The following is a 230,686-nucleotide window of genomic DNA, read 5'->3' as shown; positions in this document are numbered from 1 at the left end:
GTTGTCCCGGTTGCCGATACTCCGACTATAACCACACAACCGGCTAGTGGGAACGAAGGTTCTGATATACCTCTTGATATCACTGCGTTACTACCCGCAGGAAATACAACCGATGTGCTGTCCGTAACGATTTCTAATGTCCCTAGCGGAGCGACCTTAAGTTCAGGGGGGACTGCGTTGGTCCCTAATACGGATGGGACTTATACACTCAGTCCGAGCCAACTGGAGGAGCTTACCATTAAGGTAACTGAACAACTTGCCAGCACAACCGATCTTTCATTAACCGTCACGGCCAAATCTAGGGTAGAAAATTCAGTCGCGACTGCGACCGCAACACAAGTAGTAACCGTTGTCCCGGTTGCCGATACTCCGACTATAACCACACAACCGGCTAGTGGGAACGAAGGTTCTGATATACCTCTTGATATCACTGCGTTACTTCCCGCAGGAAATACCACCGATGTGTTGTCCGTAACGATTTCTAATGTCCCTAGCGGAGCGACCTTAAGTTCAGGGGGGACTGCGTTGGTCCCTAATACGGATGGGACTTATACACTTAGTCCGAGCCAACTGGAGGAGCTTACCATTAAGGTAACTGAACAACTTGCCAGCACAACCGATCTTTCATTAACCGTCACGGCCAAATCCAGGGTAGAAGATTCAGTCGCCACTGCGACCGCAACACAAGTAATAACCGTTGCCCCGGTTGCTGATACCCCGACCTTAACAACACAAACAGCTAGTGGGAGCGAAGGTTCTGCAATTCCTCTTAATATCACTGCATTACTACCCGCAGGAAATACCACCGATGTGCTTTCCGTAACGATTTCTGATGTCCCTACCGGCTCAACTTTAAGTTCTGGAGGAACAGTTTTGGTCGCTAATACGGATGGGACTTACACACTCAGTGCGAGCCAATTGGCAAATCTTACCATTACGGTAAATGAACAATTGGCCAGCACAACCGATCTTTCATTAACCGTCACGGCCAAATCCAGGGTAGAAGATTCAGTCGCCACTGCGACCGCAACGCAAGTAATAACCGTTGCCCCGGTTGCTGATACCCCGACCTTAACAACACAAACAGCTAGTGGGAGCGAAGGTTCCGCAATTCCTCTTAATATCACTGCATTACTACCCGCAGGAAATACCACCGATGTGCTTTCCGTAACGATTTCTGATGTCCCTACCGGCTCAACTTTAAGTTCTGGAGGAACAGTTTTGGTTGCTAATACGGATGGGACTTACACACTCAGTGCGAGCCAATTGGCAAATCTTACCATTACGGTAAATGAACAATTGGCCAGCACAACCGATCTTTCATTAACCGTCACGGCCAAATCTAGGGTAGAAGATTCAGTCGCCACTGCGACCGCAACGCAAGTAATAACCGTTGCCCCGGTTGCTGATACCCCGACCTTAACAACACAAACAGTTAGTGGGAGCGAAGGTTCTGCAATTCCTCTTGATATCACTGCGTTACTCCCCGCAGGGAATACCACAGATCTGCTGTCCGTAACTATTTCTAATGTCCCTACCGGCTCGACCCTAAGTTCTGGGGGGACTGCGTTGGTCGCTAATACGGATGGGACTTATACACTCAGTGCGAGCCAATTGGCAAATCTTACCATTACGGTAAATGGGGACTTAACTGGCACCACCGATCTTGCATTAGGTGTAACGGCTTATTCCACTGTAGAAAATTCAGTAGCCACTGCGACAGCTACTCAACTAGTTACCGTTACTCCAAATGCTTCGGGAGCTCTAAGTTCTGGAGCTGATGGCTCAACCGTGACCTCAGGTACGACAGATGGTTCAACTACCGCAGGTACGATAACGACAGGTTCAACGATAACAACGACAGATGGTTCAGCTACCGCAGGTACGATAACGACAGGTTCAACGATAACAACGACAGATGGTTCAACTACCGCAGGTACGGTAACGTCAGGTTCAACGATAACAGCGACAGATACTTCAACTGCGACAGCGGCAAATACTTCAACTGCGACAGCGGCAGATACTTCAGCTGCGACAGCGGCAAATACTTCAGCTGCGACAGCGGCAAATACTTCAGCTGCGACAGCGGCAGATACTTCAGCTGCGACAGCGGCAGATACTTCAACTGCGACAGCGGCAGATACTTCAACTGCGACAGCGATAGATATTTCAACTGCGACAGCGATAGATACTTCAACTGCGACAGCGATAGATAGTACAACTACGACCGTAACAAATAGCTCACTAGCCTCTGGGGGTGATGGAGCAAGTTCTGGACCGGTGATTCTTGAGCAAATTGTTGGAACTGGGATAGTGGATACATCCTATACCTCTTTTGATTCGAATGTGTCTGTTCCCACAATTGATTTAACTCAACAAGATAGTATTTTAGATGTAAGTGCACAAAGTGTTTTAAGTGTGACTGCTTCTGATAGTAGTTCAACTGTGACAGCAGTAGACAGTTCAACTGTGACAGCAGTAGATAGTTCAACTGCGACAGCAGTAGATAGTTCAACTGCGACAGCAGTTAGTTCCATTGCGACGGCAGATAGTTCGATTGCAACAGCAGATAGTTCAACTGCACTAGTTGCTGGCCAAACAGCTGCGACTCTATCATTACAAGGAACATATACAGATATAGGTATAGGTGGTGTAGAAGTAAATCATACCCTGGCCTAATTCAATGGCTTGCGTGAGTAGCGTAGTTTAAATCGGCATTAACAGTTAGAAGGCTAATCAGCCTTCTTTCTCTTTATGGCTGAAAAAGCAGTTCCATTGCTAAACATAAATCTAAATTTCTTTTGTTACTAAGGTTAAACCCTGTTTATAGCTTCTACAAGCAAGCGTTTCTTCGCCAAGTTTTTCATGTAACTCCCCTTGAGCTTCATAGGCTAAAGCGGTAGGCTCTATCTCATTTGATTTTTCAAGATAATATTTGGCTTTCCCCCACAATTTTCGTTTCATGCAGATTTGACCCAAGCATAAATAAAGTGCCGCTGAATGGGCATTTTTTTTCAGTAATCCTTCGGCAAAAGCAAGTTGTTTTTCATCGATTGGTAATAGGCTATAAAGCCCAATCAATTGGGGACTGAGATCTTTGCGTAGCGCACGTCGTAATAGTTCATTTGCATTAGTAAAATCCGCATTTTTTAACAAGAAACGGACGTATTCCGCAATGATATTCGGCTCATTAATTAAAGCTTTAGGTAATGAATGAAAGAAGGTCTTCACCGGCTCGAGTTGATTTTGTTTTGCAAGATCAATAAGACGCTGTAAATAAGCATTATACTGTAGTAATTCAAATTCTTGTGGATTTATAACCTGATATTTTTTTAAGTCAGGCAGGATTTGAATGAGTTGTGGCCAGTCTTTTACTTCTTGATAAAGTTGCATTATAAGTTTTAAAACATAAGGATGGCGTGGGGCTATATCATGTAAGTGCTTCAGTGTCGCCAGGGCTTGTTCCCATTGATGATTTGCTAGTTGCAATTCCGCTTGGGTTAATTCCACGGCAATTTTAGCCTCAGGCATGGAGTGTTGCGCTTCACGTAGATAATCATCGCGTAATTGATTGTCCCCCATTTTTTGGGCGGCTCGTGCGGCAGTTAAATAATTAAGTAAAGGTGTATCAGTATTCGGTAAGGCTTGAATCAAATGATTTTTGGCTTTTAACCAATATCCTTCACTGTATTCAATTAATCCTTTTCTCGTAATTGCTTGTGCTTTTTGATTAAGTCTTTTCGAATGCCATTGAGCTAAGGTGCTTGGCGTATGAGAAATTTTCTGACATAAACGTAAAAGAAGATACATGAAAAGGAACAAAATAATGATGCTAAAGACAGCTACCCATAGAGTAGTTTCTATGGTCCATTGGTTTATAGCAATTAATACATAGCCTGGGTCTTTATTGAGTTGAATGCCTAAGGCCACGGAACCTAGTAAAATCAAGAAAGCCAAGAGAATACGCATCATTATTGATTTCCTCCTTGTCCGTCAGATTGAGTCCCTGGAGTCTTTTTTGTTTCAATCAATTCATTGAGCATCGGGAGTGCAGATCCCATTGCTGGTCGTTTTTGGGTTACATTCTTTTGTTGTAACTCAGTCAGTTTTTTGATTAAAGCAGCCGTGTTTGGCATGTTTTCATTAAAATGCATTTTAAGACTATTAATCGCTTGTTTTAGAACCAGTTGATAAACAAAGGGCTCATTATTAAGAACAGCCCACTGTGCTTCTTGGAGATTCAGTCGGAGTTTCTCTTTAAGTAATGCCTCAAATAACGGAGAAACCAAGGGTTCAATTCCTTGATCATGTCGTCGAATGACCACAAGTTTTTCCAGTGCATTTAAACTGCCTTGTAATCGTACTTTCCAGCTAGACGAATCATTTGATGGAGGCGTGCTATTTTCTGATGAGGAGGTATTTCCTTTTATCGGTAAAGGGATGCTCAGATCATTAATGCTATTTTGTGCTGCATCCAACTGACTCAGCAATCCGGCAATATCAACTGTGGGGAGGGCTTGAATTTGGGCTATATCTTTAGCTATTGCTTGTCTGATATTTAAAATTTTTGGATCGTTTAGTTGCTTTAATAGCTGATCTGATTGTTCCAGTAATGCTATTGTTGCATCGCTTTCATTGCTCCAGTGGGCATTGATTTGTGCTAATTCAAGATAATAGCGGGCCTTTAGGAGAAGCCAATCCTGATTTTGATAAAACTTTTGTTGCATGGCATTTTGTATTTGTTTGCTTAAATTTTCAAATTTTGCTTGCCACTGTGTTTGTATTTCTTCGGTCTTATTTTCTCGGGTGTTAGTGTGTTCTTCAGCTTGGACTTGGCTTTGCTCCAATTGTTGTAACTGGGTGGTAAAACTATTTTGCGTTTTACTTAATTGATGTTCCAGTTGATGATTCTTAAAAACAGTGTAAGCAGCAACACCTAGCGCTACTAATGCAACAACAAATGCTAAGATAGGTATTAGGTATTGATTTTTACACACTGGAGAATTACGTGTGGATTTCGTCTTTTCATTTGGCGAAGTAAGGGGTGTTCTTTTAACTTTTTGTACTTGTTCTTCGTTGCTGCTGGCCATAAGTTAATCCTTGTTTACGTAATCAAACAATGCATTTATTATTTGATTAGGGTTACAAACCTTAATATTTTTTATATTCATTGTTGAGGCAACCTGAGCCAGGCGCTCGCTAATTAGGAGCCATTTTTTATTACGGAGCCATTCCTGGGCCTCTTTTTCAAACAGTTTAAAAAGGTTATGCAGAGACTGTTCGCTTGTTAACAGTATAATGTCCACTAAATCATCGCGCCATATCGACTCAAGCAATTTCCGGCTAATTTGAGGAATAACCCTTTGATATACTTTAAGAGTAATCAGGTTCGCTCCTCGTTGTATTAATTGCTCCTCAATAAGCGGTCTGCCTCCTTCTCCCTTAAATAGTAGCACGTTTTGTTTGGCTGGTTGTTGTAATGTGTTTAATGCCAGTAAATGTTCACTGTCAGGTATATTGGGGATTGCGTGGACTTGGATGCCAAATTTTTGCAGTGCTGCAGCACTACCTTGACCGATTGCAATGACATGAATTGAAGAGGGCCATTTAATATGTTGCCTGTTTAATTGAGTAAAACAGTAATGAACCGCATTGGCGCTAATGAAAATGGCTTGGTCAACTTTGTTTAAGTCCGGTAATAGATTGAGCCAATCATTGTTTGTTGCTCTGATCTCTAGAGCAGGTAGTGCAATTACGACCCCTCCCACTTTGTGAATGCTTTGACTCAACTGCTGTGCCTGGTCTTGTGGACGAGTATTTAAAACTCGTAAACCGTGTAATGAGCGACTCATTTTGATACAGATGCAAGAAGGTTTGCTGCTCCTTGCGCTAGCAACGATTGGGCGCAAAGTTCAGCCAAGTGTGTTGCCTGCTCCAATGAGCCCATTTGCACGCTCTTAATAATTTGCGCGCCATCAGGAGTCAGAACTTTTGCTTGTAAAGAAAGCTGGTTGTTTTCTATTGGTACACAAAAAACTGCCAAAGGGACATGACAATTACCTCCCAAGAGGGCATTGACCTTTCGCTCTGCATGCACACAAATAGATGATACGGGATCATTAAGTTCGGCAACTAGCGCATGCATTTCGTGATCGTCAGTTCTACATTCGATTGCTAAAGCGCCTTGCCCACATGCAGGAAGCATTATTTGGGCGGATAGTTGTTCCTTTACGACATCGGTAAATCCCATGCGCTCAAGACCTGCCGCAGCAAGAATAATTGCTTGATACTCTCCTGACTTGAGCTTCTCAAGTCGAGTATTGATATTTCCTCTTAAGGACTTAACATTCAAATCTGGTCTGTAGGCTAATAATTGTGATTGCCGTCTAAGACTTGAGGTCCCAACAATAGAATGCGCAGGAAGTGTCTGTAAATCGGTATGTTGGTAGCTGACAAAGACATCAAATGGATTGTCCCTTTTGCAGATGGCTGCCAAACTGAGTCCTTCAGGAAACTCTGCGGGCATATCTTTTGAAGAGTGAACAGCAAAATCAGCTCTTTTGTCCAGCAAAGCTTCTTCAAGCTCTTTGACAAATAGACCCTTGCCGCCAACAGCGAGAAGTTTGTCCTTGATGAACTTATCTCCAGAGGTACTCATTGGTAATAGTTCAATCTGTAAATTCGGCCATTTATTTAACAATAAATCCCGGACATGATTGGCTTGCCACAAAGCCAAAGGGCTTTGACGGGTTGCTATACGTAGGGTTCTTGAGTACATATGATACTGCATTTTGGAGAGCATGCAGTATCATACTATGTTCATTACACAGATGCACGTACAGAAAGAGCGATAAAAATGTAAGTCCATCCATTTACAATCATATCAATAGCAATGAACATTCCTATAACCCATAAGCCACTAATTGGCCATTGCATGATGATTAATACACCCAGAATAATGGCAATAATTCCGGCAAATAATAGCCAACCCCAACCTTTGGCGTTTTTTAAAGAAAAGGCAAGAATGATTCGTGTGATGCCAATAACAATTAGAACACCCGCTAAGAGTGCAGTAATTAACGTAGATGCTAAAAAGGGATCATACAGAACAACACCAGCACCAATTAGATATAAAACAGCAATTATGGTTTGCCAGAAGATACCACTCCAGTCCCGATGTTTAAAAATATCAATAAAATGGGAGATCGCGGAAATAATTAATAAGACAGCAAAAAAATACATGCTAACTAAGGTTAAGCCAATAACCATGCTCAAGCCAATACAACCTAGAAAAACAAGTAATAGCCCTAACCCCAAAAGCCAACCCCAATTTCGTCTTAAAGTGTCTGGAGTGTATATCTCTTTTGTATTTGCCATATCCTTTCCTTATTTTAATACATCCGTACTCAATAATACTCATTAAAATATACCCTAGTTTTCAAAGAGTTGTCGAATAGAGTTGTAATTGGTTCTGGTTTGTCTGCCTGTAACCTAGGTGAAGCGCAGTGTACCGGGATCCATTTAGGTCACCCTAAAACTAGGGCCTCCTGGACCACCCCGGGGGCGTAGGTAAAGATGTGACCAGGCGAAAGGGCTTCGCCTGGTCTACAATAAAGGAGATTATTTATAATTATCGTAAAGAGCATAAGGTTTTTGTTTATAATAAGCCCAATAACGATCTCCATATGACCAATGCCAATATTCGTGACCATAATTAACGAAGCCTACCGTTTCTAAGACTTGACTCATGATTTGGCGATTTTTTTTTGCTTCGTGGGTAATAATTTCTGAGGCAGTTAATGACAGAGATCCATCTAAGTCTTCCATCCAATCTTTAGGATGAATTCCCATATCAATGGCCGTGCCTTGTTCATTGATTAAATAAACATCAATTGCAGCGCCTGTCGAATGAGGTGGTATATTGGGTGAACCATCCAAGTTGGTCACTGGGGAGACCAGGCGGGTTGTTTCAATAAAAATCTCTTCAGATGACCAATCGGGATGTTTATTTTTAACTTTTTCATAACGTGTGTCAAAAAGCAATTTTTGTAATGCCAGACTTCGATAACTTTCATACAAGCAAAAACTTAATCCTTGGGGTAATAGGGATTGGGCTTGGTTTAATTTCTCATAAACCGTTTTTCGCATTTTTGTGTAATCAGTATTATTCGGTATTTCTGGAGACGGGCCATAGCTGATTTCAGGATAATTGATTAAATCAATCATCGGATCGTGATTATCAATCACCGGAATGGCAACTATTTTAGGATCGGCAATGAGCAAAATAGGAGCGTGTATGGGGAAGTCTGACATTTCAAATCCTTATAGCTTATTTTTTGCCATAGAAGCGAATGCTTCTGCTGCATTTTTTCTGCTTTCTTCAATAGTTTGATCTTTGATATGGGTGGCAATCATCCAAGAGTACCCAAAAGGATCTTTAATTAGTCCAGCACGATCACCCCAAAACATGTCCTCTACCGGCATAAGTATTTGACCCCCAGCCGCAACCGCTTGTTGAAAGAACGAGTCTACATCAGAAACATATACAAAAAGTGTGATTGGTGATTTTCCATGAGTTTCAGCACTTTTGGAACAATGTTCTCCTTCCATTTCATCACCCATCATAATAATGGAGTTACCAATTTGAATCTGTGCATGCATTATGCCTTTCCCATCTAAGGAAGGAAAAATCTGCAGCGCTTTAGCATGAAATGCTTGTTTATAAAATTCAATTGCTTTTGCACAATTTTTAAAAGTAAAAGATGGTGTTACCGTATGAAAACCTTCAGGAATTGCTTGGACCATGGTTTTAGCTCCTCAATTTTTTGACGATTCATTATAGTTTGAAGATTGTTTCCTGGATACAAAATGATTTTCCTTTTATTTGGTTTTGATCCTGCTGGAAAAAAAACTCACTTCTAGGTATCATCCTAAATTATTATCATGAGGTGTATGGGCATGAGGTTGCAGTTTTTAATATTATTTTTTTGTTGTTCATTTGTGTTGTATGCAAGTGATGAATCGCAGCAACGAGAAATTCAATTAAGAATTCAACCTGTAGGAAAGGTAACCGTCCAAGGTCAGACTCAGACAGATAATAAAGCAGTTAGTAATGTAGAGACCAAAGAATCCGGACATGAAACATACCATCAATATTGTATTGTTTGTCATCGAGACGGTCTTGCGGGAGCGCCAAAATTTAGAAACGAACAGGATTGGAAACCGCGATTAGTCAAGAGAGAATTAAATGATTTACTTGCTTCTTCAATAAAAGGTTTAAATGCTATGCCTGCAAAAGGAACGTGTATTAAATGCAATGATGAGGATCTTAAGGCTGCTATATCCTATATGTTGCCAAAATCATGAGAAAACTTACTTATAAAAAAATTCAAACCTTCAATGCAATGCTAACCGTGTTTGTATTATTTGCTTCGTTCTACTTTCAATATGTTGTTGGCCTTATTCCTTGTCCCTTATGCATCATGCAGCGCGTTTGTGTCTTTTTGTTGTTGGCAGTTATGGGCTTAAGCTTTCAAACTTTAAAAAAAGCGCACATTATCAGCTTGTTGCAAATCATTATTTCGTGTGCCGGCTTATTTTTTGCGATACGTCAATTATGGTTACAGTCTTTACCTGCTGGAGAAGCACCTGCGTGTATGCCCGGCCTGGATGTTTTAATTCGTTATTTCCCTTGGCAAACGGTGGTAAAAACTTTATTTTGGGGGAGCGGTGATTGTGCTGAGGTGAGTTGGCGGATGTTAGGAATCTCAATGCCTGGGTGGAGTGCTCTATACTTTTTATTCATGGCACTCATGGGATGTTTCTTGTTCTGGCATACTCGACGAAGTGCGCTTCAGGAAGAGTTGAGCTGAGGTAAAGTGAAGCAGAAACTAGGTTAAGTCGTTTCATTCATTCACTAAAATCAAGGAATCATCTTTATTCTTTTCAGCTTCATGAGAACCTAAATTGTTTTTGAAGTATTGAACTGCAGATTTTGGCTAACAGTAGCAGGGTCGCATTCTTGTCCTATTGGGGATAAATATGATTTGGGCTGAGTTGTTTCCGGATGTGCGAAGCGAAGCATCTGATTTTTAAAATGAACAATACGAGCGGCTGATTCTGGTGATTGAGATAAAGTGATTTTTTGCAATAATTCCAGCAATACATGCCGTGGCTGGTGACAGATGATCAACATATCACAACCTGCGTTAAGAGCTTCCTCCGTCCGGGTCATTAAATTGCCAATATCGGCGCCAGTCATGCTTAAGCAATCGCTTAAAATCAAACCTGTGAATTCCAATTCATGACGTAATATTTCCTGCAACCAAATGCTTGAAAAGCCAGCGGGTTTATTTGCATCAACTGCCTTATAAGTTACGTGCGCGGGCATGATAGCGCTAAGTAACCCTTTGTTGATCAGCTCGATAAACGGTTTTAAATCTTTGTTTTTCAACTCATCCATCGAGGTAAGAGATACGGGCATTGTACTATGTGAGTCGCCACTCACCGAACCGTGTCCTGGAAAATGTTTGGCAACTGCGGGCATGCCAGCGGCATTCATTCCTTCAATAAAAGCCCCTGCTAAAGCAACAATTACATCAGGATTATGGTGAAAAGCTCGATCTAGGCGTGCAATAATAAGACTTTTATCATGTAGGTCAAGGATCGGAGCAAGGCTTAAATCTACACCGCAAGTTTGTAGATCTTTGGCCATAATTTCGCCGTATTGTCGTGCAAGTTTGATGCCGACTTCCGGATTAAGATCATATGCATCCCCATAAACACGAGGAGCAGGCAAAGCACGAAATCCCTGACGCAAAAAGCGTTGCACAAAACCCCCTTCATGATCGGTAGTTATAAAAATATGGGGATTGATTTCGCGGATTTCATCAATTAAAAGTTCCAGCTGTTGTGGACTTGAAAAGTTACGAGTGAACAAAATCACGGAACCGATTAAAGGATGTTTTATGATTTCCCGTTCAATATCTGAAAGTTCAGTACTTTCTATATCGATCATGAATAAATTAGAATTTGAACTGGGCATACATATATATCCTTTTTAGAATTTTGGATGAATAGGATCATGCTTCCATAGATTTTGCGCATGATATCATAAATTAGAGTTCTTTCGAAACTTACTGGAGTGGCAAATTGTTTCGTTGATTAGGGGTGGATCCTCATCAATTCCAGGTATAATCTGGTTTTTTACGCTACTTCTTATCGGTCTATTGTTTACTGCAGGGTATGTAAAAGAAAACTATTGATTAATTATTAACAAGCCTAATGCTGGTAATCTGAGTTTGACTTAGCTATTATCGGCATTTTTGAATTATTTCTATCCGATGAAAACCTTTTCTTGCGATGTGTTGCATAAACACTCCTCTACTCAAGCGCGAGTGACGCGTGTAACTACGGCTCATGGTGAATTTATAACCCCAGTTTTTATGCCGGTTGGTACGCGTGCTGGTGTAAATAATATGACTCCCACTGAATTGCATGATGCACACAGTCAAATCATTTTAGGGGGAAATACCTATCATATGTTGTGTGCTCCAGGTATGGATGTCATCGAAAAAGCAGGGGGAATGCATCCTTTTATGGGATGGCATGGACCGATGTTAACGGATAGTGGGGGCTTTCAGGTTTTTAGTTTATCCAAGAATAAAGAAATTTGTACGATTGATGAGGAAGGTGCACATTTTCGATTACCGGGGAGTCAGCGGTTAATTCATATGACGCCGGAAATGTCCTTAGAAACCCAAAAAATTATTGGTGCGGATATTATTATGGCCTTTGATCAGTGCACGCCAGATAGTTGCACTAAAGATGAGGTCAGTCATATTATGACGCGTACACATCGTTGGTTGAAACAATCCATGAATTATCATCAACAATATCCAACTTCCCGATATGGTTATGAGCAAGCACTTTTTGGCATTATTCAAGGAGGGACTTTTAAAGATTTACGTCGTGAAAGTGCAGATTTTATCTCTTCTATGAATACCGAAGGAATTGCAATTGGCGGTGAAACAATTGGTTTTGATATGCAAACCACTGTGGAAGTTATTCGTTGGGTACGCGATTATTTACCAGAAAATAAACCACGATATACCATGGGGGTGGGAATGTCCCCTCAGGACCTTTTGGATGTGGTCGCAGAAGGAATTGATATGTTCGATTGTGTCGCGCCGACACGTAATGCTCGGCATGGGTCTTTATATTGCGGTGAGTTGATTCGAGAAGGCAATTGGTTTCGCTTTGCCAGTGAGTATGAGAATGAACGAATTCAAATAAAAAAATCCTGTTTTGCTGATGACATGTCGCCAATTATGGCGCAATGTACGTGTTACACTTGCCGTAATTACTCTCGTTCTTATTTACATCAGTTAACAAAACAAAAAGCAAATTTATTTACAGCATTGGCAAGCATTCATAATGTTCATGTAATGCATGATGTTTGTGATAAAATGCGAGAGTTAATAATTAATGAAAGTGCCAATTAAAAGGCACTTGCATTTATGTCATATTCATATAACGAATAATATCTTGTAAAAAGCATTGTCTTTTTACATATATTAAGATCATCAATTAATTTAAAAAATGACAGGAGATATTAATGGTTGTAATTAGCACATCTAAAGGTGATATTCATCTACAGTTAGATACAGAAAATACTCCAGCTACAGCAGAAAATTTTCTTAATTATGTGCGCAGTGGTTTTTACGATAATACAATTTTCCATCGTGTTATTGCCGGTTTTATGATTCAAGGTGGTGGGCTTGATTCAGAGATGAAACAAAAATCAACTCGCGAGCCTATTAAAAATGAAGCTAAGAATGCGAAGCTAAACAAACGCGGTTCTATTGCAATGGCAAGAACTATGGACCCTCATTCTGCAACAGCGCAATTTTTTATTAATGTTGCTGATAATGCATTTTTGAACTACAGCGGCGATCATATGCAGGGTTATGGATATTGTGTATTTGGTGAGGTTGTTGAAGGTATGGATGTTGTTGACGCGATTGCTAAAGTTAAGACTGGGCAACGTATGGGACACGCTGATGTGCCTGATGAAGAAGTAAGTATTATCGCAGTTAAAGAAGTCTAAGAGGGCTTGGTAACCTGGGTGAAGCGAAGCAAACCCGGGTTTCACCCAGGATATTTCCCGTGCGTCGCTTCATCAGGCTACATTTCTAAAATTCTGTTTACTCTATGATTTTCTTTTCCGCTTTTTAATACTTTCCGAATAATCAAATATTGGTATTTCAATATGGAAAAAAATGGCTAATAGTCGTGTAGTAAAAATACTAATGAGTGTAATAATCACGTTGAGATTTTCTGAAATATTAAAATAGTTGAGGGTAGTAAACAGTACTGCTCCCGCCAAAGCAATAACTGCATAAAGTTCTTTTCTTAATACTAAAGGGATGTCATTGCAGAGAATATCCCGTAACATACCCCCACAAATGCCCGTGACCATACCACTAATAATGGCAATGCTTGGTGATAAACCATGATTGAGTGCTTTTTGCGTGCCAATAATTACAAAAGTAGATAATCCCAATGCGTCGAGAATTAAAAATATTTTCATGATGCGAATTAATGAATGGGCAATGAATATAGTCAGGAATGCACATATTGATGTGTACAGTAAATATTCAGGATGAATAACCCAAGTTAGAGGATAAGTATTAAAGAGAGCATCTCGAACAGTACCACCACCTAATGCAGCGATACTCGCAATCAACATAACACCAAAAAAATCCATTTTTTTACGACCGGCCGCTAACGCGCCGGTGATTGCTTCAACACAAATACCAATGATGAAAAGACCGTGGAGTAACATATAAACTCAGTGTGTTTTTAAAATGCAATGATACCACTATTCGGTCAAACGACGAAATATATGGAACGGAGTTCTTGTTCCATTAGGTGGATCAGCAGGCAAATTTGATTTGAGATTATCTTACTAGCGAAGAATCCCTCATCTCCGGTTGTTTGTTTGCCAACTTGTTATAATAACATACAATTTAGAGGGTGTAAATTTCGACGACTACGGTAATGATAGGATAAAGATAACAAGTTTGTTATTGAGAGAAATTTAATGGTTTGTAGGAGAATAAATATCAAACATATTACAAGGAAATTATCATGAGGGATCAAAATTCTAGTAACCTTGTTGTAGTCGCAGTAATTGCGATGGTGATTATAGTATTTATTGGTTTGTATTTTATTTTCGCAAAAATAGAAACTTCGCCTACTGGAACTGGAGAAAGTATAAACGTTAATGCCCCAACAGGTCAGGCACAAAAAATTGAAGTACCCAAGATTGAAAAGCCGGTAATAGAAGCCCCTGCTCCTAAAGAAAGTGGTGGTGGAAATCAAAATCAATGAGTTAGGGTTATTTTAAGATGAAATCATCTTGAGCTTGGGCGCCGACCTGAATGAGCACATAGGTTTAAATTAACGCTCTCTTAATGTGCGTTGAATTATAGGATGGTCATTATTTCTTTGTTGGCCATCTTATAAGAGTCATTTTATTATGCTCCATATGAATGACTAAAGTGTTTCAGCGAGGCTAAAGCCAAGTCAATAATTTTTTTTGACTGTTCTTCATCTGCATTAATTAGACTGACATCATGGATCAATTCAATTAAAAAATTGGGTATTTCTTGTTCTGGAAGCATATCGTTATAAAGGCTGGACGCTTTAGAGAAAATATAATGAAGTAAATTTTTATTAATAGATATTTTTTCTTGGGCAATTCCTTGGTCATTTTGGGAGTCGCCAAATAACAACCATCCTGGTGAAATATGAAGTTTCGTTGCGATTCCTACTAATTTAACGGGATCAGGAATGGCTTCGCCGCGAAGATACTTTCGGCATATTTGTAAGGAATAGCCTGTAATTTCTGCTAGCTTATGAATGCAAACACCCGAAGTAGACCGTTGTGAATTAAATCCTGCTGCGATCATGGCATCACGCAGGCGTTCAGCGAACTGTTTTGCTAGGTTAACTTTTTCCATAGTGGTATAGATCCCCCAATTTAAAAGTAAATAAATTATAATCAATAGAAACAAAACATGCAAAAAATATATGAATTCGAAACTTAAGGTTTCCATTGGAAACTTATAGTTGACATAAAAGACAAACGAAGTATAATTCCAGCGAAACCTATGGAAAGGTTCTTTTTAGTCCAATAAAGAAATAGTGATATACGATGGAAAAAATATCATAGTACAGTCCAATAGAGAAAAGGTGGATAACTCATAGCGGTTCACCTCGCATATCTTGGCTTGAATGGTTCCCCTCCATTTGAGCCTTTCTATCAAGTTCTTAACTGATTTTAATAGAAAATCTCTATGAAATTATAAGGTAACTAGACTTTAATTTAAGACAGGGAATATCCATAACCTATTTGATTTATATGTCATTTTAATAAATTGACTAATAAGTTAATAGAATTAGCAAGCGTTATTTGTTCTTGCTCATCCAAAGATCGGAGGTTTTCATTAAGTCTGTTATGGAGCAGATAGGGGGAGGCATGAACAAAATCTTTTCCCTTATCAGTAATATCAATATAAATAATACGGCGGTCTTTATTGTCTCGAGTACGATGAATCAATTCTTTTTCTTCCAGCCTATCGATTACTCCCACCAAAGTGCTCATTGATAGATAGACTTTTTTAGAAAGAGTAGAGATGGTCATAATCCCATTTTCATAAATTTCATACAAACAGATGATTTGCGGTACGGTTAAACCATAACATTTGTTTAATCGTCTGGAATGAAAATCCATTTCTTGCATTATTTTGCGTAAGGCTAGAATAATGCTTTTAGAACGCTGTTCAGATTGGATTTCAAAATCAATATTTGGATTTATTTGATTGGGCTCAATAGTGTTCATCGATTGTCTTATAAAAATTCAAGGTTGAAATTGAACGTATTAACCATTACTATTTAAAATGATTTGTGTGCGAATTATTTCAACAGATATGAATATTTAAGGGTATATTTATTGTACATCACTATTTAAATCAACTGTATAGAGCTCCTCAAAAATATTAAAGAGGGACTTTCAACATACTATTCCAGCTATCAATAATAAAAAGAAGGATTAATTATGCAAAGTCAACTCAACGAATCCTTGTCTACGCAAACCCAAGATACTGTATTCGGTTCAAAAGAAGAAATTCAATTTAACAGTGGCGGAATACTGACTTTGGGAGTAGAAGTTGAACTGCAACTTATTGATTCTGAAACCTATAATCTATGTTCTCGAGCAGAAGAAGTCTTGAAGGCTATGTCTCACCTTGAGAAGGTTAAGCCAGAATTTTATTTAAGTACAATCGAAGTAAATACTGCTAAATGCAATCTTGTGCAAGAAGTTGAAGAGGACCTGTCTGCTTCACTATTTGAACTTCAACATGTTGCGAAAAAACTTGGAATCTTGCTTGCAACCACTGGATCTCATCCTTTTTCTAAATATGCCGATTGGCATATCTCGCCTACAACTCGTTATCAGGAGTTGATTGATCGCAATCAATGGCTTACTCGTCGTATGAGCGTATATGGACTGCATGTGCATTTAGGTATGTCCAGTGGAGAAGAATGCATCCGATTTAACAATTTTTTCATGTATTTTTTACCGCACTTATTAGCGCTGTCTTCAAGCTCCCCTTTTTGGCAAGGAATTGATACGGGACTCTCTTCTTGTCGTCCAACCACCTATGAAGCTCTTCCTACAGCCGGGCAACCTTATCATGTACGCTCATGGCAGGATTTCGAATATCTATATAAGACACTTAAGGCCTGTGGATCTATAAAATCACTTAAAGATTTATGGTGGGATCTAAGACCCAGTCCAAATTTTGGGACGCTTGAAATCCGTGTTTGTGATGGTACGGCTACATTAGCAGAAACATTAGCTCTAGTAGCATTCATTCATACTCTCGCCCATTGGTTTGCTGATAATGGAGGTTGGCTGGAAGCAGTCGCTTATCCTCCTTATTGGCTTTCTCGAGAAAATAAATGGCGGGCCATTCGCCATGGCTTAGACGCTGAGTTAGTAATGAATACTGATGGTAAAATAAAACTAATGCGCGATGATTTGCAAGAGTGGCTTGAGAAATTAAAACCATACATTGAGCAGCTGAATTATCGAAACTATTTTGCAACGCTTGAAGAGATTATGGCCTCAGGAACAAGCTCTGAGCGACAACGAAAAGTATTTGCTTATAATAATTGCTTTCAAGAGGTGGTGAAACACAATATAAATGAGTTTTTATTGCAAGCGCCATTATATAGACGTGAACTGGCCATTTCATAAAATTGGGACCTAGTAAAAGCAATTGCGCCTTTTTAACACGATCAAGATGGATTCATCCGTTTTTTCTAGGTAAATGATTGCTTTGTAATATCACCTTATTATATACTTCACCCCAATGTGTATGCAGGTCGTTTTATAGGCACGTAGCTCAGTGGTAGAGCACCACCTTGACATGGTGGTGGTCGGTGGTTCGATCCCACTCGTGCCTACCATGCAACTAAATCGTATTCCAGGAGCGCCCGCTTTCATTTGGGATGATGCTTAAGATTGACTCCTCTTAAATTAAGGTTTAAGCCCTGCCATGCAGGGTTTTTTTTTGAAAAGAAGTGCTTACGGATAAAATTATGCCAAACATTAAATTGCCTGATGGAAGTATAAAACATTTTGAAGCGCCTTTAACTGTTTATGAGGTCGCTCATAGCATAAGTCCTGGCTTAGCTAAAGCTGCCATAGCAGGCCGTATCAATGATCGCTTAGTCGATACTTCTTTCCTTATTGAGAATGATTGTGCATTAGTCATCCTTACAGAAAAACAAGATGAAAGCCTTGAAGTAATTCGTCATTCTACGGCACACTTATTAGCACAAGCGGTTAAAAGTCTTTTCCCAACTGCACAGGTCACTATCGGTCCTGTTATTGAAGATGGCTTTTATTATGATTTCGCCTTTCAAAGACCTTTTACTCCAGAAGATTTAGAGTCCATCGAAGCGAAAATGATGGAATTAGCCAAAGCGAATTATCCTGTGACGCGTAGAGAATTACCCCGTGATGAGGCAATTAAATATTTCAAGAGTATTGGCGAAGAGTACAAAGCTAAAATTATTGCAGATATTCCTAAAGATGAAGTGTTGTCTTTGTATAAGCAAGGTGATTTTGAAGACCTTTGTCGTGGTCCTCATGTGCCCTCCACAGGATTTTTGAAGGCATTTAAGCTGACTAAATTAGCGGGAGCTTACTGGCGCGGTGACTCCAATAACGAAATGTTGCAACGTATTTATGGTACAGCTTGGGCTGATAAGAAATCGTTGACCGATTATTTATTTCGTCTGGAAGAAGCTGAAAAACGCGATCATCGGAAATTAGGGAAAAGCTTAGAGTTATTCCACTTCCAGGATATCGCACCTGGGATGGTATTTTGGCATCCCAAAGGTTGGACAATTTATCAAGAGCTCGAACGCTATATGCGTCATCGATTGGTTGATTTTGGTTACCAAGAAATTAAAACACCCCAATTAGTTGATAAGGTTCTTTGGGAAAAATCAGGTCACTGGGCTAATTTTAGAGACGAGATGTTTGTCACTGAAACTGAAAATCGTCACTATGCAGTTAAGCCAATGAATTGTCCATGCCATGTGCAAGTATTCAATCAAGGGTTAAAAAGTTATAGAGATTTACCCTTAAGATTATCGGAGTTTGGTAATTGTCATCGTTGTGAACCTTCAGGTGCATTACATGGTTTGATGCGTGTTCGTAATATGGTTCAAGATGATGCTCATATCTTCTGTACAGAAGATCAAATTCAATCCGAAGTAGCGATGATGCTCGAGCTGGTTCAGTCTGTGTATGCTGATTTTGGCTTTGATCAGATTAAATATCGATTGGCATTACGTCCTGAAAAGCGAGTTGGTAGTGATGATGTTTGGGATAAAGCAGAAGCGGCTTTAAAGCAAGCAATGAAAGATCGCAATATAGAATGGGTTGATGCTCCAGGTGAAGGGGCGTTTTATGGGCCTAAAATTGAGTGTTCTTTAGCTGATTGTTTAGGTAGAATTTGGCAGTGTGGAACCATACAAGTTGATTTTTCGATGCCTGGTCGTTTGGATGCCTCATATGTGGCTGAAGATGGTAGCAAACAAATTCCTGTTATGTTACATCGTGCAATTTTAGGTTCGTTTGAGCGTTTCATGGGAATTTTGATAGAACATTACGCAGGAAAATTTCCTTTGTGGTTGTCCCCGGTGCAAGCGATAGTACTAACAATTAGCGAAAAACAGAATGAGTATGCCCAAAAGGTTACCCAAATTTTACAAAAAAGAGGTATTCGTGCCAACTATGACTTGAGAAATGAGAAGATTGGCTTTAAAATTCGCGAACATACTTTGCAAAAAGTACCTTATCTTTTAGTGATAGGGGATAAAGAAGTTGAATCAAACCAAGTCGCAGTGCGCTCTCGTGAGGGAACAGACTTAGGTGTGATGACAATAGATACAATTTGTGATACCTTGGCGCAAGAAATTGCTCGAAAAGGATCAATTGCTATTAACAAGCAGGGGGGATTAAACCATTAGTGCACCAACTAAGCGTGAAAATGATCGCGCACGAATTAATGAACAGATCAATGTACCTGAGGTACGCTTAATTGATGTCGATGGTAATCAGGCAGGAATTGTCTCAACACGTGAAGCCCTGCGAGCAGCGGAAGAAGGTGGATTGGACCTGGTGGAAATATCTCCCACAGCCAAGCCTCCTGTATGCCGTATCATGGATTACGGTAAGTTTCTCTTTGAACTGAGCAAAAAACAAGCTGAAGCGAAGAAAAAGCAAAAGCAAATTCAGGTCAAAGAATTGAAATTCCGTCCTACGACGGAAGATGGGGATTATCAGGTCAAGCTACGCAACCTGATCCGTTTCCTAAATCATGGTGATAAAGTCAAAATTACGCTGCGTTTTCGTGGTCGTGAAATGGCTCATCAAGAACTCGGTATGAAGATTCTTGAGCGTTTACAGCAAGATACAGCTGAATTTGCTGTTGTCGAACAGCAAGCAAAACGCGAAGGAAGACAATTACTGATGGTGTTATCACCCAAAAAAACTAAGTAGCTGAACAAATGCGGAGTATATTGTTATGCCGAAGTTAAAGTCACATCGCGGAGCGTCTAAACGCTTCCGTAAGACAGCAAGTGGCGCGATTAAACGTCGTGGTGCTTATAGAAACCATATCCTCACCAAGAAGTCTACTAAGGCGAAGCGTCATTTGCGCGTAGAGTCTGGTACTTTGAAGCCATGCGATGCTCGTTTAGCAGAACGCATGTTGCACGGTAGTTAAGGGGGGAATGAAGAATGCCAAGAGTTAAACGTGGTGTGACAGCGAAAGCACGTCACAAGAAAGTTTTAGACCAAGCCAAAGGTTATTACGGAGCCCGTAGCCGGACCTACCGCATGGCTAAACAAGCAGTAATTAAAGCGGGTCAATATGCTTATCGCGATCGACGTCAGAAAAAACGTCAATTCCGTGCATTGTGGATTACTCGTATTAATGCACAAGCTCGTGAGTGCGGATTATCATACAGCCGTTTAATTGATGGATTGAAAAAAGCATCAATTGATCTGGATAGAAAAGTATTGGCTGATCTAGCTGTTCATGACAAAATAGCTTTTGCTGCAATTGCTGAACAAGCTAAGGCTGCATTAGCAAAATAATCTATTTAAAGTACTTAATGACGCGCATTGCTCTGGGTGAAGCGTAGCGGAACCCAGAATACATTCAATTAAGTGCTAAAAAGATGAAATTTATTTTAAGGAGGCTGCGGCCTCCTTTTTACTTGTGGGTATAATTATGCAGGATATCATCACCATACAAGAGCAAGCTTCTGAAGCAATTAAGAATGCACAAGATGTATCTGGATTAGAGTCAATTCGTGTTGATTTTCTAGGTAAGAAAGGCAAGCTGACTGAAATTTTAAAAGGACTGGCTCATTTATCCGCCGAAGAGAAACCTAAAGTAGGTCAATTAGTAAATCAGGCAAAACGTGAAATCAGTACTTTGATTGAAACCAAAATGCTTGAACTCAAAGAAAAGCAACTATTAGAAAAACTTTCAGCTGAGCGTATTGATGTGACTCTTCCTGGACGTAAGAAAGAGAGTGGTTCCTTACACCCTGTAACTCAAGTGAAACATCGAATTAATGAGTTTTTTAGCCGTATGGGTTTTGATATTGTTGATGGTCCGGAAATAGAAACTGAATTTTATAATTTCGAAGCACTAAATATTCCTGGACATCATCCAGCACGTGCAATGCACGATACTTTTTATTTTGGTGATGGCCGTTTATTGAGAACGCATACTTCCCCAGTTCAAATTCGTGCTATGGAACAACGCAAACCTCCTTTTCGTTTAATTGCGCCTGGCCGTGTCTATCGATGTGATTCTGATTTGACTCATACCCCCATGTTCCATCAGGTTGAGGGTTTGTTGATTGACAAGCAGGCTACTTTAGCAAGTTTAAAAGGCTTACTCCAAGATTTGTTTGCTGATTTCTTCGGTCGAAAATTAGCTTTGCGGTTTAGACCTTCCTATTTCCCATTCACAGAGCCATCGGCAGAAGTTGATATTGAATGTACCCAATGCAGTGGTAAAGGATGTCGCTCTTGCAAGTTTACTGGATGGCTTGAAGTTTTAGGCTGTGGCATGGTGCATCCCAATGTGCTTAAGGCTGTGAATATTTCTCCTGACGAATATCAAGGTTGGGCATTTGGCATGGGAATGGATAGATTGGCAATGTTATATTATGGAATAGATGACTTACGGATGATGTTTGAAAATGATCTTACTTTTTTAAGTCAATTTTAAGAAGTTTTGCACTGTTGATCTGTTGTTTTCAGTATTGTGGTCCGGGAGCGGAGTAAGCTCTGCGGACCTAATAAAAAGTTTAATCCGGTGGTAAGGACTATAAATGAAATTAAGTAAATTATGGTTGCGTGAATGGGTAAATTACTCATTAACTGAGCAAGAATTAGCAAGTCAACTGACTATGGCGGGCCTGGAAATAGATGCAGTGAGTCCGGTAGCAGGTGAGTTTACTCAGGTAATCGTTGCTGAAGTTCTTAGTACCAAACCTCATCCCAATGCAGATAAATTAACTGTATGTGAAGTCAATGCAAATATGGATAAACCGTTACAAATTGTCTGCGGCGCTTCCAACGTACGAGCCGGGTTAAAAGTAGCGTTGGCTATGATTGGCGCACGTTTGCCAGGAGGCTTTAATATTAAAGAATCCAAATTACGAGGTGAATTATCTCAAGGAATGCTCTGTTCTGTCAGCGAGTTAGGAATGGCTGAACAATCTGAAGGCATCATGGAGTTAGAAAGCGATGCACCAGTAGGGATGGATTTACGCGAATATTTGACTCTTGATGATCATATTTTTGATATTGATTTAACCCCCAACCGAGCTGATTGTTTTAGCGTTTTAGGTATCGCTCGTGAAGTAGCGGTTTTAAACAAATTACCCTTATTAGAAAAAACAATTTCTGAGGTGACACCCAGTATCGATGACGCTCTTCCAATACAGTTAAAAAGTCCAGATGCTTGTCCGCGATACTGTGGCCGTGTAATTCGTAACATAAATCCTAAGGCCACTACACCATTATGGATGAGTGAGCGTTTACGTCGCAGTGGTATTCGTACATTGCACCCAATTGTAGATGTTATGAATTATGTAATGATTGAATTAGGTCAGCCCATGCATGCTTTTGATTTAGCAACAATCAACGGTGAAATTAATGTGCGTTTTAGTAATAATCAAGAACAGTTAGTGTTGCTTGATGGTCAAGAATTAACATTAAATGAAAAAGTATTGGTTATAGCTGATCAAGATAAACCTTTGGCGATGGCTGGGATCATGGGTGGAGAAGTAAGTTCAGTACAAGCGCATACCCAAGACGTATTTTTAGAAAGTGCCTATTTTAATCCGATTGTTATTGCAGGCGTAGCAAGAAAATTTGGTTTATTCAGTGATTCATCTCAACGTTATGAACGAGGAGTCGATCCATGCTTGCAAATGAAAGCTCTTGAACGAGCTACTGCATTAATTTTAGAAGTCGCAGGTGGAGAGGTAGGACCAGTTATTGAAGCTCACGATAAAAAATATCTACCAGAAACGGTCTGTTTTTCTTTTGATACAGATAAAGTGAAAAAATTAACTGGACTTAGTATTTCATTACAAGAAATGAAAAGTTTATTAGAAGGACTCGGTGTGGTAGTGGGTAAAGACCATAATAATTTTCTTGAGGTCACTATTCCTTCTCACCGTTTTGATATCAAATATGATGTCGATTTAGTCGAAGAAATCATCCGCCTTTATGGTTATGATAATTTACATGCACAGCCTACCACTACATTAGTACAGGCTGGGAAAGCATGCGGTAATGAAGAAATAGCAGCGAAGCTATCTCATTGGTTCAGTAATAGAGGGTATCATGAAACGATAAGTTACAGTTTTGTTGATCCTGAATTACAACGTGAACTCTATCCAAACAAAGAATTTATGCAGTTGCTTAATCCAATTTCCTCTGAACTATCGCAAATGCGTGCGGGGATGTGGCCAGGATTGATTGCATCAATGATTTATAATGTTCATCGTCAGCAAAATGCAGTTAAGTTTTTCGAAATCGGTGTGGTTTTTGATGTGAACAAAGAGCAACTTATTGAGCGCCCTTGTATTGCCGGTTTATTGATGGGAGAGCAAGGGAGTGTCAATTGGAGTGAGCCTACTCGAGTCTTTGATTTTTTTGATTTAAAAGGCGATCTTCAATCTTTATTTGCTTCACTTAAATTAAAACAAGTCGAGTTCATAGCGGCAGCCCATGATGCGTTACATCCCGGGCAATCAGCCCAGATACATATTAATGGTGTTCCCGCTGGATGGATAGGGATGTTAAATCCACGCTTTGCAGATGCATTAGATTTGCAAGAGGATGTTTTACTATTTGAAATCAATTTAGCGGCATTAATTGGGCATGAATCACCTCGTTATAAAACGATTTCTAAATACCCACAAATTCGCCGCGATTTGTCATTCTTGGTTGATGCAGAAATCAGCATTATGCAGATTGAATCAGCTGTCAGAGAGACCATAAAAGAAAATTGGTTAAAATCTTTTGATGTATTTGATGTCTACACCGGTGAAGGAGTTCCACAAGGAAAGAAAAGCATTGCCGTTGCTATGACTTTGCAAGATGAAAGTCGGACTTTAGTTGATGCCGAGATAAATTCTTTAATTAGTGCTATAATCAACATGTTAGAAAACAAATTTTCAATCATATTGAGGGAATAATCGTGAATGCACTAAGCAAAGCAATAATGGCAGAAACCCTGTGTGATGAATTAAAACTGTCCAAGCCTGCATCAAAGGAAATGGTCGAGAATTTTTTTGAAGAATTGCGACATGCTCTTGAGCATGGGCATCACGTAAAATTATCAGGATTTGGTAATTTTACATTAAGGGATAAGCCACAAAGGCCGGGTAGGAACCCAAAAACTGGAGAAGAAATTCCAGTAGTAGCCAGGAGGGTTGTCACTTTTAAACCTGGTTTGAAGTTAAAAACAAAAATTGAATCTATAGGAAAGTAGTCCATTGGCCTATTATAATAAACATGTTCTCATATGCACCAATCAAAAGGCTGCAGGCAAGCAATGCTGCGCAAATACCGGTGGTGAACCTTTTTTTGATTATATGAAATCACGACTTTTGGAACTGGAGATGCATGGTCCGGGTAAAGTTCGTGTAAGTAAATCTGGTTGTCTTGGGCGATGCAGTTCTGGCCCATGTATTGTGATTTACCCTGAAGGCGTGTGGTACAGCTATTCGTCTTTTGCTGATATTGATGAAATTATTGAGCAGCATTTAATTTCTGGCAACATTGCAGAGCAGTTATTAATTGACCAGGAATAATGGATAGAGCCATGTGTAGTCTGGATGTCTTGAGGCAGAACCCAAAATTGAAATTATGAAACGTTTAGATTTCTGGGGCTCTTCTTCAGCGCATTGCCATTAAGTTAAGTAACTATAGTGTTTTCTCTTCGTTCTGCGCAAACAGCAGTAGGCAGGATAAGGTAATAACCATTAACTTAATGATGATGTCGTTTTGCTTCATCCAGATTAAACAATAGAACAAAAATTATTATGATTCTTGTTTGAAATTTGTTATATTTACGCGGATTTAATTAATTGTTTATAAATTTTTATCCTTTTTTACTTGTAGGATGTTTCTGTTTTGGTTAAAATCGCCCGTCCATGATAGAAGATTACCAATTTAGGCGGTTCGGAGTTCATTTAATGAAGACATTTAGTGCCAAAGGCCATGAAGTCAAACGTGACTGGTTAGTGGTTGATGCCAGCGACAAAGTTTTGGGTCGCTTAGCAAGTGAGATTGCTCGTCGTTTACGTGGCAAGCATAAAGCTGAGTATACCCCCCATGTTGATACTGGCGATTACATCGTAGTTACTAATGCGGAAAAGGTTATTGTGACCGGCCGTAAATTTACCAACAAGATGTACTATCGTCATACCGGATATCCTGGTGGAATAAAATCAGATAGTTTTGAAAAATTACAGGCTAGAAATCCTGTTCGAATTATTGAACTTGCTGTTAAAGGCATGTTACCAAAAAATCCTTTAGGTAGAGAGATGTATCGTAAGCTAAAAGTATATGCTGGCAACGAACATCCACATACTGCACAGCAACCCAAGCAACTTGATATTGAGGAATAAGTATTATGGCTGAAGTGAAGCAATACTACGGCACAGGTCGTAGAAAAAGTTCAACAGCTCGTGTTTTTTTACGTCCAGGTAAAGGCGAGATCAAAGTAAATGGCCGTACTTTACAGGAATATTTTTGCCGTGAAACTTCTTGCATGGTTGTAATGCAGCCACTTGAAACCGTTGACCTTGTTAATAAATTTGATGCTTATATTACAGTATCTGGCGGTGGTGTTTCTGGCCAAGCAGGTGCTGTGCGTTTGGGTATCGCAAGAGCATTAGTTGCTTATGATGAAGCAGGATTAGCAGAAGATGCTGAGCCTAGTCCAAATTCTGTTCGTAGAAGATTACGTGCACGTGGTTTATTAACTCGTGATTCACGTCGTGTTGAAAGAAAGAAAGTGGGCTTGCACAAAGCACGTCGTGCAACTCAATACTCAAAACGTTAATCGTTTATTGGTTAAAAAACCCCGCTTCTGCGGGGTTTTTTATTTCACGTAGCCTGGATGCAGCGAAGCGGAACCGGGAAATCTTAGCCTTTTCATGATTGTAATTCCAGGTGCGCATTTCATTCTGGTTACAACATTACATAAGCAAAATGATATGGTGAATGTAAATACGGATCCTGATCGTGAACAGGATAAAAACGATCGTGTAGATGAAGATCGTCGCCAATTTTTGTTAACTACGACCTGTGTATTAGGAGGTATAGGCGCTTTATGTGCTTTAACCCCCTTTGTTGCTTCTTGGTTACCAAGCGCCAAAGCTCAAGCTGAAGGTGCGCCTGTACATGTTGATTTAAGTAAATTGGAACCAGGTGAGCAGGCGGTTGTTGAATGGCGCGGTAAACCTGTATGGATAATTAGACGAACCAAAGAAATGTTGCAGCGTTTGACAACGGATTCTTCAAGACTACGTGATCCAAATTCTGTAACGAGACAGCAGCCTTCATATGCAAAAAACGAGTTTCGTTCAATTAATCCGGAATACTTGGTTCTTATAGGGATTTGTACGCACCTGGGGTGTTCTCCAAAATACAAACCCAATCTGGGCGATTTAGGGCCTGACTGGCCAGGTGGTTTTTTCTGCCCTTGCCATGGTTCTACTTTCGATCTTTCCGGTAGGGTTTTTAAAGATGTCCCTGCGCCCATTAATATGGAAGTGCCACCATACTATTTTATCGATCAGCATACTCTTGTTATTGGTGAGGACAAAGCATAAATTCTAGGTCCACATAATCGGTAACCTGGGGGCAGCGAAGCGGAACCCGGGATGATAAAACAATATGGTTCCCCGGGTTTTGCTCGCTGCACCCAGGCTGCAATTTACGATTGGTAACAGAAAAGGCTTGCTTAAATGAATAGACTCCTCAATTGGCTCGATGAGCGTTTTCCTTTGATGAGCACATGGAAAAATTATTTCAGTGCCTATTATCTTCCGAAGAATTTAAATTTTTTTTACTTTTTTGGTTCACTAGCCCTAGTCGTTTTAATCAATCAATTGATTACTGGATTGTGGCTTACCATGTTTTATACTCCTAGCGCTGATCAGGCTTTTGCTTCTATAGAATATATAATGCGCGATATTAATTTTGGTTGGTTACTGCGCTATATGCACTCTACAGGGGCTTCTGCTTTTTTTATTGTTATTTATTTACATATGTTTCGTGGGTTACTTTATGGCTCATATCAAAAACCACGTGAATTGGTTTGGCTTTTGGGGATGTGTTTATATATTTTACTTTTGGCTGGCGCATTTTTTGGTTATTTATTACCTTGGGGCCAAATGTCCTATTGGGGAGCAGAGGTAATTACCTCCTTGTTAAGTGCAATTCCCTATATCGGTGAGCATCTTGTTGTCTGGCTCAGAGGGGATTACTCTGTGGGGAATGCTACGCTACAACGTTTCTTTGCGTTACATGTAATCGCCATTCCATTTTTACTCGTTTTCTTGGTGTTCTTGCATGTTGTTGCTTTACATCGAGTTGGCTCTAATAATCCAGAAGGAATTGAAATTAAAAATCACTTAGATGCGAAAGGCAATCCTTTAGATGGCATTCCTTTTCACCCGTACTACATTGTTAAAGACTTAGTCATGGTCCTTGCTTTTCTTAGCTTATTTTTTGCAGTTGTTTTTTTCGCTCCTGAAATGGGAGGATATTTTTTAGAGCACAATAATTTTGTACCTGCAAATCCTTTAATTACACCCGATCATATAGCTCCAATGTGGTATATGTCGCCATTTTATGCCATGTTGCGGGCGGTGCCGGATAAATTATTAGGAATTATCTGTATGGGCTCTGCTTTATTGCTCCTTTTCTTTTTACCGTGGCTTGATCGTAGTCCGGTTCGCTCAATGCGTTACAAAGGGAATTACTCAAGGATTATGTTATTTCTCGGGGTGACTGCTTTTATATTATTAGGATATTTAGGGACAATTCCTGTAACTCCGATACGTTTGTTTTTGGCGCGCGCGAGTACGGTATTTTATTTTGCCTATTTTGTACTAATGCCTTTTTATACTCGTTTTGAACTACCACGCCCAGTGCCTTCTCGCTTAGGGGGGCAATGATGCGGATGCATGGAGTAGCTTTTTACTTGGGTGTATGGCTTGGATGCGTAGTCCTAAATCCAGTTGGATGGGCGCATACGGTCAAAGTTGATGTGCAAGACAAGACTCGTTTGCAAAGAGGGGCTAGACTATTTATGAATTATTGTTCTGGTTGTCACTCTTTAAAATATTTGCGCTATAATCATATGGCCAAGGGGTTAGGTCTAGTAGGGTTTGATGGTCAAATAAATCAAGATTTATTAAAAAATAATCTGATTTTTACACAAGCGACAATCAATGATCCAATTCGTATTGCCTTACCACCTGAAGATGCCAAACAATGGTTTGGGATAGTACCTCCAGATTTATCTTTAGTTGCTAGAGAAAAAGGGACTAAATGGCTCTATAGTTATCTAAATGGTTTTTATAAGGATGATTCTCGTCCCTTTGGTACAAATAACCATCTTGTTCCGGATGTTGCTATGCCAAATATTTTAGAAACATTAAATCATGATTTATCCGCAGGACAATTCGATACAAATTTACAAGATTTGGTGACCTTTCTTGTATATGTAGGTGAACCAGTACAGTCAGTACGTCACCATTTGGGATATTTTGTAATTAGTTTTTTATCGATTTTATTGCTCCTCGCATGGGGTTTAAAAACAATTTATTGGCGAAAAATCGGCGTAAAGTAACCCAAAAAGGTAAAAATGTGGTAAAGTGCGAGTTTTTGTGTGTGTACTTACCTTTGTTATAGGTTGAATTAAATAGGAGTTGCTCATGGCAATTGTTGCGAAGCGCACTATAATGTCGTTATTTTCCGATACAGACGATGTTTACAGCCATCAGGTTCGGATTGTGTTGGCTGAAAAAGGGGTGAATGTAGAAATTCTTGCTGCCAAGCAGGCTGAACCCAGCGCTGATCTGTTATCAGTTAATCCATATGGAACCGTTCCTACTTTAATTGATAGAGAGCTTGTGCTTTATGAGCCACGTATTATTATGGAATATTTAGATGAGCGATTTCCTCATCCACCATTATTACCTGTTTATCCTGTTGCTCGTGCGGAAACACGAAAAATGATGCACAGGATAGAGCATGATTGGTATTATTTAATGAACCGAATTTTAAGAGATGATAATGCGGAACAGGCCAGAGCAAATTTGTTTGAAAGTTTAATTGCGCTGGATCCTGTATTTGCGGATAAGTCTTATTTTTTGAGTGATGAGTTTTCTTTGTTGGATTGTGCATTAGCACCTTTATTATGGCGTTTGCCTCGATTGGGTATTGAAATTGCACCGGAGTTTAAAGGAATAATTGCTTACATGCAGCGCTTGTTCAAACGTGAATCGTTTCAAACAAGTTTGACTGATGCGGAGCGACAACTAAGAGCGGCATAATTATATGACAATGACATCAAATAAACCTTATTTAATTCGCGCTGCCTACGATTGGATAGTAGATAACGAATTAACACCTTATATTATGGTTAATGCTGAATATTCAGGCGTACAGGTTCCAAGAGAACACGTGAATCATGATCGTATTGTGTTAAATATTTCTCCTGCAGCAACTCGCGGCCTTTTATTGGAAAACGATCGAATCATTTTTACTGCTCGTTTTTCAGGAAAAACAGAACAAATTTTTGTTCCACCAGGAGCAGTATTAGAAATCTATGCTAAAGAAAATGGTAGAGGGATTGCCTTTGCAATTGAAGATGAGGAAGAACCGCCTCCAGCATCTACGGGAGCTTCTGGCGCTGAATCGGATGGCTCAACTGTTTCTAAAAGTAAACCTTCATTAAAATTAGTCAAGTAAAATGGACGTAGCCTAGGTGCTTATAGCTTGGGTGAAGCGCAGCGAAACGGGGGAGCGATTTTATTTATCCAGCGACTGTCCGGACTCCGTTGTGCTTCACTCAGGTTACAATGTTATAAACTAGACTACATATAAGAAAGTGTTCGAAATAGTAGATTTGGAGCACAAGATGATCATGCCAGCAAATGCCCTTTATCGTTGTGAGCAAATTAGAACGTGTGAGCAACAAGCTACTTCTTTGTATCAATTGGATGAAAATGCACTGATGTCTCGCGCAGGAGCAGAAGCTTTTTTTCTTATAATAAAACTTTATCCACACGTACGACATATTGCGGTATATTGCGGGGCTGGAAATAATGCTGGTGATGGATATGTGGTTGCCAGATTAGCACATGAGCATGGTTTATTAGTTACGATTTACCAATGTAAAGCAGTGGCTGATCTCCCTTTTGCTGCACAACACGCAGCATTAATGGCCATAAACTCAGGGGTTGAGTGTCAAGCTGCAGATGAACCATTAGAGAGTGAAGTAGAATTAATCATTGACGCTCTTTTAGGGATTGGTCTAAAAGGACCTGTGCATGGAGTTATTGCATCGGCAATTAATCAGATCAATGCCAGTGGTCTACCTGTTGTAGCTTTGGATATACCTTCGGGTCTTAATGCCGACACAGGAAAGGTAGAGAATTTTTGTGTTAAAGCCAATACTACGTTAACATTTATTGCGCAAAAATCAGGCATGTATACTGCCGATGGCCCAGATTATTGTGGTGAGATTCATTGTTGTTCTTTGCAACTTGATTCATGCGTGTCTCAATTGGCGCCAACTGCTCGTCTTTTAAGCTCAGATACTTTATCTCTACCACTTACTAAACGAAAAAAAAATTCGCATAAGGGGAATTATGGCCATGTTTTAGTAATTGGCGGAGGCCCAGGAATGCCTGGCGCTATTAGTTTGGCTGCTAAAGCCGTAATGCGGACAGGAGCCGGTGCAGTGACTGTGGCTACCTGGCCGGAACATGCCAAAAGCGCCTTATCATTAATTCCCGAAGCGATGGTAAGCGGCGTTGAAACGGCCCAAGATCTAAAACCGCTTTTGGCTCAAGCTACGGTCTGTGTTATTGGTCCAGGCCTAGGGGAAAGTGAATGGGCGATAAATCTGTTTTTGACTGCGATTACTTCACAATTACCTATGGTTATTGATGCATCAGCGTTAAGATTGTTAGCTGAGAATCCTCAACTGGATGATAATTGGATATTGACACCACATCCAGGCGAAGCAGCTTGTTTGCTTTCTTCTTCTACTGATTTGATTCAGAAAGATAGATATCAGGCTGCGACAAACATCCAGAAACAATATGGCGGAGTCGTTGTGTTGAAAGGGGCGGGTACCGTGATTCAAACAGAGAAAGATACTTCTGTTTGTCCTCGAGGTAATCCAGCCATGGCTAGCGCTGGTATGGGTGACGTATTAAGCGGTATTATTGCGGGTCTTTGCGCTCAAGGATACTCTTTATCTGACGCAGCAAAATGCGGTGTGTGGGCTCACGCAGTAGCAGGGGATCGAGTCGCAAAAAAATTGGGAGGAGCTGGTTTATTGGCCAGTGATTTATTTGATGTTTTACCTCATGTATTGAATTATCCTGAATGATGACAAATAGTGAATTAAATGCTGTTATAACAGTCGATTTACCTGATGAGAAAGCCAGTGAACAGTTTGCCTCGCATCTGGCTTCTTGTCTTTGCCCTTCTTTAATTATGACCTTTAGTGGGGATCTTGGGGCAGGAAAAACAACTATTATTCGCTCCATGTTGAGACATATGGGCGTTCAATCTACAATTAAAAGCCCTACTTTTTCTTTAGTAGAAAGTTATCAATGTAATCATCTAACCATACATCATTTTGATCTCTATCGCATTCATCATGAGGAAGAGTTGGAATATCTTGGATTTAGAGATTATTTTACCCACGAGAGCATCTGTTGTATTGAATGGGCTGAGAATGCGGGAGGAGCATTGCCACAAGTCGATATTCGTTTTAAGTTAGCTATTAAGGGGGCTGGACGTGAAATGCAAATTAAGGCATTGAGCGCAGCCGGTAAAAATATTTTAGTGCGTCTTGCAGGTGAAATATGATATTTCGCTTCTGGTGTTTTGTGGTGATGTGTCTTTGCTCTATCACAACATTTAGTGCCCAATTGAAAACAATTGTTTTAAAACAGCAAGGAAATCAAACATCACTTTTTCTAACACTTAATGGTCCATTCACCCATAAAGTATTTATTTTAAGTAATCCTGAACGAGTTGTATTGGACTTAAAAGAGACTCAATTGGCTGTCGATTTAAACCAATTGGGGTTAATCAATGGATTAGTCCGACAAGTTCGTAGTGGTCATTCGGATCCTAGAACACTGAGGCTCGTGTTTGAAGTCAATCAAAAGGTACAACTAAGAACATCTCCTTGGAAACCCAATGGTGCTTTTGGAGGTGTACGTGTTGATTTATTACATAGCGGTCATCTCGTGGCGCCCATTGCCGCACGTACTCCTCCGAAAGCTGGTTACGTAGCCCCAAAAACATACACCACACAGAAAATACAACAGCCAAAATTGCCTGTAAAAATTGAGACAAAGCAGCCAACGCTTCCTATTCTAGCAAATCAACGGCCAATTAAGGTAAGTGGTGGACCTTCTAAACTACGTGATGTCATTATTGTTTTAGATGCCGGCCATGGAGGTAAGGATCCTGGGGCTAGAGGTCCACACCGTAGTCGAGAAAAAGATGTCGTATTAGCAATTACTTTGAAACTCAAACAATTGATTGATAGACAACCCGGGATGCGTGCTGTGCTAACCCGTTCTGGAGATTATTATGTAGGTCTGCGCCAGCGTCTGGATATTGCCAGAAAATATAATGGCGATGTATTCGTTGCGATTCATGCGGATGCATTTAATAACCCGCATTCAAATGGTGCCTCAGTATTTGCTTTATCGCAAAGAGGTGCTACCAGTGAGGCAGCACGTTGGCTTGCAGAAAAAGAGAACTATTCAGAATTAGGGGGAGTTAATCTAGGCGATTTGGATGACCAAAATGGTGTTGTGCGCTCCGTTCTGATTGATTTATCACAAACAGCAACAATTAATTCTGGCTTGCAAATGGGAAGTCGTGTTTTAAACCAATTGGGTAATTTCACTAACTTGCATAATACTAAGGTGGAGCAGGCTGGGTTTGTTGTTTTGAAGTCTGCAGATATTCCTTCGATTTTGGTAGAAACAGGATTTATTTCAAATCCAATTGAGGAACGTAATTTAACGAATCCTTCGTATCAAACTCGTTTGAGCCAGGCGATTTTTCAAGGCATTAAAGGATATTTCTGGGAAAATCCTCCTCATGGATCCCGTATTGAAGCAATGACGACCAATAATATTCATTTGGTTCGCGCTGGAGAAACATTGCCTGCAATTGCGGCGCGTTATCATGTTTCAGTGGCAGCCCTACAATCCACGAATCATTTGCGCGGAATCACTCGACTTAAGCCTGGCCAAAAACTGGTGATTCCTCCAGCATGGGCATAAGAATTCATCAATTACCCCCGCTCATAGCAAATCAAATTGCTGCGGGAGAAGTAATAGAGCGACCTGCGTCAGTAGTGAAAGAGTTGCTGGAAAATTCTTTTGATGCAGGCGCTGATGCTATCACTATTGAAATAGGTTATGGCGGTCTCAATCAAATAAAGATCAGCGATAATGGAATGGGTATTGTTGCAGAAGACTTGCCTTTGGCAATTGCTGCGCATGCGACCAGCAAAATCAGCAAACTTGATGATTTATATGCAATTAATAGTATGGGTTTCCGTGGTGAAGCATTAGCCAGTATTGCTTCAATAGCAAAAGTCACTATTAGTTCTAAACCTGAATATCAAGAGACCGCGACAATGCTGCGAGTACATGGCCTCGAACGGTCGATTTCCCCTTGTGCTCGTGCCGTAGGAACGACGGTCGATGTCGTTGATTTATTTTTTAATGCACCCGTTCGAAAACGATTTTTAAAAAGCGAAAAACTGGAGTTTCAGGCTATAGAAACCACAGTGAAGCGTTTTGCTTTAAGCGCTCCGGGCATTGCACTCACACTAAAGCATAATGGAAAACAGGTTTTAGCTCTTCCTGCTGCAATCAATGAACAAACTCGTTTAACTCGTATAACCCGTATATTTGGTAGTGCTTTTGTTAAAGAATCAATTTATCTTGATGTGGAACATGGTGCAATGAAACTCTGCGGTTGGATAAGTAACTCAAATTTCCAGCGCAGTCAAAATGATCGTTTATGGGTTTATATTAATCAGCGTATGGTAAAAGACAAGCTAATTCACCAGGCGCTAAAGCAAGCTTATGATGGTTTACTGCACCCTGGTCGCTTTCCTGCGTGCGTATTATATCTTATGGTTAATCATGCAGAAGTCGATGTAAATGTGCATCCCACCAAACACGAAGTCCGCTTTCAACAGCCCCGTTTAGTATTCGATTTTTTTACATCACAATTGACTGCGGCATTGAAGTCAAAAAAAGAGATTAACGAAGAAGCTGCATATGGATTAAGCGAACCAATGCATCAAAATCGAGTTCAAACGATTTATGAGCCTTATCCTAAATTAGTTGCCCCAAGTAAAAGCATTTATCATTGTGAACCGGAATTATCTTGGATCATTTTAAATAGCAGATACATCTTAGTATTCATAAATCAACAACCCTATGTTGTTGATATCATGACCTTGTACCAATATCGCATACAAGAGCAAATACCTCATTTGCTTTTCCCTTTGGCAAGTAGACCTTTATTGGTACCCATTCGTTATTCTTTTCCACAAGAGCGTCATAGTAGTGCTATAAAGTTAGTACAGAATCTCAAATCATTAGGAATAAATCTTGAGTGGAGGGAAGATAATGAAGTACTCATTCGTAGCATACCGCTTTGTATGCCGCATTTAGATTTACGGTTATTCCTCGATTCTATTGCTGAGTGCGATGTAGTTCAGCAAGATCAATTGCTTGAATTGATGAATCAATCACAAATATTTGATCCCAGACTTTTGAGTCTTGAGGAAAAAATGGAATTGAATGAATTATTACTTAAAATATATAAAGAGGATAATAAAAGACAGGGCTTATTCAGAGCATTAACCAATGAAGAGTGTAAAAAATTTGTAGATGCATAATTGAGGCGTAATTGAATTAAAGAAATACCCTTCTCCCTATAAGAGAGGAGGTGCCCGATAGGGACCCCCACCCTAACCCTCTCCCACGAGTAGGAGAGGGGACTTTAATGATAAGCTACCGCTTGTTTTTTAAATGAGATAATGAATGGTTAAATTAGTTTTTTGTTTGATGGGACCCACTGCCGCAGGAAAAACGGCTTTAGCTTGTGAGTTAGTTAAACGATATCCTTTTGAACTTATTAGTGTCGATTCCGCAATGATCTATCGGGATATGAATATCGGAACAGCCAAGCCAACACACGAAGAGTTACAAATTGCTCCACATCATTTAATTGATATTAAAGATCCTATTGAGTCTTATTCTGCAGCTCAATTTTGTACGGATGCGTTGTCTTTGTGTGAAGAGATTGACAAGAAAGGAAAAATTCCTTTACTTGTAGGAGGGACGATGATGTATTTTAATGCATTACAAAAGGGGCTCTCAACTTTACCAGAAGCCAATCCGGTTGTACGCCGACAACTGGAGGACGATGCCGCTTTATATGGTTGGTCTGCTCTCCATCAGAAATTATTAGCTATTGATCCTGAATCAGCTGCACGAATTCACGCGCATGATACACAACGAATTCAACGTGCGCTAGAAGTGTATTATTTGACAGGTAAAACCTTATCTGCTTTTCTTGAACAAGATAAGGAAACGCCCGACCATCATTTTGTCAATTTTATTCTTTTTCCAGAGCAAAGAGCGTGGCTGCATGAACGTATTGCACTACGCTTTGATCATATGTTAGCTGAAGGTTTTATTGAAGAAGTAAAGCAGTTACAGCAAAAATGGCATTTAACTATGAATTTACCTGCAATGCGTTGCGTAGGGTATCGACAGGCACTGGAATTTCTTCAAGGTGATTATGATTATTCTATAATGCGTGACAAAGGCATTGCAGCTACTCGGCAATTGGCGAAACGTCAATTAACGTGGCTTAGGCATTGGGGGGACGCTTTTTATTATGATCCACAAAATGAGGCTTTTCGCGATGAGATTATAGCGAAAATCGAGGAAATATTAGATAATCTTAGTAAATAAGAGTTAGAGGAACATTATGTTAAAAGCTAAAAAAGAACCTGCAAGTACGAAAAAAAATTACGTGGTACATCGTAATGAATTACCTCTGAGCTGTCCCACAAAAGATATGATCTTATGGAATGCTCATCCTAAGGTTTATTTGCCAATTGAAAAAACTGGCGTAGAAGTTTGTCCTTATTGTGGTTCGAGGTTCGTATTACAGAATGATTAAATCCATTTGTATTGTACGATTATCTGCATTAGGTGATGTTCTAATGGCGGTGCCCCTGATTAGAACCTTACAAGCCAGTTTGCCACAAGCAAAGTTGACATGGATTATTTCCAAACCTGCTTTTGATTTGGTGGAAGGGATGGATGGAGTAGAGTTTATTTTAATTGATAAACCGAACAATATTGCAGATTATTGGCGCTTTAAAAAACAAATGAAAGGACGTACCTTTGATGTATTATTAGCACCGCAAGCGAGTCTAAGAACGAATTTACTCTATCCGTTTATCAAAGCAAAACGAAAAATTGGTTACGATGAGCATCGAGCGAATGACGCTCATGGTTTATTTGTTAATGAGCGAATAACTCCTGGTTTAGAGCACACTTTAGATGGATTCTTGAAGTTTGCCCAGGCTTTAGGAATAAAGGAACGTGTTATTCGTTGGGATTTACCTATTACTGCTGCAGATTATGAATGGGCAACACAACATTTACCCAAGCAAGGTCCAATTTTAGTGGTTAATCCTGCTGCAAGCAAACCGGAGCGGAGTTGGCCTGTTGCTCGTTATATTGAGGTCTTGCAAAAGGCGAGGGAAAAATGGAATGTACAAGTGGTAATAACAGGTGGACCAATTGATTTCGATAAACACTTGGCGGACCAAATTACCCAAGTTATTCCTGCCATTAATCTTGTTGGTAAAACAAAACCCAAACAATTATTGGCGCTCATCAGTAAAGCAACGGTTGTCCTTTGTCCTGATACAGGGCCATCACATATGTCTACTGCGGTAAATACTCCAGTGATCGCATTACATGCGGTGACTAACCCACTTATTTCGGGTCCTTATCTTTTCCAGCATTTAGTTGTGAATCATTATCCTGAGGCAGCAGAAAAAATTTTAGGTAGTAAACGCATAGAAGATGTTTGGGGGCAGCATGTACATGGTGATGAACCCATGCAGTTAATTTCTGTCGATGAGGTGATGGAGAAGCTGTCCACTATTTTAGATAAATATAAATCACCTGCTTAATCGAGTTGTACTTCTTGTTGCCAGGTGGAACGTAGTGAAACTTCACGTCCATCATTCTGAGGCGTTTTAAAGCGCGCCATCCTGAGGAGTTTACGACGAAGGAGCTCTCGCTGATCATATCAGGAGATCCTTCACTTAGTTCGGGGTGACGCTTGGGAGAATGTATTCTCGTGAGAGCCAGTAATAAAGTAAGGCTGGACTCTGCTGCCCAGGCTCAGATCAGCACTTAAAGGTACAGCTTCCGTCAATATTACAAATAGACTCATCCTCATTATCTGTAAATAAATGAAGCTCAACTTCTTCTTCAGTTGAAGGCTCATTAGACATGCAATAATTCCAAAAAAAAGAGGTTGCTGAAGGTTTTGCCGATTTAACATGGGTAGGCTCTCGAGCATACAGAGAGTCTTTTGAATATTCAGGTGTACATTGGTTCATTTTTACATGAGAGGATTCTCGTGGAGAGCTTGCTTCTTGATATTGCTTTTTCTCTTCTTGTAAATGTTCCAGTGGTTGTTGTTTAAAGCGATAGACATTCATTAAAATCATACAGGCTTGGAGGATCATTAACGCAACTCCGACGACAGGATTAATAGTTAGGCCTACCGCAACGAGTAATCCACCCGAAACCAAAATTGAACCGAGATTGTAAACCAGGCTCATCACCAAATTTTGATTTATATTGGAAACGGTTTGTTTGGAGACAGCAAAGGCAGAGGCGATAGATAATAACGCTCCATTATGAATTACAATACCTGCTGCCTGCTGGGTTAATATATCACTGCCATCGGAAACTACTGCGATACCTAAGTCGCTGGCTGTAATTGCAGGCGTATCATTGCCTGCATCTCCTATCATGGCTACCTTATGTCCTTTTTTTCTTAAGGCTTGAATATGGGATGTTTTTGATTGCTGCTCTTTTCTTTCAGCAGAACTTGCAATGCAGTTAGCGTAAACTGTTTTAATGCCAAGCGCTTTAGCATAACGATGAGCGGTTTCCTCATCTGCACCGGTACATAAACAGATTTCTTTGCCCATTGCTTTCAATGCTTTAATAGTACAGAACGCATCATCACGCAGAGGATCTGTTATGACCATAAATCCAATTGCCGTCTTATTCCGTGATACATAAACTATTTGATCACCAGCTTGTAACTTGGGTTGCTTGAAATTGACCGGTATTTTGATTCCTTTTTCATTCATTACAGTCATACTGCCGATGACATAATTCTTATCTTTTATTTTCCCAGAAATCCCAGAATGATGAGAGTGATCCAACAAATCTGCTTCAACATCTGTTATCTTGTATTGACTCGCAAAAGAATAAATAGCTTTCCCTATAGGGTGGCTTGATTGTTTTTCAAGAGCAGCACAATAGGACAGAAAATCCAGTTCCGTAAGTTTACTTTCTTCGAACAAATACAGTTCTTTTACGCTAGGGACTCCAGTAGTAAGGGTACCATTTAAATCAAAAATGACAGTGTCTACTTGTTCTGCTTGCTGTAGTGTTTTAGCACTTTTAAATTGTACTCCATGCTCTGCTGCTTTATGCATCCCTGTTTTTACTGCTAAAGGAGTAATCAAGCCTAAAGTACAAGGACACGCACTTACTAGAACCGATACAGCACATTGAATTGCTACAGCTGCAGGAAAAAAGATTCCAATAATTACTCCAGAAGTTGCTGCCAGTGCAATTACGAGTGGGATAAAATAAGTGAGTAATTGACCTGTTTTTATTTCAATAGGTGCTTTTTCCAATGCTGATAGTTCTATTGCTTTATCGAGTCGTGCTAAGTAGGAGTGGCTTTGAGTTTTTGTAACACGTATTGCTAACGGCTTTTCATTGTCGGCTAAGCGCATGCCGGCGAGCACTTCGGTTTGCGGGTAAAAATATTGTGGAAAAATGGCGCCCGTATCAATAGTCTTGTAGATAAGACTTTCATCCTCACAAATGCCATCAAGAGGAATTGTTTCTCCCGAATGCACAATAATTATGTCATCTACTTTGATCTTATCTAAATCAATTTCCTCTAAACCTTGAATAGTTCTTTTTCGCACAGTTCTAGGAGCTCTGTCTTGAAATTTTGCTGTACCAATTTTTTCTTTAATGGTCTCTTCTATGGCAATTCCTATATGTCTAAATCCATAAATAAGCAAACCGGCTTCAAACATCATGGGAAGCCAGGGTAGAAATAGCGAAGCAATGGAAACGATTAAGATGGAGGCCGTACTGAGTGCAAATAAGCTATCCATAGTTAACGTTCCCGCCTTGGTCAGTTTGTTCCAAGCGTCGTGATAGGAATTTGCACCTAACATTAGAGTTAATAAAGTACTAAAAAAGGCAAGCGAGCCCATTACAGGTAATGAGAGTCCACTTGTAGCGAGACAAATGATGAGTACTGCAAGTCCTGAGATGCACCCTATTGCACCAAGGAACCAATGCGATGTAAAGAAGCTTTTAGCTTTCTCTAAGTTATTGGTTTGCTGATGGGTAACTTGTGCCTCTTTTTTGGGTGCTTCTTTTGTTGATGAATATTCATATTCTCTACAACTAAATAGCTCATCAATATAGCCTTTTACTTCGGTCCATTCTTTATATTTGTCCCCAAGTTTTTCATCGTGCACTAGCTCAATTATTACTTTTTTAGGATCGGCTGTGGTGACATCTGCATGGAACTTTTTTATTCTGTCCTCGAGTATTTGTCTTAAGTGGTACTCAAGAGATCCACTACAACTGACACAGGTCATTCCGTCGACATAAAAAGTATAGGTATTAATTTTGGACATATTGGCTCGTTCATTAAGGTTAATTTATTAAGATTTGATATTTTCATATAGGCGAGATACATCGTGATTTTCCGAACCTAATGGCGCGCCTATTGTTGCGTATACTATGCTGGTCTTAGTAATTGAAAAACAAGACATTTTTTGTTGATTTTAGAAAATATCAAGCCTTAAGTTGTCTTAAAAACTAGAGGTTTCAATGTGGGTGAAATCATATCATATGCATCATTTTTTGCACCATGTTTTTTAAAATGATTTGTTAAAGACTTTTTTAAAAAACGATGTCTGTAACTCACGGTGAACTCTAGCGATGCAGTGATTTAGGCAAGCTAAGTTTTAGTGGTTGGGGTGAAAGGAGTTTCTTTCACCCCGAATTTAGCTACGGTTATTGTACTGCTGTAAAATCAGTTGAGGGGGCACCTGTACGAACACTTTGTAATAACAAGATGCTGTTAGTCATTAGTAGACGTTCATGAATTTGACGATCTAAATAAAGCTGATAATTGATTTCAGCAAGCAATATCGCAATCTCTTTTTGTACTACAGCAGGTGGCGCGTTATTCAAACTATTAATCCATGGAGTATTATTCGGTCCAGTCCCACCTGTACCAGTTCCACCACCTGTACCCGTACCACCTGCACCAGTACTGTCCGTACTACCAGCACTAGTAGTATTATATAATCTCCAGGTTGCCATATTAAACTCGTTCAGCGCTTGGCTCGTTTGACTCCCACTCTGCTGGTTAGGGGAAGTTTGAGGCATTCTTTTTGACATGATGTAATAAAGGTTACTTATTCCAACCGAGTTTTGTGCCGCATAGGTACGTAAACTTGCAAGATATTTAGCAAGCGTTTGCGTCGCCTGCATTTGAGAGGTTGATGGGGTGGAAGTAATCGATTTCATCAGGCTTCTACCGTATAAAGTATCATAATCTTTCCATTTAGGTAATGAAATGGGAATTACGCTACCTGTAACGTAGCGAATAAAATTCGCTGCAAGTTGTTCTTGATTTTGTGCTAGTAAACCATTTTTGGGCATGTCACCCGTGCCCTGAGTACTGCCAAGGTCTTGATTTGAATACATCAATGGCCCTGTTAAAGCGTTACTATTAAGATGATTTAAGAATTGTTGGAGGTAATTAGGGCTGAAAAAAGTAGTCGCATTAGGAATTTCTCCTACCACATTTGTAGGTACTAAGGTTTCATAAAGGAAAGAGCAGTTCCCATCAAAGGTTTGTGCAGTCTTATAATCCATACAGTACGTATAACTAGGAGTTCCCAAAATATTTAATACTGCTTGGCTTACTGGATCTTGTTGATAAGTTTTTTGGTCTATTAAACTGTTTACGGTCACTTGTCCAGAAGGTGACGTTGTATTGTAACTGGGGAACGCATTATTAGCCAGGGGGTTAAGGATTGAGGCACTCGGGTTAAGGCTTGATGTGCCAGTGCTTTCATTAGGCAGAAACTGGGCGTAGGGATTACCTGCATTTCCTGTATTTGTTCCACCCCCACTGCTTCCTCCATTACTACTACCCGCAGTGAATGTGTTCACTGGAATCGAGCCTAATAAAGTATAAAACTGATAGGCCTGCGCGAGTTGGGAGGTTGTTAAATTGAGGAGCGAATAGCTTATTGAGTAGTTTTGATTATCTTGGGTAGGCGATTGCGTTACATTGTAACCTAAATAATTACCAAAATTTTGGAAATATTCTACCAATTTTTGAGTATTAGTAGAGGTTTGTTGTTGATTATATGAATCGTTTGTATCCTGAGCTGCGGCTGGAAATACAGCAAAACAAAGCGCATTGAGCAATACAAATTTGGACGCTAATTTCATTTATTCTTCCCCTTCAAGTGCACGTAAAACAAGTTTTAGACGGTACTGGCAAAAAACGCGCGACAACAATCTGAGACGCTCAAATACGATATTTCTTTTGAGAAAAACCCCAGCAGGATCATGGCTTCCAGTGCTTGTCTCTTCGGCATGAATCAAAACACGTGAAGCACTACCTGGATGCACTGTATCAATTGCTTGCAGCAGACGTAGTCCTCGACCTGATTTGATATTTCCTACAATACGAATAAATTTATCTTCTTCTGATAAGAGACTCATATCTATTTTTTCTATGTCATCAAGTTCTTTGCCTAATTGCTCCATGGCTCGTTCAAACTCTGGATTTCCATCCAGAGTCCAATCCTCTACACTTTCCATAAAGGTAATCACCCTATATATCATAGGATCAACATATTCAAACCAATATTGAGCAGACGCTTCATGACTAAGATCAGGCATATTTTTACTCTTTCTTTACTGTATTTTCAGCGGATGGACGAAATCATTACTTACTACTATAGTATATTATGAAAGATAAAAGAAAGAAGTAAAAAATATGAAAAAGCAGTCGAGAATTGGTAATCTGCTCAGAAGAATCATTAATGTTCGTAGGTGGTTTGATTGGGATCGAATGAAGGCCTTTACTTTGTATTTGGTAAATGGTTTTAAGCGTTTATTTGTCCCGCAGAAAAAAGTTGAGGGTGAGTCATTTAACGAAGCAGTTAAACTCTTGAATCTGACCGATGAGAGTATACTTATCAAACAAAAATCTTTATTTCGATTGAGTATTATTATGCTATTAGCCGCTCTTTTGATTATGGGATATGCTGTATTTCAGCTTTTTTATGGTTCGATAAAAGCGTTTCTTGTAAGCCTCGTTGTTACTTTGATTGCATTGGTTTTAGCCTTTCGTTACCACTTTTGGTACTATCAAATAAAAAATCGTAAGTTAGGATGTACCTTTAATGAATGGTATAGGAAGGGGTTGTTGGGAGAAAGAAATGAATAAGTTGTTTGTAGCGCTACTTCTCCTTGTGTGTCCTGGTCTTGTTTTAGCGGATGGTTCTTTAAGTTTTGCCCCTCCTGCGAGTGATTATTCTGTTGTATTTCTTGGTAATTTATTTGGTGTTGTTGATGGCGTTTTAAGCGGTACCGGTAGCCAAATCATGGGAAGCATGTTTGCAGTATTTAATGCTGCAGTTTTGGCATTGGGGGGGATCATTATTATGTATACCCTAATCGTGTCTACCATGAATACCGCTCATGAAGGGCAGATGCTGGGCCAAAAATGGTCTTCAATATGGATTCCAATCCGTTCCACTCTAGGTTTGGCTTTATTAATTCCCAAAACATCTGGCTATTGCTTAATGCAAATTTTTGTCATGTGGATCGTTGTGCAAGGAGTTGGTGCAGCAGATAAAGTGTGGGATGCGGCGTTAAGCTATTTGAATCGGGGTGGCGTTATTATTCAAGCCCAGCAGATAAATCCAACTGCCTCCTTGACGGAGAATTCGAGCACTTCAGGAATGGCGGGTATTGCTACTGGTGCGGTCAATATGCTTGCTGGGCAAGTATGTATGCTCGGCATACAAAGACAACTAGAAAATACACGACAAGATCTTCTTGATGCTCAATCCAAACAATCAGGAGCATGTTACTCTGCTGAACAGGGGTCGCAAATGCAGAAATTTTGCTCTACTGTGGTCCCTGATTTTTTAAGTTCAGTTAATGCTGTGTCTGTTCAAAATGCTTCCCCAACGAATTCTTCTTGGAATGTAAGCATGCCCAATTTCGACTCTAGTTCACCTTATAGTTTTTTAAATGGGATTTGTGGCACCATCGTTTGGAATAATATTAGCACCCTGAACTCTAAGTTTGGTAGTAAAGAGTTTTCAGCGAAACCTACTGCAGGGAATAATGTGAAAGTTGGAAATAACACGTTGACTCCAGCAGAAATAGCAGCGACGCAATTGTCGCGAGGAATTGCTGTTCAGCAAATGTATATGGATTTGACCTCTGTCGCTCGAACTATGGTGAGCAATGATCCTCAGATGTCGTCAACGACGAATACCAATAGTAATACTACTCCATATTCTCCAGTTGCAATGCAACAATTTGGTGTCCCTTATAAAGAGAATGGAACAGTTTGTACTACTTATAACAGCAGTACGTCTCCTAAAGATAAATGTGTGATTTGGGGACCAGTGCAAGGTTCTTCAGTAGGCGGAGTCTTATTTAATGGCGCCGAAATTATCAATGCGATTAATGATTACAATGGTATTATGATGCCAACAGTTAATCTAGCCCGTCTTATTTCCCAATCATCAAATCAGAATAAATCCACTGAGTTTATCAATAAAGCAACGACGCAGGGATGGATAATGGCTGGTGCGTACTTCTTTAATCTAGTACAAATTCAAGGTACCTCATCTATAGAAAATGCGGGACAAGTTGATTCAAAGACAGGACTGGATTCAAGCTCTTTTGACCCTACAACCATGGCGAGTCCGTTTGTTATTAGCACGGATGGAAAGACCGTAACCTGTGGTCCAGGAAATATGAAAGACAAAGATTTTTCAAACTTATGTTCCTGGCTGGGTGAAAATAGTGACGGACTACAAAAAATACAAAATGTACAGGCTTTAATTACTAGTACGTCTCCACCTAAAAAACCTTCGTTGTCTTCTAACATGACTGCAGTGGGAAGTGCCCCCTCATCTACGACTTATGGGTATATTAACAATGCATTAATGATGCAAACTCCTGGTCAACCTGGTGTTCAGCCACTGACCTTTGCCAATACAATCAATTTCGCGATAAATACAGATTTATATCGCTTGCAGCGACAAAATTTTTCTTGTGGCGAAGTCAAACCCTTCTTTTCAATTTGCTTAGGACAAATTCTAGGAAATATATTTTATAACATCATCTTAGTAACTATATATAACCTGTTCCTGGATATATTTGGTCAGATTATTAATCAGGTTGTAATGGCATTTTTAATGATTCCATTGCAGGGGATGGCAAATATCTTCCAACAGGGAGTCAAGATTCTTGCTGAACCTGGAGTAAATCCAGTTGTTGCATTGGCAAATATGGGGAATTATTACATTAATTTTGCCGGTAACTTATGGATGATGTTGTTAAATATGGCAATCTCCAGTGCACTGATCCCAGTATTTGGTGTCTTTATTTTTGCCATGATGTCATTAGCGATGCCGCTTGTAATTGCTTGGGTAGGCGTAATGGTTAGTGTCGGTTTTACTACAGCGTATTACATTCCGTTGTTGCCCTATGTGATTTTTACTTTTGGTGCTTTAGGTTGGTTGATTTCAGTTATCGAAGCGATGGTTGCCGCACCGATTGTCGCATTGGGTGTGACGCACCCAGAAGGACATGATGCCTTTGGTAAAGGTGAGGCAGCAATCATGATTCTGGTGAATGTCTTCCTCAGACCTTCCATGATGATTATTGGTTATATTACTGCCATTGCGCTCTCTTATGTGGGCGTGTGGATTTTAAATGCAGGATACGATCAGGCCGTGTCCTTCATGCAACAGGAACATACGGATAACTCGGTCCTTGTTGAAGGACTTCTGGGTTCCTCTCCATCTTCTTCAGGCTCAGGAATCGGGGGCGTAAGTTATACGGATTGGGCTGGAATTTATGCATTCTTCTTCTCAATATTGACGTATACCACTTTGTATCTGACGATCATACAAAAGTCATTTACCCTAATCACCTATTTACCGGATAAAGTCTTACGATGGATAGGAGGCACCCCTGAAAGCATAGGCCAAGAGGCCTCACAATGGGGTGAAGAAGTGAAAGGTAAGACCCAGGAAGCAGGAAAAGAAACCCAGACCGCACAGGGTCAAATCGATAAGACTTTGGGTGGATATGGTGTGAAAGGTGTTAGTATGGCCAAGGGACTTCTGGGCAAAGGTGGTGGCGGTGGTGATGTTTCTGCTCAAGGTAACTCTACTCCAAGTAGCCCTGAGAGCGATAGCGGTGGAGATGGAAAATCTAAGGGTAAATCCTCAAAAAAAAAGAGTAGTTCCAATCAAGACTTGGGCGGTTCCGATATGCCAATAACAAAGTAAGGTTGAATAAAAGTGAGCATCAGGGAGACACTTGATGCTCATTTGGCAGGAAATACATTATCCAGTATGTTATAATTGTATATTAAATAAACACTTGAGTTAAATTCTATTATGGTCGAATTATCTGCTCCTAACAGTACTATAACGAGTCATCCAGATTTGAATCAGGATAAGCTTAATGCATTGCAAAAAGCAAAAATGGATGAAGAGCGATTTCTGCAAGAACTGTTTGTTTTTCTGCAAAACAGACGTACAGCAAACTTTGAAGAACAATTTGACTTGAAAGTTCCATTAACAGAGATTGCCAAGAACAGCGGCTATCAAGATCTACCTACCGCTTTAAATACTGCAAAAAATGCACGGGGACAGACTCCTTTAGTGCAAGCGCTGCAAGATCAGGATTTCTCTCTAGTAAGAACCTTACTCGATTCTGGTGCCGAATATGATGCTCAGGCACTAGAGGAATACGATATCGCCATAAATAGTAAACGTGGACAAGAGGCACTCCAACAAAAGGTAATTTCTCCTCCTGAGGATTATGCCCCTTCAGCTCCTACTAAGTTACATCCAGTGAAAGAATTTGGTCTCGTACTGGGAATAGTAATGATCAGCCAAGATGGGGTTTCCTCACAGCGCGCTCCTGTCGGACCTACATACCAATTGATGACGGATACGGTAAAGGACTATAGTCAGAGCTGTAGTAAAGAACCCGCAAAACAAGACTTCAAGCAAATTTCAGATGCGTTTGCTTTTGCAAATAAAACCGCAAATTTTCAACATAGTACTCCCGAAGGAAGTCCCGAAGCAGGGAATGCGCTTTCTAAACGAATACAATCAGGAGATATAACCAGTGTTCCTATTAATTGCAAAGGACACGCGATGGGATTATCTTTTGTACCAGTGGAAGGAAATCCAGACAAAACCTATTTAGTATTTACCAACCGAGGCGAAGGTGCTGCAGGAAAGCATGGGACACAAATTTATGAGGTAGATACGAAGGATATTACTTCAGACTTCATTAACAATGTCATGAGTGGCCATGATAATGGAAAATCCCATGCACAAATTATGGAACACATTAATCAGGTTACTCAAGGTAAAGACCCTGTCTCTACTATCAATCAAAAACCTCAAAAATATGATAATTGTACCATTGCAAATACGCGCGCTAATATTCATGGAGTCCTTCTCTGTCAGGAAGCAAATCGCAAAGGCGGTTTTGAACATGTGAATCAAGAAGCACGTGATGAAGTCAAACAAAGATATAAAGATTTCACTAGTGATATGAGAGATAAAAAAATTCAACAATTAGAAAAAGCCATAGAGAAAGATCCTGAAAATCAAGATCTAAAAGCTCTGGCCAAAGGGTATTTAGACAAACCCAATAGTAAATTTTCTGAGGCATTGAGCGCTGCTGTTGTTGAAGAATCTCAAGAATCAATCAATATGAGCCACCTTTAAATAAACAACGAGTGTAGCCTGGGTACCGCAAAAGCGGAACCCGGGAAATGTATATCAAGAAAACCCTGGATTTTGCTTTCGTGCCACAAGGTTACAAGCACTGAAGAGTCTTTTAAGTATAACGGGCGTCATCCCAAAGGAAGTGAGGGGGATCCAGCAAGCTTTCGACCTATAAATAAAATACAATGCTCAAAGAGGAGCTCCTTCGTGGTGAACTTCTCAGGATGATGTGGTCACTATATTTGTAACACTATTATTTAGGATAATTTACAATTGAAAGATCAGTAATTCCGCGAATAAACTCCGACATTTCAATCGGTTCTTGACCTATCTTTAATGAGCTGCGAACAAAATTTGCTGCTTCTAAGATGCTATCTAGATTGTATTTTTTTAATTGAATCGAATGTAAATAAGCAACAAAAAATTCTGTTTTCAAATTACCAATGCCTTTACCCATACCTGCAAGTGTTGCATCGATATAGCGAACTCCGCAGCTCATTGCGGCCAGAGCATTCGCTTGAGCGAGACCAAGATTGTCATGAGCATGAAAACCAAATTGGAGGGGATATTTATTAATATACCGCTCATAAAGTTGGGGGATCCGTGTTGGGAGTAAGCTTCCGTTTGAGTCTGCAAAATAAATGATATCAGGTGCATATTCGCTTATTTGTTTGATTGAATCATCAAGTTCATTTTCTTCGTAAAAAGAAATACACATTAAATTAACTGCGACTTCCATGTTTGCCTCTTTGGCCATTTTAATTTTAGGCAAAACGGATGCAAGTTCGTTTTTAGGAAAGCAGAATCTTAATAATTCGACACCACATTCTTTGAGTTCTTCAAGATCTGTTTGAGTGAATTTGTTTGGAAAAACCATGACCGCCATTTTTGCTTTTTGAATCAAAGAGCGACAAAGAAGCAGGTAATCTTTGGCGCACAAGCCCGCTCTACCTACTTGGAGAGGTGCAAAAGTACCATTGCGATAACCGACTTCAATATATTCAATGCCTGAGTTATCAAGAGGACGAAGGATATTTTCTAGCTGAATGTCTTCAAAAATAAAATTAGTTCTATGTCCTCCATCCCTCAATGAGGCATCTAACAGTACAACAGGATCAAGCATATAATTCCTAAGTGTTGGTAACCCAAAAAATACCTTCTCTTAAATTATAGCTAAAATAAAACGTGATGGATAAAGTCATGACGTACATTGTTCAGGATGTCGTATACATTATACTTAAAAGACTCTTCAGTGATCTTATTGTTGATATTCTTTGGCACCAGCAATAATTAATTTGTAAACGCGCTCACTAATAATACCTTGCTCGAATTTTGTTTTCGCATCCCAGGTCATAAGTTGACCCTTTTGTCGTACCAGTTTACGGGTAGCAGAGGTTACCTCGTTGGGATCACTTTCAAGTAAAATATCGCGAACTTCTTCGTCAAATACTAAATACTCCCTTAAAGCGACCCTTTTTTCGTCTACGGTAGGAACAAGTTTTTGCCAAATACAGAGTCTAATGGTTTCAAGAATATCAATAGTTCTACCTAATCGCTCTTCACCAGAGAATGAAGTAACCAGACGACGCATGGTTTCGGCAACACCCGAAGTATGCAGCGTTGTATAAACGGGGTGTCCGGTAAGTGCTGCTTCTAATGCGGCACTAATCGTTTCTGCATCACGACACTCACCAACCATGATTAAACGAGGTTTGCGTCGCAAAGCATTTCTTACTCCATCTGCAAAGCTCGGTAAATGCCGAGGGATTTCTGATTGGCTAACTACAGCAGATATAGTCTCAATTTCATCATACACAAATTCAATTGGAGATTCATAAGTGAGTACTTTACGGTTTGAATCTTCGGTTTCGATCAAATCACGAATAATGGAGGCCAGTAATGTTGATTTACCGGAACCGGTTGCGCCTGTGATAAATACAATACCTTCCTGAGGCGCGATGGCTTGAAGTATATTATCTGGCAGATTCATCGTTTCAAGTCTAGGAGGGGTAGTCGGAATGGTTCTTAACGTGATTTGGATCGCATCATGACCTTCTACAAGACATGCTGTTCCATTGACCCGATAACGGTAGCGAACACCCCGATTAGGGCGAAATTCATAGTGGGTATCAATGTCCTTACCGGAAAGAAGCTGGGTCGTGGCGTTGGGGCCATATATCGCATTAATTAAATCACCAAGTTCGGTATTAGATAAACGACGATTAGTAATTCGTAATAGTTTTCCGTAAACCTCGGCGTAAATTGGTTCGCCTGTTTGGATTGTGATGTCGGAAGCATTGAGACGTTCTGTGTGCTCTAACATTTTATCCATAAAAAGCGGAGTAAAACGCGTTGGTTCATCGGGCATTAAATAAGAATTGTTATTCATACTTCGTATCAGTGAATTCTATTGTTATCGTTAATTGGAGCAATTGTAGGCTGCCAAGATTTATCCGTTATTATAATTTTAGAACGATTTGCTAATTTTTCCATGTTTTTGAATTGCTCTAAAGCATTTTCATCTTTGGAAACCGCTGCTCGCCATTGGTCACTGTTTATATTTAGAGCGGGTAAAGCAGTAATTCTTAATACGCGATCATCAATATGGATTTCTGAGGCATCCCCTGTGATTCCTAAGTCGGTGTGAGAGACATAAGGAGGAGTTACCATATTCATTGCTAATAATTTTCTATAAAGAATCATTCCACCAAAATCTTCTTTAATCCGCGCTATATTTTCTTCAAGAATGGTATTTGCTTGATCGATACCATTTTTCCAGCCTTTGGCGGTATAGATACACCATATTTTTTTCTCAACTTTGGTTTTAGGCAACAGTGTATAGTGAGGATATTCTGGTTTCACATAATCGAGCCATAAATATTGCCGCCAAGTGGGTGGAGTCGTAACAAAATGGGCTTGTTTTGCAACTCTATAAGTACGGTCAGAGATGCGAATGGTTTGCGCATCAGCAAGATTTAGAGTATTTCTGCCTTCCAAGAGCACTGGAGGTAAGATATTGTGTTCCAGTATCAGGGAATTAAAATCATAAATGGCATCGAGTCTACGTGATTGCCTGATCAGGTGCTCGTCAATAACTTTTGCTCGCGCGGCTAACCCTGCTTGTGCGCCGAGGCTTAAAGCAGTTTCTTTTAAAGCCATTTGGCGAATTTTACCGTTTTGTTTTTTATTCCGTTGCTTCACATTCACATTGGCCATAGCTTGTAATCCTGCTAATGAGGTAGTATCCCCCATATTTTTTGAGGAGTGGCATGCAAGCAACGAAGCAGATAATACAATAACTATTAAGCTAGGAATAAATTTTGGCATAGCGTAATTCGACAACCTGACTGTTAGGATAAACATGAATATAAGCTTTTCTACCCGCTTGATAATCTATATCACGCAGGATTTCAGCTAGACTCTGATCTTTAATATTAAGACTAATTAAAACTGGAATTGAAGGTGCTTTTCCTAAGACACGCAGTCGAAAATGAGCTGATTTAGCAATACGAGCGGTTAACTCTTCAATTGGACCTGACCAATCCACACTTGCTCTGGCTTGTAAGTTGTATGCATTAGGTATCGTGAGCGTGTTGTCTTTATTTGGCGGTAAAATTTCTTTTTCGACGCGAGCCATTTCATGCATGGAATCGCTTACAGATACAGCTGCTTCTGCTAATTTAATTGTAGCATCATCGCTAGGATTGTTTACCGGTGGTTTTTTAAAGAGTACTCCACCATGTTTACAACCCACAAGCAGGACTGAGGCAATAAATAGCATGAGAAGCTTATTGTTCATTCAATCTTCTTTAATGTCTGGAAATATTCGTTTGATTGAAACAGGAGCTAGGCTCCTTGTCAAGCCTATAAATGAGGAATTGTATGAATTTAAACGGAAATAACTTAGCAAAATATTCGTGGGAAATCCTAACGTAGCCTAGATGCAGTGAAGCTAAATTCGTCATTGGAGTAGAGAATTTTTCTATATTTACATTTCGTTGTGTGGAGACTGAAAAGGTACAAATTAATTTAATTTTTCAAACAAAGCATAAACGACTTGTCCTGCTTGTTTTAGTTTTATTTGACGCCACTGTGTTTCATCCAAGTCGATAACGGTAGGAGATTCCAGGTAAACTAGACCTCCAGGTTTAAGAATATTACTTCGTGCAATAGATGAAATACATTGAGGGAGAAAATTCTGAGCAAAAGGGGGATCCAGAAAAATGATATCAAACTCTTCTTGATTGTGGTGAAGATATTGTAGTGCATCTGTTTGCAGTAATTTGAGTTTTGGACTGTTAAACCCAGTGATGATTTTCTGTAAATTGGTATACGCTTTGGGCGATTGCTCAAGAAAAACTACTCGTGCCGCTCCTCTAGAAAATGCCTCCAAACCTAAGGCACCACTACCTGCAAAAGCATCCAGGCAGCGTGCCTCTCGGATGTCATGCATAAGCCAGTTAAATAAAGTCTCACGCACCCGATCTGGGGTGGGGCGTAGCCCCTCTACATCTGGGAAATGTAATTTTTTTCCTCGATATAACCCGCCTATAATACGAATGATTTGTTTCACGATTTACCTACGGTAAGCAATAGTAATTTATCGGGATTAACTTGTTGTTGAAAGGCTTGTTTTATTTGCTCGTTGGTCACTGCATTAATGCGGGCAGTATAGGTGTCGAGAAAATCCTCTGGTAAATGATAAAAAGTCATCCGCAATAAAATATTTGCAATACTGCGATTACCTGATAAAGAAAGGGGGAAACTTCCAGTAAGATATTGTTTCGCAGCATTTAGTTCTTCATCCGTTGGACCTTTATTAATATAGGTTCGCAACACATTTTGTATGATGTCCAATGCATTTTTGGTTTGATTATTCTTTGTCGATAAACTGATGAGGAAAGGACCTTTACCGGACATAGGGACAAATTGACTATCAATACCGTAAGTCAGACCTCTTTTTTCTCTAACTTCGATAGCGAGTTGAGAGACTAAAGCACCACCACCTAAAATATAATTTCCTACGATAAGAGGAAAATAATTGGGGGCATGATGGTCAATACCTATCTGGCCGAGGCGGATCACAGTTTGAGTAGAAGAAAATGGAATATTTACTGTATCTGCTTGAGTTAATTGCATAGCTTTGGGAATAGGAGGCGCAGCATGTCCTTCGGGAAGTTCTTGAGTCAGTTGATCAGCAAGCTGATGGGCTGTTTCACAAGTAATTGCGCCTACCATCACTAAAATAGCGTTTTTTGCGACATAATAACGTTTATTAAATTCAATTACTTGACTCATATTGATGGCATTAACTGTCTCGGCGGTACCGTTAACAGGATGTGCATAGGGATGTTGCTGATATAAGGTTTGGAAAAAATGAAGGTTTGCTACTTCCTCAGGCGAATCTTGGCGTTGCTCAATAGCCATCAACAGTTGCTTTTTTTCTCTTGTAAACGCTTGATCTGGAAAATCTGGATGATTAATGATTTGTGCAAAGGTAGTCGCTGCTTTGGGCAATGCTTTTGGATCAACTAGTGTTCTAAGGCTAAATATCACCATATCTCTGTTAATCTCTGCTTTGTATTGAGCCCCCACATCTGCCAGGGACTCAGCGATTTTGTTTGCATCTTGCCCTGCATTGCCTTGGTTCATGACACGACTTGTTAAAGCACTTAATCCAAATTGGTTTTCATCATATGCTGACCCTGCCGCGAAAGCGATGCTGATATCAAGCATGGGCACTTCCATCGCAGGATAAAAAACGACCTGGACTCCATTTTTAGTAAGCCATTTTTCTGTTTTGAACGTACTTGCTGTCGTTGTGGTTGACAGTCCGATCATCAATGCCAAAATACATGCGCTAAAAATTCTCATGGTGCTGCCCTTTGTGGTTGAGGTTCTAATATTGCCGTCGTCATGTTTTTTTCTTGAAAATAATGTTGGGCGGTTTCCTGAACTTGCTGTGGCGTAATTGCATTGATTGCTTTGGTATAATCATTTGCCTTTTGCCAACCAATCCCAATGGTTTCTAAAAGACCTAATTCTGAGGCTTGGCCAAAAATTGAATCCTTTTCGAACGTTTTCTGCGCAATGATTTGATGTTTAATGCGCTGCAATTCTATCTCGTTAACCGGATTTTTTTTCAAATCATCCAGTTCTTTAAGAATTCCATTTTGTAAATCAGTTAAAGTATGATTTTGACTGGGAGAACCATAAACAATGAATTGGGTTTGATATCTTGTGTATGGGTTGTAATAGGTATCAGCACCTGTGGCAATATGCGTACCACGAATCAAATTTTTCGAAAAACGAGCACTCTCACCAGCATCTAAAATTCCAGCGATGACCTCCAAAGCATAGGGTTCGTATTCTTTTTTAGCAGTATTCACACTAGGAACGGAATAACCCATCATGAGTAAAGGTAATTTTGCTGCGGTTTGGATATGAACAATCTTTTGACCTAATGCTGGTGGTTCATTTTGTACTTTTCGCTCAGGAATAGGATGTTTTGGTATGGCACCAAAATACTTTTCTGCCAAAGTACGAACATGTTCTGGATTAACATCTCCTACTACCACTAAGGTTGCATTATTAGGCGCATAATATTTTTTATACCATTCTTGCAAATCTTCAACGGACATATGTCGCAGATCACTCATCCAGCCAATAACTGGATGATGGTAGGGGGCGCTAAGATGTGCCGTTGCCAGAAAACGCTCAAAAGCAAGTGCTTGTGGATTATCATCTGTTCGAAGACGTCGTTCTTCCTGAATTACTTTAATTTCTTTGGCGAACTCATTGGCATCAAGAAGCAAATGATTCATGCGATCTGCTTCGAGCTCAAAACTGGTAGCAAGTTTTGAAGCATCTATTTTTTCAAAAAAAGCCGTATAGTCATTATTGGTAAAAGCATTTGCTTGGCCACCAATGGTCGCTATAACTTTGGAAAATACCCCTAAAGGAAATTTTTGGGTGCCTTTGAACATCATATGTTCCATCGCATGCGATACACCTGTAATTCCACCGGGTTCATCGGCAGATCCTACATTATACCAAATCATTGATACCGCGATCGGCGCTCGATGATCTTCTTTTACCAATATTTTTAATCCATTATTCAATGTAAACTCTTGAACTTGGCTAAAGGTCTGGCAAGATAGTACCATGAGTAAAGTAAAGAGTATTTTGCGCACAACTTAACCTCAAAGTAAAAAAGATGATAGAATTTCATATTTTTCAGGATTTGTACACTATATGATTAAATGGTTTAAGCGAAGTCATGATTCTACCTCCACAGAGGTCGATCATCAAAAACCTGCTGACTCGTTGCCTCAAGCTCCTGTAGAAGTAACGGAGCAGGAACAAGAGCCTATTAAGGAAGGGATTTTTGCACGTTTCAGAAAAGGCTTAAGTAAAACACGTCACCAGCTTGGTGATGGGATTGGCCGCCTGTTGTTAGGTAAAAAGGAAATTAGCCAAGACTTATTGGATGAACTTGAAACTCTTTTAGTCAGTGCTGATTTGGGGGTGGAGACAACGCAAGCTGTATTAAAGCAGTTGACCGATAGTTTAGCTCGTAAACAGTTATCTGATGGTGATGCCGTTTATGAGGCACTCAAGTCTCATTTACAATCGATTTTAAGTCAAAACAATCTGCCCTTAACTATAGAAACTGCAGATCACTCTCCTTTTGTTCTCTTAATGGTCGGTGTAAATGGTGCAGGTAAAACAACTACTATAGGGAAACTGGCAAAGCAATTCCAACAGCAAGGTAAAAAAGTTATGCTGGCTGCGGGTGATACTTTTAGAGCCGCGGCAGTGGAGCAATTGCATGTTTGGGGGGAGCGAAATGATATCCCGGTAATTGCGCAACATACTGGAGCGGATAGTGCTTCGGTGATTTTTGATGCTCTGCAAGCAGCTAAAGCACGCAAAATAGATGTCTTAATTGCTGATACCGCAGGTCGGCTGCATACTCAAAGCAATCTAATGGAGGAATTAAAGAAGGTAAAACGGGTATTGCAGAAATTATGTCCTGAGGCTCCTCATGAAACAATGTTGATATTGGATGCAAGTATAGGGCAAAATGCTTTAGTTCAAGCACGACAATTTCACGAAGCCATTGGATTGACCGGAATTACCATGACTAAACTGGATGGTACGGCTAAAGGCGGCATTTTGTTTGCTATTGCTAATGAACTTAAATTACCCTTTCGTTACATAGGGATTGGTGAAGGGATAGAAGATTTACGACCCTTTGATGCAGCGCAATTTGTTGGTGCACTATTTAATGATCACATTTGACCAAGTGACTAAGCGTTATCCAGGTGGTTTTGAAGCGTTAAGCCAGGTGAATTTTTCTTTGCAGAAAGGAGAGATGGCTTTTCTTACGGGGCATTCAGGAGCGGGAAAAAGTACTTTGCTTAAATTGATTGCGCTTTTAGAGTGGCCCACTTCCGGTCAATTGATGGTAAATGGTTTGCGTTTGAACCAATTAAAAAAACGCGATGTCGCTGCTCATCGCAGCCAATTGGGTATCACTTTTCAATCACCCTATTTACTAAATGATCGTACTGTATTTGACAATGTAGCTTTGCCTTTGCAAATTCAAGGCATGGCCTATCCCATGATTGCCAAAAGAGTTCATGCAGCTTTGGATATGGTGGGTCTATTAAGCAAGGAAAAAATGTTGCCTATCCATTTATCAGGTGGTGAACAGCAGCGTGTAGGAATTGCACGAGCGGTAGTACATAAGCCTGCTTTATTATTGGCTGATGAACCTACAGGGAATCTTGATCCCAAACTATCAACAGAAATCATGACTATTTTTGAGCAATTTAATCAAGTGGGTGTCAGCATCCTTATTGCCACCCATGATTTGCCATTAATTGCAGGAATGAAACACCGTATTGTTATGCTTAAAGGAGGACGAATGTGTTAAAACGAGCACAATCAATCCTTGCTTACCATCTACAAGCTGCGATACACAGTTTAAATTCATTGTGTCGCAAACCATTGGCAACCATGATGACCTCCATAGTGATTGCTATTGCTTTAGCCTTGCCTGCTCTTTTTTGGGTGTTTTCTGACAATGCGTCTAAATTAACTGCAAGTTGGCAGCGTGGCGGGCACATTTCGCTTTATTTACAACCCGGATTATCCAATGCAGAACAACAAGTTGTCTTGCAAAAAGTACGTGAAACAGACGGTGTAGCCCACGTTTCCTTGAAAACCTCCGCTGACGGTTTGTCTGAATTAACTCAGCAAGAAGGGATGCAGGATATTATGCGTTATCTCCCAGAAAATCCTTTGCCAGCAATGGTGGATGTGGTTCCTGCTTTAATCATTGATTCTCCAGCAAAATTAGATTTATTGGCACGGCAATTAAAGACCATAACCCAAGTAGAAAATGCAAAGGTTGATATGGAGTGGATAAGTCGCTTGCATGCTCTTTTAGGTTTTGCGGCCAAGTTTGCCGATGCATTATTGGCTTTATTAGCGATGGCAGTCATTATGATTGTAGGCACTACACTGCGCTTGGCCCTTCATAGTCGACAAGAGGAAATTCAGGTTTTGAAGTTAATTGGAGCAAAAGATCCTTTTATTCTCAGGCCTTTTTTATATTCAGGGGTTTGGTATGGTGCTTTAGGTGCCATTTTTGCTATCTTTATGGTTAATATTTTTATTTTCAGCCTGGGTGCTGCCGTGAATCAGTTGGCCGTTGCCTATCAAATGCACTATCCGTTAACAGGCCTGTCAATGCGGCAGATCTTGCTACTTTTTTTATTTGCAATTATACTAGGATGGATGGGGGCACGTTTATCTGTAAAACGACAATTGGCTTCCATTGAACCACAATTATGAGTTGTTCTCTTATAGTTTATCTTGTTTTTACAGAGAAATTTTTAAAGGAAGAAGCATGAGTCAATATTTGCAACTTGCCGAAATGAATTTACCTGTGGGCAGTCTTGATTCGTACATACACAGGGTCAATCAAATTCCTATGTTATCCTTAGAGGAAGAAATCGCTTATGCCGAGCGTTTTCATGCCGAAGGGGATATTGAAGCTGCACGACGTTTGGTTCTTGCTCATTTACGTTACGTTGTTCGAGTCGCTCGTGGTTATTTAGGATATGGTTTACCTCTGAACGATTTAATTCAGGAAGGCAATATTGGTTTGATGAAGGCGGTAAAACGCTTCGATCCAAAGATGGGCGTACGTCTTGTTTCCTTTGCGGTGCATTGGATAAAAGCAGAAATTCATGAGTTTGTTTTACGCAACTGGCGTATAGTTAAAATTGCAACAACCAAAGCGCAGCGTAAATTATTTTTTAATCTTCGCCAAATGAAAAATCGTTTAGGCTGGATGAGTAATGAAGAGGTGAATGCTGTCGCAAATGATTTGGGCGTAAGCTGCGAAGACGTACTCGTCATGGAACAACGTCTGAACGCTATGGATACACCTTATGACGCTCCTGACGCCGATGAACATGATGAGTTTTATACAGCACCAGAGCGTTATTTATTTAATGCGAATGATGATCCTTCTGTATTGTTAGAAAAAGAAAATGCAGGCGATCACGGACGTGAACGACTAATGTTTGCTCTGGACCAGTTAGATGAGCGCAGTCAGGATATTTTACAGCAACGTTGGTTAGCTGAAGATAAACTAACATTACACGATTTAGCTAAGAAATATGGTGTATCTGCTGAACGAGTTCGACAGCTTGAAAAAAACGCTATGAAAAAGCTGCGACAATATATAGAAAGTGAGTAATTCCTTCAATTATATGTAGCCTGGGTGAAGCAAAGCGGATCCCAGGAAATCTATGATAAGAAACTGGACCCGACTTGCTTTATTCTGGCTAAGTTCATTCCAAAAAATTACAAACCAGTGGTCCCACTCGTTCATCCAATAAGACACTTACATGATTTGCATCAGGAAGTAAGCATAGTCTAGAATTTGAATATTTTTCACAGAACTCAATCGATTCTTTAGTGCTAATTGTATCATCTAATTCCCCGTGAATGCATAAAAAGGAAATGTCAGGAGATTGAGCAATGAAATGGTGTAACCGTATTAAATTAATATCAAACTGGGCTTGTTGCTTCATTACCTGACGTAACTGTAGGTAACCATGACCACTTAGTTTAAATTTTTTGGCAATCCGGTTAACAGGACTGCGCATCTGGGTGGGTGAGGCAATTAAAATTGCACGTTCAGGTTTTTGATTTAATTGCCATTCAGGAAGTTGACCCGCTACATTGAGCGTGTTAAGGAGCATCGAGCCACCAAAAGAATGTCCAATAACCGCATAAAAAGGTCCATGTTGATTGATGGTATCTTTCAGAATAGCAACTGCATCAGTCCAAGGTAGTTGTAATCCTTTTGCTTCTCCGTGTGCGGGAAAATCAAGAGCATATACTTCATAACCTTGCTGATATAGCGCCTGGATTATGCGAGCCATATAGGCCGCACGTGATATCCATCCATGAGTAATCAGTATTTTTTTCCCTTTTGAGTTCTTTTGTGGTACAAAACGATGCAACACATGGTGCCGAGGAAATTCTTGGTGAATTACTTCGGTACGTTTTCCCTCAATAAACTCGCAAGCCAATTTGGCAAAATCTCTGTACTGCTTTTCCAAAGGAAAAAAGATAGGAGTAATAAACGCTTGGTAACACAATTGTGCATGTAACATATCTCGTACACGGATTAATGATGAAGTTATCATAATTATATCCCCTTCAGAGTTTACTTTAAGTGTAGCATCTAAAATGAAACATTTTATCAACATAATATTTTATTGTTTTTTAGTTTGATGGGTTTATGTCTGCGAGCGTTTTTACGTTAAAAAAAGAAAGGAGGCAAAATGAAATATTGTTAGGGAGCAGCAATAGAACTTAATGTATTTCATAACTTTATCTCTTTAGCTCAATTTTATAAACTAGAGCTCCTAAACGTTAATTCGGGTTTATTTCAGGGGGCTTAAGATGCATACTTCAAATTATATTTATCATGACGAGGGACAGGAACTTCAAGGATTTGTGGCTTATGACAAATCCTTTGCTGCTCCGCGTCCTGCTGTGCTGGTTGTTCATGATTGGTCTGGTCGTAATGAATTTGCATGTGACAAGGCGAAATCACTTGCGGAGATGGGTTATGTTGGTTTTGCTGTAGATATGTATGGCCACGGCAAGCTTGGTTCTACAACAGAAGAAAAACAGGCTTTAATGACTCCTTTGGTTTCTGATCAGGCCCTATTACGACGTCGTGTTCAAGCTGGATTGACTGCTGTAAGTTCTATGCCTGAGGTGGATAGTAAGCACGTCGCGATTATTGGTTTTTGTTTTGGGGGTATGTGTGCTCTTGAGTTGGCACGTTCTGGAGCAGCTCTCAAGGGGGTAGTAAGTTTTCATGGTTTGCTGCACAAGCCTGGAACTATGAAATCTGAACCGATTAAAGCTAAAGTTCTAGCATTGCATGGTTATGATGATCCTATGGTTCAACCCGATACAGCGCAGGCCTTCTGCAAAGAAATGACTGATGCGAATGTAGATTGGCAAATGCATATGTATGGACATGTACAGCATGCGTTTACTAACCCATTGGCACATGATACTCAATTGGGAACGATTTATAATGCAGTTGCCGCTCAACGTTCTTGGCAAGCGATGATCAATTTCTTGCAGGAAGTTTTGAGAAAATAGTTTTATCACTGAGCGAAGAGAATAGGGAGCCGGGTGAGGCGATGTGACACCCGGAATTCTCTTCGTTGTTATGCATATTTAAGGACTTTTTTTAGATCGTTGCGAAATAAATCTTAAAAACTCGGTACCATGGGGCTCGATTATTGGACAATAAAGAATTATAATGCCGAAAAAATAATCTTGCTTCTGTTTCTGTGTTTTTTTCCATAAGTCTTTTACACTTGACATTAAATATAATATATTGAGTGAATGTAAGTTCTTACTCGCTTCTTTATTAAGAATAGGCGACAAAACAAACCAAGTTGTGGAAAATTTACCCGATTATTAGGAGCTAATCCCAATTTGAGTTTTTCACCCGGTCATAACACTATGAAATTGCATCACTTCTTCGAGCAATCCGTTGATAATTGTTCAGACAATATTGCTTTGATTTGCGATAATGCATTTATTTCCTATCAAGAGTTAGAAAATCGCGCTAATCAATTGGCTCATTATCTCCATGAGAATAAAGTCTCCAAGGGTAGCATTGTAGGCATTCTATTAGAGCGATCTATAGAATGCTATGTTGCTATATTGGCGACATTGAAAACGGGTGCAGCTTATGTCCCTATTGAAGTAGATTATCCCGACGATCGAATTAATTATATTTTCTCTGATCTACCTTTTGATGCAGTTTTAACTTCGTCTTTGCAATTGGCCCAGAAAAATTTGGCATGGCCAACCTATTATGCAGTAGATCAACTGGCTGAAGAAATTTCTAGACGTCCTACACATCGATTAATTCTTCAAGAAGACTTAAGTGCTAATGACTTGTGTTACATCATTTATACTTCAGGCTCCACTGGAAAACCTAAAGGGGTAGAAATTACCCAGCGTAGTATTTGTCATTATGTTGAAGTTGCAAGCAAACTTTATGATATAAAGAGTAATGATAAGGTATATCAAGGCTTTTCTTTGGCATTTGATGCTTCTTTGGAAGAGTTTTGGATGGCTTTTGCCAATGGAGCTACCCTGGTTGCCTGTACTGCAAAAGAAGTGCGATCAGGCTTAGGTCTAGTTTCCTTTTTACAACAACATCGAGTTAGCGTTTTTTCAACAGTACCTACTTTATTGTCTACTCTAGAAGGTCAATTACCTGATCTTCGCATACTCATCTTAGGAGGAGAATCTTGCACATCCAGCTTGGTGAAGCGTTGGAGTAGAGAGGGGCTGCGGATTATCAATACTTATGGCCCTACGGAAGCAACGATTATAGCAACTTATGCAGAATGTCATCCTGAGCAAGATGTGACCATTGGTAAACCCTTGCCGGGTTACGAAGTCCTCATTGTTGATGACCAATTACAAGAAGTAGCTGAAGGAGAGGAAGGCGAGTTGTGTATTGCTGGTGTTGCTTTGGCTCGTGGTTATGTCAATCGACCTGAAGATACCGCAAAGAAATTTGTTTCAAATCCGGTAAATAAAAATCAACGCCTATATCGAACAGGGGATTTAGTTTCAAGAGCGCCCAACGGAGATCTTCTCTTTGCAGGACGAATAGATGATCAAATCAAATTGCGTGGATTTCGTATTGAATTAAACGAAATTGAAACGGTAATCATGCAATATGCTGGAATAAAACAAGCTGTGGTTTCTTTGCAGACCCTCGAGCAACCTACCCTCGTTGCTTATTTGATTCTTGATGTACAAAATGCATTTGACGTCAATGAATTTAAATCTTTTTTACGGTCGCGCTTACCCGATTACATGCTTCCATCGCTAATCGAAATTTTAGAAACGTTCCCAGTTTTAGCCAGCGGTAAAGTGAATCGCAAAGAGCTTCCTAAGCCCGCGCAAAAGTCAGAGACGGTTTATATAGCGCCTGAGTCTGATCTAGCAAAGGAAATTGCTTCAGTTTGGGAAAAAGTATTTGATTGTAAAAATATTTCAGTAAGTGCAGACTTTTTCTATGAATTGGGTGGTCATTCCTTGCATGCAGCAAAGGTAATCTCTAATTTACGCAAAATACCTGCCTTAAAAAATATCTCAATTTTGGATTTATATAAAAATCCCACCATTCAGCAATTAGAGCAGAAGTTTAATGATCCTCTCATTAATCCACAAATTGATGAGCAAGCACCCAAGAAAAAGTACAAAGTGCCACAGTGGAAATATTATTTATGTGGTGTAGGCCAATTTTTTGGTTGCTTATTGCAATATGCAGTGGGCACCCTACAACTATTAGCCGTTATTTTGTGTTACAGCTGGGTTAGCTCTGAGTATTCAATTATTTCTAGAGAATTACAGCTTGCCTTTTTAGCTTTATTTTTATCAATGCCAATCATTTCATTATTTATCACGATTGGATTGAAATGGATATTATTGGGACGAATAAAGCCTGGCGAGTATCCTCTTTGGGGATGGTTCTATTATCGTTGGTGGTTAGTACAAAGGCTGCAAAAAAATTTGTTTTTAGCTAAATTCTTAGTTGGTTCGCCATTGGCCGGTATCTATTATCGCTTACTAGGAGCGAAAATAGGTAAGAACTGTTATTTGGGGTCGATGCAGATTTCTGCCCATGATTTGTTAACCATAGGAGACAATACTTCTATTGGTGCGGACAGTAGACTTAACGGTTATATCATTGAGGATGGTTGGTTAAAAATAGGTTCCATCAATATAGGTAATAATTGTTATATCGGTTCACGTGCGGTAGTTGGGTTGAATACTCAACTTGAAGATCATGCCATCTTAGATGAAATGTCCATGTTGCCTGATCAAGGCTTAATTCCTCAAGGATCCTATTTTTCCGGCTCCCCAGCGATGCCTGGTATTATTCCTGCCGACCATATTACTCGGAAAAAAGTTGCGGTTGAAGAATCTACCATGTTGGAAAATACCCTTTTTGGTATTTTGCATTACTTAGGCGTCGTTTTTGTCATGGTGGTCTATTATTTATGCTTAATTCCATCAATCTCTTTGATTAGCTATTACTATGATCAGAGTCGTTATTTGACCACAATGTTTTTTGCTATTCCTTTAGGGGCGACCCTGTTTTTAGGGTTATATTATTTATGCATTGTGCTCTGTAAAAAGATTATTTTGGATAAGATAAAACCTGGTAATTATCCCTTAAAGAGCTTTTATTATTTCCGTCATTGGATCATCGTAAAATTACTGGATGGTGACGAAATTTCAATAATGGCAGACACTTTGTTTATGCCCGCTTTTTTACGATTACTAGGCGCAAAATTAGGTAAAGGCGTAGAAATGGGGGAAACACCGCATATTATTCCTGACCTAGTCACTATCGAAGAAGGGGGTTTTACCGCAAGTTCTGTCGCTCTAGCTTGGCCTAGTGTTTATAATGGCTTAATTTCTTTTGCTCCGGTGACCATTGGACGCAGAGGCTTTGTGGGGAATGTCAGTTTATTACCTGCGGGGAAATCCATTGGTGAGGGCGCTCTATTAGGGTGTTTATCGGTGACGCCATCTGACGGCAGGGCAGCAGAGCCTCATTCTGCTTGGCTAGGTTCGCCTGCTGTATTCTTACCCAAGCGAGAGTTATTTGTTGGTTTTTCTGATAAGGATACGTTTTATCCCTCCAAAAAACTCTATTTCATGCGCTTATTCATTGAGTTGATACGTATTATTTTGCCATCGACATTTTCATTGATTGCATTATTCAACATGCTTTATGTCTTGGATTACATGTTAAGCGAATACTCCTGGTTTGTTACAGCCCTGGTTCTTCCACCTGTAGAAATGTTCATTACCGTCTGTCTTGTTGGCGTATTGGTGGGCTTAAAATGGATAATGTTAGGTAAATTAAAACCTTTAACCAAACCTATTTGGGATCCCTTTATTTGGAAAAATGATGTGATTGAATATTCGTATAACTATTATACGAACCCACATTGGACTAATAAAGTTTTAGGGACTCCTTTTGCACTTTGGGTGCATCGTTGTTTAGGAACTAAAGCGGGGAAGAGAGTTTTCACAGATAGTGCCGAGTTTTCGGAATTTGATTTAATTACAATTGGTGATGACGTATGTATTAATGCCGAGACAATAATTCAAACCCATCTTTATGAGGATAGAATATTTAAAGTCTCGAATGTCACTATTGGCTCTGGATGTAATGTGGGTGTTGGTTCAATTGTTCTCTACAACACCTTGATGGAGGAAAACTCTTCTTTGGGTAGTCTCTCTTTACTCATGAAGGGGGAGCGTTTACCTGAAAATACCCATTGGGCTGGTATACCCGCCCAATCAACAGCACTTGGGATGCCATACCCACAAGTGGCTCGACAACTTGCCCCCGAAGAAAGTCCAGAAGGGCTTCCCGAGTTATTGTAGTAATTTAGCCAGAGTGATGCGAAGCGCAACCCGGTATCCGCTTCGCTTCACTCTGGCTACAATAATAGGACTTACCTCAATAAATAGTTGTCGATCAAGCGGATGTTATCAATACGTACCGCAGCAAAACGACGATCTTTATGGTCTTCCACATACTCTACAGTAATTCCTTTTTGAGTTAGTTTTTCGATAATTTGCTCACATGTTAAATCTTTATGCTGAAATAATTGGGCAAACTCTTCAGCTAACACCTTTTGTTCTTGATTGAGACGGTTATTCCGTGAACTGTAAGCCAATCCACTCGGCTCACGGATCGTTGGACATGCTTTAATTTCAATGTCCATAAAAAAAGCATTAACCATTCCTTGAATCAACAAGTATTGTTGATAATCTTTTTCACCGAAATATGCTCTATGAGGTTTAGCCAAGTTCAATAATTTCATAACGACAGTTAATACCCCATTAAAATGTCCTGGCCTATGGGTTCCTTCCATGAGTTGGCACAGTTGGTGTTCATGCACCCGATAGTTGTATTCATCGGCATACATTGATTGTTCATCGGGAAGAATGCAAAAATCGACACCAGCATCTTCCATAATTTTAAGATCTGCGTCTAATGTTCGAGGATAATGTTTAAAGTCCTCAGTTTGATTAAATTGGGTGGGATTTACAAATAAACTGGAAACAGTGTAGTGATTCTCTTTTTGACTGGCTAAAAACAAAGATGCATGCCCTGCATGCAAATTACCCATGGTAGGTGCAAAGCCTAGAGTTGATTGAGGGGATAAAGTTTTACGAAAACTAACCCATTCGTTGAGATCGTGAAAAACTTGCATGAGTTACTCCTGAAATATGGTAACCATCTGAATTGTGGCCTGAGTGAAGTGACGCATAATCTGGTGTGACGTTACATTTACCCAGGCTACCATGTTTCTATAGTTACTATGGATGAGACAGAATAATTCTCATTGATAAAAAAATTTAGTAATAATTATTCTGCTCAATTTCCAATTAAAATGAATGTTCCGCGGTTGGAAAACTAACCTGTTGAACTTGTTGAGCATAAGCATTTAATGCAGCCAATATAATTTCTTTACCCTGAAGGTATCGTTTAACAAACTTAGGATTAAACTCTGTTTGTAAACCCAGCATGTCATGCCAAACAAGTACTTGTCCGTCAGTATGAGAACCAGCTCCAATACCAATGGTAGGTATACTTAATGACTTGGTTATTGTCAGCGCAAGTTGTTGGGGAACGCATTCGATGACTATGGCAGAACATCCAGCCGCCTCTAACTGGCGAGCTTGCTGAATTAGCTGCTCTGCTTGCTCTTGGTTTTTTCCCTGCACCTTATAACCACCTAATTGATGAATGGATTGAGGGGTTAAACCGATATGTCCGATAACGGGAACACCTGCATTGACGAGATAAGAAATGGTTTGGCACGTATCTGCATCCCCGCCTTCAATTTTCACGGCTTGTGCACCTGCTTGTAATAAGCTTTTTACATGTTCAACAGTTTGACTGAGTGAACTTTTATGGCATAAAAAGGGCAGATCACTGATTAAAAATTGGTGTTTTAGTCCACGTGCTACAGCCTGGGTATGAAGTATCATCATCTCCATGGTCGCTGTAACGGTTGTTTCATGTCCATGGACTGCCATAGCTACAGAATCGCCAACCAGAACGCAATCAATATTTGATTCAGCTACAACGCAGGCAGATGGATAATCGTAACAAGTGATTACCGAAATTTTTTGCTGTTCTTCTTTTTTACGTTTGAAATCATGAATTTTCATGTTGGGTTACTCCTTAATAAAAAAGAGTAAGCATTATGGTGAAAAGCGAAACACGTTATAGGTACCTGTCGCATGGATCAAGTCCTCCAAAAAAAATTAAATATGAAGTCGCTGCCAAAAGGTCAGCGCATTATGAATCTGTACTGCTGACTCACAATGGTTATCATATTTGAAATTCGAATGGTTGAGAAGTGGGAGGAAACACATTGTTCTCTAGGTTTAGAGAGTGGAACCTAAGTTTCCAGCATAAATAAACCGTTTTTAATCTCGGGTTTCGTTACGCTGCATCCAGGTTACGATGCTTATTTTTTACAAGTAGCCCTTCATTTTGCATTTGATGCATTTTGTTCATCTATCATTCTGAGTTATCATTAATGTTTCGCGCAGCAACTAGTTCATTGTGGAACGCTCAATAAGTTGTGTGAGAAGATGTCTTTAAAATACAGGGTTTTTATGCAAATCACTGAAAAATTAACGCTTCCGGGCGAGCATCCTTTATTTTTACAAGGAGCGATTGGCAAACTAGAGGCGGTTCTAACTGTTCCAGAGCAGAATCATACGGATTTCATCGCCTTTTTAGGACATCCTCATTCCCTGCAGGGGGGCACAATGAATAATAAGGTAGTGACTACACTAGCACGTGTCTTTAGAGAATTAGGCATTCCTTCATTACGTTTTAATTTTCGTGGAGTGGGCCAGTCGGAAGGATCCTATGATGCTGGGGTCGGTGAAAGTGAGGATATGCTGGTGTTGGTTCGTGAATGGCAAAAGGAGTCTCCCGAGAAGAAACTTATTTTTGCAGGCTTTTCCTTTGGTTCTTATGTGACGTACCGCGCTGCGGCCCAATCGGACTCCAAATTATTAATTTCGGTAGCTCCGGCAGTGCATCATTATAATTATCATGAATTTAATTCTGCCCCATCTCCTTGGCTTATTGTTCAGGGTGATGAAGATGAAGTCGTTCCCCCGGCTTTAGTTTTTGATTTTGCTGCCGAAGCTGAACTACCGGTGATTCAGTTTGCAAACACAGGCCACTTTTTTCATGGTAAATTAATTGAGCTGAAAGCAAAGCTCCTGGAATATATTCGATCTCAGGTTATTGTATAATGAATTTGATTACTCAATATGAAGCCGCGATTCAACGTGGTGACATCAATGATGATCCTTTGCAACGCGACATCTTGGCGCATTTGGAAGATCTAGCGAATCACGTAAAGAAATCGAATTCATCCTGGCTTTATCCATTAATCAAACCTCGAATTAAAGGGGTATATCTTTATGGTCCTGTAGGGGTAGGAAAAACATACTTAATTGATTTGTTTTATGATTGTCTCGAAGAGAAAAAGAAGGCTCGCTTCCATTTCCATCATTTTATGCAGCAAGTTGATGCTCAGTTAAGACGATTGCAAGGACAGAAAAATCCTCTTCGGCAAATCGCTAAAGATTTGGCCAAAACAACACGGGTACTTTGCTTTGACGAGTTTATGGTTCATGATGTTGCTTATGCCATGATTTTAGCGGAATTGTTGCAATCTTTAATTGCTTATGGCGTTGTTTTGGTTATTTCTTCGAATATACCCCCAGATGATTTGTATCTCAATGGAGTTCATCGGAAACGTTTTTTACCTGCTATTGCAGCAATTAAAGAAAATTGCGAAGTGCTGCATTTAAATGAGCAAAGAGATTATCGGATTGGGAGAGCACCTTTGATTGATGCTTATTTATTTCCTTTAGATGCGCATACTAATTTGGTGATGGAGCAGCAATTCACGCTTTTAGCGAGTGAATTTAACGAAAATGGTACTATTACAATACAAAATCGTGAGATCCCTTACCTTAAGCGTGCAGAACAATCGATTTGGTTTGCTTTTGATATTCTGTGTAATTTGCCCCGAAGTCAATTGGATTACTTAGAGATTGCAGATAAATTTGACACTATTTTCCTAAGCAACATCCCTGCGTTAACAGTCAATCATACTTTGCAAACAATTATGTTCATTCACTTTATCGATGTGATGTATGATCGCGGAATTAATATTATTATTTCTGCAGAGGTTGCAGTTGAGGAGTTGTATGTTGAGGGAGAAATGCAAGAAACCTTCAAGCGTACATTAAGCCGTCTGCTGGAAATGCAGTCGGTAGATTATTTATCACGCCATCCCAAAAGAGAACTTAAGGCATTGATTTCAGATAATTCTTGATGGTGTTGAGAGTAAAGGAGCCCCAACAGTTCGGGGTTCTGCAGATTAGAACAAATGTATAATTATTTTCTAAATTGAGAATGATTCTCGATTTCATTTATGTTAATATGAATAAGTTATTTCACGAGTTGCTGTTAGGACATGATAAATATTACAGAGTTAGTACAAGGCGATAGAGTACGGTTAACCAGTTTTGGTACAACAGAGATGCAATACCGACGCAGACTTTTATCTTTGGGAGTAACTTGCGGTACTGAGTTTTTAGTTGTCCGAATGGCCCCTTTAGGATGTCCTATACAAATTGAAGTCAGAGGAACTGCCTTAACATTGCGCAAGGAAGAGGCGAGCCAATTGATTTTGGAGCGTATATGACTCATGTATTATTGGTCGGTAATCCTAATTGTGGCAAGACCACCTTATTTAACGCCTTAACGGGTGATAATCAGCGTATAGGAAACTGGCCTGGGGTGACCGTTGAAAAGAAAACAGGGTCTTTTTGGGTCGCGAAGCAACGAATTGAAGTAACTGATTTGCCGGGAATTTATTCTCTTGTAGCCCATGCAGATGGTATCAGCCAGGATGAAGAAATTGCTGCCCAATCTGTAGTAACTATTGAAGCCGATTGCATCATTAATGTGATCGATGCATGTCATCTTGAGCGGCATTTATATTTGACCACCCAAATTTTGGAATTGGGAAAACCCGTACTGCTCGCGTTGAATATGATGGATATTGCGCAGCAAAGAGGCATATCCATCGATCCCAAAGCATTATCCCAACAATTAGGTTGTCCTGTTATTCCGATCCAAGCACATAAAAAAATAGGCATTGCGCAACTGACGGAGGAGTTGACTCGATTGCCTCAAGCAGTTACACCTCTGACACTTCCTCTATCCACCCCGATCCAACAAACATTAATGACCTTGGAAAACAGCTTAATTCATGAAGGTTATAGTCAATCGCGTGCTTATTATTATGCTCGAAGACTCGCAGAGGGAGATAAGTTACTATTCGATAAGGCAATTACTCAGGATTTAACTTTATTGAACGAAGTAGATCCTAATCTTGATGTATTATTGGCAGATGCGCGATATCAGAAAATACATGAAATAGTGACGTTCGTGCAGAAAAAACGTAGTGATGCCAGTGAACATTTTACTGCAAAACTCGATAAGATTATGTTGCATCGTTTTTTTGCCCTCCCCATTTTTTTTGCGATGATGTATTTGATGTTTTTATTTGCGATTAATGTAGGTGGCGCTTTTCAGGATTTTTTTGATATAAGTACCGATACCATATTCGTACAAGGGACATCCTGGTTATTGCACCAAATTAATACACCTAATTGGGTTATTGCTTTGTTGGCAAATGGTGTTGGTAAAGGGATTAATACCACATTAACATTTATCCCAGTTATTGCGGCTATGTTCTTCTTCTTATCTTTGTTGGAAACATCAGGATATATGGCAAGAGCAGCTTTCGTTGTGGATAAAGCGATGCGGAAGATGGGTTTGCCTGGTAAGTCATTTGTACCGATGATTGTTGGTTTTGGATGCAACGTTCCTGCAATTATGGCCGCTCGGACTTTAGATTCAGAACGCGATCGATTATTAACTGTAATGATGAGCCCTTTCATGTCGTGCAGTGCGCGCCTGGCCATTTATGCAGTATTCGTTGCTGCATTTTTCCCATCTGGTGGACAAAACGTAGTGTTTTCTTTGTATCTTGTAGGGATCTTGATGGCGGTATTAACAGGATTCCTTTTGCGTAAAACTACTTTAAAGGGACATGCATCCCCCTTAATTTTGGAACTGCCTGCTTATCATAAGCCTGCACTCAAACGCTTATTTAAAGAGACTTTTATGCGCTTGCGCTTTTTTGTAGTGCGTGCAGGTAAATTAATTGTACCCATTTGTGTTATTTTAGGTGGGTTAAATGCCATTACCTTAGATGGTGGAATTAATGCAGGTGAAGCCAGCACTCGATCTTTGCTCTCTTTAATGGGGCAATCGATTACTCCTCTATTTGCCCCCATGGGGATCAATCAGGATAATTGGCCAGCAACCGTAGGGTTACTAACGGGAATGTTGGCTAAAGAAGTGGTGGTTGGTACGTTAAATTCACTTTATGCACAAGTGGGACATGTGACTGAAATTGCTGCCGCACATTTTGATTTTTGGGCGGGTATTAAGGCGGCTTTTTGGTCAATTCCACAAAATTTAGCTCAATTGGGTTCTGCTTTGGTAAACCCTATATTGGCTAGTGCAGCAGATAATCCTGTATCTCAGTCAGTATATGGAGTTATGGCAGAGCGCTTTGATGGTAAAATAGGGGCTTATGCTTATCTGCTGTTTGTTCTTCTTTATATCCCTTGTGTATCTACCATGGCGGTAATTCGCCAAGAAGCAAATAAGAAATATATGTGGATTTCTGTAATTTGGTCTTTTGTTGTTGCGTATGGTACCGCTGTTTTATTTTATCAAACGGCTAAATGGCTTCAAAATTCAGAACAAAGTATGTTTGGGCTTCTTGCATTAATCCTCATTTTTGTTATAGGAATGCGTCAATACACCAAACGCAGCAGAAGGAGGGATGATGCTGTTGCAAATACGTGATTACATTTGTCGTGAAGGTGTCGTAAGCACCCAACAATTGACTAGGGAATTTAGTTTGGATCTTCCTGCATTACAACCTATGCTCGATTTATGGATAGGCAAGGGCGTAATACGCAAATGTCAGGAAAAGGCAAATTGTCAAAGCACATGCTTTAAGTGTCGCTCTAGTGCCCCTGAATATTATCAATATCTTTTATAGTTTGCTGTTTGTCGCAAATTGAATTTTTTTTACGGGTTTTTTACTTAAGCTGTTTTAACTTTCGTGCTCATTCAATAAATTTGGGCTAATATACTCATATAGGTTTGATTTACATGTGGTAAGCAAATGGCTGATGAACCAGATATTCCTACTGCTGACGAAAACTCAGAATTTATCGATAGCATCGATAACAGCATTGACTTGCGCAAGTTGCACATGGAAGAAGATTTAAATGATCCTGTGACTTTGGTTGAGCGGGTTTATCAAATCTGGTGGCATTGGGCTGATTTTCAACTTTATATTGTATCTCCATCTATAGATCTTCTTATACCTCCAGTAATGCTCAAACCTGAACTAATTCCTGGTACAAATGATCTGGAATTTGTATATTCCATTCTTGATTCAGGATCCAAATTATCTACTTCTAAAAGTGAAGAGCTGGTCTCTGCAGGGATGTCAATGTATAAGCTTTATATGACCATAGAAAAAATGATTTATATTTTGGTTGAGCGATTGAAAGAAGGAGGCATTGATAAAGAGACAGAAGTGCAAGTCGCTTTTGGTGGGCATTTGCTTCCTCAAAGAAAAGCCTTTGAGTCGATTATCAATTTACCCTATAACGTTGTAGTAACTAACTTTGATCCGGGAGCATGGGGTGAACGTTACTTACAAATTGTCAAACAAAATGCAGAGAAGTACGGCTATCCTTCCGAATCGCCACGTGAAACATTTAGACAGCCACATAAAACATCCGGATCAGGTCCAAAAAGATAAGTATGCTCAGATAAGTAGACTTTAATGTACTTTTTATTGCCTATTCTATTATTTTTAGTTGAATTTTATTAATTCACTTTATATTCTTGTTATGTTGCAGTGGTATGTGACATCTTTACAAAAATTTCCTTAGTAATACAATAGATTGGTCTTTTCATTTGGCACATCAGATATAAGCACAATAAAAGCTCTAAATGCAACAAGATTTATTTATTTGCATCATAGAATGACAATTTGTAAAAAAATATTCTTTTTGATTAAGTCAGCTATCGAAGTACAATCTAACGTATTTGCAAAATTTATTTTGAATTACAGTTTTAATGAACAAGGTAACTAAAGAAAATTATTTGAATGAGATGGAGACAAATTAAATTTTGCTCGGATTACGCAAGGGCTTATCTTGCACGATAAAAACAGAGTGCTATACTTCGCATTTGTGCTATTTAATTAACTTTTCTAATTAAGGAAGAAACTCACAGTGAACAAAAAAAGACCCGTAAATCTGGATTTGGGCAGTTTAAAATATCCCCCTATGGCTATAGCGTCCATCTTACATAGGATTTCAGGGGTAGTTTTATTTTTACTGTTACCCATTATGTTGTGTATTTTTAGTCAGTCAATACAATCAGAAGAAGCATTTGCGCAGGTGAAAAATTTGCTATCTCATCCTGCTTATAAAATGGTCATGTGGGCGTTTGGAGCCTCGATGATTTACCATTTGCTTGCAGGGATTAGGCATCTTTTGATGGATATTGGGTTTGGTGAGCATCTTGATGCTGGTAGGCGTTCCGCTGTTTTAGTCATTTTTCTTGCTATTATTTTGTCAATTTTTCTAGGAATCTGGATATGGTAAATAATGTCACCAGCTTAACAGGTAATGGGTTAAAGGATTGGTTGATTCAACGAGTTACAGCAGTTTATTTTGCTGCATATTCTTTTTTTATAATTGGTTTTTTGTTATTGCACCCTGAACTGGGTTTTGCACAATGGCACGCTCTTTTTTCCAATATATTAGTTCGAATTGCATCACTTATCGCATTGTTTGCGCTTTCATTGCATGCATGGGTAGGTATTTGGACTGTAACTACCGATTATATGAAGTGTACTGCTCTGCGTTTATCAGTACAAATGTTAGTAGTTTTATGGCTTCTGAGTCAATTCATCTGGGGCTTAATGATCCTTTGGGGGCAGTAGCATGGCAATTGCACGTAACACATTTGATGCAGTAATTATTGGAGCTGGTGGGGCTGGGATGCGTGCTGCATTGCAGATGGCAAACTCTGGTTTAAAGGTCGCACTTTTATCTAAGGTATTTCCAACTCGTTCACATACAGTATCTGCTCAAGGAGGTATTACTTGTGCATTGGGTAATGCGCACGACGATGATTGGCGTTGGCATATGTATGATACCGTAAAGGGTGCGGACTATATTGGCGACCAAGATTCAATTGAATACCTCTGTAAAACTGGCCCCGAAGCGGTATATGAACTCGAGCACATGGGTTTGCCGTTTTCACGTATGGATAATGGTAGAATCTATCAGCGTCAGTTTGGTGGTCAATCCAAAAATTTTGGTGGTGATCAAGCAGCACGTACTTGTGCTGCAGCGGATAGAACTGGACATGCTTTATTACATACCCTCTACCAACAAAATTTAAAAGCCAAAACACACGTATTTAGTGAATGGTACGCTCTTGACCTTGTTAAAGATGCGCATGGACATATATCCGGTGTTACTGCGATGTGTATCGAAACAGGTGAAGTAGTATTTTTTCAATCTAGAGTATGTATTTTGGCTACCGGTGGCGCAGGCCGTATTTACCAATCTACAACCAATGCCTTTATTAATACCGGTGATGGTTTTGGTATGGCATTAAGAGCAGGTATCCCGTTACAGGATATGGAAATGTGGCAATTCCATCCTACCGGAATTGCTGGAGCCGGTGTTTTGGTAACGGAAGGTTGTCGAGGTGAAGGCGGTTATCTGATAAATAAAGACGGTGAACGTTTCATGGAGCGTTATGCACCGCGAGTTAAAGATTTAGCTTCCCGGGATGTTGTTGCTCGCTCTATGGCTCTTGAGATCCGTGCCGGTAAAGGTTTTGATCCTAAAGGGATTGATCACGTTAAATTAAAATTGGATCACCTAGGTGCCGATCTTATTAAATCACGCTTGCCAGGAATTCGTGAGTTATCTATGAAATTCGCAGGGGTTGACCCAATTGTTGAGCCGATTCCAGTAGTTCCTACTTGCCACTACAGTATGGGCGGTATACCTACAAATATGCATGGCCAAGTACTTACCAAAACTAATGGTAAGGAACATATCGTAGAGGGTTTATATGCCGTAGGTGAGTGTGCGTGCGTTTCTGTGCATGGTGCAAACCGTTTGGGCGGTAATTCATTACTGGACTTAGTTGTTTTTGGTCGTGCAGCTGGATTGCATGTTGAAGAATTATGGCAGTCAAATCAATTACCGGAGATGACTTATATTAGCGATGATGATCTTGCTCCATCGCTGCAACGATATAATCGATGGAATGATTCAACATCAGGCGAAAGCCCAGCAGTGATTCATGATGAAATGCAACGTGTAATGCAGGAGGACTTTGGCGTCTTCCGAACTGGCGAAGTAATGGCTTCTGGCCTAAAACGTCTTCAGGCTCTGCGGGAACGTTTAGCGCATGCCAAATTAGAAGATAAAAGTAAGATATTTAATACAGAGCGAGTTAGTGCATTAGAGTTGGACAATTTAATGGCAACTGCATATGCTACAGCGCAGTCTGCAATTGTTCGTACAGAAAGTCGTGGTGCTCATAGTCGTGAAGATTATCCAAAGCGTGATGATGCGAACTGGATTAAACATACGCTATATTTTGAGGAAGGTGAGAAAATTGATTTTCGTCCCGTTAATACATCACCTAAGCACGTCGAGCCTTTTGCGCCAAAAGAACGCGTTTACTAAAGAGGATACATTACATGGCAGCAGATAGTAGAAAATTGACCCTATCAATATATCGCTATAATCCTGAGGTGGATGCTAAGCCTTATATGAAAGATTATGAATTGGAGATCCAAGCTAAAAGTGATCCTATGTTACTCACGTTACTCGAACGTTTGAAAGCAGAGCAGGATCCCTCAATCACGTACAGACGTTCTTGTCGCGAAGGCGTATGTGGTTCAGACGGCATGAATATTAATGGAACAAATGGTCTGGCATGTATCACCCATGTGTCTCAGTTGAATACCGATAAAATTGTTGTGCGTCCTTTACCTGGATTTCCAGTAATTCGAGATTTAGCAGTTGATATGACGCAGTTTTATCAACAATATGAGCGTATAGAACCTTATTTGCAAAATAATGAGGTTCCTCCTGCCCAAGAACGGTTGCAATCACCAGAGGAACGCGCTCAACTTGATGGATTATATGAATGTATTTTGTGCGCATGTTGTACCAGTTCATGTCCTTCGTTCTGGTGGAATCCTGAAAAATTTGTGGGTCCTGCCGGTTTATTACAAGCAAGACGATTTTTAGCAGACAGTCGCGATACAGCCACAGCGCATCGTTTGGACAAATTGCAAGATCCGTTCAGTGTGTTTCGTTGCCGAAGTATTATGAATTGTACTAATGTCTGCCCGAAAGGACTCAATCCGACGAAAGCGATTTCTGAGATTCGCCTACAAATGTTGTCACAAGAGACCTAAGAGTACTTTTCTTGTTATTGGTACTGGTAAGAGCCATGTAAATATAATTCTCGGAAAACGGGAATCCTCTTAAATGAGCTCGAAACCAGTATAAGGATGATCCCCGCACTTGCGGGGATAGCTGTTTTATCCACGGGGATGAGTGGAATACCCAACTTACTGGTGGTAGTGATTAATACCCCTTTGGAGAAAAAGAAAATGAGCAGTTCCGATCTGCAAAAAGAATGGGCTTCTTCCTATTTATCTGGCGGAAGTATGGCTTATGTTGATAGTCTTTATGAAGATTATCTTGCTGACCCGAGTTCGGTTTCATCCGATTGGCGAGCGGTTTTTAGTGCTTTGCCTAAGGTTAACAGTACCGAAAAAGAATTCTCACATAGAGAGATTCGCGATTATTTTTTGCAGAATGCAGATAAAAAAGCCATCCCTGTAGTCCAAGCTTCAGACAGCCAACAATTTCGGATTGCAGATTTGATTAATGCTTATCGGGCATTGGGCCATCATGCAGCCAAACTTGACCCCCTGGAAATGACAGAGCGTACTCCGTTGCCTGCATTGGAATTGGAGCATCACCACTTATCTGATGTCGATAGAAACCGTAAGTTTTTTGCAGGTACTACGTTTAATGGTCCAGAAATGACTCTGGATGAAATATATCAAGCGTTGCGCGAAACGTATTGCAGCAGTATTGGTATTGAATATATGCATATTTCTAATACTGAAGAAATAGAATGGCTACAAGAACGAATGGAGTCTGTACGCGGTCGACTAAAATTAGATGCAGCAAAAAAAATGCAAATTTTAAAAGACTTAATTGCTGCAGACGGTTTAGAGCGTTATTTAGGTACACGTTATGTGGGGCAAAAGCGATTCTCTCTTGAAGGGGGCGATTCATTAATTCCCATGATGAAAGAAATTATTGAGTGTGCTGGTAAAGATAATGTTAAAGAAATAGTTATCGGTATGGCACATCGAGGTCGTTTAAATGTCTTGGTGAATGTATTAGGTAAAGAACCTAATCAACTGTTCCAAGAGTTTGAAGGAAAAATAAAATATGAACGTACTGGAGATGTGAAATATCATTTAGGATTTTCTTCAGATATAAGAACAAATTCGGGTTCAGTAGTACATCTTGCTTTGGCTTTTAACCCCTCACACTTAGAAATTATTGGCCCAGTAGTAGAGGGTTCTGTACGTTCTCGTTTAGGTCGACGTAGTGATCTGAATAAAAAAGAAAAAGTGGTTCCTATCGTTATACATGGGGATGCTGCATTTGCCGGTCAGGGCGTCGTGATGGAAACGTTTAACTTTTCCCAGGCACGTGGTTATTGTACTGGTGGTACCGTTCACATTGTTATTAATAACCAAATAGGCTTTACTACCAGCAATCCTTTAGATGCACGTTCTACGTTATATTGTACTGACGTAGCCAAAATGGTTCAGGCACCTGTTTTACATGTGAATGGTGATGACCCTGAAGCAGTAGTATTCGCGACTAAGCTTGCATTTGATTTCAGAATGAAATTTAAACGAGATGTCGTAGTGGATCTCGTTTGTTATCGGCGACATGGGCATAATGAGGCAGATGAACCTGCAGTCACTCAACCTGCCATGTATCGCAAAATTAAATCCATGCGTCCCCTGCGTGAAATGTATGCCGAGCAACTGATGCAAGAAGGTTTGCTGACCAGTAAAGATGCTGAAAAATTAGTAGATGCATATCGTGATACTCTGGATCAGGGTAAAGCGGTTGTGGATTTGGTTCATGGTGATTATGAAGGTAAATATGCAGTGGATTGGACCCCTTATCAGAATGCAAAATGGACAGATAAAGTAGATACCACCATCAAAAAAGAAAACTTACAAAAATTAGCTAAAATCTTAAACGAATTACCAAAAGGCTTTTCATTACATCCGGTGGTTCAACGTTTATTAAATGATCGTGATAAAATGACAGCCGGTGACTTACCGATGAACTGGGGTTATGCTGAAATTATGGCATATGCCAGTTTAGTCCAAGAAGGTTATGGAGTACGCTTGTCTGGTCAGGATTCTGGAAGAGGAACTTTTGCTCATCGTCATGCTGTCCTGCATGATGCTGAAACTGGAGAAACGTTTACTCCTTTGGAACAAATAACTAATGAATTGGACCGACCTTTTTCTGTCATCGATTCAGTACTTTCTGAAGAAGCGGTATTGGCGTTCGAATATGGGTTTGCTGCCTCTGCACCAAATTTCTTGGTGCTTTGGGAAGCTCAGTTCGGTGATTTCGCCAATGGTGCGCAAGTGGTTATCGATCAGTTCATCAGTTCGGGTGAGCAAAAATGGGGCCGTTTATGTGGTTTAGTCATGTTATTACCGCATGGATATGAAGGACAGGGCCCAGAACATTCATCTGCTCGTTTGGAGCGTTACATGCAGCTTTGCGCGCAACATAATATGCAAGTTTGTACGCCAACTACTCCAGCCCAGATCTTCCATTTATTAAGAAGACAGGTTATCCGTAATTTCCGTAAGCCATTGATTGTTATGACACCCAAGAGTCTTCTGCGTCATAAATTAGCAGTCTCTCCCTTGGACGATTTATTCAAAGGTAAGTTTCACACTATTATTCCGGAAATTGATGCAATTAATGCACAAAAAGTTACAAAAGTGGTACTGTGCTGTGGAAAGGTTTATTATGATTTGCTGCAAATGCGTCGTGATAAAGAATTAAACCATATTGCGTTGGTGCGAATTGAGCAATTATATCCGTTCCCTAAAAAAGCACTTATGACGGAGCTAAATAAATATCCTCAGGCCCAGAAGATTATTTGGTGTCAGGAAGAACCGCAGAATCAAGGAGTCTGGTTCTCTTCTCAACATAATATTATAGATTGTTTGCTTCCTGGACAAACCTTGCATTATGCCGGAAGAGAGTTTGCTGCGGCACCTGCTGCAGGAAGCCCTGCTCTGCATGCAAAAGAACAACAAGCTTTAGTAGAGCAAGCTTTATTGGACTGATTGTAAGTTTATCGTAGTCTGGGGTACGGCTTTGCTTTTTACCCAGACTACAATGTGTTAACGAATTTAATATAAAATAAGAAGGTATAACCATGTCTATTGAAGTCAAAGTACCTGTTTTGCCTGAGTCGGTTGCTGATGCAACTGTAGCTGCGTGGCATAAAAAAGTAGGTGATAAAGTTACCCGTGATGAGAATTTACTCGATCTAGAAACAGACAAAGTCGTACTGGAAGTTCCAGCTCCTGCTGACGGAATACTGGCTGAAATAATGTTTCAAGAGGGTGACACAGTTCGTTCTGGCCAATTGCTTGCCAAAATAAAAGCGGGTGCTGGATCTGATATTAAAGAAGACAAAAAAGAAGAAAAAGCTGATGCATCGAAGGCGAGTGAACAGTCTGAACGTGATGAAGTAAGTGCGAAAGAAGATAAGTCAACCAGTCCTGTAGTTCGACGGATGATGGCAGAACATGACCTTCAACCTGGGCAAATCCAAGGTAGTGGGAAGGATGGTCGTATTACTAAAGAAGATGTTCTGGCTTATATAGAATCGAGTAGAGAAAAAACATCTAAATCTAAAGAAAGCGGGAAAGAGCAAGCACCAAAAGCACCTATGGGCTTACGTGAAGAACGTCGCGTTCCAATGACCCGTTTAAGAGCTAAAATCGCGGAGCGTTTATTGGAAGCTCAGCATAATGCAGCGATGTTGACAACTTTTAATGAAGTCAATTTGAAAGCAGTTATGGATATGCGCGCTCAATATAAAGACAGTTTTGAGAAAAAACATGGCGTAAAACTTGGATTTATGTCTTTTTTCACCAAAGCAGTTGTTGAGTCATTAAAGCGTTTCCCTGCAGTGAATGCCTCTATTGATGGTCAGGACGTGGTCTATCATGGCTTTTATGATATTGGGATTGCTGTCTCTACAGAGAGGGGATTGGTCGTACCTGTAATTCGTGATGCGGATCAGATGAGTATGGCTGATATTGAATTGGCAATTAATGACGCTGCAAAAAAGGCTAGAGAGGGTAAATTAGCTATGGAAGATATGCAAGGAGGAACCTTTACCATTACGAATGGTGGTGTATTTGGTTCTTTATTGGCAACTCCGATCATTAATCCACCCCAAACAGGAATTTTGGGAATGCACAAAATTGAGGATAGACCTGTAGTGGAAAAAGGACAAATCGTGATTCGTCCTATGATGTATGTGGCTCTATCGTATGATCATCGATTGATTGACGGTAAAGATTCCGTACAGTTTTTGGTAAGTGTGAAAGAGTTATTGGAAGATCCTGCTCGTCTTTTGCTTAATGTTTAATGAAATGTAACAGCGAAATTCGCATTAGCGCATGAATGTACCTGGGTGAAGGCGCAGCTGGAACCCAGGGGTTTTAAATTTATCTAAGTACATCCCACGGTTGACCCTATTCTTACCCGGGATATGATGCATAAATTAACATTTATGTCTAGCGACGGATTTTGCTTTTTTAGAAAGGTAATCGCAATGAATTTACATGAATACCAGGCCAAACAATTATTTGCTAGCTACAACTTACCCGTACCAAACGGTGAAGTCGCTTACAGCGTTGAAGATGCAATGCAAGTTGCTTCACAGTTGTCTACCGCTCGTTGGGTTGTTAAAGCCCAAGTCCACGCTGGAGGGAGAGGAAAAGCTGGTGGTGTGAAATTGGTATCGAATAAAGATGAATTAGCTGCAGCAGTCAAAGCATTATTAGGTACTCGCTTAGTTACGTATCAAACGGATGCTCATGGACAGCCAGTTAATGCAGTTCTAATTGAGGAAACATGTGATATTGACAGAGAATTATATCTTGGAGCGGTTGTTGATCGTGCTACACGCCGTGTCGTATTCATGGCCTCTACGGAAGGTGGTGTAGAAATAGAAAAAGTAGCTGAAGAAACGCCCGAAAAAATATTTAAAGTAATTGTGGATCCATTAGTTGGTGTCATGCCATTTCAATGCCGTGAGGTTGGATTTAAATTAGGCCTCAAAGACGAGCAAATTAAGCAATTTACTCATTTAATGATGGGCTTGGGTAAAATGTTTGTTGATTGTGATCTGAGCTTATTAGAGATCAATCCTTTGGTAGTAACAAAACAAGAACAATTAATTTGTTTGGATGGGAAAATTAATATTGATGGCAACGCATTATACCGTCAGCCCAAATTAAAAGGCATGCGCGATACAACTCAAGAAGATGAGCGCGAAAATCGTGCTAGCGACTGGGAGCTAAATTATATTCCTTTAGATGGTACTATTGGCTGCATGGTGAATGGTGCTGGCCTGGCGATGGCGACCATGGACGTGATTAAGCTTCACGGTGGTGAGCCAGCTAACTTCCTAGATGTTGGAGGTGGCGCGACTAAGGAACGAGTAAGTGAGGCACTGAAAATTATTGTCTCTGATGACAAAGTCAAAGGTATTTTGGTCAATATTTTTGGTGGTATCGTTCGTTGTGATCTCATTGCCGATGGTATTTTGGCTGCAGTGAAAGAAGTCGATGTAAAAATTCCTGTGGTGGTACGTCTTGAAGGTAATAACGCACAACTAGGTGCTGATATTTTAAATAAAAGTGATTTAAATGTGATTGCTGCAACCAGTTTAACTGATGCTGCGAAAAAGATTGTGGCAGCTGTTGCTTAATTACTAAATTTCGAGGTTAACAATGAGTGTATTGGTTAATAAAAATACTAAGGTATTGTGTCAGGGGTTTACTGGAAAGCAAGGAACTTATCATTCAGAACAAGCGATTGCTTATGGCACACGTATGGTTGGTGGTGTGACACCAGGTAAAGGTGGACAAAAGCATTTAGGGTTACCGGTATTTAATACCATGCGTGAAGCTGTTGAAGAAACCCAAGCGGAAGCGAGCGTGATTTACGTTCCAGCACCATTCTGTAAGGATTCTATTTTAGAAGCCGCAGATGCAGGCATTCAATTAATTGTTTGTATCACAGAGGGTGTTCCCGTATTGGATATGTTACAAGTCAAGGTCTATTTAGAAAATAATACTCAGGCCCGTTTGATCGGACCCAATTGCCCAGGAATTATTACCCCAGGCGAATGCAAAATTGGAATTATGCCTGGCTCAATTCATTTACCTGGTAAAGTAGGTATTGTTTCACGTTCTGGAACTTTAACTTATGAAGCAGTAAAACAAACCACCGATAAAGGCTTTGGCCAAAGTACCTGTATTGGTATAGGCGGTGATCCGATTCCTGGAACCAGTTTCATCGATGCTTTAGCTTTATTTGAACAAGATCCTAAAACCGAAGCGATTATCATGGTGGGTGAAATCGGCGGCTCTGCAGAAGAAGAAGCTGCAGAATATATTAAATCGCATGTGAGCAAACCTGTAGTTTCCTATATTGCCGGCGTAACAGCTCCTGCTGGAAAACGTATGGGGCATGCTGGTGCAATTATTTCTGGTGGCAAAGGGACTGCAGCTGAAAAATACGCCGCTTTAGAAGCAGCAGGCGTAAGAACAGTACGCTCACCTGCTGATTTAGGTGATGCAATTGCCGAAGTTACTGGCTGGTAATTTATTTGGACATAGCCTGGGTTAAGGTATATCCATAACCCAGGCATACTGAATTACTATCAATATCGCTGGTGACTTTCACTAACCTAATTTTTTATATGGTACTTCATGACAAATTTTCGAAGCATTGCTGATATAAGACGAGAGTATGGAGAGCTCAATTTAGATGAACAATCACTTCCTGAAGATCCAATTGTTCAATTTAAGCTTTGGTTTGAAGATGTTTTAAAAAATGAAAAAAATGATCCTACGGCTATGGTGCTTTCTACCGTAGATAATCAAGGTTTTCCAGATTCTCGAGTCGTTTTGTTAAAAGGATTAGAGGGGGGGAACTTTGTTTTTTATACAAATTATCAAAGTAAAAAAGCAAAGCAGATCCAAGACAACCCATATGTAGCACTTAATTTTTACTGGCCACAAATGGCTAGACAAGTGCGTATTCGTGGTCAAATCAAATCGATTGATAAAGAACAATCAGATCTTTATTTTTCTACAAGACCAATCAAAAGCCAATTCAGTGCGATTGTTTCTCCACAAAGTCATGCGATTGAGGGAAGGGAGGCATTAGAGAAAGCCCTAAATGAGTTAATTCAAAAACATGGACAAGAACCTGTATTACGCCCCACCTTCTGGGGAGGCTACATGGTTATTCCTGATGAAATCGAGTTTTGGCAAGGACGTGATAACCGTTTGCACGATAGAATTCATTATTATCTAAAAAATGGGCGCTGGGCGTTTCATCGTTTAGCACCATAGTAAGAACATGTACTAGCGGCAAAATTTGCCGGCAAAAAGTTAAGTTCTGCCACAAATTTATATTTTATCCCTCTTTCTGTACTTACTCTATTTTTTCTGTTTTTTAAAGATACAAATAAACTTGGCCCGATTATTGCTTTATATAATATAGAATTATAAAACCCAAATTGATTCTGAAGTTATTTTTTCCAAGCTATAACAAAATTTGTCAAGAATTAGTAAATGTTTTTATTTGGTAAATAAGCGTTAATATAAAGTCGTAAAATTGTCTTAAGTGTAGAAATTATTAGCAGTGTTAAAGGTAAATACTGTGCGAATAAATAGAGGGTATAATCATGAACGACATAACAGCCTTACTACCACATATTAAATTACGTTTTAATGTTGAACATCCAAGCTATGAAGACAGTTACGCATTTGGATACGAATGTGCACTGGCTGAAGTAGCGGAAGAGGATAATCCATTTCGAGAAGGGACCCAACAAGCAGAACACTGGTTAGAAGGATGGTGGGATGCAATTGAGGGTGAAGATCCTTTATTTGAATTGAATGCTTTAGAAAATGAAGAATTGACTGCAAACGAAGAAGTGGCTGCAAATGATAAAGAGTATGGTCATAAGCATGGCTTTTTATCACTAGTGATTGAAATTAGCGGTGCAATCGCAGCTTCTGCAATCGTCGGATATCAATTGTTTGAGTTGGTAGCATAATTCTATATGTTACCTTCACCCTCGATACGTCATCCCGCACGCGAGAGGGATCTCCAGAAGGTGTCTGAGCAAAAAATCAGGAGATCCTTCGCTGCAACCCTAAGGATGGCGTGGTTGGCTGGGGTGGATTATTCCGAACTCACGCGGATACGTCATTCCGAACACAGTGAGAAAATCTCCAGTAGTAGGTACAATCATTGTAAGCAAATTAAACTGATAGATCAGGAGCTTGCTCATCGCTAACTCCTTAAGATAATCAAACGCTCATGTCGTATGGCGCACCCAACTACATTCTTCTTCTATTTGGGGGAGGGTAGACGAACTTTATGTTAATTTTTGAAAAATTTTAGAACCATAGACCGCATTCGCGCAGTTTCAGAGGGATTAAATTCCTTATAAATAGCACTCCCTATATTGAGACATATGGTCACATTCTCACCAAGTCCCTTAAGTAAGTCCACACCAGATAATTTGAGCAAATTAATTTCCTGCGCAATATCACCAGCCCATGCATCAAGATAGCTCATTTCAGTAAACACAGGAAGGAAGATATGTTCTTCCTCTTGCAAAAATAAAACCCTGGGTTGGTCGTCATTTAAACTTTGTTCTACAGGGATAATGAAGTTGGCTTTAATAAATTCAAGATAAGCTTTATTTGCTTCTTTAGTATTTCCAGCTGCTTCAAGAGCTTCTTTAATTGCAAGGTTAAGAGCATTCATTTTAAGCCTTAGTTTTATATTTTTGAACGATATTGTCGCACTTTGGTTTGAAAATAACCGAAATTAGTGTATATATAGCGATACTAGGGATATTATATACCATATAGATAGAGCACGATAATTATAACCATTTTCTGTACCTATGAAAATGAAATCAAACTATGTGTTGAAATAAATGACAACAGCAGTATAATGTAGGTTTTGTTTTACAGATTTATTGCTCATTTTTTGGATAAATATTTTTAGTTTTTTTCATTTTATATACCTCACGATATAAAATTGAGTCGATCAATGAAATGCTGACAATCTTTATCCTGGGATTGTTTTTTGATGTGTGCGTTGTAACCCTTCAAAGCCAATTAGGATCTTATTAGCGTAGAGAGTTTATGAACAAAATACATGAGTCAAGAGTAGAAATTTATACCGGTAAAAATAATTTAGGATTTGCTTGGTTAGTATGGGGATTGGCTGCTGCATTCTATTTTTCTGATTATATGGCTCGTGTTGCCCCTGGAGTAATGCATCGTTACTTACAAATTGATTTCGGAATTAACGAAGCAGGTTTTGGTATATTGACTGCATCATTTTATATTCCTTACATCCTTATGCAGATTCCGGTAGGACTTACTGTAGACCGCTTAAGCATACGTTGGTTGCTCACCGTGATGTCATTGGTTACGGCTTTTGGTTGTTGTGTTTTTGGTCTTGCAGATAGCCTGTTTATGGGTTCAATAGGTAGGATGCTTATAGGTTTTAGCGCTGCCTTTGCTTTTGTTTGTTCTCTCAGATTGGCAACATCTTGGTTTCCTCCCACAATGCTGGGTTTACTTGCAGGTTTAACACAGGCTTTAGGAATGCTGGGTGCTGCGGCTGGAGAAGCTCCTGTTTCATTTTTAGTCACTAATGTGGGCTGGCGTCACAGTATGTTGATTATTGCTTTTCTGTTCATTGCACTTGCAGCTTTATTATATCAATTTATACAAGATAAACCTGGTGAGCATCGAAGCGAGATTCGCTCTGTAAATCAGCTCAGTATTCTCCAGAGTTTAAAAATTATATTATCATGCAGACAAACTTGGCTGAATGCGTTATATGCTGGATTTTTATTTGGCCCAACAGCTGTTATTGGCGAGGCAATTGGTCCTGCATATCTACAATTTGGTAGGGGATTAGGTGCTCATGCAGCTGCATTTGCTACGGGATTAATTTTTATCGGCTGGGGTATTAGTGGTCCTTTATCCGGTTGGCTTTCAGACAAGATGGGACGACGTAAACCTTTAATGATTCTATCTGCATTATTTGGTGTCATTTTTACATCCTTATATGTATTTAGTCCGACTTTAAGTCAAAACTCAGCTTATTTACTATTCTTCCTTTTTGGTTTGACCAATACAGGTGTTGCTATTGCCTACGCCGTTTCCACCGAGATCCATGACAGAAAGGTGATAGGGACTTCTATTGCATTTACCAACATGATATCAATTTTTGTAGGGGCGTCATTACAGCCTTTAGTTGGTCGATTGGTAGACATGGTATCTGGGGCCCGTGCTTATAACGTCGAAACGTTATTACTGTCTGATTTCCAAGCAGGTTTGAAGTTGCTACCGGTTTGTTCCATAATCGCACTCGTGTTGGCATTTACTGTGAAGGAAACATACTGCAAGCCAATAAACCATGCCTAAGTGCCTGAAATTTTACTTATTCATAAGAAAATAGTTGCAACTGTTTTTTTATAAGCTTATCGCACTCTGATGTTATTTACTGTTATACTTTCAGCTGCAGTTTTGCATGCGAATTAATAACATGGAGATGAGAATGAAAAAATTTACAGGATTAGTCATTATCCTGGCCGTTCTAATTCTAGGCGGGTATTATGGTATGGGCGTTCTTACCGAACGAACAATCAGAAAGAATGTACAAGTAATTGACCAGTCTAATGGACTATATGCTGAAATTCAGCAATACAACAAAGGATTATTTAACTCCGAAGCTCAAATTAAATGGCGCCTGCATATTCCCGAGCGTGTAGTACAAGATGAAAATGGACAATCTAAAACTCTTCCTGCCCAAGACTATAGCATGGAGATGCCATTAACAATCCATCATGGTCCGTTTATTTATGCCAATAAACGATTACGTTTTGGATTAGGTTATGGTGAGGCCGTTTTTCCATTTCCAGCAGAATACACGCAACAATTCGAAGCTCAATTTACTCCAAACTCTGTAAAGCCACAGTTAGATTTAAGTATTTTTGTTAATTACCTTAATGAAAGTACAGTGGAATTCAACGTTCCTGATTTTAAATTAATTGCAAAAGATGGTTCCGGTGTTCTTGAATGGCTAGGAATGGATTCAAAAACCACGATGTCTTCTGGAATGAGTAAAGTTGCGGGTAAAATTGTTTTGGATGGTTTAAATGCTACTAAAGAAGATACTCGAATTACGTTAAGCCAGGTATCTAGTGATTATGATTTACATGAAACACCTGCCGGCTTGTATTTGGGTGATGCAAATTTCTCTCTTCCTTCTTTTGATGTTTTTGTAAAAGAACAAAAAATGTTTGCTCTGAATGATCTTATCATCAAGTCAGATAGCGATATTGAACAACACCTGTTTAATACTCATTTTAACCTGGCTTTAAAATCAGTATTAGCAAACGGGCAAAATTATGGTCCAGGTGAATTGGATGTTGCTTTAAGAAATCTTGACGCGGATGTGTTGGCTAAAATTAATCAACAAACAACAGCCATGCAAAATGGCAATGACATCCAACGCCAACAAGCAATGCTTGCTCTTCTTCCTGAGCTACCTAAATTATTTAACAAGGGTGCAGAGTTTGAAATTTCTAAACTTAGCCTAAAGATTCCTCAAGGACAAATCGAAGGTAATCTTTTTGTAACTTTGCCTAAAGGTGAAAATGCTAACCCATTTGAAATGATGCAAAAGATTCAAGGGAAAGCGAAGTTGCAAATTCCTGCAGAAGCTGTAAAGGCGGTTATGAAGCAATCAGTGATGCAACAAATTTCTAAAAAACCTGATTTGCAACAAACCTTAACCCAACAACTCCAAGCAAACCAAGCAAACCAAGCTGGAGGCCAAGCAACTCAACCTGTTCTTACCCCTGAGCAATTAGCTGAAATGCAAACTAATAAACAACTAACTGCATTACAGCAAAGTGGGCTAATTACAGTTCAAGGTACGGATTATGTAATTGAAGTGAGTTTAGACCAAGGTAAATTCACTATTAATGGCAAACCTTACGATCCTTCAATGATGAAATTCTAGGATGCAACTGAAGTAATTTTGTAAGGAGTAGGGTGTATAAAACAACCTACTTCTTATAAGAACTTGTTGAGCTTAAATTGAACATTCTACATTGATTTTTAATACAGATTTTTCTGATCTGCCCTTGTCTCAATGGGCTTGTTTCGGTAATATACTGTTTTTAAAAGGAGGAGCTAATAATAATGACAACAATCAGTAATGAAGTAGTGGATAACACCGCTTCTCTAGCCGAAAGCGTAACTCTTTCAGTGCAAAAATATTTTTCAGAGCTTAAGGGAACTGATCCTGTTGACTTATACCAATTTGTACTTGAAGAGATTGAAACACCATTGTTCCGTGCAGTAATGGAACATTGTAAATACAATCAATCTCGAGCAGCAATTATGCTGGGGATTAGTCGTGGAACTTTGAGAACTAAACTACGTCGATATTTCGATGATAAATATGTTGGTACTCGCGACTAACTGAAATTTATAGTGAAAAGAGGAGCTTGGTAGCTCCTTTTTTTTACTGTTTTCTGATGAAAATCTGGTTCAACATGCATCGTTGCATTGGGTATGAATAGTGGGAATAGGATGCCTGATTTTAGCGCAGCCTGGATGAATCGCAGCGTAATCGAGGTGTTCTATTAGGAACCTTTATACGACAGCGACTTTCACCCAAACTACAAATTTATTCAGCAAACATGGAGCTTACCGACTCTTCGATGTTAACCCGTTTAATTGCCTGAGCCAGCATATCAGATAAACTTACAACGCGAATTTTTTCACATTGACGTGCTTCATCAGACAAAGGAATAGTATCTGTTACTACAATTTCATCAAGTCCGGAGTTTTTAATATTATTGACTGCAGGGCCAGATAAAACCGGGTGAGTAATGTAGGCTCTAACACTGTGGGCGCCATTTTTCTTAAGTTCATGCGCTGCAGAGCACAGAGTTCCTGCGGTATCAACAATGTCATCAACGATAATGCAGTTTTTATTTTTTGGTTCACCGATAATGTGCATTACTTCAGATTTATTAGGGCCACTACGACGTTTATCGATAATACATAAATCTGCATGATCAAGACGTTTTGCGACCGCTCGGGCTCTGACAACGCCTCCTACATCAGGAGAAACGACCATCATATTTTTCAGATTCTGTTTTTGAATATCTTCGAGAAGTATCGGAGTCGCATACACGTTGTCGACGGGCATATAGAAAAAGCCCTGGATTTGATCTGCGTGTAGATCTACAGTAAGCACTCTACAAATACCTACCGATGCCATCATATCAGCAACAACTTTAGCTGTAATTGGCACACGCGCGGAGCGAACTCTACGATCCTGACGTGCATAACCAAAATAAGGAACTACGGCCGTGATACGCGACGCAGAAGATCTTCTTAGCGCATCAGCCATTGTAAGGAGTTCCATCAGATTATTATTTGCTGGAGCACAGGTGGATTGGATAATAAAAACGTCTCTTCCGCGGACATTTTCTAAAATCTCGATCATTGTTTCCCCATCGCTAAACGTACCAACAGTTGCTTGGCCAATAGGTATTTTCAAATGAGAAGAGATTTGTTGAGCTAACTCCGGATTTGCGTTTCCGGCAAAAATCATCATTGTGGACATGTGTAAAAAGCCTTTAGATTTAGGTTAATCACTTAACTTAAACACATAGCAGAAGACAGCCAAAAAGATATTATTATTATTTGAGCATTACAAGACGCATCCTTCCAGGTTATCTTCTGCTGTCTGTTTACTTGAATCAACAAGAATGTGGCAGGGGTGCTAGGATTCGAACCTAGGTATGCAGGGATCAAAACCCTGTGCCTTACCGCTTGGCGACACCCCTAAAATTTGCAGATTCTTACAATCATCCGTTATAAAATGCGCTCTTCCCTGCAAATGTGTTGCGTATTTTGCAGTGGTTTTGGGAACATGTCAACTTTGAAAGCAATAATTTTTTGTATTTTTAAGTGAGAGTATGAGTTGACATTGTGGAAAGAATGTCATATGCAATCGAACAAGTAAAGCGAAATTTAGGAAGAACATCCTAAACTTCGCTTTGCCTCAATTCAAACGCGCACCTGGATTTACACTGTCCAGTTTTGAATCACTACTTTGATCATTACTCCGTTTCCTTCGAGACGAATCATACTTGGCAGATCAATCCCTTTAACCGAAGTATATTTGGTGAAATTAATTGTATAGCCATTTTGTTTTAATTCGACCAGATGATTGTAATCATCGCGATGCTCTGCTTGAACAGGGCCTGGAGCAGGTAGGCCTCTCACCCAATAATAAAGGTTATTTACCGGAAGTCTGATTCCAGTTTGTTCAAGTAATAGCTCATCGGCATTGTGTGATGTTATCTTTTTAGGTCCATCTTGGAATGTAACGGTATCTCCTTTTTTGTCAATGAGGACCGTGCCACCGCCTAAAGGACCCATGAGACGAATTTGATAAGCACTAGGGCCGCTTTGTTTCCAATTCATAGTAGCCGACCAACCTTTGCTTTTATTTTTTGCAGCCATAGCACCGCGAATTTCCCAGGACGAAACAGTTGCTGTTTTTGCTTTACGTTGTTCTACAGGCATCACTTTGTTTTCAGGCAATTCTGTTGCAGGGCGGGGGGGCGCACAGGCAGTTAGTAAGAAGATGGGAATTATTATTAATTGTTTCATACTTTTCATTTATCACCTCAAGTCCATTTTTGTAGTTTTTCAATTAACAATACGCTAGACTGTTCGCATATGCAATCAGTCTTAATTAACATGAAATTAAAAGCAATTTATCCTGGTACGTTTGATCCAGTTACCAATGGGCATGTCGATATTATTCGTCGGGCAACCAAGATTTTTCCCGACACCATTGTTGCTGTGGCAAGCAATAAAGCAAAACGCCCTTTTTTACCATTGGAAACAAGGATTCAACTCGTAGAAGAGGCTGTAGCAGATTTACCAGGAGTTCGTGTAGTTGGATTTGATAATCTTTTAATCGATTTTGTAATAGAGCAGAATGCGGGAATTATCTTACGCGGTTTACGTGCAGTTTCTGATTTTGAATATGAATTTCAATTGGCTGGAATGAACCGAAAATTATCCAAGCAAATAGAAACAATATTTTTAACACCATCAGAAAATTTTATGTATATTTCTTCTACTCTGGTGCGTGAAATTGCGATTTTAAATGGAGATATTTCTCAGTTCGTTCCTTCTTGTGTCGTAAGGGAACTCCAAAAGAGACAGGATGATCATGGAACGTTGGATAGTTAAAGTACTTTTCCTAATTACAATCAGCATTAATTTATTGTTTTATCTCACAAATACTTTTGCCAAACAAAATAACATTCTTCCGCCGGGCTATGCTATAGCCAGTGCAAATCCATTAGCAACTAATGCAGGACTTGAAATTTTAGCAAGTGGTGGAAACGCTTTTGATGCTGCAGTGGCTGTATCAGCAGTATTAGCCGTAGTTGAACCATATCACTCAGGTCTAGGTGGCGGTGGATTTTGGCTTTTGCATCAAGAAAATCAGCATAAGAACATTTTTATCGATGGAAGAGAGATTGCACCCCTGGCTGCGAAAAAAGACATGTATCTAGCACCAGATGGTAGCGTAATACCAGGATTATCCCTAAATGGCGGTTTGGCTGCAGCAATTCCGGGGGAGCCTGCGGCATTAGTATATATTGCTAAAAACTATGGGCGATTACCCTTAACAAAAACATTGGCTCCTGCCATTAAGATTGCACAAGAAGGATTTTTGGTTGATAAACAACTAAGTTCATTTTTAAAGAATGAAGATCGATTAGAGCAAATCAAAAAATATCCATCTACGGCTAAGATTTTCTTGAATAATGGTCGTCCTTATCTCATTGGGGAACGGTTAATTCAAAAGGATTTAGCGAACACCTTAAAACTCATTGCAGAAAAAGGAGAGCAAGGATTTTATGCCGGAGAAGTTGCAGAACGTTTAGTAAAAGGGGTGAATGCTGCAGGAGGTATTTGGACGCCTGAGGATTTGGCTAAATATCGCATCAAAGTCAGAGAGCCTTTGATTGGGGCGTATCATAATATGCTCATTATTACTGCTCCTCTACCTTCAGCAGGGGGGGTCGCCTTATTGACCATGCTGAATATCTTGTCTCATTATTCTCTGTCATCATTCTCAAAAGTTCAATGGGTACATTACTTAGTTGAGTCTATGCGTCTGGCCTATTGGCAGCGTGAGCGGTTTCTAGGGGATCCTGATTTTGTCACGATTCCTGTTGAAAAGTTACTTTCTGCAGAAAATGGAAAGCAGTTAAGTACGTTAATTCCTCCAAATAAAGCAATTGCCAGTTCTGTGTTGCAAGGGCAAACGAATAATCATCAAGAGAAACAAAAGGCGCGTACGCACACAACTCATTTTTCAATTATTGATGCCGAGGGGAATCGTGTTGCTGCGACTCTATCCATAAATTTTATTTTTGGCTCCAGTGTGGTAGCTGACGGAACAGGTGTGTTGCTGAATGATGAAATGGATGATTTTTCGAGTAAAGTTGGCGAAGAAAATGTTTTTGGTCTTGTTGGCGCAGATCAAAATGCAATTGCGCCTGGTAAAAGGCCATTATCCAGTATGACGCCCACTTTTCTTGAATTACCGGGACGTGTAGCAATTTTGGGAACTCCTGGTGGTAGTCGTATTCCTACTATGGTGTTAATTGCATCATTGGTGTTTCATGATGCGTACGGTGCAATTAGTATGGTCTCAGCGATGCGTTTTCATCATCAGTATTTACCCGATGTCATACAGATTGAACCTGATGCTTTACCCCCATCAATACAGGAAGGATTAAAAGCCATGGGGTACAATTTAATGCAGTTAGGACGAAATTATGGTGATATGCAAGCAATTACCTGGGATAAAAAATCCAATATTTTAACTGCGGCATCGGATCCGAGGGCTATAGGATTGGCAGCTTCCATAGTGAATACACCAAGTGGATATGGAGTAAGGTTCTAGTCACTCAGTAATATTTTCGGGGTGAAGCGTAGTAGGACTCGAGAAATCCAGGTCCCGGGTTTCGCTGTGTTTCTCCCAGGCTACAACTATATTAGTTAGATGGATTTTCTCCAACCAGCTCTTTAATTACATCAAAAGTCTGCTGAATTAGTTCTTCTTTGTTTTCAAGAGTATATTGTGATGCATCAATTGGTTTACCTATATGTATTTCAGCTTTTTGTTTTAAATGAAAATTAAATGTGCGTGCGGGTAAAATATTATTAGCACCACGTATGCCTATAGGGATAATTGTTGCCTTGGACTGAATTGCAGTGATAAATCCGCCCTTTTTAAACGAGCCGAGTGTTCCATCTTTGGAGCGAGTGCCTTCGGGAGCAATCCACATGACAATACCACTTTCCATTAATTGCTTCGCAAATGCCAGGTCTTTAACGGCTTGATATCTATTTTTTCGGTCAATAAAAGGAAATTCTGCTGCTTTCATTGCTTGTCCCATTAAGGGGATTTTTGCGAGTTCTTTTTTTGATAGCATGCGAATGGAGTGACTAGGGAATGCTTTAAATGCAAGAGGAATATCATAAGCACTGGAATGATTGCACATAATAATCGTCGCTTTTCCAGGTTGCGGTTGAGTGTTAAAAGGGTTTATCACTTTATGCTCTACTTGTACTGCATTCAGCAATTGATCAATCCAATGGTGTAATGCTTTATCCGTCCACTGACGGTTTATGGTGCTAAAAAAATATTTAAAAAGACAGCGCGTACTGGTTAATGCCGTATAAAATATGATCTTACAAAGAATCCATGCCGTTCGGAATTGATTTATTTTCATTAGCGTTAGGGTTAAGTAAATTAGCGGTAATATAGCGCAAGTTGATTCGCTTGCCCAGATAGTTTTTTAGGTAAGAATATAATCTCGCTATAAGTATCCTCGTTATAATGTAATTTTAGTAAAATCCTATTGCCCTACCTATAGAGTTGAAAAATGAATCGTTGGGAGAAACCATATGAATGTCAAAACCAGAGGACATGATTTTGTCCTCACTCCAACGTTCGAGCATGTAATTGCGGTAATGAGTTTCATGTAAATGACCAATATCCCCTACTTTTCTTCTTGCCTCATGTCTTCGTTCATCTTCAATGATCTCAAGGTAGCGTAGTTTATAATAAAGATTTTCAGGCATACATTCACTCGCTTTTTTGAAGTAAGGAATGGATTCTTGTTTTTTCTCCTCAAAATAAACAAGGGCATCAGCCAATAAATAATACATTTTTGCCAGCATTTGGCGCATTTCTTTTGATTTTGACTCATTAAGAGCAATAAAAGCTTTGAGTTCCTTTTTCAATTCGTCTACTTCGTTTGTGTGTTCTTTAAGGAAGTCGATTCGCGTACTTAAATGATCGTTATAATCAATAGGGACACCAAGTCGTGCAATTAAACAATCAATTTTTCGTAGTACTAATTTATTATAAACTTGTATTAGTGCACTGTTGCCATTAAGGAATAGGTATTCATTAAGTTGACGTTGTGCTTTATTCAATTGGGCTCGATCGGATTCTTTTACACAGTGTATGAGTTCATCAATTGCTAAAAGAGTCGATGCATAAGCTATGGTTGCTTCCATGACCAGAAAATCATGGGGTTTGATACGCGCTATTTTTGAAGCCAGGATTATTTGCTCTGCGGCTATTTGTGCCGCTGCTTCAGGCTTTTGACTTCGTAATGTTTCTTCTATTTGTAATTCATTTGCCTTAAATTGAGCGAAATAATGTTCTCGTAAGCGTTCAAGCCCATTTTTATTAAATTTAAAGTCAGGATTATTTGTATATAGAGTATCTGCGTCGTCAAAACGGTTATTTTCCAGGGCGCAGTCAAATTGATATAAAGTCCATTCTTCTTTTATTATGAGGTCCTCCACTGAATCGTCTTGATCCAGAATTTGGGGTTCAAGTCTGACGGCTTGGGCTAAACACTCAATGGTTTGATTTCCAGTGAGAAACTTGGTAATCCCCCATTTGCTTTTTTCCCTTTTAGCATCACTTATAAAAGATTTAGCAACTTGGGTACGTAATTTGGGATAGGGTATTAAATAGACTGCTTGTTCTTCATCGTCAAAATTAGCTTTGATGTATTCAACAGCTTGTTCTTGATCGCTCATATTGGGTGATAAAGATAATGCAGCAATCAGTTCAACTGCAATTTTTAATGCTTGTGGATCAAATTGTTCCTGAGCTAAATAATAATCAATAAACGGTTTTTTAAACTTATTTTTGACTTCTGGAGACCATTCTAATGCTTCCTGATATTGACGTTTAGCAGCCAACGCTTGTGCATAGGCTTCAGCAAAGGGACTGGATTGAAAACAATGTGTTTTACTGACGCGGTGTCCATAATAAAGAATTTGGCTAATTGCATCCTTAATTATTTGGTTATTTTGAGGGTCAATTGAGGGAATTAAATAAGCTAAATATTCTTGTACCAGGATTTGCCCAAAAGGGTAACTTTCCCGAATGGATGCATTGAGCTCTGGAAAGGCGTGTGAATGAGTGATGAAATAACCCATTAGTAATCTCTGCAGATCACTAGATGTTTGATTTGTTCTTGGTGAGTGGGTTAATGTTATAAAACGTTTAGAGATTGGGAATCCATCCTTACTTTTATTCAACTCCACTGATTTGAAGCCTTTGATATAGCCTGTATAGGCGACCTTAGCTAAAGTCATTTCAATTCGATTAGGGTGGCAATGATTTTCAAAGCCTAACCAACCTTTAAATGATTCAAAAATAGTTCGAAACCAACTAACGCGGAAAATGTCGATACCATCTGTGTATAATCTTTGCCGTGGATACGATTTAATGTCTCGCCAAAATGTTTTGTATTCCTCTTCATCGAAATCGTAAATAATGAAATCAGGAAGATGAATTTTTCCTTTTTCTTGATATTGTCGGACGATATGTCTTGCTAATTTTAAACGCAACATACAAAACCTCAATAAAATTAAGCAATTGTATGTTAATTTAAAATCAAGTATTGGGCAATTGAGTTATAGAATGAGCAGACTCCAAGGCATGCTTTTCAAGATGCATAGTTGCCGTTTAGTGCTGTATGCCCGCTGAAAATTAATTTTGACAATTGGGGCAAAAAAAAGAATTACGCCCAGCAATTATGAGTGACTCTATAGGGTGTTGGCAAAGCAAGCAGGGTTGATTTTTTCGACCATATACTTTGAGTGACATACTGAAATAACCTGGTTTGCCATCAAAAGCATAAAAATCACGGAGCGTAGTTCCCCCGCTTAATATGGCCTGTTTGAGTACTTCTTTAATTTGTGTTGTAAGTGCATGACACTTTGATTCAGAAAGCATTTTCGCAGGGGTCGCCGGGTGAATATTGGCTAAAAAAAGGCTTTCAGTTGCATAAATATTTCCAACACCTACTACAATTTCATTATCCATAATCAATGATTTGATGGGTTTATTTTTATTATTGGCTCTTTGAACTAAGTAATGTCCATTAAATTCATCAGAAAGGGGTTCAGGGCCTAAATGAGCAAGTAGTTGGTGTTGATAGGGATTTTCATCGATATAAAGAAACAAACCAAAACGCCTGGGATCGCACAGACGAAGCATAAGGCCATTGGTCAACGTCAATAGGATGTGATCATGTTTCTCGGGTTCACTGTGAGCTTCTACTATGCGTAGATGCCCTGACATTCCGAGATGAATTAACAGATATCCTTTTGAGAGATGAATCAGAATGTATTTTGCTCTACGAGAAACTCCGACTATTTTTTTGCCAGCACACAATTGATCTAAATTGTTAGGAACAGGGATGCGAAGTTTAGAATTACGCACCGTAACCCCTTCGATTGTTTGTCCTTCTAGATGAGGTTTAATTCCTTCTTTTGTTGTCTCAACCTCAGGTAACTCGGGCATTATTTTTGATCGTCATGGTCAATGATTCGGCCCTTACTTTTCGTAGTTATTTCTGTTTTAGCCGAGCTGTTTGGAAATAGGTATTGTTTTATTGTGGCGATTATCCAAAGAATACCACCAATGAGAAGGCCCCAAATCAAAACATAGGAAAACATAAACAGCAGTCCAAAGAATAGTGCAATAGCAACTCCGGCTATTAAGAAAGGCACTAAATTCTCAAAAATTTTTCCTAGGGAAAATTTATCGTTCATAACATAATTCCTATATTATTATCTATTAATTATCGGCTACATAATGAAATGTTGCAACGTAAAGAGTAAAATTGTGTTATCCTTAACATGATATAAGGATTTTCTGGAATTCTTAAATGGGGGTACCCAAACTAAAGGATGAGTTTTTTCTTAAATTGCATTTTTGCATTTGAAGTGGAGCTATTATGGTTTTTGGTTATTTAAACCTGTCTTTTTGGGGATATGTGATTGCAACATTGATTATGACGCAAATTACTATCGCAGCAGTAACACTATATCTTCATCGCAATCAAACACATCGAGCGATGACATTGCATCCTATCGTCAGTCATTTTTTCCGCTTGTGGCTGTGGTTAACGACTGGAATGGTCACCGCAGATTGGGTTGCTATTCATCGTAAACATCATGCATCCTCAGATGTTGAGGGAGATCCCCATAGTCCCGTAGTTTTTGGTATCAAAAAAGTATTTTGGGAAGGAGCTGAACTTTATAAAGTAGCTCGTAAAGATAAAGAAATGGTTGCTAAATACTCTCATGGTACCCCAACCGATTGGCTTGAGCGAAAAGTTTACTCTCCTCATTCTGCCAAGGGAATTTTGCTCATGTTGCTCATCGATTTATTCTTATTTGGTGTTCCTGGCATTACGATTTGGGCAATTCAAATGATGTGGATACCATTTCATGCGGCTGGAGTCATTAATGGAATCGGTCACCATTGGGGATATAGAAATTTTGAATGTCCAGATGCTGCAAGGAATATTTTTCCCTGGGGTTTTTGGATAGGTGGAGAAGAGTTACATAACAATCATCATACTTTCGCTTCTTCAGCCAAATTCTCAGTTAAATGGTGGGAGTTTGATATCGGTTGGATGTATATTCGTATTCTTTCCTTTTTAGGTCTTGCTAAAGTTAAAAAATTACCACCAAAACTGGCTATGGAAAAAGGCAAGTTGCAAGTAGATTTAGATACAGTTAAAGCAGTGATCTCGAATCGCTTTCAAGTAATGTCTAATTATTACAAGAGTGTGATTAGACCCATTCTGAAACAAGAAAAGCATAATCACGTTGAAAACAAAGAAGAAAAGAAACTTTTTGCCCGTGCTGGAAGTTTATTGCGACGTGAGAATTGCCTCTTGAACAATAAAGCAAAAATTCGTTTATCCAATTTGTTAGAAGCTCGCGAACAATTGCGTATTGTGTATGCTTACAAGCAATCATTACAAGGTATTTGGTTGAAGACGGCATCTACTCAGAAAGAGCTAATTGAAGCGCTCCAGCAATGGTGTCGGCAAGCAGAAGAATCAGGTCTTGATGTACTGAGACAATTTGCCCAGCAAATCAAAGGATATGTTCCTGTATATCGATAAATTTTCTCTATCTCTCACTATGTCTTTTCATGAAGATGAAAGGACGAGTGAGAAATGGTAATTTTATTTGTTTTTTTGTTTTGATTGTCTATAGTAGTATTTTAATGTCGTAATAACAGGGAGTTGGTTATGATGAAAGGTGTAGCAATAGTTACTGGTGGTACTGGTGGTATAGGCACAGCCATTTGTCAACGTTTAGCTGCCGATTTTCAGGTTGTAGCGTGTTATTTCAAACATGGAAAACACGAAGAAGCGAAGCAATGGCAAGAGGAACAAAAAAAGTTGGGTTACGATATTGATATCGTTTACGGCGATATCGCACAATTTGCTGATTGTGAAAAAATATTGGCCTTAGTCATGGAGCGTTATGGTCGTGTTGATGTTCTAGTTAATAATGCCGGAGTTACTCAAGATTGTAGTTTACGAAAAATGACTCCAGAGCAATGGCAATCTGTGATTGATGCCAACTTAACCAGTGTATTTAATATGACTCGTAATGCAATCCCCTTAATGCTCGATAAAGGTTATGGTCGGGTTATTAGTATTTCTTCAATTAACGGACGAAAAGGTCAATTTGGCCAATGTAATTATGCTTCTACCAAGTCCGCGCTCTATGGTTTTACTAAAAGTCTTGCCTTAGAAGTAGCAAATAAAGGCATCACTGTGAATACGGTTTCTCCTGGTTATATCGAAACTCCTATGCTTGCTTCTTTGAAAGAAGAAGTACTCAAATCAATCATCTCAAGTATTCCTGTTGGTCGCCTGGGGTATCCAAAAGAGATTGCTGATGCGGTGGCTTTTTTAGCGTCTCCTGATAGTGGATTTATTACCGGTGCGAATTTAGATATTAATGGCGGACAGTATATGTAAAAGTTAAGCCCAGGGTGACTCCTTGGGCATTAAAGTCAGTTTTCATTAATTCTCACAACATCCTAACTCATAGAGAACCTTATGCAACATAATAATATTGTATTGATTACTGGTGGTACTGGAGATATTGGCACTGCAATCGCGAAAGAATTGAACTCTTCTTATAAACATATTTTTGCTCTTGATTTAGTTTCTGATGAAGAAGGAAAAGCATGGAAAAAAGAACGAGCAGATGAAGGACATAAGAATATCTATTTTCGTCATATGGATGTAACTGATTATGATCAATGCGGTAAGGTTATTTCTTCCATTATTGAAGAGTACGGTAATATTGATGCACTAATTAATAATGCGGGGATTACGCGTGATGCTGTATTTACAAAAATGACCAAGCAGCAATGGGATGAGGTATTAACTGTTAATCTTGATGGTATGTTCAATGTTACGCGTCATGTGGTTGAAAACATGAAAGAACATGAGTCAGGACGAATCGTCAATGTTTCTTCGGTAAATGCTCAAAAAGGACAATTTTCGCAGGCAAACTATGCTGCATCAAAAGCAGGAGTTTATGGTTTTACTAAAAGTTTGGCGCAGGAATTAATGAGTAAAAACATTACCGTAAACAGTCTTTCTCCAGGATATGTAGATACTCGATTAATGAAAGGCATTCGACCCGATATCTTAGAAGGGATCATTGCCCAAATTCCTGCTAAACGTTTGGCAGAAACTCAAGAAATTGCCTGGGCTGTAGAGTTTTTAATTAGTGAGAAGAGTCGATATATTACTGGAGCTAATCTAAGCGTCAACGGTGGCCTCCATATGTATTAAAATGGTATCTTTCTTATTAAAGACCTTCTCCTGTTTCAGGAGAAGGTCATAGGTTCATCGCCATTTAGTTAAGGAATTCTTCTTTGTCTGGGTCTTGCGGTCTATCCGCAGGAAGACCGTTCCTTGAACTTAAATGGTAATGAAGGGGTAGCGTGGGTGAGATTTGGGGCCATTCAAAATCACCTAAATATCAAGAGAAAAACTATGACTCGATTAATAAAAAAATACAAAAATCGTCGGCTTTATGATACTGAAACAAGTCAGTACATAACGCTTGAAGAGTTACAGCGTTATGTTGTCGAGGGAATGGAATTTAAAGTAGAGGATTCCTTATCCGGAAATGACATAACAAATTCCATTTTGCTGCAAATTATCGTTGAGATGGAGGCTGGTTCAACCCAATTTTTATCTTCAGATATTTTACGACAAATCATTGCTCTCGCAAATCATCCAATGCATGCTTCTTTAAAACAGATGATGGAACAAATGTTTCAAGCGATGGAGAAACCTTTACAAAATAATCCCTACCGCCAGGCAACAGAAACATGGAATCAACAAATGCAAACAATGATGCAACAATGGCAAAATTTATTTAAAAGTTAACCCCGATTATGTAGAGAAATTGTTTATTCCTAAACAGAGCATCGCCGACTCTCTTTTATGCTGCATTGCAAAAAATATTTTCGTAACTCATTGACATTTTTGGTGTGTATGGACTATTATTAAATTGTGCAATGCAACATAGAGGAGAATATCATGGCGCAACAAAATTTTGAAAAATGGACTGAAATGGCTAAAAAACTTCAAGAGCCTTTTCAAGCCATAGCTGAATTGAATGTAAAAACGTTACAAGGCATGCATTATCTCAAACCTGAAGAGATTGCGAGCATTAAAAAACCTGAAGAACTATTGGAAAAGCAAATTAATCTAGCTGTTGAAAATGGTCACAAGGCTTTAGATTACATGCAAAAATCTTTTCAAATTGTTGAGAAAGCAATGTTAGGTTTCGTTCATGAAGCTAAAAAAGCAACTGAAGTAAAACATTAATTAATGTCTCTTTTAAAAAGCAGCACAATTAAATTTGGGCTGCTTTTTTAGCTTACCTACTACTCCATCCTAAAGTCCTTCTAACTTGTTTCGAATTTTATTATCGGGATAAAGCAATGTATCTGGGAGAGAAAGTTCAAACCTGTAATCTTATTGTGACTCACTCTAAGATGATTTTCATGATGGACGCAAATTAAACCTTATGTCTTAATGACTTATTTGTTTTAGTAGTTATCTATATAAACTTATTAACCAATTGATTCAATTTCAACAAAATAAGCTAAATAATTGATTGTTTCTGCAAGGGGGTAGAAAAGGCTTTTTTAGTTCTCCACAAGAGGATACAATGCTCAAGATGAGAATGATTCTATGAATAAGATTACTAAAATGGGGGCATTGATTGAGTGATCATTTTTCGTTATTTAGCTAAAGAAGTGTTTCTCACTTTGATTTCGCTAACCTCCATACTGGTATTAATTTTTCTGAGCAATCAATTCATTCAATATCTCAATCGGGCAGCTTCCGGAAATATTCCGGGCGTCATTATTATGAAATTAATGATGCTTGAATTGCCCACTTTGCTAAGTTTATTGATTCCATTAGGTTTTTATATCGCCATGTTACTCGCTTATGGGCGTTTATATGCTGAAAGTGAGATGACTGTATTACGAGCCTGCGGGTATGGACCAAATCAATTATTAAAACATAGTTTTATCATGGCTACGGTAGTGGCGATTGTTGTGGCGGTAGTAATGATTTGGGTCAGCCCATTAATTTATATTGAACGTTCTAAGCTGTTGCGTACTACAGGGATTCAAACCTTGGTACAAACAATCATGCCTGGACGCTTTCATGCCATCAATGGGGGGCGGGAAGTATTTTATGTCCAGTCTATGAGTCGTGACCATGCTAAGGCCGAGCAAGTGTTTCTGGCCAAACGGAGTGTTATCAATAAACAATTACGTTGGGATGTATTATGGGCGGACCAAGCTTTTGCCGAAACAGATGCAAAAACAGGAGAAGACTATATCATTCTGCAAAATGGTAAAGAATATCAGGGAATTCCAGGCCATGCTGATTATCAAGTCGTGGAGTTTGGCGAATATAAAGCGCGATTACCACATCCTGTAATGAAGGCATCTGAAGATCTCCGTACCATGAGTACTGCAAGCTTATTACCTTACAATAATGAAAGTGCTGCGAAAGCAGCTGAGTTACAATGGCGTTTATCTGTGCCCGTCATGGTTTTCACTTTAACTTTGATTGCAGTTCCCTTGAGCCGTATTAATCCTCGCTCTGGTAAATATGCCAAGTTATTACCCGCAATCATTGTTTATATCCTGTATGCTAATTTTTTGTTTATCGGACGTGATGCAATGATTTCGGGAAAATCACCCCAATGGCTGGGTTTATGGTGGGTGCATCTTATCATTGTTATATTTGGGCTATTCCTAATCTGGCGTGATCGGGTGAAGTTGGCATGAGCATGAATATATTAGATCGTTATATTGCGAAAACTGTTCTCGGCTCTATTGCGTTGGTCACGCTGATGTTAGTAGGTCTAGAAATTTTTATTTTATTTGTAAATGAAATAAGTGACTTAGGTCGAGTTGATTATGGTATCGCACAGGCAACGTTTTTTATCTTGTTGCAAATGCCATATCAAGTCTATTTATTTTTTCCTATGTCAAGTCTTCTAGGATCTTTGATTGGCCTGGGAATTTTGGCCAACAATAGCGAATTAGTAGTCATGCGTGCCTCAGGAATGTCTATAGGGCAAATAACCTGGGCTGTTTTAAAAGCATCTGTAGTACTCATTGTGATCGTTACTGCACTGGGCGAAACCATAGTGCCCTACTTATCCCATTATGGGAACGATTATAAATCTGCTGCAGTCAGCGGGGGACAAACATTAAGAACTTCAAAGGGATTCTGGTTGCGTCATAGCAATGATTTTATTTCAGTGGGTTTGATACGCTCAAATAATACCCTAAACAACATTTATCAGTTTCATTTTGATGCCCATCATCATTTAAAAATGTCTCGTTTTATTCGCGAAGCGAAATATACTCCCACAGGTTGGATGGCCTATTATGTCCAACAAACAGATTTTAGTGCAGATAAAATCACCGCTCGAACTATTGCTTCCCTTCCTTGGGAGGTATCTGTAAAGCCCAAAATCTTGATGATTAGTAGTAGCGATCCGGATGAAATGACTTTGAGGGAACTGAATCGGTATATACGTGAACAAAAGCGAAATCACCAAAATGCCCATAATTATCAATTTGCTTTTTTACAACGCATCATTCAACCGTTTACGACGGTAGTGATGATGATTCTATCCATCCCATTTATTTTTGGCCCATTGCGTTCGAGCACGATGGGATCAAAATTATTAGTTGGGGCTGCAGTTGGATTTAGTTTTCATATTTTAAGCCGCTTTTTTGGTCCACTCAGCTCAGTTTTTCAATTGCCATCTGAATTAGCTGCTTTAGGCCCCACTTTTATTTTTGCCCTTTTGGGTTTGTATTTAATGAGAAGAGTAAGATAACTTTTTTCGGGATGAGGAGGAAGGATTATACTACTTGCCCAGCTGCCCATCCCGATGACCAAGCCCATTGAAAATTATATCCGCCTAACCAACCGGTGACGTCTAAGGCTTCTCCTATGAAATAAAGACCAGGGATATCTTGAGCCTCCATTGTTTTAGAAGAAATGGCATGACAATCCACACCACCAATGGTTACTTCGGCCGTACGGTATCCTTCAGTCCCATTAGGTTTTACAATCCAGGAGTTGAGTACTGTTGCTATAGATTCCAAATCACGATTCGATAGTTCCGCAAGTTTCTTTTCAGCAAGTTCTGGTGAAATAAATAGTTCAATGACTCGTTTGGGTAAGTGTGCCGACAAGATTGAGTTTAATTGTTTTTGTGGTTTTTCGAGACGAACTTTTTTTAAGTATTCTAATAGTTTGATTTCAGGCAATAAATTAATACAAATACTTTCTCCTGCATGCCAGTAGGAAGATAATTGTAAAATAGCAGGACCACTCAAACCACGATGAGTGAATAAGGTATTTTCACGGAATTCTATGCGGTCATTTTTAACTAAACTATCAACACCAATACCAGAAAGCAGAGCGACCCGTTCTTTTTCTAATACATCCAAAGTGAGAGGCACTAGTCCGGCACGAGTGGGCCATACTTTAATTCCAAATTGTTCTGCCACTTTATAGGCAAATGGACTGGCACCCATCGTAGGTATGGATAAACCACCGCTGGCAATGACCAAAGATTGACAGCTAAATATCCCCTTGGTGGTTTGTATTTTAAAGTGTTGTGATTTTTGAATGTGTTCTATGCTGGTGTTGAGGTGGATAGTAGTTCCTGCAGCAGCACATTCTTTAAGCAGCATATCAACAATATCTTTTGATTTATTATCGCAAAATAATTGGCCTAAGGTTTTCTCATGGAACGGAATTTTATGTTTTTTGACGAGTTCGATAAAGTCCCATTGAGTATAGCGAGTTAAAGCAGATTTTAAAAAATGGGGATTATGTGAGGTATATTTTTCAGGTTCAATATAATAGTTAGTAAAATTACAACGACCGCCACCTGACATTAAAATCTTTTTTCCTACTTTATTCGCATGCTCCAGCACCAGAACTTTACGATGGCGTTTGCCCGCTTCAATAGCACACATTAAACCTGCGGCACCTGCCCCAATAATAATGACATCAACAGCTTCCATCTCAAATCGACTTGTATTAAATCTAAACATGCAAGGTTAACATGCGTTACGCGTGATTCAAAGAGTTCTTATTGCTCGCCATGCAATTTTTTCATACAATCATTTAACTGATTAATTTTTAATATATTTATGCATATTCTAAAACATCTTTTAGCGATTTTATTAGGTATAACCATATTGCCGTTACGCAAACTTGCATACAATATGTGGTATACAATGCTCGCAGGGTTTGCTGGGTTGGCAGCTATAATCGTTTTACCCCTAAGCTTGGCCTCCATGTTTAAAAATGAGGGTATGTCGCCCACAAAGAATTTTCTGCTGACTATGTTGGTTATAGTGCCAATCATAGTGGCACTCATTTCAATCGTTCTTGCAATTACTGCGACTTATTTAATTTACGATACTGTAATTAATATGCTCGAATCGTTCTGGGACGGTTTTAGGGGTGGTTTGCTTTATGAAATGGAAGGTTTTTGGAGTGCATACCATTCGCAAAGAGTGTTCAATGAAGAGTTGTTTTTACGGATTGATGCTTTTATTAACGGGATTAATGAAGAAGAACCAATTGATGATGTTGATTTTGATGGATTTCAACGTGTTAGAGGTGAGTTACAAGATGTTGTCGTAGTGCACGAAGATTTAGAGGTTCCGGACTTGGAACATAAAGACACTAAGAAAACTTCTACATTGTTAGATAAAACTCAATTAGAAAAAATCGACAAACTCATCAAAGCATTAACCCATCCTAACACCCCTTTATCGCATCAAGTTAAAGAGCAATTGGCCTCTTTAAAAAAACTCTATATGCAATATAACGATTTGTCGAACAAACTGGAGGAGGTACGTGTTGCTTTAGTTGAAAATGATAAGACTAAGATAAAGGATGAAATAATCGCTTATAATGATGTGGACATCCCCATTTTGTTGGTGAAACAATATCAATGCTCAAAAGACAAGAAGTGGCATAATGTCCCTGCGAACAGTTACATCACGGATAAAGAGAGTTTATTGCATTGGTTAAAACAAAAACCGCGACATCCTCTAAACAAAGATTTACTGAAAACTCCAGACTCCTATAATGGAATGAAAACACGGTATACTTGGTACGTTCTTACCAAAGAAGATTGTTCTTCTCAAGAGTTAGATGAAGCGGCTGCTCAAATGACTGTTTTAGCGACGGAATTGTTTCCTTTGCTATCGAGTTCGCAACAAATAGAATTGGGATTGGGTTCTTCTGTGCAATCGTTTTTTGGTTCAGGGATAAGTCATCAAACAAAATCCGAAGGCGAATTAGCTACTCAGTATTCTAATATGAATGATGGTAAGTCGCCTGTCATGCAATAATAATGGTATTAGGCTATTCAACCATCAAATTTTTCTCCGTGAAGTATGTAACGCATCGCAAAAGTAGGCGAGCCTATTTGAAAGAAATTATTGTTTTTCTTCTAAATCATAATCGGACTATTAATTTAAGCTTATACTGTAATTATTCAAAATAATTTATTTTAAGGTACTCATCATGAATGAACTTGATATTTTAAAATTATTTTATGATGAAATGAAAAATCGCGGGGTAACTCGCGATCAAGTATTTTTAAGTATGGAGGAGGATGCAGCTGCAATGCTTTCTCAAAAAATAAAGCAATCGGTATCCGTGGAAACCGTACAAAAATTAACTGATATATGTATTGCTAATGAATGGTTAGAACGAACGACTGCGGATCCTAATTATAAATATTTATCGTTAACTGAAGCAGGATTACAAATTATTTTAGCTAATCGATACACTTAATTGTACATCAAGGGTATAAACTTTATGCAAAAGTAGGTAAAATACGTCAATTTTATTCTTTTTTGTTGTCAATATGCCAAAACGAACCGATATTAAATCCATTCTCATCCTTGGAGCAGGTCCTATCGTGATAGGACAAGCTTGTGAATTTGACTACTCAGGTACCCAAGCGGTGCGTGCCCTACGGGAGGAAGGGTATCGGGTGATCCTTGTAAATTCCAATCCTGCAACCATTATGACCGATCCCGAACTTGCAGATGCCACTTATATTGAACCGGTATCCTGGAAAGAGGTCGCTCGCATCATTGAAATTGAACGTCCAGATGCACTTTTACCCACAATGGGTGGCCAAACAGCATTGAACTGCGCTTTGGACTTGGTACGCGAAGGAATCTTAGCAAAATATAATGTTGAAATGATTGGTGCAACCCGAGAAGCGATAGATCGTGCAGAAGATAGAGAAAAATTCCGTCAATTGATGATTAAAATTGGTTTGGATATGCCTCGCTCAGCGATTGCCCATAGTATGGAAGAAGCAATTCAGGTACAGGCACAGCTAGGCTACCCTGCAATTATTCGCCCATCATTTACCATGGGCGGTAGCGGGGGAGGTATCGCCTATAACCGTGAAGAATTTGAAGAAATTTGTACGCGAGGGTTGGAGTTGTCACCCACCCATGAGTTACTGATTGATGAGTCGGTGCTTGGGTGGAAAGAGTTTGAAATGGAAGTAGTACGTGACAAAAACGATAATTGCATTATTGTCTGTACCATTGAAAATTTTGATCCTATGGGAGTCCATACAGGAGATTCGATTACTGTAGCTCCTGCGCAAACGCTCACTGACAAAGAATATCAGCGCATGCGGGATGCAGCTATTAAAGTATTAAGAGCTGTAGGAGTTGATACCGGCGGTTCGAACGTACAATTTGCAGTTAATCCTGAGGATGGCAGAATGCTTGTGGTTGAAATGAACCCAAGGGTTTCTCGAAGTTCTGCTTTAGCATCTAAGGCAACTGGATTCCCTATTGCGAAGGTCGCCGCGAAACTGGCCGTAGGTTATACTCTTGATGAGTTAAAAAATGAAATTACCGGTGGGAAAACCCCAGCATCATTTGAGCCCAGTATTGATTATGTAGTTACTAAGGTACCACGTTTTAATTTCGATAAATTTCCACAAACTTCAGCTACATTGACGACGCAAATGAAGTCAGTGGGCGAGGTTATGGCCATTGGGTCTAATTTTCAGGAATCATTACAAAAGGCAATTCGTGGTTTAGAAATAGGACGATGTGGTTTGCATTCTTTATTTCCTAAAGGTGATTTAGCCCGTTTAAGAGGACATTTGCGAGAACCAACTCCAGATAGACTTTGGTATATTGCCGATGCATTTCGAAACGATATGTCTCTTGAAGAGGTTCATCAAGAAAGCCGTGTTGATCCCTGGTTTTTGGCTCAAGTCGAGGAGCTGGTAGCTCTGGAGCGTTCTGTAACAGGAAAAACATTCTCAGATATCGATACAGTAACGTTACGATTGTTAAAGCGACGTGGGTTTGCTGATGCGTACCTAGCCAAAATATGGGCATGTTCTGAAGAGCAGGTTCGCGCACGACGTAAAGAACTAGGAATTGTTCCTGTTTATAAGCGCATTGATTCGTGTGCTGGCGAATTCCCTAGTGATACGGCATATATGTATTCCTGTTATGAAACCCGTTGTGAATCTCGGCCCGATCCAGACAAGAAAAAGATTATGATCCTCGGTGGAGGACCAAATCGTATTGGTCAAGGAATAGAATTTGATTATTGTTGTGTGCATGCAGCGATGGCGCTGAGAGAAGCCGGATGCCAGACCATTATGGTCAATTGTAATCCCGAAACAGTTTCTACAGATTTTGATACGTCCGATCGGTTGTATTTCGAACCGGTAACACTAGAAGATGTTTTAGGTATTGTCGATGTAGAAAAACCCGACGGAGTTATTGTACATTACGGTGGCCAAACTCCTTTAAAATTAGCGCGTGCTTTAGAAGCTAATGGGGTTAAAATCATTGGCACCTCTCCTGACGCTATTGATAGAGCGGAAGATAGGGATCGGTTTCAAAAGTTAGTTACTGAATTAAAATTACATCAACCGGATAATGGTACGGTGCGTAGCGAGGAAGAGGCCATTGCTTTAGCAAATAATATTGGTTATCCGTTGGTGGTTAGACCTTCCTATGTTCTCGGCGGGCGCGCAATGGAAGTTGTCTACCAAGAAGATGATTTACGCCATTATCTATCGCACGCAGTTGCTGTATCCAATGATTCACCCGTTTTGTTGGATAAATTTTTAAATGATGCAATTGAAGTAGATATTGATGCAGTATGCGATGGTAAAGAGGTATTGATTGGTGCCGTAATGGAGCATATAGAGCAGGCTGGTATTCATTCAGGAGATTCTGCTTGCACCTTACCCCCATTTAGCTTAAGTGTGGTGGTGCAACAGGACCTAATGGAGCAAATGCGGCAAATGGCATTGAATTTAGGTGTTGTTGGTTTGATTAATGCACAATTTGCTATTCAAGCGGATGACATTTATGTTTTAGAAGTCAATCCAAGAGCATCCAGGACAGTGCCTTTTGTTTCCAAAGCGACAGGATTGCCATTGGCTAAAATTGCTGCACTTTGTAAGTTGGGTGTTAGTTTAAAAGAACAGGGTTTGAGCCAAAATCATCATATGCCGTCGTTTTATTCAATTAAGTTGCCAGTTTTCCCTTTCATCAAATTCTCTGGAGTAGACTCTATTCTGGGGCCTGAAATGAAATCTACTGGTGAGGTGATGGGTATTGCCAGACGTTTTGGACAAGCTTATGCTAAAGCACAGTTGGGAGCCAGTTGCAACATACCAAAGCGGCGTCGCGCTTTTGTCTCTGTTCGAGATGCAGATAAAACACGAGTGGGTGAAATTGCTAAGCGGTTGATTGAATTAGGTTTTGAAATAATTGCAACGCGAGGTACCGCATTGGCTTTACAAGCAGCGGGAGTGGACTGTCGTAGGGTATTTAAAGTGAACGAAGGTCGACCCCACGTTTTAGATTTTATAAAAAATAATGAAATCGATTTTATTGTAAATACAACTGAGGGTAAGCAAGCAATTGCCGATTCTTTTGCAATCAGGCGCAATGCATTGCAACATAAGGTTAGCTATACTACAACTTTGTCAGGAGCTGAGGCTGCTTGCTTGGCTATGAAATATGAGGATAGAGAAACTGTAACCCGATTGCAGGATTTACATTAATCTAAATCGTAGCCTGTGTGCAGCGCAGCGGAACCAAGGTTTTTACCGGGTTATGGCTTGTACCTTCATCCAAGCTACGATCGTTACTACGGTTTTCTTTAACTTAATGTGAAATGCTCTTTTTCTTGTTGTATTGAAGAAAAGGTAGGAATTACCAGGGAATTTTTTTTTGAGGTAGATATGAGTAAACATCCCATGACACTACAAGGTGCAGAAGCACTGAAAGAAGAATTACAGCGTTTAAAATTTGTTGATAGACCTCGTATTGTTGAAGCGATCGCTACAGCACGAGCTCACGGTGATTTAAAAGAAAATGCTGAATATCATGCTGCTCGAGAACAGCAGAGCTTTAATGAGGGACGCATCCAGGAGTTGGAAGCAAAATTATCTCATGCACAAGTTATTGATATCAGCAAATTGCCCAATAATGGCAAGGTGGTTTTTGGCGCTACAGTTACTATATGCCATGTCTCATCAGATGCCACAGTCACCTACAAAATTGTGGGTGAAGATGAGGCGGATATTAAACAAAATAAAATATCGTACAGTTCCCCGATTGGTCGCGCTTTGATTGGTAAAGAATTGGACGACTCAGTAACAGTAAATACACCCGGCGGAATGGTGGATTACGAAATTGTTGATGTGCAATACATCTAAGCTCTTAAAAAATTAAAAGTTTCACTCATGGAGCCTGGGTACAGCGCAACAAGCCCAGGTTTTTGAGTACTTTCCCCTGCTCAAAAATAAGATTTCCTAGTCTATAAAGCAACTAAAGGTCTATAATTAAAGAGAGCATTTTGAGCAGATGCTTTAATTGATTCGTTTAAAAACAAATATAATCTCGATGTTTACTATTACAGGAAGTAATAATGAACCTATTACCTGAATGGTTTCAAACAACTCCGACTCCAGCTAATGTCATAACTGGCTATTATGATTTGAAACTCGTAGCTTTATCTTATGTAATTGCAGTTCTTGCATCTTATGTAGCTTTAACTCTTGTGGGAAGGCTTCTTGCTACAAGAAATAAGTATGGTCGCATCTATTGGCTCGCAGGTGGGGCCTTTGCCATGGGAGCAGGTATTTGGTCTATGCATTTTGTAGGAATGCTCGCCTTTATCATGCCTATGCCCATGGAGTATGATTTTACTTGGACTTCCGCTTCGTTAATTGTTGCCATACTTGCTTCCGCTTTAGCTTTATTTATTTTACAGAAAAAAGATTATTCGATTTTTCATCTTGCCATAGGCGGTTTAATCGTTGGTCTTGCTATATCCAGCATGCACTATATGGGCATGGAAGGGATGAAAGTTCATGTAAATATTCATTATTTACCAGGTTTGTTTTTTCTTTCTATTGGTATTGGGATTGCGGCGGCAGAAACTGCACTGTGGCTGGCATTGGAGAGTAACTATGGTTCGAGTAAAAGACAATTTAATCTGAAAATTATTAGTTCTTTATTAATGGGATTGGCTATTTGCGGTATGCATTACACAGGAATGTCAGCAGCTGTATTTACGCCAGGTGTAACTCACGTTATGACCGGCGAGAATGTGGCAATCCAACAAAATTATTTAGCCTATTTTGTTGCCGGAATTACTGGATTAATTTTTGCTATTGCCCTCACTGCATCGAATTATTACAAGAAAATGATCACCGCTATAGAGAATGAAAAAGAATTCCTTAATGCGATGCTGGATAATTTAGAGGATGGCATTATAGCCTGCAATGCAGAAGGACGAATTACCGTACTAAACCATACAATTCAGAAGTACATTAATTCAGATAAGACGAACAAAAATATTAATAATATATTGGATTACTTTACCCTTTTCACTATGCAAAATACGCCTATTGCCCCAGAGGATTTTCCACTTAAGCGAGCATTAAATGGTGAACGTTTGCGCGATGTTGAACTCTTGATGCATATTAAAAATAATGGGGTTCGTAATGTAGTGATTGATGGACAAAAGATCATTAACTCAGAAGGAAAGAACTTAGGAGCGGTTATCGTAATCCATGATGTAACGGATTTAAAACAAACTGAAAAATTAAAGAATGAATTTGTTTCTATAGTAAGTCATGAGTTACGTACTCCACTTACGTCGATAAGAGGTTCTTTGGGGCTATTGGTTAGCGGTGTATTAGGGAAGTTTCCTGAAAAGGTAATGAAATTGCTTGAGATAGCCAACAATAACTGCGAACGCTTGCTTTTATTAATCAATGACATTTTGGATATTGAAAAAATTGAAGCTGGGAAAATGGATTTTGAATTAAAAGTAACAAACTTAAATAAACTAGTAAACGAGTCTATAGATGTTAACAAAATGTATGCGGATAAATTTAAAGTTAAAATTGAATTAGTACCTCCGGATAATGATTTTTTAGTGACCGTTGATCCAGACCGGTTAATGCAAGTTTTAGCAAATCTGGTTTCTAATGCATGCAAATTTTCTTATGAAAATGAGATGGTTACTATAAAAATTAAACAATTGGATTCATTAGTCCGTGTATCCGTTGCAAATAAAGGAAAGGGAATTTCTCCTGAATTTCAGTCTCGTATCTTTCAAAAATTTTCTCAAGGAGACTCATCTACTACTCGTGGAAAAGGTGGGACTGGTTTAGGGTTAAATATTAGTAAAATGATTATTGAAAAATTGGGTGGGACATTACATTTTGAAAGTAAGCCCGATGAGCTCACAACATTTTATTTTGACTTGCCTTTAGCACAACAATCACTCCTCACGATACAAGAAGAAACTCCAATAATCATCCCGGAAATCAAAAAGCGTTTACTTATTTGTGACGATGATGAAGATCAATCGAATTACATGAAGTTACTTTTAGAGTCAGCCGGTTTTATTGCGGAGATTGCTTCCTCTGCAGCAGAAGCTCGGAGATTATTAGAACATCAGCAGTATCATGCACTCCTATTGGATTTAATATTGCCTGATCAGGATGGGATTTCATTCATTAGAGAATTACGTTCGCATAAAAGCACGATAAATTTGCCCATTATCGTGCTTTCTCTAATTGCTCAAACAGGAAAAGAGTTATCCAATGGTGATGCTGTTTCAATCGTCGATTGGCTGGATAAGCCTATTGATTTTAATAAGCTGCTTTTCTCAATCAGTAAAGTTCAAAAAAAGGACTTTCAAAATAAGCCTCATATATTGCATATTGAGGACAATAAGGATACTCAAGAAATTGTAGAAACACTTCTTGAGAAACATGCAAATATTTCAACGGCAAATAACTTACACGAAGCAAAAGAAATGCTTGAAAAAGATAAATATAATTTGGTTATCTTAGATTTATTGTTACCCGATGGAAATGGAGCAGAAATTTTACCTTTGATCTCAAAATATCATGCACCGGTTGTTGTATTTTCTGATACCAAATTAAATGAAGATTTCTCAAAGTTTGTAACCCAGGCGTTACTGAAGTCGAATTCTTCAAATGAAATTTTATTAAATACTATTAAAAACCTTCTTTAAGTCATTGATTAAAGGTGAAAAATATGGCGAATAAAGAACTTAAAAAGATTTTATATGCTGAGGACGAAGAGGATATAAGAGCTATTGCCCAAATTGCTTTGGAAGATATTGGCGGGTTCTCGGTAATATATTGTTCTAGCGGGAAAAAAATTCTTGAAGCAGCGAAGGAATACACTCCTGATTTGCTTTTATTAGATGTAATGATGCCTGAAATGGATGGACCTACCACCTTACGCGAGTTACGTAAGAATCCAGATTTTATAAAAATACCTGCTATATTTATGACTGCTAAAATACAAAGTAATGAGATAGCAGATTATAAATCAATGGGAGCAATTGATGTTATTAAAAAACCCTTTGATCCTTTGACTCTTGCAACGTCAATAAAAAACGCATGGTTGAAATATAATGGATGAAAATACACAGAAAAAGTTACATAATCTTTTCGTTCTCTATAGTAAGAGTCTCCCTGAGAAAATTCATAATATAGAGATGCAGTGGCATGCCCAACTCAAACAATGGGATTTAATAGGCTTTCAGAATTTTCATCGTGACGTCCACAGTTTGTGCGGCTCTGCGGGAACTTATGGTTATCCTGAATTAAGTAAGACGGCGCGTAAGATGGAAATATTGTTAAAGGATATTCTCACTAAGGGTAAATTAACCGAGGGAGATCAGGAAAAAATTACTTCTTTTTTTAATCAGTTGAAAAGTGTATTGGCTCAAGAAATCCCTAAGAAACCGATTTTTTCAGATGAAACAAAACCTACAGATAATAAGCTAGTGTATGTATTGGAACAGGAAAAAGAATTAGTTAACGAACTTACCGAAAGCTTAAAACAAGCAGGTTACCACGCGCAATCGATAAAAAATATGGCTTCATTATTGAGCTCAATTGAAGAAAATCAACCTGTTGCAATTATTATTGATACGAATTACCTAAAAAAATCGGCTCTTGAGCAGTTGATTGATGTGCAAAAGCAACAAAAAACACCTATTCAATTGTTTTGTATTATTCCTAATGCTGATTTATTTCCTCGACTTACTGCAATACGCGCGGGTTGTGTGGCATATTTTCAAAAGCCTCTTGATGTGTCTTATCTGGTGCAGGAATTAAATATAAATTGCAGTTCATCTGTTAATGAAGCCTATCGAATTTTAATTCTGGATGATTCGAAATCATTAACGGAATATTACTCCCTGATTTTAAAACAAGCCGATATGATTACTCGTGCCATTACTAATCCATTGAACTTATTAAAAGAGCTTGAAACATTTCATCCTGATTTACTTTTAATGGATATTTACATGCCTGAGTGTTCTGGTTTAGAGCTGGCCGCTTTACTACGTAAGGACCGAAGATATACAAAAATCCCGATTATTTTTCTGTCTACAGAGGATGATAAGAATAAAAAACTAGCAGCTATTAGCTTAGGCGGGGATGATTATCTTACTAAACCTGTTTCACCACAGGATTTAGTTTCCGCAGTACGCTCACGATCAAACCGTGCCAGTATTTTAAATTATTATATGACTACGGACAGCCTGACGGGGTTATTAAACCACTCAAGTATTTTGAATCGATTAAATATCGAAATTGCACGATCTAAACAACAAAACAGTTCTCTTTCGTTTGTGATGATTGATATTGATAATTTTAAATCGATAAATGACTCTTATGGCCATCCATTTGGTGATCTTGTAATTAAAAAGTTGTCTTCTTTATTTATGGTCAGCTTACGAAACCGAGACATCATTGGACGGTATGGAGGCGAAGAGTTTGCAATCATTTTGCCTGGTGCAACTATTGAAAACAGTCAAAAAATTTGCAATGACTTGCGATTGCAATTTTCTCAAAATTATTTCACGGTGAATGAACAAAAAGTTCATGTAACCATTAGCGTGGGAATCTCTTATTTTGATGGGAATTATGATATCAACAACTTAGTAAATCAAGCAGATAGAGCATTATACAAAGCTAAAGAAAATGGACGAAATCAAGTTGTTATTTTTGATGAAACCCTTGTTTTGAATTAGTGGTTCCAAACATGCAGTTTAAGTAAGAATGAAATATAACCTGGGGTATCGAGACCGAAATACCTAGATTAACTATAATGGCAGTAAGTTAAGAATACTTTTCTATATTTCCTCTTTGCCTACGTCCCGCGACTTGTTCGCAGGAGCCAACTACGAAGCTTTTATTCCTTGGTGTCCGCGAACAAGTCGCGGAACGTAGGCTCTAGGGGAATAAAATTAACTTAGTGCCATTGAGGTTAACTACATTAAGGTTGAAATACTTCTTGCTGAATACCGCCGACAACCCATTGCGTACTATTAGCGAATTGACGGAAATGCCAAATTTCGTCAAGTTGACTTATAGGATCATTATCTTCTTTAACTGAACCGGTAAAGCGAACGCTTGCGATGAGCGAATTTGATTGTCTTGAAACATCAAGTAACTCAGCATCTAAGGTGATTACATCTGTTTTATTTGCCGCATTTCCCCGTTCATCTAATTGCATCTTGATTTCTGCAAATACCTCTGGTGCCGTGAACTCACTTAAATCTTGAAGATTTTTTTGGTCATAAGCAGCTTGTAAGCGGTTAAATGTCACTTTGGCTTCACGTAAAAAGGTTTCAGGTACAAAACCTATAGGATATTCAGTAGCATTGCTCGCAGCATTATTCCCTGAACTGTTATTGAATGATTGAGTAAAATTATTAAAAGGACTTTGGTTAAAAGAACGGGTTTGTCCTTGATTTGCTTGAAATTCAGGTTGCATTCTTTTGCGGAAAAAGCCAACAATAAAGAAGAGAACTGCACCCAAAATCAACCATGTCAAGATCCCATTAGCAAAGCCATGTCCCATAAATAAACTGGTAAGCAAGCCACCAATTAGCAGACCACTGAGTAATCCTCCCCATCGGCTGGTATTTTTTGTGCTTTGACCAAAAACACTAGATTTCTGTACCTTGTTGGGTGAAAACAGAGCACTTTGTGAACGTTGTATGCCAAAACTTCTGCCAGCACCAAAACGTTTTGCTGAGGCTTCGTTGACCAATAGTCCAAAGCTTAGTAATGCAATAAGTAAATAGGAAACAAGCGTACGCATAGTATCAGACCTTTCTTTTTAAATAGAGACAATAGTATATATGAATTCGAATGAAACTGCCTGTTTGTGGTTTAATTTTGCACTATAATTAAAAAACTGGAAGGATTTTAAAATAACGTAACACATAATGGATTGAATCAATAAAATTTAATATGACCATTACTTTATGTGTTAAATACACAAGGAGTAGGTTATGTCTGAATATCAAAAAGGAGCTTCGGGGGCTAATGTTAACCATTTTTTTCCAAAAGCCCTACACCATACGGAGCAGTCGGAAAGAATATTGATTCAATTACAGGATCTATTGAGTCGTATTGAAGAGGGAATTGCATATTGTAAGCAACAAAAGGAAATGTATCCGAGAATGCAGCAATATTCAGACAAAATATCGGTGTTAAATGCGATTAAAAACTATGTTTGTGGCAATATAGGACTTGATCTTTTAGACGAATATCTGAGAATGTATCCTAAATGGGATAAAGACTCCGATGTTGCTGATATGACCGCGTTGATTCATGAGGCACGAGTTTTTAAAGACAATTCTCAATAAAGTTAGTCAGCCCCGGCATTAGTTGCTGAGAAAACTCTTTCTTTTAGGGCTAAACTATAGATTCCTTTAATGTAAATCCGTTCAAAATTCCTGGTGTGAAAGGATTTACTTGATTGTTTGTTTTTAAGAGGTAACGACCTGAATTGCTGTTTATTTCAAAGAGAATTTGTAAGCTAGAACTGTCTTGTTCATCAATCAGTACATTCACTTTCTCAAGTAGTTTAAATAAAGCCCAAGTTCCTTGCTCTGCCAATTCATAATGATTGCCTTCAATTGAATCAAGGGCGAGTTTGGCATGAGATTGTGGCCAGGTAAAACGAATAACTGACTCAGTACTTTGATTATCGGTTAATTTGGTGCTGCCAATCTCAAGTTCTAGATTAGCAACTACAGGATCCAGGCTAATTTTTTGTAGACTAAAATCAATTTTGCTCTCATCACCATGATCTGGGAAAAACATATTGGTAATAATATTCGCACGTATGAGCGCATCTAATGTCTCTGATGCAATAGGTAATACGGAGTCATTTACTGCTTTAGGCTTCCATTCTGCGCTGGAAATATCCAGGAATGGTTTAACATAGTTTTCAGTAAAGGTGTTTAAAGCCCCACGAGTTGAAAAGAAATGATTAAAGTCATTAATCGTAATTTCTTCATGTTGTGACGAGTCAAAAGGATAGCGTCTGGCAATAGTACTTTGGAATTCTCTGTAAACAGTTTCTTGCCACTGTTGGTTAATATACTCACGACTGTCTTTGATCAGAATACCCCATGCGTCACTTGCTAATTGTTTGGTCCATGTACTTAAAGGTTCAGGTAATTGTCGCGCTTGATTATAAAGCAGGCTTACTGGATCAGAAGCACTTTCACTGGAAAAGCGGGTTTTTGTGATATTAAATGCGGTTCTGCCGCCATCATTTATCATGGACAAGGTTGAAATAAAGCGCTCCAAATCAACGATTTTTTGGCTGAGTTCTTTAGTACTGGAATGACTCATTAAATTTAAATCAGTAAATTGATTGGCTATCGCATGATTAAAAGGTGATGAACTATTGGTCAAGTCCGCTTTGGTTTCTTGTTGAATTAGAGCAGTTATCTTACTCAATGAATGAGATTGCTCTAGATTTTTAACTACTTGCCGTCCAGTTTGATAATCTTGGTAATGCAAGGGCTGTGATTTACGCATAAAGGTTTGCCACCAGGTCACGTAATCAAAACAATAAGCCTGAGTGATCATTTCTTGTAATTGATTTAAGTCATTGCGTCCAAGTACCCAGTTTTCCTTTTGTAGGCTATAGCTAATGTCAGGAATCTTTTGCATGATTTCGTTAAAACCTGCTCTGGTAAAGTAACTTGGCAATTCATTAGTTGCCAGTACAAAACCATCAATGGCAATTTTTTGTTTTGAATTAGGGAAAAATTCTTTGGCAATGGAATAATAAAGGTAACTGGTGGGTAATGCATTTAAATAATTTCTTGCATCAGTAATTACCTGCTGTTTTACAATTATATTTTTGGGTGGCTTACTTAATAAAAGTTTTAATAGTGCCAGTTGTTTTTTTAAAGCACTTTCAGGTTGGTTTTTCCATTGACTCGTGAACCAATCTTGTACTTGCATCGACGAGAAATGTTCTGGTTGGCTTAACATTAGATAAATTTTCAATGCGTTATAGCGAACAATAGGAGTATTTCCTGGATTATTGATTACATCTTCCAACTCACTGGTCAATGAGGGTAAAAACTCACCTTGGAGACGATTTTCAGCATTATGGTGCAAATTATATTTTAATTGATGTACTGTTGGTAGTGATAAGGAATTACTGGGAATATGGCTCATTGTTTTGGCCGCATTTGATAAATGATAAAGGGCCTGCTTTTCTTTATTTTTTTGACTGTTGAGAACATCGTAAGCCAGTAATTCTTTGCTTGTTTCATCGAGTAAATGAGCAGTTTTATAATGGTTGTAGCTTAAAATCAGTAAACTAATTCCAGCAATACTTGCTGTTATCGCAATAATGGGTTTTTGTGAAAATTTTCTAACTTGTGGAATTTGGCTGCAATGTTCCTGAATCGTGCTTAATGCACCTTCAACAAAATAAGCTCTGAAATTGGTCGCTTGCGGAAACGTATCTTGTACCATCAAGGCATATTCATGTTGAATTTTCTTATTCAAGCGATCAATGCTCACTCCACCTTGCTCCGCACTACTAAAATAAATGGAATGTAAATTAAAGAGCCGGGGAGAAATTCCTTGAATTAATGCTTGAATAGAGGAACGAAGACTTGCGACCTGTAGTGGAAATTCCCGAATTAAACTGCGTCGCATAGTCGAGCGGGCAGGATGCATTTTATGAATTACTTGTTGGCCGATCTGTTCTGTGAGCTGGTTGAATTGTAATGAATAGGCTTCTATTTTTTTCTTTAATTCATTTCTGCAATCGAGCGAAAACCCTAAAGGTTTTGATAAATCACTCGCATGTTCTGATTGATAAAATTCGGTAAAACCAGCGAGAGTATCCATTTTGGTAAACATCAGTGCCAGATTGACAGGATAGCCCAGATTTGTTCCAAATCGTTCCAATAATTGTAGATGGGCTTTTTTCTGTTCGGCAAACTGTCCTGGATCGGCAATGAGTAAGTCGTTTACATCAATACATAAAACCAGTCCGGTAATTTTTAGATAAGCGTTGCATCGATTTAATTGTTTTAACGTCGTCAGCAATAATGTTTTGCTGTTAGTGAGCCAATTTTCACCAAGCTCAATAATAATACCTTTCTGATTAAAATAAATCTTTGCATGTTGCTCGCTAAAAACGGGTATTTCTTCCATATTGCTTTGTTTTAAGACTGCCGATTTTCCTTGAGCATTTCTACCTGTAATCACTATAAAGGATAGCTGATTGCTTTGTGGCTTTAGCTGTGAAAGTATTTTTTTTATAGCATCACATAATGCGCGTAAAGAATTGTCCATTAGCTATCCAGAAGAGCAAGTTGGGTGTGTCCAAATAAAACGGTTTTCGCCTTATTTTCCAATAAATATTGGCTGGTCAAAAAAGCAAGTGTTACCACAGTAACCGCAGTAACCAAGGTAATGATGACTGCTTTGTAATTCTTTTTAACAATTTTGGGAATAGGGTTTTCATTAAATAAGCGGCGCGGTTGATTAAACCGATTTTGCTGAATTATTTGATAGAGATCTTCAATATAATTATCCAATACCTGCCGTCCATCCGCCTTGAGATGGTAATGGCCCTCAAAACCAATAATCAGAAAAAAATAAACGAGCTCTATCAGATCAAGATATTGAGTGGGTCGTTCTTTAATGTAATTAAGGATTTCAAAAAAACGCTGTTGTGGTTGGGCATTATCATTAGTGAGTGGAGTGAATGCCTTAAATTCAGCGGTAATTTGGTATACACGCATGTAATTTTTACCAATGATTTCATCTATTGTTGCAGCCATTAAATAATAAGCGATCGCTGCAAAGTCTGCTGGATATTTAGAAGCATCCATTTTACTTTGAAAAGCGAGTAATTCATGCTCGATATTGTCTCTGATATTCTCAATAGCAGGCAAAGAGGGACTAAGACAGAGTCGCTCCAGTAAGGATAAAAGAGGGCCTGCTGCTGCAACTAAAGAATTGGTAGAAAAGGGAGCAATGAATAATTTAGAGCGATAGTAACCTTGCGGGACAAGCATCGTTCCCGAATTAACGAGGTGGCTGCTGACCAGTGAGGCTGGATAATGCGCAACTGTCATGGTCTTGCTCCTAATAGGTCTTGATTCAAGCATGAAATCGTTTTGCAAACACTCTAAAGTAAAAGAGAGATGATACGTTATATAACTCGCATAGTTCAAGTGAGTCAAGCTTTATGATTTAGAGGATTTGGATATCATGCCCCTGGAACCTGTGTTACTTGCTTTTTAAATTAAGTAAAAGCTAAATGATGGATGTTCTTTAAATACCCGTTCGCAAGCAAACGGGTACGTTTAGTTATTTGAGTTTATATGGTTCTGCTGCGGTAGTGTTAGCTTCTGCCTCATTTTTAGCCAAGGTTAAATGGTTTACTAGATGAGTAAACGCATCTCCGGCTAATTGCGCTTTAAGTACGAGCTCGCTAGAGAGATTGCCTTTACTCACAAAACCACTAATAGCCCCGAAGTTAGTGACAATTTGACTATCGTTTAAATATTCTAATACTTTAATGACATGAGGATTTTTTGCGTCCATCAAGAGGAGATTTAGTCCATGGACTAGAGTATCTAACGCATAGGTTCCGACGAATTCATTATATTTGTTATAGTTAGTATAAAAACTATAGGCTGCACCTATCAAAGAGAGCGTGTTTACAACTCGTGACGTTCTTTTATCTGTTAAAAAATTATAGCCACTTGCAAATAAACCGAAGGCTGACCCTATATTGAGTGGATTGCCACACATACCCATGAAATTACTCCTTGTTTATTTAAAATGAGTTCATTCTATATTCTGTTTGATTAAAATCAATCTACAGATCGTAGTATTCTTCTTTAGAATACTGTTTGCTGGATTATCTTTAGAAGTACGTATCCATTTATACCTTTATTGGTTATGTTTCCTAGGAGATCGGACACAGTCCCTCATTAGGCTTGGTGGTGGGATGATAAATCAATTGCCTTTTTTTGAACTCGGGAGCAAATGATCCCTTACTAAAAAAGGAGTCATCGTGTGATTTGATTGATAAAGAATATTGATAAATTGGAATTTGTAAGGTTTTAAGTTGGGCTAATAAGGTTTTATCAATCGTTTTTGGCACCCATATTTCTGAAATATCTTGGCTACTTACACCACCAAAAATCTGAATGTTAATGTTATTTTTTTGGTTCAAGAATGTTGGGGTTGGACACGTATCAAAAGCATGAAAATAACCGAGACGATGAGTATCTGTTTCTCTGAAAATCTCGTTGGTATCAAACGGCAGCCATGTTGACCGGTCTTGCATGTCCTGATTCAGCTTTAGAACGATGCCGCATTCCTGGAACGCTTGGGAGTATTGACTGTGTCTAGATATTTCAACGGGTTTATTAGGAACATGCAGAAGACCAGAAATATGTCTAATTTTTTTTACCGTATCTACGGTGCCGTACTCTTTTTCCAGTTCAATATCAAAAACAACTTTTTCTATATCCCATTTAGGATCATTTTTTTGGCCTGAGGTCATTACTTCCTTTTTGCTAATGAGATGTTCCACATCTTTGAGGGAGCAAGGGATTAATAAATCACATTTCTGAAAAAAAGTTTCGGCAACCTTGGGATCGCCCGTTCCATATTCTCTTTGTAATCGCTCAATTAATTCTACTACGGTTTGATTGATATCTGGATGTTTTTGGTAGTGGTCAGGATGAATTGTGCTGCCAGGGGCTAAATCTTTAAGCATTAAATTCTCGGTATAAATCAAAAGAATGAGTATCTAATGAATATCGTATGCTTTGATCGCTAAATGCGAAAATGGTTCCTGGAGGGCTCTTTTTATCTGAATTAGCAATAAGCTCCAAATTAAGTAGACGGTCTGTTTCTTTCATTACATCAGATAACTGATTTATTAAATTTAACGCATGAATTAGAGAGGGACGTGTTTTAATCATCTGGGCTACAGGTTCTGATTGTTCCTTTCCTAAATCGGCAATCTCTTTCACTTGAATTAAAGCCGCAGTAAGACGTTCTAGTTCTTCTAACGTGTCTTGGCCAAAGTTTTTATCTAAAATTGAGTGTAGCGCAGTGCTTATTTTAGGTACGTCAAAATATTTAGATAGATGTACATCAGATTCTTTAACTTGAGTACTTAGGGTTGTGAGCTGTGCACGTAGTTCTGTTATTGCGCTATTGAGATCATCCGCCATATATAATTGATAAGTATGCATGGGAAATTACTCTGGTTTGTGGATCTATATAGTATGAGTATAGTTGGGAACAAATTTTTTTCGTTAATGATATTTACAAAGATGTAGCTAATGAACAGCGGAAAACTAAAGCAACTCTAATAAGTTATCTTTTGCATATTTTATTTGCATCATTCCTTAACAATAAGGTACTATTCTTGTTTGCCAGATATAGAACTATTTTGGTACTATATTTATAATATGGATAGAAAATAAAATAAGTGAGTTTTTGTTTCTAATTAAGACTTATTTAGTACTAGATTATTCGAGTTTGAGGTGTTATGCTGCGCATCAGCAAGTTGGCCGATTATGGAACAGTAGTGATGGTTTATCTCGCAAAGCACGCGCAAGGATTGTGTAATGCTCGTGATATCGCATTACATACTCATCTAACTGTACCTACGGTAAGTAAAATTTTAAAACGTTTAACCAGTGCAGGTTTGTTAACTTCAGTACGTGGAGTGGCTGGAGGTTATCGATTGCGACGACCTGCAACTGAGATTTCTGTGTCGCAAATAATTTTTGCATTGGAAGAACATCGCGGTTTCACAGAATGCAGTTTGCAACCTAATGATTGTTCATTACAAGGTGTTTGTACCATTCAGGGCAATTGGCGCTTAATAAGCCAAGCAATTGAAACAGCCTTGGATAGTGTGAGTTTGGCCACTTTGGCGAAACCCACCTTGCAAGCATACGATGTGGAACGAGTTCGACAATTGGCAAGTGGAGTTAATCGTGGCTAAAAGCAGTGAGCAAATTAATTCTCTGCTCGATAGAGAATACCAACATGGGTTTACCACCGACATTGAAGTAGATACTTTTGAGCCTGGCTTGGATGAAGAAGTTATTCGACGTTTATCAGCAATTAAAGGCGAGCCTGAATTTTTGCTGGAATGGCGTTTAAAGGCTTACAAGCATTGGTTAACCATGTCGACCCCTCAATGGTCCAGTGTGCACTACCCGCCGGTGGATTACCAAGCTATTTCTTATTATTCAGCACCTAAACAGAAAAAAGATGCTCCTAAAAGTCTGGATGAGGTTGATCCCGAATTACTAAGAACCTATGAGAAATTAGGTATTCCTTTAAGAGAACAAGAGATGTTGGCGGGTGTAGCTGTCGATGCAGTATTTGATAGTGTTTCTGTGGCGACTACGTTCAAAGAAAAATTAGCCGAAAAAGGTGTTATTTTTTGTCCTATCTCTGAAGCCGTACACAAATACCCCGAATTGCTTATGCAATATTTAGGTTCAGTAGTACCTTACCGTGATAATTTTTATGCTGCTTTGAATTCGGCTGTTTTTAGTGATGGCTCTTTTGTTTATGTCCCCAAAGGGGTGCGTTGTCCCATGGAATTATCCACTTATTTCAGGATTAATGCAGCATCTACAGGACAATTTGAGCGTACCTTAATCGTTGCCGATGTAGACAGTTATGTTTCATACCTAGAAGGGTGTACAGCACCTATGCGTGATGAGAATCAATTACACGCAGCGGTGGTGGAGTTAGTTGCTTTGGATGGAGCACAAATTAAATATTCCACAGTCCAAAACTGGTATCCAGGTGATAAGGAAGGAAAAGGTGGAATTTATAATTTTGTGACCAAACGAGGGGCATGCCGCGGCAAGCGCTCTAAAATTTCCTGGACACAAATTGAAACCGGTTCAGCAATTACCTGGAAATATCCCAGCGTTATTTTACAAGGGGATGATTCTGTTGGGGAATTTTATTCAGTTGCGTTAACCAATAATTACCAACAAGCCGATACGGGCACTAAAATGATCCATATTGGCAAAAACACGCGTTCAACCATTATTTCCAAAGGAATCAGTGCGGGGCGTGCACATAATGCATATCGTGGTTTGGTTCGTATTGCACCGACAGCGACTAATGCGCGTAATTATACTCAGTGTGACTCTATGCTGATGGGGTCTGAATGCTCTGCGCATACTTTTCCTTATATTGAAGTTAAAAACCCTACGGCACAGGTAGAACATGAAGCAACTACTTCAAAGATTAGTGAAGAGCAACTGTTTTATTGTCAACAACGAGGAATCGATACCGAAGACGCTGTTTCGATGATTGTAAATGGTTTTTGTAAGCAGGTATTAAAAGAGTTGCCTATGGAATTTGCGGTGGAAGCGACTAAATTGCTAGGTCTAAGTTTAGAAGGGGCAGTGGGTTAATATGTTAAAAATCAAAGACTTAAATGTTGAGGTAAATGGCCAATCCATTTTAAAGGGCATAGATCTTCAGGTGAATCCTGGTGAAATTCACGCCATCATGGGGCCTAATGGTTCTGGTAAAAGTACCCTGTCTAAAGTATTAGCTGGTCATCCATCGTATCAAGTGACTGGTGGAGAAATAAATTATTTAGGGCAGGATTTGACGCCTTTATCTCCCGAAGAAAGAGCACGAGCTGGTGTTTTTATGTCCTTTCAATATCCAGTGGAGATCCCTGGGGTAACTAATGTTAATTTTCTCAAAGCCTCGGTTAATGCAGTACGTAAAGGTCAGGGAAAAAATACCCTTGATGCTATTGAGTTTCTCTCATTCATTCGCGAGAAATGCCAGTTACTGGAAATGGATGAAAGCTTTTTGTATCGCAGCATCAACGAAGGATTTTCTGGGGGCGAGAAAAAACGGAATGAAATTTTACAAATGGCTGCTTTAGAGCCCAAGCTGTCTATTCTTGATGAAACAGATTCAGGCTTGGATATCGATGCATTGCGTATTATTTCTCAAGGGGTTAACGCCATGCGGTCGCCTGAGCGTTCGATTATTTTAGTCACGCATTATCAGCGTTTGCTGGATTACATTGAGCCCGATTTTATCCATGTACTGGTTAATGGTCGTATCATTATGTCTGGTGATAAATCATTGGCACTTGAATTAGAGAAAAAAGGGTATAGCTGGCTTGAGGAAACGGTGTAACGATATGAGCGAGATTTTGGATTTTTACCAACAACGAGCAAAAGCCAGTTTATCTACCTTACCTTGGCTTGCCCAATTGCAGACTAAAGCATTAAGGGATTTGAACCGACACGGCTTTCCAACGCGTCATGATGAAGACTGGAAATATACCAGTGTTGATGCCTTATTGAACCAACCGTTTATGCGTTCTGGCACTGGAAATAGTCCTCAAGAGTCTGTGGTTGTAGCCCAGGATGGAAAAATAAATTCTGATCTACCAGTAAATCAACATGTATCAATCCAAAATGGACTCATTTTGGGCATAGAACAACTTACCAAAATTTTACCTAAAGGAGTGTTAGTCCTTCCTTTGGCTGAGGCATTAGTGAACCATTCGGAATTGCTGCAACCTTATTTGGGAACCATTTTAAAGCAAGAGCATGGTTTTCATTATTTAAATACGGCTATGATTCATTGTGGTCTATTGATTTACATCCCTGCCGGGGTTGTGATTGAAGAGCCTATCGCTTTAACACATATACAAACTCAAACGAATCAGGCAGTTTATTTACGACATCTAATTATTGCTGAAGCAAACACTCAGGCTACAATAATTGAAGACTATCAGGGTTTGGCTGATTGTTGTTATCTGACTAATAAAGTAACTGAAATTGTAGTCGGTGCTGATGCCAAATTAACACATTGTACGATTCAAAGGGAGAGTAAATCGGCTTTTCATTTAGGTCATCTGTCGGTGAAGCAATTGGCAGGTAGCGAGTTTGCCAATCATTCCTTAAGTCTTGGTGGACAATTGGTCCGTTCGGACATCAGTTTGTATCTGCAAGAAGAAAAAACTCATTCTTTAATGAATGGGATTTATGCTCCTGCTGAAGGGCAGCATGTGGATCATCATACAACAGTGCACCATTTGGTTCCTAACTGTAGTAGTGAACAGGATTATAAAGGGATTCTCACTGGACGTTCGCGTGCAGTATTTAATGGTAAGGTCGTTGTTGCCAAAAATGCACAACACACGGATGCCAAACAACAAAATAAAAATTTATTACTTTCAGCAAATGCAGAAGTTGATACAAAACCACAGTTAGAAATTTTTGCTGATGATGTTTTGTGCTCTCATGGTGCAACAGTTGGACAATTAGATGAGGAAGCATTATTTTATTTGGCGACTCGTGGAATTGATCGACTTGAAGCATCGCACTACTTAATTCATGCTTTTGCTAGCGATAATCTGCGGCTTATTCCCCATCGTCAATTGGCGGATTATATGGGGCATTTATTAACACAACAGTTGGGGTAAGCTAATGGACGCCTTGGATATTCATGCAATTCGTAGAGATTTTCCTATACTCCATCAAAAAGTAAATGATTCTGATTTAATTTATTTTGATAACGCGGCAACGGCACAGAAGCCTAAAGCGGTGATTGAGGCTATTTCTCATTATTATGAGCATGATAATTCGAATGTGCATCGCGGTGTACATACTTTGAGTGTCAGAGCAACTGAGGGCTATGAAGCTGCGCGTTCCAAAGTGAAGCGCTTTATTAATGCAAACTCCCCCCGCGAATGTATTTATGTACGCGGAACAACTGAAGCAATTAATTTGGTAGCCCAAAGTTTGGTTGCACCTCGTATTTTACCTGATGAAGAAATATTAATTACACATATGGAACATCATTCCAATATTGTTCCATGGCAGATGGTATGCAAAAAAACAGGTGCCAGGCTGCAAGTTGCACCTATTTCTTTGGATGGTGAAATTCTCTTGGAAGAATTTGCTAAAAAATTAAATAAAAATACCAAGTTTGTTGCAATTTCTCATGCCTCCAATGCCTTAGGTACAATTAATCCGGTTAAAGAAATGATTAAGATGGCCCATGATGTTGGTGCCGAAGTATTATTAGATGGAGCACAAGCAGCTCCTCATTTTGCAGTAGACGTACAAGATTTAGGGTGTGATTTTTACGCGTTCTCTGGACATAAGTTATTTGGTCCTACAGGTATTGGCATTCTATGGGGCAAAGAAGAACTTTTGGAAGCCATGTCACCTTATCAAGGTGGGGGCGAAATGATTAATTATGTTACCTTTGACGCCACAGAATATGCTGCTTTACCTTATAAGTTTGAAGCGGGTACTCCTAATATTGCCGGAGCAATTGGCTTAGGTGCTGCAATCGATTATTTAGAGTCGTTGGATAAGGACGCAATCATTGCGTATGAACAGGAATTATTGGAATATGCAACTGCTGGAGTTCGCTCTGTAAGCGGATTTAACATCATTGGAACCGCCAAACAAAAAGTACCTGTGGTCGCTTTTGTCCATGGAACAATTCACGCGCATGATATTGGCACTATTTTAGACAGTGAAGGAATTGCAATACGCAGTGGCCATCATTGTGCTATGCCATTGATGGATTTTTATAATGTGGCTGCCACTTCACGTATTTCTTTGGCATTTTATAATACTAAAGAAGAAATTGATGCATGCATACAAGCATTGCATCGAGTTAAAGAGGTATTCGCATGAGTGCTGAGTTGCGAGAGCTTTATCAAGAAATCATTATCGATCATAATCGCAATCCACGTCATCACTATGAAATGAAGGATGCGACAGTGCAAGCGAATGGTTTTAACCCTTTGTGTGGGGATAAGTTAACCGTTTATGTTAAAATCGACAAGGATTTGATTACTGAATTGAGTTTTTTAGGATGTGGTTGTGCTATATCTCAAGCTTCGGCTTCCTTGATGACGGACTCAATAAAAGGAAAAACCATAGAAGAAGCTCATGAAATGTTTCATCGCTTTCATCATATGTTGACGCAAAATGAGGAAAGTCAGTTACGTTATATGGATAAGTTGACCGTCCTTGCCGGAGTTAAGGCTTATCCGGCGCGGGTAAAATGTGCCACCTTGGCTTGGCATACTTTGGAAGCGGCATTGAATAAAGACAGTAATGTGGTGAAAACAGAATAGGAAGACATTATTACTGGGTTTTATTGTGCTTCACATACATTATGCTGGTAATTGAGTTGAATCCTACGTCCCGCGGCTTGTCCACGGGATCTGGTGAGAGCGAAAGATGTCTGGATCCCGCGGACAAGCTGCGGGACGTGGGATAGATTATTATCATTAGGTTATGACAGTGTTGCACTGCCTAGATTATAGTCACCAAAATATAAGTAGGTACTTTATGTTTGGTTTTAAGAAAAAACAGGACTTGGAGTTGTTGAAAGAAGCCATTATTAATGCGCTTAGGGAGATTTATGACCCTGAGATTCCAGTCAATATTTATGACCTGGGCTTGATTTACGATATCTTGATCGATGAAGAGGCCCATGTTGTAATCCACATGACTTTAACTACTCCAGGTTGTCCTGTTGCTCAAACGTTTCCAGGAACAGTAGAACAAGCGGTCAATAAAGTTGAAGGTGTTCGCGATTGTTCTGTAGAATTAGTCTGGGAGCCACCTTGGTCTCAAGAGAGAATGACTGAAGCAGCACGACTGGAATTGGGAATTTTTTATTAATGTGGCAGCCTTCAGCACCGATCGAGCTTTTGCGTCAACGGGCGAAATTATTAGCAAGAATACGTTCTTTTTTTACTGAGCGTGATTACTTGGAAGTAGAAACTCCAATTATGGCGCGCTATGGTACAACCGATGTTTATCTCAGTAACATCAAAGCTACTTTTCGTGGTGAATCTTATTGTTTACAAACCTCTCCTGAATACCATATGAAGCGAATGCTTGCTGCAGGGAGTGGCTCTATTTTTCAAATAGCCCGTGTGTTTCGCGATGATGAGCTAGGTCGTTGGCATAATCCTGAGTTTACTTTGTTAGAGTGGTACCGATTGGGTATTGATCATCATGCCTTGATGGACGAGATGGATGCGTTCCTGCAAATGGTGATGCAATCTAAGCCTATGATCAAAAAAACCTATCAACAGGCTTTTCTTGATGCCTGTGATGTGGATCCGTTATCTGCGCCCATTACACAATTTAGGGAAATATTAACGCGTTATGATTTGGATAATGTCTTATCTCCTCAAGAAGAGGATAGAGATCAGTATCTATTTCTCTTAATGAGTCATGTTGTAGAACCTTTTTTGGGTAAAGAATGCGCCCCGGTAGCTGTATATAATTTTCCAATATCGCAAGCGGCTTTAGCAAAAATTAATCATGGTGTGGCAGAACGTTTTGAGGTGTATTATCAAGGAGTAGAGTTAGCAAATGGTTTCCATGAGTTAACCGACGCTACTGCCCAAGCTAATCGTTTTGTTCAAGACCAAAAAGTAAGAAACAAAAAAGGTTTTCCTTCTGTGGACGCGGATCAATATCTTTTGCAGGCTTTAGAGCATGGTTTGCCAGCTTGTAGCGGAGTGGCCTTAGGCGTCGACCGCTTATTGGCTTTGGCCTTAAAACAACCTGAAATTTCGAAAATTATTTCTTTTGATTTTACCAGGGCTTAATTCTTCATATTCTCCCGTTCAATTTGACAATCAAATCCTACACTGCACCCATGGATGGTCTAATATTAATCATATAGTAGTGCTTATTTTGTGGGCTATTAATTATGATACGGGCTGAAGATGTTTTTAAACCTGATTTTAAAAGCAAATCAGAATTTAAAGGTCCCATTGTCTTACATATGATTGATCAGAATGGTTATGGTGATGTTTCTCTTGGAATGAAAATAGCTAAATTTCTGACGAAAAAATATCCAGATGCTCCGATTTATGTTTTAGCGACAACTGATTCAATAAAAAAAATAACCGAGATTGAGCCTGACTTTTTAGAGCAAGTGACGCATCCTCAAATCAAAATGGTTAATACGAATAAGCTCCACCCTCATAAGCTCCGTGAGCTATGTGACAGTGCTCAACTTGCAGTTGAAACTGCAATTTTTAATAACACATTGAATCATTATCATAAGAAAAGTACCTGCCCCAAAATATTTATTGGTGAATATGGGCTTTATGAAAAGCCAATTTATGAGCCACCTATAATTAATTTAAGTGGAAATGTGGGGGTGGGAGAGAATTATCCGGGAATTTTAATTGAACAGCATTTAAAAGAATTCTCGCGTCTGAACCCCGATGCAAAATTGAAAGCTCGCGGCCAAATACTGAACGGACTCGATCCTCTTTTAAAAAAGCAAGTGTTTGGTAATGAGGTGGATGATGCCACTTCATTTCTTAAAAAAAACAGTTTTGCTTTTTCTTATTATAACCACCCTTATTCTTACAAGAGAGCGGCTACAGTCTTTGCAGCAAGTAATGAGGAAGGAAAACATGCAAATTATTTTGTAAGTGCTTCAGATAAGAATGAGAAGGATCAGGTCGTATTATCCATGCTTGAAGAAAAAGACTTTCAAGCGAAATTAAAAGAACTAGGCTATGGAAAGCTTGTTTTTTATACTGGAGACTCAGAAAAGCCGCATAAAGAGATTGTTTTGAATGAATCAAATCCTGGTCGAGAGTTTAGAGTATTTCAAAGAAATCGTTTTACTCATGATACAACACTTGATTTAATGCGTTTATCTGATGTGTGCGGAGTTGCCGGTGATCAATCCCTTACGGAAGCATTTTCGCTTGGTTCTTACCCTGTCCCCGAAGAGTGGCACTGTCAAATTGATATAATAAATCAAATTGCTAAAACCTATTACGCCCAAAATGGGGTAATGTCGCGTATTCATGAACATACCTGGAATAAAAAAGATTCAGTGGACGATTGGGTCTATGCTGGGGGGTTATTACAAGCTTATCGGCCCGTCGTGGACACAGTTCTTACTAAATTCCAGGACCAGGCAAATCTTTACAATGCACTCGATCATCGGCTTAATATAGAATTGGATAAACCGAAACAAGAAGAAATCGATAAATATAATAAAGCATTTATTGAGTCACTGGTGGCCAATCAAAGAAGTCTAAAAAAAGATAAAGATAAAGCTTTTTTTATCGCCACAGAAATAGCCCGTCATTATGCTAAGTTCCAACCGAGCGAACCGCTGACCCTGAGTAAAATACTTGATACAATGAGTGCCCATGTGGGTAAACCCATTGCCCACATTCACAGCCTTCGCAACATTGTAATTAAAGAGAAAGATCTTGATTCAATAAAAAGTGAACGAAGCAGTAGTTTTATAAAAAGAAATATTACTCACAACCCCTCACGCAATACAGAGTTATTCACTAAACTCCAATCTTTACAACAACACTTTCAGTCCTCGATGGAGACCAGTACACAAGGTAAAAGCAGTTCGTTTAAAGATAAATTTTCTGATATGTGTCAGACGGAACTTACCGAACAAGATCTTGAGAGAGCCGTAAAATATTTAGCTAAATTAAGCATACACGAACTTGGGGAGGAGGTGGGTTTTGGTCATACCCATAATTTTGGCAAAGTGTTGGATGACGGGTATCACTTTGTTGAAAAAATAACCCCATTTGAACAGGATAAGCCAATAAAAGAAAATAAAAAATTCACTTTTATTCTTGAGACGAATTATTCAAATTCGAATCAATTTGTAATTACAATTTCTAAAGATCAATTGCGTGAGTTTTCAGAGCGACAAAAGCAAGTAGAAGCTCAATCAACGTACAACTGTTGATGATGTCAAGCACCCGACGCAGCGCAGCGCGTCGGGTGCGGGCTTATTGAGTATTAGTTACAACATATCGATTTGCTTTCGGCAAAGATGGAATAAACCTCGTTGTCACCAATAATTAGATGATCCAATAAGCGGGCATCAACTAATTCAAGAGCCTCGCGGATGCGTTCAGTGACAACAATATCTTGATGGCTTGCATCGGCTAGACCTGATGGGTGGTTGTGGGCAAGGATGAGGGCCGCAGCATTAAGTTGTAAGACACGTTCGATGATGGGTCTGGGATGAATCGTGGCCGTATTGATTGTGCCAGAAAAAAGTTCTTCATAAGCAATGATGCGATGTTGATTATCAAGAAACAGAGCAGCAAACGTTTCATTTTTATAATCGCGCATCCGCTTTTTTAAATAAGCATAGGTTTGTTTGCTGTTGGTGATTTGAGTTTCTTTTTGCAACTGAATGTAATCACTGCGACGGCACATTTCTTTAACTGCTTGCAATTGGGCATAGCGTACATCTCCCAAACCATGGATTTGCTTGAAACTTTCTTTATCTGCGTTAAGAATGGCACGTAAATCTCCCAAATGTTTGAGGAGGTCAAATGCTAATTGGACACAGGATTTTTTATTACTGCCGGAACTAATAAAAATTGCGAGTAACTCTGGATCTGAAAGACTTTGTGCACCGTGGGTAAGTAATTTCTCACGCAGGTCTAACTGCCGTGTTGATTGGACAACCGTCATTTTTCTATTCCTTTATTGCGAAGTTTATGCTTTGATCGAAGCTATTCTTATCAAAAACGTTGAACCATGCAAGATTTTATTGGGAAAAAAGTACTTCTTGGAGTTTGTGGTGGGGTGGCTGCATATAAATCAGCTTATCTGATTAGAGAGTTAACTCGAGCAGGTGCTGAGGTTAAAGTGGTGATGACCCAATCAGCCCAGGAATTTGTTAGTCCTTTATTGATGCAAGCTTTATCAGGAAATGATGTACGTACGAATTTATTTGATGCCCAGGCAGAACGTGCTATGGGGCATATTGAATTGGCACGTTGGGCTGATTATTTGGTGATTGCACCTGCTTCTGCCAATTGTCTTGCCAAAATAGCACAAGGTATCGCTGATGATTTGCTCTCAACGTTATATCTTGTTGCAGAAGTTCCCGTGATTGTTTGTCCAGCGATGAATCGCAGCATGTGGTCTCATCCCGCGACGCAAGCCAATTGTACGCTTTTACAGGAACGTGGAGTTATTTTTGTGGGCCCTGAAGAAGGTTCCCAAGCTTGTGGAGAACAGGGTTTTGGGCGCGTAAGTGAAGTGGAGCAAATCATTAGCGCTTTACGCTTACATGAGGTACATCGGTTATTAGTGGGTAAAAAAGTGCTGGTTACTGCGGGACCTACTCGTGAATCTATAGATCCCGTGCGATATATCAGCAATTATAGTTCCGGAAAAATGGGCTATGCCTTAGCAGAGGCTGCTGCCATGGCTGGAGCACAGGTTACTTTGATTAGTGGACCGAGCTCTTTACAGGCTTCGGCGACTATTAAACGGATTCAGGTTGAGTCTGCACAAGAAATGCTGAATGCTGTCATGCAGGAGTTGCCATCAGATGGTATATTTATAGGAACAGCTGCTGTTGCAGATTATCGGGCTGAGTCACCGGCGTCTGAGAAAATCAAGAAAAAAAATCATGATGAAATGACACTTAAGTTGATCAAGAATCCCGATATTTTAAGTCGTGTTGTTGATTCAGCTAAGGCTTCTTATGTGGTTGGATTTGCTGCTGAAACTACGGATGTTTTACATTATGCCACTGAAAAATTACAGCATAAAAAACTGGATATGATCGTGGCTAATGCAGTTGGTAAAGGACTTGGATTTGACAGTGAGGTCAATCAAGTTACTTTGATTGCAAAAAACAAGCAAATCGAGCTGCCCTTAACCCATAAAACACGGTTGGCTGGACAAATTATTGCAATCATTGCTGCAACTCTGCAAAATGATGCGCATTAATGTTAATAGGAAAAATTATGACGCAAGCGATTCAATTAAAAATTCTTGATGCTCGAATAGGTGACACAATTCCGTTGCCTACTTATGCGACCGATGGTTCAGCCGGGCTAGATTTGCGTGTTTGTATCAATGAGCCGATTCAAATTGCACCGCAAGAGACTGTGCTATTGCCAACAGGTCTGTCAATTTATATTGCTGATCCCAAATTAGCTGCCGTGATTTTACCTCGTTCGGGGTTGGGACATAAAAATGGTATCGTTTTGGGTAATTTAGTTGGGTTAATTGATTCTGATTACCAAGGTGAACTTAAGATTTCTTGCTGGAATAGAGGAATTGAACATTTCACTGTGAATCCTGGAGAGCGTATTGCGCAATTAGTTTTTATTCCAGTTGTACAAGCAGCTTTTGAAATAGTTAATGAATTTACTGAAACCTCTAGAGGAGACGGTGGATTTGGCAGTTCGGGGAGACATTAAATGAACTATCAGCAAAAGCAAGTTTCTCGCTCTGTGTTTCGTGCTTATGATATTAGAGGCATAATTGGTCAAGAATTGGATGAAAATGCGTTCTACAGCATTGGACTGGCTCTAGCCTGTTATTTACGTGATTTGCAACGCCAGCAAATTTTCTTAGCACGCGATGGTCGCCTCACCAGTTTTGGCATGGCTTCAGCTTTAAAACAAGGATTACTAGATAGTGGCATTGATGTACTTGACCTGGGCGAGGCTCCCACCCCGGTGATGTATTTTGCAGTTCATACTCAAGGTATCGATTGTGGTTTGATGGTAACAGGAAGTCACAACCCGGCGAATTACAATGGCATCAAAATGGTGTTATTGGGTAAGACTCTAATGCAAGAAGATATTGATATCTTGTATCGGATGGTTCTGGAAGGGAAACGCGTTGTTGGTCAAGGTAAGGATGTGCCATTCGATATTTTGCCTAGCTATAAGCAACGGATTATAAGTGATATAAAAATCAAGCGCCCATTAAAGGTTGTCGTTGATTGTGGGAACGGTATTGCTGGTCCAATTGTGCCGCAAGTGCTTCGTGAATTAGGTTGTGATGTGATTGAACTTTATTGCGATGTCGATGGTCATTTTCCTAATCATCATCCTGATCCAACCATCGAAGCTAATTTAGTTGATCTGAAAGCCGCGGTAGCAACACATAAGGCAGATTTGGGATTAGCTTTTGATGGTGATGCCGATCGCGTAGGTTTGGTCACAAATAAAGGAGAAATGATTTGGCCAGATCGTTTGATGATGCTTTATGCGCGTGAATTATTAACGCGTCGTCCCGGAGCAACTATAGTTTTTGATGTGAAATGTTCCAGTCATTTAGAATCGGTGATCAAAGAAGCGGGTGGAGTAGCCAAAATGTGCCCTACTGGGCATTCCATTGTGAAGCACATAATGAAAGAAGAAGGAGCTGCTTTGGCTGGTGAAATGAGCGGCCATTTATTTTTCAAAGATCGTTGGTATGGATTTGACGATGCACTTTATAGTGCTTGCCGGTTACTCGAAATCATTAGTGCTTCTGATATGACAGTAAGTGAACAATTTGAAGTAATTCCGAATAGCGTCAATACTCCGGAATTAAAAATTGCCATAGCAGATGATGAGAAATTTCAGTTTATGAAGCGGTTTAACGAAATGGCAGAATTTCCTCCACAGGCACGTGTTATAGCAATTGATGGTTTACGTGTGGAATTGGATAAGGGATGGGGTTTATTGCGTGCATCCAATACAACTCCTTGTCTTGTTGCTCGTTTTGAAGCAGAAGATGAACATAACTTAGAGCAAATTCAGGAGTTATTTAAAAAACAGATGCATTTATTAGATGACACACTGGAGTTGCCATTCTAGGAACGTTGAACCTGGGCGAGGGTATCGCCCTAACCTGGGTTTTAAGTCATCCCTAAAAATAAAGTATCAAGTTTTATTGAAATGTATTCTAAAAAAGAACACACTAAGTTCAATTTATGATGAATCTTTATGATAAATGGAGTTACGCTTGGAACATTTAAAGTCATTTGATCCTTCCAAATTATCTAATACGGTAAGCATGAGTAAAGCAAATATGCCCCTTGTCACAATTGGCCATGGTTGTCACTTGACTATAGCTTCTTCGCAAGTATTGGCACATTATTCATCTGCGGTTGCTTTACCACCTCAGGCTATGGATGTAATCGAAGCTTCATATCAGTATTTAAAAGTTCATGTTGATTCGAGAGTACCCATTTATGGGGTTAACACAAATTTTGGTGATCAAGTTCGTTATATCGATGCGGCTTTAAAAGATACTGAGGCACTGGACTATTATGAGTCGATAAATGAGCGACAAGAAAACATCATTCGCTCTCTTTCTTGCGGTTTGGGCACAATTGTCGCGCCGCATATCGTTCGAGTGACTATGATGCTGCGTGCCCATTGTTTGGCACAAGGTTATTCTGGTGTTCATCCCGAACTAATTAACTCACTGTTAGATTTTCTAAATGCTGGTATTACTCCCGTAGTTCGTTGCTATGGTTCCATTGGTGCCAGTGGTGATCTTATTCCCCTTTCCATGATTGCCGCAGCGCTTATTGGAGAGCCGGTTGCGGTTACTTACCAAAATAAAGTAATGCGGGCGCCTGAAGCGATTCAATTAGCAGGGCTTAAGGCTTATAAACCTGTCATGCGTGATGGTCTTGCCCTCATTAACGGCACATCATTTATGACTGCAATAGCCAGTTTGGCCGTTTATGATTTGCACCGTCTATTCAATCAAATGTTGGCTGCCATTGCGATGACCTTAGAGTCTTTGCTGGTAATAAGCAGTGCTTATCATCCCATGGTGCATCAACTGAAAAAACAAAAGGGCGAAACGACAATCAATCAATTTTTTATTGATTTCTGGGAAGGCAGCCAATTATTGACCGATTTAGATGAATTACGAACCACAGATTATACCTATAAACCCGTGCAAGATTATTATTCTATTCGTTCTGTTCCTCAAGGATTTGGCCCCTTTCAAGAAAACTTAGAACGTGCGATTAGATGGATAGAAAATGAAATGAACTCCGTTAATGATAATCCTGTCATTGATGTCGCAGCGAATAATATTCATCATAGTGCAAATTTTATGGGCTATTATATTACGGATGCATGTGATATTTTGAAAATGAATATTGCCCAGGCATCTACGTGGATGCATGCATTACTTGCAAACTTAGTACATCCTCGTAAGAATCATAATTTACCGGTAAACTTAGTCCCTAATCCAGGAACGCATAATGGTTTTCGTTCGATGCAACTGTTGTCAGCGGCACTGGCAGTACAAAATCGTAAATTTGCTCAGTCACATCAGTCATTTACTTTACCTACAGAGGGTGATAATCAGGATGTAAATAGTTTAGGAACTCATGCCGCTCTGGATTTTCAAGAGTCAGTCGCTAATTTGGAGCGACTCACCGCAATTTTGTTTCTTGCTGCAACACAGGCTCTTGAGTTACGGGGTATTGAAAAAGCAAGTAAAAAAGCACAATCTATTTATCACACGGTTCGTCAGTATTCTCCAAAAATAGAACACTGTAGGCCGATGACAGAAGAAATTGAACTAATTATCAATTTACTGAGGGATAGTAAAATATAAAGGAGTAAAACGTGCGTCGGTCTCATTTATACCTAACGCTTTCTTCATTTTTCATGGCTGCACCAGTCTTAGCGACGTCTGATTTTAATCTGCCTTTTGTTAATACATCAGGACTGGGAGTGGCTTATGCCGATTGGGCTAGTGCAGCCAGTGATGCGAGTACGGCTTATACAAATCCGGCGGGGCTGGTTAAACTGACTCATCAACAAATAGTCGGTAATGCATTAGGGATCATAGGTACTGCTCGATTCACAGGAACCGCAACGACCCCGACATTTCCATTTCCATTCCCTGTGGTCCAGTCGGGAGAAGCGAAGAGCCAAATTAAGGCTTTTCTCCCTTCATTTTATTATTCGGCACCTCTAAACCAGCGCATTTCTTTTGGTTTTAATCTGACGACTCCATTCGGATTGGGCACGAATTATGGTTCTACGCGATCCTCTATAGCACGTTATGCTACAACCCGTGCTCAAGTTGTGGGAATTGATGCAGGCCCAAGCTTAGGGGTTAAAATAACCGACCGGTTTTCTGTTGGAGCGGGATTTGATGCGCTGCATTTGGCATTCACTCTAAATAATATGTATGGTCCCCCTGTTTCTTTTCCTTTTGATTCAAGACTTGAGAATCATTTAAGTGGCTGGGGATATGGTTGGCATGGTGGTGCTTTATTTGATTTTACCCCAGAAACACGGATTGGGTTTAGTTATTACTCGCGAATCTCACTTACCACAACGGGACATAGTACCGTTCATGCTCCTGCAATTGGACCTGAAGTAGCAATTTTTAGAACCAACCAACAACGAACAAAGGCGGCTTTACCAGCCCGAGGCGATTTGAGTTTGCAACATGATTTCACAAAACGTTGGACAGGAATGGCCACAGTATTTTACACCCATTGGAGTACCTTTAAACAAATAACGATGGAAAATACGGAAACGCCAATGGGAGTAACACTACCAGTAACGATTCCTTTTAATTATCACAATTGTTTTGATTACGCAGTTGGCGCAACCTATAAGGCCACTGAAAAAATATTATTACGTGGTGGGATTAAATTTATGAGTACTCCCTCCAATGATCGCGATCGCGGCATCGCTGATCCTGTGGGGAGTGCTACTATTTTGGCTGCAGGTGCTCATTATCAACAAGATGAGCACTTAAGCTATGATGTGGGTGTTGGACATTCGTTCTTTAATCCTATGTCGGTGAATCTAGTTACTCCTTTGACTGCGCTTAAAGGACATACTCACACACAAACAACAGCCATTGGCGGACAAATTAACTGGAGTTTTGCTTAGTTTTCAACTATCTCGGTCTAGAGAAGGGGGCAACGGGTGCTTTTTTTGCTGATGGGGGACAAGAACGTATTGAGCATGACGTTAACGAACGCTTGCCCCTTTTCTAGGAAATAGAGAGTTTTTTTCCATCTAGCTCAAATATTTTGGCATCTATCATTTCATCAATTTTAGTTACAGAATCTGTATCTAATGAAAAAAACCTGGTTGTTAAACCTTGTCCTTTCGACAACACGGCATAAGAAGTACTTTGTTTGAAATCAGCTACGAAATGATTTAATGTGTCTTTATCGTCTATTTCGGATAGTTTATTTTCAAAATCCCTTATAATCTGACTTTTCAAAATATCTCCTTTTAACGATTGATATTTTGCCTTGAAATTTTCAAAATCATCGCCTTGTACTGTAAATATATGGAAACGGTCTTGAGGGGTGGATGCAATTTCTTGAGAAGGAGATGTAATTTCGAGTTTGACGAGTTCCTCGATTTGTTCGTCTTGGGCTACTTCTTGGATTTGATCGTCTAGCGCTACTTGTGTTTGATGCTCTTCTTTTCGATCCTCGAAATTATCTGCAATCGCTTCTTGTCGCCATGTTCCCTTATGGAATTTATCAATGCCGAATTTTTCAATGTGTTTACCTTCTGATGTATCTTCAGCATACGAGCTTAAACGGCGCATTATCGCGTTATTTAAGGGCCCTTTTGTTTGTTGCAGTCCATCATATAACGCAAAAATAACAAGTTGTCCGATCAAGTCATCTCTATAATCCGAGGACATAATTTCACTTCCAGCTCCATAAGATTCATCCTCCATAAGACTATATCCCGATCTATCTTTTAATTTCTCAACATCAAGTTGAACACCTTCAAAGTGTTCTGGAAAATAAAACTGACATCTTTGGATATAGCCATTGAGCATCGCCTTACAAGTACCTTCACCAGGTGTTGGATTATACATAGCCCAAACATCAGGCAGGACATAGGTCTCTCCGTCATAATACTTTTCAGCCTCTTCTGTAATTCTTGGAAACCATATGTCTTGGGGTTGATTATTGATCAAGTATTCAATTGATGTGACGATTGAGGTAGTATCCAAATAGTATCCGCCATATTCTTCGAGTATTGCCGCTTCCAGAATATCTTTTTGAGCGGAATATGCGTTATGTTCTCCCAATAAATCCACTGTTTTTTTTAGATTTTCTCGTTCTTCTTGAGTTAAATGTTTGGCATCTTTATAAAGATCTTCAATGGGTTTTAGCGTAATGTCAGGATCGAGATATCCAGCTTCTTTAATTCCTTCAATTATGGCCTCTGGTACCCACATTATTATTTCTTGATCTTGAGGATTCGGAGCATTTGGATCTCTATTTTTCTTTATGTCCATCACATAATCTTTTAATTGTTGGGCTAAAGCATTAGGACCATTTTTAAATGCATCTTCGTATTTGCCACTAGGCACACGACCCATCCAGATATAATGAAATTTATTAGTTGCCATTCAAATACCCAATTAAATTAATTTAGCTAAATGCTCATTAGTTAGCTTGCACATTAATTATTCTAATTGCTCCCTTAATTTAAATTTAGCACATAATTTAAACTTCCTTGTGGTTGCTCTTGAAAAACTGATGACAGAATTGATTTAATTTGACTCACTGTGGCGTTGTAATATACTTTGATTATTGATTAAATATCTTTTTATGATTTATCTTAAGGAATGTACTCATGCCAGGAATTATTAAAGTACAAGACATTGATGGTTTTGATGTTGTAGTTAACCAATCTAAAAATAAGCAGGGTGTGCGATTTGAGTTCTCTTTGGCCTGTCCAGTCACCGATAGGATGGGGGAGATCTGTCAAGTGCTTATGGAAAATCCAAGGGATAGTCTTTGCTTGGACTTCACTAATCATCCGCTCAGTGATAAAGATATTTCTGAACTGGCCACCTTTTTACAATCCGATAAATGTCCAAATTCTATAAACCTAATACTCGCCAAAACTTCTCTTAGTATGAAATCATTAGAGATCTTGGCAGCTACTATTACTCAAGGTTGTCATGCTTCTGAAGTTAAATTGGGACTAGGCGGCAATAGATTAAGAAATGAAGGCGCCGTTTTGTTTGCTCATGCTTTGCAGTCAGAACATAGCCCAGAAAAAGTGTCGCTAAACTTGGCCAATAATGAGATTTCAGATAAAGGGGTTATTGAATTAGCAGAGATGCTTAAATTACCCGGAAGTACTAAAAAGTTATCGTTAAATTTATTATTTAATCCTACAACAAAGCTTGGTTCTGCAGCTTTAATTGAAGGCATGGAATGTGGTTCACAAAAGGATGGTTTAAATCTAACTTATGAATTTAGTAAACATGGAACAGGCATTATCTGTAGTTTAGCTAATACATTAAAATCCAATAAATGCCCCGAGGAATTATCATTACAATTTGGAGTCAAGCATCTCACTACAACAGAAGTTAGTATATTATTTGAAGCCTTAAAGACAATACAGACTCCGTGTCAACTGGAGCTTGATTTAAGTGAGCAAGGACTAAAAGATGAGGGCTTTGCCATTATTCTAAAGGCTTTAGAACACATGCCTGAGGGCTTAAAAATAAAGCTTCATTTGGCATACAATGCAATTACACAAGAGGGCGCTGAAATGCTATCAAGTTTTATTCGTGCGAATAAACTGCAAGCTGAAGTTTATATGGATTTGACTGACAATTCTTTTGGTGGTGAAACCGGAAGGCACAGAATCCACGATGCAATGGTTCACAATCCTCAAATCTTAAGTTGGTTGTCAATTCAAGGACCGACCCGAGATATAAGTGATCTTTGTAGAAGTATTCGTGAGCATGCACCAGAGATTAAGAATATAGAACATTCGAAGTTTACCATTTAGCCATCATTTTTGGGCTAATTGTTCTTCTTCTTTATAGTATCTTAGTATGCTTGTGTTCATAATTTTCATGCAAGCATACTTAAACATGGATGATTTATTAAGTTGGGAATTAAACCTCACATTCTGCAGCATTAAAACACAAAAGTTTTTCGGTAATTTTTTTGATTACTTTTGTTCTTATTTCTTTTTCTCTTATAAAAAGATGCCCACTTTCAAATTGTTGGAACTCACAATGCTCTAATGAATGATCAGCCCATCCAAAATGATCTTCAGGGGAGACCCAGGTATCTTGTTTACCCAAAAATACCGTAGTGCCAAAAGTTAAGGGCGACTCATCACGATAAGTATAGTTTCTAACGATGTTCATATCGCCGATAAAAATGGGCAATAACACTTTGATGATACTCTTGTTCATCCGTTCATCGCTGTAATCAACAATCCCATTATCTTTGAACACGATGGATAAAGCGGTTAATTGTTCATCATCCAAGGCACTGATTCGCTCCGAGGTTAAATCAAATAAATTGATATTCATTTGTTGTAGGTTTTTTAGCAGATTATCCAAACTTTTGGAGGGTACACGTGGGTCTGGATAGGCTGATGCAAAAAGATGAATGGGTTGGGGGAGCTGATGAATGCGTAAATAGCGGCTTAACTCAAATCCAATTAGTGATCCAAAACTATGGCCAAAAAAAGCAAAAGGTAAATTGAATTGAGATTTTAGCTGATTGGCTAATAATGAAACCAGGGTATTGAGGTTATCAAGGGGTTGCTCCTCCATTCGGTTTTCTCTGCCTGGTAACTGTATCGGACATACTTCAATGGAATCAGGAAATTCCTGTTGCCATTCGCGATAAATTGAAGCACCGCCACCGCCATAGGGAAAACAAAACAACCGTACTTGGGCATTGGCTTGTATTTTTCGATTGGCTATCCAAGGCGTATCAATCTGGATTTTGGGTTCAGGGGATTCTTGTTTTTCGCCTGTCCATTGGCTTGCTAACACATACTCTGCAATTTCATTGATTGATGGACCTTGCATTATCAAGGGTAAAGAATAAGTGACCCCCATGGTTGTTTCTATGATTCGGATTACTGCCAGAGCCATTAGCGAATCCATTCCTAGTTCATGCAAGGACTGAAAAGGATTGATATCATTTTGAGGCATCGAAAAAATAGTGGCAAATCGCTCCATTAAATGATGAATCAATTTGTCTTTACATACCTCATAGGGCAATGATAAATCGAGCTGAAATTGAGATTGAATATCCATGATTTGATTAATTTGGATCGTATCATTGAGGACACTCATGCATAGGTCATGACACATGGCGATGACATTATAGTTTTTATCCAGTAAGTACCAATCAGCAATAATGTGTTTTCCATCGGGATGCAGTTCTTTTAATACGGTGTATATATATTTCTGGTCTTCTATTGATCCATAAAATTCAAGAGTACCCATATGGGATGCAATATAGGGTTTGTTGAATTGTTGAGGTAATAATAAAAAGACTGTTTGGATGCAGGCATCAATAATTCCTGGATGCATTCGGGTTGTAAATTGCTTTCCGCGCTCGGAGGATTTAGGTTCGCGTAACTCACAAAACAATTCATCACCATTTGCCCAATATTGATGGGCCCAGCGAATGGTATCACCAGCAGGCATACCCATGCCTGTTATTCGGTTATAAAACGTTTCCATAGTTCCTGAAACAGGAAGTCGTTGTATGCGTTCAGTCTTGGTTTCAAGTGGGTTGACTGGGGTAGAACTATTCAAGACTAAAGTACCGGTCGCATGTTCTATCCAATTTTCTTTGCCATCATTGCTGTAAAAGCGAAACGATGATGTGTTGCTTTCATTATCGGTTTCGATGATGAGATGCACCAAAATAGTGGTTCCTTCCAAAACCAATATAGGCGATAAATACTTAAGGTTTTGTACCTTAAACGAAACGGTTTGCTGTAATTGTTTTGCTGCATAGGCCAACATTTCTAGGTAGTAACCTGCATGCAAAACATAAAAAGTATCTTGTACCTCAGGCATCACTTTTGTATCAAAGACAAATTCAAATTGTCGTGCTGCTAAAGGTGAGGGAAGGGATTTACCGCGCATAGGGTAGTTTATAGAGATTCTTTCATTAAAGCCCTGATCTAAGGCTGGCCAATATAGTTTACGTTGCCATGGATAAAACGGCATATCCAGCGGTGCAAAAGAGCGTTCTGCTTCATATTTTTTCCAATCAATTGGTACAAGATTTACATAGTTTTTTGCTAAGGTTGCCACATCCATGGTGGCAAACTCGGTTATTGGAGTTGAATGATTGGATTTTTTTTGCTCGTCATTGATAAAAACAGACTCAATTGGGGCATCAAGATTTGTCCGTAATGCAACTAATTTTTGATAAAGATCAGCAACTGAATCAGTAATTATTGCCAAACGTTTTGCATAATGAGAACGCCTGGTGTGGAGGTTATAACAAAGCAGTGCCAAATTGGTCTCAGGATGATTTTTTAAATAATCACACCAGCGGCCGATTAAATCAGCTAGCGCAGCGGACTCTTTTGCCGAAAGTGTAAATAACTCATTATCCTTAAGAGCGGTGTTTGTGAAAGTGGGTTGCTCATTTAAAGGAGATTCACGTAACACCAGATGCGCATTGGCACCACCGAAACCAAAACCACTCACTCCGGCAATGCCGACATCACTGTATCTGGGTAATTGTTCTGCTTTAGTAGGAATACTCAAAGAATAGCGATCAAACGGGATATGTGGGTTCGCATTAGCAAAGTTAAGATGGGGTGGAATTAAACCATTTTTTAAAGCTAAAGCAACTTTAATGACACTCACAATACCCGCGGCAGGCTCCAAATGCCCTACATTGGTTTTTACTGAGCTAATCCAACAGGGTTGTTTCGCATCACGATTTTTGCCGATTACTTCACCTAATGCTTGAATTTCAATTGGATCCCCTAGAAATGTCCCTGTTCCATGGCATTCAATATAGGAAACATGGGCCGGATCTGTTTTAGCCATTCGATAAGCGGATCGCAATAATTGTTCTTGTTGCAAGCCATTAGGCGCAGTTAAACCATTGGTTTTACCGTCTTGATTCATCGCACTACCAGTGATTACTGCATAGATCTTATCTTTATCCTGCAATGCTTTGGCAAGCGGTTTTAAAATAATAGAACCTGCCCCCTCTCCTTGTACATAACCATCCGCCTTGGCATCAAAAGTATGGCATTGTCCGGTAGGAGAAAGCATGGTTGCTTTAGCCAAAACAGAATGAATGGAGGGTAATAAATTGATATTTACTGCACTGACTAATGCAGTATCACATAGTTTGGCTTGTAAGTTTAAGCAGGCTAATTGAATGGCAATAAGCGAAGACGAACAGGCCGTATCTAATACTAAGCTGGGGCCGCGTAAATCGAACAAATAGGATAAACGATTGGCTGCCATGCTGATGGCGCTGCCGGTAGGAATAAACAAAGCATCCATATCTGAGTCTAATTTTTGCAGGTGACTAAACTGACTTGCATATAAGCTGGAGAAAACGCCCATATTGGATCCAGCCAAATCATCAACGGTTAAACCGGCATCTTCAAGGGATTCATAGGCTACTTCCAATAAGATACGTTGTTGTGGATCCATTCGCATTGCTTCACGAGGGCTAATGCCGAAAAAATAAGCGTCAAACGCTTCAATTTGACGCAGATAGCCTCCCCAATAAGGCAAATTGGGATCACGCTGAATGACCTCTCGAGTGCCTTGCAAAAGCTCCCAACGTTCATCAGGTATTGGCGAAATGATGTTCTTGCCCTCGCATAATAACTCCCAAAACTCTTGAGGATTATTCGCTTCGGGTAAACGACAACTCATACCAATAATTGCTACTGGATCAAATAATTTGTCGTTCTGTTCTTGCAAAAGCTTCTTGAGCTTTTGGATCATTAATAATGATTTTTTTAAAGTAGTTGTATCATTCATAAGCCAGCTCTAATTCTTTTAATTCCAATTCCAGCAATTCATTCAGTTGCGCCTCATTTAATTGATCCAGATCAAGCGTTTCCTCTACCTTGAAAAGAGGTGCAGAAGCAGGCTCAATATTAATTTGCACGCGTTGCATGATGTAATCGGTAAGTTGTTTTAGTGTAGGGTAGCGATATAAGTCCATGGGGGCGACTACATCGGGGAAATGCTTACCCAGTTGCTCGGTATAATCGATGCCAGTAATGGAGTCCATCCCATATTGTTGGAAGGGGGATTCGCTGTCAATTTCAGTGACTTCCAATCCTAATACCGCAGCAAAGAGATTCAGGACTAATGCTGTGATTTCCTCCTGATTTAATGAAGAAACAACAGTTGCTTGCGTATTTGAAGCATATTCAGCAACAAAATGTGTAAAGAAATCAAGTTGCTTGGCAGAGGCATTTACTTGTAAAAATTTCTTCCATTGAATTTTACAGACTGTAATTTCAGCAGGATTTAGTCTGAGAAGAATATGCAACAATGCAATGCCTTCTTTAATACTTAAAGAAGCCATACCTACAGCATCTAAAAAGGCATCATGATTATGTCTGTGGCTCATTCCTTTTTCTGACCAGGCGACCCAGTTAATACTTGATGCGGGTAGTTGCAAACTACGACGATATAAAGCAAGGCCATTCATAAATTCATTAGCGGCTGCATAAGCGCTGAGTCCTGCCATACCAAAATGGGGAACCGCTGCAATGGAAGAAAACAGCACGAAACACGATAGTGGCGCCTGCAAAAAGAGTTCATGCAATACCAAGGAACCCTGTACTTTTACGCGTAACACATCATGCCATAATGCCTCATCCATCTCGGCAATGGTGACATTATCAGTAGTGACCCCTGCTAAATGAAAAACGCCATCAATGGATTGTTGCCATGCTTTTTCGGCCTCTATAATGACCTGACGCATTTGTTCTTGATTCGCTACGTCCACCGCAGCATACCTAACCTGCGCTCCTTTCGCTTCTAACTGTTTGAGCCAGGTATTTTTTTCTAATGTTTTTGCTGATAATTCTGTTGTTCCAGTAAGCAAAACAAAACGAGTTCCTTGGGTGACAATAAATTCTGCTACTTCATAACCTAAGGCTCCCAAGCCTCCAGTAACTAATGCAGCAACAGGAGTTTTCCAGGAAGGGGGTATCTCATGACTTTGTGGCGCCTCATGAGGAGCGAAGCGAATGGTATAGCGTTCGTTGGCACGATACGCAATATGGTTTTCTTTTGCTTGATAACGTCCCAATTCCTTGACTAGGATCTTGGTATTATGTTCCATACCTTCATTTACATCCAAATCAAGCAATAATGCGTGATACTTTGCTTGTTCGGCTGCAAAAATACGGGTCATGGACCAGAGATGATGCTGCCAGATATTGATGGTATCAGAAGGATTAACCTGTTGTGCTGATTGTGATGCGAGACAAAATGTTAATTGTTGCGGCCACGAATGCTGCACGATGGCTTGCAACAGATAAAGTAAGGAATGGGCAGGATCCGATTGGTTTTCTTTACTTGAGCCATATACAGAAGATATAGGCTCACTCCTGCCTAGATCCCGCGGCTCGTCCGCGGGATCTAGAAGTATCATAGTCTCGTTGGATCCCGCGGACGAGCCGCGGGACGTAGTATGATCGTGGTTAGTTATCGCTGGACATAGATAGATGATGCCTTTTAAATTATCTCTGTGCTGTTCGTGAATGGTGGCCAGGAGCATTTCATAATCAGTTTTTTGTGACGCATTGAGCGCGAATTCATTCTTCTCAATCATGGAATATTGATTGCCAATGAAACAATAAATACCTGCATGGGCACCAAGTTCTTGTTTCAAGAAAGGTACTGATTCTGGTTCACAGAAAATAAGCCATTTTCCTTCGCTATTCATTAATCCAGGCTGGGTTGCTTGAGGGTTTTTCTCCCACTGGGTCCTGTAAAGCCACTCTTGAAGATCAATCATTTCAGGGCTAGCAACCACGGGTTCAATTGCTGGTTGCATAACAGGTTGAACCACAGGTAATGGTTCTACTTCTTTTGTAGGTATCCAGCAGCGTCGTTTAGTAAACGGGTATGTGGGTAAAGAAACAATATTCGGCACTTGTTTTGGGTATAATTGCTCCCAATCCACTTTGGCACCATTAACCCAATGCTGGACTAATTCTTCATAGCGTGCATCACGGATTAATTCATCAACGTTTTGGGGATTAATTTGAGCATGATGATTTATCCAGGTGTTTGTACCTTGGGGATGAGGATGGGTTGCCAGAGCCGCAAGTAATTCACCGGTGTTTGTTGCAATCACCGCGAATCGTGCCATCATGTGCTCACGTCCAGTTTGTAATGTAAAGCATACATCTCTAAGCCATTCTTTATGTTCTAGCTGTCTGTTCCCCTGTAGATAACGATGCATTTGCTGGATTTGTGCTGTCAAACGCTCTTCATTTAATGCCGATAATAAAAAGATATATGGAACCTGCATCGTGTTCTGTTGCTTTATTGGGGGTATGTACTCTTCAATAATCATATGGACGTTCGCGCCGCCTGCACCAAATGAACTTACTCCTGCCCGTCGTGGTACATTATTATCAGGCAGCCAATCAGTACATTCTTGTTGTACATAAAAAGGGGAGTTTTGAAAATCAATAAAAGGATTCAATTGCGTGCTATGTAATGTAGGCGCTAATTTTTTGTGGCGCATTTGTAAGAGTACTTTTGCCAATTGGGATATGCCTGCTGCAGATTCCAGATGCCCAATATTGGATTTGACTGAACCAACAGCACAAAATTGCTTGTCTTCCGTATAGTGTTCAAAAGCATCTTGCAAACCACGAATCTCTATAGGATCTCCTAAGGCGGTTCCTGTGCCATGCGCTTCAATATAAGAGATGGTTCGTGCATCAATATTGGCATTTTTTAACGCTTGCAAAATCACCGCTGCTTGAGCATTAGGATTGGGAACAGTATAACCGCTGGTCTTGCCCCCATGGTTCATGCTGCTGCCTTTAATAATCCCATAAATCATATCATTATCAGCAATCGCATCCGCTAAAGGTTTCAATAAGACAGAGCCGACGCCTTCAGAGGGTACATAACCGGTGCCTCCCTCAGCAAAACTCGCACATCGGCCTTGTTCGGACATAAAATTAAAACTACCCAGAAAGTGATATTTACTCGGATGTAATGACAAATTCACACCGCCGGCGATGGCCATGGCACAATCACCACGCAAGAGGCTTTCACACGCCAGATGAATTGCTGCTAGAGAGGAAGAACACGCTGTGTCGACCACAAAGCTTGGACCATTTACATCAAGAAAGTAAGAAATTCGGTTTGCTACAGAGAATGATTGGATATCCAATGGCACCCGATTTCCTTTTTGCCACTCTTCTGCGATAAACAATGGATAAAAATTATAAGTCACTCCAGCAAAAACGCCGACTGAGTTTTTGGTTTTTCGTTTTAATTTGTCCCGTGTATAACCTGCGTCTTCTAGAGTGGTCCATACTGATTGCATGAACAAACGTTCTTGTGGATCCATAAGTCCTGCATCGCGGGGCGAGATATTAAAAAACAATGGATCAAATTTATCGACATCGGGAATAAAGCCTCCATGGGGGAAATAATGTTCTTCACCGCCGATCAGTACAGGATAATCTTTATAATTCCAGCGATCAGCAGGAACCTCGCCCACACAATCTTGTCCGGAACTTAAGTTTTGCCAAAACTCATCCATGGAGTTAGCCATAGGAAATGTGCCGCTTAAACCAATAATGGCAATGTCCTGAGATGAATGGGGCGCGTGCTTTAAGGTAGATGTTATTGGTTTAACTGTTTCAACCTCAAGGGGGGCTACCATCGGCAGAGCATCGTTCTTGGATACGAGCGCTGACAATGGTTCTTTATAATTTTTAATAAAATATTTGGCTAAATCATTTAATCGATTGCGTTCGTAGAGTAAGGTTTTGGGTAAGGTACCAAAGTCTTTTTCCAACCGATTAGTAATTTCTAAACCAATTAAAGAATCAACGCCATAAACTTCATAGGTCTCATCCGCTTGGATAAGTTCAGGAGAGGTACGCAATTTTTCTGCGAATATATGTTGTAAATAAGCTAAAGTCTGGCTAGAGAAATCCATTGCTCCCTTATTCACTATTGGAGCTGGATCTAAGGATTGGGGTGTTGCTATGGAATGTGTTTCCAGATCATACCAATAGCGTTGTTTTATGAATGGATAGGCAGGTAACGAACCCACGCGTTGTATTTTTTCTCCGACATACACTTGGCGCCAGTCAATGACATAATGTTTCGTGTATAAATCAGCCAGAATAAATAACTTATGCCGATATTGATCGGAATTTTCTGGTTGGTGCAGGGTTTTGATTGCGGCTTGATATACTTCATCAAATACTGGCCCTTGGAGCGTCCAGGTTTGGCCTTCATTCATCATGCAATATTCAGGAATTTCATGGTCGATTAATAAACTCAATGCATGACACAAGGAGTCCACAGAATCTACCACCAAAGCACAGCGGTAAACAAAATGAGCTCGTCCCATATTGAGGGTAAAACTAAGCGAGGGCAAAGAAATGATTTTTTTATTCTGATTAAGCCATTGCTGCAGGTCGATTATTTTTTGCTGCAAGCTTTCCTGCTGTTTGGCAGAGAGAGTGATTAGGTAATAAGGTTTAGCCTGTTGGTTCTCCATAATGCGTTGATGGGGGCGACCCTCCTCAAGCACGACATGAGCGTTAGTTCCACCAAATCCAAATGAGCTGATTCCAGCGCGCAACGGGATATCTGTTCCGCTTTCATTTTTGATACGTTGCCAGGCCTGAGTTTCTTTGACAATGGTGAAGGGAGTATTTTCTAAATTGATATAAGGGTTTAATTCATGCAAATGCAAAATACCGGGTAGTGTTTCATGGGTCATGGCCAAAAGTAGTTTGATAATGCCTGCAATTCCCGATGCAGGTTCTAAATGACCGATATTTGTCTTTACAGAACCTAACCCAATCGAATTTTGCTTTGTTCTCGTTGCAATTAAAGAGGAAAATGCAAGTTTTAAACCTTCAATCTCCACAGGGTCACCTAAAGCGGTCCCTGTTCCATGAGTTTCAATGTAGGTGACCGTATCTGGTTCGAAATCGGCCTGGGTGTAGGCACGTATCAACAACTCACTTTGTGCTTTTGCGTTGGGTGCAGTCAAAGATTGGGCCTTACCACCATGATTTACTGTTGAAGCTTTAATGACCCCGTAAATATGATCTCCGTCTTCTTGGGCCTGCTTTAACGGTTTGAGTAAAAGACTGGCAACTCCTTCGCCTTTAACGTAGCCATTTGCGTTTTTATCAAAGGTTTTGCAACGACCATCTGCAGATAGGGCGCCTAATTGTCCAGTAACTACTATGGTGTCTGGGCTCAAGATAAGGCTTACGCCACCCGCAATAGCTAAATCGCATTCGCCTTGGCGAATTGCTTGTACTGCGCGATGAATTGCAACTAATGAGCTTGAGCAGGCACTATCGACGGCTTCACTCGGCCCTTGGAAATTGAAAAAGTAGGAAACACGATTGGCAATCATGCTGTGCGAGTTCCCTGTAGCAATAAATCCATGGTGTTCTTTTTGTTGTTTGGCAATTAAAGTCTGGTATTCACTAAACTCAACACCTGCAAAAACTCCAACATTTTGTGAGGGTAATGCAAAAGGATCATAGCCCGCATCTTCAATGGTTTTCCATACGGTTTCCAAGAAGAGTCGTTGTTGCGGATCCATAAGATTCGCTTCCCGGGCCGAAAGATTAAAGAATCCCGCATCGAATTGATCAAACGTGTTGATAAAAGCACCCCATTTGGAATTGCTTTGATGGGCTTCATTTCCATAATAATCACGCCAGTCCCAGCGTTCTTTGGGGATCTCGGTCACTAAATCATGGCCTTCAACTAAATGCTGCCAAAAGGTGGCAAGGTCATCGGATTGTGGAAAAAGTCCTTGCATACCAATAATGGCGACTGATTCCGTGTCGCTGGCGGCAATACGTCTTGGTTTTATTTTAGGAGCATTCACTTGCAGATGAGCTATTTCTTGGTGAGTCTGAGCTACTGCTTTAGGAAATTGGTTAATCAGGTATTCGCTAATTGAGTGCACACTACTGTGTGTAAAGAACACTGCAGGGGTAAATTCGATTTGGTAGTACTCGGTGATCTTTTTAGCCAATTCAATAAAATGCACGGAATCCATCCCGTATTCACCAAGATTTTTTTCCAGTGCAATTCGGTGTTGTGTTATTTTTAATATTTGGACTACTTGTCGCGTAAGATAAGAATGAATCTTATCAATGAGTGCATTTTGGGTTAATGCCAAATTGGTTGGTCTATTCTCGGTAGAGTTCAGTTGTGCTTCATCGGAATACCAATGGCGTTCTTTAGCAAAAGGATAAGTAGGTAAGGAGATTTTTTTCCTGGATTCATCGGCGTGGATTTGTTGCCAATCAAGATTCTCACCTTCGACATAGAATTTTGCCAACGCGAGTAATGTCTCTTTATATTGATTGGGTTGCAACAATTGCTGCATCATTATAGGTAGGACCGTGGAATGAATCAGGGTGCTTTCAGCATTCTTTTCTGCATTCATTTGAATAAAAAATGCAGCGGTTTGTTGGTGTGCTTTAAATCGTTGGATTAATTGAATTGCTTCACCAAGCGTGCTTACCACCATAGCGCAACGGCAATCAAAATGACTTCGGCCCGCGTTTAAGGTGTAACTTACTTGTTCCAGTTGGGCAGAAGGGTTTTGTTCTAACCAACTCAATAAATCATCGAGACGTTGATTTAAGGCCAATTCTGTTTTGGCAGATACGGTGAGCAAATAATACGATTTATTTCTTGTAGATGAAGGAAGTGCTTCAGGCGCTTCAGATAAAATCAGATGCGCATTAGAGCCTCCTGCACCAAAAGAGCTGATCCCGGCAATTCGCGGGATATTGGGTAATGGTGGCTGCCATTCACTTACGGTTTGTTGTACGCGAAATGGTGTGGTAGACCAGTCGATGTTGGGGTTCAACGTTTCTGAGAGCAGAGAAGGCACTAAGGTGCGATGTTGTAATTGCAATACCACTTTGGTGACTGCGGCAATTCCTGCCGCAGATTCACAATGACCAATATTGGATTTTACTGAACCAATAGCACAATGGTACGGCATTTGTTTCTGAAATACTTTATTTAATCCGGCAATTTCAATAGGATCGCCCAGTGAAGTTCCGGTACCATGCGCTTCGAGATAACTTACGTGCGTTGGGTTAATATGGGCCTTTTGGTAGGTTTCGGCAAGCAATTCAGCTTGTGCGTTAGGATTAGGTACTGTGTAACCGTTTGTTTTTCCACCATGATTAAGCTGACTGCCTTTAATCACTGCATAAATAAGATCGCCATCGGCTAATGCTTTATCTAAGGGTTTTAATAGTACTGCTCCCACGGCTTCACCGGGTACATAGCCATCGCCGCCCTCACCAAAGCTGCGGCAGTGCCCATCACTGGCCAAAAATTTCCCATGACTTAGCAACAGATATTTATTGGGATGCAAAGAAAGATTCACGCCCCCTGCAAGTGCCATCTCACATTCGCCTTCGTGAATGCTCTGGCAGGCTAAATGAATTGCAGTAAGCGAAGAGGAGCACATTGTATCCAATGCAATACTCGGACCATGAAAATCAAAAAAATAGGAAACTCGATTGGCGATGGAAGCAAATATTGAATTTGTTGCTGTAAATGGATGAGCGTGAGTCGATTCATTACCAAATAACTGATATTGCCCGTACATCACGCCGACGTAAACGCCCACTTTTTTCCCGGCTAATGCATCATGGGCATATCCGGCATCTTCTATGGTTTTCCAGGCTGTTTCTAAAAATAATCGCTCCTGGGGATCCATCAATGCAGCTTCGCGTGGCGAAATATTAAAAAACAGAGGATCGAATTGATCCACATCAGTTAAAAAACCACCCCATTTACTGTAGGTTTTTCCCGGATTATTTTGATCCCCATCAAAATAATCCGTCATAATCCATCGCTCCTTGGGAATTTCGCGAATGCAGTCTTTTCCCGTGTAGAGATTCTGCCAAAATGCGCTCAAATCTTTTGCCTCTGGATAACGTCCGTTTATCCCGATAATGGCGATATCTTCAGACTTGGGTGTATGTTTTGGCACACTGGGCGAGATGACCAAGGGACGAACTGAATTTATCATATGAGTTGAAATATCAGATAAATAGGGCCTTAATTCATGGGCATGATGTTCCATGAAATATTCAGCTAAATCGGCTACATTTCGGTATTCAAAAAATAATGTTTTAGGTAATGCACTAAACTCACGGGCTAAGCGCTGGTTGAGTTGAATAATCATCAATGAATCAATGCCATATTTTTCGAAAGACGATTTGGGATCAATCTGTTCTGACGAACATTTCAAGCTATCAGCCAGTATGTTCCTTAAAAAATCCTCGGTCTGTTTTCGAAAATTTGCGTTGAGCACGGGGCGTTGAGGCGCTGTTGATTGGTTGAGCATCGCGTTATTTTGCAAGGCACTCATGAGTTTTTGTTGGTAACCCGGGAGTACAATACAATTTGGAGTATTATGCTGTAATGCCTGCAAGAATGCAGTGAATCCCTGTTGTGTAGATAAACTGATAATACCTAAGTTTTGCTCAAGCACCTGTTGGTATTCAGGAGCAATGCGTAATCCCCCTTCTTCCCAAAGAGGCCAGTTAATCGAAATAGTATGCCCGGAACAATGACCAAGCGTTCTTTGTTGTTCGCGTTCGCAGGCAAACTCATCGAGAAAACAATTGGCATAAGCATAATCGCTTTGTCCAGCATTGCCGAACACAGCAGCGACAGACGAAAACAGCACAAAGAAATCTAAACGTTCATTAAGAGTTGCTGCATGTAAATTGCAAGTCCCATACACTTTAGGTGCTAATACATTGGTTATTTCGGGAATGGTTTTATTAACAATAAATCCATCATGGGTAAGCCCCGCGGCATGAATAATGCCATTAATTGCCCCAAAACGCTTTTTAGTTTTTTGAATGAGGGCTTGGACCTCTTCGTGGGATGATATATCCGCGGCTAGATAAGCGACGGAGGCATTCTTTTTTTCGAGTGCTGCCATCCGCTTTTGATGCTGCTCCGACAAAGGTGAACGACCGGTTAATACGATTTTGGCCTGATAATGTTCTGCCAAATAGGTGGCAAACAAATAACCGAGTTCTCCCATTCCTCCGGTAATTAAATAAACCCCAGACTTCTTAAGCGTCGGCAGCATTGCCTTTGGTGTAGGAAGCGATTCATAACGACAAACGTATCGCTGGTTCTTTGTATCGTAGCGAACTTCAATTTCATTTTGAGTTAGTTCCTGCGCAAGTAGGCTAAGATCATGTAGTTCAATAAAACGGCATGAGATATTAGATTGTTCTTGATGCAGACTTTTTGCAAAGCCAACTAAAGCACGTGAATAAACTGAAGGGTTTTTGCTGATACAAACGAATTGCACTCGATGTTTGGGCTTTAATTGACACATTTGGCGTGTTAGCGTTTGGAGCAGATAATAGGTTTGCTCCAAATGTTTTTGAATCGAGTTCACTAAATAGGGCTCATCATTGGCCTCTTCTAGCGCAATAACAATACATTCGTAAGATGAGTCGATTAGGATATCTGCACGATAAGAATCGTGTATAAGTTGGCATGAGATAGTCTGAGCTGAAACATGTTCCTTAATTGCGTGTATTGATTGTAGGTTACTTCCTAAGATCAGGATGGATTCTGGGGCCTTTGTTGAGGCACGTAGAGATTGCATGTCCCATTGGGGAGAATAACATGCTACCGTTGCTTCAGGTGTAACAGCGGCCTGTACCGCGCATAAGGTAAATCCCGTAATGACTAATAAGAGCCTTCCTTCTGTATCGGTCACTTGAATATTAAATACAGGCATATGCTGATTATCAACAGCAGAAATCAAGTTGGCACGTACATAACAGGTATTGGTTAAAGCCTGGTAAATATCGATTTGGCTTATAGAAAGGGGTAGGTATTGCCGTTCACGATTTTTAAGTAGTACCTGAGTGGTCTGCAAAATCCCATCGAACAAGCAGGGATGTAGCACAAATTCATTGCTTTTAATGGGCAGTGTTGTTGGCAGGGTAAGTTTTGCCAACAGGTTATTCTCATCAAAATTCAGGGTTTCAATGACCTGAAAAGCCGGGCCGTAGGTTATCCCTACATTTTTAAAATAGGCATAAATAGCATCGGGGTTTTGATTTTGGGGCAGTGCAGATTTTAATTCCTGAATGTTAAGTGCGATGTGATGGGCATTGGGAGCGCTGTCTGCACAATGGACCTCACCACTCATATAGGAAATAGTTCCATCTTTATCAGTTAATGCAAACGAGACACAATCAGCTTCAGGAGCTAAATGGACATGCAGGGGAGAGGACAAGTCCAGGGTTTTTATCGGCTTTTTCCATGTTATATTACTTAACGTGAGTACGTGCTGATTATTTGAAGCTAGACTGGTAGCAACGCGAACCATCTCCAAACACACCGCACCAGGCAAGACCGCTTCATCATGTAACCGATGCTCGAGCAAATAAAATTCATTTCCTGAAAAGTGCTTACTAAAGACAGATGCAGAGAGCGTAGATATATTCTCATCGATTAATGGATGCACACTCTGATGCGATTTACTTTTGAGTTCTACCCAATGTGATTCTTTGGCGAAGGGATAAGTAGGGAGCGATATTTTCTCCTGATAATCACCATAGATTGCGTGCCAATCAATTGATTTGCCTTGCAGATAGGTACTGCGTATTTGATTTAAATCAGCAGGATGCTTATTTGCATTGGATAGTTCTGCTGCGAGCAGGTGTTGCTCGATATCCTCACTGGATGAAATAGACTGTAGATAGCCCTTCAATTCTTCAATCGTCTTCACAATCACGCTAAAACGCTTGGGAAAATGTTGCCTGCCTACATTCAGAGTGTAGCTGAGGGAAGCTAAAGAGGGTAGCTCTCGTTGTTGCTCCAACCATTTGAGCAACTCAGCTGCTCGTTGATGTAATGCGGATGTTGTCATCGCAGATAAGTTAATCAGATAAGAAGAGTGATTGAGAGATGAGGATTGGGTACGCTCTGGACCTTCTTCAAGGATAATATGAGCATTGGCACCGCCAAAGCCAAAGGAACTCACGCCCGCTCTTCTCGGAGTGTTAGCCGTCTTTGGCCATTTGGTGGGCTGATCCACGAGATAAAATGGACTGTCCTCAATCTCAATATAAGGATTCAATTCACTTAAATGTAAATTAGCGGGTATCAGTTCATGACGCATCGCTAACAAGGTTTTAATGATCCCCGCTATTCCTGCTGCAGATTCCAAATGACCGATATGTGTTTTCACTGCTCCTAAACCACAAAATTGTTTGGGTAAGGACTCAAGGTGTTGTTCCAAAGCCAGGTGTTGGAATGCTTTTTTTAAGCCATTAATTTCAATGGGATCACCTAATGGCGTTCCGGTTCCATGTGTCTCGATGTATTGAATGCTATCGACAGGTATTTGCGCACGCTGACATGCAGCAATGATCACTTCAGCTTGTGCATTAGGATTGGGTGCGGTAAGCGTATTAACATGTCCACCGTGATTTACGGCAGTGCCCTTAATTACCCCGTAAATATTGTCGCCATCCTCTAATGCCTGAGGAAGTTTTTTCAATAAAATGGCGCCGGCGCCTTCACCACGTACATAGCCATTGGCATTTTTATCAAAAGTTTTGCAACGTCCATCTACACTTAACATCCCCGCTTGATTGGCGGCAATAAATGAAGTGGGCGTGATCAAAGTATTCACTCCGCCTGCAAGCGCAAGATCGCAATCACCGTGTAACAGCGCCTGGACTGCTTGATGAACAGCAACGAGAGAACTGGAGCACGCTGTATCAATTGCCTCGCTTGGTCCGCGCAAATTTAAAATGTAGGAAATACGATTGGCAATCATGCTATTCATCGTACCTGTCGTAAGATAGGCGTCCATAACCTCATTTTTTTGCAGCAGTTCGGCGTAATCATGATTAAATACACCTACAAACAAACCTGTTTTCAATGTGGCGAGAGTTGGTGTGCTGTATCCGGCATCCTCAATTGTTTTCCAAATGGTTTGGAGAAATAATCGTTGTTGTGGATCAATTAACTCGGCTTCGCGTGGAGAGATATTAAAAAACGTTGCATCAAATTGATCGATATGATCAATAAAACCACCCCATTGTATCGTCAAATCACGCCAGTTCCAGCGTGATAAGGGGACTTCGCTGATGCAATCTTTTCCCTGAGATAAATTATCCCAAAAGGTATCTACATCGGGAGCTTGAGGGAATACACCGCTGATTCCGATAATGGCAACATCATTTGTTTCATCACGATATTGCTTTTCTTCGTTAAGCACTGTTTCAACGCCGCGTTCTGCTAATAGAGAAGTATAAAAATCTGCCAAAGTGGCATATTCATACAAAGCGGCTGGAGATAAGGTAAGTTGATAGGTTTCATTGAGCACTGCTGTAAGATGAATGATATTAATCGAATCGAAGGAATAGCGACTCAAGGGCGCATATAAGTCGATGTCGTTCTCGTCTATTTTCAGTACATTGGCTACTAAAGTGATGAAGTGATTTTGCTTACTATGATGTTCATTGTAACTTGATGTTGGCTTCTCAGATAGATCCTGCACCAAAACTGCCAGATTTTGCTCATTAAATAATGATTGCGCTTTTTTTCGTTGTAATTTGCCACTGCCGGTTTTAGGAATGGCTCCTTTAGGGCTTAAAACCACTTCATGGATATCCACACCATGATGTTTGGTGATTGCATGACGAATTGCATTCTTGATCTCAGGCCATAGTGATTTAGGTGTTTCCTCTCCCAGCTCCTGTACAATAATAATTTTTTCTTTGTTTGCAATTTCTGTTGAAAAGGCTACTTGTGGAAGTTTAATCTTGAACTGAGAGAGTGCATGGGCAACTGTGATTTCCAAATCAAGAGGATAATATTTTTTGCCATACATCACGAGAACCTCTTTTAATCTGCCGGTTAAATAAATTTCATCATCTAGAATAAATCCAAGATCGCCCGTTCTGAAATAGTGGAGATCACTGCCAGGAATGGTTGCATGGAACGCGGCCTGTGTTTCATCAGGACGTCGCCAGTATCCATGAGCTAGTGATTTTCCAGATAACCAAATTTCACCAGTTTCTCCAGCAGTAACAGGTAGTTTCGTTTCAGGATCCACAGCAACTGCCTGTAATCCTCCTAATAAATTACCGCTGCTGACTAATCGTCGTTGAAGAGGATTCGCATCGTTTTGCTGGGACAAGGAATGTGGCTCAGAACCAAAAGAAGTTACTGCAATAGCGCCTGATAATTCAGACATGCCATATGCGGAACAAAACTGCTTTAATGAAAAACCACAAGAGCGAAACTTAGTAGAAAAATCAATAAGCGTTTGATATTGAACAATATCGCCCCCATTAATTGCTACTTTCCAGTGTTTTAAATTGAGTTGTGCAAGTTCCGCTTCTTTGATATCTCGCACGCAAATATCATAGCCAAAGTTTGGGCAACCACTATGGGTTACTCGATAGGTTGATATAGCAGATAACCAGGTAATAGGTTTGTTAATGAATGCGGCCGGGGGCACAATAATAGCTTTTGTTCCGTGATATAGCGGTACTAATATCCCACATACTAGTCCATACACATGAGTATGAGGAGCCCAGGTTAAGGTAATGCTCTTTTTAGTGTAATGCCAAACTTTAATCGTTTCTTGCAAGCTATGCTGTAAATTTCCATGGGTGATGATTGCGGCTTTGGGAGTAGAAGTTGACCCTGAGGTATATTGTAAATAGGCTACGGTTTCATCACTAATAGAGGTTGATTGATAATGTTTTGCAGATGTAGTTTTAATCGTATCAGTAGTCAGTATCGGTACCTTTCTCTTTAGAGTGGTTTTAATACTTGAATAAAATCGAGATAGGCTTAAGACTGCGGCAATATCAGCATCTTCTGCAATGGTGTTTAGGAATGCCTCATGTTTCGCAAACTCATCTATTTTAGGGCAGGGGATTGGTACAGCAATGATGCCGGCATACCAACATCCGATTAAACTTGTGACAAACTCAACACCTGTAGGATAAAGAAGAATGAGGCATTTGCCCGTCATTTTCTGGGTTTGTAAATGGGCCGCAATAATTTTGGCTTGGTAATCCAACTCTGCTAAGGTAAGTCCTGCTGTTTTATGTTCACCATCTTCTAGGTAAAGAAGTGCTTCTTGATGAGGATTTTTTTGCGCTCTGTTTTGTAATACATTAACAATGTTCTGCATGAGCAACTTCCATTTGCTAAATCACCGTTTGGTTGCACCATGCTATCAATACTCGTAAATAATGTCATCCATATCTTAAGAGATATTATTTGTAGCCTGGAGTAGACTATAGATGTTTATTTTTTACCAGTTGGTTAACGCTTCATAGGTATTTGTGGAGTGGGCTTTTAAGAATTCAGAAAAATCTTTAACATCCAAGGGCTTGCTGAAGTAATAGCCTTGCATGATGTAACATCCGTTTTCTTTTAAAAATTTAATTTGTTCAAGCGTTTCTACACCTTCAGCCAGACAATCAATGTTCATCCGGTGGGCCAAGGCTATGGTGTTAATTACAATATTTCTACTATCAATACTGACGTCAACATCTTGGATAAAGGTTTTATCAATTTTTATTTTATTCACTTTAAATAGTTTCAGATTACCAAATTCAGAATAACCCGTACCAAAGTCATCGATGGTTAGTGAGATACCCATTTCGGTAAATTTATTAATAATTGGGATGGCGTCGTTTTGAAATGCATTGGACTCTGTTAGCTCAAGTTCAAGATGCTTGGGGGATAGCTTCAGTTGCTCTAAAATTTTCTCGATACGTTCAACTAGGTCTTGTTGGACGAGTTGTTTTGCTGACAAATTAACCGACATAACTAACTTAAAGCCACTGTCATGCCATTGTTTCAATTGCTGGCATGCGGTGTGTAACACCCATTCACCAATAGGAAGAATCATACCGTTAGCTTCTGCTAAAGGAATAAACTCCAATGGAGAGAGCATTCCTAGAACGGGGTTTTTCCAACGTATTAAAGCCTCTGCACCACAAACTGTTCCCGTTCTTAGATCAATAAAGGGTTGGTAATTTAAGATGAGCTCATTATTTTCAATGGCACGATATAGTTGATTTTCAATATTCAATTGTCTGGAGGCATCTGCAGTGATGACGGTATTGTAAATACGCACGCTATTTCCTCCACGCTCGGTGGCTAAGGTTCGTGCTGCCTCTGCGTTAGTAATCAGTGTATCTACATCTCGGCCATCATTCGGGAATATGCTGATGCCAACGCTTGCTGTTAAGTTTAATTCTTGTTGGGCAACATACACAGGATTTTCTAATACAACAAACAATTCTTGAGCGCTGTCTTCAGCTTCCAGTGGATCAATGATGGGATCAATTAAAATAACAAATACATCTTTGCGTAATAAAGAAATGAAATATTTTTTATTATTTTCTGCTAATTGAGCAAAACGTTGGGCGACACGATGAATTATTGTTGCGGATGCTTGATGACCGATACTATCATTAATTTTCATCATATTGTTTAATGAAAAACAAGCAATGGCAAATTTTTGGTGCTCTTTAACTGCTCGTTCCGTGGAATTCTGAATGTGTTCGTAAAGAAAACGTTCATTAGGCAAATCGGTTAATAAATCATGGGTTGCCTGGTAGGTGACTAATTTAAGCGATTGTTCTAATTCTTCAGTACGCTCTTTGACTCGTTGTTCTAATAAAGTATTCATATTTTCTAGTTTATGGCTAAGTAATGCATTCTCATAACCTAAACGAAATACTTTTAAAATGATTCTATTTCCTACAAAGCAAGCAACGAGCATAAATATCCCAAGTACAAGAAAAGAGCCCACAACTGACATGCTAATGTGACTGACCTCAGTATGAAATAAATCAATGATTAGATACAGATGATATAAAATTGTTGGGGTAAGTAAACAAACAATACTAGTGATCCCCATTGTTAAATCAATTGCAGTTGAGAAGGAAAAACAAATCAATACAGCAGACAAAAAGATAATGGTGGTCATCCGTTGATCCATTCCATCATCCATAAACAAAATCCCAATACTGCTCCATATCAGACAGATTAAAACAACCAGATAGAGAAATCCTTTTCGACATTTAAGAATTTCTTCACGGGTTATGTGCTTGTATTCGAAACGAAAGGCCCATAAGACATTGAGCAAGTTTGCAAGCACCAAAATGCTATACCATGAAATAATTAATACAGGCCGGGTTGTATTATAAACTGCTAGAACGTAAAAAAACGCACCCAAAATATTGGCAAATGCACCAAGTTTGACCATGCTGTGAAAGGACTTGGCTGTTTCAAACTCAATTTTACGATCGATCTCGCGCTGTTCGCTGGAAGTTAGTTGCGGCGCTTCGACAAATTTAAGTCCTTTAATGGGCTTTGACATATAAGCTCCTTGCTCTATCATAAAATCGATAGAGTCATTTCCTAAACCCCTATATATAGTATATTACTATTTTATTTTCTTGCTTTAAGTTGCTCAAACTGTTAAAACATAGAGCATAACCTCCAAAATACATTTATTTTGAATGCGTGCTGGAATTTTTTCCTGCATTACCAGCCGAAACTGATTTTGTTCGGCTAATTTTTTAATATAGTCAGGATGATGGCTGAAACGCGCACTTGTTTCAAGCGACCAGGGGATAGTCGAACCAATCTCCGTTGTAAAGATAAAATATCCTTTAGGTTTTAAGTGGTGATAAATGGTATGAAAAAGTGTGTCAAGTTCCCCAAAATACGGTAACACATCGGCTGCGACAATGAGATCATAAAATGCTTTATTTTGCTGCAGAAATTGATTGATTTCAGCTTTAACCAAATTATCATAAACTTCTTTTTCTTTGGCCTGAGCCAGCATTTTTTCTGAGATATCAACACCGGTTAAGTGTTTACTGAGCTCCCGAAGAACGATTCCGGTTAAACCAGTTCCGCAACCTAAATCTAAAGTGTGGGTGTTCGTTGGTAATTCGAGTTGGTGGACTACACGTGCCATGTGTTGCGGTATGGAATAATTCAGTGTGCCTTTCATATGTTGATCATAATAAAGCGCATAGTTATTAAATAAATTATGTGCATATTCCGGAGTGGTTTTTGCCTGTTCATCTCCAGTAAGGGCGTGGAACATATGAGCACTGATTGTATCCTGGGGATTAATCGCTAGCGCACGCTCGAGGTATTCTTTTGCTTTATCTCTTTGTTCCAACTTAATGTAAATTGCGGCCAGATTATTGAGTGAAGAGGTATGAGAGTGTTCTAACTCGAGTATATGGTCGAAAAGAATAACCGCTTCATTTAAATGGCCTAAAGCCATTTGCGCTACGCCTGAATTATATAAATATTCAATATTGTCAGGGTCTTTTTGCAGTAAGACATCATAATGCATAAGCGCATTCTCAAAACGATCATGATGCATAAAGGTAGCGGCTAAATTATTACGGGCTTCGATATTCTCATTATCCAAGGCTAATGCTTTACTGAAATAATCGATTGCCAATTGATTTTGTTGTCTTTTTAAAGCAATTACACCTAAGTTAGAAAGCGCCTCTATTTGTCTACTGTCTTGCTCCAATACATTTTGAAAGGCTTTTTCTGCTTCAGCAAGTGCATTTTTTTCCAGATGTAGAACACCGAGATAGAACAGTGCTTCTGTATGAAAAGGATTTAAGGATACGACATTATTAAATTGAATTTTAGCCGCATCTAATTGATTGTTTTGCAGCAATAATAAGCCTAAATTAAAATGTGCTGCACTAAAGTCAGGTTGAGCATGTACTGCACGAGTATAATGTAATAATGCTTGTGCATAATTATTTTGCAACGCGTAGACTGTTCCAAGGTTATTATGAGCTTGGGCATAATCTGGCTGCAGTTTTATGGCTTGTTGATAATATTCTACTGCCTTATCAAGTTGATGTAATTTTTTGTATGCATTCGCCAGGTTATTAAGCAGGCTGGCATTATCTGGACTTAAGGAGAGTGCTTGTAACAGATAGAGAATTGCATTATCCATGTCACCTAGTTGAGCATAAGTGAGCCCTAAAAAATGTAAGGTATTTAGATGCTTGGGCTCCTGGGACAATATTTGCTCATAAAGGCTAATGGCTTGGGGCAGTTGACCTTCATACTGAAATTTATATGCTTGCGCAAAGAGTGCATCCGTATCCATCATCAATTCTTAAGTAGATCACGCAATTGCTTTAAAGCTTGTGCGCGGTGACTGATATTATTTTTAATTTTAGCAGGTAATTGTGCTACCGTGCATTGAAAATCAGGAATATAAAATATGGGATCATACCCAAATCCACCTTCCCCAAGAGGGCGGTCATGAATCATTCCTTTGCATAAACCCGTTGCGATAATAGGAGTAGGGTCTTTTGCATGTTGTACCAATGCGATGGCACAATAAAACCAAGCTTCGCGCTGTTTTGCAGGAACGTGGGCTATTTTTTCCAATAACAAATGGATGTTCTCCGCATCGGTTGCATGGGTACCTGCATAACGCGCCGAATAAATTCCTGGCTCGCCATTTAATGCAGGCACTACGAGCCCTGAATCATCAGCTAATGCAGGTTTTCCTGCATGTAAACTGGCATGACGCGCTTTGATGAGCGCATTTTCAACAAAGCTTAAGCCATTTTCTATTGCATCTGTAATTCCCAAATCGGTTTGAGGAATACAATTAATAGGAGCTAATAAATCGCGCAATTCTTTAATTTTACCGGAGTTACTGGTAGCAAGAATAATTTCTTTCATAATTTAAACCATAAAATGTGGAATTACATAGAACAGCTTAAGTGAAGCACAGTGGAACCTCGAATAGGCGGCTCTATGGCAGTTAACAGAGCTTCTTCAACTCTTTTAGAAAAGTAAGCCAGTTTAACGTGATGGATTAAAAATAGGAATTAAATTTTTTATGACAAATATATCTACTTATTAGTAAGCAAATTTTACTTTTTTTGATCACTTAAGTGATTAAAAAATAAACTAAACAAATGGCTTTATTACAGTGTTTAGGCTAAAATAAGGTTTTTGTCGGATCACTCAATGATGCCTATTACACATCTTTTATTGGCTCTTTTAGTTGTGGTAATTTGGGGGGTAAATTTTCTTTTTGTTTCTTTTGGACTGGAAGAAATTTCACCGTTGTTGCTCTGTGCCCTACGTTTTTTATTGGCGAGTGTTCCGGCTATATTGTTCATCAAAATTCCACAAGGTTCATTCAGAGTGATAGTCCTCTATGGCTTTGTTATGTTTGCCTTGCAATTCGCCTTTCTTTTTATGGGTATGAACATTGGTATGCCCCCAGGAATGGCATCTTTACTCATGCAAACACAGGTATTTTTCAGTATGTTTTTTGCTGGGATTTTCTTAGGTGAACAACCCAATATGGGGCAGATTATTGGGGCTTTGGTGGCTTCATTTGGAATTGGATTGGTTGCCATGCATTTTGATAGTGAAATCTCTTTGCCAGGTTTCGTCTTTATTCTTGCTGCTGCTGCAACATGGGGATTTGGTAACCTTATCACTAAGAAAATTAAAGGAAGTACCGACAATATGATGGCAATTATTGCCTGGGGAAGTTTTGTTGCATGTGTACCTATGTTTCTTCTTTCTTTAATAGTTGAGGGACCTGCTCGTTTTGTTTATACCTATGAACATTTAAGTTGGCGCGGTGTTCTGTCGTTGTGTTACATTGTGTTTGCTTCAACTTGGGTAGGTTATGGGGTTTGGAACTGGCTCATCGCTCGCTATCCGGTTGGCGTTGTTGCTCCATTTACTTTATTGGTCCCTATTGTTGCTATCCTTAGTTCAGTTTTAGTATTGGGTGAGCCGTTTCAGCTATGGAAACTTGCCGCAGGATTATTGGTGATCGGTGGTTTGTGTATCAATATCTTAGGCGCACGCTTCTTTGCCGTGAAAGTACAGTCGGAAACTGCATAAAAATTGTTGGGTCCCTTAGTAATGCAGCAAAGCGTAGACATCGAGCAAGTGACAGTTTGTTCATCCAGAATACGACTTCATAAACAAAATGATATATCATATGCCTTTATTTAACTATTGGTCTCCATTGTGCTTGATTCGAAAACCATAACTTTGTGTGCAGATGATTTTGGCTTAGATTCCGGGGTTTCAGAAGGGATTCTTAAGTTAGTACGCATGGGTCGGTTGTCCGCTGTAAGTTGCATGGTGAATATGCCAGATTTTATTCCTTATGCTCCCGAACTGCTTGCCTTAAAAAAAAGCAAGCGCATCAAAATTGGTTTACATTTCAATCTAACAGAAGGCAATTTGACCTCAATTCCTGAAAAATCGAGCTTCACCTTAGCTGAATTGTTGATAAAAACGCATATGCGCTCACTGAAACTATCGTTCATTGCAAAAGAATTTTTAGCGCAACTGGAGCAATTTACCCAGGTCATGCAACAACCACCTGATTTTATTGATGGCCATCAGCATGTTCATCAATTCCCCGTTATACGAAAAGTGATGTTGGATCTTTATACACAAAAATTGAAAAAACATGGAACCTTTATTCGTTCCACCTGGCCTGCTATTAATTTGCCACAATATCGGTTTAAAGCGAAAGTACTGCGTATTACTGGGGGCAAGGCCTTAATGAAACAATTCATCCAATTAAACATCCCACATAATCGATACTTCTCTGGGATTTATGATTTTGCACCCAATACAAACTATAGAGAATTATTTAGAAAATGGATGCATTTTGCGAGAGACAATACGTTAATTATGTGTCACCCGGGTGAAAACTCAGATGGTTCAGATCCTATCACTCAAGCGCGGATCAAAGAATTTAATTATTTTTCAAGTGATGAGTTCTTAAAGGATTGCGAAGAGTTTCATATTCAGTTAGAGCAACATGAGCATCTAGAGTATTCCTAAAGCAACCTTAGGTTAATTTTACTCGTTTATCCTTTTTAATGTATTATCTTTTTTGTCAATCATCATCTATTTTAATAAAAAGGAATAAACCCTTGAATGACGTTTTTTGGATCTCTTGTGGTGCGATCATTGGTGCGAATTTACGTTATTTCGTGGGACGTTTTTCTGTTAAGTATTTATCAGCAGATATTCCTTTTGGAACGTTCATCGTTAATCTTACTGGAAGCTTCATTTTAGGTTTTTTTCTTGCCTGGACTCTAGAGCGAGTGGAAGTTGATCCACGATGGCGCTCATTTGTAGCTGTTGGGTTTTGTGGTGCTTATACAACCTTTTCAAGCTACAGTTACGAAACTTATGTATTGGTAGAACAAAGTGATTATGCACTTGCTGCGCTAAATTTTATTTGCAATAATCTTTTTTCATTATTGGCTGTTGTTGCGGGCATGGTGCTCGCTCGGGCAATCTAATATGAATCATGTAAACGTCTCTGTCTATATTAATGAAGCAGATAAATGGCAGCATCGTCCTTTGTACCTTGAGCTATTAAGTATGCTTGATAAGCATGAAATCGTAGGGGGGACGGTATTACGTGCACTTGCCGGATTCACGTATAACAATCCTATTGTCTCTGCATCATTGGTGGATATAGGAAGCAAGCTTCCTTTAATTGTGCAATTCGTCGACACCGTGGAAAAGGTGGACGCAATATTACCTAAAGTGAAAGAAATGGTTGGAAATCGTCTCATCGTTCGTGAGCCTGTTGAAATTGTGAATGGCATTTATTCCGATTCTCTTCCCGATAACCCATGAGCCCCTTGGGAATCCATAAAAAACGATCGCTACAATTCACTGTCGATTTTACGATAGGGTTCAATTTTCTTTCTGCCCTAAATTTCTATCTATTATAATTTATTGTAAAAATCTATTTATATACTATAATTATCTATAAATAGAGGGTTTACGACATGAATCATTTACATTTGGCACCTTTTACATCTCAAGATTTAAGTGCGGATGTTCTAAAACGCAATACCCAGAATGTGGTTGCACTTTTTAAACATTGGCAATTGAAAAATGAAGAAGAGTGTGAACTATTAGGGGGCATCAGTCCTGCGCAACTTGCCAAATTTAAAAAAGGAACCGCTCATATATCAGGCAGAGACACAATCGAGCGGGTAGGCAATCTCTTAGGTATTCACAAAAATTTGAGAATTCTGTATCCATATAATCGAGAGGTAGTCTATCAATGGATAAAAGGGAGAAATCAAAAACTTCATAATCTTCGCCCTTTAGACCTTATGCTGGAGCAAGGTTATATTGGAATTGCCCAAATAAGACGGCTCACGGATTTTATGCGAGGTCAGTAACGTGTCTTTGTTTGATACAGTCAGGGAATACTCACAAGATGTTTTTAGAAATATAAGGGGCATAAAGGTATCCCAAGATTTATTTGATGATCTCAGTGATGATCCAGTAAATTGGGACGCAGCCAATACTATAGAAAGTTATACCCATCCTGAATTAACCCACCAATCGCTAATTCAACGCGCATTTGACTATAGTAAGAATGATTTTATTGACTATCCATTTGAAAAAATAACCAGCTCGCGTTACAGCGATGGTGCAATTGCGTGTTGGTATGGTTCAGAAACATTGAAAACGACAATTTATGAAACAAACCATCATTTTATTCAAGAAATAAAGGACTCCTGGGAAGTTTTTCAAACCCAAGATACGGTCATCATTGACAGAAGAGTTGCCAAGGTTTATTGCCAGGGATTGGGACTTGATCTGACTGGAAAGAAAGCAGAATTCCCCTGGCTTGTTGATCCAGATAATTATACTCAATGCCAAGAAACAGGCAGACGGGTAGCTCAAGAAGGACATCCCTTATTGATTGTTCCGTCTGCTCGACATCTACAGGGGATTAATCTCGTTGTGTTTAATCCCAATTTACTTTCAAACCCTAGAGAGTATTGCAGGTTACAATATGTTTTTGATGTAAAAAAGAGAACAATTCAATGCATTCGCGGCGAAGAGGAAATTATACTGAAACAAAGTGAAGTGGAAATTTAATTGGATGGTTTCCTTTTTAGGCATTCTCGAGAATTGATCTCTTAAAATTATATATCTTACTTCGAACAATAACTTACCTCGATCCTGATGGATAGATTCTCGCCTGCGCGGGAATGAGATCGGGAACGCCTTAGGATGACCTGGGTTGAGAAAATCTTAGGATGACATGACTATGGGGGCTATTTTGCAATCTGACGGCAGGCCCAAAATCTTGAAATGATGAAGCTATAAACGGAGACACATCCCAAGACGAGAAATAAAGCAAACAGGTAATTTAAAGTAGTGTAACGTAATAATAAAAAATAAAGCATTTCATTAATGAGTCCCGCAGAAGCCGCTACTAGAAAAAAATGCGGCAAGCTCAAGATTTTTTCATCATGCAACTGAGAAAAGGTTAAATATTTATGTCCTAAAAAGCTGACATTAAAGGCAAGTAAAAAGGCAAAAACATTGGCTATTAGTGCTTGCACATGGATAAATTTCACTAAATTGAATACAGTGAAGAGATGGAATAAAGCAGCAAAACCACCAATACCTATAAAATAAATTAGTCTATGCCTTAATTTTAATGGGGTTGTCATCAAAACTGGATTCCTCATCAATAACGTAATGGGGGCGGTGTTTGACCTCATCAAAAACTCGACCAATGTACTCACCCACTACTCCCAAGGCAAACAATTGCAAACCACCAAAAAAAGTAATTGTGGTGACTATAGTTGCCCAACCAGGCGTTTCGATACCAAAAATCATGGTACTGATAATAATCCAAAGGCCATAGAGTATTGCCAGAGTTGCAACGCTAATTCCACCAATAGCAATCATTCGTAACGGAAATGCTGTAAAGGATGTAATTCCGGTGATTGCCAAATCCAAAAGCGAGTAAAAGTTCCATTGTGACGTACCGGTTTTACGAGGTTGGACTTCAAAAGGAATTGCAATTTGTTTAAAACCCACCCAACTGTATAAGCCCTTCATAAAACGATTGCGTTCAGGTAATTTCTGCAGTGCTTTTACGATTTTCCGATCCAGCAGTCGAAAATCCCCAGCATTTGCTGGAATGTTGATCCGATTAATTCGCGAGGTAAATTGATAAAATGCTTTGGCGCATGTTCTTTTTAACCAGGATTCGTCGGAACGATTTTGCCGGACAGCATAAACCATATCATAGCCTTCTTCCCATTTGGCAAGAAATTGGCCTAATAGTTCAAGCGGGTGTTGGAAATCCGCATCCATAAGGATAACGGCGTCACCTTGGGCATGATCAAGGCCTGCGCTTATGGCATTTTCTTTCCCAAAATTTCGACTAAAACGAATGCAACGAAGCACAAATTGAGATCGTAACTGCTGAATAATCAACGGCGTGTTGTCCTGGCTGCCATCATCCACAATAAGTATTTCATAAGCATAACCAAGTTTTTGTAAGGTATCAGTCAATGCCGCAATGAATTCTGCTATTCCTGCTTCTTCATTGTAAACGGGAACAACGCAGGAAACACGTTTTTTATGAGGTACTGATATGGACATTTTTGGGTTTAATAGTACGCGAATGCTGTAAAAGGTCTATATTAACCCGAATCGAAAATTCTCGTAAGTGGATTTAAATTTTTTTTCTTCTTAGAAGAAGAAACTGCTAGTATGAACATCCTGTTTTTGCTTCAAGTGTTACGGACAAAATATGAAGTTTACTGATTTTGCAGAAGTATGGAAAAATAAGTGCGGTCCCATTTTCTTACATAAAAAAGTTGCCAAATTTTTATTCAAACAAAAAGAGGGCGTAAAATTTTTACCCTCCCTGCTTAATAGTCCAATCTCAGGAAAATCGTCAAAATTAAGTTTTTTTTCGAGTACTCCCGAATGTACCTTTAGTCATGATTTAGTCCGAACGGGGAACAATCAATGGCATATTATTGATAATACCCATAAGGGAAAAGGGGGCTTTGGTTCAGTAAATGAATCAAAATATAAAATAATGGTAACTCATGAATCAAAAATTAAGGGTTATCAAGCTCAATTAATCCCTGTTAACGATGTAATCAAAATACAACTGCCTAGAGAAGAGTCGCTCTATCCTAAACTTTTGGAGCAGACTTTACAAGAAGCAGCAAAACAAAGAAAGCATGGGGTAAATGTTGTAGGTGTTGTTGGGACTGGAGATAAAGTGATTACAATCCTAGAGGATTGTGGTACTAGCCTTGATAAGATATTGCCTTTTACGCCTAGCAACAATTATTCGTTTAACTTCCGGTTGGAAGTTGCTGCACGCATTGCGAGCGAGAAGCTTTTGTTACAGCAAAAAAACGTGGTGCATCGCGATCTTAAGCCAGCGAACATCTGTTATAAAAAGCTTGATACCGGGCATTTTCATATTATTTTTATAGATTTTGGATTGGCAGAAGACATTGATTCAAAGAATAATCTAAAGTGCTCAGGCACACCATATTATATCGCTCCGGAGGTTATTCTGGGCAAAGGTAGTACTTATCAATCAGATATGTATGCTTTAGCAGCAATTTTAGGTGAGATTTTTGGCGCAACGAAAATTTTAAAATATAAGGAATTAGCAACAAATTTGGGGGATTTAGCTCGAGCTCCCTATTGTTTTGATGGTTTATTTACAGGTTATGATGTATCCAAAATCGATCCTTATCTTTTAGATGATATTAAGACGTTACTGATTCAGCTACAAAGTAGCCTACCTAAAGAGCGTCCGACTATTGAACAAGTCAATAAATTTCTTATTACCCTGCCTACAAGGATGGATGTATATGAAGATTTCAATAATAATTGGGCGCTTATGTCGCAAAATTTTGAAGAGTTTGAAGCCTACCATCAACACATGAATCTATTGAAATCAAAGCATTCGCTACGCCCATTTAAGAGTAGCCTATTATATGAAGAGAATTTACTTAGTAATTCATTTAATCGAGGAATGCTCGAAAAAAGGCAGGCAATTTGTAAAGAAATTTCAAGATTTGCTTTACCCCGCTCTCACTATGAATTGTCCAAAAAACTGATAAAGGAAAATCGTACAGCAGATTTTGAGGATGAAGATAATCCTTACCCTAATGTAGAAAAAGTAACTCGTATGCTGCAAAAGGAAAATTTGAAATTTAAGAATGCAATGGCTAGTTTTAACCAATGCGTCAAGGTGATGGTGAATAATAAACAGCTAACGAGAAAATTTATAAATACGAACAGCACTGGAATGAGAAAAATTGCAGGGATTTTAAGTTCGGCCTTATCCCCATTAGAACAATTGGAACAATTACATCAAATAGGTCAATCAAAGACGACAACCGGTTTCTTTTACTTTTTCAGTCATTCTAAAATTTTAGGTAAAGGCCGGCATGAGAATATGGAGAAACTGTACCAAAAACTGGCACAGATCGATCCGGAGAAAGAGCAAGATGAGTATTTTGCCAAAGCTCAATTAGATGAAATCACTCAATTTATTCAAGAAACGGCAACTTTTACCCATTAATTGCATAGCAAGTGAGCCTGGGTTACTGCTTCATTAAGCCGGGCTACGATATGAAGTGTGAGATAATAATCATAATCCACACAACAAGCGCATTAATAATTGTGACGAGGACCGCCGCTGAGCCTAAGTCTTTGCCTTTTTTCGTTAAAGGGTGCCAAGAGCTATCAATTCGATTCAAAGTTGCTTCTACAGCAGAATTCAATAATTCAGCTATGATAACGATGAGCAAAGTACTGATTAATAAAGCCCGCTCAATGTACGTTTTCCCTATAAAAATGGCAACGGGTAAAGCGATGATACCAACCAATAGCTCAAGACGAAATGCAAATTCGTCTTGAAAGGCAGCTTTTAATCCATGAAACGAATAACGACTGGCTTCTTTTAATTTCCGAATGGCTTTCATTATGAATTTGGGCATTCCGATTCGTCCTACAAAACCTTGTTTTAATTTTTTAGTTTGTCTGAGATTGCTGTACTTTTCAAATAGATATTCCATAATAAATTACCCGAAAGGGGATTCATGCAGTTCGCAATAAAGTTCAGCCATAATTTAGGGGTTTGGTATGGGGGAAAACTGTTACATAAGTTTGGTCGATTTACTGGAAAAAAAAGTAGAAAAAAATCCGAATTTTCCACTCTATACGTTCATCCACAGAAAAATAAAGGAACATAAGAACCTAACGTATCGTGAGTTAGCTGAGCAGGCAAAAAAAATAGCAAGTGTGTTGCAGGATATAACATCCCCTGGCGATCGTGTCTTACTTATTTATCCTCCTGGGCTTGAGTTTATTTCTGCTTTTTTTGGTTGTTTGTATGCAGGGACTATTGCCGTACCTTCTTATCCTCCCTCCACCAAAGATTGGACTGAGAAATCCCAACGGATTATTAAAAATTCAGGGGCACATGTTGTTTTGACCACCATAGAACTTATGCTGCATATCAAAAAATTGAGTACAAAATATGATGATTATTCAGCGGTACAATTCATAACAACAGAAGATTGGGTTAATAGGCCCGATAGCTGGTGTGCTCCCTCTCTTACTGAACATCATATTGCTTTTTTACAATACACATCAGGCTCTACTGGAACCCCCAAAGGAGTGATGGTGAGTCACGGTAATTTGCTGCATAATTTATTTGTAATCGAAAAAGCGAATCGTCTTACCGAAGAGGATATTAGTGTTTCTTGGTTACCTCATTATCATGATATGGGACTCATTGGCGGGATCTTACAACCTGTTTTTAGCATGATTCCTGTAAAACTGATGTCGCCATTGACCTTTTTGCAGCGCCCCGCAATTTGGTTAGAAACGATCACCCATTATCAAGCTACGGCTACGGTCGCTCCCAATTTTGCTTACGATTTATGTACGTCTAAAGTGACTGAAGAAGAAAAAGAACATTTAGATTTAAGTAGCTTGCAGTGTGCAATGAGTGGAGCAGAACCAATTCGCAGGGCCACTATTGAACGTTTTATAGAGCGTTTTAAATCGTGTGGTTTTTCGCCAGAGGTTTTTTATCCTTGCTATGGACTTGCTGAGTCGACATTGATGATTACAGGAGGGAATCGCCAACAAGGAATAAGTTATCAATGGATAGATAAGAGTAGTCTCGATCAGGGAAACGTGCTTTCTTGTGATGAATCCCATCCTGATGCTCGCAGTTTGATTAACTGTGGACAGCCAATTGACAGTTGTTATCTTGCAATTGTGAATCCTGAGACTTTGCAGGAATGTCCCGAACGAGTGGTTGGAGAAATATGGGTGGCAGGTAAAAGTGTTACTCTGGGGTATTGGCAATTAGCTGAGGAAACAAACCACGCTTTTAATGCCCATCTTGCAGGTAAAGATCATTCTTATTTACGCACTGGGGATTTGGGTTACCTGGATCGGGGTTCACTTTATGTAACAGGGCGTTTGAATGACCTCGTTATTATTCGTGGCCGTAATTATTACCCGCATGATTTGGAAGATACTATTCATGTATGCCATCCTCAATTGCAGGAGTATGGTTGTGCCATTTTCTCCATAGAAGAAGAGGAACATGAATTATTGGTAATCGTCCAAGAAATTAAAAAGGATGTTAATAAGCTGAATTCAGAGGAAATAATTAAAACCATACGGAGCAATCTGCTGCAAACCCATGGAATAGATGCAGACATTGTGGTTCTTGTCGGGCGTAAATCAGTTCCCAAAACAACCAGCGGCAAAACACAGCGCCTATTATGTAAGAAAAAATATCTGCAAGGTGATTTAGAGATTATCTCCATTGATAACATCGCAAAGAATGCAGTAGATGAATCTGTAAAGACACTTCATGCTGAAACTGTAGGCATTGCTCAGATACTCCAACCCATTTTTAATAAAGAGATTACGGTTTTAGATAAAGAAAAAAAGTTAAGTGAAATGGGAATCAATTCACTGAAACTAGGCGAGTTACATGATGCTCTTTGTAAAAGCGTTGATGAAGACCTATCCATTGAATTTCTGCTCAAGGATCCAAACTTAGGTGAAATTATGGATTTATTCACAGGCAAAACAAAAGAGCAACAGCCCATTGATGAGAACCCGATTGATTTGGTTGCTGAATTTAATCAATATAAAACCATCAACACTCATATTACTTCTATGCCTAAGGCCATTCCTCAACATGCATTATTGACCGGAGCTACAGGTTTCTTAGGCGCTTATTTGCTTCACGAGCTTTTAACCCATACGGACTGGCAGATTACCTGCCTTGTTCAGGCCAGCTCACGTGAGGCAGGAATAACCAGAGTCATTAAAAATATGGAACACTATGGGGTGTGGAATCCTGTTTATCATGATCGAATTAAAATCGTTTTAGGTAATTTGGAAAAACACAACCTGGGACTTTCCAAGCATGATTGGTATTACTTGGCGGATACTGTCGATCTTATTTTTCATGGAGCTGCCGTACTTAATTTTATTTATCCATATCAAAAGTTGGCAACAAGCAATGTTTTTGGTACCAAACAACTTATCGACCTAGCTGGATACAGGCAGCTAAAAGCACTGCATTATATCTCCACCGTAGGCTACTTTATGTCTGCTGATTTAACGGATGATAGGGTGGTTGGCGAGCGCACGGAGCTTACAGTTCAAGAGGGAATTTATGGTGGTTATAATCAAACAAAGTGGTTGGCAGAACAATTGGTACTTCACGCTCGAACCTATAATATTCCAACCGTGATTTACAGGCCGAGCCTGATTACGGGAGAAAGTCAAACCGGCTGTTGGAATCAGGATGATGTGGTGTGTCGTATCCTCAAAGGATGTATTGAACTGGGAGCTCGCCCTCTATTGGATGTTGGATTCAATTTTGTTCCTGTCGATTACGTTGCCAAAGCAATTACTCGTTTCGCTATAGAAAAACCCCATCTGTCTGATACGTATCATTTAATAAATCCGCAGGAAGTTAGTGTAGATCAATTATTTGGATATATAAAAGCAAAGGGTTTTAAGGTAAAGGATGTCACCTATCCTAAATGGGAACGAATGATTAAAGACCAAAGTCAACTACACCACTCATTTTCTCCATTACGTCCCTTTTTTACAGAAAAAGTCTCACCTAAAAACAGCTCATTATTTGATTTATATCTTCACAACAATAAAGCGAAAATTGATTGTACTTATACAGAGACGCAGTTGGCTCATCATGGCATTTACTGTGAAAAAATAGATGAAACCGTATTCAATAAATACCTTAATTATTTAATTCAATGCGGTTATTTAACTCAATTAACTGAAGAAGCAATATAGGCGCAGGGAAGGGGGGCGGGATCTAGGTATCGCCTCTGTTTTTTAAACACAAGAGTTTTTAATAATCGATATCAATAATTCATTTTATCTTAAATTGATGTCGTTCCCGTGCAGGCGGGAATGACATCAGATGTAAGCAATGACACAATATATATTCATTTTGTCTATTAGTGAATCGAAAAATGATAAAAAGATGACGATACTTCAGGGGCGCGGGTCTACGGCTTGAAGTAAAGTTACTGATTCTCGAAAAAGCAATGTGCTATATTTTTACAGGGGATGTTGATAAGGAAAAAACATGCAAAGCATTCAATTCATCACATCACTTCCTGATGATGGGATTGATGTTTGTGAACGTGTGGAAGACCATGGATTTGGGTTGTATGAGACCATGGGTGCCCGTCCGAGCCAAGAAGATGCGGCTTTTGCATGTTGGTATGCTTCAAATCATTTTAATTTACTCACCCCGCAAGAGATTGGGCGTCGTTTATGGACCAGTTATCACTTAATCAACATTTTAGGGCGTAATATCATGCATGGAGGCACCACGGCGTCGACGACAGTATATGATGGCCATGGGACCTTGATTACCGCAACCTTAGCGGATTCTATTTCTTTTGCAGTTATTTACAATACCCTGGATGAGTTAGCTGGTGTGGTACGCTTAAATAGTATCATTCATCACCCCGCGGTAGAGTTAGAGCGCATTCAAAGAGCTGGGAGCGTGGTTCTCTTCGATCGCATCAATGGTCAGTTGGCAGTATCTCGTGCGCTAGGTGATTTTTATTTCAATGCTGAGGTCGTTTGTGCTGATGCCCATATCGATATTCATCATCTTGATAAAATTGAAGCATCTATAGATATTACTCCAGAGCACGTAGGAATGATTCAAATAATTACAACCTGCGATGGTTTTACAGAACCATTAGCATCCCAGACTCAAAAAGCACATGAACAATGGCTAATTAATTGCTTAAATGAAATATCGTCGGCAAGCAAACTAGAAGAACACCAATTAGCAAAAATGCTGGCGAATAAAGCCCTCGAAGGAGGATCTCGAGATAATATTTCAATTGCGATCCAAACCCTTTCTCCTGCGCGACCTTTTTTGATAGGGATTTATGATGGTCATGGGGGAAAAGATGCCTCACAGTTCACAGCGAAGAACATAGGTCCTGTTTTTGATTATCAGTGCTCTTTAACTGAAGAAGCTTATATACAGCAATCCCTAAGTGCGGATAAGAATTTCATTACTTATTATCGAGATAATAAAGATAGCGGTTGGTATAAATCTTTAGCCGATGTTGCCCAACGGGAGAGAGAAGCGGAACTATCCAAATCAGGAGGTGTTCGCGCACAAATGCATTTATTGATGGTAAAAACTGAAGAATATCTCTCTACGATTGATGAAATGAATAAAGAATCTGCTGCAATTTTGAGAGCAGGGGTGCAAAATTTTTATGATGGAATGAATATATTATGTAATCGCTATGTTGATTTGACGCTTCGTAAAGAAGAGTTGCGTGAATGTGTGAACTATATTCTTAATAGCAGTATGGTTCAATTTGAATGTACTAAATATTCATTTTTATCATTAAATTTTAAAGAGTGCAGGAACCATGCAGAAACAATTAAAAAGAATCATTTATTAAAGCAAGTAATAAAACACCTAAGTACGTCTTTTGCCTCTATTTTGCGTTAGCTAATCTCGGTGTAACCATCAACGAATCGGAACATCAGATGCAACTCAAGATTGTGTTATAATTATCATTTTACGATTTTAGGGAGAAATATTGTGCAAGAGTTTTTATCTATAAGTATATTGATTATGTTAGCCGCAATTTCTCCAGGCCCTGATTTTGCTTTAGTTACGAAAAATTCCTTACTTTATTCTCGAAGGGAGGGCCTCTATACCGCCCTTGGCGTCTCAGTGAGTCTTTTAATTCATGCAAGCTACTGTATTTTAGGATTGGCCCTAGTTATTTCGCAATCATTACTTGCGTTCAGTATTATAAAATATTTGGGGGCTGCGTACCTGATATATATTGGCATCAAAAGCTTATTGGCGAAGCGCGAAATGATGAAACTGGACTCCAGTCATTCATCCCATTCTATTACAGGCTTGCAAGCGTTTAATCAAGGATTGTTGTGTAATCTTTTAAATCCGAAAGCAATTATGTTTCTACTGGCATTTTTTACTTTAGTGGTAAAGCCAGGTCATTCAATTATGACTGAGTTAGGTTATGGAGTTGAAATTGCTTTAATTCACATGATTTGGTTTTCTTGCCTGTCTTATATGCTTACCCATCAGTATGTCAAAACGAATCTGAATCGATTGCAATATTATATTGTTAAAATTATGGGAGGCTTATTGGTTGCTTTTGGAATCAGGATTGCAAGCCTAAGTCATGCCGCAATGTTGCCGGTAGTATTGGCTGAGTAGTTACAGATATGGCTTCTATGGTTGAGGAATCTTAAGCTTTTAAAGCTACATCTCGCTCACACCCCCTACGTACCGCGCTTAATGCGCGGTACGTAGGAATATGAGTAGATTTCATATAAACATTAAGTTATTTTTAAATTTCGGTGCTTTCTCAGGGGCTTGTCTTTGGTATCTACCGAAAATCATCTAGGTAGTTCTCCCTGTTAATGCCCCTTCGAAATGAGTTCGACGTTGCTTTACTATAAAAGACTGGCATGTTCATTACTGTGTTGGATGGGTGAAGTTTTTTCTTGATGAGCTGATCGCTTAATAGCAATGAGCGTCATGCAAGCACAAAACAACAGGTATAAAGCAGGTGCTTCAGGTAAGTTTAAGGTTTGGATGAGTTGAGTAAAAGCAAGTGGTGCAATGCCACCAAATAGTGCAATACCGAGACTATAACTGAACCCAACCCCAGAGTATCGTAAATGAGCTGGGAACGATTCACTAATAAGAACCACATAGCTTCCATTGATCATTGCACCAAACAAAGCAAAACATAAGGTAAAAATCCAAATGAACGATTCGCCAAAATGATTCAGACCATAAAAGAGCGGATAAGATGATAAAATCAACAGTGAGGCGCCCAGCGCAAGTAGTTTTTTGCGATTATAGCGATCCGATACGCGTCCAAAGACAGCTGTTAAGATTGCGAAACTTAAAAAGCTTACTAAATTAATCAAATACGTATGGGTTATTTTGAGTTTGACTATAGATGTAAGATAGGCCGGCAAATATAAAAAAAGCGAGATGATACTGGAAGAAGTAGCAGTGAATAAGAACGCATGGAATAATTTTGCCCTTGATAAGGTCCACAATCCCCAAAAGGGTCTATGATGCAATCGCTCTTCTTTTGCCATGGCTAAAAAAACGGGTGTTTCAATCGATTGTCTTCGAATAATATAGCTGATAATACCTAATCCAAAGCCAATTATAAAAGGAATGCGCCAGCCCCAGCTCATCATTTGGTCCTGGTTTAATATGGATGTAAGAATAAATCCTACTAATGCGCCAAGACTATTACCCAGGGTAATGCACATGAATACAACACCAATAGCAAATCCACGTGTTTCTTGAGGGACGTGTTCGATCGTAAAAACTGCGGCCCCAGGAATTTCGCCTCCCACAGAGAAGCCCTGAATTAAGCGTAGAAAAATGAGTAAAATGGGTGCGGCCATGCCTATGGAATGGTAATTAGGTAGGCATCCCATAAGCAGAGTTGCGGTTGCCATCATAAAAACGGCAAGCGAAAAAGCAGATTTTCGACCAAATTTATCACCCAAGTGCCCAAATACCATGCCCCCTATAGGACGTGCTAAATACCCCAATGCAAAGACAGCAAAAGTATTCATTAGGCCAATAAGTGTATTGGTATTTGTGAAAAAATTCTGGCTAATGTATGAGGCAAAGAGTGCATAAATCGTAAAATCATAAAATTCTAGTGCGCCGCCTAGAGCAGTGAGTGTCACTATTTTATATTGCTCTTTATTCATCATTTATCCTTTTGCTTGCATAGGATGGGCAGGGTTGTTGTTATCATGAATCAAGTCTTCTATAAACTCTCTGATTAGTTGATTAAACAAGGTCGGTTGATCCAGCATGACGGCATGTCCTGCGTTACTCAATGTATGAATTTTATTACGCCACAAATTTTTAAATCGCAGCTCATTTTGAACATAATCATAGTTAATCGCGATGTCATGTTCTCCTGCAACAACAGCGATCGGTTTATCCCATTCAGCAATGATGTTGCATTGATTTTGACCTACTCCATTTAAAATCGATTGAGGATATAAGAAACGTGCTCCCTCATCGGTAGCAAGTATTGCATCAACTAAAAATTCTTTTTCTTCACTGCCATCGTATCCTGAAACTTTTGCGAGTAATTTCGCCTCTTCCCGTGTCAATTCTTTTTTACCAAAACAGGCCATTATTTCAGGCTCGAGTACCTTAAATCCTTTCTGGATTCCCTGAAGCGATACCTCAAAAGGGGGGGTGCCCGTTATAAGTATTCCAGCCAATTGTGGTACTTTGGATGCCATTTCTAAAGCAACGTGTCCTCCGAGAGACCATCCAATAACAATCAATTGTTGAATCGCCAATTGTTGAACTGCCTCGAGCACTACTTCTGCAAAGCCAGGAAAACTATAAGTTTTTAAAGGATTAATAGGGGATTCACTTTCTCCATAACCCGGTAAATCGATAGCAATTCGATGATAGGATTTGAACGCATCAGAATTCATCTGGTATTTGAAAAAGTTTTTATTGGTGCAATGTCCATGAAGAAACAACAAAGATACCGGCATTCCTGAATTCTCTTCCCAGATAGAAAGAGTGCCCAAAGAAGTGTGCATTTATATTTTTCCATGAATTAAAATTGGAACATATGATAGCATGTTTCGCATCAGAGATATTTTTTTACTAGAGAGTATTAGGAGTTGGCAGTATTGAATTTTTTTGAGCTTTTCTGATGTGAGCTGAGAGCGGATTTACATGCTTCACACCTTAGACGAGGGAATTGTCCGGGACTTGATGTCCCGGAATTTATGACTATCGCATTTTCATGGATTCGTATTTACTCCCGGGGCTATCACTTGATGTTGCAATTGATTTAAATATGCTTAATCGAGTTTTACCCACAGAAGTCTCCTTTTTTTGACTTTCAACGAGTGTCTTGGCATCTTGGATGATCAGTTTAAACGCATCGCAACAATTTTCTCCATTCAATTCTTTAGCATAAGTATCATTAAAAAATTGAGCGATTTCTGAGGTACCGTTTTCGCTTAACTCCAAGGCGGTGCATTCATTTATAATGGACCTTAAATGAGAGAAATTGATATTAACTTTGTGATCTAAACTCGCAAATGCATTCCTTTCAAGCTGATTAAGCAAGTGGAGTATCGATTTCCCATTTTCAATAGCCAAAAATTTCTCAATTTTTCCTATTTTTGGAATAAAATCATCATTCCAGATAGCGAGCTCATCGCTGGATTTAAGATAAAGTAGAGTAAGCCCCAAAATATGTCTGGAAAAGTCGGTTAAGGAGACCGAACCAGGCTCCTGATTTGCAAATTTTAAAAAAGATTTCTCAATAAGGCCGAGAAAGAATTCTATTTCAGGAGTTCCCCCTACTGCTTTAACAGATAAAAAAAGTTCATTTAAAAAAGTTTCGCCATCTTTTTTACTTATTTCCGGGAGCGTTTTCAATAATTCACGCATTATTTTTAAGTACCACATAATCAATCACCATAAAGTTAATTTGTATAAAAGGTATAAAAAACATATTAAGTGAATATTAATCGATCTTAGTAGAATTACGATGGAAGGCTTTTCTTTAAATATATGAGACCATAACATTATATTTTGCAAAAGTGATATTTTTTTCAATAAATGTTCATTAATTAAACATCGAGCTTTTTTTGAACTAATATGATACTAAGTGAGTACTGATTTTACGGTGCTTCATTATGGACATGAAGGATAATTTGGACCACAACAAGCGCATGCCATTAGTTTTTATTGGCCATGGCTGTCCCATGAATGCAATTCAAACCAATAAATTTACATTAAAATTGCAGGAATTAGCTGGCAAAATTCCTCAACCAACGGCAATTGTATGTATTTCAGCACACTGGTTAACTGAAGGTACTTGGGTCACCCATATGTTAAATCCAAAAACGATCCATGATTTTTATTGCTTCCCAAAAAAGCTTTTTGATATGACATACCCGGCCCCAGGCTCTCTTGAAACGGCAGAACTCATTAAAACCATAGTCACGCGAACTTCGATCAAACTGGATGACAAACAATGGGGATTGGATCATGGAACTTGGTCGGTGATGCGACATATATATCCACGGGCAAATATTCCTATTGTTCAGCTCAGCCTGGACCTAGAACAATCTGAAGCGTTTCACTATCAAATTGGCCAGCAGTTACAATCACTTCGAGAGCAAAACATTCTCATCGTCGGTAGTGGTAATTTAGTACATAATCTTTCCAAGATCAGTTGGGAGTGCAAATCAAAACCTTATGATTGGGCGGTTGAGTTTGACGACTGGCTCAAAGAAAAATTAATAGCCAGAGATTTTCCTGCATTAATTTCCCATTATAGAGATACTCTTTCAGGGAAGCTGAGCGTTCCTACTCCTGATCACTACTATCCATTGTTTTATATTTTAGGTGCTGCTCATAATGAAGATAAGCTAGATTTCATTTATGAAGGGATTGAGAATAGTTCTATTTCAATGCGCACATTTCTTTTTGGATAAAAATAAACAATAAAGGCTTAACTTTTTGATCTAATTAACAAATAATAAATAAACCGTCTTAAAAGGAATTACAAATGCAAGCTCATATGGATAAACCACATATGCAATTAGCAATTATGTCTCGCTGGTATGTTGTATCACGAGCATTACATGCAGTAGCCAAATTAGGTATCGCAAATCATCTGGCCTCTGGGCCGAAAAAAATCGACGAATTGGCCCAAGTTACAGAAACTAAGCCCGAATTGCTTGGTAGGGTATTAAAATTTCTAAGCAGTTACGATTTATTTAATTATGATAATGGTTTTTATTCATTGACTGAATTATCCAAACCGCTGCGTGATGAGGATCCTCATTCAATGCGGGATGTATTGTGTATGGTTGATGATACTTGGTGGCAAGCGTTTTCACAGTTAGACGCCAGCATTAAAACTGGAATACCCGCATTTGATCTACAACATGGCGATGATTTTTTTAGTTTTCTTAGTAAAAATACAGAGAAACAGCAAAATTTTGATAGAGGGATGGCTAAGTTATCTTCTTATGATGAAGTGGCAATTAGCAATGCATACAATTTCGCTACTTTTTCTAACTTTGTTGATATGGGCGGTGGACGAGGGGGGCTTGTGAAAGCAATAACCCACCAATATCCCCAGTTAAAGGCTATTCTTTTTGATACACAGTCAGTGATTTGCCAATTAGATCCTAAAAAATTTTCCAATCAAGTAACCCTTCAAGCAGGTGATTTTTTTGCGACCATCCCGCAAGCAGATGCTTATACTTTCAAAGGAGTTTTGCATGATTTTAATGATGAAATGATGCATAAAATATTAAAGAACTGTGCTCAACAAATGTCTCCCAATGCGACCTTATTTATCATAGAGCAAGTAATGCCTGATGACGATAAGCCTCATCCTAATAAAACGATGGATATTGTGATGATGGTATTATTAGGTGGCAGACAACGGACCTTGTCCGAATGGCAGCAATCAATTGAACCCGCGGGATTTATCTTTAAAAACAGTTATCCAACAAATAGTTTATTCACTTTAATGGAATTTAAGCCTAAAACCTCAGGATGAGTGTTGTCTGGTGCAGCGTAACGAACTCCCTGGGCTTCGCTACGCTGCACCCAGGTTACTAATTGTGATGCAAAACCGAGCAAAAAATATTATGGGGATCATAAAGTTCTTTTAATTTAATCCAATCAGTATATCGCTCTGCAAAATGATTTTGCCAAAATTTTTTATCTGGGGACTCACCCAAATATCCGGAAAGATAGCGTTTGCCTCCTTGGGATAAAAAGAGTGCATCCAAGTGTTTGATGGTTTCTAAACAACTCGGAATTAATGCGTTAGGTAAGCCTGGATTTAAGATCATGAAGGCAAAAATATCTTTATCCTTAGGCAATTGCAGAAATCCAGCTGGAGCAAGTGGTGCAATCCGAGCAAGATGTACCACAGTGGCATAATGTAAAGGCAAAGTTGCCAATAATTCTTCCAGATTATTTAATTGTGAACCGGGTATGAAGCATTCATACCACGGATGTTGCAAGTCCCATTGCCCGGTTATTTTCATTGCATTGAAACGTGAATCATGGCGGTGCAAATAAGAGTGAATGGATTCTTCTTGAGTGTGGAGTAAGCGCCAGGGCTTTAAGCCTAAATCACTAAAATCGGGTGGGAAATTGTCATATTCAAGCGCTACATGAAGGGAATAAAACCATTGGGCGAAAGGTGCTCGACCTTTTGCGGATAATTTTGCACCTTGTATTGCCGGGGTGCAAAATGATTCTACATAATCTGCTTTGGTTTGACACAAAAGCAAATCATTAAGCCATTCATCCTTGTCTAAGTAAATTAAGAAGAACGTTCTCACATTTTTTAAACAAGGCCTTAATGCAATACATGCTTTGGTAATCAGACCAAAACGTCCTTGTCCTCCTAAACAGGCTTGCGTTAACGAAGATTGTTGCTCTGTTTGGATCAATTCGCCATTCGCTTGCACTATTTCTAGCGCTTTGACATGGGCCGTAACGCTACCGTATTTAAATGATGAAGCCCCCATTCCGCCAGCAGAGAGTACGCCTCCAACTGTTAAATTACAATTATGAGGGACTACATAAGGGGTCATGGAGTGTTTTAAGGTATTATCCAACAATGAGGCCCATGTCGTATTTGCTTCAACCCAAATAGAGTTTGAATCAGCTTCTGAGGCACGATTGAAATGTTTCATATTGAGGAGCATGCCACCGGAGACTGCGAGCGATTGTCCGCTCTGACTCATTCCATTACCTCGGAGGGTGATAGGCAGTTGATTCTCATGAGCATATTGTATGAATGATTGTGTTGCTGCGGTGGTTTGGGGTTCAAAAGCGGCAATTGGATCAGAATGAATCAATTTACCGAAATCTTCACGAAAAAAAACAAGCGAATGCCCATCGCTGAGCATCGCTTGTCCAAACTTTTTTTTACACTGCTTTATGTGAAATGAGTTCCACTGGTTCTTTGTTTGCAGCATCTTGATGATTCCTTTGTTTTGCCAGTTCGAGTCTTCGATTACAAGCAATAATCAAGCCATCGAACATCTGGTTAAATGCATCGTAGCATCGGTCAACCATTTTTAATGCTTCGCGTCGAATATGAATGGGTACTTGTCTTGAAAACAAAGACCGCTCCATTTCTTCTTCAAACAAGGCATGAGCCATTTCTACTTCTAAGTGTGATGTGGAGAAATATTTGAGATTTTTATCTTCCCCAGTTTTCTTCACTTGTTTTGAAACTTTTTCAAAGAACACATGTCCTGATGATTCAATCGTTAAAAGGAGAACAATATTTAGAATTTCATCATTCGCTTTATATACTTCGGCTAAAATAGCATAAGCAGCATCGCGAGTTAATTGAGTTTCTTTACTGTAGAGCCAACTTACATCATTAGTATCATTTGCTGAATCAATGTTTACTGCACCCATATACTTCTTATCATGTAGAAACCATTTTTCATGGCCTGCATCTTCGAGTCTGTGGTGACGAGCGACTTTTCGTAAGTAAGGGTCATTTACTCGTTCTTCGTTTATTCTTAAAATATCTTGGAATGTCATAGCCCAAAAGGTCAATTCAGGAACAAAATAACTTAATTCTTTTAAACTTTTCAATTGTTCTAGGATTTCAAAAAAAGGATGATTCATGAATTCTTGTTGTTTAGAATCAATATAATCTTGTATGATTTTCATAGCCATCTCCATGAGAAAAATTTGTTGGACACTTCTAACAATGCATTTCGCATACCAACTTTTTTTCTCCAGTTTGCTCAAAAAACTATGAAAAAAGGTTATTTGTGCCCTTTTTTAATAAAAGGCAACTTGAATCTGTCAATCTTTATGAGCAAATAATAATCTATATGTCAAATTTTTGGCAAAGCAACCCCTTGAATTTTTTTAACTATTTTAAAATTCAAATCAATTATGCCAATTTTTTGTCATATTGTTTTAATTCTTTCTCTACTTTACTCCAATCAATCTCTTCAATTCGCTCCACGTTATCGCATATTTTATTTAAAAATTCCGCTTGTAACTCCCCATGCGCTTGCGCTTCCGCATACGGGGTATTCGTAAACATCACCAAAACATGTTTTGAAACATAATGCTGAGGGTATCGATGCATTAATTCATGTCCCAACTGTTTTTTTAAGTTAAATCGTTTGTCTGTGATGTCGATTTGAATTTCATGAAAATTATCCATAGACATTTGGGCTACAGCATCGGTATTTATTTTTCTTGAACGATAAAATTCGGGCATTACTTTTTGCCAATTATCATGATATTGATCCAGCAGTTTATTCAAAATCCGACAGTCTTCAAAAGCACTATTCATTCCCTGCCCAAAAAAAGGCACCACACCGTGCGCTGCATCTCCTATTAGAAGGCATTGATCTTGGTAATACCATGGGTCACATTTTATAGTACTCATATTACCGGTAGGATGTTGGGTAAATTCTTCAATTAGATGAGGCATTTCGACATATGCATCTGGAAATGACTCTTTAAAAAAATTATTTATTTTGAATTCATTATCCAACTCAGCAAAACTGTTTTTTCCTTCATGGGGTAGAAATAGGGACCCCGTAATGGATTGATCGAGATTAGGATTTCCTAATAATAAAAAGGCCTCTCTTGGCCAGAGGTGTAAATGTTCGTGAATAAGGTGATTTTGGCCAGGCTCTCCAATGGATAACTCTTTATATCCATAAGGTAAGAACGTTCGTGATGCATGTACCAAATGCTTCGCCTGCAAATGCTCACGAACACATGAACCTGCTCCATCGGCGCCAATGAGAAGTTCGTACTTATGTTTTAGAAAGGAACCATTAGGTAATTCAAAAATGGCAATTTTATTCTGAACATCCATGTCAGTGAGCTTCGTATTGAAGTTGAGTTTTACCTTAGCAAATTTCTCTACTTCAGTAAGTAATAATTTATTGAGCTCGTTTCGTAGAATTGCATTAATATACTCATCCTGATCTCGGCCAAACGATTGATATTTAATTTGTCCTTGAGTTTCATGAATCGCACGAGCTCGCATGGGAACCATGAGTTTTTTCACCAGTGGCATGATACCTACCCCTTCCATGCCAGTAATGCCACGACATGATAAAGCCAGGTTAATGGAGCGTCCATCATCTGCATGCAAGCGTCTTAGATCGGGTCGTGCATCAAATAACTCCAGTTTGTAACCTCTTTTTGCCAAATAGAGTGCAAGTAAGGTTCCTGCCAAACCTGAACCAATAATGGTTACTTCTTTCATTCCAGTCTCCTTAGAACGATTGCGGTCTGAAGTAAAATCGGGTTTTAATCCAGTTGGCACAGGACTATCCACTCGTACCGATATTCACTTCAGACGAACAATTACTACGACTGCTTATTTATTAATAATCAATTCACATCATAAAAAATACCTAAAAATCACATCATAATTTTTACCAGCAAGAATCGTACCGATTTGAGAAATTCTAGAGAAAATAGTAGGAAAATTTATGGAGTTATAAAAATTAATAGTGTTGGCGAATGAACTCTTTCAAGTCTTCTGCTTTTTGGGGCATTGCAAAATAATAGCCCTGAGCATAGTCACAACCATGCTGCATAATAAATTCACGTTGTAAGTCTGTTTCAACTCCTTCGGCTAATACCTGTAAATTTAAGCTATGCCCTAAATTAATGATGGCCCTTGTAATGGCGGCGTCATTTTCTCGATTGACTAACTCACTAATAAATGAGCGATCGATTTTTAATTTATCTACAGGAAATTGCTTCAGATAAGCCAAACTTGAATAACCCGTTCCGAAATCATCAATAGCTAATTTTGTCCCCATGTCTTTCAATTCATACATGGTTTCTACCGCATGTTTTACATTATCAACAAGCAGGCTTTCGGTGAGTTCTAATTCCAGGAATTTGGCAGGTAAACCGGTTTCAAGCAGAATATTCTCAATGACTTCAGATAAATGAGCCTGACGAAATTGCCGGCCAGAAATATTGACTGCTACCGTTAGTTGGTCATAACCTTGGTGATGCCAACGTACAAGTTGACTACATGCTTCGCGCAAAACCCACATGCCTATATCAAGAATTAAGCCATTTTCTTCTGCCATCCCTATAAAATCATTAGGAGGAACATCTCCTAAGATATGGCTGTGCCAACGTAATAATGCCTCAAAGCCAATAATTTTATTCGTAGCTAAATCAATGAACGGTTGATACACCAGATGAAATTCATTTCGCTTGAGTGAATCACGCAATGCATTGTCCAGTTGCATTCGATTAATGACGCGCATATTCATCTCTTTATCATAAGTACGATATGTATTGCGGCCATTATCTTTCGCATGATACATCGATAAATCAGCACATTTCATTAAGGATTCATAATCATCACCATCCTTAGGGTAATAGCTGATGCCTATACTCCCAGTGATTTTTAAATTATGTTGATCAATTTGAATCGGTTTGGCTATAGAAGCAAGTATTTCTTCTGCTTTTTGCTGAGCCTGTTGCTCGCTAGTCACATCCTGTAACAAAACCACAAACTCGTCACCACCCAGGCGGCAAACGGTGTCAAAATCGTCAGTAGCAATTACCAAGCGGTTCGATACCGCTTGCAGCATTCTATCGCCAATACTATGGCCTAAAGTATCGTTGGTCATTTTAAAGTGATCCAGATCAAGGAATAAGAAACCCAGCATAGAGCCTTTTTTCTTGGCCAGTAAAATAGCTTGATCTACACGGTCGATTAGTAACACTCGATTAGGTAATTCAGTGAGCGAATCATGAGTTGCTTGTTGAATTAATTGTTGTTCCATTTCTCGACGTTGGGTGACATCGTTAAGAATGCAGACGTAATGCTTGACGTTATCAAATGAATCTCTGACAGGTGCCACACTTACTTCAGCCCAAAAAACTTCACCACTGCGTCGATAACTTTCTAATTCCACAGTTTCTTCACGTAATTCCTTAATCGCCAGAGTAATCCGTTTATGATTCACATGCTCCACTTGACTACCATGCAAAAAGGAAAGACTTTGTCCTAATATTTGTCGTTCGCTATATCCTGTAATGCGCTCAAATGCTTTATTAACATAAATAATTGGCAAATCAGGTTTAGAAATATCAAGAATCGCCACGCCATGGGTACTTGCTTCAATGGCTCGTTCTCGGATACGAAGTTCATCTTCTTCCAGTAGTTTTTGGGTTATATCCCTGAAGCTGTACACTCTTCCAACAATCTCAGAACCTATTCGTTGCGGTTGGGTAAATCGTTCAAAAATTCGTCCGTCTTTAAAATGCAAAACGGGTAGTTCTCCTTGCCACTCCGGATTTTCATAAAGATATTTTACATCTGCAATTACTGCTTCAGGATTGCTTAATTGTTGTAAAATATATTCAAATCCAATACTTTCAGTACCTGATTCCAACATATGGGAGGGAATTCGCCACATTTCTACAAATTTTTGATTCCAATCAACTACTTGGCCTTTTCCGTTTACCATCATAATGCCATCAGCAGTTGATTCAAGTGTGGCGCGTAAAAGGGATAAGGATTTTTCCAGTTCTATATTTTTTTCAAGAATATCATGCGTCTTTATATTAATATTTTCTGAAAGTGGAGCTTTAATCGAACGCTGAAATTCGGGTTGGGTGTGATACCATCGTTCAAGAAGGATAGATAGGTTAGAGGTAGGTGTAATTATTCCTAATTCTTCACATACATTGATAAGCGATGGTTCCCGGCCTTGCTTTTTAACTCGTTCCGCAGCCGCTGCCACCTCTTTATAATCTAGTTCACGTCGCGCCATGTTCCCTCACTCACTCCCCTCAGTACTAGCTAATGAATTAACTTATTATTCGAAGCCAGTTCAATTTAAATTATATACGCTTAATGGATTTTTGCCTAAAAAGAAATCAATTGATATTTATAAGTTAATAAGCAGGGGATAAATAGACATGGTTCTGGAAGGATTCCCGCTTTCGCGGGAATGGGTTTTGACTTATTTTGGGGGAGCAGGTACGGTTACGGGCTGAGCTTGCTTTCCTGCCAATTGCTGTACTTGGGTGTTCACCGTTTGTATTTGGGTTTGCAATTGACTTTGTACGGTCTTGATTTGATTTTGCAGCTGGCTATTTGATGTTTGTATTTGTTGTTGTAAATCATTTTGTACTTTTTGAATTTGTGCTTGGAGTTGCGTGTTAAGTTGTTGTATTTGCTGTTGTTGCTGGGCTTGTAATTGTTTTAACTGATTTTGGATTTGCGTATTAAATTGTGCTATTTGATCATCAGCAAAAGCAGCATTGGCCAAAAAGAGAGTACAAAAAAGTGATTTTGCTAAAATTTTCATTACTATTCCCTTAATTGAAAAAATAAACGGACATAATACTTTAACCTAATAATCAATGAATTGACTAGAAAGCTAATGAATTTATTAGCATAACAGATAATGGGATTGAAATAGTTCTAACGTTTAAAACCGAGGTAACAAAGAAGGATTCCCAAGAGGAGTTCAAATCCGGCGGCACTGTAGGCAATATTTTTATTTTGCGTAAAGAGAAAAGTGGCGTGATCAATATAGTGAGGATAAAAAATTATACTTGCCCCTTTGAGCAATACGACCCAACTAATCAAGGTGATTAAAAGCCGCCAACTCCACTCCCAAATATTATGACTTACAACCATAAGTAACCCAAGAATAAGAGTCCAAAGGCCGAGGACAAGCATTAATGGCGCATTTTTAAGCAAATCTTGAACATAGATTGTAAATTGTTCCAGATTGAGAAACATCGCTAAACTAACGATGATAAGATAAATTCCCAGAACTTTACTTAAAAATTTGGATTTGTCCATTTTTAAGGATTCCTTTTTTCTCTATATCTTAAGTGTAGCTCTTGATTCAAAGAAGTTCTATGAACTCATATAGACCAGGTTTAATTAGTTTCATATCCCAGGTTTTTAATACACTAATATTTCTTGTCGGTGTTGCTCTTCTTCAGCTACATTCATTACATTACGTGGGTTTGGGGGTGGGAATAAGCTTTGGCTTTGTGCGTAGGTACGAGCTGCAAAATATTCCATCGTGATGTTTTGTGCTGTATCTATCAGTAATTTAAATTTTTCGGTCAGAATTTTGATAAATTCAGCAAAGTTATAATGACTTAACTCAGTGAGCATGAGCCGATTATCAAGGGCTTTAGATAGAGGGAGTCTTCCATGAAATGTGGTTGGATTTTGGGTGCCAATGAGGCAAAAACCTGGTTTTTTTGGCGGATTGCCTTCAAGATCATAGCCTGAAAGAAGGGCATTTAGTAATTGTTCATGAATTTGGGTATTAAATTCTTCGATACAAACAACTTGGCCTTTATGAAATGCATCTAAGAGTTTTTTTTGTAGCTCTTTAGGATTAGTGGGTGCTATCGTTAGATATTCAATTCCTTTGGCTTTGAGTAGTGTATGAACTAACCGGCTTTTGCCCAAACCAGGCTCTGCCTCAAGAATAATTCCGTTAATACCCAGCTCCTGATCCCATTCCCCTTTTATTTTCTTTTCTCGAATAAGCAGGAGCATTTCGATACTCAAAGCAATTTTATTACGCGAATCAGTCCAGATAAATTGCGTGTCGGTAGTTTTGGGATGCCATCGTTGCAAGACTTCTTTGAGTTGTTTCTTCTCTTTGTTCCAGTTTTTTCCTTGTTTTATATCATGACGAATGTGATGGCTTAACTTTTTATCCAGACTTAATGTTTTGATTTCACTTAAAATGGCATAACGCATCAAGAAATCATGAGTCATCAACTTGGTTTGCGAATTTTCTTTTAAAATAAAATAGCGCAGACACATCATTTGAGCATTTCGCGGTGTGATATTGAGTCCGGCATCTTGTGCTTTGGCATAGTAGACCTCGATGAGTTTTAATAAGTCGCTGGCATCATCATTTGACTCAAGGAGTGGTGTTAATATTTTTTTTAGTGGTTGTCCTTCAAATGGTAAGTAGTTTGGGAATCGTTTAAATAAATTAGGCTCAAAACGCCCCTCATAATGAGTAGGATTTCCAGCAAAAATGATTTTATGATTTTTTAATGGATAACATGTGCCTTCATACCAAAACTCTTTGTCGCCGCGAGCCAGTGCGTCAAACAGAGCATAATGCTCCTGACTTATATTGGCTTCATCAATAAATAATATAGGTTGGCTCATACCTTCGTGTTCAAGCCAATTTTTTATCCCCGCGAATCCATGATAGATGGTGATGGGTTTATGATGTTCCTTTCCATACTTAGGCAATATTTTTTGGACGAAATAGCTTTTTCCAGTGCCCGTTTTACTGGTTAAAAATGCAAACGGATGATGAGCCAGGTAGTCCAGCACCATTTCAGGGGTTGTTGGATCTGCACACTCCGGAAGAATTCCTGCGCTCCATTTCAGTTTTTTGATTAAACCGTCAATCCATTGCGAATGGAGTGTTGTGTTGGTGGGCAAATCAATGAAATGGCTGTGGCAGGGTGTTAGTTTGAGCTGTTGATAGGTTTTTTTTAATTGTTCTGCCAATTCAGAGTTTAATCGAGAGAAGTCTTCTTCAGGTTTATAGGTGTGAATGGTCTTATGAATGGCTTTAAAAGGGGCAGCATGGTCACTAATCAAAGTGATGTTTGGGGCTGAAACGGCTTCCCCATTGACCCACAGAGTAGGGGGATCAATAAAGAGCGTTTGTAATTGTTGCGCCAAAGTTGTTGAAAATTGTCCTTTGAAAACTAACGGTTTACCTGTTTTGATGGCTTTAAGTAATTGAGTTTCTTCACCCTTAAATAGTTTGTTTTTTAAAGAAACGTGGAAAAACAAACTGTTAAAATTGGTTTTGGGATCAATATTGATCGTGATGGCATCTGTTGGTTTATAATGTTCTTCAGCATCATCTAAATCATTAGAAATAATGAGGCGATTGCTCTGTCCTAACTCTTCGATGGGAATAATTGATTTTTTCAATGGCTCTGGAATAAATACCTTGGGTGTTGTCTTAATAGTTAGAGTGCATTGCGCTTTTTTGGCTTCCCTCAAGAGGCTGTACCACTGAATTTCAGTTAAATTATCAGTCACCAGCAGTTCGAGTGATTGGTCTAAAGCAAAAAAACCAGGAAGGGGTTTAAGCGTATGATTCTTGGTAATTTTATATTGATTGGAAAATAGGGGAAGAGTTGTCTGGTTAACAATTCGTTTTTTCCCCGCTGCGGCTACAGGTCTGATGACGTCAGGATAAGTACTCAAGTCAGGTTGAGCAAATTCCAGATGAAAGCCCTTAGGCAATTCATGCCATTCTCCATTAAAGAAAAAACGGTTTTTTGCCATTAATTCAGTGATCAAGAAGCGAAATTTAGGATCTTCAAATGGTGCATTATGCACAATTAATTTGGGAGTTTTATTCCTGGCGGCTTTCATAAGTGCACCGGGAAGAATATCTAAAGTCCCTTCATCGAATGTATGTCTTCCTAGAAAAATGGATTCCCAATTTAAGGTGGAAGGAAACAGCACATCATCATCACCCACAGGTCGATTCAACTTAATCTCTGGAAAAGCCATGGGAGGTATTTCAGGTGCTTGACTGATGGCATCAAAACGTGAATAAAAATCATCCCCCATTTTAAACGCAGAAAGCTCATCCATTCCCACAACGACATGCACATTAGGTGGGATAGAAAGACCGCCAAGATTAGGTTCGTCCTTGTCAATGATGCTATTTAAACTGACATGGCGGGCTTTAGGATCAGACCAGTTAATAAACCAGGTATATGATTCACTGGGATTTAAAGCAGCATTCTTTAAAAACTGACTTATGGGACTATCTACCTGTTGGTCATTGTTATGTTCCACGCGTAAATTACGGAGAACCAGGGCGTCTAAGTCACGCGAGAAAAAAGTGTTTTTGTAACCTGAGGATGCTTGATGGAGCGCCTCTATTCCCTGATTGTCTTTAAAAATAAGCCATTGTTTTGTACACCAATCCTTGGAGGTAAGTTTTTTTACCAGCTCATCTGCATTTTGGGCTTGAATTGGTACGCTATTCCAAGTTTGAAAGCGGTTATCTGCTTTTAACGGGCTAACTATCTTTTTGGTTTTCTTTTCTTCTGTTTTCTTTTCACTTCTTTTTTCATTCAGTGGCGGCATAGGGAGAGCGATCACGTGAGCCGCACCTCCACCCAAATCCAACGTTAAATTCATATCTTTGTGTTTAACGAGAACGAATTGATGGGTATCGTTATCGACAAGACTGGCTTCGATTTGCAATGCGTGTGCCAAAGCACAAAAGACTTGGGATCGATGCCTGCACACTCCTGCACGTTGTTTGATTAAGGAATTCAAGACGTAAATTGCGTTTCCTTTTATGTCTGCTGCAGCGGCCTCCTCTTCAAAGCGGCAATATTCGGCCAGTGCTTGAATGCGTTGAGTCGGATGCAGTTTTAACAACTTTTGATATTCATTACAGTTAATTAAGGCTCCTGTGTGATCAAAAGATAACCTGGACATCCACTCTAAATGTTCTTTGGGTGCCTTTTTTTTAAGGGTGAAATCAATGTTATTTCCAGGTTCAATGACGTAATTGATCAGACATGATTCAAGTTCTTTTTTAAACTTGATGAAATGATAACCGGTAGTGTTACATCTTTTTAATTCAAAATCTGGGTGTTGTGCTGCATAGTGGAACAATTTATCGTTAGTGCTTAAGGCGGGCAATTGATGCCATTGACCCATTAGAGGCTTCTCAAAAGTAATTTGCCCATAAACGAGTTTTTTGGAGGTTTCTGAGTGATTAAATTGCTCTTCTAACTGTTGGGTAGTGCATTTTAAGGATTCAGGAACTGATTCTAGATTTTCTTCTAAAGGGATGTAGGGTTTAAAATTTTTAGTAAAAGGGAACCAAAAAAATGTATTAAGATGATAAGCCGAAACGTGAGGGTTGGGACCTTCTTTCGTTTTGAAAATCATGCGTGCAGGCAAGGATGGAATCTGGTCAGTCTTGCCTATATTTCCATCAAGAGATAAAGAGCCATCTGTATATTCATATTCCTGTGGTTGTTTTGAGCCGGTTTCTAATAAGTTGATTTCAATGTGTGGGTAACTGTGTTGAAACCATTGTGCCGCAACTAAATCATTCCTGTTTCGTGACCTGGGGAACGATATAGATTTTAAGTTAGGTGCTATTTTAATTAATTGATTTAATTGCGAAAAGCTCAAAGCATTTAAAGAGAAAGTGATGTGGGATAAAGACGAGAGCGAACCAGGTTCCAGAGCATTTAGTAAAGCAAGAAGATCATCAGGATTATCAATTTCAATTTCATTTAAATTCGGTGCAGCCAGGAAAAGATAGAACAATTGTTCTGAAGAAATGTGAGTTCCTGGTGCAATGAGTTTTTTTAAGTTGGGCAATGAGTTTGGGACAAGATTAATCGATTCAAAATCAAGATAGCAGGATGATAATTCAAGATGAGTTAAATTGGGGGCGTCGATTAATAGGCTATAGAGTTGCTCGGAAGCCATTTTTCCTCGGCCAAGGATAACCCTTTTTAAAGATTTGAGTTTGCTATCAGGTTGGATGAGAGGCTCACCATATTCTGTCCAATCAAATGAATAAATAAATAAAGTTTCGAGATTAGGAGCAGAGTTTACAAGAGTGTATATATCATCAAAAATGAAACTGGAGCTGATGGAAAGATCTTTTAAGTGTATAAGTGGGACACTCACCTGCAAAGACTCTTCCCAAGATAGGAGCAGATTGGCAAGTGCCAACTCTTTTAAATTAGAGGTTGCATTAATTAATGCATTTATTTGATGTGTCGATGTCTTTACACTATTTAATGAAAGAGTTTTTAAATTGGCTATTTTTTTAGAGAGTAGGGAGAGAGGTGGTCCCTTTGCAATTGTTCCGTTAACGAGACAAAGAGACATTAAATTTGGTGAATTGTTTAATAGCGATGCGAGCTGTTTAGCGGAAAAATTAATCTGTTGGGCTAATAAAAATCTTAATGAAGTAGTGAGAAGTAGCTCTTCATCTTCTTCATTCTCATTGTCATTCAATGGTTCCAATTCACAATTTTCTATGGCCAGTGAGAGTAGGCCTTCTCGTTTATTGAGAAAAGAAGATAGAGAGACGGAGCTGTTTGTTAATGAAATATGAACTAGTTTTTTGAGTATGTCAGGACGATTTTTTAATAAATAGGCGAAATAAAGTTTGTCCGCCTCGGCGGTGAGTTGAGGAGTTGCCAAAGTGGGTTGTAAGAATGGCGGAATCGGTTTTTCTTGTGGTTCACATTCGAGTGCTTTTTCAAAATGGATGTACTTTTGCCGCCAATCTCTATCCGTATTTATCTGAGTGTCAAATGACCATTCGAGTGCACCGACTAAATCTTTTTGTACCACTTCAGAGTCATTTAGATCGTTAAATAGGTTGGGTAAATACAGCGTTAAGGAATTGATAAAATGGAAAAATATATCAGGAGAACTCAACACTTTGGTGCAGAACGCATCAAACTCAGAGGTATTCAAAAAAGTAACCCGATCCCCGATGAGATTTAATTTTTTTAACTCAGCTGCTTCTTGGGAGGGATCCAGTTCATGATATTGGAGAGGGATGTTATCTACTTCCTCTACATCGTCTATTTTTTTTAAACCTTCCTCAGTAGGAAAATACACAGAAAAACAATCATCTAGTAATTTTTTTATAATCCGTTGTTTCAGGTAACGATTTTCGGTGGTTTCGCTCAACTTGCATTTAAGAATGATGATTTTTTTTTCGAGTTGAGCGGAGTTTATAGCAATGGTATCCCAGCATTCTGGATTATCTGCCAGAGCTTTATCCAGGTTCAGGACCCCGCCATTTGGCTCAACAGAAGATTCAATCGTTGGTAATTGATTTTTTTCATATAATAAGTCGAGATAATCGAGGATTTCCGTTTGGGTTTTCATGCAATTCCTAATCTGAACTTAATGCACAGCTCGTACTTCTAAGTGATGGTTTGGGCAATTATATATCTTTTGGTGGATTTTGTAGACATTAGCGAAATCGCATGGCCAAATATTTATCAATCATTTGGCGCGAAAGACTGATGGGTTTGGGGAGTTGCGGGAGTTTTTTTATAGAGAACCATTGAGCATCTTCAATTTCCGCTGCATCGATTTGAATTTCACCGCTGTCATATTCGGCAATGAAACCTAACATCAAATTACTTTGAAATGGCCAGGGTTGAGAGGAAAAATAATCCAAGTTTTTTATAGTTAATCCCACCTCTTCTTTTACTTCGCGTATCACCGTATGTTCAAGCGTTTCTCCAGGTTCTACAAAACCTGCCAGTAGGCTGTAAATTCCAGGCATAAAATGAGGCGAGCGCGCAAGCAAGAGTTCATCACCTCGCCAGATTAATGCCAACATCGCAGGTGCAATTTGGGGGAAAATTAATGAGTTACATTCGGAACATACTTTAGCTCGTTCTTTTGTACTGTATTGGGTTTGATGACCACAATACCCACAAAACTGAGTACTTTTATCCCAATGTAAGAGTTGCTTCGCTTTGGAAACAAGTAAAAAAAGATCCTCGTCGCCCAGCAATTCATGAGCCTGCCGAATATGTTGAAACGTAGTATCTTTGGATAGTATCTTGGGTTGTTCATGAATCTGTACAGCAAAACAGGGAGTACTTCCATATGTTCCTAAATAAATTTGGCGCTCAATAAGGAGATTAAGTGCGCTCAGGCTAAAAAATTTGGGTATCGAATGGTTCTGTAAAAGAATGTCTTCACCATGAAAGATAAACCAGAATGCGGGTTCAACAAATGAAGTGGGAGGATGAATTTGTGATGTAAATGGTTTTGACATAAATAGAATCCAGAATGTGTACTACATAATAAGTGTACATAATGGTTTTGTGGGTGGTCAAATAGACTCTCGCTGTTTTTTATTCCCACCCTAACCCTCTCCTATAATGGGAGAGGGGATGGTATTGAAGTTATCTCATGAGGACAATTGAATCCCTTCACCCCGTTGGGGAGAAGGTGCCCATCGGGCGGATGAGGGGAGTAGAAATCCCCCTAAAACATCCCATTACTATTCGCTGACTCCGCAGGAATTGGTTGAATAACATCCCAATGTTCATAAATTTTATTGTGTTCCAGGCGGAAAATATCAACGATAGCACGTCCTTTCGTCCCAGGCTCTAATACAGAATGGACATGCACAATCACATAATCTCCTTCAGCGAAAATTCGTTTGATTTCACTATGTGATTGCGGATAGGTACTCTTCAGATAATTAATGTAATTTTTAAAACCGTCAATTCCATCTTGAGCTATGGGATTATGTTGGATGTACCAGGCACCAAGGTAGTTTTGTGCCGCATCAAAGTCCTTTTCATTCAAGGCCTTTTGATAAAATTGGGTTACAATTTGTTTATTCGTTTCCTGAAGTGCTCCTGCAATGCCAGAAACTGAGTGTATTAATAAACCACTGGTTAAGAGTGACAACAGTATTTTATTCATTATTGCTCCTTATTAATCAAACAAATTGATTATAAATGGCTATTTAAATTAAAAAAGCGCATAATTTTGACTAAATATATCTAATATTTTGATGGATTCGAGGGGCACTATGACGAAAGTAACTCTTGAGCAATGGCGGGTATTACATGCTGTAATTGACGAAGGAAGTTTTGCTAAAGCAGCAATGAAACTGCATAAAAGCCAATCAAATATTAGCTATACAATAGCAAAACTTCAGGACATGCTCGGTTTACAATTACTCCAGCTTGACGGACGAAGGGCGGTGTTGACCGAGCAGGGTATTGAAATTCTAAAATTATCACGCCAAATTACCAGAGCGGCAAAAAATGTAGAGAATGCCGCAGTTAATTTAAAATCAATTTTTGAAAAATCGCTCCGACTAGCCATTGATGAGATTTTTCCATCCTCTGTATTGATGATGGTGTTGCAACAATTTGCGCAGCAGAATCAACACACCAAACTGATTATCACTCATGGGTTGTTATCAGGTCCTAGCGATCAATTAATTAATGGTGAGGCTGAATTAGCTATTATTTCAAAAATTCCAGAAGGGTATACAGGCAATAAATTGATGGATGTTCATTTTCTTCCCTATGCTCATAAAGACAGTACTTTGCATCAAAAGCAGCTCACTCTCGAAGATCTTTATGATGAGCGCTACCTCATTGCCCAGGATTCTGGATTAAACAAAAAACGTGATGAAGGCTGGTTAGGCTCTGAATTCCACTGGAAGGTGAGTACTTTGGAAATGAAGATTCAATGTGTGGTCCATGGGATAGGTTTTGCCTGGTTACCGCAGCAAATGATTGAAAATCGAAATCTTCCCATCCTTCCTTTGAATATGGAAGAAAATAATATCAGAACTTATCCCGTTTATTTAGTGCACCACCAACCTCAAGAAATGGGGCCATCAGCAAAACATTTAATTGAGCTTTTTAAAAAATACACGTGCTCCTAGAGCTCTATTTTTAATGAGGCCAAATGAGATAATGACATCAGTGTTAAATTGACATATAACATATAAAGGAATGAATCAAAGTCTCCTAAACACGAGAAAAATATGAACACTGCGAAAAAATACCTAATCAGCGGTTTAATGATTTTGTTTTCTGTTTCAGCAAGTAGTATGACTGAAAATGTTTCCCAAGCTGAATCAGATGCCGCGCGAATTTCAATGTTGGAGAAGGCGTTGGCTCCGCAAAAACTGGAGGAAGTCGCCGCTTTGTTTGCAAAAGCCAACAAAGAACGAAATGGTGCAGTCCAATTCATGTTGTTTTCGGAACAATTAAAAAGCAAATTTAAAGATCGCTGGCCTTATTGGGTTTCTGGTGTTTCCAGTCCCTGGATTACGTCTTATGAAATTAAAAAAGTAGTTCAAAGTAAGAACACTTGGAAATTTAAAATAACGTACCAATGGGCAACCGCGGATGGACCATTTAATCCTCCAATGGTGCAAACAATCCTAGTAACACCTGTTCCTAAAAACATGAGCGCATCGCAAAAATTTTGGATAACTGAATTTAATGAACAATAGTTAAAAAGAACATGTTCGTCATTCGTGCTAATACTATAATTATTTTAAGTACTTGTTTAAGGAATAACAAATGCATAACGGAGAAGAAGTAATAAAAAAAGATTTTCAAAGTATTTTACTTCGAAATGGGTTTTCTACTCAGGAATTTAAAATAACGATAAAGAATGGCTCAAGTTATGATCCCAATCAAATAGTCAGCACCCAAGTGTGGATTACCATTGAAAAAAATTCGATACAGAAGAAATATGGCTTATACCGAACTAATTGGCCATATGATTTTGAAACAGATTTAAATAATGGTTATTTTAACATCTAACCAGATTGCCTGGGTAATCCCCCCAGGCATATAAAAACATCAAATTACCAAGCGTCTTTTCTAGCTATTTCTGCTAAGTCCTATGGATGCAGCGACTGCTAAAGCCAGCCCCACTCCAATTACAGTAGGCGAGAAAAAGTTATATCGGTTGGCTGCTCCATTCTCTGGAGATGTAGTTTTTGCACCATTTACTTGTGGCGTATTAGAATTTTGGTCATTTATGGGTTTTGCTTGTGCTTCTAAAAACTTACGTTCTGCAATTTTGTCTTTTGAATCATAAAAAACTGGCTCGGTTATAAGCACTTTCCCACTCGGTGTTAGTGGTTTTCCTACTATAGATGAGGCTTCAATTTCTGAATACCCACTTTTCATCAACTCATGAATTTCTTTGTCTAATACTTCTTGGGTTGGAGACGCACTGGTAGTAACTTTAAGAAAACTCTCATCAACCTTTCCTTCAGTTTTACCATCATTCCAGTGGACACTTTTTTTCTTTGGTGCTTCAATAGTTGATGATTCTTGCTTCTCTTTCATATAAACCCCATTCAATATACATTGGCTAAAAGTAGGCCAATTTTAACAATCAATAATTAAGGAAATATGAAGAAACTGTATTTTTTTAGTTCTTTGTGTTTCAAATATAATAAATTCGATGTGTTTCTAAATTTTGGACTCAGGTTTAAGTGAGCAACCTAATTGTTTTATTCAACTATAATAATAAATAACATTTTTATATTGGCCAAATTCCATTTAGGTTTAGATGAATACGCATCAAAAAGTATAATAATAGGGAGAAATGGATGCTTATCGATAGGGGACACTATGCTGCTTATGTCGCAGAGCGCTCACCTACTTGGCGCGTTTTTTTCCCTCCTGCAGTTCTATCCTTAATCTGTATCTTAATTGAATATAAAACTAGTTTTCTTGTTTTCCATGTCCTGGTTGAGTTAATTTCGGTGTTTATCGCCTTAACTGCAATGACGGTAGCAGCGACAACGACCCAATTCACAAAAAATCAGTTTGTGGTTTTTATTTCTTTAGCAGCCGGTTGGTGTGCATGTATCGATATTGCTCATCTTTTAGCTTATCAAGGAATGAACTTATTACCGCGTGGTGGAGGGAATCTGAGTACCCAGCTTTGGGTTTCTGCGCGAATCATTCAAGCTTTATCTTTTCTTTTTGCTATTTATTTTTTTAGACATACCATGAGAATTTGGGTGGTTAATCTTTTTTTCTTTTTTATTATCCTCGCTATTTTTACTGCTATTTTCTCGGGTTATTTTCCTACGACCTATATTAATAATTATGGAGTTACTTGGTTCAAACTCTATTGTGAATGGAGTGTTGTCCTCATCCTATGCATGACCCTCATCTTGCTTTGGTATGAGAGAGCAATGATGTCGAGAGAGTTGTTTTTTTATATGAGCTTGAGCCTTATTTCGATGATAGGTTCTGATTTAGCATTGTCTACTTATAAGAATTTATTTGGTTTTGAAAATATAGTTGGCCATGTATTAAGAATATTCTCATATTGGTTTATCTACATTGCGTTGGTGGTACAAACATTACGTCATCCTTTTGCAATGTTGGCACGGGTAGCAACGACTTACGATAACATCCCTGACCCCACTTTTATTGTTCAATCAGACGGCACCATCAGCCAAGCAAACAGTGCTGCTGGAGCATTCACTCATATAAAACCTGAAGAATTAGTGGGCTTATCTTCCCATATGCTTTTTCATAATAAGTCTATAGAACCAGAGCAATGCCCGGTATGCTCTCAATTGTCTATTTCAAAACGTCAATTTATTCTGGAAATTGAGACTGAAAAGAATGAATGGGTAGAATGCAGCATGTCATCGATTGATTCTGATTTTTTTCCTAATTCCTGGGTACAAATAGTAAGGAATATTACTGTGCGTAAGGCTCTTGAAAAAGAGCGAAATAAATTGACTTATGACTTAGGTGAGCGTGTTAAAGAACTTCGTTGTCTTTATATGATTGCTAATTTAATTGCACTTAGCCACTTGAGCATTGGGGAATTATTTACTCAAATTGTCAATGTATTGCCAGATGCATTTCAATTTCCAAAGCATATGGTTGCAATAATAAAAAGTGATTGGGGGGAGTTTAGTTCAGACCTAAATGTGGATATGGATAAACTGCTTTATCAATTAGAAAAAGAGTTTCTAATTGAAAACCACTCTATAGTAAAAATAAGCGTCGCTTACCGCTCGCAACCACCACAATCCACAACTCTTTTTCTACCTGAAGAATCAACGCTATTGGATTCAGTAGCGACGCTATTGCAAAATGCGCTAACACGATTGTACTCGGAACAAAAGGCGACGGAGGCCGAAAAACGATTTAAAGAAAGTGAAGAACACTTCCGGGCATTTATTGAACAAGCACATGTTGGCGTATATATACGGAGTAAAAAAAAGTTTTTGTATGTAAATCCACGCTTTTGTGACCTGGTTGGTCGAACAGAGGCAGAATTGTTATCCATGGGACTGTTGGATTTAGTAGAGGACAATCTCATTAAAAAATTAATTCTCAAGAATTGGCGGCTATTAGAGCACGGCGAATCGAGTATTGCCTATAACCTTCCTTTAAAAAGAAAAAATGATGGCGCCTCTCTAATTCTAAGGGTTGATACGACAGTTATTTCCTGGAATGGACATTTCGAGTATCTTTCGATAGTGGATGATGTTACTGAGATTCAACATGCGAAAGAGCAAATCGATCAATACATTAATCAGTTAGAGACGGCAATAAAAGGGACTTTCATGGCAGTTTCCAACATGGTCGAACTTCGTGATCCTTATACTGCAGGTCATGAACGTAGAGTAGGATTAATAGCGAAAGCAATTGGTGAGGAATTGGGATGGTCCCCCGAGCGTTGTGCCTCGTTAGAGCTCATGGGATTGGTTCATGATATAGGGAAGATTTCAATACCTGCTGAAATTCTCTCCAAGCCAACCCGACTTACTGAGATTGAAATGGAACTCATGAAGATACATCCCCAAGCAGGTTATGATATTTTAAAAGATGTTCCACTTAAAGAACCTGTTGCAGAAGTCATCTTACAACATCATGAACGACTTGATGGCAGCGGTTATCCTCGAGGATTAAAAGGAGAAGAGATTTTGCCTGAAACCTTGGTGGTTTCTGTAGCAGATGTTTTGGAAGCGATGACCTCACATAGACCGTATAGGCCCGCATTAGGCATTGAGGCTGCAGTAGCAGAAATAAAACGAGGTAGGGGTGTTCTTTATGATACAAAAGTTGTGAATGTAGCATTGAAGTTGATTGAAGAGAATAAACTTCCACTCCACCCATAAAAGAACCAATGACCGCTCCTTCCAGCATATAAGACAATGAGTCAAGAAAAAGCGTTCTTACATATTCTTTAATTAGACAAATCCTATGCAATATCACTATATTAATAATTATATTCTTAAGCTAAAGGTTGATGTATGTTTCGAAAAACTGCTCCTTGTTTTTTCGCAGTGGTTATTGATGCTTTAGGTTTTGGTCTTGTTTATCCAGTAATGACAGCACTCTTTACAGCGAATCATAGTCCGGTTTTAAGTGCCGATGCCAGCCTTGCTATGAAACATTTTTATTTGGGATTAAGTTATATGCTCTATCCTTTATGCATGTTTTTTGGCACTTCTTTTATGGGCGATTTATCTGATGTTTGGGGACGAAAAAAAGTATTGTTATTATGCATGCTGGGGATAACCATCAGTTTTTTGTTAATGGGAATGGGAGTCGCCTTCTCTTGTTTGAGTTTATTACTTATTGGCCGAGCTCTTTCTGGGTTAATGGCCGGTAGCCAACCCATAGCTCAAGCGTCTATTGCTGATTTGAGTACTCCTGAAACCAAGGCCTTAAATATGAGTTTAATTTCCATGAGTTTTAGTTTTGGTTCTGTTCTTGGTCCCTTGCTTGGTGGAGTCATGTCCGATCAACAATTACTCCCGTGGTTTACATTTACTACCCCCTTTCTAATGGCCGCATTGCTTGCATTTATTGCTTGGATTTGGATAGAACTCGGATACCAAGATACCGCTTTAGTTCTATCCCATAAAAAAATTTCTATTTTTCGTCCAATCCAAATTTTTATTGAAGCATTTCAACATCAATCGGTTCGTATGCTGGCTTTAGTGTTTCTATTGATGCAAATGGGATTTAGTCTTTATTTTCAATTCATCATTGTACATATGAAGATGGTTTATCATTACACCAACTGGCAGTTAGGAGCAGTACAGGGGATGATTGGTTTGGGTTTTGCTATTGGTATTTTAATTGGCATGCCTTTATGTGTGAATCGATATAAAGTCCATCACATTGCTGTATTGACCCTTGTCCTTACCGGTCTGGGGCAGTTACTGGTTTATATTATTCCTAATTCGTTATTACAATGGCCCTTGGCAGTAGCGATTGCAACTTTCGATATTATGGCGTTTGCCTGTTTATTAACGTTATTTTCTAATGCGGTGGATGCACAATCGCAAGGATGGGTCATGGGAATATCGGGTGCGGTGATGGCATTTGCCTGGATGGTCACGGGTTTTGGTTCCAATTTATTATCCCTTTTGACCAGTGCGGGTTTGATTGCTGTAGGTGGCATATTACTACTTGTTTCAGCGGTACTTTTATTAAAAAATAGAACTGTGTAGTAGAGAATGCTCCGTAAATAATATTTGTGGGGCTTCCTTTTTTTATGTAAAATTATTACTCACCTTGCAGGAGAGTAATAAGCGATGTACAAACCTAATATATTAATAGTCTGGTCTAATTATTATAAAGATTTAGCGGAAAAACAGTTGGATGTTTGTTTAAACAAATTAAAGCAATATGACTATAATTATCAGGTTGAAACGGTGGAAGCCGGAACCTATGAAATCCCGACGGTGATCCAACATTACCACCGCGTTAATCCCTTCGATGGTTATTTGCCATTGAGTTTATTACTTAAAGGTAAAACCGATCATTATGAGTTTATTTGGGAACATGTTAAAGAATGTTTTATTCAATTTGCTTTAGATGGATTAACCCTGGGTAATGGAATTATTTCTGCTCCAAGTATGGATATTTTATGCGAGCGGGTTGAAAACGGAGAGCGAGTGCAAGAAGCAATTAATGCGGTTGATTATTTAATTCGTTTTAAGAATAAACAAAATAAAAAAGTTGCGTATGCCTAAAATTCTAATTATTTCTTCTGGTGTCCATAAAGATTTAGCAGCAGAACAGCTGGAGCTCTGTGTAACCCTGGTTAAAAATGCAGGTTACGATTATCAAGTGGAGCTATTACAAGCCGGTGCTTATGAAATTCCGTTTGTAATTAATACGTATCATCAAAAAAATCCTTTTGATGGTTATATTGCTCTAGGATTAATCCTTAAAATAAATCTAGATCACTATGATAATATCATGTCTCATATTCGCTATTGCTTCACTCAATTTGCTCTAAACGATATTGTAGTGGGAAATGGAATTATTACTGGCTCAACCATTGAAGAGTTAAGTGAAAACGTTCGCAGTGCAAACCCCTGTCATTCAGCTTACCCATCCGCGTTTAATGCGGTAGACTGTCTTATTAAATTGAAAAACAAAATAGCACCTACTGCGTCCTGAGGAGTCTTCAAAAAGTTCCTTGCCTAGCATTTCCCCCGGGTATGGCTTGTGCTTTCACCCGGGCTACGATACAAATTTCCTTAAGTTCATTCCATTGAGAAATTGGCTACTTCAACTCAGGTACCTTGGGTACATTTTCTAATTGCTTTGTGGGCTTACGCGCAAAAAAAGAGCCCAGATAACCGAAGAGAGAGCGATTAGAAGGGGGTTCTGCTTCTTCTTTAACCTCGACGATTTTGGGTTCCGGATACAAGTTTTCCTGCACCATTCTAAAACCCGAAAAAACGCTCTTGAGGACTAGAGGTAACAAGCTCAACATAATCAGCATACTGGCCAAGTTGGTCGATTCGTTAAATAAAGCATAATTGGTTAAGGATTCCAAAACCGCAATAATTAAAGCAATTCCTATAGTATTGGAAATCAAGGTAGATGCATTGATATTCCTATTATCCATCGGTAAGTCGGCGCTTTGATTGATCTCATAAAACGCAATCCATAACCACAACAAATCAAAAGCAACGCTATACCAATGCTGCTGTTGCATTTCTGAGACATTAGCTCCTACTGCTTTAGCCAAATCAAACGTCATTTTTCCACTTTTGAGTGCTAAGGCCATTGTAGGTTTTTCTTGTGAATTGGCTAAAGGAGCGAATTGCTGTACAAACAAGCTCTGAGGAAGATTAATATCAAAAAGTTCATAAAAGGTTTTTTCAGAACCAAATAATCTTCTGAGTTGTTCCTCGCTGATATTCGATAACGCATCAACCCCGGGTGCAAAAGTACCGTCATCAGAATGATGAGCAATGACCATGTTCGAATTTTTCATCATCATTACATCATTCGTCCCATCTCCATTGGCAACGACAAAATAATTATGATCTTTAAGAAAACGCGCCAGAGTACCTTTCCCCTCCGTACTCATTTCTGCAAAAATAATTACAGGACGTTTTGCTTTATCTCGGGCCATTAATTGTTGAAAACGCGCTAATATCGCTTCATTAACACCCGCGAATATAACCGTCGAATCAGGAGAACAAAGTTCTTCACTTAAAAGGTTAAGGGTCTCCTCTTCAATATGGGCAGCTCGAATAGTGATAATCTTTTTTGCATTTTCCGGACATAATACTTTGGCAATATTTACTGCCGCTTTTGTGGTATCACCGGTCGCTACAAATACCGGAACCGATATTTCTCTACATTGCGCAATAAATTTTTCTGCACCTTTTTTCACTGGATTATCAATAATAAATGTGCCGTGATATTCCAAATTTTTAAGCAAGTCTGGATGTTCTAGAAGGAAACGTTCAATCTCTTTTTTATCATCTATATCAAATAATTTCTTTAAAATCGTAAAGTCGTGTTCATTAAGTTCGGCTTGGGCGATACACCAATCACGGGATAAGACCGCAGTGCGACTTTGCATCTTAGTATAGTCTTGCAATAAAGGTGTTTTTTGAAACGCCTCGGCTTTAGGTACTCCACAAAAGACAAGAGCAAAATGCTCCCCATCCTGGACAAGGGTAAGTCGTCCTCCGAACGTACGATATAAACCCAGATGAAACGTCTCGATCTTTTTTTGTTGTTCTGTAGCAGTAATCACCTTTCTAAAATGATTGTTACCGAGAGTAGTTACTTCCAAACAGTCTTTATCTGCCAATAAGGTTTTGAATAATTCTAAAATAGCATGTTCTTCGGGTTCTAATTCCTTTTTATTGTTTGTAAAAGCATAGCAAAATACTTCAAATGATTTACGCCATCGTGCCTCTTCAGGTAGAAGCATATCTTCTTTTCTTTCCTTGAGGAGCTGTTGAACTTCGGGCGACATATCGGAGGTCCATAAACCGAGCACATCCATTCGTGTCGTAGTCAGGGTTCCTGTTTTATCCGAAATAATAGCGACACCATTGGAAAACTGCTCACGATAGTATCCGCCTAAGGCATTACATAAATCCACAATTCGCAGTGCGTCTATCGTCTCAAAAGGTTGATCTCCTAAATTACTATTTAATTTTTTCATCAAGCGGCTATTTACTGTTTCACGTAAAAAAGCTTCAGAAAAAGGAATCATTGTTTGAAAAAGAGTAAACATTAGCCTGAGGGTTTCTGCAGGCATTTGAGTAATATCTCTTTGTAAGAACGCTGCCATAATTATGGAGCCTAAAATAGAATATAAGACGTTTCTTTGTTTGCGCTGTGCAATCACTTTATTAATGACGGCTTCTTTTTCATAATTGCTGTTTAATAACAGTTCTTTCTCGGGTTTGATTTGAATAAAAATATTGTTCTGACCGTATGTATTTAACTTATCACCAACTAGCACTCCAGCTTGTTTGCCATCCCTTACTGCATACAAATCCACTTTTTTGTAATTTGAAGTAAAATCCGGTTTGGTATGATGTTCAATCCAAACATCTTCACCATTTTGGGCTTTAAGATTGACGCTAAATTTTTTTCGTTCCAACGTTTTTGTAAAATCACCTTCTAAGTTACGTTGTAGGGCAATCAACTCGCCAGAAATTGGTACACAATCTAAATTGATGCTTTCATCACAAAGTACCAAATCACCCGTACGCAGCTGATAGCGGGGTATTGAAACAAACTTTGGACCACTCGCAGTAAATCTTAAAACTTGATGTAGTTTATGATTGTATTCGTAATCATGGTCCAACTTTTCTTGCTGTACACGCATTTTTTTTATGGTTGATGGGGTCAAATCGGCTAATAATGCAGGTAAGTTACGAAATTTTTGGACAATTCGGTCGGCATAACGAATGTTGTGAGAAATTAATCCTAATTGAAATGCGCGCGAACTGACCATCAATTCACTGGCGATAAAATGATTTATTTGAAAATAAAGATTGGATAAAGGGGTTAGACCACTGGAAATCACTGCGGTGTCTGAGCGTTGTGCTCCGCGATTGTACTGAAAGCGGACCAGCAACTCTTGTACTTTTTGAGTAAGATAAGAAATTCCACTTGGAACCACTAATGCACTCGCTCCCAGTCCGGCAATTAACGAATATTCATCAGAAATTTGCTCATTGAGTAAAAAGGTAGTGCCCTTAAAAACGGAACTGTACATATAAACGATTGCGGTAATTTCACTGGCCATAGCAATAGATAGTGCTGGACCGGCATTAAGTTTCTTATCGGTAATTCGATTTAATGCACAATAGCCCAATATAGCGGCACCATAAATAAATTTGATAATAAAATCATACTCCGGGCTTCCGACGAGGTATTCACTAAGTTGCGGGGTTAAATAATCACCAATTAGTAATGCTGATCCTGAGTAAATCGCTGGCCATATGTATTTTTTAAAAGTACTCCAATCCATAGAGTCTAAAGAAAAAGTCCAAGCTAGTGTGTTATAGAGTTCTTTCACCCTGAGTGAAAAAAAATTGCTGATCTCAGTTGCTGTGCTTCTTATGTAGTACGTTCGATCGGGTTCGGCGTGTTGTATTAATTGAAGTGCTAAGGCTCTGCTGTCGCCAGGATTTGTTTTTGAATTATTTTTTGAGGGAGGTATTTTTGTTTGCATAGTAAATCCTTTTGTGTACACCAATAAACGCCATTGGATATTTAGGGCCCATCTTGATAATTAACTTATCTCTAAAAAAGGTTCAAGTGAATTTTAATAAAAATAATTATAAAAATGCGTTAGTTAAGACGATGAATTTTATGCAAGCAGTGGAAGTAAGCATAGGCTACCACCTATGCTTGGTTGATTATTTAAGGTTGCATATCCAAATTACGTTTAAGTTCTGCCGTGGGTTGTGGCTTAACTGAATTAGCAAAGAATCCTTTTTCTGCAACCAGCGGTTTATTTGCTAACGCCACTTTATTACCTGCATCCTTGGTTTTTTCCCCCGGAATAAACATAATATCCTCTAATTTTTCCGTGCTCTTTACATACTCCTTCATACAACAATTATGCGCTTTCAAAGTATCCAATAAATTTCCGGAAGCGTCTATTTTTAAAGAACTTTCTTCATCGATACTAAAGAGCTCACCTTGATGATTCAGTCCATAGCGTGAAGAAATAACCCCTTTATCTGTACTGGATACCAGGGTAAATGTAAGCATTCCTGATACTTTGGCACTACTTTCACGTATCACAAAAGGATAATCATCATGCTTTGCCAGAACGGCCTTAGTTTGCGAGGCATCTGCTACAAAATAAGGACTTTTCGTCAATTCATCGTAAAGAGCTTGTCCTTTTGAAATTTCTTTGGCCTTGGGTTTCGCTTTTCGTACTTCTTTTTCGGAAACTTGCGTCATTAGTTCAAAATGCATAGTCAGAGTAGCAAACAGTCCTTCAGGAAGAATCGAAATTTCAATTTGTTTCTCTTCATCAACTGCGAATAATTTACCCTCCATATCCAAACCATATCTTATGTGAGCCATATCCTTTCCAGCCTTTTGAACCGCAGTGAAGGTGAGTAAACCTTGAACTGGGTGTGTGCTTGGATGGATAACAAAAGGGGCATGGGGATGTTCAGTAAAGAATTGTTTAACTTCCTCGTGAGAGTTGATAAATAGTCCACGTTGAGCAATATCTTTTATAATAGAAACTATTTTTTCTTCAGGTTGTACTGGTACTGTAAATTCTTTAAGAATTTCTGCAAGATGGTCTAAGGCATGAAGATTTTCATGCATTTTTTTAATGCAGAATCTATAATTAGCTATTGGTGCTCCTACTCCAGAAATTTCTGCTTTTAGACTAACATCTTCTCCAGCATAGGCATTTAAACGTAAACGGACATTTTTAGGTATCAAATGTGGATGTTTGGTAAAATAATCTTTTAAAGTAAACAATATATCCAGTCGATCGTCAAAAAAATCAAATACTATGGTTTCATCTGGATGATCTGCTGCAGCTTTTTGCATTTGCGCAAAAAGAATGGTTCTTTTATATTCATCTACTTTGTCTACGTCCAAAGATATATGTTTATGGATATTCTTTCTAGAGTCCATCCATGTATTATTCTTAATCTCATCCATTATGCGATTAAATGAGGTACCACTTTCTAAGTCTCCTTCTATATCCGCAAGCATTAAAGGATCTAAGTTCATACCTAGGGCGTTGCAAATGGTTTCTATTGCTGGGCAACAAGAACCTCTAAAATTGTATATATAGCCACTATTCATTAGGTCTATACTATAGTCTTGCCGGGTAGAACCAATGAATGCGTAGACTGCTGAAGATTTAGCATTTCCTTTTTTAATCCAATCCAGGAACGTTCTGTTTGTATCAAGAACCGCATTACCCAAATGTTTAGTTAAATCCTTATCGGGAAGTGCAGCATATTTTTTGTTAAATAAACATCCATCAAAATCGAAAGATAAATAGCGTATGGTCATTTGAGTACCTTAAAAGTTAATTCGTAATTAAAAATGAAAAATAAATAAGTTTTGAATTAATCTTTAGCCTTAAGGAACCTTATCAATTTGGGTGAATGTTGAGGTGTAGAAATGATTTAAGAAAAAGGTTGCAAACAAAATAAAATACCTAAACCTTGTGTAGGTTGAGTTTTTGTTAAACGCCGCTGATAAAACTTAAAAAATCTATTCAACAAATCCAATTTATTGATTTGAGATCGCTTAAGTTGTATCAGTCCTCCGATCATACAGAAGTCATTTTGGGTCCTTTATATTCCCAATCCGCCGCATGAATAGTTTTAACAATGGCTGCATTTTATAATTAAATTCTTAAGAGAATATTAAATTAATTAATCTTTTTGTATGTTTATCAATCTACTTGACCCGGGATTTGATTTCAATGTAAAGGAATGGTTTTCAAGAGTTTTAAAATGAGCAAAAGGGGCAAGCATAGCTAGAACCATGCTTGCTAGGTATTACTCAAGGGTTCATATCCAAACCACGTTGGAGTTCAGAGGCCGGTTGCGGTTTAGCAGCGTTTGCAAAGAATCCTTTTTCTGCGACCAGAAGTCTATTTGCTCCTTTGGCTGTATCCGTGTTCTTTTCACCCGGAGTAAACGTAATATCCTCTAGTTTTTTCGCCTTCTTTACACGCTCTTTTAACGAACGACTTTGCTCTTCTAAAGTTTCCAATAAATCCCCGGGAACCTCTATTTTATAAGCATTTTCTTCATCGAGACCAAAGAGCTCCCCCTGATGATTAAGGGCAAAGCGTGAAGAAATAAACCCTTTTGATGTATCGGATACGAGGGTAAATGTGAGCATTCCAGGGAGTTGGGTACGACTTTCACGAATTACAAAAGGTAATTCGTTGTTATTTTTTAGAACGGTAGTCGCGTCTTCTGCATGGACAACAAAATAAGGACTTTTTATAATCTTGAGGTAAAGAGATCGACCCTCCGAAATTTCAACCTTAGGTTTAGTTTGAATTGCAGGCTTGCGTCCTTGTTGATTCTTTCCGGGTAAAAGCTGCTCCAGTTCAGGATACATTTCGATCATCACTTCTTTAAGTGCATTCGCAACCATATTTAAGTCGCTAATATTTTCTTGCATTTGTTTTAAACAGCTTCCATAGGAAGTGAGAGGTATCCCGAGTCCCTGAATTTCCGCTTGCAAGCGAACATCTTCTCCCGCATAGGCATGTAATCGTAAATGCACATTGATAGGGATCATATGGGGATGTTGGGTAAAATAATTTTTTAATGTATATAATATATCCATCCTATCGTCAAAAAAATCAAAAATGATTTCTTCACCGGGATGCTCTATTGACGCTTTTTGCATTTGTGCAAAAAGAATAGTTCTTTTATATTCGTCGATTTGGTTAATGCTCAAAGAGGCATGTTTATGAACTTGATTAGTGTCATCCATCCAAGAGTCATTAATAATTTCATCCATTATACGTTTGAAGGAAGTACCACTTTCCAAATCGTCCTCTATATCCGCTAGCAACATGCGATCCAAGTTGATGCCGAGATGTTTACAAATGGTTTCCATGGGCGGACAACAAGAACCCTTAAAATTAACCCAAGAACCACTGTTTATTAGGTCGGTATAATAATCTTGTCTTGTAGAACCAATGAAGGCGTAGGCGGCTGAAAATTCAGCATTTCCTCTTTTAATCCAATTTAGAAAGCCTTTATTAGCAGCAAGAACCGCATCACCCAGATGCTTGCTAAAATCGTCATGAGGTAATTCACAGTATTCTTTATTAAATAAACATCCATCAAAATCGAAGGATAAATAGCGTATAGTCATTTGTGTACCTTAAAAAGTTAATTCGTAATTTAAAATGAAAAATAAATAAGTTTTGAATTAATCTTGAGCCTTAAGGAACCTTATCAATTTGGGGTGGATGTTTGAGGCGCAGAAATGATTTAAGAAAAAAGCGCAAACAAATATAAAATAGCTCTAACCTTATTTATGAAAGGCTGAGTTTTTGTTAAACGCCGCTGATAAACTTAAATAAATCTATTCAACAAATCCAATTTATTGATTTAAGATCGCTTAAGTTGTACCAGTCCTCCGCTCACACAGAAGTCATTTTGGGTTCGTTACTCCCAATCCGTATGAATAGTTTTAACAATGGCTGCATTTTATAATTCAATTCTTAAGAGAATATTAAATTAATTAATCTTTTTGTGTGTTTATTAATCTATTGGTTGTATTTGTGCTAAATTTGTATAAATGAAGTTAACAATGCGGCTCAGCGTTCTTGAGACAAATGGATGCTAGTTAAAATGAATACTTTTGATACAATAGCAATTGAATTTGATTTAACCCATCTCAGCATCAAGCAGGTTGCTCTTGACGAATTGAGTATTAATGCCCAGGAGAAAAACAAACTTTATTGGGTTCATTGTAACTTAAATCAAGAGGGCATTGTTAATCAATTAGCAGAAAAACTAAGATTACCCACCCATGTCATTCAATTATGCTCTGAGGAAAATAATTTAACCAATCTTATTGATAATGATAATGCGCTCACACTGCAAATTAAATGCTTGTCTTCGCTTGAGTTAAATGAGGATAATGAAATCAATTTGGATAGCTTGGTCATTCATCTTACCCCAAATTATTGTTTTACCGCGTCGCATGAATCTCTGCCTGTTTTATTTGAGTTCTTCAATAACTGCTCGAAATCAGTTCATTATGCCAAAACACCTTGTTTTATATTATTTTTATTTCTGGAAGGAATTATTAATGATTATGCTAAGGTTCTTTTGCATTATGAAGAACTAGTAGAGCAGTTCGATTCTTTATTACAAACAACGTCTGAGAATCTTTATAAAAATGTCGCAGAGGTAAAACACCAAACATTGCAAATTAAACGTTATTTGATTGCAATAAGAGAAATTTTAATGCGAATTACCAGTCGAAATATTCTAGTTATTTCTGAAAAGTGCCGTTCTTCCTTATATAATTTGTCGAATCATAGTCACCTTATCATCAACGAAGTGGATTCAATTCGTGAGTTATTAAATGGCTTATTGGGGCAAATCGATAATGAGTTGATGCAAAAAATGAGTGAAACGATGGCCATACTCGCAGCATTTGCAGCTATTTTTTTGCCGTTAAATTTAATCACTGGAATTTATGGAATGAATTTTGTCTGGATTCCTGAATTACATTGGCAATACGGATATTTTGGGGCTCTGGGTTTAATATTTATTTGTGCATTATTCTTGTACCTTCTGTTTAAAAAGAAGAAATGGTTGTAAATCAACATAGGAGATATTCCCTAAGGACAATGCTGTTTAGCATAAGAATGAAAAGGATTCTTTTCCTGTTGTTTGAGAAGTTGCTTATCCAATAAAGAGCGACCACTATCGATATAAGCAAATGCATGAGCAAAATCTCTGAGTTCCATAGTAAAAGTGGAGCGTTCTACAGGTGAGATGGTGAGGTTTGTGGTTCCATTTTCTTGCTGTTCTATAGAATGTCGCCCTCCATAAAAGAAATAATGTGAAAACCAATTGCGGTTTTCGTGATGTGGATTACGGAGAATAACAAATTTTCGATGCGATATTTTGCTTTCTTTGATGCCAATCAAGGCATAGGTATGCTGCATGGTAATCCCTTCTGGCGGATTCTCTTTCGGACTACAGACAATGGGTTTTTGTTCTTGATGAGCACTTTTTATGGAAAGAAACAATTGTTCTTCATCATAACTGTACTTATTATCTTCCGGTAAAATTGCATATTTATCCAGCCATTGTTCTACAGCTTCGATTGCTTTAACGGGGGGATTGATGCTGTTTTCCATTCGCTCCCTAATAAAGGCGATAAAGATCTTCTTCGTTAAAAAGAGATGATTTTTGAGTAATTGTTCAAAGTGTTTTTGTTGCAAATGAACCCAATTCCACCATACGTTTAATAACGCAGGTTGATTATCAAAAATATACTGACACATATTGGAAATACTGGCTAATTTATCATATGGGCGCAAAAGAAAAATTAAGGAATAAATATCTTTACCATTACAGCCATATATCACTTGTTTATATAATTCGGAAAGAGAACCCTCCGCTTGTTTGGGGGTTGCGATGGAATCGTTAAAACCACCAAGAAACGCTTTTAGAGCATTCCGACTGTCGCCACTTGTTAAGGTTTTATTGTAATTACCCCCCATAAAAGTTACATAAGCCTTTTCTAGAAAACGAACCCAGTTTGGACCTGAACTCAAAATGCCCCAGGAAGTCGGAAGTGATTTTTCAAGGATAAGCCATTGGGGCTCGTCGTCTTTAAAAAAACGAACATGGATTTTATTTTTGTGCTCAATCATTGCATCGCGAATATATTGTTCTCCGTTGGGCAAAGCAATGATGGCATTAATCACTGAAAGAAGATAACAATCGCCACTCCGAGCACCTTGAGCAATGTGGGAAATAGATAGTCTTTTGGGGTAAAGAGGTGTCAAATTTTTTTTGTGCTGAACTGTAAAAAAAGAATATTCTCCCTGAGGATTTGCGCGTGTTCTCGTAAGTAATCGTCCATTAGACGATTCGATTTTAATGGTTTCAAACTTATTTTCCATAACTTGGGTGCCCCATTGGCATAAGTAATAAAGACCCATAGACGTTCCTTCCTCTCTTATTGAGTGTAGCGCATTGAAATTTATTTGCTCGATGAATTATATTTTAAATTTATGATTATTAAATATAAAATTTAACTTTTAATGGATCAATATGTGTATTAATTATTTTTAATTGATACAAAATACACCGTTTATCTAGAGTGAGTTATCTGATACGAGGTGCACAGATGAGATTGATTAATCTCGGTAGAGGAATTGACTCCCATCAATGTCATGGCAATACTCATCTCATTGCGAATCAGTTCGAGCATATGTTCGACTCCGGCTTGACCTCTTGCTGCTAAAGCATAAACCGTAGGCCGTCCTATAAGCACTGCTTGAGCCCCTAATGCAAGCATGCGAATGACATCAAGTCCTGAGCGGATTCCTGAGTCAACTAGGATGGTTATCTCGGAGCTTACTTTATCTGCTATCATCGGCAGGGCTTTGACTGTAGATAATACCCCATCAAGTTGCCGACCCCCGTGATTAGAGACGATGATTCCATTCGCACCGAACCGCACGGCATCTTTTGCATCCTCGGGATCCAGTATTCCTTTAATGAGCAAAGGCCCTTTCCAAAAATTACGTACCCATTCGAGATCTGACCAACTTATCTCGGGATCAAAATTGTTATTTAACCATCCAATATAATCTTCTAAACCAATCCTTTTGTGTAAATAGGTTGAGATATTTCCCAAATCATGTGGACGTCCCATGAGGCCAACATGATAAGCCCAGGAGGGTTTTAGCATGGCTTGCAAGAAACGACGTTCGTGAGCAAATGGACCCGCCATGCCTGAGTGGAGGTCTCGATAGCGTGCGCTGGGTGTCGACATATCTACTGTAAATATGAGATGAGTCACACCACAGGCTTGGGCTCGCTCAAGAACATTCTGCATAAAACCGCGATCTTTAAGAATATAAAGTTGAAACCAAATAGGTTGAGTACTTTGGCTCGATACTTCCTCTAAAGAGCATAGAGAAACTGTCGAGAGGGCAAAGGGTATGCCCTTTTGGGCCGCTGCTTTGGCTACTTGTACCTCGCCGCGTCGAGCATACATTCCTGTAAGTCCTACCGGACTTAAGATGATTGGCATCGCCAGTTTTTGTCCTAAGAGTTCTGTTTCAAAATGGGGATGTCCTACATTTCTTAAAATACGTTGGCGCAATAATACCTTCGCGAGGTCTTCAGTATTTGCCTTAAGAGTTTGTTCCGTGAACGCGCCACCTTCAATGTAATCAAAGAGAAACCGGGGTAATTTTCGTCGAGCAGCTTCTCGATAATCAGCGATAGATGAAATGATCATATTCATGCCCAATTTATTATGTCAGCACAGCAACAAATGGATTAGCTCCCCCAATTCCTTACAAACCTCTTCGTTTTCTAATTCAGATTCCTACGACGAGGCGTTAAAAAAGCCAGGACAATTGCGATAATAAATAACGCAGGGACATCTCCATATAAATGAGCGAAATGTTGTGGATAATAAAATGACTGGATGGCCATAATACCCCCATGCACGAAGCTGGACCAAACGGTAAACCAAATCAGACTTAGATGTTGAAGCGGATTTTTTGCTGCCATCAGCAAGAACACCCCTAATGTTGCATAGACACCTAATATCATTTGCAAGTAGACGTTGTGTCCGGATTGGTGCCAAGCCCATCCAGATGGCCATAAAAATGTTAAAGGATATACAGCGAAGATAAAAACCAGTCCAAAAATAATTAAGGCCATTCGAAGCATTGTGTAGCCGTTTTTAGCGTCCATGATAACTCCAGTTGAAATGCAACGTTTCTATGTTCATTATAGCAATACGAACTTAATTCAGGATCGTTGAACCGCAGATGGATGTAGCCTAGGTGAAGCGGGGGAATCCGGGTTTCGATCTTTAGGATCTACACCCGAGTTACCTTTATTTTGCAAGTTGGGGTAGATTATCTAATTGTATTTTCACAAGTTTTGTAATTGCTTCTAGCATTTGCTGGCATGACTCAGGATTTCCCGGAGATTGTTTATAAATAATATTTGCTATAAATGCAGATAAAGCCTGAGATATTAAATTATTATTACGAAAATGAGGTGGCAGTTTTTCCACGGATTGAACCAAAGAGGTTAATAAGTTTTGCCCTATAAAATTCATCGCTTTGGAATAATCTTCATTTGTTAAGGTTTCAGCAGGCCGGGGGTTTTCATCTGTTGTCATGTTATATCCTGTAATTTTTGATGAAGTGGAATTATAGAGTTTGCCTCAAAGCACTTCAATGCCTGCTGTTATAACTTTAAAGTTTGCTGAAAAGAAATGGATTGTTATACGATAAATCATCATCAATTTGTTCGTTAATTGTTTGGTTTGATTGTATCTCGCTTATGTTATCGACAGGAGAATAGACTCCATGACTTACTCTAGGATGGCGGGATTCAATGCCCTGATGCAACATTCCTGTAGGATCTAATATGATTAACTCGCCTTTCCCTGTTAAGTTAAACGCGACACTGCTGCCAAATAATGGAGTAGGCTTGGCCCCTTCTTGAGTCAAAATTTTGAATGTTTGTTTGTAACATATACTGGGTTCATCGGTGCTGCTTCCCGTTCCTACCAAAGTAACTTGTCCAATTAAGTCCGACCATAAGAGTTCCCTACCGGAAAGCTCTTGGATGTCAGATAAGATTCGATCTAATTCTTCTTGAACGGTTTCTTTAGTTGTACGCTCACCAAATATATGACCCATATAATAACAAGGAGTTCCTTTTTCATCCTTGGTGACGACTAAAATTCCAGTGCAATGGAGAATACCTTCTGTACCGATAACATCTATATCGCCTTCCTTAAATCCGGCGCCTGCATCAGCACCCACTCTATAGCAACTCAGTCCCTTCATGCTCGGAAGTTGATCTGAGTTGGATTCAAAGAAGAGTGAAAAATCGTTGCATTGTTCTATGAGTGCTTTGATTTCTATCTCGCTCTCATCTTCCTTTTTCTTCTTGAGACTTTTCAATAGTATGGCAGCTCTCCAATATTCTTTTTCATCAAGTTGTGACAATAATTCTATAGCCTCATCCAGCTTTTTATATTGGGATAGTTTTGTATAATATTTTGACATTTCATGAAGTTTGATATTCTCTATATCCAACAGAACTATTTCATGCTCTTCTACAGTTACAACTATCGTTTTCATTATATTGCCTTTTTACAAATTGACTTTTAATTATACATAAAACGGGTCTTTGTTGCAAAAAATAAATACAAATCGATCAAGATCTGTTCTTTTGATGGATAAGCTATTTAGTCGCGAAAGGGCGCTGATATTATTCAGAGTTGTCATGGATGCTTTTATTGTTTTATTATCTGCTTGTATTCAAAGCAAATCACCCTACTTGCAAACTAAGAATGGTCTAAATCTCGTGGAATATCCGATACTCTATACTTTTAGGCGCTGTCCATATGCGATTAGAGCAAGAATGGCGCTCTCCTATTCCCAAATTAGCGTAGAACAACGTGAGGTCGAACTTAAAAACAAACCGCAGGAAATGCTTCAGGTTTCACCAAAGGGTACGGTCCCTGTATTAGTGTTAAGGGATGGGCGTGTGATTGATGAAAGCATTGATATTATGATTTGGGCATTAGCACAATCGGATCCGGATGGTTGGTTATCTATTAATCTAAAAGATAAATGCAAAGAATTGATTCACTTAAATGATCTCAAATTTAAGCCCATTCTTGATAATTATAAATATCCACAAAAATCAGCGGAAAAAGATCCTCTATATTATAGGGAGAAGGCCAAAGAATATCTTAATAAATTAAATTTCTTATTAATGGAAAACCGTTTTCTTTTAGCTAGCCATATCAGCATTGCCGATGTCGCATTGTTTCCTTTTATAAGGCAATTTTACATGGTCGATCCACAATGGTTTGAACAAAGCGAATATAAATATCTACATGGGTGGTTACAGTTTTTTTTAGGTTCAGAACTGTTCCTTACTGTCATGAAAAAAAACATATAACCATAGTATAGGGACACTCCAAGTGATTTATTTTGGTTATGGATGATTTAAAAACGGCTGGTCTTCCGGAGTCAATTGCAGCTTATGATCGTGTTCTGTTTGATTCGCAAACACACCGATCTCTTTAAGATTTATTAATACCCTTGCATGATGATGTCCAGTATGCGCATGAAAGAGGGTCCCAGTGATTCGAACTTTATTACCTTCCTTAATTTTATTCCACTGGTCTTTATCGGTGACAACAAGCTGTAATAATGAAACATTTTTTTCAGGTTGATTGTCATTATTCTTTTTCAGAGTAGGATTAATTTCTACGTCAATAGGTTTATCTAATTGTAGATAACCTCCAGTTTCCTCAACATCACCATCCTTGGTGCTGGTATAATTTGGTGGACCAGGGAACTTAAGTATTTTAATAATCCCAGTTAATTCCACAACGTTTGGCTCATAATAAAACGTTTGATTATTTGCCAAACTAATTATGGGGAAAAGCATCATAATAATACTTATTAAACGAGTCATTTTTTTCCTGAATTTCCATATATAATCAAAGTGTAACCCGAGTTGGGAATTTGTTGAATCTATCCAAATATGGCTTATTAAATAAAATGCCTAATGGACCGTTAGACACTGGTATTCTAAGAAATTTATGAATGCATCCATTGTGCCAAAGCATGAATTCCGGCTTTTAAATCCTCTTCTCTGCCCCCAAATGATAAGCGTACATAGCCTTCTTTGCCAAATGCAACTCCTGGTACAAGCGCAACATGTGCCTCTTCTAAAGCATGTTTACAAAACTCTTCGGAATTCATTTTTTTTACACCTAAACGTTCTAAGGAAAGAAACACATAAAGTGATGAACTAGGTGGTTTTATTGTTAAGCCTAATGATTGATGTAAAGCATTAATGAGAACATCTCTTCTTTTTTGCATGCATTGTTGCACCCACGTGCTTATCTGATTGATTTTGTTTAATGCAGCTATGGCTGCCCATTGGCTTAATGTAGTTACTCCACTTGTACTTTGGCTTACTAATGTAGTTAATGGGTGGATGATGGCGGGGGGAGCAAACACAAAGCCGATTCGCCAACCGGTCATGGCAAAATTTTTTGAACAGCTTTGAATAATAATGATGCGATCCTGAAATTGGTGGAAGGAGCCACATGATACGTAAGTATGCTCATCATAGGTGAGAGCACTATAAACCTCATCTGCAATAACTAGTAGATTCTGCTCGTGGGCGATTTGCAACAACTCGGTAAGCTCAGACTCAGTATACAATGCTCCTGTAGGGTTTGTTGCGTTATTCAAAATTAAAATTTTGCTTTTAGTGCTGCAGGCATTTTTGAGTGATTGGGGTGTCAACTTCCATCCTTGGGTCTCTTGAGTTTCAACGAGGATGGGTACGCCTCCAAATAATTGAGTTATAGAAGGATAAGAGACCCAGTAGGGGGTGGGAATAATCACTTCATCGTCTTTTTCCAACAGTAATTGCATCAGCAAATAGATTCCTAGTTTTCCACCATTAACCACCAGACAATGTTCTTTTGTGAATGAACAGCCATACATTTCATTCATCCATTCACTTGCAAGGTGTCGCAGTTCCGGGACTCCTGATACGGGTGGATAAAGGGTTAATCCTTGTTCTAGAGCCTCCATGGTGGCAGTGGCAATGGATGGATGGGGTGGAAGTTTGGGTTCGCCGGCACTTAGGTTATAAATTTTGATCCCAGCACTCATCTTTTGCTGAGCTAATGAATTAATGACAACAGTTGCTGAATTCTCAGGTAAATGCCTCATTATTTTTGTACCTTTCTAGAATTTGCGATAATGATTTTGAATACACGATAAATAAATTCTTGTTGTAAGTGGTACTGCTCGGATAAATGTTCATAATACTCGAACAATTGTTTCTCTCGCGAGCGGTCCGTTATTTTTTTCCCTTCTTTTGATTTTAACGCGCCAATTTGTTTCGACAATTCTTGACGTTTCGCAAGTATTTCAATGAGGTCAGCATCTGTCTGTTCAATTTGTTTTCTCAATTCTTCGAGGGTTTGCATGATGTTCTCCTTACTTGAGAAGCGTTGCATTATCAGTATGTTTTTTTACTAAGATAAACGCCGTTCGATTCGGCTTGCTGTCTTGAATATCGGCCTCTAATATTTCTAACCCATACAATTGAGCACACCGTGCCGGTGCAATGACTGCCGAATGAGCCGGTAATGTTCCTTCTGCCAAATCTTTTGCTGCTTTTGCTGTATCAATCCACTCTATTTGTTCTAAATCTTTAAATTTTTTTTGCAGAAATTGGCGACATTGAGCTAGACCTTGAGGGTGTGACACGATGTAGGTAATTTGGTGGTATTGAACACCAGGTCTTACTAGCAAACATTGATTGATCTCATGCCATAATTCATCAATGGGGGTAAATAAATGCTTTCCCATTGCTAGAAATGCGGGTTTTACCAAGCCCCCTAAAAGATTAACAACAGGGAATATGCCCAAATCGATGGTTTCATGTTCAATAGCATCAAGAACACCTTCCATATCCAGTAAGTGTACAAGGATGGGAGCTATCCCTTTTTGCTTGGCATAAACCAGGGCCGCTTCTTCAGAAAACGACCCCGCATCACCTGAAATACCAAATAAAGTGATCATGCGATGGCCTCCTTGCGTATTTCTGTTTTCTCCAATGATCGCAACTCAGCTAACTCCAACAAAAAGTTTTCTGTTTTCTCCCAACTTAAACAAGGATCAGTAATTGATAACCCGCCTAAATCAAGGTCCTCAGGGTGTACAGCGTCCACTTTTTGATTCCCCTCTTTGATAAAACTTTCAACCATGAATCCTTTGACCAATTGTTTTAAATCAGGGTATTTTCTAATGCTTTCTAAAACGCTTAAAGCAATGGAGGGTTGTAGTTGATGATTTTTTTTGCCTTCAACAAGACAATTATCATGGCTGACATCAACAATGACCGAAGGATTAACAATTTGATGCATATCCATGTACCGTTTTACTTCTTTAAGATGTGCAATCGAATAATTAGGGGCATTGTTCGAGCCACGTAAGACCATATGAGCATGATTATTACCATGAGTTTGTACTTCATAACCATCAAATACTGCGACGTGAGAGTGTTGTGAGGCAATAATACTATTAACGCCAATCGCCAATGAACCATGAGTGGGATTTTTTAATCCTACGGCACAATCTAAAGCCGAAGCAAAAATTCGATGTTCTTGATCTTCTGAGCTGCGTGCACCAATTGCTACCCAGGAGAGAAGTTCAAGAAATCCTTTGGCATTATGAGTAAATAGTGCTTCATCGGCAATTGGAAGCCCCTTTTCGATGACTTTAATCATCATGTCTCTGGTATATTTTATTCCTGCTGCAATATCGGGTTCAGAAAATAAATCAGGTTGGTTTACAGGGCCTGTCCATCCCTTTGTCGTGCGAGGTTTTTGAATATATACCCTCATGATTAATTTTAATTCGTGTTTTACTTTCTCATTCAATTGCACTAAACGGTTGGCATATTCCAAAACAGCCTGTTTAGGCCACGCAGAGCAAGGACCAACGATCATTAAAAGACGATGATCACGGCCTTCCAAAATAGCTTTTACTTCTCTTCTATCGCGAGTAATTTGCTGATGAGCAGAAAGGGACAAAGGGATTTCTTGAAGAATTGATTCTACAGAAGGTAGTTTTTTTAAGACTGAATAGCTCATCATACCCTCCTACAATCAGAACGTACTGTGGATAGAGCGGGGGAACGACATGTTCGCGATGGGTGGCGCATGATATACACTCCTCTTGTGGTTTATCCAACGCCCATGCATTTTGTTGTCTGGGAATTCGGGTACCAAAACCCCCAGACTATGCTGGGGGTTGGAGTGTTAGTTAATTCTACCGACCACCCAGCTCGGGGCTAAAGAAGCTAAAATAAAAAAAGCAAGCAAAGGTTTGTGGTAAACCTGCTTTTTCATTTAACTTGTGGTGTAAAGTAGAATGGGACATTAAATTTCACAAAATTGTACTATTAATGTACAAATATACAGCTTAGTGAAAAATATGTCAAGATCTTGAGTTATAAATCGAAGTCATTTGAGTTGATAAACCGATAAAAAATCTTTGCAATTAGAGAGATATCCAGTTTTAGTAACACAGGTTATAACTTGCCAGCGACGTGCAATGGGGCTATATTTTTTAATTTCGCTCCTAAAAACGGTAAGAAATGACCAAAATCGCACTTTATTTAGCTGGTGGTGGAGCCCGTGGAGCCTATCAGGCTGGGGCGCTTCAGGCGATCAACACCATTCTTGGTGCAAGGAAAATTCCGTTCAGTATGATCAGTGGTGTTAGTGTTGGCAGTATTAATGCAGCAGTAATCGCCGAAAATGCACTGGATTTTTCTGCGGGTACAAACAAGTTAAATGAATTATGGAGCAACATTACTTGTCAGCACATATTTAAGTCCAGTAATTACGCGCTTAGCATATCGGCGATGCGGAATATGAATAGTATGCTTACTAAGCAACGCTTATTAGGACATATTCTGGATACGTCGCCTTTGCGTCAGTTCATTACGAACATTATTAATTTTGAGACCTTGGAAGATGTTATCAAAAATAAACACTTAGAAATGATGGAAATCATCAGCAATTGTTATGAAGCACAAAAAACCATTTCCTTTTATCAACATCATGCAGAAGAGTTTGACGATTGGGATGATCCGCTTCATAGTAGTCAACGTGTTAACCTGAAAATGGAATATTTTCTGGCCTCAACTTCATTACCTTTATTCTTTCCACCGGCAAATATAAATGGACTTCATTATGGAGATGGGCATGTAGGTTTAGCGGCTCCTCTACGAGGTGCTATTCGTTGTCAAGTCGATAAAATTTTAATAATTGGCACTCGTACATTGCCCAATGTGAGTGACCTCGAAAAATTACAGCGTGGTGACATTGATTTTTCGCGTGTTTTGGGAGGGATGGTCAACGGGTTGTTTTTAGATAATCTTGAGCGTGATCTTGAGATGGTGAGTCACATGAATCATATGGCGCGCATGGTACCAACCGGGGCAGAGTCTCCCCCTTGGCGGCCAATTCAAACCTTGCATTTACGACCCAGTACGGATGTTGCTGTTATGGCTCAATCTCAATACAATAATATGCCTATTTTATTACGTATTTTTCTTAATTTTCTGGGGGCGAAACGTCATTCCGGTGATTTACTCAGCTTTTTATTATTTGAAAAAGCATATACGCGTCAATTAATAAAATTAGGTTTTGATGATACGATGGCCGCAGAGCATTCTGTTTTAAATTTTTTTAATGCCTAAGCTCTGCAATGGTAGTTGAAGAATAACAGTCCCATCATTAATAATCATTTTACTTACATTGTTGTCGTTCGACGCTAAATGATGTCATCCCCGCGTAGGCGGGAATGACCCTATGATTTATCACTTTATGATCATCATCCATTTTGAAGATGGATCAATTTTTTGATTATTATTAGGGTTTCCAGCTGTGTAATGTTTGCTCATTAACGTGCTGGTGGCACTGTCAAATTTATTATTTTTAATGTGTTTGTTGAGACAACTACCTACAGAGCTAGCCCCACCTGAACAGAACGCTTGCTGAAAATCATAATATTGATTGAGACGACTTTTGGCAGCAGTATTACCGATGAAATTGTAAGTAATGTAGTCGCTCAATTTCCATGCAGCTTGTTCATTGGATCTTGATAACTTCAGAGTTTTAAAAGAGGACGCATTCCCATGATCTGTTCCGATAGAGGCCGAATAAATAATTGGAATTACATAACCGTTACGTTCCACTTTAATTGCATGGATTTCATCAAAATGAGTATGCGCTGCAAGCATACCAATAATCATTTCTGGATAAGCTTTTATAATTTTTGAGAATGAGTCTTTATAGCTTGATTCCCAACTTTGTGGAGGAACATGCATGGCTATCAAAACATTGTCATGGTTTGCTTTACTTGTTTTAAGTTCATTTTCCAACCATTGAAGTTCATCTGTAGCACCTTCTCGAGAAGGGTCAAATCCTGGTCGGTATACAAATACAACACTATTTAGCGAAATAAGCTTGAGATGATCGCCTAAATAGGCAGAGTAATAGCCGTATTTCTGGTTTTCTTGTCCAATACAGGCTTCTCCATTAAATGGACATTTAAGCCCTGTTGAAAGAAATCCATCACCATTTCCTGTTATCGCTTTTAACAAATCGAAAGCTGATTCGTCGTTATAAGTAAATGGCCCATAATTTCTTTGGAAGGAATCATTATTACCAAAAATATAAAAATAGGGGGAAGGATTTATTTTTTCATTGAGTTGCTCAAAAACCAAGTTGATATTGTCTTTGGTCGTTTTACGCTTATATGCGTTATGAGCTGGTAAGTCACCAAGCAAAAGCACTGCATGTTTTGTTTCTTGATCCAAGTCGATTTGTTCCCCAATGCTTGCTATTAACGTTTTAAAACTTTCTGGATCCAGTTCTTCAGAAGTATTCGGAAGAGGATTTATATGCGTCGGTTGCCGTTTTGTAATATCCACATGAGGGTCTGAAATTAATAAAACATCGAGTTGATTTTGATTGCTCCCGCTGGCTGCCATAGAAGAAAAATTAGCCAAAGAGAGTGAGATCATGGCTAAAGCTATTATCGATTTTTTGAACGTTATCATCTAATTTTCTCCATCTGTGGTGATGATTCTGTAGTAATTTGTTGTACTTAGAAAAGATCTAAGTTGCTTTACTGACACTACCATCATACCAAATAAGGTTTTAAGCAGGATTAATGTATGTACGTAAATTGCGCAATTAGATTGTTTTTTGGGATTAATCTTATCGCCTTCTACAGGTTTTTACCCCTGAAGTGTTTTACAATCAATAGTGGTTATGTTCAACTGTAGGAGATTACCTAGGTTCGGAGTTTCATAATAACCATGTAACGAACAGTAAATTTAATAATGATCAATTGATTAGTCTTAGAGGAAATAGGAGCAATGGAAGGTGTATTAATTTGTTTAACTCTTCTTTTTTTAATGGTGATCTCTGGTGTGATTACACGGTTTGTTTCTTTTCTACCAGCTCCATTAATCCAAATTACTATAGGGACCATTCTGGCAGTTTTATTTCCTACCTTTGATGTAGGATTTAATCCTGAACTTTTTATGTTGTTGTTCATTCCACCTTTATTATTTAATGACAGTTGGCATTTCCCTAAACGTGAGTTTTTGCTCTATACCAGACCCATTATTATGCTCTCGATTGGGTTGGTTTTTTTTACGGTCGCAGGGATTGGTTATTTAGTTCATTGGTTAGTTCCAATCATTCCTTTACCGGCAGCGTTTGCATTAGCGGCAGCGCTTTCTCCAACAGATGCGATATCCCTTAGATCTATGACTGTTGGAACTCGAGTGCCTGAGCGGATTATGCATATTTTGCAAGGAGAAGCGCTTTTAAATGATGCCTCAGGTCTGGTTTCATTTAAATTAGCGGTTGCTGCAATGGTTACGGGCGTATTTTCGCTCACAGGTGCCGTATGGAGTTTATTATTTATAAGTCTGGGAGGAATTGCTGTTGGCTTTATTCTTACCTATGTTTTTATCTCGCTTTTAGGAAAGTTAACCAAGCATAGCGCTCATGAGACAACTACTGAAAATCTATTGTTACTACTTTTACCATTCACTGTATATCTTGTTGCTGAAAAACTAGGTTTTTCCGGGGTATTAGCTACAGTTGCTGCGGGTTTTACCGTAGATCGAGCCGGGTTTTTAGACAGAACAATGGCCAAAATGCGTATCGAAGGGCATTTTGTCTGGGGGGTACTCGATCTCACTTTAAATGGAATTATCTTTATTCTTTTAGGATTGTATTTGCCTCATTCGATCAAATTTCTTGCCACTACGGGATATAGTTTATCTGAATATGCACGAATTGTTGTGCTTATCACGGTGACTCTAATTTTATTACGCACATTATGGATTTATTTAACATTGCCTTTTGAAGCATTAATATCCAGGCGCAAACGTAGTACCTGGCGTTTCCCTAACATAAAAATAATCAGCACATTCTCACTAGGCGGAGTACGAGGAGCAATTGCTCTGGCGGCGATCTTATCTTTACCTCATATGATTAATGGAGTGCCTTTTCCCGCGCGTAAGCTTTTAATTATCTTGGTTATTGGCGTTGTTCTTTGTTCTTTGTTAATTAGCAGTTTGCTCTTGCCTTTGATTACCCCTGGATTGAAAAACTTGATTCATAAGCATACTCAAGATGAGGAAAATGAAGCAGTGCTTGCATTAACTAAAGCCGCAGTGGAAGCAATCAAAACAAAAATGAAGAGTTTATGTGAAGAAATCAATGAACGGGATAAGGCTTTATGCCTCGAGGTTGGAGATAAGCTAATGGCGACTTTTAATCAATTTATCGCATCGACTCATGGTTCTGAACATGAAAAACTCGAAAGTATGTTAGCTTTAACGTTTGAGCGGCAACTAAGATATGCGGCCCTAGAAGGGGCTCATCTGGAATTGCGTACATTGAGAAAAGAAAGAAAAATTAACAATACGACAATGATGAAAATTATTTCTAGATTGGATTTAAGACAAATGACTTTGCATACGGAGCATCAAACGATTTCAGGTTCTTTAGAAAAAACAGGAAAAGAATAAAAATGTTCCAGAATAATGGCTCATTTTGATTAGAGTTAGATCAATTTCCTACGTACCGCGCATAAAGTGCGGTACGTAGGAGGTAAGCATAAGCGTAGTAGCAGGGCGTAATTTCAGTTGGATTGCTCAGGAATAAGCCGTGGCATAAATCCAAAAATGCTAATACAGAGCACGTTGAACCAATTTATCTTTTTTAAAGCGTATTTGATAATGAAAATACCTCGGTTTCTTCTTTCATTTCTTTTTTATTTCTATGTTGATTGAGCTG

The 230,686-nt window shown here is 39.1% G+C and carries 189 protein-coding genes and 2 tRNA genes (2 of these 191 only partly in view); 113 read left to right on the top strand and 78 right to left on the bottom strand.

Annotation, left to right across the window (positions count from 1 at the left end):
* On the top strand, positions 1-2,679 hold the 3' portion of the coding sequence (locus ACWTEW_RS36025) for a beta strand repeat-containing protein (RefSeq protein WP_454782787.1). It extends 2,601 nt beyond the left edge of the window; 2,679 of the gene's 5,280 nt are visible here — the last part of the coding sequence; its start codon lies beyond the left edge, outside the window; the stop codon is at positions 2,677-2,679.
* A 111-nt stretch (positions 2,680-2,790) separates the two neighbouring features.
* On the opposite strand, the gene ACWTEW_RS36020 is transcribed toward ACWTEW_RS36025, so the two are convergent.
* The 7 genes from ACWTEW_RS36020 to ACWTEW_RS35990 all read right to left on the bottom strand — a co-directional run bounded on the left by ACWTEW_RS36020 (position 2,791) and on the right by ACWTEW_RS35990 (position 8,805).
* The gene (locus ACWTEW_RS36020) at positions 2,791-3,972 is read right to left on the bottom strand and encodes a heme biosynthesis HemY N-terminal domain-containing protein (protein WP_454782786.1); all 1,182 of its coding nucleotides are present in this window, start codon (positions 3,970-3,972) and stop codon (positions 2,791-2,793) included.
* On the bottom strand, positions 3,972-5,090 hold the full coding sequence (locus tag ACWTEW_RS36015) for a uroporphyrinogen-III C-methyltransferase (protein ID WP_454782785.1): 1,119 nt from the start codon (positions 5,088-5,090) through the stop codon (positions 3,972-3,974). The genes ACWTEW_RS36020 and ACWTEW_RS36015 overlap by 1 nt, the downstream gene beginning before the upstream one ends.
* A 3-nt stretch (positions 5,091-5,093) precedes the next feature.
* The gene (locus tag ACWTEW_RS36010) at positions 5,094-5,852 is read right to left on the bottom strand and encodes a uroporphyrinogen-III synthase (RefSeq protein ID WP_454782784.1); all 759 of its coding nucleotides are present in this window, start codon (positions 5,850-5,852) and stop codon (positions 5,094-5,096) included.
* Positions 5,849-6,778, bottom strand: coding sequence for a hydroxymethylbilane synthase (hemC, locus tag ACWTEW_RS36005; protein WP_454782783.1), 930 nt, complete (start codon positions 6,776-6,778; stop codon positions 5,849-5,851). The genes ACWTEW_RS36010 and hemC overlap by 4 nt, the downstream gene beginning before the upstream one ends.
* A gap of 44 nt (positions 6,779-6,822) precedes the next feature.
* On the bottom strand, positions 6,823-7,377 hold the full coding sequence (locus tag ACWTEW_RS36000) for an HdeD family acid-resistance protein (RefSeq protein WP_454782782.1): 555 nt from the start codon (positions 7,375-7,377) through the stop codon (positions 6,823-6,825).
* Positions 7,378-7,620: 243 nt separating this feature from the next.
* Entirely contained in the window at positions 7,621-8,313 is a 693-nt protein-coding gene (locus ACWTEW_RS35995) for a M15 family metallopeptidase (protein WP_454782781.1), read from the bottom strand.
* A 9-nt stretch (positions 8,314-8,322) separates the two neighbouring features.
* A complete protein-coding gene (locus tag ACWTEW_RS35990) occupies positions 8,323-8,805 on the bottom strand; it encodes a VOC family protein (RefSeq protein ID WP_454782780.1) in 483 nt (160 codons plus the stop codon).
* A 153-nt stretch (positions 8,806-8,958) separates the two neighbouring features.
* On the opposite strand from ACWTEW_RS35990, the gene ACWTEW_RS35985 reads away from it, so the two are divergent.
* Positions 8,959-9,366, top strand: a complete 408-nt coding sequence (locus tag ACWTEW_RS35985; protein ID WP_454782779.1) for a c-type cytochrome — start codon at positions 8,959-8,961, stop codon at positions 9,364-9,366.
* Positions 9,363-9,872: a disulfide bond formation protein B gene (locus ACWTEW_RS35980; protein WP_454782778.1), complete on the top strand. Its 510-nt coding sequence runs from the start codon at positions 9,363-9,365 to the stop codon at positions 9,870-9,872. Before ACWTEW_RS35985 ends, ACWTEW_RS35980 begins: the two co-directional genes overlap by 4 nt.
* An 89-nt stretch (positions 9,873-9,961) precedes the next feature.
* Here the strand turns inward: ACWTEW_RS35980 and nagZ are convergent, their stop codons facing one another.
* A complete protein-coding gene (gene nagZ / locus ACWTEW_RS35975; RefSeq protein WP_454782777.1) occupies positions 9,962-11,044 on the bottom strand; it encodes a beta-N-acetylhexosaminidase in 1,083 nt (360 codons plus the stop codon).
* Positions 11,045-11,342: 298 nt separating this feature from the next.
* Between nagZ and tgt the strand changes: the two genes are divergently transcribed.
* Positions 11,343-12,503 carry a tRNA guanosine(34) transglycosylase Tgt gene (tgt, locus tag ACWTEW_RS35970; protein WP_454782776.1) on the top strand — a complete coding sequence of 387 codons (1,161 nt, stop codon included), beginning with the start codon at positions 11,343-11,345 and terminating at the stop codon, positions 12,501-12,503.
* Positions 12,504-12,616: 113 nt separating this feature from the next.
* A complete protein-coding gene (locus ACWTEW_RS35965) occupies positions 12,617-13,108 on the top strand; it encodes a peptidylprolyl isomerase (RefSeq protein WP_454782775.1) in 492 nt (163 codons plus the stop codon).
* Positions 13,109-13,210: 102 nt separating this feature from the next.
* Here the strand turns inward: ACWTEW_RS35965 and ACWTEW_RS35960 are convergent, their stop codons facing one another.
* Complete coding sequence (locus ACWTEW_RS35960) at positions 13,211-13,846, bottom strand: trimeric intracellular cation channel family protein (RefSeq protein WP_454782774.1); 636 nt, start codon at positions 13,844-13,846, stop codon at positions 13,211-13,213.
* A 305-nt stretch (positions 13,847-14,151) separates the two neighbouring features.
* Between ACWTEW_RS35960 and ACWTEW_RS35955 the strand changes: the two genes are divergently transcribed.
* Positions 14,152-14,394: a hypothetical protein gene (locus tag ACWTEW_RS35955; RefSeq protein WP_454782773.1), complete on the top strand. Its 243-nt coding sequence runs from the start codon at positions 14,152-14,154 to the stop codon at positions 14,392-14,394.
* Between the two features lie 146 nt (positions 14,395-14,540).
* On the opposite strand, the gene ACWTEW_RS35950 is transcribed toward ACWTEW_RS35955, so the two are convergent.
* Together ACWTEW_RS35950 and ACWTEW_RS35945 are read right to left on the bottom strand one after the other, a co-directional pair.
* Positions 14,541-15,026 carry a helix-turn-helix domain-containing protein gene (locus tag ACWTEW_RS35950; protein ID WP_454782772.1) on the bottom strand — a complete coding sequence of 162 codons (486 nt, stop codon included), beginning with the start codon at positions 15,024-15,026 and terminating at the stop codon, positions 14,541-14,543.
* Positions 15,027-15,430: 404 nt separating this feature from the next.
* Positions 15,431-15,907: a MarR family winged helix-turn-helix transcriptional regulator gene (locus tag ACWTEW_RS35945; protein ID WP_454782771.1), complete on the bottom strand. Its 477-nt coding sequence runs from the start codon at positions 15,905-15,907 to the stop codon at positions 15,431-15,433.
* Positions 15,908-16,123: 216 nt separating this feature from the next.
* Between ACWTEW_RS35945 and ACWTEW_RS35940 the strand changes: the two genes are divergently transcribed.
* The 24 genes from ACWTEW_RS35940 to ACWTEW_RS35825 all read left to right on the top strand — a co-directional run bounded on the left by ACWTEW_RS35940 (position 16,124) and on the right by ACWTEW_RS35825 (position 37,715).
* The gene (locus ACWTEW_RS35940; protein WP_454782770.1) at positions 16,124-17,329 is read left to right on the top strand and encodes a carboxylate-amine ligase; all 1,206 of its coding nucleotides are present in this window, start codon (positions 16,124-16,126) and stop codon (positions 17,327-17,329) included.
* A gap of 137 nt (positions 17,330-17,466) precedes the next feature.
* Positions 17,467-17,541 (top strand) — tRNA-Val (locus ACWTEW_RS35935).
* Between the two features lie 132 nt (positions 17,542-17,673).
* Positions 17,674-19,617: a threonine--tRNA ligase gene (gene thrS / locus ACWTEW_RS35930; protein ID WP_454782769.1), complete on the top strand. Its 1,944-nt coding sequence runs from the start codon at positions 17,674-17,676 to the stop codon at positions 19,615-19,617.
* Positions 19,613-20,149 carry a translation initiation factor IF-3 gene (gene infC / locus ACWTEW_RS35925; RefSeq protein WP_110143594.1) on the top strand — a complete coding sequence of 179 codons (537 nt, stop codon included), beginning with the start codon at positions 19,613-19,615 and terminating at the stop codon, positions 20,147-20,149. Before thrS ends, infC begins: the two co-directional genes overlap by 5 nt.
* A 25-nt stretch (positions 20,150-20,174) precedes the next feature.
* The gene (gene rpmI / locus ACWTEW_RS35920) at positions 20,175-20,375 is read left to right on the top strand and encodes a 50S ribosomal protein L35 (RefSeq protein ID WP_454782768.1); all 201 of its coding nucleotides are present in this window, start codon (positions 20,175-20,177) and stop codon (positions 20,373-20,375) included.
* Between the two features lie 14 nt (positions 20,376-20,389).
* A complete protein-coding gene (rplT, locus tag ACWTEW_RS35915) occupies positions 20,390-20,749 on the top strand; it encodes a 50S ribosomal protein L20 (protein WP_058468783.1) in 360 nt (119 codons plus the stop codon).
* Positions 20,750-20,885: 136 nt separating this feature from the next.
* Complete coding sequence (gene pheS, locus ACWTEW_RS35910) at positions 20,886-21,899, top strand: phenylalanine--tRNA ligase subunit alpha (RefSeq protein WP_454782767.1); 1,014 nt, start codon at positions 20,886-20,888, stop codon at positions 21,897-21,899.
* 103 nt (positions 21,900-22,002) lie between these two features.
* Positions 22,003-24,384 (top strand): phenylalanine--tRNA ligase subunit beta, encoded by a 2,382-nt coding sequence (gene pheT / locus ACWTEW_RS35905; protein WP_454782766.1) that lies wholly within the window; start codon positions 22,003-22,005, stop codon positions 24,382-24,384.
* Positions 24,385-24,386: 2 nt separating this feature from the next.
* Entirely contained in the window at positions 24,387-24,680 is a 294-nt protein-coding gene (locus ACWTEW_RS35900) for an integration host factor subunit alpha (protein ID WP_019234608.1), read from the top strand.
* Positions 24,681-24,684: 4 nt separating this feature from the next.
* Positions 24,685-25,002: a (2Fe-2S) ferredoxin domain-containing protein gene (locus ACWTEW_RS35895; RefSeq protein ID WP_454782765.1), complete on the top strand. Its 318-nt coding sequence runs from the start codon at positions 24,685-24,687 to the stop codon at positions 25,000-25,002.
* A 384-nt stretch (positions 25,003-25,386) separates the two neighbouring features.
* The gene (gene rplM / locus ACWTEW_RS35890) at positions 25,387-25,821 is read left to right on the top strand and encodes a 50S ribosomal protein L13 (protein ID WP_058468779.1); all 435 of its coding nucleotides are present in this window, start codon (positions 25,387-25,389) and stop codon (positions 25,819-25,821) included.
* A gap of 5 nt (positions 25,822-25,826) precedes the next feature.
* Complete coding sequence (gene rpsI, locus ACWTEW_RS35885) at positions 25,827-26,258, top strand: 30S ribosomal protein S9 (protein ID WP_454782764.1); 432 nt, start codon at positions 25,827-25,829, stop codon at positions 26,256-26,258.
* A 154-nt stretch (positions 26,259-26,412) separates the two neighbouring features.
* Entirely contained in the window at positions 26,413-27,030 is a 618-nt protein-coding gene (petA, locus tag ACWTEW_RS35880) for a ubiquinol-cytochrome c reductase iron-sulfur subunit (protein ID WP_454782806.1), read from the top strand.
* Positions 27,031-27,165: 135 nt separating this feature from the next.
* Entirely contained in the window at positions 27,166-28,380 is a 1,215-nt protein-coding gene (locus ACWTEW_RS35875) for a cytochrome b (RefSeq protein WP_454782763.1), read from the top strand.
* Positions 28,380-29,057, top strand: coding sequence for a cytochrome c1 (locus ACWTEW_RS35870; RefSeq protein ID WP_454782805.1), 678 nt, complete (start codon positions 28,380-28,382; stop codon positions 29,055-29,057). Before ACWTEW_RS35875 ends, ACWTEW_RS35870 begins: the two co-directional genes overlap by 1 nt.
* Positions 29,058-29,142: 85 nt before the next feature.
* Entirely contained in the window at positions 29,143-29,763 is a 621-nt protein-coding gene (sspA, locus tag ACWTEW_RS35865) for a stringent starvation protein SspA (protein WP_454782762.1), read from the top strand.
* Positions 29,764-29,767: 4 nt separating this feature from the next.
* Complete coding sequence (locus tag ACWTEW_RS35860) at positions 29,768-30,181, top strand: ClpXP protease specificity-enhancing factor (protein ID WP_454782761.1); 414 nt, start codon at positions 29,768-29,770, stop codon at positions 30,179-30,181.
* 175 nt (positions 30,182-30,356) lie between these two features.
* Positions 30,357-31,832, top strand: a complete 1,476-nt coding sequence (locus ACWTEW_RS35855; protein WP_454782804.1) for an NAD(P)H-hydrate dehydratase — start codon at positions 30,357-30,359, stop codon at positions 31,830-31,832.
* Complete coding sequence (tsaE, locus tag ACWTEW_RS35850) at positions 31,832-32,317, top strand: tRNA (adenosine(37)-N6)-threonylcarbamoyltransferase complex ATPase subunit type 1 TsaE (protein WP_454782803.1); 486 nt, start codon at positions 31,832-31,834, stop codon at positions 32,315-32,317. Before ACWTEW_RS35855 ends, tsaE begins: the two co-directional genes overlap by 1 nt.
* On the top strand, positions 32,314-33,756 hold the full coding sequence (locus tag ACWTEW_RS35845; RefSeq protein WP_454782760.1) for an N-acetylmuramoyl-L-alanine amidase family protein: 1,443 nt from the start codon (positions 32,314-32,316) through the stop codon (positions 33,754-33,756). The genes tsaE and ACWTEW_RS35845 overlap by 4 nt, the downstream gene beginning before the upstream one ends.
* Positions 33,747-35,393, top strand: a complete 1,647-nt coding sequence (gene mutL / locus ACWTEW_RS35840; RefSeq protein ID WP_454782759.1) for a DNA mismatch repair endonuclease MutL — start codon at positions 33,747-33,749, stop codon at positions 35,391-35,393. The genes ACWTEW_RS35845 and mutL overlap by 10 nt, the downstream gene beginning before the upstream one ends.
* Positions 35,394-35,538: 145 nt before the next feature.
* Positions 35,539-36,477, top strand: coding sequence for a tRNA (adenosine(37)-N6)-dimethylallyltransferase MiaA (gene miaA, locus ACWTEW_RS35835; RefSeq protein ID WP_454782758.1), 939 nt, complete (start codon positions 35,539-35,541; stop codon positions 36,475-36,477).
* Between the two features lie 16 nt (positions 36,478-36,493).
* On the top strand, positions 36,494-36,688 hold the full coding sequence (locus ACWTEW_RS35830; RefSeq protein WP_058468769.1) for a zinc-finger domain-containing protein: 195 nt from the start codon (positions 36,494-36,496) through the stop codon (positions 36,686-36,688).
* Positions 36,681-37,715: a glycosyltransferase family 9 protein gene (locus ACWTEW_RS35825; RefSeq protein WP_454782757.1), complete on the top strand. Its 1,035-nt coding sequence runs from the start codon at positions 36,681-36,683 to the stop codon at positions 37,713-37,715. Before ACWTEW_RS35830 ends, ACWTEW_RS35825 begins: the two co-directional genes overlap by 8 nt.
* Positions 37,716-37,934: 219 nt before the next feature.
* Here the strand turns inward: ACWTEW_RS35825 and ACWTEW_RS35820 are convergent, their stop codons facing one another.
* The 3 genes from ACWTEW_RS35820 to icmW form a co-directional block, all read right to left on the bottom strand.
* The gene (locus ACWTEW_RS35820; protein WP_454782756.1) at positions 37,935-40,499 is read right to left on the bottom strand and encodes a heavy metal translocating P-type ATPase; all 2,565 of its coding nucleotides are present in this window, start codon (positions 40,497-40,499) and stop codon (positions 37,935-37,937) included.
* A gap of 382 nt (positions 40,500-40,881) precedes the next feature.
* Complete coding sequence (gene icmX, locus ACWTEW_RS35815) at positions 40,882-42,336, bottom strand: type IVB secretion system protein IcmX (RefSeq protein WP_454782755.1); 1,455 nt, start codon at positions 42,334-42,336, stop codon at positions 40,882-40,884.
* The gene (gene icmW / locus ACWTEW_RS35810; protein WP_454782754.1) at positions 42,337-42,792 is read right to left on the bottom strand and encodes a type IVB secretion system protein IcmW; all 456 of its coding nucleotides are present in this window, start codon (positions 42,790-42,792) and stop codon (positions 42,337-42,339) included.
* Positions 42,793-42,889: 97 nt separating this feature from the next.
* Between icmW and icmV the strand changes: the two genes are divergently transcribed.
* From icmV to ankD, 3 genes are all read left to right on the top strand, one after another.
* Complete coding sequence (gene icmV / locus ACWTEW_RS35805) at positions 42,890-43,342, top strand: type IVB secretion system protein IcmV (protein WP_454782753.1); 453 nt, start codon at positions 42,890-42,892, stop codon at positions 43,340-43,342.
* On the top strand, positions 43,335-46,436 hold the full coding sequence (dotA, locus tag ACWTEW_RS35800; RefSeq protein ID WP_454782752.1) for a type IVB secretion system protein DotA: 3,102 nt from the start codon (positions 43,335-43,337) through the stop codon (positions 46,434-46,436). Before icmV ends, dotA begins: the two co-directional genes overlap by 8 nt.
* Positions 46,437-46,547: 111 nt before the next feature.
* The gene (gene ankD / locus ACWTEW_RS35795; RefSeq protein WP_454782751.1) at positions 46,548-47,897 is read left to right on the top strand and encodes a Dot/Icm T4SS effector AnkD/LegA15; all 1,350 of its coding nucleotides are present in this window, start codon (positions 46,548-46,550) and stop codon (positions 47,895-47,897) included.
* 253 nt (positions 47,898-48,150) lie between these two features.
* Here the strand turns inward: ankD and ACWTEW_RS35790 are convergent, their stop codons facing one another.
* The 7 genes from ACWTEW_RS35790 to ACWTEW_RS35760 form a co-directional block, all read right to left on the bottom strand.
* Positions 48,151-49,020: a beta/alpha barrel domain-containing protein gene (locus ACWTEW_RS35790; protein ID WP_454782750.1), complete on the bottom strand. Its 870-nt coding sequence runs from the start codon at positions 49,018-49,020 to the stop codon at positions 48,151-48,153.
* Positions 49,021-49,155: 135 nt separating this feature from the next.
* Positions 49,156-50,286 (bottom strand): Dot/Icm type IV secretion system ATPase DotB, encoded by a 1,131-nt coding sequence (dotB, locus tag ACWTEW_RS35785; protein ID WP_454782749.1) that lies wholly within the window; start codon positions 50,284-50,286, stop codon positions 49,156-49,158.
* An 8-nt stretch (positions 50,287-50,294) separates the two neighbouring features.
* Positions 50,295-51,224 (bottom strand): type IV secretion system DotC family protein, encoded by a 930-nt coding sequence (locus tag ACWTEW_RS35780; protein ID WP_454782748.1) that lies wholly within the window; start codon positions 51,222-51,224, stop codon positions 50,295-50,297.
* On the bottom strand, positions 51,205-51,696 hold the full coding sequence (dotD, locus tag ACWTEW_RS35775; protein ID WP_454782747.1) for a type IVB secretion system lipoprotein DotD: 492 nt from the start codon (positions 51,694-51,696) through the stop codon (positions 51,205-51,207). The genes ACWTEW_RS35780 and dotD overlap by 20 nt, the downstream gene beginning before the upstream one ends.
* Positions 51,697-51,921: 225 nt before the next feature.
* The gene (gene rsmD / locus ACWTEW_RS35770) at positions 51,922-52,470 is read right to left on the bottom strand and encodes a 16S rRNA (guanine(966)-N(2))-methyltransferase RsmD (protein ID WP_454782746.1); all 549 of its coding nucleotides are present in this window, start codon (positions 52,468-52,470) and stop codon (positions 51,922-51,924) included.
* On the bottom strand, positions 52,467-53,771 hold the full coding sequence (locus ACWTEW_RS35765; protein ID WP_454782745.1) for a M16 family metallopeptidase: 1,305 nt from the start codon (positions 53,769-53,771) through the stop codon (positions 52,467-52,469). The genes rsmD and ACWTEW_RS35765 overlap by 4 nt, the downstream gene beginning before the upstream one ends.
* Positions 53,768-55,063, bottom strand: coding sequence for a M16 family metallopeptidase (locus tag ACWTEW_RS35760; protein ID WP_454782802.1), 1,296 nt, complete (start codon positions 55,061-55,063; stop codon positions 53,768-53,770). Before ACWTEW_RS35760 ends, ACWTEW_RS35765 begins: the two co-directional genes overlap by 4 nt.
* Positions 55,064-55,151: 88 nt before the next feature.
* On the opposite strand from ACWTEW_RS35760, the gene ftsY reads away from it, so the two are divergent.
* From ftsY to rpoH, 4 genes are read left to right on the top strand one after another with little or no spacing between them, the layout of a single operon-like run.
* Entirely contained in the window at positions 55,152-56,201 is a 1,050-nt protein-coding gene (ftsY, locus tag ACWTEW_RS35755; protein ID WP_454782744.1) for a signal recognition particle-docking protein FtsY, read from the top strand.
* On the top strand, positions 56,188-56,838 hold the full coding sequence (gene ftsE / locus ACWTEW_RS35750) for a cell division ATP-binding protein FtsE (protein ID WP_454782743.1): 651 nt from the start codon (positions 56,188-56,190) through the stop codon (positions 56,836-56,838). The genes ftsY and ftsE overlap by 14 nt, the downstream gene beginning before the upstream one ends.
* Complete coding sequence (gene ftsX / locus ACWTEW_RS35745; protein ID WP_454782742.1) at positions 56,832-57,761, top strand: permease-like cell division protein FtsX; 930 nt, start codon at positions 56,832-56,834, stop codon at positions 57,759-57,761. Before ftsE ends, ftsX begins: the two co-directional genes overlap by 7 nt.
* Positions 57,762-57,816: 55 nt before the next feature.
* Entirely contained in the window at positions 57,817-58,674 is an 858-nt protein-coding gene (gene rpoH / locus ACWTEW_RS35740) for an RNA polymerase sigma factor RpoH (protein ID WP_454782741.1), read from the top strand.
* A gap of 94 nt (positions 58,675-58,768) precedes the next feature.
* Here rpoH and ACWTEW_RS35735 read toward each other — a convergent pair whose 3' ends face one another.
* Positions 58,769-59,632, bottom strand: a complete 864-nt coding sequence (locus tag ACWTEW_RS35735; RefSeq protein WP_454782740.1) for an alpha/beta hydrolase — start codon at positions 59,630-59,632, stop codon at positions 58,769-58,771.
* A 259-nt stretch (positions 59,633-59,891) separates the two neighbouring features.
* Between ACWTEW_RS35735 and ACWTEW_RS35730 the strand changes: the two genes are divergently transcribed.
* Positions 59,892-60,608 (top strand): dienelactone hydrolase family protein, encoded by a 717-nt coding sequence (locus ACWTEW_RS35730; RefSeq protein WP_454782739.1) that lies wholly within the window; start codon positions 59,892-59,894, stop codon positions 60,606-60,608.
* Positions 60,609-60,977: 369 nt separating this feature from the next.
* Positions 60,978-64,946, top strand: a complete 3,969-nt coding sequence (locus tag ACWTEW_RS35725; RefSeq protein WP_454782738.1) for a Pls/PosA family non-ribosomal peptide synthetase — start codon at positions 60,978-60,980, stop codon at positions 64,944-64,946.
* A 71-nt stretch (positions 64,947-65,017) separates the two neighbouring features.
* Here the strand turns inward: ACWTEW_RS35725 and panC are convergent, their stop codons facing one another.
* Positions 65,018-65,782 carry a pantoate--beta-alanine ligase gene (panC, locus tag ACWTEW_RS35720; RefSeq protein ID WP_454782737.1) on the bottom strand — a complete coding sequence of 255 codons (765 nt, stop codon included), beginning with the start codon at positions 65,780-65,782 and terminating at the stop codon, positions 65,018-65,020.
* Between the two features lie 175 nt (positions 65,783-65,957).
* A complete protein-coding gene (gene panB / locus ACWTEW_RS35715) occupies positions 65,958-66,746 on the bottom strand; it encodes a 3-methyl-2-oxobutanoate hydroxymethyltransferase (RefSeq protein ID WP_454782736.1) in 789 nt (262 codons plus the stop codon).
* A 453-nt stretch (positions 66,747-67,199) separates the two neighbouring features.
* On the opposite strand from panB, the gene ACWTEW_RS35710 reads away from it, so the two are divergent.
* The 16 genes from ACWTEW_RS35710 (at position 67,200) to ACWTEW_RS35635 (ending at position 84,273) form a co-directional block, all read left to right on the top strand.
* Positions 67,200-67,853, top strand: a complete 654-nt coding sequence (locus ACWTEW_RS35710) for an alpha/beta hydrolase (protein WP_454782735.1) — start codon at positions 67,200-67,202, stop codon at positions 67,851-67,853.
* Positions 67,853-68,947, top strand: coding sequence for a cell division protein ZapE (gene zapE / locus ACWTEW_RS35705; protein WP_454782734.1), 1,095 nt, complete (start codon positions 67,853-67,855; stop codon positions 68,945-68,947). The genes ACWTEW_RS35710 and zapE overlap by 1 nt, the downstream gene beginning before the upstream one ends.
* 141 nt (positions 68,948-69,088) lie before the next feature.
* A complete protein-coding gene (locus tag ACWTEW_RS35700; protein WP_454782733.1) occupies positions 69,089-69,319 on the top strand; it encodes a FeoA family protein in 231 nt (76 codons plus the stop codon).
* Positions 69,316-71,562: a Fe(2+) transporter permease subunit FeoB gene (gene feoB, locus ACWTEW_RS35695; protein WP_454782732.1), complete on the top strand. Its 2,247-nt coding sequence runs from the start codon at positions 69,316-69,318 to the stop codon at positions 71,560-71,562. The genes ACWTEW_RS35700 and feoB overlap by 4 nt, the downstream gene beginning before the upstream one ends.
* Positions 71,543-71,761, top strand: coding sequence for a FeoC-like transcriptional regulator (locus ACWTEW_RS35690; protein ID WP_454782801.1), 219 nt, complete (start codon positions 71,543-71,545; stop codon positions 71,759-71,761). The genes feoB and ACWTEW_RS35690 overlap by 20 nt, the downstream gene beginning before the upstream one ends.
* A 126-nt stretch (positions 71,762-71,887) precedes the next feature.
* On the top strand, positions 71,888-72,535 hold the full coding sequence (locus ACWTEW_RS35685; protein WP_454782731.1) for a virulence factor: 648 nt from the start codon (positions 71,888-71,890) through the stop codon (positions 72,533-72,535).
* 478 nt (positions 72,536-73,013) lie between these two features.
* Positions 73,014-73,388: a succinate dehydrogenase, cytochrome b556 subunit gene (sdhC, locus tag ACWTEW_RS35680; protein WP_454782730.1), complete on the top strand. Its 375-nt coding sequence runs from the start codon at positions 73,014-73,016 to the stop codon at positions 73,386-73,388.
* On the top strand, positions 73,382-73,729 hold the full coding sequence (gene sdhD / locus ACWTEW_RS35675; protein ID WP_454782729.1) for a succinate dehydrogenase, hydrophobic membrane anchor protein: 348 nt from the start codon (positions 73,382-73,384) through the stop codon (positions 73,727-73,729). The genes sdhC and sdhD overlap by 7 nt, the downstream gene beginning before the upstream one ends.
* Position 73,730: 1 nt before the next feature.
* Positions 73,731-75,500: a succinate dehydrogenase flavoprotein subunit gene (sdhA, locus tag ACWTEW_RS35670; protein WP_454782728.1), complete on the top strand. Its 1,770-nt coding sequence runs from the start codon at positions 73,731-73,733 to the stop codon at positions 75,498-75,500.
* A gap of 14 nt (positions 75,501-75,514) precedes the next feature.
* On the top strand, positions 75,515-76,240 hold the full coding sequence (locus ACWTEW_RS35665; RefSeq protein ID WP_454782727.1) for a succinate dehydrogenase iron-sulfur subunit: 726 nt from the start codon (positions 75,515-75,517) through the stop codon (positions 76,238-76,240).
* 198 nt (positions 76,241-76,438) lie between these two features.
* Positions 76,439-79,243 carry a 2-oxoglutarate dehydrogenase E1 component gene (locus ACWTEW_RS35660; RefSeq protein ID WP_454782800.1) on the top strand — a complete coding sequence of 935 codons (2,805 nt, stop codon included), beginning with the start codon at positions 76,439-76,441 and terminating at the stop codon, positions 79,241-79,243.
* A gap of 92 nt (positions 79,244-79,335) precedes the next feature.
* Entirely contained in the window at positions 79,336-80,562 is a 1,227-nt protein-coding gene (gene odhB / locus ACWTEW_RS35655; RefSeq protein ID WP_454782726.1) for a 2-oxoglutarate dehydrogenase complex dihydrolipoyllysine-residue succinyltransferase, read from the top strand.
* Between the two features lie 186 nt (positions 80,563-80,748).
* Positions 80,749-81,909, top strand: a complete 1,161-nt coding sequence (gene sucC, locus ACWTEW_RS35650; RefSeq protein WP_454782725.1) for an ADP-forming succinate--CoA ligase subunit beta — start codon at positions 80,749-80,751, stop codon at positions 81,907-81,909.
* A 22-nt stretch (positions 81,910-81,931) separates the two neighbouring features.
* Positions 81,932-82,807: a succinate--CoA ligase subunit alpha gene (gene sucD, locus ACWTEW_RS35645; RefSeq protein ID WP_454782724.1), complete on the top strand. Its 876-nt coding sequence runs from the start codon at positions 81,932-81,934 to the stop codon at positions 82,805-82,807.
* Positions 82,808-82,915: 108 nt separating this feature from the next.
* Positions 82,916-83,563: a pyridoxamine 5'-phosphate oxidase gene (gene pdxH / locus ACWTEW_RS35640; protein WP_454782723.1), complete on the top strand. Its 648-nt coding sequence runs from the start codon at positions 82,916-82,918 to the stop codon at positions 83,561-83,563.
* A 335-nt stretch (positions 83,564-83,898) separates the two neighbouring features.
* Complete coding sequence (locus ACWTEW_RS35635; RefSeq protein WP_454782722.1) at positions 83,899-84,273, top strand: transmission trait enhancer LetE; 375 nt, start codon at positions 83,899-83,901, stop codon at positions 84,271-84,273.
* A 99-nt stretch (positions 84,274-84,372) separates the two neighbouring features.
* Here ACWTEW_RS35635 and ACWTEW_RS35630 read toward each other — a convergent pair whose 3' ends face one another.
* Positions 84,373-84,510: a hypothetical protein gene (locus tag ACWTEW_RS35630; RefSeq protein ID WP_454782721.1), complete on the bottom strand. Its 138-nt coding sequence runs from the start codon at positions 84,508-84,510 to the stop codon at positions 84,373-84,375.
* 92 nt (positions 84,511-84,602) lie between these two features.
* Entirely contained in the window at positions 84,603-84,992 is a 390-nt protein-coding gene (locus ACWTEW_RS35625; RefSeq protein ID WP_454782720.1) for an SseB family protein, read from the bottom strand.
* A 386-nt stretch (positions 84,993-85,378) separates the two neighbouring features.
* Here ACWTEW_RS35625 and ACWTEW_RS35620 point away from each other — a divergent pair, with 386 nt between their 5' ends.
* The 3 genes from ACWTEW_RS35620 to ACWTEW_RS35610 all read left to right on the top strand — a co-directional run bounded on the left by ACWTEW_RS35620 (position 85,379) and on the right by ACWTEW_RS35610 (position 88,741).
* A complete protein-coding gene (locus ACWTEW_RS35620; protein WP_454782719.1) occupies positions 85,379-86,674 on the top strand; it encodes an MFS transporter in 1,296 nt (431 codons plus the stop codon).
* 133 nt (positions 86,675-86,807) lie between these two features.
* Complete coding sequence (locus tag ACWTEW_RS35615; protein ID WP_454782718.1) at positions 86,808-88,277, top strand: YdgA family protein; 1,470 nt, start codon at positions 86,808-86,810, stop codon at positions 88,275-88,277.
* A gap of 182 nt (positions 88,278-88,459) precedes the next feature.
* Complete coding sequence (locus tag ACWTEW_RS35610; protein ID WP_003633193.1) at positions 88,460-88,741, top strand: helix-turn-helix domain-containing protein; 282 nt, start codon at positions 88,460-88,462, stop codon at positions 88,739-88,741.
* A gap of 208 nt (positions 88,742-88,949) precedes the next feature.
* On the opposite strand, the gene ACWTEW_RS35605 is transcribed toward ACWTEW_RS35610, so the two are convergent.
* The 3 genes from ACWTEW_RS35605 to lolB form a co-directional block, all read right to left on the bottom strand.
* Complete coding sequence (locus tag ACWTEW_RS35605) at positions 88,950-89,897, bottom strand: ribose-phosphate pyrophosphokinase (RefSeq protein ID WP_454782717.1); 948 nt, start codon at positions 89,895-89,897, stop codon at positions 88,950-88,952.
* A gap of 148 nt (positions 89,898-90,045) precedes the next feature.
* Positions 90,046-90,120 (bottom strand) — tRNA-Gln (locus ACWTEW_RS35600).
* Positions 90,121-90,361: 241 nt separating this feature from the next.
* Positions 90,362-90,961: a lipoprotein insertase outer membrane protein LolB gene (lolB, locus tag ACWTEW_RS35595; RefSeq protein ID WP_454782716.1), complete on the bottom strand. Its 600-nt coding sequence runs from the start codon at positions 90,959-90,961 to the stop codon at positions 90,362-90,364.
* Between the two features lie 60 nt (positions 90,962-91,021).
* On the opposite strand from lolB, the gene coaD reads away from it, so the two are divergent.
* Both coaD and ggt read left to right on the top strand, forming a co-directional pair.
* Complete coding sequence (coaD, locus tag ACWTEW_RS35590) at positions 91,022-91,543, top strand: pantetheine-phosphate adenylyltransferase (RefSeq protein WP_454782715.1); 522 nt, start codon at positions 91,022-91,024, stop codon at positions 91,541-91,543.
* A complete protein-coding gene (gene ggt, locus ACWTEW_RS35585; protein WP_454782714.1) occupies positions 91,524-93,275 on the top strand; it encodes a gamma-glutamyltransferase in 1,752 nt (583 codons plus the stop codon). Before coaD ends, ggt begins: the two co-directional genes overlap by 20 nt.
* Positions 93,276-93,366: 91 nt before the next feature.
* Here the strand turns inward: ggt and ACWTEW_RS35580 are convergent, their stop codons facing one another.
* The 4 genes from ACWTEW_RS35580 to ACWTEW_RS35565 form a co-directional block, all read right to left on the bottom strand.
* The gene (locus tag ACWTEW_RS35580) at positions 93,367-94,107 is read right to left on the bottom strand and encodes a lysophospholipid acyltransferase family protein (protein ID WP_454782713.1); all 741 of its coding nucleotides are present in this window, start codon (positions 94,105-94,107) and stop codon (positions 93,367-93,369) included.
* A 115-nt stretch (positions 94,108-94,222) separates the two neighbouring features.
* Positions 94,223-96,256: a hypothetical protein gene (locus tag ACWTEW_RS35575; RefSeq protein ID WP_454782712.1), complete on the bottom strand. Its 2,034-nt coding sequence runs from the start codon at positions 96,254-96,256 to the stop codon at positions 94,223-94,225.
* 139 nt (positions 96,257-96,395) lie between these two features.
* Positions 96,396-97,211 carry a bifunctional DNA-formamidopyrimidine glycosylase/DNA-(apurinic or apyrimidinic site) lyase gene (mutM, locus tag ACWTEW_RS35570; RefSeq protein ID WP_454782711.1) on the bottom strand — a complete coding sequence of 272 codons (816 nt, stop codon included), beginning with the start codon at positions 97,209-97,211 and terminating at the stop codon, positions 96,396-96,398.
* The gene (locus tag ACWTEW_RS35565) at positions 97,211-97,462 is read right to left on the bottom strand and encodes a hypothetical protein (RefSeq protein ID WP_454782710.1); all 252 of its coding nucleotides are present in this window, start codon (positions 97,460-97,462) and stop codon (positions 97,211-97,213) included. The genes mutM and ACWTEW_RS35565 overlap by 1 nt, the downstream gene beginning before the upstream one ends.
* Positions 97,463-97,647: 185 nt before the next feature.
* Here ACWTEW_RS35565 and ACWTEW_RS35560 point away from each other — a divergent pair, with 185 nt between their 5' ends.
* From ACWTEW_RS35560 to lptG, 7 genes are all read left to right on the top strand, one after another.
* A complete protein-coding gene (locus ACWTEW_RS35560) occupies positions 97,648-98,829 on the top strand; it encodes a DesA family fatty acid desaturase (RefSeq protein WP_454782709.1) in 1,182 nt (393 codons plus the stop codon).
* A gap of 129 nt (positions 98,830-98,958) precedes the next feature.
* Positions 98,959-99,699 (top strand): acetoacetyl-CoA reductase, encoded by a 741-nt coding sequence (phbB, locus tag ACWTEW_RS35555; protein ID WP_454782708.1) that lies wholly within the window; start codon positions 98,959-98,961, stop codon positions 99,697-99,699.
* A gap of 81 nt (positions 99,700-99,780) precedes the next feature.
* Entirely contained in the window at positions 99,781-100,527 is a 747-nt protein-coding gene (gene phbB, locus ACWTEW_RS35550; RefSeq protein WP_454782707.1) for an acetoacetyl-CoA reductase, read from the top strand.
* A 204-nt stretch (positions 100,528-100,731) separates the two neighbouring features.
* On the top strand, positions 100,732-101,130 hold the full coding sequence (locus ACWTEW_RS35545; protein ID WP_454782706.1) for a polyhydroxyalkanoate synthesis regulator DNA-binding domain-containing protein: 399 nt from the start codon (positions 100,732-100,734) through the stop codon (positions 101,128-101,130).
* A 153-nt stretch (positions 101,131-101,283) separates the two neighbouring features.
* Positions 101,284-101,574 (top strand): phasin family protein, encoded by a 291-nt coding sequence (locus ACWTEW_RS35540; protein WP_454782705.1) that lies wholly within the window; start codon positions 101,284-101,286, stop codon positions 101,572-101,574.
* A gap of 404 nt (positions 101,575-101,978) precedes the next feature.
* A complete protein-coding gene (gene lptF, locus ACWTEW_RS35535; RefSeq protein WP_454782704.1) occupies positions 101,979-103,058 on the top strand; it encodes an LPS export ABC transporter permease LptF in 1,080 nt (359 codons plus the stop codon).
* Positions 103,055-104,125: an LPS export ABC transporter permease LptG gene (gene lptG, locus ACWTEW_RS35530; RefSeq protein WP_454782703.1), complete on the top strand. Its 1,071-nt coding sequence runs from the start codon at positions 103,055-103,057 to the stop codon at positions 104,123-104,125. Before lptF ends, lptG begins: the two co-directional genes overlap by 4 nt.
* A 25-nt stretch (positions 104,126-104,150) precedes the next feature.
* Here lptG and ACWTEW_RS35525 read toward each other — a convergent pair whose 3' ends face one another.
* Entirely contained in the window at positions 104,151-105,326 is a 1,176-nt protein-coding gene (locus ACWTEW_RS35525; RefSeq protein ID WP_454782799.1) for a BaiN/RdsA family NAD(P)/FAD-dependent oxidoreductase, read from the bottom strand.
* Between the two features lie 129 nt (positions 105,327-105,455).
* On the opposite strand from ACWTEW_RS35525, the gene ACWTEW_RS35520 reads away from it, so the two are divergent.
* The 7 genes from ACWTEW_RS35520 to ACWTEW_RS35490 all read left to right on the top strand — a co-directional run bounded on the left by ACWTEW_RS35520 (position 105,456) and on the right by ACWTEW_RS35490 (position 115,929).
* Positions 105,456-106,670 carry a coiled coil protein gene (locus tag ACWTEW_RS35520; RefSeq protein WP_454782702.1) on the top strand — a complete coding sequence of 405 codons (1,215 nt, stop codon included), beginning with the start codon at positions 105,456-105,458 and terminating at the stop codon, positions 106,668-106,670.
* A 175-nt stretch (positions 106,671-106,845) separates the two neighbouring features.
* Positions 106,846-107,118: a hypothetical protein gene (locus tag ACWTEW_RS35515; protein WP_454782701.1), complete on the top strand. Its 273-nt coding sequence runs from the start codon at positions 106,846-106,848 to the stop codon at positions 107,116-107,118.
* Between the two features lie 73 nt (positions 107,119-107,191).
* Complete coding sequence (gene carB, locus ACWTEW_RS35510; RefSeq protein WP_454782700.1) at positions 107,192-110,395, top strand: carbamoyl-phosphate synthase large subunit; 3,204 nt, start codon at positions 107,192-107,194, stop codon at positions 110,393-110,395.
* Between the two features lie 180 nt (positions 110,396-110,575).
* Positions 110,576-111,052, top strand: a complete 477-nt coding sequence (gene greA, locus ACWTEW_RS35505) for a transcription elongation factor GreA (protein ID WP_454782699.1) — start codon at positions 110,576-110,578, stop codon at positions 111,050-111,052.
* Between the two features lie 212 nt (positions 111,053-111,264).
* Entirely contained in the window at positions 111,265-113,892 is a 2,628-nt protein-coding gene (locus ACWTEW_RS35500) for an MHYT domain-containing protein (protein ID WP_454782698.1), read from the top strand.
* Positions 113,893-113,915: 23 nt separating this feature from the next.
* Positions 113,916-114,308: a response regulator gene (locus tag ACWTEW_RS35495; RefSeq protein ID WP_454782697.1), complete on the top strand. Its 393-nt coding sequence runs from the start codon at positions 113,916-113,918 to the stop codon at positions 114,306-114,308.
* Positions 114,301-115,929 carry a diguanylate cyclase gene (locus tag ACWTEW_RS35490; protein ID WP_454782696.1) on the top strand — a complete coding sequence of 543 codons (1,629 nt, stop codon included), beginning with the start codon at positions 114,301-114,303 and terminating at the stop codon, positions 115,927-115,929. Before ACWTEW_RS35495 ends, ACWTEW_RS35490 begins: the two co-directional genes overlap by 8 nt.
* A gap of 245 nt (positions 115,930-116,174) precedes the next feature.
* Here the strand turns inward: ACWTEW_RS35490 and ACWTEW_RS35485 are convergent, their stop codons facing one another.
* Positions 116,175-117,005, bottom strand: a complete 831-nt coding sequence (locus ACWTEW_RS35485; protein WP_454782695.1) for a Tim44 domain-containing protein — start codon at positions 117,003-117,005, stop codon at positions 116,175-116,177.
* A 193-nt stretch (positions 117,006-117,198) separates the two neighbouring features.
* Here ACWTEW_RS35485 and ACWTEW_RS35480 point away from each other — a divergent pair, with 193 nt between their 5' ends.
* On the top strand, positions 117,199-117,555 hold the full coding sequence (locus tag ACWTEW_RS35480) for a hypothetical protein (protein WP_454782694.1): 357 nt from the start codon (positions 117,199-117,201) through the stop codon (positions 117,553-117,555).
* Between the two features lie 49 nt (positions 117,556-117,604).
* On the opposite strand, the gene icmF is transcribed toward ACWTEW_RS35480, so the two are convergent.
* The 5 genes from icmF to ACWTEW_RS35455 form a co-directional block, all read right to left on the bottom strand.
* Positions 117,605-120,526: a type IVB secretion system protein IcmF gene (gene icmF, locus ACWTEW_RS35475; RefSeq protein ID WP_454782693.1), complete on the bottom strand. Its 2,922-nt coding sequence runs from the start codon at positions 120,524-120,526 to the stop codon at positions 117,605-117,607.
* A complete protein-coding gene (icmH, locus tag ACWTEW_RS35470; RefSeq protein WP_454782692.1) occupies positions 120,526-121,314 on the bottom strand; it encodes a type IVB secretion system protein IcmH/DotU in 789 nt (262 codons plus the stop codon). The genes icmF and icmH overlap by 1 nt, the downstream gene beginning before the upstream one ends.
* 235 nt (positions 121,315-121,549) lie before the next feature.
* On the bottom strand, positions 121,550-122,002 hold the full coding sequence (locus ACWTEW_RS35465) for a hypothetical protein (protein WP_454782691.1): 453 nt from the start codon (positions 122,000-122,002) through the stop codon (positions 121,550-121,552).
* Between the two features lie 151 nt (positions 122,003-122,153).
* On the bottom strand, positions 122,154-122,972 hold the full coding sequence (locus ACWTEW_RS35460) for a hypothetical protein (RefSeq protein WP_454782690.1): 819 nt from the start codon (positions 122,970-122,972) through the stop codon (positions 122,154-122,156).
* Complete coding sequence (locus ACWTEW_RS35455; RefSeq protein WP_454782689.1) at positions 122,965-123,456, bottom strand: hypothetical protein; 492 nt, start codon at positions 123,454-123,456, stop codon at positions 122,965-122,967. The genes ACWTEW_RS35460 and ACWTEW_RS35455 overlap by 8 nt, the downstream gene beginning before the upstream one ends.
* Before the next feature lie 299 nt (positions 123,457-123,755).
* On the opposite strand from ACWTEW_RS35455, the gene ACWTEW_RS35450 reads away from it, so the two are divergent.
* The 9 genes from ACWTEW_RS35450 (at position 123,756) to ACWTEW_RS35410 (ending at position 133,012) form a co-directional block, all read left to right on the top strand.
* Positions 123,756-124,217 carry an SUF system Fe-S cluster assembly regulator gene (locus ACWTEW_RS35450; protein WP_454782688.1) on the top strand — a complete coding sequence of 154 codons (462 nt, stop codon included), beginning with the start codon at positions 123,756-123,758 and terminating at the stop codon, positions 124,215-124,217.
* Positions 124,210-125,658: a Fe-S cluster assembly protein SufB gene (sufB, locus tag ACWTEW_RS35445; protein WP_454782687.1), complete on the top strand. Its 1,449-nt coding sequence runs from the start codon at positions 124,210-124,212 to the stop codon at positions 125,656-125,658. The genes ACWTEW_RS35450 and sufB overlap by 8 nt, the downstream gene beginning before the upstream one ends.
* Before the next feature lies 1 nt (position 125,659).
* Positions 125,660-126,406, top strand: a complete 747-nt coding sequence (sufC, locus tag ACWTEW_RS35440) for a Fe-S cluster assembly ATPase SufC (RefSeq protein ID WP_454782686.1) — start codon at positions 125,660-125,662, stop codon at positions 126,404-126,406.
* Between the two features lie 4 nt (positions 126,407-126,410).
* Positions 126,411-127,703, top strand: a complete 1,293-nt coding sequence (gene sufD / locus ACWTEW_RS35435; protein WP_454782685.1) for a Fe-S cluster assembly protein SufD — start codon at positions 126,411-126,413, stop codon at positions 127,701-127,703.
* A gap of 4 nt (positions 127,704-127,707) precedes the next feature.
* Positions 127,708-128,931 (top strand): SufS family cysteine desulfurase, encoded by a 1,224-nt coding sequence (locus ACWTEW_RS35430; protein WP_454782684.1) that lies wholly within the window; start codon positions 127,708-127,710, stop codon positions 128,929-128,931.
* The gene (gene sufU / locus ACWTEW_RS35425) at positions 128,928-129,377 is read left to right on the top strand and encodes a Fe-S cluster assembly sulfur transfer protein SufU (RefSeq protein WP_454782683.1); all 450 of its coding nucleotides are present in this window, start codon (positions 128,928-128,930) and stop codon (positions 129,375-129,377) included. Before ACWTEW_RS35430 ends, sufU begins: the two co-directional genes overlap by 4 nt.
* 217 nt (positions 129,378-129,594) lie before the next feature.
* Positions 129,595-129,930, top strand: coding sequence for an SUF system Fe-S cluster assembly protein (locus ACWTEW_RS35420; protein WP_454782682.1), 336 nt, complete (start codon positions 129,595-129,597; stop codon positions 129,928-129,930).
* On the top strand, positions 129,930-130,871 hold the full coding sequence (gene epmA, locus ACWTEW_RS35415) for an elongation factor P--(R)-beta-lysine ligase (protein WP_454782681.1): 942 nt from the start codon (positions 129,930-129,932) through the stop codon (positions 130,869-130,871). Before ACWTEW_RS35420 ends, epmA begins: the two co-directional genes overlap by 1 nt.
* A gap of 104 nt (positions 130,872-130,975) precedes the next feature.
* A complete protein-coding gene (locus ACWTEW_RS35410; RefSeq protein ID WP_454782680.1) occupies positions 130,976-133,012 on the top strand; it encodes a hypothetical protein in 2,037 nt (678 codons plus the stop codon).
* 53 nt (positions 133,013-133,065) lie between these two features.
* On the opposite strand, the gene radC is transcribed toward ACWTEW_RS35410, so the two are convergent.
* Entirely contained in the window at positions 133,066-133,752 is a 687-nt protein-coding gene (radC, locus tag ACWTEW_RS35405) for a RadC family protein (RefSeq protein WP_454782679.1), read from the bottom strand.
* Between the two features lie 66 nt (positions 133,753-133,818).
* On the opposite strand from radC, the gene coaBC reads away from it, so the two are divergent.
* The 5 genes from coaBC (at position 133,819) to ACWTEW_RS35380 (ending at position 139,958) form a co-directional block, all read left to right on the top strand.
* The gene (gene coaBC, locus ACWTEW_RS35400) at positions 133,819-135,024 is read left to right on the top strand and encodes a bifunctional phosphopantothenoylcysteine decarboxylase/phosphopantothenate--cysteine ligase CoaBC (RefSeq protein WP_454782678.1); all 1,206 of its coding nucleotides are present in this window, start codon (positions 133,819-133,821) and stop codon (positions 135,022-135,024) included.
* Between the two features lie 17 nt (positions 135,025-135,041).
* On the top strand, positions 135,042-135,500 hold the full coding sequence (dut, locus tag ACWTEW_RS35395; RefSeq protein WP_454782677.1) for a dUTP diphosphatase: 459 nt from the start codon (positions 135,042-135,044) through the stop codon (positions 135,498-135,500).
* The gene (locus ACWTEW_RS35390; RefSeq protein WP_454782676.1) at positions 135,501-136,892 is read left to right on the top strand and encodes a phosphomannomutase/phosphoglucomutase; all 1,392 of its coding nucleotides are present in this window, start codon (positions 135,501-135,503) and stop codon (positions 136,890-136,892) included.
* A 148-nt stretch (positions 136,893-137,040) separates the two neighbouring features.
* Positions 137,041-138,660 carry an HAL/PAL/TAL family ammonia-lyase gene (locus tag ACWTEW_RS35385; protein WP_454782675.1) on the top strand — a complete coding sequence of 540 codons (1,620 nt, stop codon included), beginning with the start codon at positions 137,041-137,043 and terminating at the stop codon, positions 138,658-138,660.
* A gap of 11 nt (positions 138,661-138,671) precedes the next feature.
* Positions 138,672-139,958, top strand: a complete 1,287-nt coding sequence (locus ACWTEW_RS35380; RefSeq protein WP_454782674.1) for an OmpP1/FadL family transporter — start codon at positions 138,672-138,674, stop codon at positions 139,956-139,958.
* Between the two features lie 103 nt (positions 139,959-140,061).
* On the opposite strand, the gene ACWTEW_RS35375 is transcribed toward ACWTEW_RS35380, so the two are convergent.
* Positions 140,062-141,453: a hypothetical protein gene (locus ACWTEW_RS35375; protein WP_454782673.1), complete on the bottom strand. Its 1,392-nt coding sequence runs from the start codon at positions 141,451-141,453 to the stop codon at positions 140,062-140,064.
* Between the two features lie 227 nt (positions 141,454-141,680).
* On the opposite strand from ACWTEW_RS35375, the gene ACWTEW_RS35370 reads away from it, so the two are divergent.
* A complete protein-coding gene (locus tag ACWTEW_RS35370; RefSeq protein WP_454782672.1) occupies positions 141,681-142,853 on the top strand; it encodes a leucine-rich repeat domain-containing protein in 1,173 nt (390 codons plus the stop codon).
* 109 nt (positions 142,854-142,962) lie between these two features.
* Here the strand turns inward: ACWTEW_RS35370 and ACWTEW_RS35365 are convergent, their stop codons facing one another.
* From ACWTEW_RS35365 to rdgB, 5 genes are all read right to left on the bottom strand, one after another.
* Positions 142,963-146,847, bottom strand: a complete 3,885-nt coding sequence (locus ACWTEW_RS35365) for a beta-ketoacyl synthase N-terminal-like domain-containing protein (RefSeq protein ID WP_454782671.1) — start codon at positions 146,845-146,847, stop codon at positions 142,963-142,965.
* Complete coding sequence (locus ACWTEW_RS35360) at positions 146,840-161,302, bottom strand: SDR family NAD(P)-dependent oxidoreductase (RefSeq protein WP_454782670.1); 14,463 nt, start codon at positions 161,300-161,302, stop codon at positions 146,840-146,842. Before ACWTEW_RS35360 ends, ACWTEW_RS35365 begins: the two co-directional genes overlap by 8 nt.
* A 123-nt stretch (positions 161,303-161,425) precedes the next feature.
* A complete protein-coding gene (locus ACWTEW_RS35355) occupies positions 161,426-163,507 on the bottom strand; it encodes a putative bifunctional diguanylate cyclase/phosphodiesterase (protein ID WP_454782669.1) in 2,082 nt (693 codons plus the stop codon).
* A 93-nt stretch (positions 163,508-163,600) separates the two neighbouring features.
* Entirely contained in the window at positions 163,601-165,286 is a 1,686-nt protein-coding gene (locus ACWTEW_RS35350; protein WP_454782798.1) for a tetratricopeptide repeat protein, read from the bottom strand.
* A 2-nt stretch (positions 165,287-165,288) separates the two neighbouring features.
* The gene (gene rdgB, locus ACWTEW_RS35345; protein WP_454782668.1) at positions 165,289-165,873 is read right to left on the bottom strand and encodes an RdgB/HAM1 family non-canonical purine NTP pyrophosphatase; all 585 of its coding nucleotides are present in this window, start codon (positions 165,871-165,873) and stop codon (positions 165,289-165,291) included.
* 294 nt (positions 165,874-166,167) lie between these two features.
* Between rdgB and ACWTEW_RS35340 the strand changes: the two genes are divergently transcribed.
* The 6 genes from ACWTEW_RS35340 to ACWTEW_RS35315 all read left to right on the top strand — a co-directional run bounded on the left by ACWTEW_RS35340 (position 166,168) and on the right by ACWTEW_RS35315 (position 170,097).
* Positions 166,168-167,061: an EamA family transporter gene (locus tag ACWTEW_RS35340; RefSeq protein ID WP_454782797.1), complete on the top strand. Its 894-nt coding sequence runs from the start codon at positions 166,168-166,170 to the stop codon at positions 167,059-167,061.
* Positions 167,062-167,190: 129 nt separating this feature from the next.
* Entirely contained in the window at positions 167,191-168,021 is an 831-nt protein-coding gene (locus tag ACWTEW_RS35335; protein ID WP_454782667.1) for a ChbG/HpnK family deacetylase, read from the top strand.
* Between the two features lie 92 nt (positions 168,022-168,113).
* Complete coding sequence (gene crcB, locus ACWTEW_RS35330) at positions 168,114-168,488, top strand: fluoride efflux transporter CrcB (RefSeq protein ID WP_454782666.1); 375 nt, start codon at positions 168,114-168,116, stop codon at positions 168,486-168,488.
* 1 nt (position 168,489) lies between these two features.
* A complete protein-coding gene (locus tag ACWTEW_RS35325) occupies positions 168,490-168,831 on the top strand; it encodes a DUF190 domain-containing protein (protein ID WP_454782665.1) in 342 nt (113 codons plus the stop codon).
* 155 nt (positions 168,832-168,986) lie between these two features.
* Entirely contained in the window at positions 168,987-169,388 is a 402-nt protein-coding gene (locus ACWTEW_RS35320) for a hypothetical protein (RefSeq protein WP_454782664.1), read from the top strand.
* A gap of 1 nt (position 169,389) precedes the next feature.
* Positions 169,390-170,097, top strand: coding sequence for an RES family NAD+ phosphorylase (locus ACWTEW_RS35315; protein WP_454782663.1), 708 nt, complete (start codon positions 169,390-169,392; stop codon positions 170,095-170,097).
* Positions 170,098-170,276: 179 nt separating this feature from the next.
* Here the strand turns inward: ACWTEW_RS35315 and ACWTEW_RS35310 are convergent, their stop codons facing one another.
* Both ACWTEW_RS35310 and ACWTEW_RS35305 read right to left on the bottom strand, forming a co-directional pair.
* Positions 170,277-170,678: a GtrA family protein gene (locus ACWTEW_RS35310; RefSeq protein WP_454782662.1), complete on the bottom strand. Its 402-nt coding sequence runs from the start codon at positions 170,676-170,678 to the stop codon at positions 170,277-170,279.
* Complete coding sequence (locus ACWTEW_RS35305) at positions 170,650-171,621, bottom strand: glycosyltransferase family 2 protein (protein ID WP_454782661.1); 972 nt, start codon at positions 171,619-171,621, stop codon at positions 170,650-170,652. Before ACWTEW_RS35305 ends, ACWTEW_RS35310 begins: the two co-directional genes overlap by 29 nt.
* Before the next feature lie 151 nt (positions 171,622-171,772).
* On the opposite strand from ACWTEW_RS35305, the gene ACWTEW_RS35300 reads away from it, so the two are divergent.
* The gene (locus tag ACWTEW_RS35300) at positions 171,773-173,578 is read left to right on the top strand and encodes a protein kinase domain-containing protein (RefSeq protein ID WP_454782660.1); all 1,806 of its coding nucleotides are present in this window, start codon (positions 171,773-171,775) and stop codon (positions 173,576-173,578) included.
* A 43-nt stretch (positions 173,579-173,621) separates the two neighbouring features.
* On the opposite strand, the gene ACWTEW_RS35295 is transcribed toward ACWTEW_RS35300, so the two are convergent.
* Entirely contained in the window at positions 173,622-174,074 is a 453-nt protein-coding gene (locus ACWTEW_RS35295) for a diacylglycerol kinase (protein WP_454782659.1), read from the bottom strand.
* Between the two features lie 67 nt (positions 174,075-174,141).
* Here ACWTEW_RS35295 and ACWTEW_RS35290 point away from each other — a divergent pair, with 67 nt between their 5' ends.
* The 3 genes from ACWTEW_RS35290 to ACWTEW_RS35280 all read left to right on the top strand — a co-directional run bounded on the left by ACWTEW_RS35290 (position 174,142) and on the right by ACWTEW_RS35280 (position 179,800).
* Positions 174,142-177,357: a thioester reductase domain-containing protein gene (locus tag ACWTEW_RS35290; RefSeq protein ID WP_454782658.1), complete on the top strand. Its 3,216-nt coding sequence runs from the start codon at positions 174,142-174,144 to the stop codon at positions 177,355-177,357.
* Positions 177,358-177,655: 298 nt separating this feature from the next.
* Positions 177,656-179,059: a PP2C family serine/threonine-protein phosphatase gene (locus tag ACWTEW_RS35285; protein ID WP_454782657.1), complete on the top strand. Its 1,404-nt coding sequence runs from the start codon at positions 177,656-177,658 to the stop codon at positions 179,057-179,059.
* Between the two features lie 93 nt (positions 179,060-179,152).
* A complete protein-coding gene (locus ACWTEW_RS35280; protein ID WP_454782656.1) occupies positions 179,153-179,800 on the top strand; it encodes a LysE family transporter in 648 nt (215 codons plus the stop codon).
* Between the two features lie 239 nt (positions 179,801-180,039).
* On the opposite strand, the gene ACWTEW_RS35275 is transcribed toward ACWTEW_RS35280, so the two are convergent.
* The 3 genes from ACWTEW_RS35275 to ACWTEW_RS35265 all read right to left on the bottom strand — a co-directional run bounded on the left by ACWTEW_RS35275 (position 180,040) and on the right by ACWTEW_RS35265 (position 183,076).
* Positions 180,040-181,335: an MFS transporter gene (locus ACWTEW_RS35275; RefSeq protein ID WP_454782655.1), complete on the bottom strand. Its 1,296-nt coding sequence runs from the start codon at positions 181,333-181,335 to the stop codon at positions 180,040-180,042.
* Complete coding sequence (locus tag ACWTEW_RS35270; RefSeq protein ID WP_454782654.1) at positions 181,336-182,193, bottom strand: alpha/beta fold hydrolase; 858 nt, start codon at positions 182,191-182,193, stop codon at positions 181,336-181,338.
* A 196-nt stretch (positions 182,194-182,389) separates the two neighbouring features.
* Positions 182,390-183,076, bottom strand: coding sequence for a hypothetical protein (locus tag ACWTEW_RS35265; RefSeq protein ID WP_454782653.1), 687 nt, complete (start codon positions 183,074-183,076; stop codon positions 182,390-182,392).
* A 230-nt stretch (positions 183,077-183,306) separates the two neighbouring features.
* Here ACWTEW_RS35265 and ygiD point away from each other — a divergent pair, with 230 nt between their 5' ends.
* Complete coding sequence (ygiD, locus tag ACWTEW_RS35260) at positions 183,307-184,110, top strand: 4,5-DOPA-extradiol-dioxygenase (RefSeq protein WP_454782652.1); 804 nt, start codon at positions 183,307-183,309, stop codon at positions 184,108-184,110.
* Positions 184,111-184,184: 74 nt separating this feature from the next.
* Complete coding sequence (locus ACWTEW_RS35255; protein WP_454782651.1) at positions 184,185-185,189, top strand: methyltransferase; 1,005 nt, start codon at positions 184,185-184,187, stop codon at positions 185,187-185,189.
* 58 nt (positions 185,190-185,247) lie between these two features.
* Here the strand turns inward: ACWTEW_RS35255 and ACWTEW_RS35250 are convergent, their stop codons facing one another.
* The 9 genes from ACWTEW_RS35250 to ACWTEW_RS35210 form a co-directional block, all read right to left on the bottom strand.
* Complete coding sequence (locus ACWTEW_RS35250; RefSeq protein ID WP_454782650.1) at positions 185,248-186,627, bottom strand: FAD-binding protein; 1,380 nt, start codon at positions 186,625-186,627, stop codon at positions 185,248-185,250.
* Positions 186,578-187,339, bottom strand: a complete 762-nt coding sequence (locus ACWTEW_RS35245) for a hypothetical protein (protein WP_454782649.1) — start codon at positions 187,337-187,339, stop codon at positions 186,578-186,580. Before ACWTEW_RS35245 ends, ACWTEW_RS35250 begins: the two co-directional genes overlap by 50 nt.
* Before the next feature lie 229 nt (positions 187,340-187,568).
* On the bottom strand, positions 187,569-188,909 hold the full coding sequence (locus tag ACWTEW_RS35240) for an FAD-dependent oxidoreductase (RefSeq protein ID WP_454782648.1): 1,341 nt from the start codon (positions 188,907-188,909) through the stop codon (positions 187,569-187,571).
* A 244-nt stretch (positions 188,910-189,153) separates the two neighbouring features.
* Positions 189,154-191,454, bottom strand: coding sequence for a sensor domain-containing protein (locus ACWTEW_RS35235; RefSeq protein WP_454782647.1), 2,301 nt, complete (start codon positions 191,452-191,454; stop codon positions 189,154-189,156).
* Between the two features lie 192 nt (positions 191,455-191,646).
* Positions 191,647-191,994, bottom strand: a complete 348-nt coding sequence (locus ACWTEW_RS35230; protein ID WP_454782646.1) for a hypothetical protein — start codon at positions 191,992-191,994, stop codon at positions 191,647-191,649.
* Positions 191,995-192,110: 116 nt separating this feature from the next.
* Positions 192,111-192,497, bottom strand: a complete 387-nt coding sequence (locus ACWTEW_RS35225; RefSeq protein ID WP_454782645.1) for a hypothetical protein — start codon at positions 192,495-192,497, stop codon at positions 192,111-192,113.
* Positions 192,498-192,602: 105 nt separating this feature from the next.
* On the bottom strand, positions 192,603-198,602 hold the full coding sequence (locus ACWTEW_RS35220) for a hypothetical protein (protein WP_454782644.1): 6,000 nt from the start codon (positions 198,600-198,602) through the stop codon (positions 192,603-192,605).
* Positions 198,603-198,690: 88 nt separating this feature from the next.
* The gene (nudC, locus tag ACWTEW_RS35215) at positions 198,691-199,509 is read right to left on the bottom strand and encodes an NAD(+) diphosphatase (protein ID WP_454782643.1); all 819 of its coding nucleotides are present in this window, start codon (positions 199,507-199,509) and stop codon (positions 198,691-198,693) included.
* Between the two features lie 212 nt (positions 199,510-199,721).
* Entirely contained in the window at positions 199,722-200,168 is a 447-nt protein-coding gene (locus ACWTEW_RS35210; protein ID WP_454782642.1) for a nuclear transport factor 2 family protein, read from the bottom strand.
* A gap of 109 nt (positions 200,169-200,277) precedes the next feature.
* On the opposite strand from ACWTEW_RS35210, the gene ACWTEW_RS35205 reads away from it, so the two are divergent.
* The 3 genes from ACWTEW_RS35205 to ACWTEW_RS35195 all read left to right on the top strand — a co-directional run bounded on the left by ACWTEW_RS35205 (position 200,278) and on the right by ACWTEW_RS35195 (position 202,039).
* A complete protein-coding gene (locus ACWTEW_RS35205; protein WP_454782641.1) occupies positions 200,278-201,147 on the top strand; it encodes a LysR family transcriptional regulator in 870 nt (289 codons plus the stop codon).
* A 102-nt stretch (positions 201,148-201,249) separates the two neighbouring features.
* Positions 201,250-201,723, top strand: coding sequence for a hypothetical protein (locus ACWTEW_RS35200; RefSeq protein WP_454782640.1), 474 nt, complete (start codon positions 201,250-201,252; stop codon positions 201,721-201,723).
* Positions 201,724-201,793: 70 nt separating this feature from the next.
* The gene (locus tag ACWTEW_RS35195; protein ID WP_454782639.1) at positions 201,794-202,039 is read left to right on the top strand and encodes a hypothetical protein; all 246 of its coding nucleotides are present in this window, start codon (positions 201,794-201,796) and stop codon (positions 202,037-202,039) included.
* Between the two features lie 60 nt (positions 202,040-202,099).
* On the opposite strand, the gene ACWTEW_RS35190 is transcribed toward ACWTEW_RS35195, so the two are convergent.
* Positions 202,100-202,573 carry a hypothetical protein gene (locus tag ACWTEW_RS35190; protein ID WP_454782638.1) on the bottom strand — a complete coding sequence of 158 codons (474 nt, stop codon included), beginning with the start codon at positions 202,571-202,573 and terminating at the stop codon, positions 202,100-202,102.
* A gap of 266 nt (positions 202,574-202,839) precedes the next feature.
* On the opposite strand from ACWTEW_RS35190, the gene ACWTEW_RS35185 reads away from it, so the two are divergent.
* From ACWTEW_RS35185 to ACWTEW_RS35170, 4 genes are all read left to right on the top strand, one after another.
* Entirely contained in the window at positions 202,840-205,383 is a 2,544-nt protein-coding gene (locus ACWTEW_RS35185) for an MASE3 domain-containing protein (protein WP_454782637.1), read from the top strand.
* A gap of 135 nt (positions 205,384-205,518) precedes the next feature.
* Positions 205,519-206,727 carry an MFS transporter gene (locus tag ACWTEW_RS35180; RefSeq protein WP_454782636.1) on the top strand — a complete coding sequence of 403 codons (1,209 nt, stop codon included), beginning with the start codon at positions 205,519-205,521 and terminating at the stop codon, positions 206,725-206,727.
* Positions 206,728-206,811: 84 nt separating this feature from the next.
* The gene (locus tag ACWTEW_RS35175; RefSeq protein WP_454782635.1) at positions 206,812-207,252 is read left to right on the top strand and encodes a 6,7-dimethyl-8-ribityllumazine synthase; all 441 of its coding nucleotides are present in this window, start codon (positions 206,812-206,814) and stop codon (positions 207,250-207,252) included.
* Positions 207,245-207,685, top strand: a complete 441-nt coding sequence (locus ACWTEW_RS35170; protein WP_454782634.1) for a 6,7-dimethyl-8-ribityllumazine synthase — start codon at positions 207,245-207,247, stop codon at positions 207,683-207,685. Before ACWTEW_RS35175 ends, ACWTEW_RS35170 begins: the two co-directional genes overlap by 8 nt.
* 106 nt (positions 207,686-207,791) lie before the next feature.
* On the opposite strand, the gene ACWTEW_RS35165 is transcribed toward ACWTEW_RS35170, so the two are convergent.
* From ACWTEW_RS35165 to ACWTEW_RS35155, 3 genes are all read right to left on the bottom strand, one after another.
* On the bottom strand, positions 207,792-211,226 hold the full coding sequence (locus ACWTEW_RS35165) for an HAD family hydrolase (RefSeq protein WP_454782633.1): 3,435 nt from the start codon (positions 211,224-211,226) through the stop codon (positions 207,792-207,794).
* 191 nt (positions 211,227-211,417) lie between these two features.
* Positions 211,418-213,049 (bottom strand): hypothetical protein, encoded by a 1,632-nt coding sequence (locus tag ACWTEW_RS35160; protein ID WP_454782632.1) that lies wholly within the window; start codon positions 213,047-213,049, stop codon positions 211,418-211,420.
* A gap of 498 nt (positions 213,050-213,547) precedes the next feature.
* Positions 213,548-214,885, bottom strand: coding sequence for a hypothetical protein (locus ACWTEW_RS35155; RefSeq protein ID WP_454782631.1), 1,338 nt, complete (start codon positions 214,883-214,885; stop codon positions 213,548-213,550).
* Positions 214,886-215,367: 482 nt separating this feature from the next.
* Between ACWTEW_RS35155 and ACWTEW_RS35150 the strand changes: the two genes are divergently transcribed.
* Positions 215,368-216,348 (top strand): magnesium transporter CorA family protein, encoded by a 981-nt coding sequence (locus tag ACWTEW_RS35150; protein WP_454782630.1) that lies wholly within the window; start codon positions 215,368-215,370, stop codon positions 216,346-216,348.
* A 20-nt stretch (positions 216,349-216,368) separates the two neighbouring features.
* Here the strand turns inward: ACWTEW_RS35150 and ACWTEW_RS35145 are convergent, their stop codons facing one another.
* From ACWTEW_RS35145 to ACWTEW_RS35125, 5 genes are all read right to left on the bottom strand, one after another.
* The gene (locus tag ACWTEW_RS35145) at positions 216,369-217,703 is read right to left on the bottom strand and encodes a C2 family cysteine protease (protein ID WP_454782629.1); all 1,335 of its coding nucleotides are present in this window, start codon (positions 217,701-217,703) and stop codon (positions 216,369-216,371) included.
* 152 nt (positions 217,704-217,855) lie between these two features.
* The gene (gene lldD / locus ACWTEW_RS35140; RefSeq protein WP_454782628.1) at positions 217,856-219,013 is read right to left on the bottom strand and encodes an FMN-dependent L-lactate dehydrogenase LldD; all 1,158 of its coding nucleotides are present in this window, start codon (positions 219,011-219,013) and stop codon (positions 217,856-217,858) included.
* Between the two features lie 77 nt (positions 219,014-219,090).
* On the bottom strand, positions 219,091-219,477 hold the full coding sequence (locus ACWTEW_RS35135; RefSeq protein ID WP_454782627.1) for a DUF6632 domain-containing protein: 387 nt from the start codon (positions 219,475-219,477) through the stop codon (positions 219,091-219,093).
* Between the two features lie 145 nt (positions 219,478-219,622).
* Positions 219,623-219,913: a hypothetical protein gene (locus ACWTEW_RS35130; RefSeq protein WP_454782626.1), complete on the bottom strand. Its 291-nt coding sequence runs from the start codon at positions 219,911-219,913 to the stop codon at positions 219,623-219,625.
* Positions 219,914-219,989: 76 nt separating this feature from the next.
* Complete coding sequence (locus ACWTEW_RS35125) at positions 219,990-220,886, bottom strand: hypothetical protein (protein ID WP_454782625.1); 897 nt, start codon at positions 220,884-220,886, stop codon at positions 219,990-219,992.
* Positions 220,887-221,031: 145 nt separating this feature from the next.
* On the opposite strand from ACWTEW_RS35125, the gene ACWTEW_RS35120 reads away from it, so the two are divergent.
* Positions 221,032-221,715, top strand: coding sequence for a glutathione S-transferase (locus ACWTEW_RS35120; RefSeq protein ID WP_454782624.1), 684 nt, complete (start codon positions 221,032-221,034; stop codon positions 221,713-221,715).
* 36 nt (positions 221,716-221,751) lie between these two features.
* Here the strand turns inward: ACWTEW_RS35120 and ACWTEW_RS35115 are convergent, their stop codons facing one another.
* The 5 genes from ACWTEW_RS35115 to ACWTEW_RS35095 form a co-directional block, all read right to left on the bottom strand.
* Positions 221,752-222,237, bottom strand: a complete 486-nt coding sequence (locus ACWTEW_RS35115) for a DUF4431 domain-containing protein (RefSeq protein ID WP_454782623.1) — start codon at positions 222,235-222,237, stop codon at positions 221,752-221,754.
* Between the two features lie 125 nt (positions 222,238-222,362).
* Positions 222,363-223,514 (bottom strand): pyridoxal phosphate-dependent aminotransferase, encoded by a 1,152-nt coding sequence (locus ACWTEW_RS35110; RefSeq protein ID WP_454782622.1) that lies wholly within the window; start codon positions 223,512-223,514, stop codon positions 222,363-222,365.
* Positions 223,514-223,774 (bottom strand): chorismate mutase, encoded by a 261-nt coding sequence (locus tag ACWTEW_RS35105; protein ID WP_454782621.1) that lies wholly within the window; start codon positions 223,772-223,774, stop codon positions 223,514-223,516. The genes ACWTEW_RS35110 and ACWTEW_RS35105 overlap by 1 nt, the downstream gene beginning before the upstream one ends.
* Before the next feature lie 10 nt (positions 223,775-223,784).
* The gene (locus ACWTEW_RS35100) at positions 223,785-224,372 is read right to left on the bottom strand and encodes a prephenate dehydratase domain-containing protein (RefSeq protein ID WP_454782620.1); all 588 of its coding nucleotides are present in this window, start codon (positions 224,370-224,372) and stop codon (positions 223,785-223,787) included.
* A complete protein-coding gene (locus ACWTEW_RS35095; protein ID WP_454782796.1) occupies positions 224,369-225,445 on the bottom strand; it encodes a 3-deoxy-7-phosphoheptulonate synthase in 1,077 nt (358 codons plus the stop codon). The genes ACWTEW_RS35100 and ACWTEW_RS35095 overlap by 4 nt, the downstream gene beginning before the upstream one ends.
* A 506-nt stretch (positions 225,446-225,951) precedes the next feature.
* Between ACWTEW_RS35095 and ACWTEW_RS35090 the strand changes: the two genes are divergently transcribed.
* Complete coding sequence (locus ACWTEW_RS35090; RefSeq protein WP_454782619.1) at positions 225,952-227,061, top strand: patatin-like phospholipase family protein; 1,110 nt, start codon at positions 225,952-225,954, stop codon at positions 227,059-227,061.
* A gap of 120 nt (positions 227,062-227,181) precedes the next feature.
* Here the strand turns inward: ACWTEW_RS35090 and ACWTEW_RS35085 are convergent, their stop codons facing one another.
* Positions 227,182-228,426: a metallophosphoesterase gene (locus ACWTEW_RS35085; protein WP_454782618.1), complete on the bottom strand. Its 1,245-nt coding sequence runs from the start codon at positions 228,424-228,426 to the stop codon at positions 227,182-227,184.
* Between the two features lie 321 nt (positions 228,427-228,747).
* Here ACWTEW_RS35085 and ACWTEW_RS35080 point away from each other — a divergent pair, with 321 nt between their 5' ends.
* The gene (locus ACWTEW_RS35080) at positions 228,748-230,418 is read left to right on the top strand and encodes a Na+/H+ antiporter (protein WP_454782617.1); all 1,671 of its coding nucleotides are present in this window, start codon (positions 228,748-228,750) and stop codon (positions 230,416-230,418) included.
* Positions 230,419-230,611: 193 nt separating this feature from the next.
* Here the strand turns inward: ACWTEW_RS35080 and ACWTEW_RS35075 are convergent, their stop codons facing one another.
* Positions 230,612-230,686 carry the end of a flavin-containing monooxygenase gene (locus ACWTEW_RS35075; protein WP_454782616.1) on the bottom strand. It continues 1,464 nt past the right edge of the window, so 75 of the gene's 1,539 nt are visible here — the last part of the coding sequence; the start codon falls outside the window, past its right edge; the stop codon is at positions 230,612-230,614.

The sequence above is a fragment of the Legionella stuttgartensis genome (assembly GCF_977063405.2).
This window is presented reverse-complemented; position numbering and strand designations above follow the sequence as displayed.

Bases quoted from the DNA above. Each gene is read 5' to 3' on its own strand.
- ACWTEW_RS36015 (WP_454782785.1), bottom strand. From the start codon at position 5,090: ATGGCCAGCAGCAACGAAGAACAAGTACAAAAAGTTAAAAGAACACCC.
- ACWTEW_RS35985 (WP_454782779.1), top strand. From the start codon at position 8,959: ATGAGGTTGCAGTTTTTAATATTATTTTTTTGTTGTTCATTTGTGTTG.
- nudC (WP_454782643.1), bottom strand. From the start codon at position 199,509: ATGTCAAAACCATTTACATCACAAATTCATCCTCCCACTTCATTTGTT.
- ACWTEW_RS35250 (WP_454782650.1), bottom strand. From the start codon at position 186,627: ATGCTGCAAACAAAGAACCAGTGGAACTCATTTCACATAAAGCAGTGT.
- ACWTEW_RS35845 (WP_454782760.1), top strand. From the start codon at position 32,314: ATGATATTTCGCTTCTGGTGTTTTGTGGTGATGTGTCTTTGCTCTATC.
- ACWTEW_RS35780 (WP_454782748.1), bottom strand. From the start codon at position 51,224: ATGCCAAAATTTATTCCTAGCTTAATAGTTATTGTATTATCTGCTTCG.
- ACWTEW_RS35290 (WP_454782658.1), top strand. From the start codon at position 174,142: ATGGGGGAAAACTGTTACATAAGTTTGGTCGATTTACTGGAAAAAAAA.
- ftsY (WP_454782744.1), top strand. From the start codon at position 55,152: ATGATTAAATGGTTTAAGCGAAGTCATGATTCTACCTCCACAGAGGTC.
- ACWTEW_RS35305 (WP_454782661.1), bottom strand. From the start codon at position 171,621: ATGTCCATATCAGTACCTCATAAAAAACGTGTTTCCTGCGTTGTTCCC.
- lldD (WP_454782628.1), bottom strand. From the start codon at position 219,013: ATGATCATTTCATCTATCGCTGATTATCGAGAAGCTGCTCGACGAAAA.
- rplM (WP_058468779.1), top strand. From the start codon at position 25,387: ATGAAGACATTTAGTGCCAAAGGCCATGAAGTCAAACGTGACTGGTTA.
- sufU (WP_454782683.1), top strand. From the start codon at position 128,928: ATGAGTGCTGAGTTGCGAGAGCTTTATCAAGAAATCATTATCGATCAT.
- radC (WP_454782679.1), bottom strand. From the start codon at position 133,752: ATGACGGTTGTCCAATCAACACGGCAGTTAGACCTGCGTGAGAAATTA.
- ACWTEW_RS35120 (WP_454782624.1), top strand. From the start codon at position 221,032: ATGGATGCTTTTATTGTTTTATTATCTGCTTGTATTCAAAGCAAATCA.
- ACWTEW_RS35860 (WP_454782761.1), top strand. From the start codon at position 29,768: ATGACAATGACATCAAATAAACCTTATTTAATTCGCGCTGCCTACGAT.
- ACWTEW_RS35300 (WP_454782660.1), top strand. From the start codon at position 171,773: ATGAAGTTTACTGATTTTGCAGAAGTATGGAAAAATAAGTGCGGTCCC.
- ACWTEW_RS35135 (WP_454782627.1), bottom strand. From the start codon at position 219,477: ATGGACGCTAAAAACGGCTACACAATGCTTCGAATGGCCTTAATTATT.
- ygiD (WP_454782652.1), top strand. From the start codon at position 183,307: ATGGACATGAAGGATAATTTGGACCACAACAAGCGCATGCCATTAGTT.
- ACWTEW_RS35830 (WP_058468769.1), top strand. From the start codon at position 36,494: ATGTTAAAAGCTAAAAAAGAACCTGCAAGTACGAAAAAAAATTACGTG.
- ACWTEW_RS35200 (WP_454782640.1), top strand. From the start codon at position 201,250: ATGAACACTGCGAAAAAATACCTAATCAGCGGTTTAATGATTTTGTTT.
- petA (WP_454782806.1), top strand. From the start codon at position 26,413: ATGGTGAATGTAAATACGGATCCTGATCGTGAACAGGATAAAAACGAT.
- ACWTEW_RS35160 (WP_454782632.1), bottom strand. From the start codon at position 213,049: ATGACCATACGCTATTTATCTTTCGATTTTGATGGATGTTTATTTAAC.
- ACWTEW_RS35495 (WP_454782697.1), top strand. From the start codon at position 113,916: ATGGCGAATAAAGAACTTAAAAAGATTTTATATGCTGAGGACGAAGAG.
- odhB (WP_454782726.1), top strand. From the start codon at position 79,336: ATGTCTATTGAAGTCAAAGTACCTGTTTTGCCTGAGTCGGTTGCTGAT.
- ACWTEW_RS35325 (WP_454782665.1), top strand. From the start codon at position 168,490: ATGAATCATGTAAACGTCTCTGTCTATATTAATGAAGCAGATAAATGG.
- ACWTEW_RS35825 (WP_454782757.1), top strand. From the start codon at position 36,681: ATGATTAAATCCATTTGTATTGTACGATTATCTGCATTAGGTGATGTT.
- rpmI (WP_454782768.1), top strand. From the start codon at position 20,175: ATGCCGAAGTTAAAGTCACATCGCGGAGCGTCTAAACGCTTCCGTAAG.
- ACWTEW_RS35690 (WP_454782801.1), top strand. From the start codon at position 71,543: ATGCTGTTGCAAATACGTGATTACATTTGTCGTGAAGGTGTCGTAAGC.
- ACWTEW_RS35565 (WP_454782710.1), bottom strand. From the start codon at position 97,462: ATGAACGATAAATTTTCCCTAGGAAAAATTTTTGAGAATTTAGTGCCT.
- ACWTEW_RS36010 (WP_454782784.1), bottom strand. From the start codon at position 5,852: ATGAGTCGCTCATTACACGGTTTACGAGTTTTAAATACTCGTCCACAA.
- pdxH (WP_454782723.1), top strand. From the start codon at position 82,916: ATGACAAATTTTCGAAGCATTGCTGATATAAGACGAGAGTATGGAGAG.
- ACWTEW_RS35430 (WP_454782684.1), top strand. From the start codon at position 127,708: ATGGACGCCTTGGATATTCATGCAATTCGTAGAGATTTTCCTATACTC.
- ACWTEW_RS35450 (WP_454782688.1), top strand. From the start codon at position 123,756: ATGCTGCGCATCAGCAAGTTGGCCGATTATGGAACAGTAGTGATGGTT.
- ACWTEW_RS35660 (WP_454782800.1), top strand. From the start codon at position 76,439: ATGAGCAGTTCCGATCTGCAAAAAGAATGGGCTTCTTCCTATTTATCT.
- sufD (WP_454782685.1), top strand. From the start codon at position 126,411: ATGAGCGAGATTTTGGATTTTTACCAACAACGAGCAAAAGCCAGTTTA.
- ACWTEW_RS35625 (WP_454782720.1), bottom strand. From the start codon at position 84,992: ATGAATGCTCTTAACCTTGCAATTAAAGAAGCTCTTGAAGCAGCTGGA.
- ACWTEW_RS35725 (WP_454782738.1), top strand. From the start codon at position 60,978: ATGAAATTGCATCACTTCTTCGAGCAATCCGTTGATAATTGTTCAGAC.
- tsaE (WP_454782803.1), top strand. From the start codon at position 31,832: ATGACAAATAGTGAATTAAATGCTGTTATAACAGTCGATTTACCTGAT.
- dotD (WP_454782747.1), bottom strand. From the start codon at position 51,696: ATGAACAATAAGCTTCTCATGCTATTTATTGCCTCAGTCCTGCTTGTG.
- ACWTEW_RS35115 (WP_454782623.1), bottom strand. From the start codon at position 222,237: ATGACTCGTTTAATAAGTATTATTATGATGCTTTTCCCCATAATTAGT.
- ACWTEW_RS35255 (WP_454782651.1), top strand. From the start codon at position 184,185: ATGCAAGCTCATATGGATAAACCACATATGCAATTAGCAATTATGTCT.
- ACWTEW_RS35760 (WP_454782802.1), bottom strand. From the start codon at position 55,063: ATGGTACTATCTTGCCAGACCTTTAGCCAAGTTCAAGAGTTTACATTG.
- phbB (WP_454782707.1), top strand. From the start codon at position 99,781: ATGCAACATAATAATATTGTATTGATTACTGGTGGTACTGGAGATATT.
- ACWTEW_RS35520 (WP_454782702.1), top strand. From the start codon at position 105,456: ATGCATATTCTAAAACATCTTTTAGCGATTTTATTAGGTATAACCATA.
- ACWTEW_RS35855 (WP_454782804.1), top strand. From the start codon at position 30,357: ATGCCAGCAAATGCCCTTTATCGTTGTGAGCAAATTAGAACGTGTGAG.
- ACWTEW_RS35185 (WP_454782637.1), top strand. From the start codon at position 202,840: ATGCTTATCGATAGGGGACACTATGCTGCTTATGTCGCAGAGCGCTCA.
- ACWTEW_RS35265 (WP_454782653.1), bottom strand. From the start codon at position 183,076: ATGTGGTACTTAAAAATAATGCGTGAATTATTGAAAACGCTCCCGGAA.
- ACWTEW_RS35700 (WP_454782733.1), top strand. From the start codon at position 69,089: ATGATAAATATTACAGAGTTAGTACAAGGCGATAGAGTACGGTTAACC.
- ACWTEW_RS35365 (WP_454782671.1), bottom strand. From the start codon at position 146,847: ATGAATGATACAACTACTTTAAAAAAATCATTATTAATGATCCAAAAG.
- ACWTEW_RS35320 (WP_454782664.1), top strand. From the start codon at position 168,987: ATGAATCATTTACATTTGGCACCTTTTACATCTCAAGATTTAAGTGCG.
- rdgB (WP_454782668.1), bottom strand. From the start codon at position 165,873: ATGAAAGAAATTATTCTTGCTACCAGTAACTCCGGTAAAATTAAAGAA.
- ACWTEW_RS35310 (WP_454782662.1), bottom strand. From the start codon at position 170,678: ATGACAACCCCATTAAAATTAAGGCATAGACTAATTTATTTTATAGGT.
- ACWTEW_RS35790 (WP_454782750.1), bottom strand. From the start codon at position 49,020: ATGCTTGATCCTGTTGTACTGTTAGATGCCTCATTGAGGGATGGAGGA.
- rpoH (WP_454782741.1), top strand. From the start codon at position 57,817: ATGAGTCAATATTTGCAACTTGCCGAAATGAATTTACCTGTGGGCAGT.
- ACWTEW_RS35150 (WP_454782630.1), top strand. From the start codon at position 215,368: ATGAATACTTTTGATACAATAGCAATTGAATTTGATTTAACCCATCTC.
- panC (WP_454782737.1), bottom strand. From the start codon at position 65,782: ATGCAAGTTTTTCACGATCTCAACGAATGGGTTAGTTTTCGTAAAACT.
- ACWTEW_RS35665 (WP_454782727.1), top strand. From the start codon at position 75,515: ATGGCAGCAGATAGTAGAAAATTGACCCTATCAATATATCGCTATAAT.
- ACWTEW_RS35575 (WP_454782712.1), bottom strand. From the start codon at position 96,256: ATGTTGCGTTTAAAATTAGCAAGACATATCGTCCGACAATATCAAGAA.
- ACWTEW_RS35560 (WP_454782709.1), top strand. From the start codon at position 97,648: ATGGTTTTTGGTTATTTAAACCTGTCTTTTTGGGGATATGTGATTGCA.
- ACWTEW_RS35410 (WP_454782680.1), top strand. From the start codon at position 130,976: ATGATACGGGCTGAAGATGTTTTTAAACCTGATTTTAAAAGCAAATCA.
- ACWTEW_RS35130 (WP_454782626.1), bottom strand. From the start codon at position 219,913: ATGACAACAGATGAAAACCCCCGGCCTGCTGAAACCTTAACAAATGAA.
- ACWTEW_RS35875 (WP_454782763.1), top strand. From the start codon at position 27,166: ATGAATAGACTCCTCAATTGGCTCGATGAGCGTTTTCCTTTGATGAGC.
- ACWTEW_RS36000 (WP_454782782.1), bottom strand. From the start codon at position 7,377: ATGGCAAATACAAAAGAGATATACACTCCAGACACTTTAAGACGAAAT.
- ACWTEW_RS35355 (WP_454782669.1), bottom strand. From the start codon at position 163,507: ATGTCAAAGCCCATTAAAGGACTTAAATTTGTCGAAGCGCCGCAACTA.
- ACWTEW_RS35360 (WP_454782670.1), bottom strand. From the start codon at position 161,302: ATGCAGAACATTGTTAATGTATTACAAAACAGAGCGCAAAAAAATCCT.
- ACWTEW_RS35630 (WP_454782721.1), bottom strand. From the start codon at position 84,510: ATGAGCAAGCTCCTGATCTATCAGTTTAATTTGCTTACAATGATTGTA.
- ACWTEW_RS35270 (WP_454782654.1), bottom strand. From the start codon at position 182,193: ATGCACACTTCTTTGGGCACTCTTTCTATCTGGGAAGAGAATTCAGGA.
- ACWTEW_RS35090 (WP_454782619.1), top strand. From the start codon at position 225,952: ATGACCAAAATCGCACTTTATTTAGCTGGTGGTGGAGCCCGTGGAGCC.
- ankD (WP_454782751.1), top strand. From the start codon at position 46,548: ATGGTCGAATTATCTGCTCCTAACAGTACTATAACGAGTCATCCAGAT.
- nagZ (WP_454782777.1), bottom strand. From the start codon at position 11,044: ATGCCCAGTTCAAATTCTAATTTATTCATGATCGATATAGAAAGTACT.
- ACWTEW_RS35195 (WP_454782639.1), top strand. From the start codon at position 201,794: ATGCATAACGGAGAAGAAGTAATAAAAAAAGATTTTCAAAGTATTTTA.
- ACWTEW_RS35525 (WP_454782799.1), bottom strand. From the start codon at position 105,326: ATGGAAGCTGTTGATGTCATTATTATTGGGGCAGGTGCCGCAGGTTTA.
- ACWTEW_RS35485 (WP_454782695.1), bottom strand. From the start codon at position 117,005: ATGCGTACGCTTGTTTCCTATTTACTTATTGCATTACTAAGCTTTGGA.
- ACWTEW_RS35500 (WP_454782698.1), top strand. From the start codon at position 111,265: ATGAACCTATTACCTGAATGGTTTCAAACAACTCCGACTCCAGCTAAT.
- thrS (WP_454782769.1), top strand. From the start codon at position 17,674: ATGCCAAACATTAAATTGCCTGATGGAAGTATAAAACATTTTGAAGCG.
- ACWTEW_RS35350 (WP_454782798.1), bottom strand. From the start codon at position 165,286: ATGGATACGGATGCACTCTTTGCGCAAGCATATAAATTTCAGTATGAA.
- ACWTEW_RS35100 (WP_454782620.1), bottom strand. From the start codon at position 224,372: ATGATCACTTTATTTGGTATTTCAGGTGATGCGGGGTCGTTTTCTGAA.
- ACWTEW_RS35580 (WP_454782713.1), bottom strand. From the start codon at position 94,107: ATGAAAATAAATCAATTCCGAACGGCATGGATTCTTTGTAAGATCATA.
- dotA (WP_454782752.1), top strand. From the start codon at position 43,335: ATGAATAAGTTGTTTGTAGCGCTACTTCTCCTTGTGTGTCCTGGTCTT.
- ACWTEW_RS35285 (WP_454782657.1), top strand. From the start codon at position 177,656: ATGCAAAGCATTCAATTCATCACATCACTTCCTGATGATGGGATTGAT.
- ACWTEW_RS35545 (WP_454782706.1), top strand. From the start codon at position 100,732: ATGACTCGATTAATAAAAAAATACAAAAATCGTCGGCTTTATGATACT.
- sufC (WP_454782686.1), top strand. From the start codon at position 125,660: ATGTTAAAAATCAAAGACTTAAATGTTGAGGTAAATGGCCAATCCATT.
- ACWTEW_RS35110 (WP_454782622.1), bottom strand. From the start codon at position 223,514: ATGAGGCATTTACCTGAGAATTCAGCAACTGTTGTCATTAATTCATTA.
- lolB (WP_454782716.1), bottom strand. From the start codon at position 90,961: ATGAAAAGTATGAAACAATTAATAATAATTCCCATCTTCTTACTAACT.
- rplT (WP_058468783.1), top strand. From the start codon at position 20,390: ATGCCAAGAGTTAAACGTGGTGTGACAGCGAAAGCACGTCACAAGAAA.
- coaBC (WP_454782678.1), top strand. From the start codon at position 133,819: ATGCAAGATTTTATTGGGAAAAAAGTACTTCTTGGAGTTTGTGGTGGG.
- ACWTEW_RS35375 (WP_454782673.1), bottom strand. From the start codon at position 141,453: ATGGCAACTAATAAATTTCATTATATCTGGATGGGTCGTGTGCCTAGT.
- ACWTEW_RS35155 (WP_454782631.1), bottom strand. From the start codon at position 214,885: ATGACTATACGCTATTTATCCTTCGATTTTGATGGATGTTTATTTAAT.
- ACWTEW_RS35245 (WP_454782649.1), bottom strand. From the start codon at position 187,339: ATGAAAATCATACAAGATTATATTGATTCTAAACAACAAGAATTCATG.
- ACWTEW_RS35990 (WP_454782780.1), bottom strand. From the start codon at position 8,805: ATGGTCCAAGCAATTCCTGAAGGTTTTCATACGGTAACACCATCTTTT.
- ACWTEW_RS35105 (WP_454782621.1), bottom strand. From the start codon at position 223,774: ATGCAAACCCTCGAAGAATTGAGAAAACAAATTGAACAGACAGATGCT.
- panB (WP_454782736.1), bottom strand. From the start codon at position 66,746: ATGAAAATTCATGATTTCAAACGTAAAAAAGAAGAACAGCAAAAAATT.
- ftsE (WP_454782743.1), top strand. From the start codon at position 56,188: ATGATCACATTTGACCAAGTGACTAAGCGTTATCCAGGTGGTTTTGAA.
- ACWTEW_RS35610 (WP_003633193.1), top strand. From the start codon at position 88,460: ATGACAACAATCAGTAATGAAGTAGTGGATAACACCGCTTCTCTAGCC.
- ACWTEW_RS35685 (WP_454782731.1), top strand. From the start codon at position 71,888: ATGGCTGATGAACCAGATATTCCTACTGCTGACGAAAACTCAGAATTT.
- ACWTEW_RS35230 (WP_454782646.1), bottom strand. From the start codon at position 191,994: ATGAAAATTTTAGCAAAATCACTTTTTTGTACTCTCTTTTTGGCCAAT.
- ACWTEW_RS35420 (WP_454782682.1), top strand. From the start codon at position 129,595: ATGTTTGGTTTTAAGAAAAAACAGGACTTGGAGTTGTTGAAAGAAGCC.
- ACWTEW_RS35170 (WP_454782634.1), top strand. From the start codon at position 207,245: ATGCCTAAAATTCTAATTATTTCTTCTGGTGTCCATAAAGATTTAGCA.
- ACWTEW_RS35460 (WP_454782690.1), bottom strand. From the start codon at position 122,972: ATGCTTAAAGATTTAGCCCCTGGCAGCACAATTCATCCTGACCACTAC.
- sdhD (WP_454782729.1), top strand. From the start codon at position 73,382: ATGGTAAATAATGTCACCAGCTTAACAGGTAATGGGTTAAAGGATTGG.
- ACWTEW_RS35955 (WP_454782773.1), top strand. From the start codon at position 14,152: ATGAGGGATCAAAATTCTAGTAACCTTGTTGTAGTCGCAGTAATTGCG.
- ACWTEW_RS35940 (WP_454782770.1), top strand. From the start codon at position 16,124: ATGCAAAGTCAACTCAACGAATCCTTGTCTACGCAAACCCAAGATACT.
- ACWTEW_RS35125 (WP_454782625.1), bottom strand. From the start codon at position 220,886: ATGAAAACGATAGTTGTAACTGTAGAAGAGCATGAAATAGTTCTGTTG.
- ACWTEW_RS35950 (WP_454782772.1), bottom strand. From the start codon at position 15,026: ATGGAAAAAGTTAACCTAGCAAAACAGTTCGCTGAACGCCTGCGTGAT.
- icmX (WP_454782755.1), bottom strand. From the start codon at position 42,336: ATGAAATTAGCGTCCAAATTTGTATTGCTCAATGCGCTTTGTTTTGCT.
- ACWTEW_RS35735 (WP_454782740.1), bottom strand. From the start codon at position 59,632: ATGATAACTTCATCATTAATCCGTGTACGAGATATGTTACATGCACAA.
- greA (WP_454782699.1), top strand. From the start codon at position 110,576: ATGAGTAAACATCCCATGACACTACAAGGTGCAGAAGCACTGAAAGAA.
- ACWTEW_RS35080 (WP_454782617.1), top strand. From the start codon at position 228,748: ATGGAAGGTGTATTAATTTGTTTAACTCTTCTTTTTTTAATGGTGATC.
- dut (WP_454782677.1), top strand. From the start codon at position 135,042: ATGACGCAAGCGATTCAATTAAAAATTCTTGATGCTCGAATAGGTGAC.
- mutM (WP_454782711.1), bottom strand. From the start codon at position 97,211: ATGCCCGAGTTACCTGAGGTTGAGACAACAAAAGAAGGAATTAAACCT.
- ggt (WP_454782714.1), top strand. From the start codon at position 91,524: ATGGAACGTTGGATAGTTAAAGTACTTTTCCTAATTACAATCAGCATT.
- ACWTEW_RS35945 (WP_454782771.1), bottom strand. From the start codon at position 15,907: ATGAACACTATTGAGCCCAATCAAATAAATCCAAATATTGATTTTGAA.
- ACWTEW_RS35095 (WP_454782796.1), bottom strand. From the start codon at position 225,445: ATGAGCTATTCAGTCTTAAAAAAACTACCTTCTGTAGAATCAATTCTT.
- ACWTEW_RS35165 (WP_454782633.1), bottom strand. From the start codon at position 211,226: ATGCAAACAAAAATACCTCCCTCAAAAAATAATTCAAAAACAAATCCT.
- mutL (WP_454782759.1), top strand. From the start codon at position 33,747: ATGGGCATAAGAATTCATCAATTACCCCCGCTCATAGCAAATCAAATT.
- ACWTEW_RS35295 (WP_454782659.1), bottom strand. From the start codon at position 174,074: ATGGAATATCTATTTGAAAAGTACAGCAATCTCAGACAAACTAAAAAA.
- ACWTEW_RS35235 (WP_454782647.1), bottom strand. From the start codon at position 191,454: ATGGCGCGACGTGAACTAGATTATAAAGAGGTGGCAGCGGCTGCGGAA.
- feoB (WP_454782732.1), top strand. From the start codon at position 69,316: ATGACTCATGTATTATTGGTCGGTAATCCTAATTGTGGCAAGACCACC.
- coaD (WP_454782715.1), top strand. From the start codon at position 91,022: ATGCAATCAGTCTTAATTAACATGAAATTAAAAGCAATTTATCCTGGT.
- zapE (WP_454782734.1), top strand. From the start codon at position 67,853: ATGAATTTGATTACTCAATATGAAGCCGCGATTCAACGTGGTGACATC.
- pheS (WP_454782767.1), top strand. From the start codon at position 20,886: ATGCAGGATATCATCACCATACAAGAGCAAGCTTCTGAAGCAATTAAG.
- epmA (WP_454782681.1), top strand. From the start codon at position 129,930: ATGTGGCAGCCTTCAGCACCGATCGAGCTTTTGCGTCAACGGGCGAAA.
- ACWTEW_RS35225 (WP_454782645.1), bottom strand. From the start codon at position 192,497: ATGGACAAATCCAAATTTTTAAGTAAAGTTCTGGGAATTTATCTTATC.
- ACWTEW_RS35960 (WP_454782774.1), bottom strand. From the start codon at position 13,846: ATGTTACTCCACGGTCTTTTCATCATTGGTATTTGTGTTGAAGCAATC.
- ACWTEW_RS35965 (WP_454782775.1), top strand. From the start codon at position 12,617: ATGGTTGTAATTAGCACATCTAAAGGTGATATTCATCTACAGTTAGAT.
- icmF (WP_454782693.1), bottom strand. From the start codon at position 120,526: ATGGACAATTCTTTACGCGCATTATGTGATGCTATAAAAAAAATACTT.
- sucC (WP_454782725.1), top strand. From the start codon at position 80,749: ATGAATTTACATGAATACCAGGCCAAACAATTATTTGCTAGCTACAAC.
- ACWTEW_RS35605 (WP_454782717.1), bottom strand. From the start codon at position 89,897: ATGTCCACAATGATGATTTTTGCCGGAAACGCAAATCCGGAGTTAGCT.
- pheT (WP_454782766.1), top strand. From the start codon at position 22,003: ATGAAATTAAGTAAATTATGGTTGCGTGAATGGGTAAATTACTCATTA.
- hemC (WP_454782783.1), bottom strand. From the start codon at position 6,778: ATGTACTCAAGAACCCTACGTATAGCAACCCGTCAAAGCCCTTTGGCT.
- ACWTEW_RS35515 (WP_454782701.1), top strand. From the start codon at position 106,846: ATGAATGAACTTGATATTTTAAAATTATTTTATGATGAAATGAAAAAT.
- ACWTEW_RS35145 (WP_454782629.1), bottom strand. From the start codon at position 217,703: ATGGGTCTTTATTACTTATGCCAATGGGGCACCCAAGTTATGGAAAAT.
- sucD (WP_454782724.1), top strand. From the start codon at position 81,932: ATGAGTGTATTGGTTAATAAAAATACTAAGGTATTGTGTCAGGGGTTT.
- tgt (WP_454782776.1), top strand. From the start codon at position 11,343: ATGAAAACCTTTTCTTGCGATGTGTTGCATAAACACTCCTCTACTCAA.
- ACWTEW_RS35340 (WP_454782797.1), top strand. From the start codon at position 166,168: ATGCCTATTACACATCTTTTATTGGCTCTTTTAGTTGTGGTAATTTGG.
- ACWTEW_RS35210 (WP_454782642.1), bottom strand. From the start codon at position 200,168: ATGAATAAAATACTGTTGTCACTCTTAACCAGTGGTTTATTAATACAC.
- ACWTEW_RS35620 (WP_454782719.1), top strand. From the start codon at position 85,379: ATGAACAAAATACATGAGTCAAGAGTAGAAATTTATACCGGTAAAAAT.
- ACWTEW_RS35175 (WP_454782635.1), top strand. From the start codon at position 206,812: ATGTACAAACCTAATATATTAATAGTCTGGTCTAATTATTATAAAGAT.
- sspA (WP_454782762.1), top strand. From the start codon at position 29,143: ATGGCAATTGTTGCGAAGCGCACTATAATGTCGTTATTTTCCGATACA.
- miaA (WP_454782758.1), top strand. From the start codon at position 35,539: ATGGTTAAATTAGTTTTTTGTTTGATGGGACCCACTGCCGCAGGAAAA.
- ACWTEW_RS35480 (WP_454782694.1), top strand. From the start codon at position 117,199: ATGTCTGAATATCAAAAAGGAGCTTCGGGGGCTAATGTTAACCATTTT.
- ACWTEW_RS35455 (WP_454782689.1), bottom strand. From the start codon at position 123,456: ATGCATACTTATCAATTATATATGGCGGATGATCTCAATAGCGCAATA.
- dotB (WP_454782749.1), bottom strand. From the start codon at position 50,286: ATGAATAACAATTCTTATTTAATGCCCGATGAACCAACGCGTTTTACT.
- rpsI (WP_454782764.1), top strand. From the start codon at position 25,827: ATGGCTGAAGTGAAGCAATACTACGGCACAGGTCGTAGAAAAAGTTCA.
- ACWTEW_RS35465 (WP_454782691.1), bottom strand. From the start codon at position 122,002: ATGGGTATGTGTGGCAATCCACTCAATATAGGGTCAGCCTTCGGTTTA.
- icmV (WP_454782753.1), top strand. From the start codon at position 42,890: ATGAAAAAGCAGTCGAGAATTGGTAATCTGCTCAGAAGAATCATTAAT.
- sdhA (WP_454782728.1), top strand. From the start codon at position 73,731: ATGGCAATTGCACGTAACACATTTGATGCAGTAATTATTGGAGCTGGT.
- ACWTEW_RS35275 (WP_454782655.1), bottom strand. From the start codon at position 181,335: ATGATGAATAAAGAGCAATATAAAATAGTGACACTCACTGCTCTAGGC.
- ACWTEW_RS35635 (WP_454782722.1), top strand. From the start codon at position 83,899: ATGAACGACATAACAGCCTTACTACCACATATTAAATTACGTTTTAAT.
- ACWTEW_RS35870 (WP_454782805.1), top strand. From the start codon at position 28,380: ATGCGGATGCATGGAGTAGCTTTTTACTTGGGTGTATGGCTTGGATGC.
- ACWTEW_RS35205 (WP_454782641.1), top strand. From the start codon at position 200,278: ATGACGAAAGTAACTCTTGAGCAATGGCGGGTATTACATGCTGTAATT.
- ACWTEW_RS35540 (WP_454782705.1), top strand. From the start codon at position 101,284: ATGGCGCAACAAAATTTTGAAAAATGGACTGAAATGGCTAAAAAACTT.
- ACWTEW_RS35190 (WP_454782638.1), bottom strand. From the start codon at position 202,573: ATGAAAGAGAAGCAAGAATCATCAACTATTGAAGCACCAAAGAAAAAA.
- ACWTEW_RS35730 (WP_454782739.1), top strand. From the start codon at position 59,892: ATGCATACTTCAAATTATATTTATCATGACGAGGGACAGGAACTTCAA.
- ACWTEW_RS35490 (WP_454782696.1), top strand. From the start codon at position 114,301: ATGGATGAAAATACACAGAAAAAGTTACATAATCTTTTCGTTCTCTAT.
- ACWTEW_RS35765 (WP_454782745.1), bottom strand. From the start codon at position 53,771: ATGAGAATTTTTAGCGCATGTATTTTGGCATTGATGATCGGACTGTCA.
- ACWTEW_RS35180 (WP_454782636.1), top strand. From the start codon at position 205,519: ATGTTTCGAAAAACTGCTCCTTGTTTTTTCGCAGTGGTTATTGATGCT.
- ACWTEW_RS35820 (WP_454782756.1), bottom strand. From the start codon at position 40,499: ATGTCCAAAATTAATACCTATACTTTTTATGTCGACGGAATGACCTGT.
- ACWTEW_RS35995 (WP_454782781.1), bottom strand. From the start codon at position 8,313: ATGTCAGACTTCCCCATACACGCTCCTATTTTGCTCATTGCCGATCCT.
- lptG (WP_454782703.1), top strand. From the start codon at position 103,055: ATGAGCATGAATATATTAGATCGTTATATTGCGAAAACTGTTCTCGGC.
- ACWTEW_RS35390 (WP_454782676.1), top strand. From the start codon at position 135,501: ATGAACTATCAGCAAAAGCAAGTTTCTCGCTCTGTGTTTCGTGCTTAT.
- ACWTEW_RS35710 (WP_454782735.1), top strand. From the start codon at position 67,200: ATGCAAATCACTGAAAAATTAACGCTTCCGGGCGAGCATCCTTTATTT.
- ACWTEW_RS35615 (WP_454782718.1), top strand. From the start codon at position 86,808: ATGAAAAAATTTACAGGATTAGTCATTATCCTGGCCGTTCTAATTCTA.
- carB (WP_454782700.1), top strand. From the start codon at position 107,192: ATGCCAAAACGAACCGATATTAAATCCATTCTCATCCTTGGAGCAGGT.
- icmW (WP_454782754.1), bottom strand. From the start codon at position 42,792: ATGCCTGATCTTAGTCATGAAGCGTCTGCTCAATATTGGTTTGAATAT.
- icmH (WP_454782692.1), bottom strand. From the start codon at position 121,314: ATGACAGTTGCGCATTATCCAGCCTCACTGGTCAGCAGCCACCTCGTT.
- ACWTEW_RS35370 (WP_454782672.1), top strand. From the start codon at position 141,681: ATGCCAGGAATTATTAAAGTACAAGACATTGATGGTTTTGATGTTGTA.
- ACWTEW_RS36020 (WP_454782786.1), bottom strand. From the start codon at position 3,972: ATGATGCGTATTCTCTTGGCTTTCTTGATTTTACTAGGTTCCGTGGCC.
- phbB (WP_454782708.1), top strand. From the start codon at position 98,959: ATGATGAAAGGTGTAGCAATAGTTACTGGTGGTACTGGTGGTATAGGC.
- ACWTEW_RS35980 (WP_454782778.1), top strand. From the start codon at position 9,363: ATGAGAAAACTTACTTATAAAAAAATTCAAACCTTCAATGCAATGCTA.
- ACWTEW_RS35220 (WP_454782644.1), bottom strand. From the start codon at position 198,602: ATGAAAACCCAAACGGAAATCCTCGATTATCTCGACTTATTATATGAA.
- ACWTEW_RS35085 (WP_454782618.1), bottom strand. From the start codon at position 228,426: ATGATAACGTTCAAAAAATCGATAATAGCTTTAGCCATGATCTCACTC.
- ACWTEW_RS35240 (WP_454782648.1), bottom strand. From the start codon at position 188,909: ATGAAAGAAGTAACCATTATTGGTTCAGGTTTGGCAGGAACCTTACTT.